The following is a 230,686-nucleotide window of genomic DNA, read 5'->3' on the forward strand; positions in this document are numbered from 1 at the left end:
TTGTTTGTACAATATTAATAATACGTTTCGAAAGCTTTGTCATTTCGTTTAACAATTTAAATGAACGAAGCGAACGAACACGAATATATTGTTGAGTTAAAGAATTTAAATGCCCTCTTGCAATCTTTAATTGTGATTCAATATGTTTATACTCAGAATTGGATATCCCAATTTCTTTACTTCTTTTTGATTTTTGGAAAACTTTAATGGCTTTATTACTTATAAAATACGATGCAATGGTTAATACCGGCACGAAAAAAATAGTAATGTCAGCAAGAGTAAATGACGTAACAGTTAGTACTGTGAAACTTATAATAAAATTGATTGCATGGCGGGTAATAAAACTCATGGCTCCAAGCATATTCGTACCTCCTTTAGTTCTATAATTGTATTACGAATGAATGGTTTAAAAAGTTTCACAAGTTTTGATTTTTATAAGTAATATCCTACAATATATTATCGTGTTTTTGAATACTAAACAAAAATTTAGAGCCGGCTATAAAAGATCCGACTCCATCGTTACATACCCTTTTAGTTCATCACAAATTTTGATTGAGGGACTAAAGCCTTTTTGTACAAATTTTAGAAATTCCTCAATAGAACTATCTTTTCCTTAGACTTCAACCTCAATTTGTTTTTGTTCATTTACCCCGCAAAATCCTTTTAGCCCCAGGGCAATCGCTTTTTGTTTTATGAAAAAACGATACCCAGTTTCATTAGGATTACTGTGAACGATGATATGGGCTCGTTTTGCCATAAAATGTACTTCCTCCGTTAATTAGTTGACATTTGGTCAATTAAGTCATTTAGATAGAATAAAACTTTTTCTGAGGCAGCTTCAATTTCTTTTAAATATAATTCAGCTTGCTTTATGTTTCCATTAGTAAATTCAATTACGGCTTCTTTTGCATTATAGTGAACTTTTTCATGATAATAATCTAATTGCTCGTAAGATGATAGGTGACCAAAACGTTCTTTCGCTTTATCAGAGAAATACCATTTTCCTAATCTACATTCTTTATGCGAAGACACATCTGATGGATGAAGTTGTTCTAATCCTAAGAACATATTATAAATCTTCCATTTCCATAAGATATGGTCTGCCTTTGATAAATGGAGAAGGGTAACGCTCGATAAATACGTATGATTATTTGTAATGACATCATTACGGAAACGATTGATTTCTTGACCAAGCATATGGATGTCATGAGAAGTATTTGAACTGTATTCTCTTATATCCTCTTGTAAGTGTAAAATTTTGTTCATTTTATCAGAAACTTCATCAATGGCAGCGGATTGTTCCTCTGTAATCGAAGCTGTACTTACTACATCTTGATTGATTTCTTGTATTGTTTCTACAATATTCGTTAGAAGTGGTAATGTATCCTTTGCTTCCGAAGAGGCTGCATTAATAATGTGTGACGTATCTGTAATCGATTTTGCCACATTTGTTGAATAAGATTTTAATGAATCGACATTTGTGGATACTGTACTTAATGCAGAAACCGTATTTTCTGCTAGTTTTCTTACTTCTTGCGCAACAATTGAGAAGCCTTTACCATGTTCACCAGCTCGAGCTGCTTCAATAGAGGCATTTAGAGCAAGTAAATTGGTCTGATCTGCAATTTCATTTATAATAGTGACTACATTTTCAATATCGTTCACATGCTTTTGTAATTGGTCAAAGGAATGAACAATAGACGTAAAAGTATCACCAGTTTTGAAAATATCATTTAACGCTTGTTCAATGGCATTTTTACTATCAGTTGCATATTGTACTGATTGAGTTGTTTTTTCAGATATATTGCTTGAAGTACGTGCAATATCTGCAATAGAAGCAGCGAGTTCTTCAGTAGCAGAAGTAGATGTTTGAATTTCTAGTGCTTGCTGATCTAAACTGTACACTAAATCTTTCATGTACATGATTTTTGCGTTAGCGTCCATTAAAGAGGAAATTTCACTGACAACATTTTCAATGATTTTTTCTGTTAATGTTTCAACTAATAACTCTTGATCAATATTTACTGCTGATGATAGCGATTTCATATAAGCAAAAGCTTTATTTGGTTTTAGTCCAAAATTATGTAATATATGTGTGTTCATAAAAAATGCGAGCTGATTAAAGACTACAATTAATTTACCCGCTTCATAATGATATGTTCTAAATAAATTAAAAAACTTTGTTGTATTAGCTACATACTCATCGTTTCGTTCTGCTAAGAAAAATTGGTTTAAATATTGTTGAATTTCTTCGTTAGAAATATGTGTTTGTCCATCGGGTGAAATTTCTTCTAAGTAGTTTCTAAATATTTCATTCATTGTTGGTGCAATTTTTTGAAGTCCATTATAAATTTCTTTCAAATTTTCTTGATCTTGGCTAGTAAAATTATTAAATTGCAATGTTTGTAAAAAACGGCCACTAGCTTGTAAATTAGTTCCACGAGTGAATAAAAGATTAACGTCGGCTTTCGGTTTTAATGATGAAAACATAGTTGTTGTCACTCTCCAAATCTTATATAGATAGAATAATTTTACCATATAGCCGATTGCAAAAATAGACATATTACCAATTGTTAACTAAAATACAATAGTAGAAGGTGAGGCATTATCTATGTATAAGATTATTTATATGAAGGCAGATTACGAACCTTGGTGGAAATTTGAGGGATGGGAATCTACTATTGTATCTGAACATAATTTTGACACAAAAGAAGAGTATAATTCGGCATTAAATGAATTGCTCGAAGATTTTCGAAAACGATATGAACATGAAGAATGTCGGGAAGGGAAATATTACGCCTTTTGGTCATTAGATGAAAGAGAGTATTGCGAGGCTTGTGAAGACGATATTCAAATTTTCCACGGTATAATTCTTGAAGGGTAGTTCATACTAAAATCACACCGATCAATTTACTGAAATAAAAGAAAATTGTAAAAAAAGTTAAAGAAAGTGTTTGACAAATTGTAATATGATGATATACTAAGAGTAACAATAAAATTGCTTGACCGGGTACAAATGATTCACATATTACAAAGAGTGATCGGTGTAATGTCGGTACTCTTCGTAATATGTGAATTTTTTATTACGGTAAAACAATCACATATTGTTAACATTTATTTTTTTGGAGGTTTTCTTAAATGAAACAAGGTACAGTAAAATGGTTTAACTCAGAAAAAGGTTTTGGATTCATCGAAGTTGAAGGTGAAAACGACGTATTCGTACACTTCTCAGCTATCCAAGGTGAAGGTTTCAAAACTCTTGACGAAGGTCAAAAAGTGGAATTCGAAGTTGTAGATGGCAACCGCGGACCACAAGCTGCTAACGTTGTTAAACTTTAATTTTTAAAATTAAATTACATTCGTTAATTCGAGACATTCCTAGAAGGGGATGTCTCTTTTCACGTGTTCACATAGCTTACTCTAATTTTTCTAAAGTAGAAGTGACAATATATTCTTCATTTGTATCTGTATAAACAGCTTTTACAACGCCAAAACCTTCGACAAGGTATTTTCGATTTATATAATCCTCCTGTTGTTCCTCAATAACGATTACATTTTCAAACGATTCAAAATGAGTATCGACTGATGCTCCAGTTTCGACAATCTCACAATTGCCAAAGGTAGTACCAACTTCAATTGGACCAGCAAAATATGGTTCGATCGCTTCCAGTTTTTCTAAGCTTATCACTTCAGGATAAGTAATGTTATTGGGCATTTCTTCAACAAGCTCATCATAAATTAAGTCAATTCTATCTTCTAATACACGGTAAATTTTCATTGTGGTAGCCCCACCATTATCAATGACTGTAGCAACATAATCGTCTGAAAGCCATTTCGTTTTTTCGGTATAAGATGCAAATTCATTTCCTTCACCTAAAAAAGATGCAGTAGAGCCATCGGGTTTAAAGAACTTTTTAAAATCAGTTTTTGTTTCTTCTACACTAACGGGATCTTTTGACGGGGGTGGGGAATCATCCATTAAAACTTGGGTACAACCAATTAATAAAATGATGGAAAAAATTGTGAGTAGATATTTCAAATTAAATACCTCCTTATAAGATACTATAACGTAATATAATTTGAATTGCACTTATTTTCTGTCGATTTTCGTAATAAGTTTATGTTGGGTGATGGGGAATTAGAAATGTCGAATTACATAGATAGTAATTTAAAAAAAGGAATTAATTTCATAATAAAAATTAACTTTAATTGGGCGGATTGACAGAATATAGAGACTTAACAAAGAGTAAGCATCGTCTTCAAAGTTCATGGTTCAGAATGAATACAAAAATTCAATGGAAAAATGAAAGAAAATGTATTCATAAGGAAGATGAATACAAAAATTCAATGGAAAAAGGGAAGATAATGTATTCATAATGCAGACGAATACAAAAAATCAATGGAAAAAGGGAAGAAAATGTATTCATAAGGAAGATGAATACAAAAATTCAATGGAAAAGGAGTAGAAAATGTATTCATAAGATGATGAATGCAAAAATCTCGTGGAAAAAGGTAGAAAATGGTCTTCATAGATAGAATGAAAACAAAAATAGCGCGTACATTGTTCTAAAAGTGTATTTAGAAGCATGTAAAAAGCAAACTTCTGTAATTATAAATGTAACAGGGTCAATAAAATAATATTATTATGTAAACTAAAAACATTAAAATAAAAAGGTGCCACAAATGTGACACCACAAAAAATTACTTAATCCCTTGTGCATCTTTCCACTCTAGGAACTCATCGTAAGTTAATTGTTTATCTAAGATCGAACCGTCTTCTTGGATTTCGATAATACGGTTGGCGATTGTTTGGATAAACTGATGGTCATGAGATGTGAAGATCATAGCGCCTTTGAAGCGAATTAATCCTTCGTTTAATGCTTGGATTGATTCTAAGTCAAGGTGGTTCGTTGGTTCATCTAAAAGTAAAACGTTAGCACTTGATAACATCATTTTTGATAACATACAACGAACTTTTTCTCCTCCTGAAAGTACAGAAGGGGATTTTTTTACCTCTTCACCAGAGAATAGCATACGACCTAAGAATCCACGTAAGAATGATTCTGTTTCATCTTCAGGTGAATATTGACGTAACCATTCAACTAAAGTTTTTTCAGTACCAGTGAAGTATTTGTCGTGATCGTTTTCGAAATAGCTTTGGGAAGTAGTTACGCCCCATTTAAATGTACCGCTATCTGCATCACGGCGTTCCATTAAAATGTCCATTAAAGCAGTTTTCGCATGAGGGTTTCCTAGTAATGCAATTTTATCTTCTTTATTCATCATAAAGCGGATATCTTTAAATAACAATTCGCCATCTTGACTTGCTGTTAATCCATCAACAGTTAACACGTCGTTACCAATTTCGCGGCCGATTTGGAAGTTGATGAATGGATATTTACGGCTTGAAGGACGAATATCATCAAGCTCAATTTTATCCAACATTTTTTTACGGCTTGTTGCTTGTTTTGACTTAGATGCGTTCGCAGAGAAGCGAGCAATGAATTCTTGTAATTCTTTAATTTTTTCTTCTTTTTTCTTGTTTTGTTCTTGCGCCATTTTTAACGCTAATTGTGAAGATTCATACCAGAAATCGTAGTTCCCTACATATAGTTGGATTTTTCCAAAGTCTAAGTCTGCAATATGTGTACATACTTTATTTAAGAAGTGACGGTCATGGGATACAACGATAACTGTGTTTTCAAAGTTAATTAAAAATTCTTCTAACCATTGGATGGCTTTTAAATCTAAGTGGTTTGTAGGCTCGTCCAGTAATAGTACATCTGGTTTACCAAATAGCGCTTGAGCAAGTAATACTTTTACTTTCTGAGAACCTTCTAAATCTTTCATTAACATGTAGTGGAATTCATCGCCAATACCTAAACCGTTTAATAAAGTAGCAGCTTCTGAATCAGCTTCCCAACCGTTTAGTTCAGCAAATTCGCCTTCTAGTTCAGCGGCACGCATACCATCTTCGTCAGAAAAATCTTCTTTCATATAAATTGCGTCTTTTTCTGTTTTTACTTCATAAAGGCGTTTATTTCCCATGATTACTGTATCAAGTACAGTGTGTTCATCGTATTCAAAGTGATTTTGCTTTAATACGGATAAACGTTCATCTTTACCCATTGATACATGTCCTTCTTGTGGTTCGATTTCGCCAGCAAGAATTTTTAGGAAAGTTGATTTACCAGCTCCGTTTGCACCAATAAGGCCGTAACAGTTACCTGGTGTGAATTTGATATTTACGTCTTCAAATAGTTTACGATCGCCATAACGAAGACCTACATTACTAACTTGAATCATGTAAGTTCCTCCTTTAATTCTATAATTGATATTATGCGGTTTTTCAATGTTTAAATTTATATACGCAATACTTTTCATTATATCATATAACACAAATTAATTTAAACAATTAGTTAGGATTTGTATAGTTGGGAATAAAATTGAAAACAAAATGTTGAGGAGATTCTCTAATTTTTAAACTTAATAAAAAGGGTGAGCAATTAGATTGTAATCGAAAGAATGAAAAAACTACTTTCAATTATTGCAATTGTAATATTAATATTTGGATTTTTACCAATCACAGATGCGAATGCAGCAACCAAAAATTTAAAAGTCCACTTTATTAACGTAGGTCAAGGGGATTCAATTTTAGTACAAGCTCCAGCGGGTAAAAATATGTTAATCGATGGTGGACCAAAAACGGCAGGAAAAGATGTCGTTTCATTTTTAAAATCAAAAGGTGTTAAAACTTTAGATTACGTAGTAGCAACACATCCAGATGCAGATCATATTGGTGGTTTAATCGATGTTTTAAAATCATTTAAAGTTAAACACTTTATAGACAGCGGTAGAACACATACAACAGATACGTATTATGAATTGCTTACATTAGTTGATAAAAAGAAAATAAATTATATTGTACCGACACCGCTAAAAACGTATCAACTTGATCCGAAAATGAAAACTCAAGTGTTATATTCAAATAATAAAGCTGAAGATAGTAATAATGCGTCCATTGTCCTTAAGCTAACGTATAATAAAGTTTCATTTTTATTAACAGGTGATGCTACTAAGGAAATTGAAGAACAATTGGCTTCTAAATATAAAGTAAATGTAAATGCAACAGTATTAAAAGCTGGCCATCATGGTTCAGATACAAGTAGTTCTCCTAAATTTATTAGTAAAGTAAAACCAAAAGTTGCGATTTTAAGTTACGGAAAAGATAATATGTATGGACATCCACATGCATCAGTTGTAAAAAGCTTAAAAAATGTTGGAGCCAAAATTTATAAAACGCCTATACATTGTAATATTACTGTGACAACGGATGGAAAAACTCATAAAGTAACGAATGCATGTCCTAAAGCATCAACTAGTAAAGCAAGTACAGGAAAAACAACTACTAATCCTAGTACGACTACTAAAACATCTCAAACAAAATTTAAAAATTGTACAGAGATGAGAAAGATTTATCCATATGGTGTGAAAAAAGGACATCCTGCATATGAAAAAAACATGACCGAGATGATGATGGGGTAGCGTGTGAAAAATAATGAGTAAATACACTTTAGATCGAATTGATGATGGATTCTATGTTTTCTTGTCAAAAGATGATGAATCACAGCAACGCTTGATAGCTGTTTCAGAAGTAAACATCTCTCTAACAGAGGGAGACATTGTTAATATTCACGAAGATGGCACAATCGAGTTGTTAGAAGAGGAAACGAAAATTACGAAAGATAAAGTAGATGCTTTAATCGAAAAACTAAAGAAAAATAATTCTTAAGACCAGGGAAAATTCCTTGGTCTTTTCTATTTTTGAATTTTATCAAATATATTATGAAGTCGAATATTTCATGACATTTAATTACATAAAAGTAAATTGTTATATATTTAGGGTATCGGCATATTATTATACGGTATTGTAGGATTTATTTTGAGACATTTAAAAAATACTTTTTTCTATGGTTTTATGGCAATTTGCAAACACATAAAGTAACTCGAATAGGGGGAATTATTTTTTGGGCTTATTAAAAGCTGGCGTTGGTTCATTAGTTGGCGTATTAGAAGATCAATGGCGTGAATATTTTTATTGCGATTCGCTCCCAGCGGATGTACTCGTAACAAAAGGGAAGAAACGAACATCAAAGCGAAGTGGGAATAAAGGAAATAATAATATTATTAGTAATGGTTCCATCATAGCAATCAATGAAGGGCAATGTATGATGATTGTTGAACAAGGGAGAGTGGTGGAGTTTTCAGCAGAACCAGGTGAATTTGTATATGATACTTCAACAGAACCTTCTATTTTTTATTCTAACGATTTGTCTTCAGGTATTAAAGAAACCTTTAAACAAATTGGTAAACGCTTTACTTTTGGTGGCGAACCAGGTAAAGATCAACGTGTTTACTATTTTAATAAGAAAGAAATTGTTGGTAACAAATATGGTACACCATCGCCAGTTCCTTTTCGAGTGATCGATCGAAATATAGGTCTCGATATTGATATTTCAATCCGTTGTCACGGGGAATATTCATATAAAATAATCGATCCCTTGCTTTTTTATACAAATGTTTGTGGAAATGTAGAAACGGATTATAAACGTGATACCATTGAAAGCCAACTAAAAACTGAACTTATGACAGCCCTACAACCGGCATTCGCGCAAATTTCTGCGAGTGGTGTTCGTTATAGTGAAATCCCTGCACACACATTGGAATTAGCAGATGCACTTAATAAAGTTCTATCAGAAAAATGGCTAGCAACTAGAGGAATTGCCATTGTCTCTTTTGGTATAAGTACGATGAAGGCATCAGAAGAAGATGAAGCGATGATTAAACAACTTCAAAGAAATGCGATTTTACGTGATCCTGGAATGGCGGCAGCTCATTTAACTGGTGCTCAGGCTGAGGCTATGACAAAAGCTGCAAGTAATGAAGGGGGAGCCATTACAGGATTTATGGGATTAAATATGGCTTCACAAACTGGTGGTGTCAATGCCGGCCAGCTTTTCCAAATGAGTGAACAAAATCGACAAGCCCAAATGGCACAACAGGAAGATGAATACAAAAATTAAATGGAAAAATGAAAGAAAATGTATTCATAAACAACAGGCACCTAAACCTGCCCCTACTACGATTTCGAATACATGGACGTGCTCTTGTGGTGTATCAAATACTGGTAAATTCTGTGCGGATTGCGGGAATACAAAGCCAGAAGTGGGCGTTTGGACTTGCAGTTGTGGCACTAAAAATAATGGAAAGTTTTGCTCGGATTGTGGAAATACAAAACCTACAGCGGATGGATGGTCTTGTAGTTGTGGCGCAATTAATAAAGGGAAGTTTTGTTCGGAATGTGGTAGTAAGAAACCTGAAGGCGCACTTCAATATGCTTGTGATAAGTGTGGTTGGGAACCTGAAGATCCATCATCACCACCGAAATTCTGTCCAGAATGCGGAGACCGCTTCGATGAGAAGGACGTTAAGTAGGAGGTGTAACGATGTCGATACAAGATGTAGAAAATACAAAAAATGCTTCCCTTCAATTTAATGCGGAATGTACTTCCTGTGGTGCATCAATTGAATTTAACCCCACAGCTGGTAAATTAAAATGCCCTTATTGTGATCATGAAACAGATATCCCTTTACCTGAGGATGAGGAAGAACGAGTTGCTCAAGAAATGGATTTTGAAGAAGCTGAAAAAACAGGGAATTTTGACTGGGGGGCAGAAAAGAAAACAATTATTTGTAAGTCTTGTTCAGCTGAAACAATCTATGATGCATTACAAGTAGCAGATAGTTGTCCATATTGTGGTTCGAACCAAGTTATGGAAGCTTCCGATACGAACTCTTTAGCTCCGAACGGGGTATGTGTTTTCGAAGTAACGGATAAGCAAGCAGGTGAAAACTTTCAAAAGTGGATTAAAGGAAAATGGTTTATGCCGAGCGAAGCAAAGCGGAGCGCCAAACCAGATAGTTTTAAAGGCGTATATGTGCCTTACTGGACATTTGATACGAAAATAAGTTCACGCTATAATGCACAATTCGGAATTGATCGGAAAGTGAAAGATAAAGATGGTAAGGAACGAACGGAAACAGATTGGTATAACACATCCGGTTTTTATCAAGAGTTTATTGACGACCATTTAGTGAGTGCAACAAAAAGGTACGACCGTAAAATGATGAAAAAAGTAGAACCGTTTAACGTTTTAAACAACAAAAGATATCGACCTGAGTACGTTGCTGGCTATTTATCAGAGCGCTATAGTATCGGCTTAAAAGAAGGTTGGGGTCAAGCGCGGAAAGAAATTCATGATCATCTTCATGGGAGAATTTCATCAAAAATTAAGCGCGAGCACAATGCAGACCGTGTTCGGAATTTAAAATTTTCAACAACCCACGATGACATCACGTACAAATATTTAATGCTACCTATTTGGCTATCGTCCTTTACATTTAATAATAAAATCTATCATTTTATGGTGAATGGTCAAACAGGTAAAGTAGGTGGCGATGTGCCAACTTCTCCACTTCGCGTAACTATAGCAATATTAGCAGTTGCTACGTTACTATTTATTTTGTGGTATTTCTTTAGATAGGTTTATCATTTACTAGCACCATTTCATCTGAGTGCCCTTTTCTATCAATAGTTATGGGTATCGGGATGATTCTTTGAAATGTTTATATTTTAAGAGTAAATGTCTCAAAACTAAATAGGGTTGAGGCATTTTTTGTTTTTAGTTTTCAACAAAATTTTGATTGACTGTACAAGATTTATCTAGTGGATAGTTAAGTATATTAACAGTTGAAATAATAATTATTACTAATAAACATTTCATTCAAGTTATTTAAGGTGAAATCTGTTCGTGGTATATTTATATAGTATTCAAATATAAGGTATTTTTACATATTAAAAGGAGACTTACACTGAGCATGGGTAAGTATATTGAAGAGTTAAAAAAACAACAAAGTTTATCAGCATTTGTTTCATCAACATTTAGAGATTTAATAGATGAACGAGAGATTTTGATGAAACGCGTATTTCCTCAGATTCGCAAATTATGTGCTGAAAGAGGCGTCATATGGAACGAGATTGATTTGCGTTGGGGAATAACAGATGAAGAAAAATCGGAAGGAAAAGTACTTCCAATTTGTTTAAGAAGAATAGATGATTGTCGACCAGTATTTATTGGTCTAGTAGGTGACCGTTATGGTTGGATCCCTGAAGAGTCTGAATTTTCAGATGAATTATTAAAGAAAGAACCTTGGTTAAAGGAACATATTGGCTCCTCTGTGACAGAAATTGAATTTATTCACGGTGCATTAAAACAACCTAATAATGATGGCTATGCATTTTTCTATCTCCGCAAAAGTTTGGAAAATATAGAAAATGATAATCAAGAGAGCCATAAGTTGAAAAAATTAAAGAATGAATTATACAAACGTGAAAGTGATCATTTTTTAGTAAAAGAATATTTGACTCATGAAGAGTTTGAAAGTATGGCAATTAATGATTTAACAAAAATGATCGACGAGTTATTTCCTCCATTCGGAAATGTACATCCTGCTGAACAGGAGGATTTAGTACATGAAACATATATGAGAAATCTGTCAAGAGTTTATGTAGAAAGAGCGGGGTACTTTAAAAAAATAGATGATTATGTAAGTTCTATGCAAACTATTCCTCAAATTGTAAGAGGAAATTCAGGTATTGGAAAGTCAGCACTTTTAGCAAACTGGGTCATGAAAAGACAAGAGGAATATCCTGAAGATATTGTAATCGGTCATTTTGTAGGTGCTAGTAAAACAAGTACCGATGCTTTACGAATGGTCGAAACCATTTTACAACGATTAAGTCTTCGCATTGGAATTGATTTAACTTTACCTAACAATATGAGTACCGCCAAAGAAATTTTTCACTTAGGCTTAAGAAAATCATCCAAATATGTAAATGGGTCAATTATTCTTGTATTAGATGGATTGAATCAACTTGAGGATAGAGATGGTGCACATGAACTAATTTGGTTACCAAAGGAACTTCCGATAAATGTTAAAATAATCATTTCAAGTCTTGATGGAAAAATTATTAATTCCATTGAAAAGAAAAACTGGAAAAAACAAGACTTGAATGTAGAAGGACTAAATCAAGGTGAATGTAAGGAAGTAATTACGGGTTACTTGGAGTTATTCGGAAAAAAACTCCAAAGTGATTTAATTGAACATATTATTTCAAGTCCATATACGAGTAATCCATTATATTTACGATTTTTGTTAGAAGAATTAAGATTATATGGCAATTATGATGATTTAAAGGAAAAACTCTTTTACTATCTTCAATTTAATGAGCCAGAAGAACTAATTGAAGCAATTTTTGACCGATGCGAAGACGAGTTTGAGGGGAATTATAAAGGACTTGTAGGAACGGCACTAAGTTTAATCTATTGTTCTAAAACTGGTATAGCAGAAAACGAGCTGTTAGAAATGCTCGCTTTTGATGGCGAACCTCTACCTTCTGCTATTTGGTCTCCATTATATTTAGCATTAGAGAGCTTTCTTATTATTAAGTCGGGGTTAATTGATTTATCTCATGATTTTGTTCGGAAAGCTGTCATAAGAAAATATTTATTTATAAATGAAAAGAAAACAGAAATACATAATAAAATTATTGAATACTGGGAAAATGCAGAAATTACCAATAAACGAGCGTATGAAGAATATCCTTGGCACTTAGCACAAGTAGGATTGTGGAACGATTTAAGTGAATTTTTAACAGATGAGTCCTTTCTTCCAACACTGTGGATGAAGAATCCTCATAATGTACTGGAATATTGGACTTTAATCGAAAACGATTCAACCATCAGAAGAGATTTCGTTTATTTGGGTCAAGATCTTTCATCAACAGAGTATCCAGTAACTTACCTACATGCTTGTTACCAGATTTTAAACTACACAGGTGATAAAGAAAATATCAAACAAATTTATCATAATATTACTTCTCGTTTATGGAGTGAAATAAGAAATTTTACTCCATTTTCATCCGTTGAAGTACTAACCATAAAGGAAGAATTGAAATTCAATCTATTTGAATTAAGTTTTTTCATGGCTTGCTTCCGTTTATTAGAACAAATAGATTTGTTAGAGGTATGTGATGAAGAAGTTATACAATATTATCGTTATATTGTAAATGATTACAATAATCATGGCATGGATTTTCAAATTGAAAACTATGTATCTATTGCTACATTATTGCTACAAGCATATAAACATACCTCTGATAATAACATTTCATTAGCAAAAGACTCGTATAATTCGTTAGAAGAAAAAGTGAATGAGTTAAATGATGATATTTTAGAATTATTTATTTTAATTGGTAGAGCAGAGCTGTATTATACTGCTAATGATTATAATGTAAGTCTGAGATTTTATAAAAGTGCTGAAAAAATATTAAATAGTATCAATAGTTATGAATTGCAATTTTTATACCGTCAAAGATATCGAACAATTTATTTAATGATTTTAGATAATCAAACGCAAGAAGAGGCTTATCGTTTTTTAAAAGAAACCGAAATGGTAGCAAGAGGGAATCAGGATTTAGTTTTACTTGCAGAAATTTTATTATATAAAGGATTATTGTATAAAAGACTCCAGAAGGAAAATAATGCGTTAAATTCTTATTTAGAAGCATTGGAGATATCCAGGAATCTAGGCTTGGTAGAAGTTAGAGTTAAAGCTTTAATTAAGATTGGCGAAATATATCGTCAACAAAATAATAGTGAAGAAGGATTAAAGTATAATTTAGAAGCAAATCCTTTTATAAACATGTTACGAGAACCTGATGTATCTTTAGAATTATTAATATCAAGGACAATGCTTTATCAAGAATTAGAGGAAGAACAACAATCCTTGGAAGTATTCAAATCAGCATGTCAATTGGCTGAAATACTGGGATCATTTAATGAAATTCAAACGGTGTTAAATAAGGAATTGCATAAATATTCTTGGAAGTTAAATAAAAATCAAACCTATGCAACTATAACAAAATTAAAATTACTACCAGACGATATTGAAAATAGATGTGAAACAACATTTCTACGATTTTTAGGTTTTGATTTTTTACATCAGAAACACTTTAAGGAAGCTTTTTTAATCTTTCAGGATGTTGAAAAATTAGCGATAAAAAATAATGAGCAGGAAGAATTAATTTATGCATTACGACATCAGGCAGAGGCGTGTGTGGGATTGTCTGAATATGACAAAGCGATTGATTTATATAAAAAGGTAGAAAAAAATGAACGTTCATCAAATAATCAATACTTTCTAACCAAGGATATAAATTGTCAAGGGGATATTTTTGTATTAAAAGGAGATTATCAGCAGGCTCTATCAAAATATCAAGAGGCGGAAGAAATTGTCCGAAAAACACAACAACAATATACGGATTTAATCAATAGCCTTAGTGGACAAATAGATGTTTATAAAATTTGGGGAGAGAGAACACTTTCGGAAAATATATTAGTAGAAATATTTAAATTGGGTCATCAAATAGGGCAACACTATGAGGAAAATGGAGCTCCTGATGAAGCAATTCTATTATATATCGAAATAGCTAAGGCGATGAGAAAACATGAAAATGACCATTACTTGCTTGATTATCTTGATAAAATAAGAAAACTAGCAGAATTTTTTGTAGATACAAATTTAATCCTATCTACAACAAAAGAAGCTGAAGAAGTATGTAAACGACTAGGTGATGAAGAAGGAGAAAAATTATATAAATTTTTACATGCTGAATTTTATTTTGATCATGGAAAAATAAATGGGGCTGATGGAATTTATCTTAATGATAAATTGAATCTAATAGAATACTATGAGCAAGTAGGAGTTTATTTTAGTTTAACTGAAAATAAACCATTCCTTGCTATTTGCTATAAAAGATTAGCAATCCTTTATTCTAATCTAGATGAAATTGGTAAAGCACTATTTTCTATTAGACAAGCTGAAAAAATGTATTTCATTTTAGAGGATTATGATCGTTTAAATGAATGTATCACTTTACATATTACCTTTTTAAAAAGATTAGAAAATCTAGAAGAAATGTATGTGAAGTCGTTATTAATGCAGAAAGAAATTGAAGGGGATTCGTTTAATGATGAGAACATTGCCGTAGTAGAATCATTGAAACGAAAAGTGATACTGCTTGATCCAGGACATGGTGGACCTGATACAGGTGGAATTTCGAATGGATTGAAAGAAAAGGATTTAGTATTATTTACCTCTGTGTTACTGGCTGAATTATTAATTAAATGTGGAGCTGAAGTAATATTTACTAGAACAGATGATAGTCAAGTTCCTCTAACAGAAAGAGTTAAAATAAGTGAGAAATATATTGCGGATGCTGTTATTAGCCTTCATTACAATACGGCAATTAATCCAATCAATGGTACAGAAACTTATTATGCTAATGCAGAAAAAGATATGAAATTAGCTAAATTAATTCAATCACAGCTTGTACATCATACGGGTCTACATGATCGTGGTATAAAGCATGGAGAATTCTTTGTTAATAGAAATGTAAAATGTCCATCGGTTTTAGTAGAGCTTGCATTTATTTCAAATCTAAAAGACCAACATCAAATAAAAACTCTTCAATTCCAAGAACAGTCGGCGATAGCAATCTTCAATGCACTATCAAAATATTTTGAATAAAAAAATTTGTAAAAAGTGGAGGTTGTAAAATGAGTAACATGATTGGATATGTTGTATTTACAGACTTGAAAGGGTTCTCCAAAATGAATGAACCTGAAACATTTTATGAACATACAATACGACCACTTGCAAAGAATTTAAAGAAGTATAAATATAAAGCGGAAGTGTGGAACACATGGGGAGACGCGTTGGTTGCTGTATTTGTACATGCTATTGATGCTGTTGAACTAATGATTGAGTATCGAGATTATTTTCGAAAAAACAAATTACTCGCATTACAACCCCGCATTGCTGGCCATTACGGAGAAATGCTATTATACAACGACCCGTTGATTAATAATATGGATAATGTACTTGGTGATACGGTCAATAAAGCAGCACGTATTGAACCGATTACTTTTCCTGGTGAAATTTATGTTAGTGAAGAGTTTATAAAAAAATTTATAGAAGAAAAAGAAAAAGCTCAAGACTCAGAGAAAGAACGCTATAATCAAATGCGCTTTACGGATTTAAAGGAATGGGAACTACCTAAAAATGCGGGAAAGATACATTTATACCGTTTGTTTCATGAAAGTGAAGAAGCGTGGAATATTAACAGTTTATTTGTGAAAAATGACGAAGAAAATATTGATCATTTATTCGATCAATTAAACATAGGCAAGGTAATTAAAGAAGCCAGAGAACATAGTGTCATTGTACAAGCAAAACAGAAAAATTCTAAAGAAGAAATTGATAAGGTAATAAAAAGTTACTTTCAAATTCCAGAAAAGAATGACCAACTTAATTGGCAAGTGTTCGAGAAAAATCAAAATGAAATCAGTGGACCGTTGTATATTGCGTTAGCAGAGCTATATAAAAATATCGGCGAATATAAATTGGCATTGAATTGTATTAATAATGCTCAAAAATGGTCTACTGATATGTCATTGAATGATAGAGATGATAGTCAAAAGACTAAACCTTGGACAAGTTCATTGGGTGGAGTAACATTACAACCATTCTCCCGGAATAATTCAATCCTGAAATTAAAAGCAGATATTCTTTCTAAGGATGATAAATATCAGGAAGCTAAATTAATTTTAGTTGATTTATTGCAACAAGATCCTACTGATACGGAAGTATTAACGAAACTAGCTGCTCAACTAAAAAGAGAAGCGTTTAACATCGATACAAAAGTTAAACAAGGTGAAAAAGACGAACAAAAGGAATTATTGGAGGAAGCTTTATATCTTTATTTAGAGGCTTTCCGTAGAAACCGAGATTACTATTCAGCTATTAATGCATCCTATATTGAAAGTATTTTAGACAAGTCAAATGGCTGGCATTTAGCTTCTTATATTTTTAATACATGGAACCATGAAACGGGCCGTGATTGGTGGTTAGATAGTACTTTAGCTGAGACACAACTACTCCAGGGCGAATTTCAATTTTGTTATCAAAGAATGGAAAGAGCTGTTATGAAGCATAATCCTCCATTTTTTGAAAGACATGCAACCAGAGATCAAATTTCTAATTACATTAAGATAGTTCATTTAAGACGAAACAAAATACCTACAGATGATAAGTTGCGTCACGCTGCATTGTTATCAATTTTGTTGTACAACCCTAAGCTAGTAGAGGAATATAAAGGAAAAATTCTCAATAATGGTAAAAATCAATTTGAAAATATATGTGTTGATGAAAGTGAAAAATTATATAAAATCATCGTGGCTAAAAACGAGGAACTTATGGACGTATTCAATGACGTCTTTGGCGAAAGTAAAAATAATGACAAAGAAGAAGAACACCTGGAAAAGCTGGTGGAGATGTCTGGAGGTATGTAATGGAATCACAAAATAAAAATGAATCATCTGAACAATCACACTCAAAATCTAGGCTAGAAGAAATCATCAAAAATGAAAAATTACAAGTGGAAACTTTTACAGATGATAGTCAAACAGCCGGAGTTGTCAAAACGAATTATAGCAATAATGAGAATGTATATTTAAATAATTCCATACGTTTTGCAGATACAAAGGCAGCTGCGCTAGTTGCCGTCAATGGGTTGGTAGCTAAATTTGTTTTTGATTTAATTAATCAACAAGACAAAATTCTTCAAATTGAAACGATTATAGGGTTTATTTTCCTAATGGTCGGTATAGGTTTATCTGTTTTAGTAGTCTTTCCACAAAAGGCAAACAGTCGAACAAAAGGAATTATTTATTGGGAAAATATTATTCAAATGGATTTAGATGAATACATAAATACCGTTGAAGAAATGCCTCCAAAGGAATTACGAAAACAAATTTTAATTACAAACTATATTCAATCAAAAATACTGACTAAAAAATTTACGTATTTAAGATATGCATTTATTAGTAGTTTAATAGGATATTGTATTCTAGCTTTTGTAGCAGTAATTACTTTTTTGTTTAATTAGGAACAAAAGGGGCTTTTAGCTAAATTCTAGCTAAGGGCTCTTTTAGTTTGTAAACTTTTACGTGAGGGAGATTAATTTGGAAACAATTCAACTTTACCCAAAAACAATACATGAATTATTGATTGATACTGCGAATGGTGACCGAATTTTTGAACTAATTTACGGAAATCTATTAGCAATTAAAACCGACTTATGGGTAACGACGGTATATGCTGAAAATAAAGGTGAACTTTTTAATTCGATAAAAAATTTATTGGGTCTTGGAAGCAATTATTATGAGAGGAAAATAGTCCCATTAACAAATGGGGGGTATATTGGCTTCATTGATGATGAAAATCAAAAGCTACTTACGGTAAATATTGATAAAAAAGAAGGATCTATTATTAATCCAAGTGAATTTCAAGAAATTATTCAAGCGACATTTTCAGCCGTAGCTGCTTTAACATACGAAGGTTATACTTTTCAAGAAATATCATTGCCAGTAATCGGAAAAAAAGGATTACAACCACAAGAATATGAAGGGTCACTAAAATGGTTTATTCATTATGCCATCAATTATTTAAAATTCTCACATTCTACCAAGAAAATTAAATATTTTATCCATATAAAAGAAGACGTACCTTATTGGAATGAAGCGATTACTCAATTATTTACAAAAAACGTAATGGATCCACCTAATAGTAAACAGTTTTCCACAACAATCAAAGACGAAATTGTCACGTTAATTGATACATTTCCTAAAATTAGCCGTTTGTTTGTTAAAGAAATTCTTGATGTTTTGAGACAGGAATTAAGTAAGCGTGATTCCCTTAATTATACACTGCTTCTAAATAAGGCAGATGAATTGGTCGATTGTATACTAAAGGATTTATATAAACTCGATGGAATCGTATGTTCGATGCCAATGCCGACATATCGATTATCACGAGAACATTTAATGGAATTGCAAGAGGCGGAGCTTATCCCGGATGGATTTTTTAATTACTTCATAACCATAAGAAATTTAAAAAATATACGTTACTTCCAAACAGACATCGACATTGAACGCCATTCAGATGAAACTGTACTTTTTTTACTCTTACTACAAAGAATTATTTCATTTTATCAGGAGTTTTATAGGAAATTTTATTAGAAGGGAGTGTTTTGGATGAATGAAATGATTAATAGAGTAATCATTGAATCAAATCGTGGTGATAAGTCCTTTATTCTAATTAAAGGAAATCTGTTACGGGATGATGGAGATTTAATTGTTGTAAATACATATGAAGATATGAATGGGAACATTATTGGAGATTTTTCTCAAATAGTAAAAGAACAATTCCATTTAGCTAATGCCAAAGAGCGCACCATTTTTTTTCTAGAAAATGGTGGTTCCGTAAATTTAATTGAATCATCCTCTGATACTTCTATCAGAATATTAATTCTCCATTCTAGATTAAGAGAAGGAGAACCGATTTCTAAAGAATTATATGAGAAGTTAATTAAAGGTCTATTCTCTGCACTTGTTTCTTTGGAAGTTTCTGGTTACCGCTTTTCAACGATTTCATTACCAGTGTTATTAAGAAAGGGCATTAGTCATATCCACAATGAAGCAGCTGCTATCTTAATTCAACATGCAGTGAAATGGTTAAAGACTTCTAAATATACAAATACCATTCGTTACTATGTTTATGAAAAAGGAGATCAAAATAAATGGAACGATGCGATTGAGCAGACATTAGGGAGGAGTGTCGTTAATGCTACAATTGATGAACAGGTAAGTAAGCTAAGAATTTATCTTCTTGCCTTAATCTACAGTTTCCCAAAGGATGAGGCTGTTTATCAAGATACCTTAGTACCATTGCAAAATGCGTTAAATCGAGAGTTAATCAGTCCTGAAGTTGTCGCAGCATTTGGTCGAAAATTAGCAGAATCTCTATGTGAAAAAATGACTGGAAATACAAATGTATCCTTCAATGTGAATTTGTCTACATTAAAAAAAGAAGGCAATCTGGATCCGTTTTTTTTACAATGTCTCTATCAAATTAAAGCATATGGCAACACATCCATTCATCGCTCGAACCCAATATATGGATCAGATACTTTAACATTAGATGATTTAAAAATATTATTAATTATATTAAAGAAAATACTCTTAGCGTATCAGCTTCAACTATCTCCAGCTAGTGGGGAAATCTAAAGTGAGGCGAATACACAATTCTCCATAGAGTAACTAAGGTAATTTTCACCATTTTATGATAGAGTAAAGAAATAAATCTACTATTTCTAACAATTACACCATTATTGATAAATGAACTAATTTTATGTTTTTAGACAAAGGAGCGATTTGATGGCCTATTCACCGAAACCAATTGATACTTCACAGGTTGAATTATCACCTGAAATATTAGAATTAACTGAGTTACTAGCGGAGCATATACATGATGTATGGGCACAAGAACGAATGAAAGATGGGTGGCAAGTTGGGGAAAAACGAGATGATGATAAAAAGCTTCATCCAGGTCTAGTTCCGTACCATGAACTATCAGATAGGGAAAAAGACTATGACCGTGAGACTGCACTACAATCGTTAAAAGCAATTTTGGCACTAGGTTATAAAATAGAAAAAAAGTAATTCAACTAAAATATTAGTCGTGTCTTTTCAAAATTACCCATCGAACTTAGATGGGTAATTTTTTGTACTCCAAAGTGTAAAACATAAATTAGAATCTACTTTGCTTTTTAAGAGATTTGTCTGTCACTCATAATACCCCAACATTTCTGATATCTCTTTTGCCAACCTCTGAATTTCCGCAATCATCTCTTTCTGTATAGGAGAATCGTTAATCGTTTTATTTTCCGCGATAACTGCAATAGATGAAACGACTTCTCCTGAATAATCTTGAATGGGCGCGGCATAGCTGGTATAGCCAACAAAAAACGTATCCTTTGCAATGGCTATTTTCTTTCTTCGTATCTTTACCATCTCTTCGTTTAATGCCTCCACATCCGTTAATGTGTGTGGCGTATATTTTGTTAATGGTTGACTCAATACGTAATCAATCATCTTTTTACTTTTAAATGCAAGTATTGCTAGCCCCTCTGCCGTACAGTGTAAATCATTTCGGCGTCCGATTTTTGTAACGAGCTTTCTTGGTATTTCTCCTAATTCCCTCATTAAATAGACAACATGCAATTGTTCCATCACACAAATGTGTACAGGTAAATTAAAATGATTTGCAAATTCTTTTAAGAGCGGTTCCGCATCTAAATATAATTCTTTATGACTTTGTACAACACCACCTAACGCAAGTACAGAAAAACCTAGTTTGTATTTTGATTTTTGTTCATCTTGTATTAAAAATCCTTCTGCAACCAGTTCTTTCAATATTCGGTGAACCGTTGATTTTGGAAGATTTATTATTGTGGCGATTTCTGTAACAGAAAGCAGTGGTGTTTTTGGTGTAAACAATTTTAAAATTCTTAAAGCATTTTTAACAGATTGAACAAAATATTTTTCATCTAGTGCATGTTTCATAATCGATGACTCCTTATGATTGTTTGATGAAATCTGAAATTTCGATGCTTGTTTTAATAACCTGGTCGATTATTTTCTTCATTTGAGGGCGCATTCGTTGGCGTAGTCCTGCAACACTAATGGAAGCAAAAACTTCACCATCCTTATTAAAAAGTGGTGCTCCAATAGAAAGGACATTCTCAACCATTTCTTTATCACTGATAAAATACCCCTGTTTTCGTCCTTCTTCTAAACGCTTGTTTAATTGAGTAATCGATGAAATTGAATATGCAGTTTCTTGATGAAATCCATCTTTATAGAGCATTTCAATCTCTTCATCACTTAAATAGCCCAAAAGCGCAAGACCAGAAGCGGTGCAATGTGCTGGGTTACGTCGACCGATATGTGAACGTAATTGAACGCGGTGTTCATTATCCTCTTTTTTCAAATAGATGACTTCGTTTCCTTGTAAAACTGCAATATGTGATGATTCACCAGTGACTTTCGTTAAATTTTTTAAAAAACTAGTCATGTCTTTTAATGAATAAAATTGTTCTAGCAAAGTGTTAGAAAGCGAAAGGATTGATGATCCAAGGGCGTATGTATTATATCGAGTATTTTGAGTAATAAATCCTTCGCTTTCTAAGGTTTGAACTAATCGACATGCTGTGCTTTTTGAAATAGCAAATTGTTCTGCAATGTCATCTAGGGTTAATTCAATATCATCTACTGAAAAGCTTTTTAAAATGCGTAGTGCGTTTGTTAATGAACTATTTTTTGTACGTGTCATATAACAGTTCTCTCCTATTTAAAAATATTCTGAAATAACAATCGTAGAATTAGATACATAAATAATAAAAATTGATAAATCCAAAATTAAGTAATTCGTTCCATATAGCAGAATAAAAGCCTTTTCAAAATCTATTAATAACATTACCATAGTTTTAAGATTAATAATTAGAAATTTTCTAAAAAAAGAAAATTATTTATTTGGGAGGTATACTATGACAGTTCATCATGTTTATGAAACAGAAGTTGGATTGCGACAATATCAATTCCAACGATTAAATCAACTACTAGTTTTTATATCAAATTTTAATGAATTTTATAAAGAAAAATTACAAGGTGTTCATTTACCGATTAAAGATTTTGAAGATTTAAAACGTCTTCCTTTTACAACAAAGAAAGAGCTAGCTCAAGATCAAATTGATTATGCGCCATTAGGACGTAATCACTCTTATCCGAATGAAAGCTATATTCGTTACCATCAAACTTCAGGAACAACTGGAAGACCATTGAAAGTTTTAGATACTCAACAAAGCTGGGATTGGTGGGCAAGTTGCTGGACTGAGGTATTAAAAAGTTCAGGCGTTACCAAATCGGATAGTTGTTACTTAGCCTTTTCATTTGGACCATTTATTGGTTTTTGGGCAGCACATGAAGGAATTCGTAAATTAGGAGCTTTGGCTATTCCAGGTGGGTCAATGTCTTCTGAAGAGCGTCTGAAAAGTATGTTAGGCAATAATGCGACCGTACTTTTATGTACACCAAGCTATGCATTGCATTTGGCGGAAGTTGCAGAAAAGTTAGGTTTAGATATTAAAAACTCAAGCATTCGTACGATTATTACGGCAGGCGAACCAGGTGGATCAGTTCCATCGACTCGTGCGCAAATCGAAAATTTATGGGGTGCAAAACTTTACGATCATATCGGAATGACTGAGATGGGCGCTTATGGTTTCTCTTGTAAGGAACAAAAGGGGATTCATGTAAACGAAAGTGAATTCATTATGGAGGTTATTAACCCAGAAACATTGGAACATGTTCAACCAGGTGAACAAGGGGAATTAGTACTTACAAACTTAGGGCGCTTTGGTTATCCGATGATTCGTTATCGTACGGGTGATGCAGTTATTTATCAAAAGGAAACATGCTCATGTGGTAATCATTATCAGTTCCTTCCTGGAGGAATCGTTGGCCGTACAGATGACATGGTTGTAATTCGTGGAGTCAACATTTACCCTTCATCAATAGAGGCGGTTGTTCGTGAAGTAAATGAAATTAAAGAATTCCGTATCATTTACTATATTGAACATGAAATGCACCAAATTAAATTACAAATTGAAGGTCCTGAGAAAGCGGTTACAACTCTTTCAGCATTGTTACGTGAACGAATTGGTTTACGAATCGATGTAGAGCGTGTAGAGGATAATTCGTTACCTCGCTTTGAAATGAAGGCAAAACGTGTTGTTGATCAACGGTAGTAAAGCATCTAGAAGAGGAGCTGAATAAATGGATTATCGTTTTAAAATTAGATTTGGAGATACAGATGCAGCTGGTATTGTGTTTTATCCGAACTATTATCGTTGGATGGATGAGGCGACCCATGAGTTTTTTAATAACTTAGGGTGCCCAACTGATCAACTAATGAAAGAAAAATTGGCCACTCCATTATTAGAAGCACATTGTGTGTTTAAATCACCAGGTTTCTTTAACCATGAAATTGTGTTAACGACAAAGGTTGAATATATTCGCGAAAAAGTATTTAAGCTTGTTCATTGTTTTAAAGATGGGGAGACAGTTTTAGCAGAAGGTTATGAGGTTCGCGCTTGGGTTTCACTTGAAGGAGGGCTACCAAAGTCACAGCCAATACCAGATGAAATAAAAGAACAAATGCAAAAACATTTAATAGGGGGTTAAAGTATGAGTACTGAAAGAGAAGTATTAGTAATCGGTGCTGGTCCAGTTGGTATGACCGCAGCTCTTGCATTACATAGTAAAGGAATTAAGGCCACGATTTTAGAAGCAGAAAAGGAAGGCCGTGAACGCGCGGGAAGTCGTGCGATTTATATCCATAAGGCAACATTGCAATTACTTGAAGAAGTTTCACCAGGCTTAGGTATGGAATTAGCAGAGATTGGTGTTGTTTGGCCAGTTAAACGTTCCTTCTATCGAGGGGATGAAGTGTATAAACGAGTTTACGAGCCACCAAAACCTAATACATTACCAGCGTTTTCTAGCTTACATCAGCATGAAATTGAAAAAGCGATGTATAGAAGATGTTTAGAAGCTGGTGTTGAGTTCGTTTGGGAAGAGCCTGTAACGAATGTCATTTCTACTGAAGAAGGTGTCACAGTAGAAACTGAGAACAATAAATGGTCTGCTAAATATGTGATTGGTGCAGATGGTGCTCGTTCTGTTGTTCGTCAATCAGTTGGTATTAAATTCGAAGGACCACGTAAATCAGATGCATTTATCGTAGTGGATGTAGAGGAAGACCAAGAAAATCCATTACCAATCGAGCGTATTTTCCACTATCAACATCCTGATGCAGGTGGACGTAATGTCATGCACGTACCATTTGCAGGTGGATGGCGAATTGACCTTCAATTATTCGATGAAGACGATCGCGAATGGTATGGTTCCGAAGAAGGTGTTCGTGAATGGTTACCAAAAGTAATGGATCCAAAATATGCAGATCGCATCACATGGATTTCAACGTATACGTTCTACCAAGTAGTGGCAGACCGCTATACAGATGACAATAACCGCGTCATTCTGGCTGGTGAAGCTGCACACCTATTTGCACCATTTGGGGCACGTGGACTAAACTCAGGTGTACCGGATGCGACAGTAGCTGTACAAGGAATTGCAAAAGCACTACAAGTAGAATCAAACCCAGAAGAACGTCGTGCGGCAATTCAAGCGGCAGCAGATGAGCGACTATCAGCGGGATTATGGAACCGTGAATGTTCGAACTTAGCCCTTGAACATATTCAAGGAACAAATGAAGAAATAAAAATGAAACGTGAAGTAGCCGCATTCCTTGCACCACACATTCCAGCACTTGGGAAATGGTTAGATGAAGGTCCATTTGGTCCACGTTCAGGCCCACCAAAATTATCAACTAAATATTAATAGGTTAGTGAAGGGAAGGAAGGGGTGAGCCTTCCCTTCATGTTCAGTTCTAAGGGGGAAAGTTTATGGTTCAAACAAATGAAGTAGAACAACCGTATAAAAGAATTTGGGGTATGTTATTTGTAGGATGGGTTTTTGCTTATTTTGATCGAACAATTACTGGTCCTGTAGTGTCATGGATGATTGCTAATGATGTTGCATTTTTAGCTGATGCGTCCAATCCTTATGCGTTAGGTGGATTATTAGGTAGTTTATTCTTTGCAGGTTACATGTTAACTCAATTCCCTGGAGGATACTTTGGTGACAAATATGGTCATCGTAATATGGTCATCCTAAGTATTTTATGGGCAGGAATTACTACGATTTTCACTGGATTATTTGAAGGATTACTAGTATTTATTGCATTACGCGTTTTAACTGGTCTTGGAGAAGGTGCATTTTACTCAAATGACCGTTCGTTAATAGCTCAAGTGACGCCACCTAAAAAACTTGGCCTTGGCATGGGGATTGTAATGGGTGGACTATCTGTAGGTTTAACACTTGGGTTAGTAGGAACAATTTATTTAATTGAATGGGCGGTTCCGTATTTAGGAAATGACGCATGGAAATCACCTTTCCTATTATTGGGAGCTTCAACAATCTTAGTAGCTATCGTGATGATGAAAGTTATTCCAAAATCAGCAGATGTGAAGTCAAAGCCAAATGGATTTAAAAATTCGGTTAAGGGATTAGGTGGATATTCTCTCGTATTTTTAGTGATTATTATGGCTGTTTACATAGTGACAGACTCTTTAGGTTTATCTGAAGGGTTAATGGCAGCTATTTTTACAGTTTTCTCTATCGGATTTGTTGTTTATATTTACAAAACCAAGAAAGAAGTACGACCAGTTCTAAAAAATCGCAATTTATTCTTACTATACCTATCTGCCATACCAATTATGTGGCATTTATGGTTCTATAGCTTCTGGTCTGTATCGATTGTTAAGGATTTCGGTGGGGGTACTTTAACAACTGCTGCACTTGTAGCTTCATTCAATGCGATTGCAGGATTAATTGGGTTCCCTCTTGGTGGCTATATTTCAGATAAAGTAGCACAATATGAAAATGGCCGTCGAAATACATTATTTGTTTTAACAGTGGCGTTTGCTGCATCTGTATTTGTTTTCGCTATTTATTTAATGAGTGGTGCAACAAGTCTAATCATTATGTCGTCAATTTTATTTATTTCAGGTATTTTATTCTTCGCAGTACAGTCAATACAGCATGCATTTATTTCAGACTTAGCCCCAGCTGAGCATCGCGGTTCGGCATTTGGTTTATGGAATTTAATTGCTGAATTCGGAGCATTATTATCACCTGTTATTTCTGGGGTGTTACGTGATAAAACAGAAAGCTGGAGTGCGCCTCTATTATTAGACGGTGGGCTAGTAGCGGCAAGTTGTATTTGTATTATTTTAATTTCGACAAAGGCTCGTAAAAAGGTGAAATCTACAGAAACAGTAACAGCTTAATAATTAATAATAGATATCCCGCACTCTTTTATTTGTGCGGGATTTTGTATGTATCTACGAGTTACGTAGAAGATTTCTAAATTTTAGAATTCGTTAGTTCCATATAGCAGAATGCCAGCGTTTTCAAAATCAAACATTCACTTTAACATACTTAATAGATTAATAATTATTAATTTTCAAACAACGAAATCGAATTGGAGGTTAAATGATGAGTACAGAAAGAGAAGTATTAGTAATCGGTGCTGGTCCAGTTGGTATGACCGCAGCTCTTGCATTACATAGTAGAGGGATTAAGGCCACGATTTTAGAAGCAGAAAAGGAAGGCCGTGAACGCGCGGGAAGTCGTGCGATTTATATCCATAAGGCAACATTGCAATTACTCGAAGAAGTTTCACCAGGTTTAGGTATGGAATTAGCAGAGATTGGGGTAGTTTGGCCAGTTAAACGTTCCTTCTATCGAGGGGATGAAGTGTATAAACGAGTTTACGAGCCACCAAAGCCTAATACATTACCAGCGTTTTCTAGCTTACATCAACATGAAATTGAAAAAGCGATGTATAGAAGATGTTTAGAAGCTGGTGTTGAGTTCGTTTGGGAAGAGCCTGTAACGAATGTCATTTCTACTGAAGAAGGTGTCACAGTAGAAACAGAGAATAACAAATGGTCTGCTAAATATGTGATTGGTGCAGATGGTGCTCGTTCTGTTGTTCGTCAATCAGTTGGTATTAAATTCGAAGGACCACGTAAATCAGATGCATTTATCGTAGTGGATGTTGAGGAAGACCAAGAAAATCCATTACCAATCGAGCGTATTTTCCATTATCAACATCCTGATGCAGGTGGACGTAATGTAATGCACGTACCATTTGCAGGTGGCTGGCGAATTGACCTTCAATTATTCGATGAAGACGATCGCGAATGGTATGGTTCCGAAGAAGGTGTTCGTGAATGGTTACCAAAAGTAATGGATCCAAAATATGCAGACCGCATCACATGGATTTCAACGTATACGTTCTACCAAGTTGTGGCAGACCGCTATACAGATGACCATAACCGCGTCATTCTTGCTGGTGAAGCTGCACACCTATTTGCACCATTTGGGGCACGTGGACTAAACTCAGGTGTACCAGATGCGACAGTAGCTGTACAAGGAATTGCAAAAGCATTACAAGTAGAGTCAAACCCAGAAGAACGTCGTGCGGCAATCCAAGCGGCTGCAGATGAGCGACTATCAGCGGGATTATGGAACCGTGAATGTTCGAACTTAGCCCTTGAACATATTCAAGGTACTAACGAAGAAATTAAAATGAAACGTGAAGTAGCAGCGTTCCTAGCGCCACACATTCCGGCACTTGGAAAATGGTTAGATGAAGGTCCATTTGGTCCACGTTCAGGCCCACCAAAATTATCAACGAAATATTAAGAGTTTTATTAGAAAGGAAGGTATGAGATGCCTTCCTTTTTATTATTGAAAACCGCATATTTTTAGAAGAGGAAATTTTACCTATGTTTACGTGTTATGTAGAAGTGTGCTATTTTTAGACTTATTGAAAACGTCTAATTAGAGGTGTACAAATGAAGAAATTGCCCATTTTCATACTATTATTCCTGTTACTGGTAGGCTGTAAAGATCAATCTGTTTATAATGCCTATGAAGATAACAATAAGGAAATAGCAAAAGAAGAAGCTAATGAAAATATAGGATCGGCAAATGTGATGGTTCATGGCTATAGTGGTGTAGCAAATGGGTATGTCGTTGATTCGAAAAATCGAAAGAAATGGATTGTGACTGTAGCAAGTAGTGTATCCGGTCATCCCAACGCAATTATCGTCACATCCGAGGGGAAAGAAATAGAAGCAGATGTAATAGGTATTGATAAGGAACATAACATTGCAATTTTATATATTAATAACTCTGCGAAAATTACCCCTTACTCATTGTCTGATAAATCGGTTGAGCGAAATGAAAATGAAATCAGTAAAGCTCAACTGGATGATGAAAAGCGTCTCCAAGGAATAGTATCTGTAATTCAGAAAGACGGAAAGTTTCAAGAAGAGTTAGTTGAAGCCAAGGTGATAAAAGAGGCCATAGCAAATGCGAAGAAAAAGCCCATCTCTTATAAAGAGCGTGCAGAACTTGTAGCCTTTTTCAAAGATTTTCCTAAAGTGCAGAAGGATGCAATCAACAGAATGCATACTACAGAAAGAGCAAGTTTTTCCTATAACTCAGATGAATTATTAATATTTATTGATAATTTCCATGAAGCATTAAACACTTACTTTCACACAGGGGAGTCTGAAATAATTAATGACTACATTGGTTCGGATGACTTAAAAAAACATTTAGTAAAAGTTGTAGAAGAGGACATTTCAAAACTGCATTTAACAACTTCTGAAGTTAAATCTGTTAATGCCGTAGACTATCAATATGTAGTGGAGCTCGAAACAACGATAAATAATAAAGGTGAAGAAAGAACAGTCTCGGAAATTGTAAAATGTATCTTATTGAATAAAGAGTGGAAAGTCATTTCGTTTACTATTCAAGAGCAAAACTAAAACTGGCAAAATCATTAAGTCATAGAATGATATAAAGTTAAATATTAATAATTGATATCTTTATTTATTCGTACCTCATTATGTAAAAGGGGGTCTGTAATGATTTTTCCAAAAGAAGTAGAAATCATTGAAGTGGGGCCGCGGGATGGTTTACAAAATGAAGCTGTTTTTGTCCCTACAGAAAAAAAGAAAGAGTTAGTTCGAAAGTTATCAAAAATGGGTGTAAGTCGAATTGAAACGGCTTCTTTTGTCCATCCAAAAGCAGTTCCACAAATGGCGGATGCTGTTGAGCTTGCAACGTATAGTAATGAATTAGGAATCGATTTTATCGCCCTTACACCGAATCTAAAGGCACTTTCACGGGCAATTGAATGTAAAGTGCCTCAAATTGCCGTTTTTGTAGGAGCTACAGAAACCTTTAATCAAAAGAATATTCGTTCCTCAATTAGTGATTCGTTAGATGAGTGTAGTTTAGTATTTAAAAAAGCAAAAGCATGTCAAATGAAAATTCGTGCCTATGTTTCCATGGGGTTTAGCTGTCCTTATGAAGGTAATGTATCCTATGAGCAAGTAGAGCGTGTAGTCCGTCATTTTGTTGAAACAGGTGCAGATGAAATTTCTATTGGGGATACAAATGGTCAAGCTAACCCGCGAATTGTTTATGAACGGTTTGGCCAGTTAAAAGTAGATTTCCCTGAAACGATATTTGTCGCTCATTTCCATGATACAAATCAATTTGCCTATGCCAATGTAGTAGCAGCCATTCAAGCAGGTATTACAAAATTTGATAGCTCCATTGCAGGATTAGGAGGCTGTCCATTTTCTCCAGGAGCTACAGGGAATGTATCGACAGAAGGATTAGTAAAACTGTTCCATGAAATGAATATCGCAACCGGAATTGATGTTAATGCCATGAACGAAGCAGCGATTTTTGCGAAAGAGTTACTCAACAAATGACTCCATAATATTATTATGTAAACTAATTAGATTTAACAGTTTTAAAAATTCATAGTATAATAAAATGTAACTTCAAGCAGTGGGGGAACTTCATCTCTCACTGCTTCTTAATTATAGGGCTTTTTCGAGCAAAAAAGAATTTTGTTCGTTTACTACAATCCATTGTGAGGGATGCAATATTGCAATATGCAGAACAACTTTTAAAAGATTATTTCGGATACGATTCGTTTCGAATGGTTCAAAAGCAGGTTATTGAAAATGTTCTTAATGGTAGAGACACGTTATGTGTGATGCCAACAGGTGGAGGGAAGTCATTATGTTATCAAATCCCTGCACTTGCCCTTGATGGTTTAACCATTGTCGTTTCACCGTTAATCTCCTTAATGAAAGATCAAGTGGACATGCTTCGATCAAATGGCATACCGGCTGACTTTATTAATAGTTCATTAACATTTCAGGAAGTAAATGAGGTAATGAACCATGTTTACAGTCAGAGAACAAAACTTCTTTATATTGCCCCAGAACGATTAGAAAATGATTCCTTTTGCCAAGATTTAAAGCAATTAAAGGTATCATTGATCGCTATTGATGAAGCCCATTGTATTTCTCAATGGGGGCACGATTTTAGGCCAAGCTATCGCTCCATTCAAAAAATATTTTCTTTATGGCCACACAAACCAACAGTCATAGCCTTAACAGCTACCGCTACACCAAATGTTCGTGAAGATATATGTCATCTATTACAAATTGATTCTGAAAGTGTCTTTATTTCAGGATTTAATCGAGAAAATCTTTCTTTCAAAGTGCTAGTTGGTGAAAATAAAGATCAATTTATAAAGAAATATATAAGTAACAACCCGCAAGAAGCTGGAATTATTTATGCAGCAACGAGAAAATCGGTGGAATCTATACATGCGATGCTTCTTCAAAAGGGAATTACTGCTGCGAAATATCATGGAGGAATGTTTGAAGAGGACCGTAACTACGAACAAAATCGCTTTTTAAATGATGAAGCACAAGTGATGGTTGCTACAAATGCATTTGGTATGGGCATAAATAAAACAAATGTGAGGTTTGTACTTCATTACCAAATGCCTCGTAATATCGAAAGTTATTATCAGGAGGCGGGTAGAGCAGGGCGTGACGGTGTAGAAAGTGAATGTATTTTACTTTATAGTTCTTCTGATGAACAAACCCACCGATTTTTGATTGATCAATCTCAAGATCCAACTCGAATTCCAATTGAGCTTCAAAAATTGCAGCAAATGATTGACTATTGTCATACAGAGAATTGCTTACAAAGTTATATGGTCAACTATTTTGGTGAGCAAGAAATTCAAGACTGTGGGAAATGTGGAAATTGCGCGGATGAACGACCGAAACAAGATGTAACTGAAGATGCGCAAAAAGTGTTATCTTGTGTTGTGCGCATGGGTCAAAATTACGGCAAAACATTAACTTCTCAAGTGTTAGCAGGAGCACGTAATAAAAAGGTGGAGGCATTCCAACATTTAACGACTTATGGCATATTAAAACACTTATCTGCCAAAGCCGTTGCAAATTTCATAGATTTCCTTATTTCCGAACGTTTACTGTTAGTAAAAGCAGGGCAATACCCAACAATCTATGTATCACCTGAGGGAAAAGAAGTTTTATTAGGAAAAAGACGGGTACTCCGACGTACAATTGTAGAAAAAGCTGTGGTGGTAAATCAAAATGATCCATTATTTGAACAGCTACGAATCAAACGAAAACAAATCTCAGAGCTTGAAGGAGTTCCACCATTCGTTGTATTCTCCGATAAAACATTACGTGACATGTGCGAAAAAATGCCAAAGAACGAAGAAGAATTTTTAGAAGTAAGTGGAGTAGGGCAAAATAAATTGGAGAGATATGGAGAGCAATTTATTACTATCATAAAAGAATTTGTATAAAAGTAAAGGAGTTGTCTGAAAAGTCATTTTGAGACAACTCCTTTGTAACTGACGCTACCGCTTTCGTCACAGATAAATTGCGACGAGGATGGTGACAACCACCGCAGGAACATTTTAACTGTGACGAGGATGGTGACAACCACCGCAGGAACAATAATTCATAAGAGATATTTATCAAGAAAGAAAAGAGGTGTCCAAAAAATTATTACTTTTTGGACGTCCCCTTTTAATCTATTTCCAATGACGATTAATAAACTCATCCCGACCGGATTTATCACGATCTTCTTGATAATGTTCCGGTTCTTTTTTGTAATAATCTTGATGATAATCTTCTGCAACATAAAACGTACTTGCTGGCAAAATTTCTGTCACAATCGGCTTTTTAAAACGGCCACTTTCCGCTAATTGCTTTTTTGATTTTTCCGCCACCACTCTTTGTTCTTCTGAATGATAGAAAATGGCAGTTTTATAGGACTCACCTCGATCATGGAACTGCCCACCAGCATCAGTTGGATCGATTTGCATCCAATAAATTTCTAATAGTTTGTCATAAGGAAAAACATTTGAGTCGAATTCGATTTGGACAACTTCTAAATGGCCAGTATCTCCTTTTTTCACTTGTTCATAAGAAGGAAATTCTACATGTCCACCCATATATCCTGATGTTACTTTATGTATACCATCCCATTCAACAAATGGTTTTACCATACACCAGAAACATCCACCGGCAAAGGTTGCTTTTTCCATATTTACGCCTCCAATGTTTAAAATAAATAGTATTGTAGCATAATAGAAAACAACCAACAAATAAAACGGTGTCGATGATAGTTCTTACAAGCAATGAGTCCTACATTGGTAGTATAATAATGGTAAATTGGAACTTTTTTTAAATTTCAAACGTCTCGTAGTTGCAGTGGATCAAAAGGAGAATTATATGAAAGAGGATCAGAACTTAGTAACACGTCAAAAAAGAACGAAAAAAAGGAAAATGCGGAAAAGAAGAATTATCTTTCTTATTCTATTTGTGCTTATTGTAGGTGCTACTACATTTTCGTTTGTTCAATATCGCAGCGGCCTTAAACTAGCGAAAAAATCAGAACAACCAATAAAAGAAGAGGAAATCGAATTTGTAGCAGATGAAAAAACAGAAAAAATAACAAATTATTTAATTATCGGTATTGACACAAGGGGAGAAGAACAATCCCGATCCGATACGATGATGGTATTATCTTGGAATAAAGAAAAGAAATCATTGAAACTCGTTTCCTTTATGCGAGATATTTACGCTGATATCCCAGGCTATGAATCTTATAAATTAAACACTGCATATTACCTAGGCGGAGTGCAATTATTAAAAGATACATTAAATAATATGTTTGAGGTTCCTATTCACCATTACGCCATTATTGATTTTAAAAGTTTTGAGTCTTTAATTGATATTTTAGCTCCAAATGGCATAGAGATTGATGTAGATAGAGATATGTCTGCAAATATTGGAGTGAGCTTAAAACAAGGCGTTCAAAAATTAAACGGAAAAGAATTATTAGGATATGCTCGTTTCCGTTATGATGCTAAAAGTGATTTTGGTCGTGTGGAACGTCAACAAAAAGTAATAGAAGCATTAAAGGATGAGTTATTATCACCAAGCAATATACCTAATTTACCAAAACTTGTGGGAGCAGCCCAAGGGTATATCACTTCTGATTTATCAACAAACGAGGAATTAAAAACAGTTCTTGGTGTGGTAGCAGGTGGAAATATGGAAATTGAAAAGTTCAGAATACCTGTGGATGGAACTTATACAACGGCAAAATATAGTCATGCTGGAGAAGTGTTGGAAATTGATGTAGAAGCTAATAAGCAACAACTCCATGAATTCCTTCAATTAGAAGAAGAGTAATCTATTAGAAAAATCCAATTTCCATGATAAAATATAAATAAGTATAATTTCTGTTCGACGGGGTGGTCCATTGGAAAGAGAAAAAGGGTTCGGTGATCGAGTGCCAAGTGAAAAATCAGCATTTTTTTCTACAAGGTTTATACGCTTTCTAGGTGGAAAGAATCTATTATTTTCACTTATATCATTAGTGTTGCTCGGGTTAGTCATTTTCATCTTTGAAAAAGTTTCATTTATTTTTTATCCAATTCAAGTGTTATTTGAGGTAGTCATTTTACCAGGGGTATTAGCAATTATCGGCTATTACCTTTTAAGACCTTTTATTCGCCTTGCAGAAAAAGGGAAAGGGAAGGTACCTCGAGGAATAACAATTTTAATTTTGTATATTATTGTGGCAGCATTAATTACATTGGTATCTTTATTGGTGTATCCATTTTTACGAGACCAATTTATGAATTTAGTTCAGGAGTTTCCTGTTTACTTTATGTCATTGATTGAAAGTATCGTGACATATTTAAACAATTCAAAATTTAACGAACTGTTTATGAAGTTGAATTTTGATTATGACGCAGTATTAACAGATATAACAACTGATCTTGTTTCAACGGTGAAAGATACGTTTTCTAATATTGCTACAACTGTTGCATCAGGTATTACAGGATTTGTTTCAACATTAACGGGGATTTTATTATCGCTTGTAACTGTTCCGTTCATTTTGTTTTACTTGCTGTACGAAGGGGAAAAAATGCCGAAGTTTATCTTACGTATTTTCCCACCAAGAATGCGAAATGAAGTTGGACAAGTTATGAAAGAGATGGATAAGCAAGTTAGTTCTTACATACAAGGACAAATTTTAGTTTCCATTTGTATTGGTGCAATGATGACAATTGGCTTTTTAATTATCGGTCTTGATTATGCACTATTACTTGGGTTCTTGGCCATGATTACAAGTGTTGTACCATACTTAGGACCTGCGATAGCGATTACGCCAGCAGTCGTGATTGCCATTGTAAATTCACCATTCATGCTAATTAAATTAATCATCGTTTGGACGATTGTTCAATTAGTAGAAGGGAAATTTATAACACCAAATATTATGGGGAAATCATTATCCATACACCCAATCACAATCATTTTCGTATTATTAACGGCAGGGTCATTATTTGGAGTAGCCGGCGTTATTTTAGGTATTCCAGGGTACGCTTTATTAAAAGTAATCGTTTCTCACTTGTATGCATTAGTGAAAAGACGCTACAACCGATTTGAAACAGACCCAGCAAATAAATATGAAATTTAATCTTGTACCCGGTACACAAACAATTCTGAAAATTTAATACAATTTAAAAAAACTGGCAGGGAATTAGCTTCTCTACCAGTTTTTTTGTATGTGATCAAATTATATAGATAAATTCTTTAAACGTTCAAGGGCTTTTTCCAACACGTCTACTGGTTGTACAAGTGCTAAACGCACATATCCTTCGCCGTCACTACCAAAAGTTGTTCCTGGTACGGTCATAACGCCAGTTTGTTCAATTAACTTAAATGCAAAAGAAACGCTATCTAATGAATATGGATATTTTGCCCACACAAACATACCACCGTTTGATGGAGCAACTTCCCAACCTAATGCTTTTAGCCCGTTCATTAGTGTTTTATGACGCTCTGCAAAAGTTTTACGTAATGGGGCAGTAATTTCTTCTGCATGATCTAATGCAAGGGCAGCTGTTGATTGAATCGGTTCAAAAATACCAAAATCTAAGTTCGATTTTAATTGTTTCATAATGCTTATCATCTCTGGATTTCCAACAATATAGGCAACACGTGTACCAGCTAGGCTGAAACTTTTAGAAAGGGAATTAATTTCAATTCCGACTTCTTTAGCTCCAGGCGTTGCAAGGAAACTAATTGGACCATCACCAGTGAAATAAAATTCAGAATAAGCAGCATCATGTACTACGAGAATATTATATTTTTTTGCAAATGCAATAACTTCTGTAAAATATTCAATAGATGGTTCCATAGGTACTGGATTACCTGGCATATTTAGAATAAGTAATTTTGCCTTTTCAGCCACATCTTCTGGGATTGCTTTTAAGTCTGGTAAATAGCCATTTTCAATATCTAAAGGAATAAAAAAGCTCTTAGCACCTGCAAATTTAATTCCTGCATCATAGGCAACATAACCAGGATTCGTTGTTAACACAATGTCTTCTGGATCACAAAAAGCAGAAGGTAAATGAACAAGGCCTTCTTGTGAACCGATTGTTAATAATACTTCTGTTTCAGGATCTAACTCAACTTGGTTACAACGTTTATAATATCTACTAACTGCTTCATTAAATTCTTTAATTCCGGTTAATGTATATCCATATGAAGTTTCAAGTTTACTTTGCTCTGATAGATGATTTCTTAACATTTCGTGGGGAGGTAAATCAGGACTTCCAAGACTTAAATCTATAAGCTCCATTCCTTTAGCTTGTTGCTCTTTTGCAAATTTCTTTAGTTGACCAAACATCGCTGGTTCAAATAGCGACATTTTCTTAGATGGGACAATCTTCAAGGTGAAACACTCCTTATATACATACAAATATAAATCACATTTTAACATACTAGTTTCAAATATTCTCAATCTTTTCTAAAATGAGAAATAAAAGATTATGAACTGTGTTTTATTATACAATTATAGAAATACATTATCATTTCGATTAAACTAAAGAAAATGTATGTTGGAGTGGAAATATGATTGTTCATTCGTTAAGTGGCCCAAGTGGAACAGGAAAGAGTACAAGTGCAATTCAATTTGCCCACGAGCATGGTATTGAAGCAATAATCGATGATGGAATATTAGTTGTTAATGGAGAGAAAAAAGCAGGTACTTCTGCAAAGTTTGAAAAAAACACAATCACCGCAGTTCGTCGTGCAATTTTTCATGATGAGGAACATCGAAATGAAGTAGCTGAAGCAATTCAAGAACATGATATTCAATCTCTATTAATTATCGGCACTTCCGATAAAATGACGAAACAAATTGCCAATCAATTAAATCTAGGCGGAATTGATCATTTTCATTATATTGAAGATGTTCGTTCTATGCGGGAAATTCAATTGGCTAAGTTTGTAAGGGGTACACAGGGAAAACACGTCATGCCAATTCCTTATAAACAGGTTGAACAAAATTTTTTTAAACGGTTCATTCAACGTGGATTTGAAATCATATCGAAAAATCGTGTGAAACTAGGTGAAACAACGATAGTTCAACCAGATTTTCATCAAGAAACTGTTGAAATATCAAAAAATGTTTATATGCAATTGTTGAAACGTACTGTTGAACAAGTTGAGTTAATTTCAAAAGTCGATGTGTTGAATTTTAGCATGAAGCAATATTATCCAATTGTTGATTTGGTGGTTTATTTAAAAGCACCAATAAATTATGATGTAGCGGACAAAATGCGCGGAGTTCAAAAACTCATCTGTGATGAATTTAATATACACTTTGAGTTTGAACCAATAATAAAGATTTCCATTAAAGGAGTTCTATAATTGCTTTCACAAAAAAGGTGACTACAATTACGCATTGAGTCACCTTAAATTTTTTATTTTCGTGTAAATTGTGGTTGGCGTTTTTCTACAAATGCGCGGACACCTTCTGGAAAATCATTCGCGTCTACAAAAGGAGTAGAGGATTTCCATAATACTGGTGAAGAATCTAAACATTCTTTTACAGAACGTTTAACCGCAAGTAATGAAGCAGGGGACATACCTGCTACTAATTTCCCCATACGGATGGCAAATTTATTTAAATCTTTCTCAGCCACTAAATAGTTTAACATTCCAGCTTTATAGGCTTCTTCGGCTTTATACATTCGGCCTGTAAAAACAAAGTCCTTTGTTGCGGCTGGTCCTACTAAGTCAACTAGGCGTTTGGCGAATTTATTATTTAACGTAATACCAAGTTTTCCTACAGGTATCCCCATACGAGCTTTTTCAGAACCGATTCGAATATCACAAGCTAGAGCCAACTCAAGACCAGCCCCCATTGCTGGCCCATTAATAACACCGATTACTGGTATTGGTAAATTTTCAATTGTTGAAATCGTTTTTTCCATATGCACAAAAGCTTCTTCAGCTTTCTCTAGTGAGATAGAATTAAATTCTTTAATATCCGATCCAGCTGTAAAATTTTCACCAGATCCGCGTAATAACAACACTTTATTTTTAGGATTTTCAAGAGTCTGTAACGCAATTTTAGCCAATTGATCCCACATATTTGCAGTTAATGCATTTTTTAATTGTGGTCGATGAATGGTAATAATCGCTAATCCAGCAGTTTCTTGTAAAATAATTTTTGCTTCCTCTTCTTCAAGGCGCGTAGTACGAACTTGCATGCAAAACATCCCCCTTAGTTTGTTTCACACATTATATACTAGAATAACTTTTCCTCCTACTAAATTGCGAATATTTAAGAAAATTATGACAAAGGTTAGGCAAATTTCACATCTTTTATAGTACCAACAGATTATCCGACACTTAAAATTACAAAAATTAATCAATGCACCTCATTAAAAAGCAATTCAAATCCATTTCACGTAAAATTCTGATAGGTAATATTTTGCATATTATCCGACACTTTTATATAATGGAATTAATTACTACAACGAACAACATCAACAGTGTAACAAAATCCATTCACGCAAAATTAAATAAGAGAAGTGAGGGTTGACAATTGATTAATTTTTACCAAGCTTATCTTGAATCATTAAACAAATCACCCCATACTATCAAGCAGTATTGTATTGATAGTGAACAATTTTTAAAGTTTTTAGCTGAAAAAAATATAAGTTTGAATTCAGATTGTACAAAGTTAGTTAAAGATTATATTGCATACCTTCTCGAAAAATATGAATCCATTACATCTGTTAATCGAAAAATCTCTTCATTAAAAAACTTCCTAAATTTTTTGCATATGCGTAATTTAATACGAGTAGTTCCTGTAGATGAACTAAAACCTCTAAAAGCTAATGAAAATAAAATTGCGATGTTGCCATCGGACGAACTAAGAAAAGTATTACGTGTTTGGTTTGATGTTCATTCCACTACCGAGGATGAAGAATTCAAATGGATTGCATTAAGGAATTTTTGTATTGTAAGGTTAGTAGCAGAACTAAGTCTAAAACCAGCAGAAGTAGTGAAAATGAAGTGGTCACATATTCAAAATCGTAATATTTCTATCATTACAAGAAAGAAAGCTAGAAAATTGGATATTTCAAGCACTATGTTAGATTGGTTAGCTTTTTATAAAAAGGAAACTGAGAATTTATTCCCCGAAAGTGTTGGGGTAGACTTTATTTGGCTAGGGGTTGGGAATAGAAGAAACCATCCTATTACCGAAAAAACGATTGAACGCATTTTTCAATTCGTTTCAAAACAACTAGGCAAAAAAGTAACCGCAACAACGATCAGGTATTCAACCATTCATGAAGAAGTATTAAAAACTTCAGATATTGAAGTATATAAACAGTTTGGATATGCTAGAAATAGTGTATTACAAGAACGATTAAGAAGATTTTCTTAAAAACGGGAGAGATTATGAGTAGCTTGAATCCAACAAATTGTAGTTTAATTTTAGAAGGTGGCACTTTCCGTACTATTTATACAGCCGGAATTTTAGATGCATTTTTAGATCATAATCTTATGATGCCTTATATTGTAGGTATTTCAGCTGGGGCAATTAATGCTTGTTCGTACGTTTCGAGACAAAAGGAACGTACCTATCGTGTATTAGCAGATTACCGAAATGATAAACGTTATATGGGATTTCGTAATTTTATAAAAGAAAAGAGTCTATTTGGATTAGAGTTTGCTTATGATATTGTACCAAACCAACTGGATTTATTCGATTGGGATACGTATAAAAAGCATGAGGGAACTGTGTTATTTGGTGTTACAAACGCAATAACTGGCAACATTGAATATATGAATGCATTAGAAATGGATAAAAAGTGTACGATGTTAAGAGCAACTTGTGCAATTCCAGTGCTATTCCCAGAAATAAAAATGAATGACACACCTTATTTCGATGGAGGATTAGCGGATCCAATTCCTATTAAAAAAGCGATTGAAGATGGGTATAAAAAGCATGTCATTATTTTAACTAGACCACATGGATACAGAAAGCATTTGGACCGTCAAAGTAAATGGGTGATGCGTTTATTACGAAAGAAATATCCAAAACTAGTTGAACAAATGGCAGTTAGGGCTGATAAGTATAATCAAACGGTAGAATTCTGTGAAAAGTTAGAGCAAGAGGGTAAAGCCATGATTTTCAGACCAGAATTTCCATTAAACAGTATGGAAAAAAATGTGCTAAACTTGCGTCAAGGGTATGAAATGGGCTATAAACTAGGCAACGAAAAACTTGCTCAATTAGTACAGTTTATAAACAATTAATAAATAAAAGGAGTAGCGAAATATGTTAAAAGAAAAAGTATTTGCGCAATTAAAGACTGCAATGAAAGAAAAAGATGCACTGGCGAAGGGTGTTCTTACTTTATTAAAGTCGGCTTTAGATAAAGAAGAGAAGGAAAAAGGAGCTCAATTAACTGAAGAAGAGGAAATCGCAATTGTAAACCGTGAAATTAAACAAACGAATCAAGCATTAGACGGTGCAAAACAAGCAAATCGCGAAGATTTAATTGAAAAAGAAGAAAACAAACTGGCAATTCTAAAAGGCTTCCTTCCAAAACAATTATCAGAAGAAGAAATCGTTGCGGATTTAACCGAAGCTGGGGTAACAAAAGGAATGAACATGGGTGAAGCCATGAAAATTGCAAAACCATTATTAGCTGGTAAAGCAGATGGTGCTACAATGTCAAAAGTGGTGAAATCTTTAATTTCGTAATTTGAAGAACATAAAGAGTAGATGTGCGTCAAGACGTGCATCTGCTTTTTTGTGTGTTTTGAAGAGATTGGGACAAAAGTGGGTTTTTAAATTTATTTAGAAATAAAAGTTTTGAAAATCTGCTATTTAAAAAGTTGATTGGAATGGAGTGTGGCAGAGTGTAGCTGACGGCATTCGCCTTTCGCTACAGAGCAAATTGTATTCTGCATCGAAAGCGATAGCGTCAGATGCAAAGCTTCCTGCGGGAATAGCAAATTTATTTGCGACGAAAGCGTAAGCGACAGGAGCACTGAGCCGAAAATCCATTTTTGCCGGCCATAGTCGGCAAAAATTAGTTGAGGCCATGCCCGCGGAAAGCGTCCACACGGAATGGAAATCAACTTTCCACACATCAAAAAATCAACATTTTTCATTTAATAGAAATATTGATTTCTTTTGTCCCAGCTTCCTTTTCTGCAGCGAAGTTTCAATCTTTTCAATTTTTTCAGAAAAATTGTTGACAAGAAAAAAACTCTGTACTATATTAATAAAAAGAAAAACGAACTGTTATAGTACAATATTACAAAGGAGAGATGTTATATGTCAATTTATCGAGAAGGCTATGAGTATTATGTTTCAAAATGTTTGGATTTTGGGCTTGAACCAATCAATTTTTATTATTACGTACAACAACTATCGGAAGAGCAACTTGATCAATATAATCAACAAGCTCAAGAAATGAAAGGAAGAATGTAAAATGACTGACTATAGAATCGGATATGAATATTACAAACATGCTTGCCAACAATATGGTTTAGAACCAGTAAATTTCCATTATTACATTTTAAATTTATCTCAAGAACAGCTTGATGCTTACAATGAGCGTGCCCAAAAGAAGAGAGGTCGAGATATTGAAAATTAATCGAGTCAATCAAATTACTTGAAATACTAACTTGTCCGTAGAAACAAGTTAGTATTTTTTTTGGCAGAATGTTAATAAACCTACAAAAATTTGAAAATGATGATAAAATAGCTATATTGGTTTATTCGACAAACACAAGACATATTTCAACAAATGTATAAAAAATATACTCTAGGTATTTGAGATAATGGATTGTAATAGATGAGTGGAGGAAAACGATGACTAACGACATTCATTCTTCAACAAAGACAGCATTTATGGAACATACATATGATGAACTGAAAGATATAAAAGCAGCCCTCGATGAATCAGCCATTTTAGCAGTAACTGATCAAAAAGGTAATATTACTGCAGTCAATGACTTATTTTGTGAAATCTCAAAATATACTAGAGAAGAACTCATTGGAAAAAATCACAATATCTTAAATTCTGGTTTCCATTCTCGTTCCTTTTTTAAAGAGATGTGGAAGACTATTGGTAGTGGACAAACATGGCATGGTGAAATTTGCAACAAGGCAAAGGATGGTTCCTTATATTGGGTAAAGACTACAATAGTGCCTTTTTTAAATGAGAAGGGTAAACCTTATCAATATATTTCTATCCGATCAGATATTACTGCACAAAAAAATATCACAATTTTAAGTCACTTTGCTAATCATGATGATTTAACAGGATTGCCAAATCGACGTAACCTTTCGAGAAGATTAAATGAACAAATAAGCAAAAGTATAAACAATAATAAAAAATTTGCTTTATTTTTTATTGATATTAATCGATTCCGGAACATCAATGATGCATTAGGACATAATGTAGGGGATATGTTTTTAATTGAAGTTGCTGATCGTTTAAAAAAATTAGATACAACTGGTAATTCGTTTTATCGTTTAAACGGAGATGAATTTGTATTTTTATTAGAAGATACTGATCAAATTCATTATTACGCTGAGAAATTCATGCAAAAGTTTAAAAAGCCATTTAGCTTCAATAATTATGAATTTTACTCAAGTATTTGTATAGGAATTAGTATATATCCAGACCATGGTTTAACGGTGGATGATTTATTAGTAAGTGCTGATATGGCAATGTATGCAGCAAAAAATAAACGTGGCAATCAATACCAAGTTTTTAAAGAGAATATGAACGGGATGAACGACCGCGCTTTACTGCTGGAGTCAAAGCTACATCATGCAATAAAAAAAGATATATTAGAATTAGTGTATCAGCCTAAAATAGATGTACAAACGGAAGAAATGGTTGGTATGGAAGCGCTCCTTAGATGGAAGGACCCAGAATTAGGGAATATTCCGCCAAATCAATTTATTCCATTCGCCGAAGACTGTGGCTTAATCTGCGACATTGGTGAATGGGTTCTAAGAAAAGCTTCATTGCAAATTAAACAGTGGAAAGAACAATTTAATTTGGATTTACGAGTAGCTATCAATATTTCACCTATTCATTTTCAGGAAGTGAATTTTATTTCTCGACTCGTTTCAATTATCGAAGAAACAAAAGTAGATCCACACAACCTAGAGATTGAAATTACAGAAATGAGCATGATGGATTATAATAATGATCTCATAAATAAAATAACGGAAATGAAAGAATTAGGATTAACTGTAGCAATTGATGATTTTGGTACAGGTTATAGTTCATTAGGGTATTTAAAAGAATTTCCTATTGATGTATTAAAAATTGACCGCTCCTTTATTGTAAATATGAATGAAGGAGAGTCAGGGATTGCTATGGTTGCGGCGATTATTTCGTTGGCGCATGCATTGAACTTAAAAGTGGTTGCAGAAGGCGTTGAAACGGCGAAAGAACTTGAAATATTGAGAAAATATAATTGTGAATACGTACAAGGATATTATTTCAGCAAACCAATTAGCGTTGAAGAAATTACAGCTAAACTAAGTAGATAAGAAAGTAACAGGGACACTCATGGAAGGAGTTGTTCCTGTTTTTTGTTTCTATAAGACGGATTGTAATATTAAGTGCAACACCTGTAAGTCAAAATAGAAGAAGCCCACAACGACCTCGTATAAAATGTTAGTTACCACACAAACATCAAAGGAGGAATCGTTATGAGCTATACTCATCTTACCATATCTGAACGTTCAAAAATAGAAACTTACTTTGAGTTAGGTTATTCTATTCGACAAATTGCAGAATTTCTCAAGAGAAGTCCATCTACAATTTCAAGAGAGTTACGACGACATCTAAATTGTTCTCCTGAAGAGGCTCAAGCTCGATATCATAGTAATAAATCGAAGTGTGGAGCTAAGTCTAAACTAACACCTAAGTTAAAAGAAGTTGTTCAGAAAAAATTGGGCGAAACTTGGTCACCTGAACAGATTGTCGGACGCTTATATCCAGGAAAGCTAAGTTTTAAAAGTATCTATCGTTGGATTTACAACGGTTTATTAGAGGTGCCTCTTTCCACACTTCGTCAAAAAGGGAAACGCCAAAAACCGCGTGAAACAAGAGGTCGATTCAATATTGGTACACCAATCTCCAAACGCCCTAAGTATGTACGTAAACGTGAAACATTCGGTCATTGGGAACTGGATACTGTTGTTTCTGGACGTGGCCAAGCAAAGGGCTGTGTCGCTACCTTTATTGAACGCAAAACTCGCTGGTATAAAGCTGTACTTATTCCAAACCGTTCTGCTCAAGCAATGGAGGCAGCCGTTAAATGGTTATATCAAGAACTACCAAATGGCTCAATATTAACGGCTACGACTGACCGCGGAAAAGAATTTAGCTGTTACAACGTACTCGAAAAAGACTTAAATATCCAAGTTTATTTCGCGGACGCTTATTCATCATGGCAACGTGGCAGTAACGAAAATGCGAATGGTCTTTTACGTGAGTTCTTCCCAAAGAAAACAAACTTTGATCACGTAACGGAAAAAGAGATGGAACAAGCACTTAAACTTATCAACAATCGACCAAGAAAATGTCTTGGTTGGAAAACTGCATACGAGGCGTTTCAGGAAGAACTGTTGCACTTAATTTGACAAAGTATCATAAATAAAAAAAGCGCCAGACAGGGTACCTGTCCAGCGATAAAATTCTATTCACTCAATAAATTTTGTAGTTTTTCATATTCTTCATTTCCGATAGAATCATAATATTGATATAAAAGGTCTGAATCAACTTTGATTGTATCTTTATGATTTAGGTACAATTGCTCTGTTAAATGACGGATGATAATCGGTACTGGTTTGTTATGGTTAAACTGATTGATATGTTTTTCTATAAACGATTCTGAAAGCTCACACCATAAATTGTTACCGAGTGCTTCAAAATCGACATATTGTAAATGGGCATTTAAAAATTCATCAGTTAAATGCTCATTATATTGACAAACGATATTCCAATCAAGTGCGTCTCGATAACGGTGTAACCAGTGTGGTTCAAAGATTGCACTAATTAGTTCTACTTGCTTATCAGAGTATCCTTTGAAAATTGCATCCATTTCTTTATTGGAACGTTTTTTATAACCCATTTCATCATAAATTTGACAAGCTAAAGAAGGAATACCTTTCACCATATGTTCACTACCTGGCCACTTGTATAGTCCACGGTCAAATTCAAAAAATTGGAACTCTAAAATTTCTTCCTCTTCCTCAGGTACCTCGTCATCTAATAAGTGGATGGTACTATATTCACTAAAATACGTATCGTCTTCAATAAACAAATCAATTTCATCTTCAAAATGTTGATTCATTTTAACTTTTTGTCTACGTAATTCCTCAATAATATATCTTTTAAATGATGCTGAAAGTCGTGATAACACAGGATAATTATATTGTAAAGAAGATACATCGATTTGATCTAAATGGTCGATTAAATAGTTCTCAGTCAATAGGTCACAAGCGTAGCAAACATAAGAAAAATCAACATAATCCAAATATGCTTCAAATTCGTTTGGATGCAATTTCACTAAGTTGTAACGCCAAAAACAATAATCATGAACAAACTTCTTCGTAAAATGTGGGTTTGCCTCAAGGATATCTTTCATATCAAGGTCATCAATAATCGGTCCTACATAGGAAGGAATCGATGTTACATCAAAATCTTTAGGGAAGTTTAATTTTTCTAAAGATTGCTTAGGCTTAAATCTTCTTTTGCGATTCGGATATGTTTTTAAACTATATGTTCCAATAGAACCTCGCTCATCAAGTAAAATATAAGCTAGTTCTTGTTTTTGATCGCGAGTAAGTTTCACGTTTTTTGGGAATTTTACTGAGGCATAATATGTAATATTAGCCATATCATAGAAAAATTTATAATCGCCCTCAGCCGTAAATTCAGAGCGAGATGAATTCTTTTTCCAATATAATAGTGCTCCATTTATCGGAGGGTAATTAGAAAATTGGATATTTGCAATAGAGAAGATATTATGAGAAAGAGACTCATCATAAACGGTTTTAATAAATTCGATATTTTTAATTTTCAGCATCGTATACCTCCATAAAACTATTATAAACGTTCAAATGAATTATCAAAATAAAAAAGTACTATAAAATTTTGTCGATATTCATAATTTTCTAGTAAAAAGAGATAGAATAGTCCACTTTAATATAATATTTTTTAATAAAGACTAATAGAACTAGATAAAGTAAAAAAATTTAAAGGGAGATCAATTCTGATCTCCCTTTTTACCGTTATTATTCTGTTTTTCAGATTTGTTCTTGTTGTTACTTTGAGATTGTTTTGCGTTTTCATTACTCTTTTGTTCTTTTTTAAGCTGTTGTTGTTCTACTTTTTCTTGTCCAGGAGGTGTTTGTTTCTCTTTCATTTTATTATTTTGAGGATTTGTATGCTCTGGTGTTATAGCTTTTTTGTTCTCGTTGTTTGGTTTTTGTATAGACTGTTTACTATTTGGATTATTTTCATTTTTCGATTCTTTTTCTTTAATTGGTGTCTCTTGATTTTTTATATCTTCCACTTCAGAAGGTTTTGAATGTTGTTTTTCTTTATGTTGTTTAAGTGCTTTTTCAATTCTATCATTTAAATTTGTATCTACTTGATTTTTATAATTCGTATTAATTTCATAATCTTCATTTTTGGGTGGAAATTCTTCTATTACATCAGTAATAACGACATCGATCGATTTACCTTGATAATGATTGAGTTCAAGTTTTTCATCTTTAAGTGATCGTGCTGAAATAACTTTCCCGTTTTTATCTACCTTAAATTCAATCGATTTTTCCCCTTCTAATTGAATAGTTGCATAGACATTGTTTGATTGATAAAACAATGAAGAGGTTAGGAGTAACATAATTAAAGCAGCTACAATTGCTGGTGCTAAAAACTTTAAAGTCCTACGGCGATTAGGGGTAGCAGTTAATCGAAATTCTACTTCATCACCAATTTCAGCGTTAGCATGCAAAGGAATGCCGCGAAGAAATTCACCATTTCTTGTCATGAAAATCATATCGTATTTATTTTTTTCACAAACAATTCCTTTGTAGGTCCGCATTAAATGATTTCTCCTTTTACATAATCTTTTAAGAAATTAAAATCACTATTTAACAATAATACTACTGCAATAATGTATTTACGATGACGTTCAATGGTTTTTCTTGATACTTCAACTAGTGACTCAATCTCTTTTATAGGTAGTTTTTTATTTGATATTAAATAGGTATAAAGTTCATCGCTCTCTGAAATGATTTGAGCAATATAAAAAGCAGTCTTTCTTGAATCCGTATGTTTTGGAGAGCATTTTGTTAGCTCTTTGAAGGATAAATTGTAATTTGCAAGAGCTTGTCTGTATAGAACTAACTCTTCTTTTCTATCTTCAACTTGTTGTGTTTCTGTATATGTATGGATTGATTGATGATCTAAAAAGGTTTGAGATGATTCATCGACGTATTGTAATTTTTCGTTTCGAGCACTTTCTTGACGAATAAAATCAACTAATCTTCGTTTGATGATTAAGTGGGCAAAAGTAAGAAATGATGCGCCTTTTGAAGGTTCAAAGGTGACAATTGCGTCATGAAACGCATTCATTGCAATACTAAACTCTTCATCATGTTCGTCAATGGGTCGTTTACAAACGAAGGAAGCAGTTTTTTTCATAAATGCGGTATTAGCAAAAAGGAGGTCATGTAAAACCTCCTTATCGCCTGCTTTTGCTAATTGAGCAAGCTCATTCATATTTTGTTTTTTATTAAAAATCCCATGAATAATAGACAAAAGCATACATACCCTCCGTTATCGCTCAATGAATTCCTTGATTGTATATGGCTTTCACGGAAATGAAAAGTAATCCTTGTGTATTGAAATAATATTTTAATATTATTGGATAATTTTACTTTTTATTTTTTCCAGCTTGTTTTTCTGCATTGTGATTTGGTTTTAACGCTTCTATTTCAGATTTATGTTCAGCTTTTAAAGCTTGTTTTTCTTCTTTTTGTTTTTCTCTCAGCTCTTTTTTCTCTTGTTTATGTTCTTCTTTAAGAGCCTTTACTTGAGTTTTTGTTGCTTGTTTAGTAGTTTCCTCAACTACAGGCTTTGTAGCAGGTGCTTTCGTTTCATCAGTAGTAGTTTCTTGTTTTTTAGCAGCTTGTTTTGCTTCAAATTTCGCGATTGCTCTTTCTGCGTTTCTTACAATCGCAGCTTTTGCTGTATCATTACCTGCATTTTCATAAGCTTGTTTTAATGCCACTAAGTTACCAGCTGTATAACCAGCAGGAATTTCAGGGAATTTAGATACTTTGTTGTTATCTTCAGATGTTGTTTCAGCTTCAGATTCTGTAGTATCTTCAGTAGGTTCAACCACTTCTGTTGCTCCTGTATCCTCTGTTTCTTTGTTTTCTTCAGATTCTGTAATTAAATCGCTAACATCCACAACATTAGTGTCACTTTGTTCAGTTGTCGTGTTTTCTTCTGTTGTAACATCAGTAGTAGTGTCTAATGATTCATTTGTTGTAATTTCTGTTGTTTCATCTGCTGATTTAAATAAGTTTTCGTCTGCAAGTGCAAAGCTTGATCCTGCGATTGTTAATGATGCTGCAAGGATTGCTACGCCTGTTTTTTTGAATTTCATATTAGTCACCTCTATTTGTATTTGTCCAATTTAACCTCGGACACTTATTTATTCGTAGAGTTGTAGAATATTTATGGGGGTAGGTTAAAAATTTTTTTTAAAAACTTCAAACTTATGACCGAGGGAAATCAAATTATTAATATGTTATTGTATTAATATAGTTTTAATACTTTTCATGGCGGTTAATGATAAAAACCGCTCTTTTTTTGGACACAAAGTATTATTCAAAGAAACTATCAGGTTATATCCTGCAAATATACATGATAGGTGGAATGAAAATTGAATTACCAAGTATTACTTTATTATCACTATACGACTATAGAAGATCCTGCTGCTTTTTCTGCTGAGCATTTAGAGGCATGTAAAGCATTAAACTTAAAAGGCAGAATTCTAGTTGCAGCTGAAGGAATTAACGGCACTGTGTCAGGTACGATTGAAGATACAAATGCTTATATGGAAATGATGAAAAACAATTCTTTATTTGAAGGCATTGTTTTCAAAATTGACGAAGCTGAAGGTCATGCGTTTAAGAAAATGCATGTTCGTCCACGTCCAGAGTTAGTAAATTTAAGTCTTGAAGATGATATCAATCCAAAAGAAATTACAGGTCGATATCTTTCTCCAGAACAATTCTTTGAAGAAATGCAACAGGAAGATACAGTTGTACTGGATGTACGTAACACTTACGAATATGAAGTAGGTCATTTCCGTGGGGCGATTCGTCCAGAAGTAGAAACATTCCGTGATACTCCACAATGGGTACGTGAAAACCGTGAACTATTCGAAGGGAAACGGGTATTAACATATTGTACTGGTGGGATTCGATGTGAAAAATTCTCTGGCTGGTTAAAGCGTGAAGGAATTGGAGAAGATGTTGGTCAACTTCATGGCGGTATTGCAACTTATGGGAAAGATCCAGTAGCAAAAGGACAGCTTTGGGATGGTCAAATGTATGTATTTGACGAAAGACTAACTGTACCGATTAATCAGGTTGAGCATGTAGTTGTGGGGAAAGATCATTTTGATGGAACACCATGTGAACGTTATGTAAATTGTGCGAACCCAGAATGTAATAAACAAATTTTATGTTCTGAGGAAAACGAACGTAAACATTTAGGTGGCTGTACAATTGAATGTTCAAAACATGAGCGAAACCGTTATATTGTAAAGCACAACTTAACAGAAGAATTTGTACAACAACAAATCAAATGGCTAGAGGAAACGCTAGTCTAACTAGGATTGAAGGGACTTATGAAAATAGGTTCCTTCTTTTTTTATTTTCTTTAAATTTAAAAAACTTTATTTCTCCAAAATTTGTGTTAATCTAATAATGAGATAGGTTTTATCTAATAAATAGATTAATTAAACTGTTCAAAAAAGGGAGAATCATATTATGGGTGCAACAGAATTTCGTATTGAAAAAGATTTTCTAGGGGAAAAACAAATACCGGTAAATGCTTATTATGGCGTTCAAACAATGAGAGCGGTGGAAAACTTTCCGATTACGGCGTATCGAATTCATCCTGAACTAATTAAATCTCTAGGGATTGTAAAAAAAGCTGCAGCACTTGCCAATATTGAAGTAGGCATGTTAGATCAAAATATTGGTCAATACATTTTACAAGCTTGTGATGAAGTCATTGCAGGTAAATGGAATGACCAATTCATTGTGGACCCAATTCAAGGGGGAGCAGGTACTTCTGTGAATATGAATGCAAATGAAGTGATTGCAAACCGCGCACTTGAATTGATGGGTGAGGAAAAAGGAAACTATAAAGTTATTAGCCCAAATACGCATATTAATATGTCTCAATCAACAAACGATGCTTTCCCAACTGCAACACATATTGCGGTTTTAAGTTTAATGAATGAACTGATTGAATCAACGAAAGCAATGCATAGTGCCTTTGTTGCGAAATCAAAAGAATTCGCTGGCATTATTAAAATGGGTCGTACACATCTTCAAGATGCTGTGCCGATTTTATTAGGGCAAGAATTTGAAGCATATAGCCGTGTTGTTGGACGTGACATTGATCGTATTTCACTTTCAAGACATCACTTGTTTGAAGTGAACATGGGTGCAACAGCAGTTGGTACAGGATTAAATGCGGACCCAACTTATATTGATGCAGTTGTACGAAACCTTAGCGAATTAAGTGGCTTACCATTAAGTCGTGCAGAACATTTAGTAGATGCTACGCAAAATACAGATTGCTATACAGAAGTATCGGCTGCATTAAAAGTTTGTATGATTAATATGTCAAAAATTGCAAATGACCTACGTTTAATGGCATCTGGACCGCGCGATGGATTGTTTGAAATTATTCTTCCGGCACGTCAACCAGGTTCATCTATTATGCCAGGTAAGGTAAACCCTGTAATGGCAGAAGTGGTAAACCAAGTTGCATTCCAAGTGATTGGGAACGATTTAACGATTTCCCAAGCATCAGAAGCTGGGCAATTTGAACTGAACGTAATGGAGCCAGTATTATTCTTCAACTTAATTCAATCAATTTCGATTATGAGCAATGTCTTTAAAACATTTACTGAAAAATGTTTAATCGGCATTAAAGCAAATGAAGAACATTTAAAAGAATACGTTGAAAAAAGTGTAGGTATTATCACAGCTGTGAACCCACACATCGGCTATGAGTTAGCAGCACAAATTGCAAAAGAAGCAATTTCAACAGGTCAATCTGTTCGTGAACTATGCTTAAAATCTGGTGCATTAACAGAAGAACAACTTGACCAAATCTTAAATCCATATGAAATGACTCGCCCAGGTATTGCTGGTGGTAGAGATTTAGTAAAACATTAATGATATGAAGGAAGAACTCGGGTAATGAGTTCTTTCTTTTTTTATTCATTTACGCATCTTTAAAATGATAAAATGGTAAAAACTGACAAATAAAATTAAAGGGTGAAGTAGTCTTGAATGAAAAACTATTAGTTCGATTAAAAGAAATCTTAATAGATTGCGTAAAAAAGCACACTGTAATCGAGTATGGACAATTAAGCAAAGCGTTAAATGGGGCTATTCCACCTATAAAACTGAATGAACCTTTGGGGGAAGTATCATATCGCTGTATTCAAAAGGGTTTTCCTCCTTTATCAGTTCTTGTAGTCAATCGTGATACGCAAAGACCGGGAGAAGGCTTTTTTACATGGGTAGCAGCACAAATGGGGTATCCAGACTTACCAGGATCGGAATGGGAAAATTTCTTTCAAGAGCAATTTGAAAACGTAATAAACTTTGATAACTGGGATGAATTTTTGCAAAGTTATCAAAAGAATCAAGGGAAGAAATTACAAGAGACACAAAACAATACGTGGATTTTTCAGGGAAACCCGATTCATTTTAGAATAAATGACTATCTTAGTGAGAATACAAACATTATTTGGAATTTAAAGCAAGAGCATTATCAAAATAAAATTAAAATTGGAGATACAGTTTATATATGGCGTTCTGATGGTGGTCAAAAAGGAACTGGAGGTGTTATCGCAAAAGGAAAGATTACAGGAGTCCCTTTTTTAAACAATGATCCAAGCCATTATTGGAATAATACAGATGGACTAGAGCAAACATTAAAAGTGCCAATAGAAATTGAAGATAGTTTATTGGTTGAGGGGTTTATTACTCGACAGGAATTATTAGAACATCCAAAACTTAAAAATCTATTAATTCTTAAAATGTCGAATCAAACTAATTATTTAGTAAATAAAGATCAAGTAACCTCGTTAGATGAATTATGGAAAGAGAAAATGACACATAGTGCAAAATTTAATCAGGAGAAGTTTAACTCGGAACTTAGCAATAAAGATTATGTAAAAGGACAAGAAACACCATTCTATGTAATTACCGTTAAAAAGTTCACGAATGAAGAGCCTTTTATATATGATGTATTGTTAATAGAGAATCATCAGGTTGTTAGTTCAGTGCAAGTAGCGAATAGTTCATCGAAAAATTTATTTGCTAAAGCAAAACAAAAGGCAGTGGAATTATTATTTGCACACAATCCAGACGTGAATTTAGAAGATGTTTCGATGATTCATTATCAAGTAGATTCATGGATTAAGGAGCCTCGAAATAGTTTTAGTACTCTTTTTAATAAAAAACGTTTGCATTATACGATTGTCCAAGATTTACAAGCAGAGAAATCACAATACCCATCATTCTACAAAGATGGGGAAGTGAAACAGTATTATGGTAATCGATATGAAAGAAAAGCCACGAATCGATTACGAGCAATCGAAATTCATGGTACATCTTGTATGGTATGTGGGTTTAATTATGAGGAAGTGTACGGGGAACATGGGAAAGATTTTATTGAAGTACATCATGTAAAACCATTGAGCACGTTAGATAAAGCGGTTGAAATTGACCCAGAAAAAGACTTAGCTCCTGTTTGTGCTAACTGTCATCGAATGTTGCACAGGAAGCGTGACCATGTATTGAGTATTGAAGAATTGAAAGCAATATTAAAGAAATAAGTTATAAAACACCGTTTAAAATTAAACGGTGTTATTTTTGTTGACAATATACCTATAGGGGTATATGATGTAACTGTAAGCAAGAGATAAACTTAAAGGAGGGGCAGTACAGTTGAATATGTATGATGATAAATTAAAAAACAGAATTAAACGTATTGAAGGTCAGCTTCGAGGAGTTTTGAAGATGATGGATGAAGGCAAAGATTGTAAAGAAGTCATCACTCAATTATCTGCTGTCCGTTCTGGTGTAGACCGATCAATTGGCTTGATTGTCAGTCAAAATTTACTTGAATGTATTCAGAACGCAAATGGAGATGAAGAAGTTCTCAATAACTCCATCCAAGAAGCAGTGAATTTATTTGTAAAGAGTCGTTAATTTCGACTTTTTATTTATAAATAAAATTATACCCATACAGGTATGGGTTGGAATTGAGGTGTAGTTTATGGAAACTTGGTTTGTGATAGGGATATTAATCATATTTCTAATTTGGCGGTTCCGACCAGCAAAAGGTGTAAAAACAATTTCAACTTCGGAATTAAAAACGCTTTTAAATGATGAAAATAAATTGTTTATCGATGTTCGAACACCTGGAGAATTTAAAGGACGTAATATTCGCCAATTTAAAAATATCCCATTAGGCTCGGACTTCTCAAAACTTCCAAAAGACAAGGAAATTGTTGTGATTTGTCAAAGTGGCATGAGAAGCTCCCAAGCATGTAAACAACTTAAGAAATTAGGTTTTGAAAATGTAACGAATGTTCGTGGCGGCATGAGTGCATGGAGAAACTAGGAGGTTATTCAAATGCAAGAAATCAGTGCAAAAGAAGTTCAACAACGATTAGAAGCTGGTGAACAGTTAAATCTTATCGATGTTCGAGAAGTTCACGAAGTAGAGGCTGGGCATATACCAAATATTCTTCACATCCCACTTGGATTACTTGGATTCCGCCAAAATGAACTTGATAAAAATAAGCAATATATTATGGTTTGTCGTTCTGGTGGAAGAAGTGCACAAGCTACTCAATATTTACAAAGCCATGGTTTTAATGTGATGAATATGGCCGGTGGAATGCTTGAATGGGAAGGAAAGATAGAATAATTTTTTTGAGTGATTTAATACCCTGTGAGGTATAGGAGGTTTGTAATATGCAAGGTGATGTTCAATTAGATGCAAAAGGGCTAGCATGTCCAATGCCTATTGTGAAAACGAAAAAAGCAATGGATAGCTTACAGGAAGGGCAAATTTTAGAAGTTTTAGCAACTGATAAAGGTTCAAAGGCTGATTTAGCAGCATGGGCTGATTCAGTAGGTCATCAATTTATTGGAACGATTGAAGAAGGAAATTTGTTAAAGCACTATATTCGAAAATGCTCAAATGAATCCATTGAAGAAAAACCTTTTGAGCATACGGTTTCTATTGATGAACTTCAAAGTCTTGAAAGTGGCGTAATATTAGATGTTCGTGAAGAAGTCGAATATGCTTTTGGTCATATTAAAGGGGCAAAATCCATCCCTTTAGGTGAATTAGAAAACCGTATAAATGAAATAAATAAAGATCTAGAAATCTATGTTGTTTGTCGTACTGGTAAGCGTAGTGATTTTGCTGCAAAAAAGCTTGCAGCAAATGGATTTAAGAAAGTATTTAATGTCGTTCCAGGAATAACTGCTTGGAAGGGCAATTTATCAAAAAAATTATAAATGGGGGAATGTAACATGTCTAACAAAGTAGCGATTATTGCAAGTAACGGTGGGGTTTTTGACGCTTATAAAGTATTTAATATTGCCACAGCAGCAGCGGCAACGGAAAAAGAGGTAGCGATTTTCTTTACCTTTGAAGGATTAAACTTAATTCATAAACAAGCAATGCACGCACTGCCATTACCAGAAGGAAAAGAACATATTGCTGAAGGGTTTGCGAAAGCAAATGTACCATCAATTCCTCAACTAGTGGAAATGGCACAAGAACTAGGTGTGAAATTTATTGGTTGTCAAATGACGATGGATGTAATGGGTCTTACAAAAGATGATTTTATCGATGGTATTGAAGTAGGGGGAGCAGTAACTTTCCTTGAATTTGCGAAAGATGCATCTCCAACGTTAACGTTTTAATAATGAGTGGAAGGGTTACACCTTCCACTATAAAAATACTAAAAATAATACCTATGGGGGTAATTTGATATGACGGCTACTAAAATGACAGCAGCACAAGTTGCTCGTAAAGTAATTGAAAATAAAGAGTTATTTATTATAGATGTTCGAAATCAGGATGCTTTTGAAGATTGGAAAATTGAAGGCCACAATTTCAACTATTTAAATGTACCTTATTTTGAATTATTAGATGGGGTTGAAGAAATACTACCTAAAATTCCAGCAAATCAAGATGTGTTAGTTTTGTGTGCAAAAGAAGGTTCTTCCGTATTTGTTGCAAATATGATTGCAGAAACGCGTCAAGATGTATATTATCTTGAAGGTGGTATGAAATCATGGAGTACGTATTTAGAACCAATTAAAGTAGGAGATTTATCTAGTGGAGGAGAGCTTTACCAATTTGTACGTCTAGGGAAAGGTTGCCTATCCTACATGGTGATTTCTGAAGGGGAAGCTGCTATCATTGATGCTGTTCGTTTCACAGATGTGTTTATCAATTTTGCAAAAGAAAAAAATGTAACAATTAAACATGTCTTCGATACCCACTTACATGCAGACCATATTTCAGGTGGACGACAAATCGCAGAATTGACTGGTGCTACGTATTATTTGCCACCGAAAGATGCAGAAGAAGTGACATTTGAATTCACGTCTCTTGAGGATAATTTAAAAGTGCAAATTGGTGCGTCTCAACTTGAGGTCGGAGCACTTTATTCACCAGGGCATACAATTGGTTCCACATCTTTTATTGTAGATGAGAAGTATTTATTAACGGGGGATATTTTATTTATTGATTCAATTGGACGCCCTGATTTAGCAGGGAAAGCGGAAGATTGGGTAGGCGATTTACGTGAAACACTTTATAAACGTTATCGTGAATTAGCTAAAGATCTAATTGTTCTACCCGCGCATTTTATGATCATCGATGAGTTAAATGAAGATGGTACAGTTGCTAAACCACTTAGTGAATTATTCAATGCAAATCATGGATTAAATATATCGGATGAAGAAGAATTCCGAAAAACGGTAACAGAACAACTTCCACCACAACCGAATGCTTACCAACAAATTCGTCAAGTCAACATGGGAAAAATAACACCAGACGATGAGGAACAAACAGAAATGGAAATTGGTCCAAATCGCTGTGCAGTACGATAACAGGGAAGTGAAAAATATGGAAGTAGTTAAAATTTTAGATGTTAAAGGTTTATCATGTCCGATGCCGATTATCAGAACAAAAAAAGAAATGGATACGTTATTTGCTGGGGAAGTACTAGAAGTGCATGTAACAGATAAAGGTGCATTATCAGATATACCAGCTTGGGCGAATGCTGGAGGACATACAGTGTTGGAACATCGTGAAGAGTCAGACGTTATCAAGTTCTTCATTCAAAAAGGGTAACTCATGACTATCGAATATATTGTATTACTTTTCACGATTGGGTTCATTGGTTCATTGCTATCTGGCATGCTTGGAATCGGTGGCGCAATTGTGAAATATCCCTTGCTCTTGATGATTCCACCACTGTTCGGATTTCAAGCATTAACAGCCCACGAAGTATCTGGAATAAGTGCTTTGGACGTTTTGTTCGTGTCAATGGCAGGTGTATTAGGTTTTAGAAAAGGTGGTTTGTTAAATCAATCGTTAATCGCTGTTATGGGTATCTCTGTCCTATTTGGAACAATCATTGGAAGTTTTGGTTCGAGCATATTACCTGAAAGTGCAGTGAATATTGTCTACGGTATCTTATCCTTACTAGCAGCCATTATGATGTTTATTCCAAAACAGGAGGAACCTCAGTTACAAGAAGTCACGTTCAATAAGCCGCTTGCAGCAATATTAGCATTTTTAGTAGGGATTGGTTCTGGGATTGTCGGTGCAGGTGGAGGATTTTTAATCATACCAATTTTGCTACTAGTCTTTCGAATTCCAACCCATATGGCTATTGCATCAAGCCTTGCTATAACGCTAATATCTTCTATTGCGGGTTCTGCTGGTAAAATCTTAACGGGTCAAGTCAATTACTCAGTAGCAATCATTATCATCCTAGCTGGAATCATTGCCGCGCCGATTGGGGCAAAGATAAGCCAGAAGTTGAACACAAGAGCATTACAAAGTATTTTGGCAGCATTAATTTTAGTTACGACGATTAAAATTTGGATTGACCTATTATAAAGTAAAGTAGAGAGAGGTTCACTAGTATGCGTGAATCTCTCTCTATTTATTTAAAGTGCTGTTCCGGCACTGCCTTTTGAAAGCTTTTCTGAGATGACTAATACAATTAAAATTAACACAATTTGTAAAACGCCATAAGCGCAAGCTGTTCCAAAATCAAAGGCATAAAGCTTTTGGAAAATCGCCACAGATAATGGAATAGTCGATGTACTGTAAATTAAAATCGACGCCACAAATTCACCGATACTTTGTACAAAGGCAAGTAACGTACCCGCTAAAACGCCTGTAAATGTTAAAGGCAAGACAACTCTTCGGAATGTATACCACCAAGTTGCACCTAAACTTCTTGCGGCTTCCTCAATCGACTGATCAAGCTGCATAAGTGAGGCAGACGTGGAACGAAAGACAAGTGGCAAATGACGAATAAAGTAAGCTAGTGGTAAAATCCAAAACGTGCCGATTAATACTTGGTTAAACGCAAAAATATTTTCCGTACTAAAGGCAGCAATAATATTCACCGCAACAACCGTACCAGGTAATGCCCACGGAACCATAATCAAAATGTCCAACAAAGTCTTCCCCTTAAACTGAAGCCGTACCATCGCATACGCAGCGGCAACCCCAAATAAAATATTCCCAATAGTTGCTACAAAGGACATTTGAATCGAATTCCAAATCGGTCGCCACGTTCGTTCATCAGTAAAGAGGGCAATATAATGGTCGAATGTATATTTTGGCGGTAATACTTGAACAGTCCAAGATCCATCGACTGAAAATGAAATAAGTACCAGCACTAATATCGGTAAAATTAACACAAGTGTTCCGATAAATGAGCCAATGACCGCTAACATCTTTAATGGTTTGGATGACACTTCGGAACGGTGCACACTAATACCTTTACTTAAATTTTGATAGTTTCGCCGATTTTGATACCACCGCATCAAGATTAAAAAGGTAATAGATACAATAGAAAGAATGGTGGATTGTGTTGCAGCCATTTCAAGATTTCCATTTGTCCGAGCTAAATAAATTTGCATCGTCATTGTACGATCAACCCCAAACATGAGTGGGGCTGTATAGGAAGCCATTGACACCATAAACACAAGGAGGGAAGCTGCCACCATAGAGGGAGTTAACATTGGTAAGATAATCTTTAACCAAACTCGTATTCGACCCGCTCCTAAACTTGTTGCGGCTTCTTCTAATGATGGATCAAATCCTTTAATTGCAGCAGAGGCTGTTAAATAAAAATACGTATACATCGTAAATGTGTGAACAACGATGACTCCCCAAATTCCTTTTAATGCAAAAGGTACTTTGTCAAGATGAAATAAAGCTTGAATGCCTCTCGGAATGATGCCACTTTCTCCATATAAAAATGTAAAAGACAGTACCCCAACTAAAGGGGGAAGTGCCATTGGAACTAATACTAAAACCGATAATAAACGGCGCCCAGGAAATTCATAGCGCTCTAATAAAAATGCCATAGTGACACCAACAATTGCACACGTAATGACACTAAAGACTGAAATATAGACACTATTCCAGAGGGCTTCTAAATTGGCAGGACTAGCTAAACTAAAAAACTTTTTATAGTTTAATAAAGTATCTTCTCCATTAAAACTTTGAAGAAAGGTTTGATAGAACGGATACACTACATAAGCAAATAAAATAAGAAATAAGGGCGAGATAAGCAAATAAATGAAATAAGGAGATTGAGTAAGGCGGGACCATTTTGACTCAAAAGGATTATTCAACGCATCTCCTCCTATTCACCGAGAAAATAAAGATTTTCAGAAGGAATGTTTAACATTATTTGCTCGCCAACTTTTTTTAATGGACTCCCATCGTTTAGAATCATGACTTTCAATGTGAAGTTTTGCATTTTCACAAGGTAGTGGGCACTTAAACCAGTAAATTCTACAAATGAAATTGTCCCAACCATTTCATTTTCACCAGGACCATATTGAATCAGTTCAGGACGAACAGAAACATAAATTGTCTGTTCACGGTCAAGTTGGGCGAGGGGAGAGACGTTTTGTTTTTTTCCGCGCAATCTCATGCCATCCTTTGTTTGCACGGTAATATCATCGGCGCTAACCGTTTCAATTTTCGCTTCAATTGTATTGGATTCACCGATAAAGTTCGAAACAAATCGATTTACTGGACGATTATAAATTTCTTGAGGTGTTCCGATTTGTTTAACTTCACCATTTTCCATTACCATAATACGGTCAGACATGGCCATAGCTTCTGTTTGATCATGGGTTACATAAATCGTTGTTACACCGAGTTCCGATTGAATTCGTTTAATTTCAAATCGTGTTTCTTCACGTAGCTTCGCATCTAAATTCGAAAGGGGTTCATCTAATAGCAAAATATCTGGTTCAATCACAAGTGCTCGAGCAAGTGCGACACGTTGCTGTTGACCACCGGATAATTCATTAATTTTTCGGTGACCATATTCACCTAAATGAACAATTTCTCGAATGCGATTCACTTTCGTTTCGATTTCTTTTTTCGGCATTTTTCTTACCTTTAATCCAAAGGCGATATTTTCATCCACTGTCATATGTGGAAAGAGGGCGTAGTTTTGAAAAACCATCCCAATATTTCGTTTGTTTGGCTGTAAAGTTGTGACATTCTGTTCATCAAAGTAAATGTGACCAGTTGTTGGATAATAAAATCCTGCAATCATTCGTAGTGTAGTCGTTTTCCCACAACCACTCGGGCCAAGAAACGTAAAAAATTCACCAGGTTTAATTGATAAATTTAAATCTTTAATGGCTTGAACGTTGCCAAAGGATTTTGTCACTTGTTTGAGATGAACACCTTTCATTCAAGAACCCCTTTCTTGAAAAAATAGACCTCATTGAAGAAAGGGGTGTGACAAGAGGATGTCACACCCAATAAAAGCATTTATAAATAAGAGAAGAGAGGGTTAGCAAATTAGTAGTGGAACCTACTGATTGATAGCGGGTTAAGTTTAGTTACCACCGCGACCTTTAACATTTGTATCCCAATATTCCATCCATTCTGCCTCTTTCTCAGACATCACTTCCCAGTCGATATCAAATGTTTTTAAGTCTAATTCTTTAAACCAATCTGGCATTGCTTCTAAGTCGATATCTGTTCTTGTAGGGATTTGATAATATTCTTGAGCTAATTCTGTTACTAATTCTTCTTCAAATAAAAACTCCATAAATAATTGTGCGTTTTCAAGATTTGGTGCGTTTTTCACAACGGCAACACCATCTACTAAAATTGGAGCACCACTTTTTGGATAAATATAATCAAATGGATAGTCTGTTGTATGTTTTTTCAACAAAATATCTTGTAAATTCCATAAAGAAACCGTTCCTTCTTGACGAGTTAGCTTTAAATACAATTGGTTTGGATCTTGCGTATATTCTTTTGTATTGGCATCTAGTTTTAATAGCCAATCATACCCCTTTTCAGGCGTATCGGCACCTTGACGATAAATCATAGAAGAGTAAATCGTACGCATTGTACCCGATGCTAACACACCACGAATAAGAATTTGATCTTTCCATTTTGGATCAAGCAAATCATCCCAATCTTGTGGTCCTGTTTCTTTTGAAAGGACGTCACTATTAATCATAATAACTTCTGGTAATAACATTTCTCCAAACCAGCGACCTTGTGGATCTTTATGTGTGTCTTCAATACTTGCGGCAAAGCTCGGTTCCCATTCGTGTAATAAATCTTCATTTGCACCAACTATCAATGCAGATTGTGTACCACCCCACCAGAAGTCACCTTGTGGATTCGCTTTTTCAGCACGTAAACGTTCTAAAATTTGTTGAGCACCCATTGTTAAATATTCAACTTCAATGTCAGGATATTTTTCGTTAAATCGTTCAATCACGCCTTGCACGAGACCTTCATCGCGTCCAGTGTAAATGACTAATTTACCAGATGGCGTTGATTCTTCCGTTGTAGCAGTGTCTGGTGTTGTTTCTTCGGTAGTGTTCGTTTCTTTGCTCGAATCATCATCGCTACAAGCAGCAAGTAATAGGAATGAAAAAACAAAGAAAATACCGAAAATCCATCTCTTTTTCACGTAACAACCCCCTAAAAGTGAAGTTTTATTGCTACTCCAAATAGTGAAGAGATAGCCAAAAAAGAATGAAAACAATAAGAGCTGATGTAACTCTTTCATTTTCATAATCTATGTTTATTACAGCATTCAACAATTTAGTACGAAATTGGTGGATAATGTCATTCTATGTATAATAGAAAACTGAAATATCCTTAGTGGTGTATGATGTGAACCCTCACCATAAATGGATTACATCGAGTGAGTTTGATTTTTGAAGAATTGCATAAATATAAAATAACATTTAGACATTTTTACAATCATTTGCATAGTATATTTTTATCATGTATGAAGGGATATGATGATATGTACTATCCTTATGGTTGGCCATATCAAATGGTATACTATACGCCAATGGTTTATTACGGAATGCCCCAATATCAATGGCATGCAGGTAACATTCCTGGATATGAACAATCAACTAATTTTACAGGTATGATGAGTGATTATGGCGGAAATCCTTACGTAGTTGATATTCATGAAGCTGCTGAACAAAATAACACGTTTCGTACTGCTTTATGGACAGGGGAAAATTTACAATTAACATTAATGAGTTTAATGCCGGGTGAAAGTATTGGTTTAGAAATGCATCCAGATGTTGATCAATTTTTACGAGTGGAACAAGGATTAGGAATTGTTCAAATGGGCAAAAATCAAGTGGAATTATCTTTTCAAGAATATGTAAAAGATGATTCAGCTATTTTTATCCCAGCTGGAACATGGCACAATCTAACAAATATCGGACACATCCCGCTTAAGCTTTATTCAATTTATGCTCCACCAAACCATCCAAAAGGTACAGTTCATCCAACAAAAGCAGATGCAATGGCTGCAGAACACGAACATCATTAGGAAAAAGTAGTACAAACCAAATTTATGGTTTGTGCTATTTTTTTATAAAGATAATATAGAAGAGATTACAAAATTTAGTAACTTAGTCGAAGGGGAACTTTATGTTTATCGTAAATGTTGAAGGTGCAGTAAGGGAAAATGATAGATGGCTTATTATTGTAAAAAGCAAGAAAGAAGAACATGCGGGAGGTCTCTTATCCCTTGTAGGTGTCAAAGTTAAGGAGGGACTAGCTTCTTCAGACGTTTTAGAGAAAGCATTGAGAAGAGGTTGGTTTAAATGTAAATGACAAATTAACTTATGTTCATAACATATCCTTTATAACAGATAAGCGACTTTGAAAATACACCCATCGTTACACACGGATATTTGATGTCTCTTCTACTAAATTATTATGATGATGGTTTTAATTTCGATAGTTGGAACGGATAGTGTAACTATTTTCAATGAAACTTGTTAGTAAGAGCATTTGTTGAGCATATTATTATTAAATTAGTTTGTGAAAAGAAAAAATAATCTTTAGTTGAGCGCGGTATTCGAGATGGTTTATGTCTTGTATATTGCGCTTTAATTTTAGTCTGCGCGGAGATAACATAAAACCCACATCAAATTCCTGTAGCATATTCCATTAGTATGTAATTATGGTAAAATGGAAATGGAAGGAAAATACAATTGAGTAATTTATTATATTATCATTAACAAAGAGGATGGGACATTAGGAGGAATACGGGGGAATTTGGTGAAATATATACATTAATGTTATAGGAAAAGAGGGGTTTTTATGAATACAAAACTAAAGGCAGTAGTGGACGCTATAGATACATATCAATTGACCTACCCAGAAGATGCGTGTGTTCTCATTTTTGATACAGAGAAGGTAGTAGGGTATAAAGCGGGGAAAACGGTTGACTTAAAAATAAAGCTTGGTGAAACAGTGGAACAACATAAAAATACAACAAGTGTCCGTGCATTAAAAAGTGGTAAGCATATACGCGAAGAACGAGGACCAGAATTGTTTGGTTTCGCATATATTGCATCCGCTGTTCCGATATTCGATAATGGACAAGTTGTCGGAGTATGTACAGGTGTAATTTCCAATGATACGATAAGTGAATTACGATCAGTTTCAAATGCATTGTCTGAATCTGTTGCGGAAATGTCTGTCACTACTGACGAATTGACAAATGCAAGTGTGAACGTTTCAAAACAATTAGAGGAACTATCACACCTAGCTGAAACAGCAACTCAAGATATTCAACAAATTAATTCAATTGTTAGATCGGTAAAAGATATTGCACAAAAATCTAAAATTCTAGGACTTAATGCAGGAATTGAAGCGGCGCGTTCAGGAGTCCATGGTAGAGGCTTTGCGATTGTAGCCAATGAAATTCAGAAAATGGCTCAAGATAGTAACCAAAGTGCCGACATTATAACAAAAGAATTGGAAAATATTAAACAATCCATCGAATTTATTAATAATTCAACTTCTCAAATTTCATCCTTCACCCAGGAATATACAGCAAATATGCAACAAATGAGCCACACATACATGAATTTAAACAATGTAGGCCAAAAACTTCTAAAGCTTAGTAATATTAAATGTTAAACTACTAATAAATTCGGAGTTGTATATTTGTAAGCGCTTTTTTGATGTAATATAGCTACGTACATTATTGTGCGTAGCTTTTTTGATTTTGACAATAAAAAAAGAACCTATGTACTGGACATAAGTTCCATTGTAAATTTTAAGCTGCTAAAGATAAAGTTGTGTAAGAAATGATTGCTGGCTGAGTTGTTGCTTCAAGTGCTTTTTGTGCTTCTACTTTTGTATCAAATTGGAACATGCGTACATTATTATTTTCAAAAATTGTTAGTACATACATTTTGAATGCCTCCTAGTATTGTGTTGTTTTATTTACCAAATCTATTTTGTAAAGGAAAGAATGGCAGAACCATTGACGTTAGCAAGCATATTGTTAGCTTCATTTTTGCTTAAGAATTCAAACATACGAACTGAGTTTTTCTCAAAAATAGTTACTACCCACATCTTTATTCTCTCCTTAAAATGCATACTTTTTGTTATATAACAACAGATGAAATTCTTTATTATTTATGTCTGTGTTATATATCACTTGAGACCATTGTACACCTAAATATATATAAAGGGAAGGGATAGTGAAGAATTTCACATATCGTTCATAATGATTCCGTTTACATAGATTTTTACAAAACCTTCATATTTTTGGATGTAATATTTTTAGTATAAAGTATAGGGAAATACGAGTTTTAGAGGAAATTCACATAGTATTTAAGGAAAGTGCGAGTTGTTGTAAGGGACACAATAGTAAAGAGAATAATTGGAATAAATTTAAAAAACGCCGTCCACTTTCGAACGGCGTTTTTTTTAAGCTGCTAAAGATAAAGTTGTGTAAGAAATGATTGCTGGCTGAGTTGTTGCTTCAAGTGCTTTTTGTGCTTCTACTTTTGTATCAAATTGGAACATGCGTACATTATTATTTTCAAAAATTGTTAGTACATACATATTGAATGCCTCCTAGTATTGTGTTGTTTTATTTACCAAATCTATTTTGTAAAGGAAAGAATGGCAGAACCTTTGACGTTAGCAAGCATATTGTTAGCTTCATTTTTGCTTAAGAATTCAAACATACGAACTGAGTTTTTCTCAAAAATAGTTACTACCCACATCTTTATTCTCTCCTTAAAATGCATACTTTTTTGTTATATAACAACAAATGAAATTCTTTATTATTTGTGTCTGTGTTATATATCACTTGAGACCATTGTACACCTAAATATATAAAAAGGGAAGGGATAGTGAAGAATTTCACATATCGTTCAAAATGATTTCGTTTACATTGTGTTTTACAAATTATCAATAGATAATATAAGCGATTTTATATCTTTAGGGGAGGAAATGTAATGGATCAAAGTTGCATGTGGGGAACAAAAACGGCAGAGTTGATGCGAGAATCTTTTATCACAATGTAAATAAGGAGTAGCGAACGGTTGTTTCGTTTTTATAATTACTATATAATTCAAATAAAAAAGGAACGCATGTACGAATGACATGAGTTCCTTTATCCGCTACGCCAACGCATGTAACGAATGACATGAGTAAAGCGTATCTTTAACTATTAATATATACATTATGTCAAACGATTATACCAATTGTCAAGAAAAGTAGGTGAAATCCCTTCCATGAACCAAGATAAAAACTCTTCAGAATTAATCATTTGTTTTGATGAAAGTGGGAAGCAGAGTAGTGATTCTATTCAATTAATGGGGGCATTATCTGTACCTGGTACTATATACAATCATGTAATATTTGAAGAACTTCATAATTTAAATAAATCTTATTCACTTCATTGGACAGAATATAATGGATATTCAAAAGCTAAAGAGGGAATAGAAAAACTATTTGATTTAGCTCAACCACTAGCTCCTTTTATTCAATTTAATTTGATTCATTATTCAAAATCAGCTTTATCCAAACAAGCAAATATGTTTCAAGAAGTCTATCAATCTAAGAAGAATATTGTAAATGACACGATCTATACAAAATTACCTGAACGTATTTGTTACGGACTTTTACGAGGCTATTCAGAGAAAAGTAATGTGCGAGCTTCAATATTAATAGAAGATTCAACTGAATATCGTGATAAAAATCTTGCTGAGAATATGAAAAACTATCTTAATATTCATTCCCTATATAGGGGAGAATCATTTGTGATTGAAGAATGTCTTTACCGAAAAAAAGGGGAAGAAATTGGTGTTGAACTAATTGATATCATTTTGGGGATTGTTGGTATGATATTAGATAATTCCCCTGTAAACTCAAATAAAAAGAGAGCAAAAGTTAATTTAATACTACAATTACTTAAAGATAATAAATTACAGCCATTTCTAAATAATTTAAGGGTCTTTGAACTAAAAGATTCAAATCATTTAGAAGAAGTAAACTTTGAGATGAGTAAAAAGTTGTTCATAGCAAATAATTTTAATCATTACACAAATTTATAATACATATGTAGAAAACTGAATGATCCGAAATAAGAAAAACACCGTCCATTTGTACGGTGTTTTTAGTGTCTAGAATTGAGCTTCAGAACGATAATTTATGCTGCAAAAGATAAAGTAGTGTAAGAAATAATCCCTGATAGTGTTGTTGCTTCAAGTGCTTTTACAGCTTCTTCTTTTGTATCAAATTGGAACATACGTACATTGCTATTTTCAAAAATTGTTAGTACCCACATAGAGGGTCGCCTCCTGATTAGTTAATTTATCATCAAAACATAGAATTATTAGAATTATTTTGTAAAGGAAAGAATGGCAGAACCTTTAACACTCGCTAACTTTTTGTTTGCCTCTTTTTGACTTAAAAATTCAAACATACGAACAGTGTCTTTCTCAAAAACAGTCACTACCCACATTTTCATTTTCTCCTTTTAATTATCTGATTGTTATATAACACAATAGACTATTTATTGGATGTTTTAACTGTGTTGTATATCACTTGAAACCATTGTACACCCAAAAATAAGAAAAGAAAATAGCTAGTGAAGGATTTCACATATCGTTCATAATGATTACGTTTACATAAATTTTTACAAAAACTACACACATTTTCGTTAAAAATCTGTGACAAGCATAAAAGGGAAAGAGTGCAGTAGATTAATTGGTTTTTGGTAGTAAAATCAGCCAAAGGATAGGTAATTTCCGCAAAATAAAGTCTTCAGCTTTTTGAGAATAAATGATGTAAATTTATACTTTTTATGTAATAATTATTTTGTAAAAGTCATTTATTTGTAGCGAAAGTGGGGATCATCATGGCAACAGGAACACATACAGTAGAAATTCCAGTAGATGTACAAGCAGTTTGGGATTATGTCAGTGATCTTGAAAAATGGGCAACAGCTGTGCCAGCCTATAAAGAACATAAAATCATTAATGACAAACAATCGATTTGGACATTTGAAGGTAGTGTAAAAGGAATTAAGAAGACAATCGAAGCTCAAGTTGATATTACTGAGTGGAATGAACCTTCAAATATTAAATTTGCACTTAAAGGGTTATCTGATAATTTCACAGGAAGCGGACATTTTACTGCTGAAGAAGTGAATGGGAAAACAACAATGACGTGTACGGTGGAAGTGAATGCAGGCGGATTATCTGGCGCTGTATTAACACCGCTTATTAAATGGGCTGTTCCGAAAGTTGCATCTCGTTTAACAGAATCTATCGCGCGTAAAATTTTGGTATTTTCATAAAATTATGGGGAAGAGGTTGTTCAGAAATGGACAACTTCTTTTTTTATTGGCGTATAGTTCTAAAAGGCGGGGATAAATTTTAGATAGACTCATTTGCATAGTTATTCCTAGTTAATCAAATAATATTTAGTACTATTTAATTCCAACCATTATGGAGGAATTTTTGTGTCTGATGTTATTGTTGTGTTAGTTCGTTCATTTTTAGCTTTTACTGTTTTGTTAGTGTTGACTAGGATTATGGGAAAAAAACAGCTATCTCATCTAACGCTTTTTGATTATGTCGTTGGGATTACAGTTGGTTCCATTGCAGCATCCATGTCTTTTGATACAGATATTGAAATTTCAAATTATGTCGCTGCATTAGGCGTTTGGGGGCTAATTCCGGTTGCAGTAGGTTACTTTGGTTTGAAATCGCGAAAATTTTTACATTTAACAGATGGTAGGGCCATGATTTTAGTGAAAAAAGGGGAAGTTTTAGAAGAGAGTCTTAGGAAAAATCATATCGCGATTGAAGAGTTAATGATGTTACTTAGGGAAAAAGGGGTATTTAAAGTGGACGATGTAGAAATTGCAATATTAGAAACAAATGGGGAACTGAGTGTCATGAAAAAAACAGATCTCGAAGCAATCACGCCACGTCTACTTGGAATGAAAGTAAAACTTGAGCATGCCCCAACGCTCTTAGTGGTAGATGGGCATTTATTGAGTAAAAATATGAAGATTTTAGGCCATTCAAGAAAATGGCTAATGAAGGAAATACAGAAACACGGAGCCCATTCGTTGCAGGATGTCTTTCTTGCACAAGTAGATTCGAATGGAAATTTGTATGTTGATTTATATGAAGATGATAACAAAGGCGTTGAGAACTAACTCTCAACGCCTTTATACTTAAACATTAAATTTATTGATTTCTTCTTGAATTGCCAATGCATCTTCACTTAATGATTTCGCTACAGAGTTAATTTCAACCATTGTAGCTGTTTGTTCTTCTACAGATGCAAGAACGTGGTTAGATTGGTCTGCTGTATTTTTTGCGGCTTGTGCCATTTCATTAACTGAAGCTGAAACTTCCTCTGTGCTTGCAGAAATTTCTTCAGAAGACGCTGATACTTCTTGAATTTGGGATGTCATTTCAGTGATTGAACCGAAAATTTTATTAAATGATGATTGAGCATTGTGTAGATAATCAACGCCACGATCAACATTTTGCACAGTCAGATTTACACTTTCTTCTACTTTTTTCGTATCTTTTTGAATTAAAGATGTTAAATCAACAATTTTTGAAGCAGAATTTTTTGATTCTTCCGCGAGTTTACGAACTTCATCAGCCACAACAGCAAAACCTTTTCCGTGTTCACCAGCTCGAGCAGCTTCAATCGCTGCATTTAATGCAAGTAGGTTCGTTTGATCTGTAATATCTGTAATGACTTTTGTAATATTTTCGATTTCCGCGGATTGTATACTTAACTGTTGAATTCTTTCTCTTGTTTCATGTGATGACTGTTGAATAATAGACATTTGTTGTTCAGCAGTTTGTAGTGTTTGACCACCTTCAGTAGCTAATGACTGCATATCAACAGCTTGTGTAAGCAAGTTCTGAGCTGCTTCCGCAATTCGTGAAACCGCATGAGCAGTTTCATCAGTTGCAATGGCACAGTCGTTTCCAGTTAGTGCTGCTTGTGACCCTCCTGAAGCAAGTTGTTGCATACGTTCTTCAATTTCTTCTGTGGCTACCATTACTTCGTCCGTACTAGCAGCTAATTGTTCAGCAACGGCAGTTGTATTAGAAACATTCAGGGACACACTGCTAATTAGTTTTGATAAATTTGATTTCATTGTATTAAAAGCCTGGGCAAGATCGAATATCTCGTCTTTCGTTTTAACTTCAATATCGTTTTCTTTCAAATTGCCTGAAGCAATAACGTTTGCAGCTTCTGTTAAACGATTCAATGGTATTGTAATATTTCTAATGATGAACAGTGATAAAATAATGGCTAAAATTGCACCAACAATAGAGATGATAACAACAAGGGTTTTACTGAAAGATGTACTATCTTTAGTATCGTCACTAATTTGATTCATTCGTTCTTTTTGGTAATCGACAATGTTGTTGATTGATTGTTGAATCGATTTATTTGTTGGAACAGCAAAAACAAAAAGCATATTTTGTGCTTTGTCAATTTGATCGTTTTTAACGTATTCGATAATTGTATCCACATATCCGCTATACAATGCTTGTTGTTCCTTTATGTTTCCAATTTCATACTGCATATCTTCTGTTTTAAAAAGTGGTTCGATTTCACTCAAGGTTTGTGTTACTATTTCTCGTTGTACTGATAGATTATCTATATCAGTTGAATCTTTTCTCAGCACATATGAACGAATATATAATCCTTGCAATGAAACGGCATTTTGAATTTTCGATGCTTCAATCACTTTATGAACATCATCGTCAATTAAATTACTATAATTCTTATCTATATTTGACATCTGAATTACAGCAAATGATGCAAGTGCGACAAGAATTACGATAATAGTACCGAAACTTGTCAATAATTTTTTCTTAATAGACATTTTGTTTATTCCTTTCAAAAACTTTTTTAGTAAAATATACATAATATACTTCGGCAAGATAGCTAGGACTTTAATAGTTTTTTTATATTTATATTAAAATTTAGTTAACTTATTTTTAGAAGATTAGAATGGTAAATATCGTTTTTTGTTGAATTATTGAAAGTGGGAACAAACGTTTGTATAATTGAGTTAATTAGAAAATTTCGCCATCTAGTAAAACCAATTGGGGGGATATCATATGCCGAGAAAAAAGGGGATAACAGATGAGATAATTATTCATTTATATAAAAGTGGAAAGCCTTACAAGGAAATCATGGAGTATACTGGGTTATCTGATTGTGCTATTTATAATGTTTTGAAGAAAATTAATGTTACTTTAAAACATAAACAATAGTGGTCAACCTAGAAAACATAAAGTAAATGAAAACTTTTTTAAGGTCTTGTCTCATGAAATGGCTTGGGTTCTAGGCTTGTTTGTAACAGATGGTACAGTTAGTGGAACAACAAATTCCATTCACTTTGCGCAAAAGGATGAAAGAATTTTATAAGTGATTGCAAAATATATGGATGCTGATTATGTGTTGCACCAGTAGGAAGTACGAAAAAAACACCAACATTAATAATAAATTCACGTGAAATTAAAAAAGATTTAGAAATAATTGGTATAACATCTAGCAAATCATTAACAATAAAAATTCCACAAGTACCAGATAACTATTTACCATCTTTTATTAGAGGTGTGATAGATGGGGATGGATGGATTCAAGATAGAGGATATGTAATGAATATTACAACTGGAAGTAAAAGCTTTGCAGAAGGATTATTTAATGTATTTAACACTTGGCAGCTTAGAACTGAAATCACAAATGAATTTACTAATGCTGGGCGAACTATTTATCGTGTATGGGTTAAAGGGAAAGATAGTATTACTAAGTTATCAATAGTTATATATGAACATTGTGATAATGATAATTTCAATATAAAAAAGAAACAAAGATTAACTCAATGGCTAATTAAGGACGGTGATAATTTATAATGTGGAAGATAATTGATGGAAAACTGGTCCAAAGTATTGATGAATCCAGAAAAGAATATAAAACAAGAATAAGTAAAGAAATGATTGAAAATCTAAAAGAAACAGCAAAAGCAAAAAATACGCATATAGGTTATTTGCTTGAAAATGGTTTTGAAAATATTTTAAAAGAAGACTTTATAAGCTTTGATAAAAATTCACGTCCTAAAGATCGGGTTGAATTTAGAACAACATGTGATGAAAGGATTCTAAGTGAACTTAGAGATTTTGCAAAAAGAAATAAACTTAATTTAAATGATGTAATTGAGGAAAGTATTAAACATATTAACTTAGCAACAGTTAAAAATGCAAAATGGCGTTATAGAAAAGAATAAATTTGATAGGGATGTTTATTTACATCCCATTTATTAAAATCAAATAGGGATGTGGTCATAATATAAATTATACGAAGTTTAATCTCATTTAAAAAGTATACTTATGATAGTGAGACGGAAACAAAAAATCCAATAAATCTAAACACATTTTAGTTTGATTCAATTGAATATTACATAATCTCAACTAATTCATCTTACATTTTAAAATCTTGATTTAAATTCTCCAAACTTAACTTAAGCTATATTTTTGTAACTGGAATTTATAATTTTTATCTAAGTTATAATTTCTACTCAATTTTTAGTCGTTTTATTCAATTTGCTGCCATTCACAAATTCACCTTGGATTAATCCATAAAATAGATTCTAATTTTTATCCAATTTTTCTATTTCAATCTTCAATTTCAGCTTCTTTTATTCGAGTTCACCTTTATCAGATCCATCTTAAATTTCCTTATATTACTATTTATTAATGAAAAATTTAAAATTCATACTAAAAATTTTAAATTTTCTTTTATATCAAAAAATTATCTTTTCCCTGTGTACTATAACAATTAGTTCGGATAACTAAATAAAATTGGTAATAATCGCCTCAGATAAACGATTCATTATATTTCTAAAAGTTGATTTATATTTTCTACTTTAAGTATTATTTTTGTTATTATTATTTTAAAAATGTAATTATTGGTTTGAATTCCTTTCTCTTTTATGTAGTTTTTTTCTCCTTAAGCCTTGATAATTCTAGGCTCTAATTAATTATCTAAATTTTTTGTCAAGGGATTTTTTTGAAAAAATAGTATTGAATTATATAACACTCTCCTCTACAATATGGATTTATAACGGGGGTGGCAAAGAAATAAAACGCTTAAAGTAGAATAATATTTCATAAGGGGGAAATTTTATGGCGAATGTGGGAACTTTAAACAAACCAGTAGAAAAAGAAGCAAAACCAGCAGTAAATAATGTTAAAATTAAGGACATTAACTACTCTAAGATCAATCAAATGGAATCATTTAATGGATTCGTTAAGAAGAAGAACACCTTCTTGTTTGGCGTTACAGCTGCATTCTTAACGTTATATATCCTATTACCAATCTTAGCGTTTACTCCTGTATTACAACAGAAGTGGATCGGTAACATTACCGGAGTATGGGTATACTCTGCTGCCCTATTTATTATGACAGTTGTGTTATGTATGCTTTATACAAAAATGGCGCCAAAGTTCGATAAAATGGCAGCTGAAGTATTAGCTGAATATGAAAGAGATGGTGGTAGGTAATGAATTTAGTAACTATTGGATTTTTCTTAGGGATTGTTGGATTAACATTAATCGTTACTTATATTGCTGCTAAAAGAACTTCATCTGCAAGTGACTTTTATACAGCAGGTGGCGGACTGAAAGGTTGGCAAAATGGATTTGCCATTGCTGGGGATTATTTATCAGCTGCGGCATTTTTGGGAGTATCTGGCGCAATCGCACTAACAGGGTTTGATGGGTTCTTCTTCTCTGTTGGTTATGTTGTTGCTAATTTAGTTCTTCTATATATTATTGCTGAACCAATGAGAAATTTAGGACGTTATACGTTGGCAGATATGTTAACTGCTCGTTTTAATGAAAAGCGTATTCGTGGGGTTGCTGCAACTGGTACGATTATTATTGTAATTCTTTATATGATTGCACAATTAGTTGGTGCAGGTGCTCTAATCAAATTATTATTTGGTATTGACTATTGGATGGCTGTATTAATTGTTGGTGTAATGATGACGACTTACGTATTATTTGGTGGTATGACTGCTACATCGTGGGTACAAATTATTAAAGCTGCACTTTTATTATTTGGTACTACCCTTCTTGCATTTTTAGTTTTCTCGAAATTTGATTTTAGTTTAATGAAAATGTTTGATACTATTTCAGCTGAACATGGTGATCAATTCTTAGTTCCTGGAATGAAGTACACATCTTCAACTGATTCTGTTTCAATGATGATGGCCCTTGTATTAGGAACTTCTGGTTTACCGCATATTTTAATGCGATTCTTTACAGTTAAAGATGCAAAAACAGCACGTGCTTCTATTTCTTGGACTACGTGGATTACTGCAATCTTCTTCTCTTTAACTATTTTCCTAGGTTTCGGTGCGATGAATTTTGTTGGAATCGATGCAATTAAATTAGAAAATGCTGCGGGTAACACTGCTGCCCCACTTTTAGCTGAATTTTTAGGTGGAAATATTCTATTATCATTTATTTGTGCAGTTGCATTCGCTACGATTTTAGCGGTAGTTTCTGGTTTAGTATTAACTGGAGCTTCTGCAATTTCTCATGATATTTATGGAGAAATTTTAAACGATGGTAAATTAACAGAAAAGCAACAAGTAATGGCTGCTCGAATTGGTTCTATTTCTATTGCAATTGTTTCGATTATTTTAGCTTTATTTGCTCAGAGTCTAAATGTTTCATTCTTAGTTTCTTTTGCATTCTGTATTGGTGCATCTGCAAACCTGCCTGTTATTCTATACACAATTTATTGGAAGAAGTTCAATTCAAACGGAGCGGTTGCTGCTATCGTTACAGGATTAGTTTCTTGTTTAGTATTAGGTGCAATGGGTCCAAACGTTTGGAATCCAGTTGAAGGTGCTGCTATTTTTGTTGGTGAGCCATTAGTAAAATTATCAGTTCCTGCGATTATTACAATTCCATTAGGATTTATTGCTGGTTACTTAGGTACGGTTCTTACTCAACATAAAGTGGAATCTAAAAAATCAAAAGAAATCTATCAAGAGATCCGTGTAAAAGCAAATACTGGCGTTTCTGTGTCAGATGTTTCACACTAAAAATAGAATATTAATAGTTTTTAAGAGAAGTCTATTTTATTTTAGACTTCTCTTTTTTAATGAAAATTATTATTTTAATCTCTCTTTCTATGTTTTTTTTATTTTTAATATTTCTTTTTCACCATTGTTATTGTGGTAATGATTAACAAATTTTATCTATCGAAAAATACCTTTTTTTCTCGTTTATGCGCTTAAATAGTTTGTCAAGAGTTAGAAAAAAGGCTCTAAATCAACGTTTATAGGTACATGTAATTATTGAACATTCGTTATTTTTCTATAACCTGTAATAAATTTTCTCGTAAAATTCAAAAATTCTAGAATTTTTTTTAGATAATTTTATAAAAAACTATTGCAATTCTGTGAACTATTAAATAGAATGAAAATTGTAAAATCTATTAAATAGAATTTTACGAACATGAAGCAGTAAAAATAAACACAAACGGGGGTATGTTTATGGCGAATAATCAAAAACAGAATATTGATTATGACAAAATCGCTGAAATGGCATCGTTCAAAGCCTTAACGAAAAAGAAAAATTCGTTTTTATGGACGATGACAGTGATCTTCCTAGCGGCGTATATGTTATTACCAGTACTAACATCTTACACGCAAATTTTACATCAAAAGGCTGTTGGGGATATTACATGGGTATGGTTCTACGCTGCAGGACTATTCATCATGACTTGGGGACTTGCTCACCTTTATGTATCAAAAGCTAACTCTTACGATAAAGATGCAAAAGCGATTATCGATGAGTACGAAAGAGGTGCTAGCAAATGAGTGTAACAGCTGTTGTAATGTTCTTAGCGATTGTTGGTTTAACTCTAGTAATTACTTGGTGGGCTTCTAAAAGAACAAGTACTGCAAGTGATTTCTACACTGCTGGCGGTGGATTAAAAGGTTGGCAAAACGGACTAGCTATTTCAGGTGACTACTTATCTGCGGCATCATTCTTAGGTATTGCAGGGTCAATCGCATTAACTGGATTTGACGGATTCTTCTTCTCTATCGGATACTTAGTTGCTTATTTAGTGGTATTATATATCGTTGCTGAGCCATTACGTAACCTTGGTAAGTTTACATTAGCTGACATGATTAACGCTCGTTTCGATGCGAAAAAAGTTCGTGGTACAGCTGCTTTAAGTACAATTGTAATCGTTTTATTCTACATGATCGCACAACTTGTTGGTGCAGGCGCACTTATTCAATTATTATTAGGTATCGATTACTGGATTGCGGTTTTACTTGTAGGTTTCATGATGACAATCTACGTATTATTCGGTGGTATGACTGCAACATCTTGGGTACAAATTATTAAAGCTTGTTTATTAATGTTAGGTACAGTAATTATTTCATTCTTAGTATTAGCAAAATTCAATTTCAACATTCTAACAATGTTCTCTGAAATGACAACAGCAACTGATGCTGGTGAAGCTTACTTAAATCCAGGATTAAAATATACTAATGGTATTGATACTATCTCAATGTTAATCGCATTAGTATTAGGGACAGCCGGATTACCACACATCTTAATGCGTTTCTTCACAGTAAAAGACGCGCAAACTGCTCGTTCATCAGTTATCTGGGCTACTTGGATTGTAGGTTTATTCTACGTATTGACTATCTTCTTAGGATTCGGTGCTGCTGCATTCGTAGGTAAAGAAACAATCGTAGCTGCTAACCCTGCTGGTAACATGGCTGCTCCATTACTTGCAGAGGCTTTAGGTGGAGACATCTTATTCTCATTCGTTTGTGCCGTTGCATTCGCGACAATCTTAGCCGTAGTAGCGGGTCTTGTACTTTCTGGTGCATCTGCCCTATCACATGACATTTACGGCGAAATCATTAAAAAAGGTAAAATTAGTCCAAAAGAGCAAGTTGTTGCTGCACGTGTTGGTTCTATCATCATCGCAGTAGTTTCTATCCTATTAGCATTAGGTGCTCAAACATTAAACGTTGCATTCTTAGTATCATTAGCATTCTGTATTGCAGCTTCTTCAAACTTACCAGTAATTATCTACACAATTTATTGGAAACGCTTCAATACTGCTGGTGCTATCACAGCAATGTTAACTGGTCTAATTTCAGCATTAATTTTAGTAGCAGTATCTCCAAACGTTTGGAATCCAGAAGCTGGTAAAGCGATCTTTGTTGGTGACCCATTAATCATGTTAACTAACCCAGCAATTATCTCAGTTCCACTTGGATTCATCGGTGGTTGGTTAGGTACTATCCTTTCTAAAGAAACGAACGAAGCGAAATACCGTGAAGTTGAAGTTAAAGCTCAAACTGGTATCTCAGTACAAGACGTTTCTCACTAATAAAACATTAACCTCGAGTTATCACAACTCGAGGTTTTTACTTTTCCCCTTCCCTTTTTACAATTAATATAAGTATTGGGTGATGTTATGAGTAATTCAAACGCGAAGAAAAAACGATTGAAGCTATTAAGACAACAAGGAAAAGATGTCACACTTTCTAGAGACAGTGTGAGTTTTAGTACCCATGAACGTAAAACGAAAACAAAATTAGAAGCTTTAGAGAAAATGGATAAGAGATATAAAAAGCAATTCCTTGATTAGTAGGAATTGCTTTTTCGGTTTTGTTCTCTATTTCCGCGATAAAATCAATATCGTTCCTAAAATGAATAGTGTTCCAATCCAATCGATCCAACTGAACGCTACCCCAAGGAAAATAACAGCTGTGATAGCTGCTGACAGAGGCTCAGCACATGCAAGTAAGCTCGTTTCCGATGCAGTTAGATATTTCAAGCTTTCTAGATAGCTATAAAATGAAAGGACCGTCCCACATAATACAACAAATAAAAAGGCAAAGTTTGTTGTCCAATACCATTCCCCTTCAAATTGCCATGGAGCGTGGACAAAACTGAACACAAATCCACCAATAACCATTCCCCATCCCACAACAATTAAAGCTCCCCAGCGTCTTAGTAAAGGTATTGGCTGTATAGTATAGAAGGCTAAGCCAAATGCTGAAATGATACCCCAGATGAATGCTGCTTTTGAAATCGATAACGTTTGAATGTTGCCGTGTGTTACCAGTAAAAAGGTTCCAACTAAAGCTAGAATTATAGCGAACACTTCTTTTTTATTTGGTAGACGTTTTGCTTTAAGAACATAATATCCGGTAACCAAGGCAGGACCTAAATATTGTAATACTGTGGCAGTAGCAGCGTTTCCATGAGTAATCGCAGCAAGGTAAGTATATTGAACTCCAATCATCCCAACAACGCCAAAAATGACGATACCCACTATATCAGCTTTGGTAGTCCAAATATCAAAAATTCGCTTGCCTTCCTTCTTATAGGCGATTATTAATAATAGGAGGCCAGCACTTAGTAATCGAACAGTTGTTAGCCACTCTGTACTGATATGTAAGCCTTGGAATAAATATTGTGAAACTGTACCAGAAATCCCCCAAAATAATGCGGCAGTGAGGACAAGAATTATCCCCTTTGTTCGATCTTGTATAACCATATGCCCCTCCCTATGATGTAAACTTTCCAATATATTGTAATATGAATATATTATAACAAAAGCTAGATTCAAACAATGTGAAAAACGCAAGAATATATGGGCTGCCCATAATTCTTGCGTTGACTTTTTAAGATTCGTTATTTGAACTTGAAATAATTTTAACAACAGATAAATTGCCATCATTTGTAATGTCAATTTTTAATGAACCGTTTGAGTATCGATCTGCTTTTGATAGATCTGCTACTCTCACCTGTTCTTGTACCCGTTTTTCTGTTTCTAACAGAACAGTGTCAGCTGGAGTTACGACTTTTACTGTGTAAATGCGATGTGGATTTGATTTTAATTCTTTTAAAATGACAACTCCTCGTTTCGCACGGCTACTTTTTTCAATTTCAGAGAGATTCATTCGCTTAATGGCTCCTCGATGTGTAACAACAATTACATCTTCTTCTCCGGTTACTAATGCATTGACGACTGCTAAGGAATCTCCTTCTTTAAGGTTCATTCCTTTTACGCCACCGGTTTTCACACCCGTAACTGGGAGCTCTTCAAGATCGAAACGAATACTATAACTTAAATAACTTGTTATTAGCAGTTCTTTATCTGTATCTGCATTAATTAAGCTTGCATGAACCATTTCGTCATTATCTTTAAGGTTCATTGTTCGAATTGGTTTTGAATATCTTGTTACAGCATAATCGGATAGTTTCGAACGTTTAATTTGCCCTTCTTTTGTTGCAGTTAAGATAAATAGATTGTCTTGGTCAAACTTTTCTACACCAATGACTTCGATGATTTCTTCATCTTTATCAATCGGCACAATACTTGAAATATGTTGTCCGAGATCTTTCCAACGTATATCTGGTAGTTCATGGACTGGTTGGTAAATATAGTTTCCTTTATTAGTGAACAAAAGGATAAAGTGTTGCGTATTCAATGTTTGCTCAAATAATAGATAGTCTGATTCCTTCATTGCGAAATCTTGACCATTTGATGCAGCATGGGAACGAGTGCTTGTACGTTTTACATAACCATCTTTAGTTACAGTAACAACCACTTCCTCACTTGGTACCAACACATCTAATGTTAATTTAATCTCTTCTATTTCTGCTTCAATAACTGAACGTCTTGGTTCTGCAAATCTTTTACGGATATCAGCTAATTCGGATTTAATAACTTTTATTAGCTGTTTTTCATTCGCTAGAATATCACTTAATTTTGCAATGGATTTTTCTAGCTCTTCTTTTTCAGCTTTCAGTTCAGTAATATCCGTATTCGTTAAACGGTAAAGTTGTAAGCTTACGATAGCTTCTGATTGGATTTCAGTAAATCCGAATTGAGTTTCGATATTTTGTTTTGCATCGCTTTTATTTTTTGAAGCGCGAATTGTAGCAATCACTTCATCTAAAATGGAGATTGCCTTCATTAACCCTTCAACGATATGTAAACGATCATTTGCCTTTTGAAGGTCATATTTAGAACGTTTCGTTACGACATCCTTCTGGTGGGCAATATAAGAGTCTAACAATAATGGTAACGTCATCATTGTCGGGCGTCTGTTGTGAATGGCAATCATATTAAAATTGTAATTAACTTGTAGTTCAGTTGATTTATATAAATAGTTTAAAATGCCTTGTGCTTGAACGTCTTTTTTTAGTTCAATGACGATTCTTAGTCCAGTTCGGTCGGATTCATCGCGAATGTCAGCAATGCCTTCTAAACGTTTGTCAACACGCTGCTCATCTATTTTTTTCACTAGATTTGCTTTATTCACTTCAAATGGAAGTTCAGTGATGACGATTTGTTCTTTACCGCCTTTAATTGGCTCTATTTCAGCCTTCGCACGAACGATAATTTTACCCTTACCTGTTTCGTAAGCTTTCCTAATTCCATCAATGCCTTGAATAATTCCACCTGTTGGGAAATCAGGACCTTTTAATACGGTCATTAATTCATCGACCGTACAGTTACTATTATCAAGTCGCATTAGTACCGCATCGAGTGCTTCTGTTAGATTATGTGGTGGAATATCTGTTGCATACCCAGCAGAAATCCCAGTAGAACCATTGACTAAAAGATTCGGGAATCGTGATGGCAATACAGTTGGTTCGATATCTTGATCGTCAAAGTTTGGAACGAAATCTACTGTTCTCTTTGTGATGTCCCGTAACATTTCAGCAGCAATGGATGATAGTCTAGCTTCGGTATAACGCATTGCTGCAGGTGGGTCTCCATCGACAGAACCGTTATTTCCGTGCATTTCAATTAACATATGACGCATTTTCCAATCTTGACTTAGACGGACCATTGCATCATATACGGATGAGTCACCATGTGGATGGAAATTACCAATTACGTTTCCGACCGTTTTTGCGGATTTTCGGAAAGGTTTGTCATTGGTATTTCCATCGTTAAACATTGCGTATAATATACGGCGTTGTACTGGTTTTAGTCCATCGCGGGCGTCAGGTAAAGCGCGGTCTTGAATAATATATTTACTATAGCGACCGAACCGATCACCCATGACTTCTTCTAGTGGTAATTCTTGAAATACTTCCGCTGACGTCATACTTCTAATTCCTCCTCATGTTGGATGAATTCGCTTTCTAAAATATTCAAATCATCCTCCATACCAAAATCAACGTTTGACTCAATCCACTTACGGCGAGGTTCTACTTTATCCCCCATTAATGTAGTGACACGTCGCTCTGCACGGGCACCATCATCAATTGTAACGCGGATAAGAGTACGAGTTTCAGGGTTCATTGTTGTTTCCCATAGTTGGTCTGAGTTCATTTCCCCTAAACCTTTATAACGTTGAATCATGTAGCCTTTACCAACTTTTTTAATGGCAGCTTGTAATTCTTTTTCTGTCCATGCGTATTCGATGATTTCTTTTTTGCCTGTCCCTTTTGAAATTTTATAAAGTGGCGGCAATGCAATATAAACTTTCCCTGCATCGATTAATGGACGCATATATTTATAGAAGAAAGTTAGTAATAGCACTTGAATATGGGCACCGTCTGTATCTGCATCGGTCATAATGATGATTTTATCGTATGCTGCATCTTCAACGGCAAATTCTGGTCCTACGCCTGCCCCAATTGTATGGATAATTGTAGCTATCTCTTCATTTTTCATAATGTCGGATAGTTTTGCTTTTTCTGTGTTAATAACTTTACCACGTAATGGCAAAATGGCTTGGAATGTTCTGTCACGGCCTTGCTTTGCAGAACCGCCCGCAGAGTCACCCTCCACAAGATAGAGTTCATTTTTAGCCGCATTTCGAGATTGTGCAGGTGTCAACTTTCCTGATAGTAATGTGCTAGATTTCTTCTTTTTCCCATTTCGTGCATCTTCACGAGCTTTTCGTGCTGCTTCACGTGCTGATTGTGCTCGGATGGCTTTACGAACTAAAGAAGCGGAAAGATCAGCATTTTCTTCTAAAACATATAACAACTGTTCAGAAACAACTGCTTCTACAGCATAACGCGCTTCCGTAGTACCAAGTTTCCCTTTTGTTTGCCCTTCAAATTGCAATAAGTGCTCAGGAATACGAACTGATACGATAGCAGATAAGCCTTCACGAATATCTGTACCCTCTAAGTTTTTGTCCTTTTCCTTTAAAAGACCAACTTTTCGTGCATATTCATTGAAAACACGCGTCATTGCTGATTTGGCACCGGTTTCATGAGTACCACCATCACGAGTACGCACATTGTTTACAAAGGAAAGAATTGTTTCTGTATATCCATCATTAAATTGAAAGGCGAATTCTACTTCGATTTCATCTTGATTGCCCTCCACATATTTTACTGGATGAATGACATCTTTTTCTTCGTTTAAATAAGCAACGAAAGCTTCAATTCCATTTTCATAGTGGAATACATCCGATTGCCCTTCTCCACGCTCATCGATTAGTTCAATTTTTAACCCTTTAAGTAAGAAAGCAGATTCACGTAAACGTTCTGCTAAAGTTTCGTAGTTATATTTTGTACTAGAGAATATTTCTTTATCTGGAAGGAAGTGAACTTGTGTACCAGTTTCTTTTGTTGTACCGATTACTTCTAAGGTAGTGGCTGGTTTACCACCGTGTTCAAAACGTTGACGGAAGATTTGTCCGTCACGATGAATCGTTACTTCTAAAAATTCGGATAGAGCATTAACAACGGAAGAACCTACCCCGTGAAGTCCTCCACTTGTTTTATAGCCACCTTGTCCAAATTTACCTCCAGCATGAAGAATCGTAAAAATGACTTCAGGTGTTGGTTTTCCCATTTTATGCATACCAGTTGGCATACCTCGTCCGAAATCACGAACACTGATTGAATTATCTTCATGTATTTTTACAATGATATGAGAACCAAATCCAGCAAGAGCTTCATCCACCGCGTTATCGACAATTTCATAAACTAGATGGTGAAGGCCACGGCTGTCTGTGGAACCAATATACATCCCTGGTCTTTTACGAACAGCTTCTAATCCTTCTAATACTTGAATGGCATCGTCATTATATGCGATCCCTTGTTGATTTATTGCCAAATCAAATCCCCTCCAAAAATACAAACATCCGTTCTCTATTTCTATTAATCGTACTGTTTATAGGTTCTTCTGTCAATATTTCGCATAAGAACAAGCTTTTATATTGTAACAGAGAAAATTCAAGTTTCAAAACAAACTTCCTATTTTCATTTATTTACATATCAGTAAATTATAATATATCATAGTTCTTTTATTCATGATAATTTTCACTTTTTCCTTCAAGTTCATTCACTTTCTTTGAAAAATTATTTAGTATGATAAATGTAACGATTTTCGTTTACGATGAAAATACTCTTTCGAACATGTTCAAAAAAGAGTAAACTGTTATTACATTTATTAGTATTAGAAAGGAACTAAATATGATTAATGCAATTATAATAATTTGTGCTTATGTAATTGGGTCAATTCCATCTGGATTATGGATCGGCAAAATCTTCTATAATACAGATATTCGAGAACATGGAAGTGGAAACTTAGGTGGGACAAACTCTTTTCGTGTTCTAGGTAAAAAAGCAGGAATTGTTGTAACATTATTAGATATTTTAAAAGGAACAGCAGTAACGCTACTTCCACTACTGCCCTTCTTTGGGGATGCATCAATTCATCCATTAATTTTGGGTGCGATCGCAGTAGTAGGTCATATGTTTCCGCTATTTGCAGGCTTCCGTGGTGGTAAAGCAGTTGCAACGTCTGGTGGCGTATTGTTAGGGTATGCGTGGCCTTTATTTATCCTATTAATTGTCGGATTTTTCATTTCGTTAAAAATAACGAAAATGGTTAGTTTGTCTTCAATGATTGTTTCTGTTATTGCCGTGATTTATTGTATTATTTACATGTTTGTCACAGGTGATTATGCGCTATTAATTTTAGTATTAATTTTAGCTGGATTTATTTTCTACCGTCACCGTGCAAATATTCAACGTATAAAAGAAGGTACTGAACCGAAAGTAAAATGGATATAAAATCGTCTGAAGGGATGTCTTTAAATTGAAACTAATTATAACAAATGATGCACTAGATTGGTTTAAAAAAGAGATGGAAGCTACAAAAGGCGATTACATTCGTTTTTATGCACGATATGGAGGTTCTTCCCCATTTCATGAAGCATTTTCGCTAGGCATGAATCGTGAGGAACCGCATGATATCGGAGTAGAAACTGTTGAAGATGGTATTCATTTTTATATTGAAAACGATGATTTATGGTTTTTTAATGAGCATGATTTACATGTAAAAGTAGATTCAACTTTAGATGAGTTGAAATATGAATATACTAAGTAAAAAAATCGGGGAGCTTAATAGGCTTCCCGATTTTTTTTATAAATTAGCTTCTTTCACCAATCGTTTAATCATCATGTAGAGGTTAATCGAACTCACTTCACGTTCTACTTCCTTGTTCATAAAGATAATTAATCCATTCCCCTTTTCCCGATTGTACAAGCCGAGAGAAAAGAATCCAGGGTTTGAACCACTGTGTCCGATGATTTTGCCGTTATTTAATTTTTTCAGGTATAATTCGTCCAAAGTTGAATAGCTCCATCCTAATGCTTGCTTTCCTTTATTTAATTGTGGTTTTAGCATTTCTCCTATTGTTTCAGCTTGAAGAATGTTGGTTTCAGTTTCTTCTATTGACATGCTCGTTAAAAACTTAGCAAAATCGAGGATGTTTGTTTTTAACGCTCCAGCTGGATAGGTTGGGAATGAATATTGTGGTATTTCTTTTCCATATTCATAGGGTGAAGCAATATTCTCTGTTTCGATATTTTGGTGCAACCATTCTGTTTTTCTCATTTTTAGCGGTTTGAAAATTGTTTCTTTCACATATTTCTCAAAGGGCATTTTCGTCACATTTTCTACGATATAGCCTAATAATCCGTAGCCCACATTACTATATTCAAATTTTTCACCAGGTTTGTTTTTGGTGAAGTTTTTTTCTTTTGAATACCATTCTCCACCTTCTTTAAGGTAGCCTTTTGCAAATTGTTCTAAGGTGATGTCAGAATCTCCCCCACCCTTTTTAATGGTATAGAGCTCGTCCAACACGTTCCAATTATCTTTAATACTTGATGTATGATTCAACAACATACGAATAGTAATGGCTTTTTTTGGATATTTAGGGTTTATCAATTTGAATGGTAAATAGTTATTCACATTTTCATCTAAATTAATTAAACCATCTTCAACTAACTTCATAACGGCAGTTGCGGTAACAACCTTTGAGAGTGGTGCAATTTGAAATAATGTTTCATCATTCACCTCCGATTTTTCGTTGGCATACCCATAATTTATCGTTTTCTCGATTTTATTATCTTTTATGAAGGCAATCGATGCACCTTTCACATTTGCCTTTTCAAGTTTGGTGTTTACAAATTCCTCTAAGTTAGTAGGATTGGAAAAATCTACATTTGTAAAGATGACAGCAATGGTTATTACTGTAAAAGCAAGTAAAAATATCAAAAGTATTTTTAGAGCTTTATTTTTCAGAAAAATTCCTCCTTTCACTACTTACTTTCCTTAACGTTATTATGATAGATTTGTTGCATTTTTCCAATTAAAGAAAATATTTTTTTGTAGATGTTACATTTTTATTCCTTATCCGTTTTTATTTATGGAAAGACAAAGGGCCCCGTCGAACCAACTACTTATTAGGAGGAAATAAAAATGTTTAAAAGAGCAATTCTAGGTACTGCCCTAGCTTTAGGAATATTAACGGTAGGTTTTGTTCAACTTGCAGATCAACCCTTCAAAAATGTAGAGGCGAGTGAGATTCAACAACATATTCAAAAATCTTCACTTCAAGTACGATTAGAAATGCTGGAGTTAAGTGTGATGCCAACTACGGCGGAAGAAGCAGTTCAAACTTTTGCAAAGGCTGTAAAATTGAGAAATGGCGCGTTGCAATATGCAATCCTTTCTGAAAAGGAAAAAGCAAAAGTTAAGAAGAGTTTCGAGGAATGTCATTGGGTAACGGGCGTTTCAAGTCCATGGGTTGAAACATATAAAATTATTAGTGAAAAGGAATTAAAGCCTGGAACGAAGATGGAGTATGTTGTTGAATTTGAACTGTATACATCAACAGGTATGGCCGGAACAGATGAAGTACGATTGATTGCGGAGAAAACTAATGATCAATGGTTAATTACAAACTCAAACTTCGCAGACTAAAATCGACAAATAAGCCTTGATATAGTTAGGCAGACCGTTAATCCACTGCTGTAGTTGACTTTTGATTAATTTTTGGATTGTTTTATTTGTCTTTTTTAGGGCATCTTCAAGAAGCTCGATTAATTGCTGTAACGCGACAGCCCAATCCAGTTCGTTGACTTCATCACATAATTCATAAAAAATGCCACCTAATGTTCGTTGATCGTTATGGCAACGATTTTGCCAGGACAAGACGATGTATCTGGAAAACACAACCGTTGTGTGGCTAATGAGTAAATCATACGATATGCCTTGAAATTCTTTCTGAAGGCGTAATAGGGATTTTGTCGTCTTGAAAAAGACTTCAATATCCCAACGCATGCCATAGATACGGACGATTTCTTGTTCAGAAAGCGTACAATCGGTGCTGAGAATCGCAAGCCATTCGCTCTTTTTATTGCGGTTTTGAATAAACACGACCTTTACTTGAATGCCATTTGCCATAGTAGTTTGAATCGATCGCATGATGCCTTTCTTGCCAGAAACAGGTGTGGCAACTTTGTATAGTTCTTTCAGAGATAGCCTTTGATCGTTCACCAAATAGCGTTGATTCGTTGCCTTCACCATGCCAATGACGTCAAGACCGAGTTCAACGATGGATTGAATAAGAGGTTGTTGCGTAAACCATGTATCCATTAACACATAATCAGCGGAAACACCTGCTTGTAATGCTCTTTCAAGCATACTGGGAATAACGGTAGGAGCAGATTCCAACGCTTCTACACGTCGTTTATAGCCGGAAGAACGCTTGTCAATATTCTCGGAAATCCCATTAATTTGTGCATTTTTTGAACTCAGTAACGTGAAGTCAAGTGGCATAAATGTAAAGCCATCCGACCAACCCAAAGTAAGCATACGAAACCCTTTATAGAAGCGTTTCGTTAAAGATGAATGATCCATACAACGCGCAAGAAGTTCTACCTTTTTACTCCGATTCCGATCAAACATAGAATCGTCAATGATCAACACTTTTGGACGCGTTACATCCGTCAGTTGATCGACCTTTTGAATGGCATGCACACTTAAATACGTTAAAAAGCGACGCCATGCAAACTTGGAATGATTCATGAAACGATAAACAGAGTCCTTTGCAGGGTAACGGTCTCCCTTCTTTGAATTTAAAAGGGTGAACCAACTCTTATGATGAAAGATTAAACAAAAAACAAGTTGAAACAAATAGGAAGTTGTAAAGCCAAACTTCTTAGTAATACCGGCTTTTCGAAGATGTTTCACGATCTCTAATTCACGAAACACAGATTTTAATTCTTTTGGTAGTTGATTATTTTGGTCATTATGCTCTATCATAATGGAAGCACCTCTTCTGTTTGGTAGTGTATTCTCGACAAATCCACTATACCAAAGAATGAGGTGTTTTTTGTATCTAAAAAAAGTATGTCAAGGTTCTTATTGAAATCGAGAAGAACCAAATAGCATCAACTATTGAACCTAATTATTTATGTGCGAAGTTTGAGTTACAAAGATTGAACCTGCATCAAAAAAATCATTAGGCATATGGAAACCCTTTTGATGAAATAAATTTGATGGAACAATTTCAATTTATGGAAACGTACCATAGTTCTAATGGATATCATGTTCAATTACCATCTAACATGATGAAAAAAGTAACGATTAAGGAAGGCACTTGTAAGAATGAAGAAGGAAAGCCAGCGTGTACTTCCTTCTATTTTAAAGATAAAAAACAGAGAAAAAAGGAATGGAGTTATTTATACAATTCACTCGTGGAAAGTTTATAAACACTAGTACCACATAAATAAGAAATGGAGCGGTGAAGTTAATTCACCCTCTTTTTTGTTTGGATATTGGGAGAGGTCCAAATCATAGAGGGAATGAATATATTTTAAGTGAGTTTCTCGTAGATTTTTAAAACATAGGGGGAATGAAAACATTTTTAAGTGAGTATCCCGCAGATTTTTGTATTCATAAAGAGAATGAAAACATTTTTAAGTGAGTATCCCGCAGATTTTTGTATTCATAAAGAGAATGAAAACATTTTTAAGTGAGTATCCCGCAGATTTTTGTATTCATAAAGAGAATGAAAACATTTTTAAGTGAGTATCCCGTAGATTTTTGTATTCATAGAGGGAATGAAAACATTTTTAAGTGAGTTTCTCGCAGATTTTTGTATTCATAAAGAGAATGAATACATTTTTAAGAGAGTTTCCCGTAGATTTTTGTATTCATAGAGAGAATGAAAACATTTTTAAGTGAGTATCCCGCAGATTTTTGTATTCAAAGAGAGAATGAAAACATTTTTAAGTGAGTATCCCGCAGATTTTTGTATTCATAGAGAGAATGAAAACGTTTTTAAGTGAGTATCCCGCAGATTTTTGTATTCATAAAGAGAATGAAAACATTTTTAAGTGAGTTTTTCACAGATTTTAGCATTCATAAAGTGGATGAAAACATTTTCAAGTAACTATTTTACAGATTTTTATTAATCTATCCGTGAAGCGAATAAAATAGCTTTTTCAAAATAAAACCCCATAACCATTAAAAGTTATGAGGTGAACGGTTTATTCAATTGGTTTTAAATCCTGTATTTCATTAGGTTGTAATGTTCTATATTCATCTTGTGCGGCATCAATCATTAACTTATCCCCATTCCAATATTGAACATAGGCATTGTTAATTTGATATGAGTGTTGTTGTTCGAGATCAATCACATATACAAACGGGTTTCCACTTTCCTCTGAGAAAAGATTCAATGCAAGGTATTTGCCGTTTGGACTTTGGAAAATCCGTTCTAGTATTACTTTTGATTGATTTACTCTTTGTAAGAATTCAACCTTATTATTTTGCATGTCGTAGGCCGATATACTAATGCTGTAGGCTTCGGCTTCCATCTCCTGCACACCAAAATAAATCACATTTTTCTTGCTATCATAAGTAGTTGAACTCAATAATAGTCGATAATTGAATTTCTAGCTATGGCAAATAACGAGGCTTTATGATTCTGGATTGAATTAGCGTCAAATTTCTCATAACATTATCGAAAAATTTCGCTTACGATATCCTCAGCATCCCACTTATTTCCCGTTTTGACGTAAACATAGCGGTAGACATCATTAAAATATTGATCGTATATATTTAGGAAGTCTTCCCCCATACTTACCACTCCTCTATTTGAAAATAAGACGTATAAATACATAATTGCTACCGAACCCACTTATATAAGTCGTTTGAAAAATGGAAAATGTAACACGAAAAATAAAAAAACTGCCAAAGAATGTCTCTTTGGCAGCAGGAATTATTATTTATATTTTTTAATATTTACAGCTTCATTTGGTAAGTCCAGTGCTGTAACAAGGGCGTTATAGGCGTTAACAATTTCAGGGTAAATCGTTTCAACCTGATCGATGTTTACTTCGCCTTCAAAATCATAACGTGCCGAATTAAATTCAGCATCAAATGATTGCAAGTTTTTTAATAGGTTTTGCATTTCCTCAGAATCTCGAATCGAAGGATCCATATTCGTATGGATTTGAAGGGAATGTTTGTTGGCAGTATATCGTTGAATATATGATCCGCGTTTTTTCCCACTTTTATGTGCAATTGCTCTTAACTCTTTTGCACTATCTAGTACATTTTTTGCTTGTTGAACTATCAATTCTTTTGGTTCCATCAATCTTACAACCCTTCCGAAAAATGTTTCTATTAATTTATTTTTATCGACATTATTTTATCATTTTTCCCCAAAGAGTACATACATGGCGCTTTGTGTCTAAATCGCACTATTTTCCAGGGAATTAAAATTTCCCATTATTTCAGCCAATGTTGGGGAATGTTTAAGTGCTGGGGTAATTTTGTTTGTTTATTTCCAATGGCCGCATTTACTTGTGCCTGAGTAAGGAATATACTGCCCGACAAGTTTGCATTGCTTAAGTCAGCATCTCGAAGGTCTGCACCTAAAAAGTCACAGTTTTGCAAATCTGCGTTACTTAAGTTTGTTGCTATTAATAATGAACCTCTAAAATTCGTCCCTTTTAATTTTTTGCCTTTTAAATTTGCACCAAATAGATTACCTGTTTTCTTGAGTTGTGTTTTTTCGTTTCCCCGGACGATTGAACTGATTTTCTCAAGAACGATTGAAACTTTCATTCTATGTTGGGGAATGTCTAATTCTAGGACGGAATTTGGACTAAGCTCCGTCAGTGCCTCAACTTCTCCCTTCACTTTTAATATTTCATTATGTAATGGTTGAGTTATTTCTAAATTGAGACCTTCTTGTAAATAATATAACATTTCGAATAATTGTTGCATTTTAGGAAATACGTTAAACATTTCTTCTGCAATTTGTGGATGTTTGCGCCAATCTTGGCCATTAAACGTATTTTGAGAAACTTGTTGACCAGCTCCGAAGCATTCATAAACCGTACATCCTTTAAAGCCTTTGTTTCTCAAATCACTATGAATACGACAACGAAAATGTTCATCTAAGTTTTTACATGGAGTGCCACCGTCTTTATCTACTGCAAAATCGGCAGACTTGGCATATGGCAATGCAACACAACACAAGCCGAAACAATTTTCACAATCTGCTTTATAAACGTTAGTCTGTTGATTTTTTAATAGTTTATTTGTCAATTTTTCTCGTCCTTTATATTTGCTTCTATGCTAATTTATTTCATGAGCAATAAAATTACAAGGAATTTTATATTATATAGTAATTTAAATTTAAAACTAACGAACGTTAGCGTATAATGAGATGTAAGGAGGCAATTGTGATGACACTAAATACGAAAGATAAAATATTTTATACAGCACTTGATTTATTTTCAAAAAAAGGGTTCAGTGGTGTATCGATTCGTGAAATTACAAGAGAAGTTGGTATTAAAGAGAGTTCATTGTATAACCACTTCGCAAATAAAGACGAAATTTTAGAATCAATATTAACTTATTTTCGAAGCGATTTTTCCAAAACGTTGCCACCAGTTGAGATGTTAGATGCCATCTTACAAAAAAGTACTGTTGAAGAATTTTTGAAAGCGGGTCATCGAAATTTTAAACAGTTTATGGAAGATGAAAACCGAGTAAAAATGTGGCGAATTTTGCAAATTGAACAGTTTCGATCGCCTCTTGCACGTGAAGTCATTTTAGAAGATTTATTTAAGACTACGATTCATTTCTTAGAAATTGTTTTCCAAAAGTTGATTGACTTAAACAAAATACGACCTTATGATCCAAAAACTTTGGCAATCGAGTATCAGTATCCGGTATTTTCCCTACTTACGGAATATACAATATTAAAATTTGATGGTAAAGATACAAGTGAGGTAGAGACAAGATTAGCTAATCATATAGATTTCTTTTTAGAAATAGTAACAGTAAAATAGCAGGTGTCCAAAAAGTGAAAACTTTTTGGACACCCTTTTCTTTCTAAAAAAATCTTATTCCTCTTGTAGAGTCAAATGGTGCTGTTTCAAGCAGCCCCTACGCTACTGATATCCCTAAAGCAGCTAATAATACATACATCACCATTTGAAGATCCATTACGAAATGTGCGATAAGTAGAGGCGTTATGTTTCTTGTTTTATGGAATAAAAAAGCAACAACAAATGCTAACGGAATAAACGCTAACAATCTCCAAGTCATATAGTCTCCACCTAATACAATCGGCAGTGGCCCATGTTGAAGTGAAAGAAATAGTGCAGGTAACACTATTGCTAATGCAACACTTCCCCATTTTTTCTCGATCCTCGGAAAGGCATAGCCAAAATAAGTTGGTAGCTCCACTAATGCATTACTAAGCGGGAATAAGATTAATGCGATTACCGCTGCCCCTAATGGAATAGCTTGCATCATATTCGTTGGAGGTTGCGTTGTTCCAAACACTAAATACGCCACGCCATATAATCCGATTGCAGCGAAAGGAAAACTAATTAACAGATATAATAGTCCTTTTAGGATGTCTTTACCAAACTTCTTTTTCTTAAAATGTAAAATGCTATTATACGATTTACCTTCACGTTTCAGAAAATACCTTAAAACAATAAAGCTTGCTATGTTGGCTAGAATTGCTTGATATGGCCACCACTTTTCTGCCTCTTTCATTGCATTTGTAGCCCCTGTTAACTCTAATACCGATATTATAACAAGCCCAAAGATCAGGAAAAATATAGTCCTCATTGTTAACGATAATAATATAGCTTTATTCCCCATAATATCCCCTTTTCAATTGTACTAACGTTCGTTAGTTATATATTAAGCTAACGAACGTTAGTTTTTAATTACTAAATAAAAAAGACTGCTAAAAAAATGCAGTCTTAGATTTCCCCATTCTTTCGTGCTTGCATTTCATCTCGTATTTCCTCTTTCATCGCAGCAATAGAGTTTCTTCTTCGTTCATTTTTTTGTTTTAATCGTTCACGCTCTTCTGCATCCGCAAATTCCATACTAATCTCAGCTTCATGGAGTTTATGTTCTGTATTCTCCACCATTTCCTGTAATCGTTCCACATTGTTATGTCTATTATCTGGTTTTGCCATTTGCTCTTCCTCCGTTATACTTGTTCTCGCTTTAGTTTGTTTTTTATTTACGTTCGTTATACTTTATAAAACTTCAAATAAAAAGGAGAAGAATTGTTAAAATTCCTCTCCTTAAATCTGTTCCTTTAAAATATTTCGTAATTGTTCAGCGGATACGAAGGCTTTTTTGTCTTGTGGGATTTCCCCTGGTTTACTTGCACGACCAATTAAATACCCTTCAAAGGATGTATTGAAGAAGTTAAAAATATATTGGAATTGTTGAATTAACGGAAGACCTTTTATGTAGGGATTATCTCCTCCTACTGCAATGACATATGCTTTTTTCTTTGCCATATCAGCTCGGAAATTTGGAAAGTTTTGATCGCGTAAAGTTTGTGACCAACGATCGATAAATAATTTCATCGTTCCCGACATGCTATACCAATAGATTGGAGTTGCAAAAATGAAAATATCATGATTCATAACTCGCTCAATGATTTGATTATAATCATCCTCTACTTCCTGAAAGCCCTTTTCTGAATGTCGTTCGTCTACAATCGGAAGAATCTTATGATGTCTTAAGTAGATTTTTTCAACTGGTAAATCTTTAATCACTTGCTCCGTTAACATCTCTGTATTGCCATTTTCTCGAGTACTACCGTAAATTACCACTATGGACATTAGAATCGCTCCTTTGTTAATAGGTTATTCAAAATGAAGCTCTATTAAAACAATTGTACCGCTTTTATGTCCAAATGATTAAAAAATTTATGCATGTATATGATAAAAATTGAGCAATTATGTAAGTTGTTCAAATATTAGAAACGAGGAGATCTCAGATGACGTTTCAAAATGTAACTGTGGCTGGAAGTGGTGTGTTAGGAAGTCAAATCGCATTTCAAACAGCTTATAAAGAATTTAAAGTTTCTGTTTATGATATTAATGAAGAAGCCATTGCCAATGCAAAAGAACGTATGTTGAAATTAAAAGAACGTTATAAGCAGGATTTAGGTGCGAGTGAAGAAGCATTAGAATCTGCTTATAATCGTATCTCTTTTTACACCGATTTGGCAGACGCAGTAAATGATGCTGATTTAGTCATTGAAGCAGTCCCAGAGTTGGTGGACATTAAGACGAAATTTTATCAACAGTTAGCACAAGTCGCACCGGAAAAAACAATATTTGCAACGAATTCATCGACATTACTGCCAAGTCAGTTTGCGGATGCAACGGGAAGACCTGAGAAGTTTTTAGCGCTTCATTTTGCAAATGAAATCTGGGTAAATAATACAGCAGAAATAATGAAGCACCCAAATACAGACCCAGCTGTATTTGAGGCAATTATTGATTTTGCAAGGGCAATTGGCATGGTAGCCTTACCATTACAGAAAGAACAACCTGGATACATTCTAAATTCTTTATTAGTACCATTTTTAGAAGCGGCACAAATGTTATTAGTAAATGGAGTTGCTGATGCAGAAACGATTGATAAAACTTGGATGATTGCGACAGGTTCTCCGAAAGGGCCATTTGCTATTTTAGATGTGGTCGGAATCAATACGGCATATAATATTGTTTACGCGAAAGGACAAGCTGGAAATGAACAATCGAAAAAAGTTGCCGACTATTTAAAATCTGAGTATATCGATAAAGGAAAACTAGGCACAGGAACAAATGAAGGATTTTACTCTTATCCAAATCCAAAATATTTAGAACATGATTTTTTAGCTGATTAAGTTTATCTGGGCGGCAAATACACCGCCCTAATTTTTAATTAGAGCATATCTAAAATACGAGGATCAATTAAGTTTGTATTGATATGGAGATTTTCTGTATCCCTTCCATATTGCCAAGCCCAAACATTTGCATCACAATTTGGCTCAATAGGCTTAAATGGTGGTGCATCCTTTGCTGTAGTGAGTCCAACTTCAGGTTCTGCACTCCATAAGATTGATTGATTAGCTACCCTTTTATCTCGCTCTATGGCCTCACAATAAGATTCTACAAATTTACCTTCTGACGGATAATAGTAGAATCCTGGTTTGTAATTCGTATTGTATAAATAATCTACATATCCTCGAATCCAATCACTATCAACTTCTATGGAGCGATCGATGTATGCAAAAATCGGTGCGCCCTTCTTAATGCCTAAACGCTTTGCTTGATAAGCTGCATTCATCGCTACAACTTTTGCATGATTTTCTCCAACAGCCCTTTTGAAATCATTATAAATGGGCATAAGTTTAGTTCCATTTTGAAGAATCAGTCGAATTTCATCATTCGTTAACCCTTCAGATGCACCCTCTACCCTTGTTAAGTATCTTCCCCAAAAATCCGGTTTACCATATGTTTGGCGAACAGCATTATACAACTGTTGTGTTACGTTTTGAGAAGAGTCTACACCCCAATGATAATGAACCATTTGCGTACCTCTTTTCTATTAAATTTTGTTGATGAAATCTGACAAGTCTAATCACCGTAGATTTTTAAACATATAATGTTTACTAGACATGTGACCTAATTTTTCAAATCTCCATCTATTTATATGAAACGGTTAAGGAGTGTGTGATAAATGATGAGCAAAGGATGGACGAAAAACGACATTGGTGATTTGACCGGTAAAGTAGTACTTGTAACGGGTGCAAATAGTGGTTTAGGCTATGAAACATGTTTAGCCCTAGCGGAAAAAAATGCGATTGTTGTTCTTGCTGTACGTAATTTGAATAAAGGACTTGAAGCAATTGATAAAATTAAGGCAGTAGTCCCTGAAGCAAAATGTCATGCCATGCACTTAGATATGAATGATTTATCGAGCATTCGTGAATTTGTACATCAATTTAAAGCAAGATATAATTCCCTTTCCATTTTGATTAATAACGCAGGGATTATGGCTTCATCGTATCAACAAACAAAAGATGGATTTGAATCTCAAATGGGTATTAATTATCTTGGTCACTTTGCGTTGACGGGCTTATTATTGGACCTTTTAATTAAAACGCCTAATTCACGGGTTGTTTCAGTAGGTTCTTTAATTGCCCATAAAATTAAACCGGAGTTCCATAATTTTAAAGGATCGAAGCGTATGAAACCGATAAAATATTATGGAGAAAGTAAACTCGCTTGTATGTTGTTTGCTAAAGAGCTACAATATCGTTTTCGATTTCATAACATGGAAACGAAAAGCATTGTGTGTCATCCCGGAATTTCTCAAACAAAATTATTTGCTCGAGGTTCAAATAAATTAAAGAGAAAATTGACACGTGCATCGGTTAAATTTGTTGGGCAAGGTGCTGAAACAGGTGCTTATCCGATTCTGTATGCAGCAACAAGTCCAAACATCCGAGGCGGAGAATATATTGGTCCAGATGGTCGTGGAGGTAGTAAAGGGGCTCCAACAGAATTAGAAATAATCGATGAACTTTACAATGAACACGTAGCAAGTAATCTATGGAAAATCTCAGAAACGTTAACTGGGGTAACTTATAAATTTAAAAATGAACAAAAAGTGTTATAAAATAAGATTCTAGTTAAATAGAAAGGATTACACAATTTATGGAGACTGAAATCAAACAAGAATCAATCAAATCCTTCCAATCAACTATAAAAAAAACGGAAAAAGCATTGGAACAAATGACGGAAAAGAAAGCAAATACGACTTTAATTAAGAAAAGACTAAATGCGTTTCATATTGGTTTAGCAGTTTTAGAGAAGGCATGGAATAATCAACCTCATCCTTATGACTCGAAAGATTTAGAAGAAGCTCGCAACACACTCATTGGTTTATTGCCTTCTATACAATCGATTTATGAGAAATCAAAAGAAGGTAGTCCACAAAAAACTCTTTTAGAAAGAAGAATAACATCAATGGAACTAGCGATTGAAGAAATCGAAAAAACCGTGTAAGTAGCTGTGAGTTACTTACACGGTTTTTGTTGTTAGTTTACTGTTTTTCGCTCAAAAACAATTTTCCCCGCAACTACAGTTTTTACTGCTTTTGCCTTTAGCATGTCTTCTGATGTTCCATCAAATAAATCGCGATCGAATATTGAAAAGTCAGCATCGTACCCTTCTTTGATTAACCCGCGTTCATGTTCTTTACAAATGGCTTGGGCACTGCCATAAGTATACATTTTGATTGCTTCAAACCGCGTTAATTTTTCAGAAGGTAGATATCCATCATGGTTTTCCCCCACTTTTTTACGTTCTACAGCTGCATAGATTGATAAAAGTGGATCAATATCTTCTATCGGCGCGTCGGTACCTGCTGCACACATAAACCCTCGATCAAGTAATTTTTTCCATGAATAGGCATTCTTCAATCGCTCTTCGCCGAGGCGATTAATAACCCATGGGAAATCAGAAGGAACAAAGGCTGGTTGTAAATCTAAAACTACCGGAAGCTTTGACATTCTCTCAATCAACTCTTCATTTAATACGCAACAGTGAATTAATCGGTCCCTTTTCCCAGTAGGAGCTGGATATTTCTCGATTGCACTAATTATTTGTTCGGCACCGGCATCCCCTATAATGTGAACCGCAATGGCCTCATTATATTGTCGTGCAAGTTTGACTAAATTTTCTACCTCCTCATCGGTTTGAATTAATAGTCCTTTGTTGTTTGGCTGATCTGCATATGGTTGTAATAATGCTGCAGTTGAACCACCTAAAGCACCGTCAGCAAAAATTTTCATTGCACCTAGTTCAATAAAAGGTCCATCAAATTCTACATTGGCCTTCATCATTTCTTCAAAAACGGCATTATGACGTAATAAATGTACACGGAAATGTTGTTTTTCACCTACTACACGATTATAAGCAGTTAAAGGATTTGTAAAATGTCCGAAGTAGCTCATATCTTCTGAATGTGCACCAGTTAATCCTTTTGACAACATATCATCAATAGCGATGTTGAGCAATTCCACTAATGAATCAATATAGCTTTGTCCTTCGCGAGGAATTGATTCTGTTACTAGATTGGTTGCTTTGTCATAAAGCAACCCGTTTAATTTTCCTTGAGCATCTCGACCAATTTCTCCCCCAGATGGTGAAACGGTTTCTTCTGTAATACCACCATTCTTGAGCGCGGCTGTATTCCCTAACATTACATGATGACAAATACGTGTTAGTAAGATTGGTTCTTTTCGTATTTCATCCAGTTCACTGATTGTCGGAATTCTCTTGTCAGGGAAATTGTTTTCGTTCCACCCTTCCCCAAACAACCATTGATCAGCTGGCGTGTTTTTTGCCGCTTCTCTAACTAAATCGAGCATTTCTTCGGCTGTTCTTGCATGGGATAAATCAAGACGTACTAATTTCTCACCCTGGAAGAGAATGTGTAAATGGCTATCAACAAACCCAGGATACATGGTTGCCCCTTGTAAATGATGGAATTCATCCGCTTGTGATTGTAACTCTTCTAATTTTCCCAAAGTAATGATTTTCCCTTGTTCCACTAGTACTGCTTCTACAGTTTCTTGTTCTTTTTCCATCGTATATATTTTTCCGCCATACCAAAGCTGTTTCATTTGAACAATCCTTTCTACTAATGGGTAAGTAAAAGATTAATGTTTGTTAGAATTTCTTTTGCTTTACCCTCTATCACTAAATCAAAACCATTTGCATTGCTCGTAATATCTTTATTAATAAATACAGTTTTCCCCTTTGTCATCATTGGGAGTTGATTGACTGGGTACACTTCCAGGCTTGTCCCAATAACAATGACTAATTCCGCTTCACGAATAGCATTAAGTGCTTTCATCCAACTATCTTCTGGCAAACTCTCACCAAATAATACAACATTCGGTCGTAATTTGCCTCCGCAGTTCGGGCATTTTTCCTTGTTGAGAAACGCCTCTCTTGTTGCTTGAGATTCGCATCGATGACATCGGAAATTTTGAATCGAACCATGCAATTCAGCTATGTTTTGATTGCCTGCTTTTGCATGGAAGCCGTCTACATTTTGGGTTGCGATTGTATGGACAAGTCCCCTTTTTTCCCAGTCCGCTAATATAAAATGGCCATCATGTGGCTCACAGGAATCTAAAGTTGATAGTCTCATAGAATAAAACTCATGAAACAGGTCATAATTATTTTCTAAAGCAGTTATATGTGCCACGGTTTGAGGGTCAATATTTTTCCACCAGCCCGAAGATGAACGAAAATCAGGAATTCCGCTTTCTGTCGACATCCCTGCGCCTGTAAGAATAACCGTTTGTTTCGATGATTGAAGCCAATTTAGAACTGTTTTTAACTCTTTCATCCACTTAATACCCCTTTCTACTAAATGCTAGTCATTTAATTCGATATGTATATTAAAAAATCCTATTCTATAGAGTAGTGAATATTTCGAAACTTTTATACGGGTGATTCGTATATAAGATGAGGTGATAGACATGAGAAAAAGTAAGTGGATTATAGTAATTGCTATCATAGTTGTTGCATTCATGGGAGTTGGATTTTATTCATTTAATGATGTATCGATTGAAGGTACCTTTGAAATAGAAAAAGAAAATATAGTTGAGAAAAATGGTGAGTACTATTTGTTGATTGATGAACGCGAACTTGTTTTACCGAAGAATTTTTATGAAAAGATTGACTTTGATAAACATAACGAATATAAAATAAATTATGTTTATAATCGATTAAAAAATAATGATGGTGAAGTTGTAGGACTAAGACGATACGGTGAGCAGCCTTGGGGAAATTAAAAGCGTATTAGAAGAGCCTTTCTAATACGCTTTTTATAATTCATTTCTTAGTATTTCAGCATATTCTTGAGATGTTCGAATTTGAACGGTTAATGATCCAGGATGATAATAAGTTTTAATAACAAAAGGGACTCCTGTTGTATTTTTAAATTGATAGTCTAAGCCCCCAAAAGAAACAGTAGCATCTCTTCCTTTTGGAACATAGCCTATGTCTTTTGAGTGTCTGTGTCGTTCAATGGTTTTTACACCTACTCGATCGACCGCATTGAATAGTGTGGAAGAAGTTTGACAAATTCCTCCCCCAATACCCATTACTAATTTTCCTTTAATAATTTCAGGTGCCTCTTGATAGCCATTAGTGACATCTCTTGGCCCAACAATGGTATTAAAGGAGAAAATATCGCCAATCCCAACGATCACATTATTAATTGCCATAGCTGATAATTCGATATTTTTACTACGTCCAGTGTTAGCACTATTAAAAAAAGTTGTATAAGAAGCTAAAACCACTTCTGTTAAATAAGGTACGTCTTTAGTGTCATAATCACTCTCTGTATAAATTAATGGTAATTCCACTTCTCCACCGGAAAAGGATAGTTCTAAAATAGAATGAACTAATGATGTTTCATCAATGGTGATGCGCGGTTTCCCCTTAGCCACTTCCCCATTATCCTCTAAACGATCAAGTATCATAGGCTTTTTATAGATTCTTGCATATTCTGAAACCCATTTTTCAATGTTTTGCTTATAGGATTCTATGTTAGTCAGAAGCTGCAAATCATCTGGTTCGAATTCTTTGACGATTTTTTCTGTTAGTGGATCTATAATTTTTATCGTTTGATCTTTAGGATTAATTTCTGTAAATGGAACAAAAGCGAATGTTTGATAAGGGTAAAGCAATATTAAGATAGAAAAGAAAAAAACAGTACATTGATTCTTCAATACATAACCCAACCTTGTCTTTTGAAATTATGTAAGTTCTTAAATGTACTGTTCCCTATTCGATATGGTTTTATCCTGTAAAATGTTAATCAGCTCACCACAAAATATTATTCAAATATTCCATTTCGGAGTATTTCAACTTTCACTTTAGGATTCATCTTCGCATTTGGGTACATTTCGTACCATTTTTCCTCTGTTAAACCGGAATGACGCACGCTTGCATGATATACATCACCAAAGCCAAAAATATCTGAATTTTTCTCTTGTGTAATTTTAATCACTCGAGCTAGTTCTTTTTCTATCTCTGCAGCAATAGCCTTTTCTAATTTTTTGGTTACCTCTGGTTCTCCAGTATTTTCATTAGAGTGGAGTTCAACCAATCGACATTTAATTTCAACGTTAATATCAAATTCTATTGTTGAAGCATCAACTAATTTTAAGGATCGATTGGATCTAATCGAATTGATTCCTACTTCTAATTTATTATCCTTATCCTGAGTACTACTTAACGTGTTACCAGGTAAGGTTAATTCCAACGCTCCAGACTCAAATTTATCACGTAGCATTATGACATAAAAGGTATCCGTTGAAGATAACTCGCCAACCATTTTAGATTTTTGAAATAGAGCAAGACCTTTAATACTAATAACTTGGTCATTTTTTTTGATAATAGGAATCGCGTTATCACGAAAAGGTGAGTAATCGTTACGCACAATTTCATGCAACGTAGGGGAAACGGAATGTTGGGATTCTACGTTATGATGGATTAAATTATAAACATGTTGCCCTATGTCTGTAATATGTTCATACTCACCTTCAATAATTTCTTTCGCAGTTCCATCAGCTATTGCGAAATAAATACTATTACTAATTTCTGAATTCATCATGTTTCTTTGCAAAGGTTGTTCAATTCCTGATTTCGCAAGTTCATTTCCAACTAATATTACACGTAGTTGGCCGGCCATTACTTTTTTCGCCGTTTGTAAATCCACTTTTATACGGGTTCCGAAGCTAGTATCTTCGGTATTTGTTTGCGTTTCAACACTACTTTTATCATCGGGGGATACTTGTCGTACAGTTACTGTTGTCGTCACTTTATTTTCTTCCTCTAGGTCATATCCGAGTAAAGTTGTGATACTGATTCTTTCAAGAATTCTTGATTCTGCACAACCAGTCAAAATTATTATACAAATGAGAACAATTATAAAGTTTTTAATTTTCATTATTATGCTCACCTGCAGTTTTTATTTTTCTAAATTTTTTCTTTATCCATGCTAAGAGAAATAGGATAAAAGGATAAATAAATACAATAAAAAACGCTACTCGACCATAATACTTGTCATATATATTAATTGTAGACCTTTTATAGAAAAGGATATTAGCTATAAAAATGATAATAGCAAAGAAAACGGAAAATTTTACAGGACTTATGACCTTCATTCTAATAATCCCTCTATAAGCGGACCACATGAATAAACAAAGATTTGGTAAAATAATAATCAACCAAACACAAATAGTAATAATCTCCACTCTCTCTATAAACGGGAGACGAATAATACTAAATAACGTTAAAGTTGCCCAAATGGTTTTACTTAATTGTCCCCCACTGAAAAAAGTGAGGGATATCAATAAAATTGCTAAATATAATAAAAAAGTGAAAAGTAAACCCAAATGGACATAGCGTTTATATTTATCTTTTTCTTTTACAAAAGGATAAATAACATTAATAATTTCAAACCCAATTATCGTAAAAGTCATCGAAAGAACACCTTTTGCAATATCCTTAAGTTCATTATCTAATATAGGTAATAGGAAATTCCAATCAGAATATTTTAATGGAATAATAAGTATTGGTGGAATCCAAAGAATAAAAAAGAAGCTAAAAAAACAAAGTCCAACGATTATTCGAAGTCCACTTGTAAACGCATAAATGGTAATAATTAATATAGTTAAGCACAAAAAATTTGGACTTAAATACGGGAATACCCATGTATTAATTACTTCAATATAATTTATTACTATAGCTATAAATGCGAACAAAGGATAAAGGCAGTAGATACAATTTAGAGTTGTCCCAAAGTATTTACCGAAAATATCTAAATGTATGCCGTAAAGATCATTAGATTCAAACATATCTAATGTTTTCATCATGACAGTAACGACAATATGTGCAAATACAAAGCTTAAAACTAATGATATCCATGCATCTTGTTTTGCGTCTTCGTAAAGAACTCGTTGAAACCCATGAATTCCTACACCAATTTGTGCAGCGACAACAATATAGAAAAGTAAAAATGCATTAAATTGTTGAGTGTTCCCCACATAAATAGTATTTTTCACTTTGACACCTTCTTTCCACTCTGTTCTGAATCATTTTTTTTGTTTCGAGAATTCACAGCTTGGCGTTGGATAAATGTAATTGGAAAGCGAATAATACTATTCGGCCACTGTTTGAATCTTGGTGGATAAAAAGGAGCCATATATGGTGCACCTAATGTAGTTAAACGTAATAAATGGATGAACAAAATACATACTGCTATCATGACACCATAATATCCCCAGAACCCAGCTAATAATATAATGGGAAATCTTATAATGCGAATTACATTACCCATCATATAGTTTGGTGTTGTAAAGGAAGATAGAGCTCCAAGTGCAACGATGATGATTAAAATATTACTCGTAATCCCAGCTTCAACCGCGGCAGTACCGATAACAATACCACCTACGATACCGATTGTTTGACCTACTTTTGTAGGTAATTTAGCACCAGCTTCTCGTAACAATTCAATAATCAGTTCTAAAATAAGTGCCTCGATAATTGGTGGAAATGGAACAATCGCTCTTGATTCACTTAATGGTACTAATAAAGGCTGTGGAATTACTTCATAATGAAATGTAAGAGAAGCAACGTAAATGGGCGTAAGAAAAATCGAAATTAGAATGGCAAAAAATCGTAAAAGGCGAATAAAAGATGCAATTGGCCATCGTAAGTTCTGGTCTTCTCTACTTTGGAAAAATTCTATAAATGAATAAGGGCAAAGGATTCCCATTGAACTGCCATTCACAATAATTCCAATCTTGCCGCTTAATAAACCGTCACAAAATCTATCTGGTCTTTCCGTTAATAGCATTTGTGGAAATATAGATCTCGAATTATCATCAATTAATTCAGCTAAAACGGAACTATCTATTAAATCTTCAATTTCAAGATCAGTAATTCTTTGTTTTACGGTGTTGATATACTCTTCAATGGCAATCCCGTGTATATACAATACGGAAAGTGAAGTTTTGGTTTGTTTTCCTAAGACAAATTTTTCATTACATAAATTTGGATTCGTTATATATCGTCTAATAAGGGAAATATTGGTTGATAAGTTTTCATTAAACCCGACTTGCGAACCAATAACTTGCGATTCGTTTTCTGGTGCAGATAGTCCTCTTGATTGATATGCTGAAATCTTGGCAACGACCACTTGATCATATCCATTTACGTGAACAATGGCGGCACCTTGTAGCATATCACCAATGAATTTGTTTAGTTCATTAACAACATCAACTTCAGGAATGCTTAATTTTAGGTGGATTGCTTCAGGTATTTCTTCTACTTCGTGTAATTGAGTTAAGATTATTTCGTTTAACATTTTGTTATCAACTAAGTTATCAACGTAGACTAATGTCATGTTGTCGGAAACAAAGCGAACAATGAAATCCGATGGTGAATGAAGTTTTTGTTTTACATCTAAAAGAAATTGATTTTTGTCAGGAGAAATTGGTTCGTGTTTTGGTTTTTCTTCATTCTGTTGTTGTTCTTTGTTTTCTTGGTCTTTGTTTTCGTTTTTTTCTTTGTCTTGCTTTTTTTTGTTGAACATCGGAATCTCCCCATTTTTATTCTTGTTTATATATTTTTTACAATGGATGTAAAAACTATACGGTAATTCATTTTTCGCCATGGAAATTTCTCTTCAGATTTGTTATGAATAACGATTCTAATAAAGTGTGATTGATGTGAGCGGACTTGGCACAGAAGCCGCAAAGCCAACTTGTAGTTGTCTTTACGACTTGTCTTAGTGCTATTGGTAGGTGGGCTCACAAACTGTTCAGCTTCTAAAACTTCTAATAAAATAGGCGGCTTACAATGGTAGGCCGCCTTTGTTTTAAAGGAATTGTCTCCTTTTTATAAAAATATAATTTAGGATTATTTTTGATTGGTTTTATGAATTAGGATTCTAATAAAGTGTGTAATTGATGTAAGCGGACTTGGCACACAAGCCGCAAAGCCAACTTGTGGTTGTCTTTACGACTTGTCTTAGTGCTTGTGTTTGGTCCGCTCACAAACTGTTCAGCTTCTAAAACTTCTAATAAAATAGGCGGCTTACAATGGTAGGCCGCCTTTGTTTTAAAGGAATTGTTTCCTTTTTATAAAAATATAATTTAGGATTATTTTTGATTGGTTTTATGAATTAGGATTCTAATAAAGTGTGTAATTGATGTGAGCGGACTTGGCACACAAGCCGCAAAGCCAACTTGTGGTTGTCTTTACGACTTGTCTTAGTGCTTGTGTAAATGTCCGCTCACAATATGTATAGCTTCTAAAACATGTAATAAAATAGGCGGCTTACAACGCTAGGCCGCCTTTGTTCTAAAAGAATCGTCTCCTTTTTTAAAAAAATACCGCCATTGTTTTATGGGGATTAAACATTTTTAATAAAAAATTTAATATATGTACTTCTTACACAAAATCTTCACTCTATTCCTCCGTTTTTACACTGAATACTTAATGAGTCATCACAAAAAAATTCAAAAAGCAACCAATAAAAAAACGGCCTACCTCAGTAAGCCGTTTCTAACTTATTTAATCTTTCGATAAATCTTTTGGTGATGATTAATTGCTTCGTAATAATCTTGTAGCTTTGTGTAGGTAATGGATTCCTTATTACCAAGGCATAGGACACCGAACATGCCTAAGCTATTGTAGAATAATTCATGCACACTATTTTGTAATTCTTTATTAAAGTAGATTAAAACATTGCGACATAGTATGACGTGGAATTCGTTGAAGGAACTGTCTGTTACTAGGTTATGTTGAGCAAATACAACGTTTCTTGTTAAATCCGAATTGAACTTTACGCCAACATCTGTAACCTTATAGTAGTCGGAAAAGGACTTTTCTCCACCAGCTTGTAAATAATTATTCGTGTACTTCTTCATTGCATTTAATGGAAAAATGCCACTTTTCGCTGTTTTTAAAACATCTGAATTGATATCAGTTGCATAAATTTTAGATTTATCATACAGTCCTTCTTCTTGTAGTAATATGGCCATTGAATAAACTTCTTCCCCTGTTGAACAACCAGCATGCCAGATACGAATCGATGGATAAGTTTTAAGCAGTGGAATTACTTTTTCCTTAAATTCTTTAAAAAAGGGCGGGTCACGAAACATTTCAGTAACATTAATTGAAAAATCTCCAACTAATCGTTGAAAACATGCCGTATCGTGAAATACTTTGTCTAGTAAACTGGTGATAGTCGTTAATTTTTCTGCAAATAAACGATGCTTTATCCTTCTTCTAATGGAAGGATAGGCATAGTTTCGGTAATCGTACCCGTATTTTAAATAAATCGCTTCTAATAACAATTGAATTTCTAATTTTTCAGTTTCGTCAATTTCTTCTTCAGTGAATCCGATTGTTTGCATTTGAAAACCCCTTCACCTAATATAGCCATACTTTTAATAATGATAGTAATTGGTCAGGTTCAACAGGTTTAGAAATATAATCCGAAGCACCAATTTGTAAACATTTTTCACGATCCTCTTTCATCGCTTTTGCAGTTAATGCGATAACTGGCAATTGTTTATATACTGGGTTTGAGCGAATTTTCGTAATAGCCTCGTATCCGTCCATTTCAGGCATCATGATATCCATTAATACTAAATCGATGTCTGGATTGTTAGTTAAAACTTCTAAACTTTCAAGGCCATTCTCTGCAAATAAAACTTCTAAGCCAGCCATTTCTAAAACGCTAGAAAGTGCGAAGACATTCCGTACATCATCATCAACCAACAATATTTTTTTACCTGCTAATTTGTGATTTTTTGCCTCAAGTTCTTGTGCTGGAGACATTGGAATATCATTGTCCACCTCGTGACTTAAGAAAAGTTCAAGCTCTGCAATCAGTCGTTCTGGTGAATGTTCATTTTTAATAATGATTGTTTCCGCGTGTTTACTAAGCTCGATTTCTTCACGTTTTGTTAAATCACGACCAGTATAAATAATTACTTTAATAGATTGGTATTCTTCATGGTTTTTAATTTGAGTTAATAAATCGAAACCATTTGTATCTAATAATCCTAAATCTAAAATAATGCAATCGAATTTGTTTATTTTTAATATTTCGATAGCTTCACGTCCTGATGAAACGGAATTGATTACAAAATCCATATTTCCGATTAGTTCCATCAAACTGTTGCGATGATTCAGGTCATCATCTACAATTAGCAATCTCTTTATATGGCTATTGTCTTTTGTTTGATCGTTTGTGAAATCTGGGATGGTAATTTTCATTTCTTCCACGACAGGTTCAACTACTGTTACAGCTACTTCTTCATATGAATCCTGTTGAGTAACCTGTTCGTAATCACCAATAAATAAAGTAAATGTACTACCTTTTCCTTCAATACTTTCTACTGCAATTTCTCCACCTAGAAGACTTGCAATCTCTTTACTAATAGACAGACCAAGACCTGTGCCACCAAATTTTCGACTTGTTGTGCCATCTGCTTGTTGGAATGCTTCAAATATTAGATCTAGTTTGTTTTGAGGAATTCCAATACCAGTATCTTTTACAGAAAATGCTATAACAGGTTTGCCTTTTCGTTTTGAGCGATTTGAATCTAGTGAAATGTTTAACTGAATTTCACCTTCATTTGTAAATTTAAAGGCGTTGGATAAAAGATTTTTTAGAACTTGCTGGATTCGAACTTCGTCACTCGTAATTGTTTTAGGAGTATTTTCTTCCACATGGATATGGAATGGTAAATTTTTATTGTCTGCGATTGGTTTGAAGTTATTTTCCACAAATTCAATTAAGTTAGCTAAATTAACTTCTCCTGTAATAATTTCCGTTTTTCCAGACTCAATTTTTGCTAAGTCTAAAATATTATTAATTAGAACTAATAAATCATTCCCACTTGCATAAATTGTCTTTGCATATTCCACTTGTTTATCCGTTAAGTTATGCGTTGGGTTATCAGATAGTAATTTTGATAAAATAATTAAACTATTTAAAGGTGTTCTTAATTCATGGGACATATTTGCAAGGAATTCTGATTTGTATTTAGAACTTAATGCTAGTTGTTCAGCTTTTTGTTCAAGTTCTAATCTTGCCTGTTCGACAATTCGATTTGCTTCTTCATATTTGATATTTTGCTCTACAAGAATTTTTGCTTTTTCTTCTAGTTCCACATTTGTTTGAGCTAACTCTTCCTGTTGTAATTGTAGTTTTTGCTCCGATTGTCGAAGTGCGATTGTTTGTTCCTCTAACTCTTCATTGGTTGCTCTCAATTCCTCTTGCTGATTCTGCAATTCTTCTGATTGCGCTTGTACTTCTTCCATAAGTGTTTGAGATTCTTCTAATAGTTTTGCTAATTGGATTCGTCCCATCACACTATCTAAAACGATGCCTAAATTACTTTCTAGATCATCTAAAAATTGTCTTCTTTTTTCAATGCATGTATTAAAAGTAGCAAATTCTAACACTGCATTGACTTCTCCTTCATATTGAATCGGCAAAATATATACCACAGAAGGTGCAGCTTCCCCGATTGCTGAGGAAATTCGAATATAATTTGCAGGGATATCTCTTAACTCAATTGGTCGTTTTTCGACGATTGCTTGTCCAAGTAAACCTTCCCCCGGCTCAATTACTTTTTTAATTAACTCTTTTTTGTTAGCCGCAAAACTAGCAAGATATTTATACCTAGGACTATCAAAATCTTTTACATAAAAAACGGCATAACTGCAATCTAACAGTGGAACTAGTTTGGACAATAATGTTTGACCTAAAGCTTCTAGATCTCTTGTTCCAGTTAAACTTGTCGTTATATCTGTAATATTTGTTGTTTTCCATGTTGTTTCTTGATCTTTTGTTTTTTGTATTTCTAGAGTTTCGGTCATTCGATTAAAAGATGTTGCCATTGCATCTAACTCATCGTTGCCTTTAATGCTAAGTTTTGTGGTAAGTTTTTCATTATTATTTGCAATCTTACTCATAATTGTTGCCATATTCCCAATTCGCTTTATAAGGGAAAAGACGATTTTAGCTGAAATAAATAGCATGAGAATGATACTTGCAGCTAAAATAATGCTGAAAGTAATAATTTCTTTTTTCATACTACTTAAAAAATCAATAAGAGTTTCCTTTAAACCGTTATCAAAGGTATTGGTTAAGCTTCTCATGGTTAAAGTTAATTCTTCATGTAAGGGCTCTGAATTTTCATTTAGTAAACGTTTCGCAACATCTGGTTTTCCTGTATCAAAATATTGAATAATTTGATTGGCAAAATGGACAAAATTCGTATTAATATTTTTCAAATCATGCATAATTTTTTGCTGCTCGGAAGTTTTTACATAATTTTCTAACATGAGCATATTTTCTGTTACATTATCCTTCTCCTGTTGTAATTCCGCTAACTCTCGATTTATTAATGCTTCATCTTCAAAGATCATTAAGTTTCTTAAGATGATTTCTTGGTCTTTAATATCTGCTCGAATTTGTCCAGATAGAACCGAAGCGTCAAAGTTTGCTTTTATATTTGCTGACGCATTGTTCAAATCTGTAGTTTGATTGAAGATCATAATGATAATCAAAACTAACAAAAATGGCAGCGCGAGTAGGGAAATTAGCATTTTGGTGCGAACTTTCATTAAAACACTCCCCGTTCAAAAGCAATCATTGAGCTTCCTCTTTTTGAATGCATGTTTCATAAACTAACGCAATCGCCTGCACTCGATCTGAAACATTTATTTTTGAAAAAATATTGGTAATGTGATTTTTTACTGTATGTTCACTAATATAGAGTTTTTCAGAAATTTCCTTATTGGTTAGACCATCTACAATTAATGAAAAAACATCCACTTCCCTCGTAGAAAGAAGGTATGAAGTTTTGACTTGTTGTATAGCAAGTTTTACAATGTCATGGTTTAACCGAATTGGTTCTTTTTGAATCTCAATTACGTTATTAAGTAATGGTGCAGATTCTGTTGGTGATTCAGTTAGTATAGTTTCATATTTTTCCAAAAATTCGAATAGCTCTTCAGGCAGTAATGGCCTGCAAAAATGATAGCCCTGATATTCATTACATTGTAATTCTTTTAATATTTTTAATTGCTCTAAAGTTTCTACCCCTTCAGCCACTACATTAATGGATAATCTATTTGCTAAATGAATGATTGATTCTACAATGGCTAGGCTTTTTTCACCTTGATTAGTTATTTCTTGAATAAATGCTTTATCAATCTTAACAGTACTAAATGGAAACACCCTTAAGTAATTTAATGAAGAATAACCTGTACCAAAATCGTCCAGACTTACATGGATCTTTAATTCTTTTAATTTTAGTAACGTGGAAATAATAAACTCTTCATTTCCTAAAAGTGCTGTCTCAGTGATTTCTATTTCCAATAAATTAGGGTCAATATTCGATATTGCTAATTGTTCAATAATTTCATTCACTAAGTTTTTTTGAAGAAAATGTTGTGCAGAAAAATTGACTGCAATCCGAATTGAACCTAATTCATTATTTCTCCATTGAGCGATTTGATTGCACGCATTTTGCAACACCCATTTATCAATTTCCACAATTAACCCAATTTCTTCTGCTAAAGGGATAAATTCATTGGGTGGGATCATACCCCATTTTGGATGATGCCATCTAACGAGTGCTTCTACGCTACTAATTTTTCCCGTGTGAATATTGACTTTTGGTTGATATACAAGGGAAAGTTCATCACGTTCAATAGCTTTTCGTAAATCACTTTGAAGTAAAAAAGTGCGATACGATTCAATATTCATACCTGTGTGGAAAACTTTGTATTTATTTTTCCCTTGTTCTTTAGCTCTGTATAATGCTGCATCTGCATTTTTTAATAAGGAGATTGAATCTTCCCCGTCATATGGAAAAACAGCAAGGCCGATACATGTAGTGATATAAAATTCATACGTATCTAAATAGAAGGGTTGTTTAAAAGCTTCCAAGATGGTTTGAGCTACCATTAAGGACTCATCACGGTCACTATTAGTGAGTAAAATCACAAATTCATCGCCACCAATTCTTGCCACAAAGTCTTGTTCACGAATATTAGATTGTAATCTTTTTGCGACTAACTGTAGTAGCTTGTCCCCCATTAAATGACCTAATGAATCATTAACATATTTAAAACGATCTAAATCTAAAAACAACACACCAAGTGGCTCATTTAAATGTTTTGATTTGTTAATATTCTGAATAATTTGTTCGTTCAACATCCGCCGATTGGGCAATTCAGTTAACCCATCATGATAGGCCATATATTTTATAACATTATTTTTTTCTTCTAATTCTTTTGTTTGTGCAATGAGTTTTTGACGAAGTATGTATTGCTCTACAAATCTAGCAACCTTCGATTTTAAAATTAACGGGTCTACGGGTTTTAAAATATAGTCAATGGCACCAACAGAATACCCCATGAAAATCTGTTCAGAATCTAAATTATTCGCTGTAACAAAAAGGATTGGGATGTTTTTTGTTTTTTCACGAGCTCGAATAATTTTTGCAGTACTAAATCCATCCAACCCAGGCATTTGAACATCTAATAATATAACTGCAAAATCAAACTTTAAAAGGTATTTTAATGCTTCTTCCCCCGAATAAGCTTTTACTAAATTATAATCTTCTTGTTCAATAATAGCTTCTAACGCTAATAGATTTTCAGGGCGATCATCTACTAAAAGAATGTTAATTGTATCTGTTTGATTCATCTATAAAATCTCCACCCTTCATCGATGATAATTCTCCATCGTATTAAGAAAAGAATACCATAATATTATGCAGTAATGGTAGAGATTTGGTAGAACAATGAAAAGATTTAATCTTTAGTAATAGGCAAAAAGATATAATAAAATCGTAAAATATTGATGGTTTAATAAAAAAATAATCTGATTGTAAAAAGTTTACTATTTTTTACAATCAGAGGAATGAAATCAGATTATTCAGATAGAGGGAAAATGTTACTATGATGTTACAACTTCCCTTTTTAGCATTTTTTCTACTTTTCCAGTGACACCTTTTATTTTTCCATTTTTGATGTCTGGTTTTAGGGATAATTTAAAGGTTACCAATTGTCCATTTTTATGAACCAGTTCAGTTTTAAATTGAACGGATTGCCCTTCTAAAACTTGTTGGAAGTATTGCTTCACTTTAAATAATTCGTTAAATGGGAGAAGTTGAGAAAAGTTTGTACCTACTAATTCAAATGGTAGATAGCCAATAATATCTTCAACCTCACGATTTGCCTTTAAAAAATATCCATCACAATCTAACTGATATTCGGCACTAGTTTTTTGTTCATTTAAATTTGTAGGATTTTTTAATATTAATGGGTTTGTAAATTGTTCAAAATTTGTAGAATGAGAACGGATAATCGTTAAAATATAAAAGCCATCTGAGTGTTTAATTGGTGTTAGTTCCGTTTCATAAGTACCAATCCGTTGATGGCTCCGTTTATAACTGTTAAATGTTGTAATTTGATTCGTAGATGCGGTCATGTAGTAATATTTTTTCAAAAACGCTGCTTCAAACGGTGGAAAAAGATCGTCAATAGTCTTTCCTTCAACATTCTCTGTAAGATTTAATAAATCTACCCCAGCAGGATTTGCATACTTGTATATAAATTGATGATCAAGAAGTTCTAATACAAATACACCATCTTTGGAGTTATGTAATGTTGATGAAGGAAAACGATAGAGAATATTGTCTGGAAATCTATTGGGATGATTAAGTGACATAAAAAGTGTTACCTCCAATATAGTTCGAAAACTGCCTCTTAATAATAGGTGAAAAACATATAACAATTATATCCCCGTGAGTTCTTATTTCGATAGGAACCTATTCCTATTTTTAGAATAGGTTCCAAATTGAGAGTCTGAAAGGTCAATTTCAGACTCTCAATTTGCGACGAGGATGGTGACAACGTGTTGTGACCACCGCAGGAGCAAAAATAAGTATAAAAAAGCTATGCAGAAAACTCCTTCTGGAAAGAACCATGCCTATTTTTAGATATGACCAAAGCAGGAACAATAAAAAAGCCATGCAGATTCACTCCTGCATAGCCTAATTCACATTAAAATGGCTTAAAAACCATAAGAAAAACTAATATTACTAATAAAACTTGTGCTGCCATTGTGAGCGGTGCAATTTTTTTGGACACTTGGATATAATCATAAGGAAGTTCGTCTCCCTCTGCCTGTCCTAAAATCGATATGAGGGTTTTCGTATGTTTCGGAATAAGATAAGCAACAATCGGTTGAGTTAATATATATAAAGCAATCGACACTATATACCAACCCGTTTTAAATAAATAAGGATGGATTATGGCCATAATTAATCCTGTTAATAATAAAGTGATACTTCCTATTTTAGCTAATTTTTCTACTTTTCCATTTACCATATGTGCATAAGCGGCAGTTCGAACATTCCGAGCATTTTTCATAATAAAAGGTGATGCAAAAGTTGCTCCTAAGCCGCATATTGCGCCTAAAATGTGTAATAATAACAACAGTTTAAATAGAATTTCCAACATTCCACCCCATATTATTAGTATAGTTATGTATACGTATTTGGATATATATTTATTAAGGTTTTTGTGAAAAAGCATTTTAAGACAAGACCTTTGACAGCTAAAAAAGGTGTCCAAAGAGTACTTTTGGACACCCATGGATTAACCAATTAAAAATTCAGAAGTAATATCATATCCACGCATATAGTCAGGAGATCCTGGGAATCGTTGCATAAATCCGTGGATATCACCGTCAAATCGGACAAGTTTTACATCTACTCCTGCCTCTTTTAATTTTTCAGCATACATTTCCCCCTCATCACAAAGTGGGTCGTATTCTGCTGTGAAAATTAATGTTTGGGGCATTTGTGCTAATAATGTTGTATCAGCATGGATTGGCGAAAGAAAAAGAAGACTATCCGGATCCTCATGTTTTAGTGAGTTATGTCCTTTAGCGATGTCTAGACCATATCGTGCGTTGTATAGCATTCGGGATTGATATTCACTACCTTTAATTTCGTCATCATGCAAGTCAATTGCTGGATAATGTAACACTTGTTTTGCTAAACGGAAATCCCCTGTTACAATTGATTTTAATACAACGACTGTAGCAAGATTTCCCCCACCACTTGCACCACCTATCATGATTTTTTTTACATCACCATCCAATTGCTTGGCATGTTCTACTACCCATTTGGTAACGTTGTAACAATCATGAAATGCAGCTGGTGCAGGTTGTGTTGAAGCCAGTCGATAATCAACGGCAATTACTTTTACTCCTGATAGTGAAGAAATTAGTCGACAGGAAACATCATCAGTTTCGAGGTTACCTTGCATATATTCCCCACCATGAAAATAAATATAAAGTGGATACGGGGGTTTTTCCTCAGGAGTATAAATGCGAATGGGGATTTTATGGGTCTTTAAATCAACCTCTAATTCCTCTATATTCAACACTTTTGGACGTTTATCTATTGGAGGATTTTCAACTGGAACACCTAATTGTCGGGCTTGTGGATTATTTTGAAAATATTGCTCAATATAATGGTGTAAGGGCATAACATCTCTCCTTTCGTTATTCAATTGAAGTTAAAGTTTTGTTTTGATGATTGAGACGTACCTCCGATAGATAAAATATTCTTGAAATTTAGGTTGTCCATTGATGACATCTCTATGACAAAATAAAAAAACCAAGTTTAGAGGTGAATTTCCTAAAAACTTGGCTTTTGGCATTCACATTAATCTTCAATGAACATTAACTCAGGATCGTATTGTGACATATACGATTTAATTTCTTCGTATAAATGTTCTTGATTCGGTAATACTTCTTTCGATACTTGTTTTAGCGGGATGATTTCATAATTTCTCCAATTGCTAAACTTTACATAAGTCGGAAGGAGGCTTGGGTTTGTGACCTCAATTGATGAGGTTGCATTACCTTCAATATCATAGGTAATCGTTTTACTCACCTCTAACTGTAAGACAGCACCAATTTGGCGATACAGTTTATCCTGTCCCGATAAAAAATTGCCCAATGAGTGGATGACAAAAGTTTTGTTTCCATTCATCCCTTCATACCACTTCACCGGCTGTAGAACATGGGGATGATGGGCAAAAATAATATCTGCACCATAATCAGAAGCTAACTGAGCAATTTTTTCTTGATAGGCGTTTATCTTTCGTTCGTATTCATTTCCAATATGGAGGCTTAAAATGACTACATCTGCAAGTTTTTTTGCACTTTGAATGTCAGTGATTAATTTTTCTTCGTCTATATAATTCACTAAGTAGTCTTTTCCTTCTGGTGGGACGATTCCATTCGTACCGTACGTATAGGCTAAAAATGCGAAGGAAATTCCGTTTGCTGTTAGTATTTTTATTTCCTCGGCTTCTTCTTTACTTGTTGCTGCTCCTACATATGTGATACCAAGATCTTTCCAATGTTTCGTTGCACCTATAATTGCCTTTTCCCCACGATCGAGCGTATGGTTATTTGCCATACTAACCACATCGACTCCTATATCTTTTAAGACATTTCCCACTTCAAAAGGACTATTAAAGGCTGGATAATCAGATAAACCAATTCCCTGCCCCCCCACAATACTTTCACTGTTCGCAAAAGTGAGGTCAGTACTTTCTAAATAGGGTCTTACATGCTTAAACATTTTTGAAAAATCATATTGGTTATTCCCAATGGCTGCATCCTTATAGACAGAGGAATGAATTAAAATATCGCCAATTGCAGAAATGGATACAGAATAATGTTCCGGTTTTTTTGGTTCTGGTTTTGGTGGCTCAGGTTGTGGCGCTTCTTCTTTTAAAGTTGGATATTCAGTTATTACTTTAGTTTCAGTAGTAGAACAACCTGTTGTCAAAATAATTGCTACTAAGAGAAAAAGTTTCTTTAATATGTTCCTCAACCTCCTCTAACAAATTCCATTATATACCAAGAACAAACTTAAATTTACACTTTTTTACAATTATCCACTTTAAAATATACTATATAATCTGGTAATACCCTTTTACTTGTCGCTAAAACCATATTCTGACAATATTAGCGAACATCATTTCTATTGGGCAAATATAAAAGTAGACAAAAATTATAGGTTGGTGAGGATAAATGTGAGGATTGCTGTGAAAATGGTTTAACAAGGAATGTCTTATTTGTTGGTCTCGAAAAAGGAATAATGGTTTCTTGAGGTTGTACTCATTGTAGAGGGTAATTATTGGAGTTCCTTATGATTGGGGATGCAGTACGTCAAATAGCTCTAGCTTTTTACACTATATTTATGGAAAAGTTGGGTTGTCTATTCCTAGGTGATTTGTTACATCTTCATGAGAAGTAGAAATTGTGTACTTTTCCACCTCAAAAAATGGCTCGAGTCTTGTAGGGATTAACTTTGTTGATAATCCATTCATGTTTGCTAAATAACGATCACTTTAAAAATTAGAATGCTCGTTATCGAGGTGGTAATTTACAAAATAAAGGGAGAATCCGCTTAGGGGTTCTCCTTTTAAATGAGCATCTTTAAAAATTTTTCAAAATTGACCCCAGCTTCTCTTGGGATTTGTTCTTTGGACGTATCTTGAATAGCGGCTGTTAAGAAGTTTTGTGCAAGCTGAACACAGTGTTCAAGTTTTTCCCCACGCATCAAGCCACCCATAATAACCGAAGCAAATAAATCTCCTGTACCAGAGTAGTTTTCGCCGTTATATTCATTCTGCGAGTAGAAAGTATTTGTTCCATCAAGATACATATTGCCAATTTGGGAATGTTTTGATGGTGGATTAATTCCTGTAATGATTACTTTTGCCTTCGTTTGTTGTTGTAATATCGTACCGGCTTCTTCTAAGGCTTTCATAAAGTCCTGTTCTTTTGTATAGCTATGTAATTTTGTATAGGAAATGCCCGTTAATAAACAGCATTCCGTGATATTTGGTGTAATGACATCCGCACATTTCACTAATTGTTTCATCTGATGCAATAAACCATCATCGTAAAGCTTATATACTTCCCCCACATCTCCCATGACTGGATCGACTAGGAGCGCCGTTTCTTTTGTTTGAAATGTTTCTAAAAATCGGAAAATATTATCGATTTGTTCCTTTCTCGTTACAAAGCCTGTGTATATACCTTCAAAGGTTATATTTAATTTACCCCACTCTTCTGTGAAATAATTCATTTTTGATGTGAAATCTTCACAATAAAAGCTTGGATAGCCCGTTTGTGCAGAAAATACGGCAGTAGGTAGAGGACATGCTTGTACCCCCATTACTGATAGCACTGGAATGGCAGCAGTTAGTGAACACTTCCCAAATGATGATAAATCTTGTATGACAGCTACTTTTTTCATCGTTACCCTCCAAAACGTTAAAGCTAAAGTTCATATTACCATAAAACGAAGAAATGAAAAGTGTCGTTAAAAAACTTGGTGAACGAACAAATATTAGAACTGACCACTAAGTTTTTTATAAAATTGGCACTTTTATAACAATCAGTTCTTTGCTAAAGTTATCGATAAATTCAAACAGTTAAGGAGATTAAAGATATGCAAAATACACACACACAAAGTATTTCAAAACCACGTAGTCAAACTTTTGATTTAATCATTACTGCGATGTTAATTGCTCTTGTTTTCGTGTCTACGGTATTTTTGAATATTAAACTACCGATTACGGCAAATGGTGGTTTAGTGCATTTAGGAACAGCCATGCTATTTATTGCATCGATTCTTTTTGGTCCTAAAAAAGGTGCTATTGCTGGTGCGGCAGGTATGGGATTGTTCGATATTTTTGGTGGATGGTTAGTGTGGGCACCAATTACGATTGTTGCGCGCGGAATTCAAGGTTATATCGTCGGGAAAATTGCTTATGCAAAGGGTCGTGAAGGTAACAGTATTGGGTTAAACTTAATTGCTACAATTGTTTCAATTCCATTTATGGTCGCTGTATATTACATTGGTGAAGGTATCCTTTACTCAAATTGGGTTGCTCCACTTGCTTCTATTCCTGGTGACCTTGTACAAAATGTATTAGGGATTGTCATTGCCGTTCCTGTTTGTGTTGTATTAAAGAAAATCCCATATTTCAAGTAATGTAATAGAGGACTGTGAAGGCAGTCCTCTATTTTAATCCTAAGTATTCACATAGTTCTTCTGTGAAAGATTCATTCAATTTACGATACTTACCACTTAATGACAATATTACAAATCCATCTTCGTAAGACCAAATTTGATACGTACTATTATCAATTTTTATTTCGTAATCAGGAGCACGTGACATTTCGAAATTTGCTTTATCCCAATGAAGCATGCCAAGGAATCGTTTCACTTTCGTTTTATTTCCTTCTGGTATTATAAGCTGAATCGTATCATTTTCAGTGTTCTCCGAGATAAATTTATCTATTATTTTTAAATCCCATACATCTATAACGTAGGGTGATGTATCATTCGAACGCATTTTATAATATACTTCTACTAAATCTCCAATATTTAAAGACGGTATGTTATCTTGGGGAACCCAGTAATTTTCGTGGTTTGATTCAACTAAAAACATATTATCTTCAATGGTGATAACCCGACCTAATAGTTTTGTTCCCGCTTCTATATTGGAATCTATTAAAGGAAGTTTTTGTTTGTCTTTAAATGCTTTTATTTCTTCTGTGAAATGCTGTCGGAAATAAGGTATAGCATGTTTTCTTGCGAGTTGATTTGCAATGGAGCGATCAATCTTTGGATATTGCTTCATAAAATGTTCTTCTAATTTAGTTTGGGCTACCTGATAAGGTGTATTTTTATAAAGATATCGTTCATATTCTTTCAGTGAAAGTTTAGCAGATTTAACCATTTCTTTATGGGATTTTTTTGATTCTTTAGTTTGATATATAAATTGAATCGTTTGTTCATAGGATTGTTCAATTTCTGATTTTGTAATCTTGTAGCCTAAAGATTGTACGTAAACATAAAAAGCGATGTTTTTTTCGAAGACTTCCTCATACACTCCCTGCTTAAATAATTCATCTTCAATATCTTCAACATTTTCTAATGTTCCCCTTAGTTTTAATGCTACTATGAATTGTTGATTATCAAAGTGAGTAATTTGTGTCTTATTCTTCAAAAGTGTAGTAATAGCAAACAATAATGCCATCATTGCTACAATGATGATTGTGTTGAGGAAGATTCGTTTAGGCTTTTTCTTTTGGTGAGGGTTCATATTTACACCTCCTATATTTTAGGAAAAAAAAGACCCTTCATTTGAATTGTACTTTAAACTAGGTCTAGCTAGGTGATGAAAATTTTTAGATGTTGTCACTTTAGCAATTAAAGTACCAATTCAAAGCATTTGTATAGAAAATTTTCTCGCATGCTTGTTCATCAAAGTTTTGCTGAATGATTTCAATATCTCCAAATTCGAAAGGTCTTTTAGCTCTTGTAGAGGGTAAATCGGTACCAAACATTAAAGCATCTGGGTTAATTTCATAGATTGCATTAAGTGTTTTTGGAACAGTTAAGTCGACTCGACCGAAACCAGTAGCTTTTACCCGCACTCCTTTTTCTACAAGTTTTAAAAGATGCGGTAACCCATCTTGAGATAACCCTAAATGGTCGATGGAGATGGCTGGTAGTGATTCAATCACATGTGAAATTTCTGGCAAATCTATTGAATCAATATATAGCTCACAATGCCAACTGACTAATTCATACACTCTTCTAGCAAAATAATCTAGCTTCGAAATATCTTCAGAACCACCTCTTTTAATATTGAAACGTAATGCTTTCACACCATGTTCATTTAAGGATAATAGTTCATCATCAGTGACTGTATAAGGTAATTGCGTTACCCCACAAAAGCTTGGCCCTAATTGTTTTAGTGCATGGAGTAAATAATTTTGATCAAAACCTTGAAAGGAACCAGAGACGATTGCACCACCTAATATGTTTAGTTGAGCCGTATCGTTTTGATAATGTTCAATCGTATATTGTGGTGGGACATATCCTTTGTTCTCGATGATTGGAAAGTTAAAATCAATAATGTGAAGATGTGCATCAAAAATTTGCATCACTTTACCCCCTATCAATTGTAATAAAAGCTAAGTATGACACTATGTTGTGACATACTTAGCTTTTAATTTTTATCTACCCTTATTCTTTTTTTGCTCTTTCATAAATTTTCGAGCGTTTTTCAATCCACCAAACTCATGAAAAATTGTATTTATCTTTTCTTTTTCAATCATTCTCGAATTTAAGCCATCGTATTTCGTTTCTTTTTTAAGTTTCCAATAGCTTTCTAGTCGTTCTACAGTTAATTCACCAGTTGTAATGGCATTTTGCACAGCACATTTTGGCTCATTTTTATGAGTACAATCATTAAATTTACATTGAGTGGCAAGTTCATCAATATCTGCAAAGGATTTAGATAGATCGGCACTAATTATCCCCAATTCTCGCATCCCTGGAGTATCGATTACTACGCCTAACGCTGGCAACAAGAACAGCTCACGGCGAGTTGTCGTATGTCTTCCCTTATCATCATTTCGAATGCTACTTGTTTCTAAACGTTCTTGACCAAGTAACCGATTGATTAAGGTAGATTTGCCAACACCTGATGAGCCGATGAATGCTGCTGTGTGCCCTGGTGAAAGATAGTTTTTTAGTGAATCAAAACCGTCCTCTGACATACTGGAAGTAACTAATACATCTACACCGAATGCAATTAAAGAAATTTCATTAAGTTTTTCTTCTATATCATTACATAAATCCGCTTTTGTCAAAACAATGACCGGCTTTGCACCACTATCCCAAGCAATCGATAGATAACGTTCAAGTCTCCGAAGATTAAAATCATTGTTTAGTGACATGCAAATGAAAATTGTATCAATGTTTGTAGCGACAATTTGCGTATCCGTTTTAGATCCTGCTACTTTACGAGCAAAAACACTTTTTCGTGTTAATACGTGGTGGATAACGGCTGTTCCTTGAGAATTGTCGATTAAAACGAAATCTCCAACAGCAGGATAATCGGATAAATCAATAACATTATAGCGAAATTTCCCTGAAATCTGTGCTGAGATTTCACCTAGTTCTGTAATGACTTTATAATTGTTTTTTGATTGTGATGATACTCGACCAATTATTAGATTGTTAAATTTTTTCGCCTCTTGTAGCATTTCTTCAGTAAGTCCAAGATTTTTCAACTTTATTTCCTCCTAAGGTTTCAATCATGACCTTTTGGGAGGTTGTATGCAGGGGTTTAGTTTGCACGTACCTCCCCATTTGCTACAATCTCAGTGTTAAAGTTGTTTGTCATAAAACATCACCCTTTCTATTTCATTACCTATATCATAATGGTTTTAGTCGTTGTTGTTCAATAAGATAAATGTAATCAGCAACACGTTTCATAAATATTTGGTCATGGGATACGAAAATAATGGTGCCTTTATATGCATGTATAAATTTTTCCAGTGCTTCAATCGCATAGATATCTAAAAAATTTGTTGGTTCATCTAATAGTAGAATATTATATTCCCCTAAGAATAGGTGACATAATTGCAGTCGAATCGCCTCTCCACCACTTAATGATTTCACGCTTTTCTGTAAATCGGTTCCTACAAACTGCATCGAATGTAAAACAGTTCGTAAAAATCCTTCATCATATTGGGAGCGATTTTTTACAAATTGAAGCACTGTTTCATCCGTTGTGAATTGATAACTCATTTGCTTAAAATAGCCGATTACTGCTTTTGGAGAAATAATTAAATTCGGGTCCTTATCTGCAATATGGGTTAATAATGTACTTTTCCCGCTCCCATTGTTCCCCGTAATGGCAATTTTTTTGCCTAGTGGAAATTGAAAGCTCACTTGATCTAATAGTAATTTATTCTCAATTTGAAGTGTGAATCGATCTGCCATAATTGGGAACTTATTATGCAATTCAAGTGTTTTTGATGGGTGAAAGATAATCGGTCGCTCTTCCACCACTGCTTGCACTTCTTGAAGTTTTCCCATTCGACTTTCGATAGCTTTAGCTGCTTTTTGCATTGTTTTTTGGCTTGTGCCTTTTGATTTGGTCATGAATGATTTATTTGGTTTAGCCTTCGCTTCCCTTTTCGACATCTTCCCTGCTTGGGCAACTTTTTGAGCTTTTTTCATTTTTTCTTCTACGGCTTTTTCAAGTCGACTCTTTTCTTTTATATACTGTTCATGGGCTTGCTGCTGCTGTTCACGTTGTACCTGTTTTTGGGTCATGTATTCACTATAGTTCCCGGAATACACTTTCACTTCCCCATCTTCAATTTCCCAAATGGTTGTGACCAGTTCATTTAATAGCTCCCGGTCATGACTAATTAAAACTAGAGCACCGTAATAATAACGAAGCTGATCTACTAAAAAGGCAATCCCCTCTTGGTCTAAATGAGTGGTTGGTTCATCAATGAGTAATGCCTCATAATAATGGGTAAACAACTGAGCAAGTTTTTTCCGTGTTTGTTCCCCACCACTTAAAGCTCGTGGATCTTTTGGAAGTTTTAATTTTCCAACGAGTGATGGATCGATATCGGTTTCAGATGGTGCTTCAAGCTGAGCAAAATAGGCGAATTCGTTATAACGATGCACCTTACCTATTGTAGGCAGTTCTTTACCTGCTAGTAATTTTAAGAGCGTACTTTTCCCAGCTCCATTTTTCCCCACGATTCCAATTCGATCAAATTGGTGTACAGCTAAACGATCAATTTTTAAAATTTCTTTATCAAAATAAGTCATTTCAACATGTTCTAGTTCAAAACAAATTTGTTCCATATTCGCTACCTCCCGAAATTTTTACGATTTCGTATCGATAGCTAGGATCGATACGAGCTTATTTAAAACTCGTATCGAATCAATGGAAGAATAACATCCACATAGAAAAATCCCCTTTCGTAACTTAAAAATAAAAAAATCACAGACGAATAAGCCTGTGATGTGAGAGTAAATGGGATTCAATTTGTATAAAAAAAGAAAGGTAGAAAAATCCCCATCCTTAAAAAATTGCTATTAAAAAGAAGATGATTAAAAAAAGACACACTAATCCCGTTTACTCTGTATAGACATAACAGAGCCTTTGACCATATTCAATTATTGGTTCAAAGTACGGAAACGAAGTCTCATAGCATGTGTCATTTTTTAATAGCCCTCCAATCAAAAATTTAATAATATTATAGATTTATTGTGTTTTGAAGTCAAGAAAGGTGCGGTCTTTTAAAACCGCACCTTTTTGATTGTCGCTAAACCTTTCGTTAAAAAAATATAGGTACTAAATATATTGAATCTTTATCTTAATAAAACATTACTTAATTCTTTAATAAATTCATTGTAATGAAGTTTGATAGCAATTTTTGTTTTCCCTTTTTTACTTGTTGGTCGACAGTCAACAAAGGACATTCCTTTTGCTTCAGTCGTTCCCTCGATTACTTTTGCATCATAGTGAATATAATCCACAAGTGTTGGATTATTCACCACCATGACTGTCAGTAAATCGTGGATTGGTGCGCCTCGAATACCTGGATTCGTTTTTTTATAAAATTCTTGATAATATTTAAAAATTGGTTCTATTAATGAAGCATAGACGTTGTTTTTATTTTGCGATATGGTATTTACAAATTCTTGAGTTAGAATAGCGTGTTGGGTTGCATTTAGTGGTGTGATGGTCAAGTTATGGGCAAATTGGGTAACTAAGTTCGATGAGGCTGGATCGCCGTAGAAATTTGCTTCGGCCAATGCAGTAATGTTTCCTGGCATAAAAAAGGCACCACCCATTACATAAAAGGATTGAACCATTTTCATTTGATCTGGATATAAAATAAAGGCAGTTGCTAAGCTTGTTGAACGTCCTGTATCCACAATAATGAGTTCGTTTTTATATTTTTCAATAATAAATCGTATTGTATCAAATGGATAGATAGAAAAGCGAAAATCTCTTGGAACATCGATTGGACCTAATCCTTCCTCACCATGAATTTCTGGATAGAATGTAACATGTTCTTCTTGTACAGGTTTTGTAGCACCAGGAATAATCGGAATATCGCTTCTTCCAGCTAAGTGGACTAAATATGCAGCATTTGCGGTTGATTTATCTCTTGTAATATTCCCATAACTTGTTACAATCCCGACCAGTTCTATATTTGGATCTAAAATGGAGTACATAATGGCAATCGAATCATCAATACCAGGGTCACAAAATAACAAGATTTTTTTCGTAATGTCCAGTACCCTCCCGAAACCATCATATTCCAAACTTATGGACGATAATGACAGATTCGAAACTGAATGAATCAATTGTAATATCTTAACTTTAGTGAATATGTATCAGATGTATTTTTGAACAATCACTTATTAACTTTGAGCGTAAATTTATTGCATTTATTATTATTTTGGAGCGGCTAATAATAAATTTTTCAATTATTAGTGTCGGATAATATGTAATATTCAGATAAAAAAGCCAAGAATACTTCTTCCATCCTTGGCTTCTAAATTGTATTAAATTTTCAGAATTGTTTGTGTACCGGGTACATTAATTAAAACGGGTATTCGCGCTTTTCTTCTTGAATTGAAATCCACTTAAATTGAGTAAACTCATCGATAACAAATGGCACTCCGAAACGTCCAACACCAGAGTTGCGCATGCCACCAAATGGAGCATTTGGTAGATCGTTTACTGTTTGGTCGTTAATGTGTGTCATACCGAATTCAAGCCCTACTGCATATTCACGTGCTTTTTCAATATTACTTGTAAAGATAGCAGAACTTAATCCGAATTCTGTATCATTCGCAAATTGAATCGCCTCTTCATCGCTCGCAGCTTTAACCACTAATGCAATTGGAGCAAATAATTCTGTTTGAGCAATCTCACTTGAATTATCTACGTTTCCAAATACGTATGGTGTCATTACGTTGTCTTCTACTTTACCTTCTAGTAAAACGTCTAGCCCTGCATTTTTTGCTTTTTCCACGTTGTTAATCGCTTTCTCTAATTGTATTGGGTTGATTAGTGGCCCAATAACAGTATTCGGATTTAGTGGGTCCCCATATGGTAAATTTTTCGCACGCTCCACAAATTTAGTTGTGAATTCATCATAATGCTTTTCATGTACGATAAAACGATTAATGATCATACAAATTTGCCCTTGATGTAGGAACTTACCAAAGATTGCAGCATTCACAGCTTGGTCTACATCTGCATCCTCTAATACAACAAATGGTGCGTTCCCGCCAAGTTCTAATGCTACACGTTTAAAGTGCTTCCCTGCAACAGTTGAAATATGGCGTCCAACTGGTGTTGAACCTGTAAATGCAATTAGCTTCACTCGTGGATCTTCTAACATTAAATCACCAATTTCTTGTGGTGTTGTTAAAATAGATGAAAATACGCCAGCTGGAATTCCTGCTTCTTCAAAAGCCTTAGCAATCAATGAACCTGAAACAATACCCACTTGAATATCTGCTTTATGAACAACAGCATTGCCAAGTGCTAGTGCTGGTAAAATGCCTCTAAGTGATAAATATAGAGGGAAATTAAACGGTGCAATTGATGAAATAACACCTAAAGGTAATCGATGAATTTCATTTGCTTTACCAGGCATAAATTCTTGCTCTGGAGTCCACTTTTCATATGCTTTGTCAATAATACTGCTATAAGCTTGGAATGCACCTAACGTAATGTTATATTCTAACTCTGCTTTGAACGGTGCACTTCCCGTTTCCACAGCTAGTAAATGTAGAATCTCTTCTTTATGGTTAACAAAGAACTCAGAAGCTTTTTGGAACACTTCTTTTCTTAATTCTGCATTTTTTCCCCATTCTAAATGAGCTTTCTCAGCAAACTGGTATGCTTCTTCCACTTGCTGTTTCGAAGCAATTTTCACTTCTGTTAATGTTTCATTGTTAAATGGATTTGAAATTGTTACCGTTTCACTTCCTTGTCCTTCTACCCATTGACCGTTAATAAAGCTTTTATTTAATTGTAAAAACTGATCCACTTTGTTTTTTTGTAACGTGTTTTTCATTTCATCCCATCCCCTTCAATCATATTAGCTAAATAAAATAACTGGTTTTATCGTTTTCCCAGACTCCATATCATGAATTGCTTGATCTAAATTGTCCATTTCATATGTTTTGATTAATTTATCAAACGGGAAATTACCTTCTTTATAGTATTTAATCAGTTCAGGAATAAACAATTTTGGAATGGATTGCCCCTCTACAACCCCAACAAGTGTTTTATTCATTGGAATTAACTCATCGTGAATGTGGAATTCTAACATTCCTGATGCACCTACAACGGCAATTGTGCCTAATGCACGTACTGCACGAATTGCTTGTAATACGACAGCTGAAACACCAGATGATTCAATTGCATAGTGTGCACCACCATTAGTGATGTCCTGAATCGCTTTAACAGCATCTTCTGAACGACCGTTTACCACATGAGTAGCCCCTAGTTCAAGTGCCAAATCTAATCGTTCGTCGTTTACATCTACAGCGATAATTGTTTTACAGTTTGCTAATTTTGCCCCCATTACAGCACTTAATCCAACTGAACCGCAACCGAAAATAACTACCGATTCATGTATATTCGGTTTCAATTTATTTAAAATCGTACCTGCCCCAGTTTGAATACCACACGCTAAAGGGCCTAGTAAAGATAAATCAATCTCTTTATCTTCAATTTTTACTGTATTGCGAACGTTTGCTACACAGTAAGTCGCAAGGGATGATTGTCCAAAAAGGTTGGCTATTTTTTGCTCTCCATCTACAATTTTTGAATTTGATGTTTCCAATGAAAGTCCAAAATTATCTTGGAAGAAGTTTTCACATGCACTAGGTACACCGTGTAAACAATTCACGCATTTTCCGCAATAATTGAAGGAAACAACAACATGGTCCCCTACTTCAAATTCAGTAACTCCACTACCCACTTTTTCAACAACACCTGCTCCTTCATGTCCTAAAACAATCGGCATCGGTGTTGGGGTAATTGAATGGAGAACATTCAAATCTGTATGGCATAGCCCAGTCCCAACTATTTTTACTACGATTTCATCTGCATCGATTTCTTTAAGTTGTACTTCTTTTAATGAAACCTGTTCATTATCAGCTACATATGCTTGTATTTTCATATTATCTTCCCCTTTGTGTAATAACTATGAAACTAGCGAAGCCATAGAGTAAAGCGTTTACAAATTTATGATAGTTGATATAATTTTAATTGAATATTCCTAAAATTCGAGAATTTGTATCCCTAAAAATTGGGCAGCACCCCTATTTTTAGGGGTCGTTTATATAGAGAGAGGATGGGTTAATATGGATAAAGAACTTACAAAATATATTCGAGAAATTTATAATGCTACGGATATTGAAGAAAGAGTGTTAATTGCAGCAAGGGGATTTATTAATCTATTTCCATTTTCACGCGTCCAAATAAACGAATATTCAATATTGAGCGGCAATGTAAAAGGCGTTCTTGATGTGAGTGTACATGGAACCCGTTCCCTAGATTTTCAAGATAATATTCGTGATATTCCGTTATTGAGAAAAGCCATTCGAAAACGAGAAGCAATTTATTCAACTGGCTCAGAATACATACAACAGTCCCCTGCAAAATATATCGCGATTGACATGTATCGCTCCTTTGTGATTATTGTTCCGATAACGAGTCATGGAAATGTTATTGGTTATGCGTGTCCGAGTACTATCGATGATTCCGTTGATATAAATGATGCATTGTTAGAACAATTAACTTTATATGGACAAATGATTGGGAATGCGTTAGTAACGTTGAGTCATCTAGATAATTCTCATAACCTATCAAAACGCGAAATCGAAATATTACAGCATGTTTCATGGGGCGAAACGGTCAAGGAAATGTCTTCTTTTCTACAAATAAGTGAATTTACGATTCAAGATTACATAAAATCTGCAATTAAAAAACTAAATGCGCACAATCGTATGCATGCAGTTTCTGAAGCGTTACGGTTAGGAATAATTGTTTAATTTGGAGAGAGTTTTTCTCTCCTTTTTCTTATTGGATTATTGCGTGAAGTTTATATGTTTTTCGAGATGCTTGATGCGTGAGTAATAAAATAATAAAAGTGAAGTGACGGATAATATGTAATATTGCTACAAATTAAAACCAAGAATGTTCATCGCATCCTTGGTTTTCTAAATTGCATTAAATTTTCAGAATTGTTTGTGTACCGGGTACTTAAAAGCGATCATCTGAACCGCCGCCTCCACTGTCACCGCTGCCGTATGAATAGCTATCACTTGAATTAGAGCTATCGTAATGATTATCGTAATACAGCCCCGATGCCTTCCTTGCTTTGTTTTTCTTCTGTTCTTGTTTCTTATTTTCTAAATATTTTATATAACCTTTCGACCGGATATCCTTTCTAAAAATCGCTTCAAATATCCAATAAAATAACCCTTGCAGCCTCCTGAAAATACCCTCTAAAACAACATATGCGATGAGTAATGCAACTCCTGCCATAATTAAAAAGAAGAGTATACCGATGATTGTAAAGAAAATTCCAGTTATTTTTTCAAATAATGTTTCTTCACTTTCCTCTGTATTTTCACTCATCTCCTCAATAACTGCACCGTCATTTTCCCACGTATAATCAATGTCTTCTTTTACACGAATGGCTTCTACGACATTTGCAAATGCTGATGTGTAATCACCGGACTTCAAAGACTCTTTCATATACGTTTGGATTAATCGCTGTGTCTCGCTGTCTGGATAACTACCTTCCATTCCATAACCTGTTGAAATACGAACTACGTTATTGCCTTCCCCCATATCAGTCGTGATATAAATTAACATTCCGTTATCTTTTTCCGCATCCCCAATGCCCCATTCCCTGAAAAACTTCATCCCGTATTCATAGGGTTCTAATTCGCCAATGGTTGGGACAGTAACAATCATTAATTCCATCTTACCTTCTTCTTGAAGCCTTTTAGCAATTTCATTGATCTCTGCTTCAACTGCATCATCTATCACATTTTGATAATCAAACACAAAGCCTGCTGTTGTCGGTCTTTCAGGAATGTCTTGGGCAACAACATTCAGTGGCAAAACGAGAAGCAAAACAAATGTGAACATCCATTTTTTTAACATTGTTATTCATCCTCAAATTGAATAGTTGGTACTTCCTCAACGCCTTCCTGCACCTCAAAATATGTTTTTAATTCAAAACCAAACTTGTTAGCAATAATACTTCCCGGAAATCTTCGAATGGTAGAGTTATACTCCTGAACGGCTTCGTTATAATCTTTCCGTGCCACTGCTATACGATTTTCTGTTCCTGCGAGCTCCGTCATTAACATATTAAATTGCTCGTTCGATTTTAGTTCCGGGTAATTTTCTACAACTACAAATAAATTGGATAACGCTTGAGAAAGTTCATCATTGGCGTTGGCCACATCTTCTATTGACTTTGCTGAACCATATTCAGAACGTGCTTCCGCTAATTTTAAGAAAATTTCCTCTTCATGTGCGGCATAGCCTTTTGCTGTATTCACTAGATTTGGAATTAAATCAAATCTTCGCTGGAGCTGATTTTCTACCTGGGACCACTTACTGCTAATATTCTCCTCACTCGTTACTATACTATTATATTTTGAAAATACATAAATACCGAATATGCCAATTGCAACTAGAATAATAACGGAGATTAATAATGCATTCCCCTTTTCATTTTTCACCTTTTGCACCCCTTCCTATTTCCTAAATTATACAACAAACTTAGTAAGTAATTCCCACTTTTTTACTTTATTCTTGAAGTGGAATTCCCATGCAATGGACTCCTGCCCAAAATAAAAACCAAGAATGGTATTTCATCCTTGGTTTTTGGAAATTGTATTAAATTTTCAGAATTGTTTGTGTACCGGGTACAGGCTAATAATCTTAGTACCAATCTTCTCTTGAAACGCTTGATCATGCTCCACAAACACCATTGTGGGATTAAATTTTTGAATGAGCTCTTCTATCTGAATCCGGGAGTAGATATCGATAAAATTTAACGGTTCATCCCAAATATACAAATGAGCTTGTTCACATAGACTTTTGGCGATTAACAGCTTTTTCTTTTGCCCACCTGAATAATGAGAGATATCTTTCTCAAATTGAATACGGTCAAAATCCATTTTGCGCAAGATAGATTTAAATAACGTTTCATCTATCCCATTGTCCTGAATAAAGTCTGAAAGTTGGCCTTTCAAATGAGAAGTATCCTGTTGAACATAGGAAATAATTAAGCCCGAACTAACATGCATAGAACCTGTATGCTGAATGGCATTTCCTAAAATGAGCTTTAAAATGCTACTCTTTCCGCTACCATTCTTTCCATTCAAAACAATTCGGTCCCCTTGTTCAATTTTAAAGCTTATTGGTTGATTGACTATTTGCCCATCGTACTGAATAGACACATCAGTCAACGTAACTAAGTCATTCGAATGATATATTATAGGTCTTAATTTTAAAGGCTCCGTCTTTTCTACATTTTTAAGCAACTTCGACTTTTCCTCTAGTGCTTTTTGTTGTCTCGATTCAAGGGTCTTAGCTCTTTTCATCATCTTTGCTGCTTTATGTCCTACGTAACCTTTATCCGGTTTCAAACCAGCAATTTTTGTCCCATTTTTTGAGGACTCGACTTTATGAGACCAACCTTCTGAACGTTTTGCAGCTTGTTTTAATCGACCAATGTCCTTTTGTAGACGTTCATTCTTGGCCACTTCATATTCCTGCTGTCGATCGAAATTTAATTTCCAAGATGAATAGTTCCCACTTTGTACTTCGATATTTGCACGATTAATCGATAGAATATGGTCTACACACCCGTCTAAAAAATTTCGGTCGTGAGAAATTAAGATAAATCCTTTTTTCTTTTGAAGATAATTCGAGACAATCTTACGTCCTTCGATATCAAGATGATTCGTAGGCTCATCGATTAATAAAAATTGCCCTTCATTCAAAAATAGTGCAGCAAGCAATACTTTTGTTTGTTCACCATTTGATAGTAGATGAAACGGTCGGTACATTATTTCTGCATCTACATTTAAATAGGCAATTTCACGAAGAAACTCCCAATCCTCTGCTTGAGGGCAAATCTCTTCTAATATTTCATAGGTATATTTATTCGGATCAGAAACGGGATACGGAAAATAATTAAACTCTACAGAGGAAGTGATTTTCCCACTATATTCATATTTTCCTAATAATAAATTAAAGAATGTGGTTTTCCCCCGTCCATTTCTCCCGATAAAACCTAATTTCCAATCTGTATCAATTTGAAAGCTTACTTTTTCAAATATATTGTCAAAACTACTTGGATAAGCAAAAGTTAAATCTTGAACTTGTATCATTGCCATCATTATTCCTCCTTTGTAATTCATCACTACAAAGTCGGTAATTCTGTTATTCATGATTTAACTGAATAGGTTTGATGGAATTAACGACTATTTTGTAGTGAAACATGTGTTCTAATAGCATCTAAACTGTCCATTTTTCCATCTCCTTTATATAGATTGAAGAATCCCTAAAATATGGTGGGATTCCTCATAATTGTATTTATATACTAGCATTTTTAGAAATGGGAGACAAATTGCAATTCAATTAAAAATCCACCCATTGTACATTTAACGGGTGGACGACATTTACAATCGAAAAATACCAATAATGATTAACGCAATCCCAGGAAGTATGCTAAGGTGTTTCATCCACTCAACATGCGTTAAGAGCTTCCCGATTTTAATCCCTACGATTACAAAAAAGGTACAAGATATCGTAATAATGATAGAAAATAAAATTGGTGGCAAGTCGATCAACGCTGCACCCACCCCTGCACCAAAGGAGTCTAAGGATAGTGCTAATCCTAAAAATAAAGCTTCCATACTATTTATATTGCCAGAGCGATTAAAATCCGCTTCCATTGGTTTATTAAGAATTTTAATAATAATCGAAAATGATTTCATCTCAAATTTAATAATTTTATATTCGGATTGGTTTTCTGAATTCGCTTTTTGTGAAGTGAAAAATTGATAAAAAACCCAAATACCTAACCCTATTAGGATAAGACCACCAAGTGTTTCTGCAGCCTCATGGGAAATAAACCTCTCAATAATGGTGCCAATCCCCATTGCAATCATTAACACTACAAATGTGCAGGAAGAAATAATGGCTAATGATTTAAAAGGAATCGTCACTTTTCGTAGCCCATATGTTAAGCCAACTGTAAAACTATCTAAACTTACTGCCAACCCTAAAATCAATAATGAAAGTAATTCACCCATTCTTTGCTCCTTTCAACCAATCGCCTCCTTATCATATGAACACGGGTTGAAAGATGACATTTTAATAGTCCAATTCCAACGAGATATCTATTAAATAATAAAGTTCTTAGTTACTTATTGCGTATTTTTAGATTGGGAAGCGTTTGATTTTTGGTGCGTGTGTATTAATTTTAAACACTAAGTGTCGGATAATATGCAATGTTCTAAAAATAAGAAAAGGCGTTTGAAATAAATCAAACACCCGTATGTTTAAACTTATTCAATTCTGTTTAAATTCTTTGAACTCTTCTATATAAAAACCAACATTTCCGCAGGCTGGACAAACGGCTGCTTTCGTTTTTGCGGATACTTTATTAAATATTCCTTTGCCTTTTTGACTGATCTTGATACCTGAAATATCCCCTTCAATACTTACTTTGCAATCAAGTATCATTTCCGTTTGACATTGATGACAAATTCTTTTCATAATTCGTCCCCCCTTTTATAGATTTTTGTTAATTGAATTTAAACTCCATTTTTCTACTCTTTGTTGTCATTCCAATAGACTGATAAAATTCAATAGCATTTTGATTGTTCTCTAATACGTTTAATTCAATGCTATCAGCGTTCAGATTTTTCCCAAAATCAAAAGCATATTTCATCATACGTTTTCCGATTCCCTTCTTTTGATGTGCTGTTGCAGTGCATATGCTGTTTATTAATAATATCTTTCTTTCGTTCACAAAGGGATTTTCAGCAATATTTACTTCCTCCATTACGATAACCCCAACTATTTCTTTTTCGATGGTAGCCAGAAAAATGTGTTGTTTCTCATCATCTAGTTGGCTATTAAAAGTTTCTTGAGTTACTGGAGTAGAATTTTCTTTATATAAATCTGGTCTTTCACTTACATGTAATTCATGAACTTGCCTGAATAAAAACGATACTGATTATTAATCCTCTTTCGTTGCCTTCCGAATAGAAAATTCCATAGTTGCCTTCCTTTCACGGAGAATTTCACTTCTGTACCTTATTTGCAATTTTTTAAGACTATTTTTATTATAGCCTATCAGTAAGGACCAATTATGATAAAATCTCTATAAAAATAGTAAAGGGGCGAAATTGAAATGGCCGAATTAAAGGACTGGAAAACGAATGCATGCGGGCAAAAATTTATCGCTTCTTATAGTGGCGGTAAAGATAGTAGCTTAGCTTTGTTTAAAGCGATGAAAGTTGGAGAAGCGGTTGGTCTCATCGTCATGTTAGAAGAAGAAGGCAAACGTTCTCGCTCTCATGGAATGCCCCCAGAACTCATACATGCACAAGCGAATTCAATTGGTTTACCCGTCTATTCCGCTGCTGCAAGTTGGGCAGATTATGAAAATCAATTTATTAATCTTTTAGAAAAAGCTAAAAATGCTGGAGCAGACGTATTAGTAACTGGGGACTTAGATATGCCTGAAGAAGACTGTTGGCATGAAAAAGTAACGAATCAAGTAGGATTAAAGCTTGGAATGCCTTTATGGCAAATGAACCATCACGATGTCGTGAAAGAATTCATTGATTTAGGATTTGTCACGGTGATTGTTACTGTTAATTTATCCCTTGGGATGCGGAAAGATGATTTAGGCAGAACGTTAACCCATGAATACGTGAAAGAGCTTGAATCACGCGGTATTGATCCGTGTGGTGAAGGTGGAGAATTCCATACAACCGTGATTGATGGCCCCATTTTTAAACAACCAATTTCAGTGCGAAAAGGTGAAATTTATAAGGATGGAGAATATGCATTTTTACCATTAGAGCTCGAATAATAATTAAGCGTGTCTTGAGAAATAAATCAAAACTCGCTTTTTTATTTTCAGTTAAAAAAATATATCCATCAAAATACCCTGAGCACACACCCATTAGACATATGCCTCATATTCTATGCGTAAAAGAAATGAGGGAGAAAAAGTATGGGTGCATTAGGTGTGGATTTGTCGGCGCTGCATTGGATTTATGTTGTGTTTATTGTGTTAATCATCGGATTTATGGTGAAACGTCGTGATACAACGTTAATTTGTATCATTGGGATCTTCATGCTAGCGATTGTGGCAACAGGCGATCTCACGGCTTCCATCAGTGGCGTCTTTAATAGCTTTATATACGCCATTACCGAACTATTGTCGACAATTTTGATTATTTCCATTATTGTTGCGATGAGCCGGGTGTTATTGAAAACGGGTATCAATGAAGTCATGGTTTCACCGTTTACGAAAATCATTAAAAACCCTACTCTTGCCTACTGGACAATTGGTATTTTAATGATGGTCATCTCTTGGTTCTTCTGGCCTTCTCCAGCTGTGGCGTTATTAGGGGCAGTGTTATTACCGGTTGCCATTCGAGCGGGGCTTCCGGCACTTGGGGTTGCCATGGCGATGAACTTATTTGGTCATGGGATCGCATTATCTGGGGACTTTATTATCCAAGGTGCTCCAAAACTAACGGCGGATGCTGCAGGAATTCCAGTTGCTGATGTAATTTCTGCCAGTGTTCCACTAGTTATTGTGATGGGTGTTGTAACAACAATTGTGGCATTCATATTCTTACGCCGTGACATGAAACGTGGAAAAATGGAAATGGTCGGTACTTTTGGTGAAAAAGTTGTTGAAGACGTTAATGAAAATTTACTCACATTAGGACAACGTAAGTTTTTTGCGATCTTAATTCCAGTTGCCTTTATTATTGACGTTGTGGCGATGTCTATGTTTGATTTAACAGGCGGCGATGCAACAGCACTTGTCGGAGGAACTACAGTCTTTATCCTACTATTATTAGCAGTCTTTGCACATAAAAATGACGGCCTTGAGAAAACAACGAGCTATTTAATAGAAGGATTCCAATTTGGATTTAAAGTGTTTGGTCCAGTTATTCCAATTGCAGCATTTTTCTATTTAGGGGATTCTGGTTTCACGAAAATTATTGGTGAATATTTACCAGCTGCTTCACAAGGAATTGTAAACGACTTAGGTATTGCTTTAGCAGCAATTGTACCGTTAACAGCTGAAATTGCAGCGGTTACATTAACGAGTGTTGGTGCGATTACTGGTTTAGACGGCTCAGGCTTCTCTGGGATTACATTAGCCGGTTCCATTGCGAATTTATTCGGAACAGCGCTTGGTGAAGGTACTGCTACACTAACGGCACTTGGGCAAATAGCGGCAATCTGGGTTGGTGGAGGTACATTAGTTCCTTGGGCATTAATTCCAGCTGCAGCGATTTGTAATGTCAGTCCATTTGAGTTAGCACGTCGAAACTTCATCCCGGTCGTCATTGGTCTAGTTGTCACGACGATAGTTGCGATGTTTATTTTATAAAAAGTAAAACGCTTGGAAGATTAACTCTCCAAGCGTTTTTTGTATATACTGTGAATTCCATGCTACTTCAATTGATAAGGAACTTAATTGTTAAGTGGACGAAAACTCGTTCTATCTGGACGAGTCTGCACATTATGTGGATGAAATCTTATTCTATCTGGACAAATCTGCACGTTATGTGGACGAAATCTTATTCTATCTGGACGAATCCGCACTTTATGCAGACGAATCCATCCGCCTACTGGACGAATTTTTCAATTTTAAAAAGCTAAGCATCTGAGCAGCTCACAAATGCCTAGCTTAGAATTTTATAAAAATTCAGAATTTAAAGGGTACCATTAAATATGGAATTCGATGCTGTCGTCTACGAAATGCCATTCATATGGTGTTTCTTGGTATACGTAATAGTTTAACCAATTGTAGAACAGTAAGTGCGAATGCGCGCGCCATGTATTTTTCGGCGTTTGGCTTGGGTCATTATTCGGGAAGTAGTTCACCGGCATGTCTACTGGTTCACCTTTCGCCACATCTCGTTCGTATTCATCAGCCAATGTTGTTGCGTCATATTCTAGGTGACCTGTAATCATAATATGTTTAGTATCCTTTGATTGAATAATAAACGGACCCGCTTCTTCTGAATAGCTTAGTAAGCGTAAATCTGGATGTTCGCGTACTTCATCAAGGGATACAGACGTGTGACGTGAGTGTGGAGCTACATATTCATCGCTAAATCCGCGCACTAAGTCCACAGTTAAATCTGTAATCACATGTGAGTAGATGCCCGAACATTTTTTCGGCAATTCAAATTTACCAATATTAAAATGATGATAAAGTGCCGCTTGAGCACCCCAACAGATATACATACACGAGGTAACATTCACTTTTGCCCAATCCATAATCGTTGTTACTTCTTCCCAGTAGTTAACTGCTTCAAACTCCATTCGTTCGACAGGTGCACCAGTAATAATCATTCCATCAAAACGACGGTGTTTAATTTCATCAAATGTATTATAAAAAGTGTCTAAATGCGACTTTGACACGTTTTTAGATGCGTAAGTTGCAGTGTTTAAAAACGTTACATTCGTTTGTAGTGGTGTATTACCTAATAATCGTAAAAGTTGAAGTTCAGTTTTCTCTTTTTCTGGCATTAAATTTAACACTAAAATATTTAATGGTCGGATTTGTTGTGTTTTGGCACGGTCTTCTTCCATGACGAAAATTTTCTCTTGTCTTAATTTTTCGCCTGCCGGTAAATTTTTCGGTATATTAATAGGCATTAAACGTTCCCCCAATTCTTTTCATCTCAAAATAAAAACCCCTCATTCCAGCATGAGAATGAGAGGGAATAATTTATATGCCGCACTCTTATCTCCCAAGACAATATTGTCTTGCTGGAATTAGCACCTTTCTAACCGATGTTAGAGGTTGCTGAAGCTTCATTGGGCCATTTCCCTCTGCTTCTCTTGATAAGATAGATGAAATTAATGTAATACTAACATGATGATGAAATATTTGCAATATTCTATTTTACTTTTTTGATAGGAATCTCTCTTTCCAGGCAGATTTTTCTTTATCTTCAATTTGATGTTGCAAAGTCGGATCCCAATTATTTGTTAGAGTATTCCAAACGCGGGATGTGAATTGCTCTTTCTCTTCATCAAAAAGAATAAATTCGATACATGGCACATCATTAACTTGAATATCTTCAAAAGATTCAATAGAAGTGATAACCAAGTTTGATTCTTCTTCCTCATCTTCATCCATTTGAAGAAATCGCAATTCTTCTACGAGCTTATCGTTATCAACTTGAAGCTCCTCCACTTGTACGTGATATCGGTACATATCTTCCGGAAAATCCTCAAAGTCGAGAACTGCTTCAATTTCACCTTGTAGGAAAGTTTGATGCGTTGGGCTATACAACGTTTCTTTTGATGTAATTTCTTGGTCTTCTTCAAACACACCACTAGTCAATTGTTTTAACCCTTTTTCCGTTAATTGAAAATGATCTTCCTTTGTTATTAATCCAGTTTTGTGCATCTTGGACAATAAATCTTGAATAAATAATTCTTCTACCAATAATATTTCACTTAACTGTTCGGCTTTTTTGAACTTTGCTTTTTGCAATGAAATTAAAAGCATTTTCATCAAAATATCCATTTTTGTTCGGACAATTGGTTTGTATGCAATGTTAACCGTATGAACGGGAACACACCAAATAGCCGTTTCCAAAATGTTTGTTTTATGAAATTGTTCGGATAGTTTTTGTTGGAGTGCTTGGAGTTCCATCATTTCGTCCTTTCAAAACTAAGAAGTTAGTTCCTTAACATTGCGGTAGCCGTCTTGAGATTTGACAACAGATAGTAAGTTACTATACATGTTGCGTGTTTGCTCTTTCTTCGGTCGTTTTGTAAACATATCAACACTACCTACCAGAACTAGCAGCTCCCGCGCACGCGATAAGGCAACATTGAGGCGACGGTAGTCTTTAGCAAAGCCGATTTCCCCGTTTTTATTGTCGTTGTTACGAACCATACTCACTAAAATAACATCCATTTCCATACCTTGGAATTTATCGACAGAACCTGTACGGATGTGTAAATGCGGTAAATGTAGTTCGTGCTCAATCATTCGATTAATGCGTTTTACCTGCTCCGCATAGAAACTAATAACCCCCACTGATTTACGTTCATCTTCCGGAATTAGCCCTTGTTTTTTGGCAACTTCTGTAGAGTGATTTAGATCCACTAACATGGCGCGGATTGTTTTTAGCTCTTCTTGATTTAATAAACTTGAGCCTTCCTTCATCCGCTCTTCAAAATAGTTAGGCTCATTCGGTAAATCAATCCATAATAGATGGTCACTTCGTTTGATTAGGTTACTTTCTAATTTATGGTCACGTGCTGCATCAGAATCAGGAAGACCACATTTCAACGAGTCTCCTTCATGTTCATAAAACGGCGCGATCGTTTTCATAATATTTTCATGCATGCGATATTGAATCGCGAGCATTTTTTTATTTGATGACGGTAAGTTTTTATAAAGACGTTCGAATAAGGATTCTTCCAGTAATTTTTCCAGCTCACGTTTTTCTTCAAACGTATTACTTTCTTTTATTACAGTTTCTAATGTTTCCTCGAATGTATCATCCCCAATTAATGGTGGTAGTTGGTGATGGTCTCCTACTAAAACAATCTTCTTTCCTTTTAACATCGGAAGTAATAATTCAGGTGGTGTTGCTTTGGATACCTCATCGATAATAACCACGTCAAAAATAGGATAGTTGTCCATAAACTCTTTGTTTGCTGATGCCACACACGTAGTTCCGATAACATTGGCGTGCTTAACATAAAGTTTTCGGATCTCGTCTAAATCGTGTTCTGTTGCTTCGTCTAACAAGCCTTTCCACTCCACTTGAAGCTCTTGAGTGATTGGCAGCATTTCAATTTTCAAATTTAACTTTTCAATTTGTTCTTCTATTGCTACAATCTTTTCCTTTATTTTTTCTAGTTCAGACTCTGGATTTTGTTTTGTAATTTGTTCTAGTTGTTGTACATCCTTTTCAAGCTGAATGCCTTTAAAATTCAAATCTTTTAACTGATTTATCATGTCTTTTAAAACAGATTCCCCATTCAATATTTCTGAATCAACACGTTTTTGCTCTTCTTGTTTATTTTGTAGTTGTGATTCAATGTCCGTTTGTTTTGATTTTGTTTCTTCTAATTCTGCTATTTCAGTTTGAAGTAAATGACATACAGATTGAAGCTCTTCAATCGATGGCACAACGGAGACATCACCCACATTAAGTTTGATGGAGTCAAGCTGTTCTTTTAATTGGGAAGCGTTTAGTTGTAAATTTGCTTTTTTAATATTTAAACCATCGATGGTAGATTGCTCAACACCTGTTTGCATCAGAATCTGTTCAATCACTTCTTCTTTAATTTTCGTAAACACAAGAACAGATTCATTAATTAAGGCTTTATAACGTTGAGAGAGTTGAGCTAGGTACATTTTTCTTGAATAAAGCGCTTCAATTGAACGGGTACCATTAAAAGCATTGATCTTTTTTTGAGCAAAGGCTTTACTTAATTCCGTTAAAAATTCATTTACTTCTTGTAGTGAATAATGTTGGTTTGGTGGCAAATTTGAAGCTTGAATTTGAATGCCAAGAGTTTTATGACTATATTCAATTGCCTTTTCAAGCCTAGCTGAAATATCTTTTAACGGTTTGAACTGTTCAATTTGGCCATGTAACTTTTCCATGTCAGAGAATAATTGACTTAGCACGTAGCCTCTTCGAATTTCTTGCTGCACAATAAATTCTTCAATATCGTAAATCTTTTTAAAGGATTTAACTTTTTCTATTGTGCTTGAAATCTCATTTGTTTTGGCGTTGATTTGTTCTAATTGGTGATTTACGTTCGTAATTTCGTTTTCGAGCTTTTGTAATTGTGTTTCAACTTCTACATAACGAATGAGTTGCTTTGATCGAGATAATTTTTCCTGGGCTTTTAGAATATCCTCGTTAATTACCTTAGATGGACGAACTAGTTTCGTTAGTTCTTCGATTTTAGCGTCGATTTTTTCTTTGGAAGTACGAAGTTTTTCAAGGGTTTCCTCTGTTTTTTCACGCTCTTTTTTAAGTGGAATAATTTGTTTTTTTAGCTCTGCAATTTCAGCAATAGTTTTTTCTAATTGCTCTTTTGCTTGTTGTTTTTTTAAAATTTCCTGTTGTAATTGTTGCTCATTTTCTTTTAAAGCTTCAATTTCTTTTGTCGCAAAATAGATTTCCTGTTGAAGTTGCTCTTCCTTTGTTTGATGCTGTTTGATTTCATTTGTAATGGCGTCATAGGTTTGTTCTTTCCAATAATCTGCCACATTTTCTTCTATAAACTTTTTTCCTTCTTCTTCAATGCTTTCTGTACGGCCATAACGTAAAATTCGAATGTCTTTATTGGATAAAAGTCTACCTAATGCATTATCAACCGCTAAGTTTGATTGAGAAGCAATTAGCGTTTTTAAACCGGCTTTTGCATTTTGGTAACAGATTTCAGAGATTACTGTCGTCTTTCCTGTACCTGGTGGACCTTGGATAACATATAAATCTTCCGCGCTGATTGCACCAGTTACTGCAGCACGCTGATATTCATTTAGATTATTATAAAAATCTAGTTCAACATCTTTTTTTCGTTCAGCTATCGTTGGTTGATCTTCAAATAAGATGTTTTCTAAATTGACATTGGCTGCTAAACCTTCTTTGAGACGGTCAAAGCCTTTTAATAAACGGTTCAACTGAGATTTTGTGGAAGCATTGCTAAACGTAATATATTCTGAAGTAAAGTCAAACTCGTTATTTCGGAATAATCTCGATAATTTTGCATTCAATTCAATCTCGACAGTACGGTCTTGTCGATTTATTTTAGTAACTTCCCCAATTTCTCGCGGATAGCCTTTCACATAAGCACTTAAACCTTTTAACTGTTTCCACTCTTTGTCATCAATTCCATTACAACGAAGGGTTACTTTTGAATAGTCATCATTAAAATAGCTAGAAGTAAATGTTGCATCAATATCATCAATGCTTGCGTTTTTATATAAAACTTTTAAATAACCTTCCCAACTGGAAATTCGTTTGTTCACATAGTCAAAACGTTCCTGAGCGACTGGAAGCTGTGCAATGGTGGTAATGAATTTTTCTGGGTATGTATGTCCGTTAATACGCGATGGGACTAAATGAATTCGCATTCGTTCACGGCGATTGGTGACAACGGGTGTATTGGCCCCCCGAGTTCGGAAACTTTTTGCCACTAAGCCATTTTTTAAGTCAAAAATACAATCCATAATAACAACACGACCACCAAACTTTTTATTTAGATTGGTGTTTCGTTTGTTATCGAAATATAAAGTTAAGGAGATGGAGGTTTGCTCGATGGATTGTTTTTCGATATAAACATCAAAAGGATTTTGTAATTTGAAAAAGGCGTGTTCATCTTGAAAATGTTCTTTCAAAGCTTGTCTTGCCGTATTCGTTAAGACAATAAAACATTTTACAGATTCAAGAGCGATTTTTTGTACCATGAACACACCTCACTTTCCTTCAAATTTATTCACAAACGTCATTATAACAAGATACGTTCATTGTTGGTAGTTTCAAAAACGGTAATCGCACTGCTTATCTCTTGGAAGTAACATCTAGGGGCTGAGCGCAATACAATATATATTAACAAAATAAAACAGACTAGCTAAGCTAGCCTGAGTTGGTGAATTAGTTTTGTGTACGAGCAATTTGTAAGTATTTAGCATCCCACTCAGGATCTATTTTACTTAATGGTGTTGGTCGAAAAGTATCCTTATTCACTAAAGTATGTAAAGTTGTTCCTGTTGCTGCTACAGAGCCGTCTTCATGAAGGATTTCATAACCATATGTTGTACGCAGTTTGGAATGGCTCTCAATCCATGTACGCACCGTTGCAACTTGCCCATAACGCATAGCTTTTTTATACTGGACTGATACATCTAATACAGGTGCAAGATACCCTTGCTCTTCTAATCCCGCATAATTATAACCTAGATCAGAAATTAGTTTTGTGCGTCCAATTTCCATCCATACTAAATAATTCGCATGATAGACAACACCCATTTGGTCTGTTTCAGCATAACGAATTTCGATTTGTTTTTCACTGACAAACATTGTATCACCTCTAGCACTCATTATACCGTAAAAACAAGTAATTTCATGGGTTTTGATTTTTTAAATTTTGGTGACGTACAATGTTTGCCCTATTCCATTTTTTATTGATTAACTGATTCTACCGTTCTGTACTGTAATCCAAGGAGGCGCTTTACCTCTTCATCTGTCCAATTTCTAAGGGCAATATTACTATATCTTTTTTGATAAACTGCTCCACGCTCAAGGATGGTGTATTCAGTAAACATGTTATCTGATTTTTCCGATTGAACTTTTATCCCGATTTTACCTAGTTCATATTTAACAGCTCTTAAATCTTGCTGCAACTCTTTTATTTTTGCTTCCATCCATAAATTAAATGCGTTTTTCATTTTTAAGTCGTCCAGATGTTTTCGTTCCCGCTCAAGCGTTCGTATTGTCAAATCTAAAATAATTTGTTTGTGGATTTTCTCTGAAATGGCAGCATTCATATGACATCACGTTCTTTCTGAATAACTGGTTTGAATGCAAGAATGTTTTCAATCGTAAAAGTGCGGTTGGCGTGCCTAGTAAAACAGTACGCACGAATAGTATTACCAGTGATTTTAGCTACCTTAATGCGACGTTTTGTGATGACGTTGTTTTGGTCAATGTACATCATATCGATTAATAGGTTCCGTTTTAACACTTTTAATAACTTCTCTTTCACTTTTACCCCTCCACAACCAGAACGTTTGTTTGAATACATTATAGAACATTTGTTCGCAATTTACAATAATAAAAAACACCTTCCATAATTGAAAGGTGTTAATATCATAATTTGTTAATTGCTCGCATACCTTCTAGGATGATTTTTGCATCCGCATTAAGATAATTTAGCGTTTCACTTTTTAAAAGTAGTTGTTCTTTTCCTTTTAAATTTAGTTTAAGTCCACGAATATCTAAACGAGTCGCATAGGTATTGATAACTCTAATGTCATTCAATTCTGATTTGGATAACGGTTTTTCTCCAGAATTCATTTTTTCGATAATAAATTTAAGAATTTCTCGTGCGTTCGTTTTTAGTAAAGAACGTTTCTGTTCAACTAGTTCCAAATTTTCCTCAATATATTTTCTCGCTGTCGTAAAATCCAACTGCTCTACAGATTCGTTAATCTTCGTGATTATATCTCTTACACCCATTGCTAAAGTCCCCCACTCATAATTTTTTATACCTATTTTTATACCGGTACAAAAGAATTATTTTTAAGGCTATTTTATTCGATTTTATCAATTTTATGAAGAAAATCTTTTTAGGTTTAGTAATTAGGTCTATATCTCTGGTGGACCAAGAAAGTTTGGATGGGTAAAAAGAAATAGTACACACTATATCCACTCTGCAAACCAAGCAACATAATAAGCCGCCGGAATGAATACTACTTGTGCAAATAATGTTCCGACAAATTTTGAACCAACCATTGTGATGGAATAGCTTTTTAAGTAAACATAATCCGTTTGTTTTTTTATTACTCGATCTGCTAAAACGGATGCTTTTGGATCAATAAATAATGTTAAAATTATTGTTGCAATCCCGTTTAGTATTCCTGAAGACATGAGTGCAACTTGAGCATAATCTTCTGGGACGAGCAAAGACGCATATAAAGAAGACAGTATACCTATTGTAATGACAGCTGAAACAATCACATTTAGCACAAATAATCGTTTTGGTATAGTTTCGAGCGTAATATCTTTTAAATATGCAAGCTTAGGCATTCGGATACATGTCAATATTTTTTTAAATCCAAGGAAATTAAATTGTTTGGAAAGCGTTGAAATGACGGACCCCCTTTCAATTGATAATTGAATGATGGCTCTAGAGAATATGTTAATGAAAGTTGGAAATAACAGTATTCCGAGTAATACACCGAGAGAAGTGACAGTGAAGTGACAGTTATGAATATTCGATATTGCTCTTCTATAAAACTTAATTTATTGATTTCAGGTGCTTCGGCAATCAATTTCGCGGTTAATGGTTGTTGAATCATACTAGAAAATCTTGATACAAGTACTAATGTACTAAATAATGAAATGGCCGTAGCGATTAATTTAACCCTTGTCCCAGAAATCCGGGTTGAATATGCTAACGTTTCTATCATTGTAATAATGAGTAAAAATATCGAAATAGCAATTACCTTACCTGTTAGTACCTCCATAGCATCCTCTCCAAATAACATTTGTTTTGAAGACGATATCATTTGGAAGTATGTTCCACTAACTTTTTTGAATATTCAAGGCGCAATTCATTAAGAAATGCGCCTTGTTGTTGGGAGTTATTCCTCCTCTTTCCACTTTCTGTAATAATAAAAGGATTCGAGGGATATAAGGAGTATGCAGATTGCAACCAACCATATGTATTTAATTGACATTACATCAAACTGCCAAGCAATCAATAGAAATACTATGAGTACAAGGGGAATTCCGCGCAAAGCACCGATGAACCTTCTTCGATAGGATAATTTAAAATGGTTAAAAACTAATCCTTTATCAATTTTTTCAGCATTTTTGGCAAAGAACCACAAGATACCATTCACAATCAACACTGCAAGTAATGGAACAAAAATGTTTGATAGGATATTCACAATTCGCCTCCTTTAATAATAGTAAGACCCCTTTTGAAGTAGGTGAACTCATGAGATCTTTCTAAAATATTTGTGTTGTTTGTTCTACTTCTTTCTGCTTGTAACCAAATTTCCACTGCAGAAGAAAATAGACAATATGATGCATATGTTGAAGGAGTAACTTCAAAAACAGAATCCTATTTAAGGATAGAAGAAGTGTATGATGTTTATATAGAATCATTTATTTCATATGAATTAACAGAACAAGTTGTTGAATTTAAAAATAAAAATCGAATAATATTAAATTCAGTAAAACCAACAATTGAAGAACTTCAAAAAGTAACTGTTCCTGGTAAGAAGAATTAACTAAATTTCATGAAGATTTGCTGGCCTACTATGAAATACAACAGAAACTTTTTAAAGAGATCTAAAAAGTAAAAGAAAAGTAAATGGAAATCGCAAGCTATACAAAACAATTAAACTCTGATTTTTAAGTATAATAGAAAAACTTTTGTCTTTACGCCATTATTCTTTGTCTTGAGTAAAAGAAACATGATCCGCTTCAATAATAAAGTCAATTAACTCCATATATTGATTTTGGAGTAAAACATGAAACTCGTATTTGTCATCTATTTTATAGATTTCCTCGTACAACCACCATGCTTCGTCAAGGGCAGAATCTTGTTTTAAGATTTTCATATTTTCAAAGGTAATTTCGTTAATGTCTGTAAAACCGCCTAATGTATCAAATTGGATTGTTAAAGAACTACCATTTTGAACGGTTTTTACAACTGTACAATCATGAAAAGCAAAATTTTCTACAATTTCTGGAGTAAAAGATTTGGAAGCATTTTTATAATATTTACTAAAGTTTTCTCCTACGTCTTCTATTATTCTTTTATTTTCCTCGCAAAATTTAGTAACAACGTCTATCACAGTATGACTTGCTTTATTTAACGCAAATACACGTAAATCGGCAATTTCATTTAAAATGTTTTCTGGTAAGCCCTTTTTTATATGCTCATAATTATAAAGGAAGGAATCGTGAAAATTTGCCTCTTCCTTCTCTCTATCAAAAGTTTCCGTATGTCCATGGTTTGTAACTAAATGATGATGTATCTCTTCTTGTAAATCTAACCAACTCTGTAACTCGTTATCATAAACTTGTTGAAAAAATTCTTCTGAGAACTTTTCAGCTTGTTGATCTTCTTCTAGGGAAAAGTGGAAACTCGTTTTCTGACACAGTTCGTACCATTCTTTTGTAAAATATTTCATAATTTACCCTAACTTTCATCTATTTTTACTAATTTTACCACTATGAGTAGTTAATGCACATACATACGCATGGTGAGGAAAAGAGACTTAGAAGTAAGATTATTTTATGTTGACCTTTTGTACCATAATCTTCCTATGAAAAATAATGGAATAAAAAGTAGTCCCAGTCGAATTGATTTGTGTAAAGAAAAGCAAAGAAGCACACGATCCTAATGATTTTATCAATTGTATCTCCCCATGCACATTACATCACGGTTTCTCCGATTGCTAAAACCTTTAATTGCTCTTGTGGGAGTTGACGTTTTTCCCATTCCTTTAGTAAACGCTCTAATGCTTCCGGTCCTGTATCATCCGCCAAACGATACGCCCCATAGTGCATCGGAACAAATTGTTTTGCTTTTAGCTCGATAAAAGCCTTCACACTATCTTCAGGAGAAATATGTGATACTGCCATAAACCATTCCGGTTCATAGGCGCCAATAGGCATAAAGACAACATCAATCGTAAAACGTTCAGCGATTTCTTGAAAACCTGTGAAATAACCAGTATCCCCTACAAAATAAAAGGTATCATTCTTAGTTTGGAATATCCAACCACCCCAATGTGAAGTATTCATATCGAAAAGTAATCTTCTAGTCCAATGCTGAGCAGGCACAAAATGAATTTCGATTCCTTTGTATTCTATGGATTCCCACCAACTCATTTCTCTAACATTTTTATACCCTCTTTTGATAAAGAGAGATTTTAATCCAATAGGAACAAAGTAGTGCGGATTTCCTTTAAGTTTTTTTAATGTTGGAAAATCCAAATGATCATAATGACCATGAGAGATGACCACAATATCGATTTCCGGTAATTCTTCAATCGGAATTCCTGGCTCAGTTAATCGCTTCTGAAAGCCCATACGTTTCGCCCATACTGGATCTGTCAATATATTCAGTCCGTTTAGTTGAATTAAAAAGGTAGAATGTCCAACCCATGTATAGGAAGTTTGACTTCGATTTTCCTTAATTTCTTGGAATCGTTTGTTAGAACATTGCGGAATATTTTTTGTCAAATCCTTAACTTTACTACGTCTTTCCTTCTGCCATTTTCGCAATTCACTAAAGGATTTCTTATTCGACACATCATTCAAATTACGATATCTTGTTCTCATCAGCTCACCCTTGGGATTTAAACTTTATTTACTATAAATGTTAATTTCATCTATTATAACATCTACATTAATAAACCATCATCTAGCGTAACTCAATTCCCAATTTCTAATGACCATTGACGCAGTTTAGCTTTTGAAAAGTAGACTTTGGAATGTCCGGATGCTCTTGAAATAATGTTTTTGCATCATCATCCTTTTTCGGATTCCCCGTCGACTATAGCTTATTTAATGTAACATTCTAAATAAAAGTACAATATCCTACAAAAAATATGTCTTTTACTAATTTGGAAAAATTTGAATTTTTTTCATAGGAAAAGTTCATGCTAAATATGTAACCTTTGTCGGTGAAAGAAAATTAGGAGGGAATCCATATGACTGAAAATATTTTTGAGGGGCGAGTTGTATTAATTACTGGCGCTTCCACGAGTGTTGGTCGTGAAACAGCCCTTGCTTTTGCGCAGCGAGGTGCGAAGGTAGCGATTGGTGATGCAGATGATCGGGCAAATGAAACCGTTGAACTGATTGAAAAAATAGGCGGAGAAGCAGTTTACTTTAAAACTGATTTAACGAATGGAAAAGAAGTAAAATCCCTTGTTGAACAAACCATAGATAAACTTGGCGGATTAGACCACACTTTTAATCATGCAACAAGCATTTTAAATATCCCAACAAAATTTGCAGATATTGAAGAAGATGAGTTTGAACAAGTGATGGAAGTAGACATAAAAGGGATTTTCCTTGCAGTAAAATACCAACTTCAATATATGGTTGCCAATGGTGGAGGTACAATTGTCAATATGGCTTCTCTAGCAGGATTAATGGCTGACCCTTATATAGCACCATACGTTGCGGCAAACCATGCAGTTATCGGGTTAACGAAAGCAGCGGCATTTGACTATGCTGAAGATGGCATTCGTGTAAATGCAATCGAACCTGTTTTAACCGAAACATCCGTGACTCAATTATGGAAAGATAATGCGAAAAAACGTTCCTTCCCAATGCCTCGAACAGTTAAACCAGAAGAAATTGCGGATATGGTTATATTCCTTTCCTCTGATGCTGCAAGTTTTTGTAACGGTTTTGTCTATGCAGTGAATCGGACAAATTTCCCGCTCACTTCATGAAATAAACCCAAAGACATAATTGAATCCTCCTCTTATCATATTAAGTACAGAGGAGGATGATAACATTGTCAATTTTCGATCATCGAAAAAAGAAAAAACAGGCAAGGGCATTAAAAGAAGAAAGTAGAATATCCAATGCCTTTGCTTCATTAAAAGCACAACCTAGTAGTAAAGAAGAAACTGCGAAAGAGTTCCACCCAGCGAAAAACCAAGCAAACAGAATGTCTAATATGATGGCATCCGGTAAGAAACAGGAAGAACCTGCAAACCAAACCGTGAAACATGATAATGGAGCAAATCGAAAAAACTAAGAAATATAAAAAGTCTGTGATACTTTACGAATTTTAAAATTTCACAGGCTTTTAGTATCTACTTATACTTATTTAATATCGCTTTTGGAATATGGCAATAATCATTAGGATATTTCGTTAACCGATCTTGATGTTCTTCTGCACTTCTCACATAGTTGGAAAGGGGTAAAACTTCAACAACTATTTGGTCATAGTCTTCTCTTTCTCGAAGAAATGCTTTCGCTTCCTGTAAGTGTTCTTGCTTTTCACTATATACCCCAGTTCGGTATTTCTCCCCAACATCTTCTCCTTGTTTATTCAAGCTATATGGATCGATGATTTCAAAAAAATACCCCATCAGTTCCCTCACTGTTACTACTTTTGGGTCAAACACAGTTTTAACACATTCAGCGTATCCATCATATTCACCCTCAAGTGTACTACTTGTTCCATTCGCTCTTCCCGCTTCAGTTAATGTTACACCTGGTAAAGTTTTAATAAAGGCTTGTACACCCCATAAACAACCGCCTGCAAAATAAATTGTTTCCAACTTGCTCTCCCCCTTATGTACTTCTGCACCTAAAATGGGCACTAAAAATAGCGCCCATACTTAATATAAGCTTTGAATCTCAACATTCTCTGGTAACTTGAATGGGTTTTCTTTATTAATTCTGTCATAGAACATAATTCCATCTAAATGGTCGATTTCATGTTGCATGACAATGGCACCATAACCTTCAAATTTGTAAATCGATTCTTTCCCATTAATATCAAATGCTTTTACCTTAATTCGCTCATATCTCGGTACAAAACCAGGTACTTCCCTATCCACAGATAGACACCCTTCACCTTGAGGCAAATAAATCATATTTATGGAATGGCTAATTATTTTCGGATTAATGAGCATATATTCTTCTTCATTAAACAGTGCTGCAAACATTCGCTTATCTAGACCAATTTGATTGGCGGATAAACCTGAGCCGGGACGTAATTTATATTTCTTTGATAATACTGGATCTTGACTGTTTTTCAAATATTGTAGCATACATATTAAAGCATCTCTGTCTTCACTAGAAACGGGAAAATCCACCATTTCCGTTTTCTTGCGCAAAATCGGTGTGCCTTCCTTTACAATATCTTTCATTTTAATCATGTAATCAGGAGTAAACTTACTCATAAATAAACACCTCATCTACTTTTCGATTCAACACTTTAGCAATCTTAAAAGCTAATTCAAGGGTAGGATCATACTTATCGTTCTCAATACAATTAATCGTTTGCCGAACTACGCCACATTCCTTTGCCAAAGCTTCTTGCGTAATCCCTAATTGTTTCCGTAAAATCTTAATAATATTTTTCAAAACAATCACCTTTTGTCCAATACTTTAGACATTTATCTTATTATATGATTCTAGTATTGTCTAATGTTTTGGACATTTTTATAAAAAAAAGATCTCGATTCAGTCACCGAGATCTGTTTTTAGAATTTTTAGTTTCGAACTACAGGTATCCACATTTCACCGTATACTTTACCATCTTTTTGCCCCATGATAACCGCTGTATTTGGACCGCCAACATAGGATACTTCCGTTACTTGTCCTAATACTTGACCGAAAGCCATTCCAGTAAGGACATTTGCTAATTCTTCATCAGAATTCGCTTCGCCTTTTACAACGATGTATTCCCCTTTAGGAAATTCGATTAATCGCGTTGCTTCTGGCAATGATTCCTCTGTCATCACCCCAGCATAATGCATCATTTTGTTATTTACTGCTTCATTCACAACAAAAAGATAGTCATTCGATGCAACAGATTTTAGTTTTTCTAGTGTTCCATCCTCATTAATCGATTGCCAAAAGTCTGCTTTTTCCTTATTAATCCCAACAAAGTCTGTGTAATGACTTTTAATTTCTGTTCCAATACCTAATACCGTAAAGCTGTTTTTTTCTTCGATTGAATAATTTGCCATGATAACAATCCTCCAAATAAACGTTTTGTTTTCTTCTTACAGAATTTATAATAGCATTAAATAGTGTCAAAAAATGATACTGTTTAGGAGGTCACAATGAAAAAAGTTGAACGAATTAATATAATTATGCGCTATATCAATAATCGCTCCTACTTTACAATATCCGAAATTATGCGGGAATTTAACATTTCACGTTCGACAGCGATTCGTGATATTCGAGAAATTGAAGCAATGGGCATGCCTCTTCAAGCAGAAGTTGGACGAGATGGCGGTTATTTTGTCATGAACAACTCTGTCCTCCCATCCATTAACTTTACCGATAGTGAAGTGAAAGCCCTTTTTATTGCTTTTATGGCCTCGAGAAATCAACAGCTTCCCTTTTTAAAAAGTCGACAATCGTTAGCTGAGAAAATACTCGGGCTTATCCCAGAAAACCAACAAGAAACCCTCGTTTTATTAAATCAAATCTTACTTTTTGAAGGGACTAATCCGAACAATCCTGATTTACTGGAATTGTCAGACCTCCCTCACCCGATATTAGAACTGCTTATCCAACTGATTTTATTGGATAGGCATTTAATGATTACAGTAAATGATGGTAAAGTAAGTAAGTCATATCCCATTTTTCTGCTGCACCTTTATCGTGAAAAAAGCATTTGGCAAATTGAAGGATATGACTTTAAGGAAGAAAAGTTGAGGACATTTCCTGTAGATCAACTAACCAATGTTGAAATATACCCTACGAAAAAAAGAGTTAATAAAAAAATGGTACTGGAAAATCTGAGGAAACAGGAAAGAGAAATCAATCTCATCATTGAATTAGGTCCAAAGGCAATTGCCCAATTTAAAAAATATCACCCTTTTAAATATTCACTTTCCTATACAGATCCATACCAAGCAACTGCCATTTTTAAGACCTATATCAATGTGAACATGCCCGATGAATTAGCGGAAATTACTAATTGGCTACTTTTCCTAGGGGATGATATTAAGTTCCGTGAAGTGCAGGATGAGGTTTTGAGAAGTTTACGAGAGAGAGTAAGTTTATATTAGAAAACAGTGGCTAGAAAAATGTTGCCACTGCTTTTTTAGATTTCTTATTTTGATACATGATAGCGTCCGCTTCAGCTAATAAATGTTCCATGACACCATAAGAGGAGTTGGAATGTTTATACCCGATGGATAGGTGAATTGGGGAAAATGGTAAATTTCCAGTGACTTGTTGCATGCTTTCCTGGATATTTTTTATAAATTGTTCCACTTGTTGAACACCTGCCTGAGGAATTAGAATAGCAAATTCATCTCCACCAATTCGCGCAATAATCGTCTCTTTTTTCGCTAAAGCTTTTAAACGATTGGCGGCTTCGCGAATTAATTGATCTCCCATTTTGTGTCCATATTTATCATTAACTGGTTTCAAGTCATCTAAATCAGCAACGACCACAGTGATTGGTATATCACATTCATTAAATTCATTCAGCTTTAATTGGAAAAATGCCCAATTATGCAATTCCGTTAATGCATCATGAGTTGAGTTATATTCGAGTTGCCGTTGAATAGCGAGCCTTTCATCGATATCTCGAAAAACCCCTACAACCCCTACAAACTTCCCGTTTCTGTATACAGGCGTAGCATGTTCCTCGAACCAAATATATTGTCCAAGACAATTCTTAAACCTGACTGTAATCGGTTGACTAAAATCAAGTGTCCCTAGTTTTTTCTTCATCAACGTCTCATAATCGTCTGGATGAACAATCTCAAAAATCAGCTCAGGATTTTTGAGATGACGCTTCAAATTATCAGAACCTATCAATGTTTCAATAGATGGGCTTACATATAGATAGTTTAATTTCGGGTAAGTTTCACAGTAATACAACATATCGCGGATGTTTTCAACTGTTTCAATCATAGGTTTTAGAGAGTCCAATGTTATTTGTAATTTTACTTTTTGTCTATATTGAAGTAAAAATCCAATTATTAGAATACTACTGAAAACAATCCACATAAAATTCCTACTTTCATCATTCGAATTCAAAATTTTAAAACATGTAAATGATATATATATTATACCTATTATCTTAATATAATGATAGGCATTTTTTCCTTAATTCGCCTTTATTAAGTTGACTATTTGATGTTTTTCACCAATATATGATTTAGTAGTATCATTTTCTAATTAAATTCCCCGCATTATAATATTCATATTGATTTTAATACACATCATTTTTTTAAAGGAAAACTTTTATCGAATCCTACTTTTATCAATCTGATTTGTATTAAAATGGTAATATTTATAGGGGAACGTTATATTAATAAAGAATTCTAGCACAAATACTTTGAAAAAATCTCCAAATCTACATTATAATTCAGATGCATATATTTTTTTATTCGAGATAACTCATGTTACTTTGAATAAGGGATGAAGGAGTGAAAAAATGAGTAATAAATCGTCAGGTGGAAGTTGGGCGTTAACGCTGTTTTGTATCGGTGTATTAATGGCAGCTCTTGATAATGGGATTATTAGTGCTGCTCTAACAACAATTAACAGCTCGTTCGATGTTTCTGCCAACTGGGGTGCTTGGGGTGTAACCATTTATACACTTGGCTTAGCCATCAGTATTCCGATTGTTGGTAAAATTTCAGATCGCTACGGTCGAAAAAAATTATTTATTGTGGAAGTTGCGTTATTTGGACTTGGTTCATTGCTAGTTGCGCTAAGCCCTAATTTTGCATTTTATATAGTCGCGCGTTTCATTCAAGCAATGGGCGGGGGTGGTATCTTCATCATCGGTAGTTCCCATGTATTAAGTACCTTCCCAGTTGAAAAACAAGGGAAAGCCCTTGGAATATTAGGTGGGATGAACGGGATTGGCGCTATTTTGGGACCAAACCTTGGTAGTGTCATCTTGGACTTAACAGGAAATTGGCATTATCTTTTCCTAATTAATGTACCGATTGCAGTGGTGTTAATGATTCTAGGAATCTATAAAATCCAAGAAACAAAGGAACCTGCTGTTGGAAAATTAGATTTATTAGGTACAATTCTTTTATCATTAGCTGTTCTAAGTATCATGTACGGTTTAACAAATATTGAAGGTGTTTCAATAATAGATAGCCTTCTAACTCCTGAAGTGTATGGGTTCTTACTAGCAGGAATTGTTTTATTCGCTGTATTAATTGTCTATAATCGTTCATTAGAAAAACGTAATGGAGACCCGATTTTACCAGTAAGTTTACTAGCTCATCCGACTTACTTATTAACTTTATTAGTCGGTGGCTTGTCAGGAGCGTTACTTGCAGCAATGATATATATCCCTGCCTTTACAGAGCAAGTATTAGGCATCGCTGCTGAATCTTCTGGGTATTGGATGACACCTTTAGCATTAGCATCGGGTATCGGTGCAGGCTTCGGTGGCGCGCTCGTTGATAAAAAAGGACCTGTTTTTGCAGTATTTTTATCAGGATTCATTACAGCGATAGGATTTGTGTTATTCCCAACATGGATTGATGTAAAATGGCAATTCATTATATCTTCCTGTGTGGCTGGTATTGGGATTGGGATTCTATTAGGTGCACCGTTGAACATATTAGCGACAGAACGTCTACAAAAGGATAAAGGATCTGCACTTGCCGGATTATCCCTTGTTCGTCAAATTGGTATGACGATTGCTCCTACGATTTATGCCGGATTTATTGTACGTGGCTTTAATCAAATTCCAAGTCTATTCCAAAGTGATTTTGGTAGCATTTTACAAAAGAAGATGGAAAATGCTGATTTAAGCCCAGAAGCAATGCAAGAATTCCAGCAATTAGCGAGTACTATGTCTGCGAACGGTGCTTCAGCTGATGTTGATTATGAAAAAATAGTCGAACAAATTCAAGACCCAACATTAAAAGATGTAATCCAATCAAGTGTTGATCAAATCACATTAATGGCAGCGCAAGATGGTTATGGTGGATTATTCTATTCTGCTATGGTCATTGCATTAATAATTGTAGTTTTAGCGATTATTTTAAAACCAATTCGAAATAAAGGTTTACAAGCTTAATTAGAAAGGAGTTGTCTGAAAAGTCATTTTTGAGACAACTCCTTTTTTGTTATTATTCCAATAATTGGTTCCTTTTCCCCCAATCAAAACATAAAATAAGATGTTTCTGCTTTTTAAATTTATTATGGATGGTGAATAATGAAACGTTTTTTTATTAGCGGAGCCATTTCCTTTTTTCTTTTGACAGGTTGTACCGATGAAAATAGTAAAAAAGAAAATCTGGTACCCCCTTCCCCATCAATCGAAATTGTCCAAAACAAATCGACTACTCAAACTGAACAAGATAAAGTGCGAACAAATGCGGAAGAAGCAATGGAATTTTTACAAAAAGCTGTAGAAAAAACTTCCAATCTTGAGACTGTTTCCTTTTCGTCTTTCGTTTATAAAACAGCTTATTTAAATAATTTACTTGAACCAGAATTGAGTTCCTTTTATGAATACAATGATACGTATGAAGGCATGATGCAACGCTCTCCTAAATACGCGACTCTGACGACATCCATCAGTCAAACATCTGGATCCCTTGTATATGGTGAAATTGGTGAGTACGATGATAGCACGAGTATCTACTCAACAAGTACGGAATATTTTGATCCTGAATTAGGTTGGTATTCTGTATCCGGTGATTATAGTTACGGTGGTGTTCCTGTGATGGAAGAAGAGCCCTATATTAGTCATAATGATTTAGATGAGAGTTTTAAAACATTAGAACACATTGATGCTTTTATGGAGTTATTTATGTCTTACCCTGAGCAACTTTCCCTATATAAAGAGACTGTTGGGGATATTGGAGGGGAATTTGAGCTCGACAACTGGATAGTCGAACTACAGTTAACGCAAGAGCAATATCGTGAGCATTTAAATATGCTCGATATGAACCTTTTTACGGGTAGCTATTTTGAGAGTGAATTAAACGAACTTTATTTCGTTGAAACAGAAGATCTTCGAGACTTGTATTTAGCGCTAACTTTTGATACAGCATACAATCTCGTCCAGTTGACGGTTTTCCATACTTATAATGGCTTAGAGGATTATGTAGAGCCGGAAATGCGGAGAAATGATTATTTTATTAATCGTTATTTCGTCTATTTCTCTGATTACAATGTACCGTATGCGCAGAGAATTCCTGAAGAAGTTATTTTGAATGCGGATTATCAGAGATAAAAAGAGGCGACTGAATATTAGACGCCTCTTTTTTCCACCTCTTGTAAGAAATCGACCATGATCTCCGTGAATTCTTCTGGTTTATCGTAATGAATATCATGTCCTGGTGTGTCTACATCAATTTTTTGCCCATTTTCTAATAACTGTACAACACGCTCCGCATCTTCATTAGATAATGCCGCCATTAATAAATCGCCATCATAGCTTGTATTGGCTTTGATAAATACCATAGGACTTTCAATTTTTGATAACACTTCTGCTTGGTTATAGTCTTCAAACCATGAATTATCATAAAAGGTTTCTCCAAATTTGCGGTCATATGGATATGTGGCAGATTCAAAAATTCGATTAATTTGTGGAGGCAAATACTTGATGTGAACAGGTTCAGTTGGATGTTTTTCATGATAGGCTACTGCATCTTTTGAAAACCTGTTCCAAAGAAAATCGCCAAACATATTGCGCCAATAACTTCTTTCAAGACTATACTTGAAGTAATCCTTCTCTTTATTTTGATTTTTAAAGTCTTCATATAATTGGAAGCCATAAACCCATACATAGGTGTTTTCTCTTCTACCAGGTTCAGTTGAAAAGAAAGGTGAATCTTCAATTACTGTCCCAAGCACATGATCTGGTGAATGTGCGGCCATCCATGCAGCAATCATCCCCCCTGACGAATGACCAGAAACAACCACTTTTTCACCGATAACCTTATCAATAAATTCAATAAAATCTCCTGCCATGGCTTTCGCTGTATATTTCTCAGGATTCCAATCCGATTCGCCATGACCGTGGCAATCAACGGCGAATACATGGTAATGCTTCGATAATTCTGGTAAGACTTTAGCATAATCTTCCCATGTCATCCCTTGGCCATGGATTAGAAGTAGGGGTGTTTTCTCATTGTCTGGACCTTCCCCATAATTTATGATTGTCCCATCTTTTAGTTCAACTTGTTTTTCAACAAAACCAGCACGAGCCATCTCTTTAAGGGGTTTCTCGATATACGTAATATTGTTATAGAAATACCCGCCAACGAGGAATACGAGTAATGCGAATAATCCAAGAAAAATCATTTTCATTCTTTTCTTCAAAATCTAAATTCCTTCCTTTATTTCTTAGCAGTAACAACTTTCATACTTTTCAAAAATCCTATTATATTTATTAAAACATGATTACCCTTTTATTCCACCAACTAAACCATACATTTGTTGTTAGGTTTTGCTTACATTTTAATTGTAAATTGATTTAGGTTCATAAAAAAACTACTATGCCAAATTTGCATAGTAGTACATTTCTATTTAATTGAGCGAATTAGTGAATTTTCAATTTTACTTAATCTATCCTCAAATTGTTGCCTTTTATCAATAGGAAGTTCTTTAACAAAATATGAAATATGTACGAGTTCAGTTTTTGGAGTAACGTATCTACGCCACTCTAATTGTGATGTCTTTCTTAAATAAATTATGGTTAGTTTATCAATATGCTTTTCATATTTATCTATTGTTTGAGAATGAAAAACAGTATGTTCACTAATTTTTGCATCTCCCCAATGCTTCTCTGAAAACACAAAATCAGGCTTGCAGTTTCTTTTACCTGAATCATATTGTATATAGTTAATATTTAACTCTGTTAATATTTCTCCAACTAATTGCTCAAACTCTATTCCTAATTTGGATAATTTTAAAACAAGATATTTTGAAGGTTCGTAATCTAAATATTTTTTTAGCTTAGACCTTCTTTTCATGTATTTAGTTACAGATTTTTCATAATGAATAATAAAATCAAATAAATGTGTATGACATCTTAGTATATCTTCATCGGAAATTTTCCCCTTATCCAAAATCAATGCATCAATTAATTCATCACATACTTGGAAATTTAAGCCTACATTTTCAAATATCTTTTGCATTATATAATGACGCCCATTCAGTTCCAACCATTTATCCCCAAAATGACTTGAATTATGTTCTCCTATTACCACAGAAGATAATTGGACAACTTGCAATAGATTTAATTGATTAACATCACTTAAACTAAGATTCAAATTATTTATATCAATATCCTTATAAGGATTTTTGCCATTAGTCTTTGCTATTTTTGAAACCTTCCTTCCTAATTAAAATAATAATTCCCTATGTTTCATCTGTGTGATTTTATCATAATTTTATATATGTATTTTGTGGAAAAAGCAGGAATCACCTTTAGATTCCTGCTCTATATTCCATTTAAAAATTTATATTTATCTTGCACATAAGTTCTTTTTCTAGAATTAATCTCTTTATAAAATAAACATATCAATACTTTTTTATAATTCGTATTTATATGCTTTGACAATCACGCCATCATTCATCGGCTCAAGGTCTTTTTCAGGTACACGAACAAAGCCCATGTTTTCATATAAAGAAGCAGCTTTTGTCATGAATGTTGCGGTATGAAGACCAATTTCTGTATTGCCTTCTTCTTTTGCTACCTTTAACGAATGTTCCATTAATGCTCGAGCAATTCCCTTTTTTCGAGCTGAAGGTTCAACTGCAAGCATCCGAATTTCCGGATACGATTGAACACTATCACTCCAATCATAGGCTTTCACTTCGCCTGGAAACAACACAACCGTCCCGACAATTTCGTTCTCATCTTCTGCAACGTAAATTTTTGAGTTGCTATTAATATCATTTTCAGAAAGTAATGTATTTTTTAAAACACTCCAATGTTCTTTTGAAACAAAAACTTCATAATCACTGTAACTGTTTAATCGGATATTTCTTACAATATCAATTTCTTCTATATTCATTTCTCTTATATTCAACGATAACATCCCCTAAAAGTTTTTATCCCCCTATTATACATGATTTTACTCTATTGTATTTTCCTTAAGAAAACACGAAAAAAGAGTGAAGAAGCTTCAACTTCGCCACCCTACTATTCTTGTAAATTAATTTGTTTCTTTCAACTGTTTCACAACCCGATAATGCCCCTGCCCAGGAACAAATCCAAATGATCTATTAATATGCTGCATTGGTTCGTTAGTTTCCTCTGAATCTGTTGTTATAGTTTGGGCCCCTTCTGCTTGTGCTGCTTTAATTGCTAATAGTTTTAATGCCTTTGCAATGCCTTTGTGACGATATTTAGCTTTTACACCTGTATAGTTTGTATAAAGTACTCCTTCTACATCGGTTTTTAATAGCTGTGTAAATCCTGCAAACTCATCTCCGTCCACAGCAATAAAAATCCAATCATATCGATATAAATTTTCCGGTAAAAACTCCTTCTTCCACTCAACGAAAGGTTCGACACTTCCGTATTGTCCCGGGTTATCTTTTGAAGTTTCAACAAACAAGTCATAAAGCTTTTTCACGGCTTCATCATTATGTATTTCCGCTAACGTCGTAAACTTAATTTTATCATCTATTACTTGTTCATATTTTACAGCATCAAATTGAGCGAGATTTAATTCCAATTCAAATACATGGGCATCAAGGTTAAAGCCTCTTTTTTCCACAAAAGCTAATGACCCATCAATCCAATCCATTACCATTGATGTCATGACTGACGCTTGTTGTTTCTTTGCCCACTCTTCTATATAAGCTAAAATCATTTCTCCAATACCTTGTGAACGGAAATCTGGATGCACGCAAAATGTACTCCCTACCGTACCAGGGTCTGTCCAAGGTGCACGAAAACATGCTCCGTACCCAACAATTTGCCCATCAGCTGTTTCTACTACGACTCTTGTTCTTCCGTAACCTACTAATAATCCGTTCTCATCCAGCTTTAGATTTGATTGCACTGGAATATGCGAATCCTCTTCCTTCAAAACTTCCACAGTTGTTGAGCCAGGTTCAATCTGGTTAAATAGTTCAACCAGTTGACAATAATCTTCAGGTACTTTTATATCTCTTAAATTAGCTTTTTCACTAGAATGATTAATAGACACAATATTCCCCCAATTTATCAGATAGTTTTTATCTTACAATAATTTACTAAAGATGCAATTCATAGCACGAATCAAATTAGAAATTTTAGCTAATTTGTCATAGTAATTACAAAATACCCTTTCATTTTTATGATATTTTTATAATTTTATTGATATAATTATCTCTTGAAATATAAATTGAAAGGAATCTTTTAATGAAAAAATTAATGAAAGTTTCGGCTGCAATGATGATTTTCCTTCTTCCAATGAGTATGGGCAATGTGCAAGCAGCTGTAGCTGACAATACAAGCCCAGTTTTTCTCTCAATTGAAAGCGATAAAACGATTTTAGCACCTGGTGAAAAAATCACATTTTCTGTTGGAATCGAGGATGAATCTGAAATTGATTATGCAAATGTAAATGTAAAGCCAATCCATCGTTCAATTTCAGGATCAGGTGTCAGATTAAACTATGATCCTGCAACGAAAAAATACGTTGGTTCTTATACAGTACCTACGACTGCTTTTAACGAACAATGGTATGTTTCTTCTGTATCTGCTCAAGATGTACATGGAAATTACATGTATATAAGCGATAATGGTTACTATTTTGACGACTGGAAATCTCCTATCTCGTTCACAATCTTTGATGGCAACGATACAGTCGGTCCAACTTTTGTGAAAAATGGTTCATTAACATTAAACATAACTGGCCCTTTTAATTTTACACAAAATCTAGAAATCTATGATGATGTTGATACTGAAGTTGAAAAATCAGTGAAAGTTACACACAATATCCCTGAAAAAACAATGGGTACATTCACTGTGAATTATGAAGCAACTGATTTTAGTGGCAACCGTTCTACCTTTAGCCAAGACGTAACAATAAAAGATACAGAATCACCGAAGTTGAACAATGTACAAAATCGTACAATATTTGCAGGTGATCCTTTTAATGCTTATGAAGGAATTCAAGCAACGGACAACTTCGATGGTGACGTAACGAAAGACATTAGATATACAGGTTATGTAGATACAAAAAAAGCCGGCGACTATTCGATAACGTATCGAGTGTCCGACAAAGCAGGCAATACAGTAAATCAAAGTGCTATAATTACAGTTGTGGCAAAGGAGAACGTAACCATTACAGGTACTGATAATAAACTGTTACTACTAAATAGCACATTTGATCCGTTAGCAGGTGTAAAAGTAACAGACAACAAGTCAAATCAAGATTTAACAGATCATCTTACCGTTGAAAGCTCTGTTAAAACAGATGTTTCAGGTCGTTATTCGGTGAAGTATACCTTTGAAAAAGAAGGTTATGAGCCAATTACAGCATATCGTCAAATTACAGTTGCCCCTTACTCTAGCCCTCGTATCGAAGGCTTGAAGGATATGACGATATTTGAAGGTGAAGCATTGACATTGCCTTCAAACGTTAAAGCCTATAATGTAATGGGATTGGAAATCGATGGCGTTCAAATGAATACTAACCGTCCAGTTAAAGAAGCTGGGGATTATACTGTAACGTACTCTGTAACAGATCACTATGGCTATTCCTATGAAGAAACAAAAAAATTAACGGTTCTTCCAAAAGTTGCTTCATTTATTGATGTACCGGTAACGCACCCGTATTTTAAAGAAATTCAGACGATGAAAGAAAAGAAAATCATTAATGGTTTCCCTGGTAACATATTTAACCCAACAGCTGCGATTTCACGTCAGCATGTGGCATCACTGATTTATCGTAGTGGCGTTTCATTAAAACCAATTCGTGAAAAAGTAGAGTTTGCCGATGTACCGGAATCACATCCATACTACACAGAAATTATGGCACTGTATCAGGCAGGTATTATCGATGGGGCAAATGGGATGTTCAATCCAAAAAACTCGCTAACAAGAGCACAATTAGCGAAAATTTTAGTAAATGCTTATAAACTAGAGCTTCAACCTGAGAATTTAAAACCGTTTTCAGATACTGAAAACCACTGGGCAAAAGATTTTATCAATATCTTATCGTCAAATGGTATTACAACGGGCTCAAATGGACGTTTTAATCCAAACGATCAAGTAAGCCGTATGCATTACGCTACATTTATGTATCGTACGATTGAATAACGATAGAAAACCCGCGCATTATTATCGATGCGCGGGTTTTTTGTGTATTACCAATACCTAGTACTTAAATAATCAAGCAAATTATCATTGTTCCTACTTGAAAGAGGTGCAAGGAACTTTTGCGGAGAGATAATAACATACTTACTCTGATCGTTGAGACAGCTTCTCCATGTTTCTTCCATACCCATTTTGCTACAAGTATATTTTTTATTTAAAAGCTGTCTATTTTCAGACGGAATTACATGGATGTGAATATAATCATCAGCTTTAATCGTTTCAGTAGCTTTGTGCGCAATCATCTGTTCAGCCCAAAGCGTTTGTCTCATTAATTGATAAAAGGGCTCAAAATAATAAACATCATGGAACTCAGTTTTTAATTGAGATGAAAGATTTATTAATTCTGTATATCGTGCTTTACGAGTTGTTCCACTATCACCTAAAGATTTATTTTCATTTCCGTATGATTCTACATACTTCCATTCAATCGGGATGAGTAGTTTTCGACCATCTTTATGTACGCCATAAATTAATGCATCTATGGATGTGCAATTACTTCCCCTTCTTAATTTGCCTTCATTTAAATGATCATTATCACTCACCGCTTCAAATTGAATGTATGCAGGACTATATTTATCTGAAAAAATTTCTAAAATATCTGTAATATCTGGACAAATATTTCTTATAAGTGATAAAACTGCTTCTTTATCTTCTCGTATAGGGAATAAATGATTAAGACAGGCAATTTGAGATGAGAGGGTGTGGTTCGTTAACTTGCCTTTCCACCAACTAATATGATTGTTTTCAAAATAGTTAAGAACTGCCTTTCTTGATGGAGAAAATAAATTATTCTGACTCTCTTGTAAAATAAAGGGGTGGGAATTTCTCATATATATCCCATTCCCTAAATCTCCATTAAAAATATTACTATTTTTTATTAGCGATTCAACTCGAAGATATTGTTCTTGTTTGTAATTCACTGTATTCACCTCTTTATTTTACAAATTATACCATATTGATGATTTCTAACATATAAAAACACCCTCTATTCAATAGAAGGTGTTAGATAATCTTATGCAGCTTTCACTCTAGACTTCACTAATCCAATCACTGCTGGAATTAGAGAAAGCACAATAATGGCTAAAATAACTGTTGAGAAGTGTTCACTAATAAATGGAATATTCCCGAAGAAGTATCCGCAAAAGACTCCAATTAATACCCATAATAATCCGCCTACAATATTATAAGTAAGAAAATGTGCGTAACGCATTTTACTTGCCCCTGCAATAAACGGAATGAATGTCCGAATGAAAGGCATGAATCGTGCAAAGATAATGGTTTTTCCACCATGGCGGTCAAAAAATTCTTGCGCTTTTTGCATACGGTCTTTGTTGATCATTTTTCCTAAAAAACTATTTTCAGGAATGGACTTACCAATTTTATGGCCAATATGATAATTGACTGTATCCCCTACAACGGCTGCGACAAAGAAAATAATGAGGCAAAGCCATAAATTTAATCCGCCCATTGCCGCTAACGCACCACTAGCAAACAATAAAGAATCCCCTGGCAGGAATGGCATAATAACTAAACCAGTTTCCACAAATACGATTAAAAAGACGATTGCATAAACCCATTCATGATATTGAGCCACAATGTCTCTTAAATGAACATCAATATGCATAATAAAATCAAATAACCATGTTATATAATCCACAATACTCCACTCACATTTCTATTTTTCTCTCATCCATCATACTGTAATATCTAATTGTTGTCTTGTATAGAATCAAAAATAACCAAATGAGGGGTAGTATTAAGTTTTTTTGAATCTAAGTTACTCCCAATAATTTTCCATTAAAATGGTAGACCAATTTGGTTGCTTTACTTTTTCTTTTGGTAAAAATTCATTCATTACAGGTTTGATATCAATGATTGGCGTACCATCAATTGCATCTAATCCTTCTACAAGGAGTTGTCTGTTTTTTACTTCAATTAGTTTTACAATGGTCACACCAAGTTTATTTGGTCTATTTTTTCCACGCTGAGCGAATATCCCAACCAGTGGGAAATCAGGATTGTTTCTAGGATGTCTTGCTTCATATTGAATTTTATTATCATCTACTTTATTGAAATAAAAAATAATTTCTAAATGTGAAAACTCTTCTATCCCTTTTAGTGAAGATTCATCGATGTTTTCAGCTAATTCAATTGTGGAAATAATAGATCCCCAATGATCATCCAAAATCTCTTTTCTATTATTCTTTACGAAAGCAACAGGTTCAATAAAGTATGTCATAATTTCCTCCTAGAATAGTTACTTAATTGCTATATAAATTTCAATCTCCCCATTAGGTGAATATTTTTCAAAATCATACGTGTATGCCCTATCTAATAAACCCGCTTCTTCTTTTTCCCATATCTTGCTCCAGGTATTAATGACACCCATTTCATCACTAGTATCCACTTTAAAAATTTCGTATTTCTCGTTATTTGGTATTTCAATAAAAGATTCGCCATAACTTTCTTCAATGCCAACACTTAAAGAATAATCCCCTTTATAGTTATTCTCATAGTCGTAATAAACCCCAAAGATGCTATTTTGATGGTGTTCTAGTTTACGATAGGCATCTTCCCACATCGTTTTGATTTTCACCATTATTTCTTCATCATTAAAATTATTCGTTCTAATGCTATTGAGCAAAAATAGTTTCATTAATTACTCCCCCATGACCTAAATTTATACAGTATGACGTTTTTTTACCAAAAAAGGTTCTACTAATATATAAAAAACCATTTCACATTTCTGCAAAATGGCTCGATTCCCTTATTGTTCTGTTTGTATCTCTGGTTTTTCCACTAGATTTTTAACCCATACGAGTACAAGTGCAATGACTAATACCCAAATAAGTGCGACACTGTAGCTGTTCATCACATCATGGCTAAAGAATAATACTTCTCTTAAACCATCTGCATAAATGCGTAATGGTAACCAAGAAAAAATGTAATCGCGATAGAAGGCACCCCAATGCTCGGTAATTTTAGCCAGCGTAATGTAGCAAAAATCATAAATGTAAAGGCTGCGACACAAACCGCAATATAAAGCGCTACTCGATTAAAGTGTTCAAGTTCAAATCCTAGTACCCAAGTGGAATACCATGTCGCTACATGAAGAGCTTTGAAAATGAATTGATCGAAAAAATCGAAGAAGTGCTTGTGAACAATATCCCGAATGAGGAACAATTCAATGAACAATTTTTAAGATCTCGCTATGATACCCTTGTACAATTATTAAATTGCTACGTGGAAAATAATGATCTTTTACAGCTTCTCTTAAAATCCGGTCACAATGCGTCCTTCCAAGCCAAATTACGAGAAAAACTGCATCATGTGTTTACTACAAAGGTTTTTCCGAATTTAAAATTAGACTATGAAGTTCCATCTGATCTATTTGTCATTTTGTTTACATCCCTTTCATTAAGTCTGGCAGAATATGCAAATCAATCAAATAAACCAATTGATATCGAACAATTAGCAAAAATGTTTTTCAATATATTGATACATGGTCCAGCCAAAACATTAGGATTGCTGCAAGTTGATGATGTCGAAAATAAAAACAACTATTTTTAAAGGAATTACCCTTTCAAAATAGTTGTTTTTTTTTACTTCTTCAATAGCATATCAATATGTGGAATACCATCTTCTAAATAAACCTCTGAGATGACTTCAAAACCAAAGGAACAATAAAAATCTTCCAAATAGTGTTGCGCCTGAATTTTCACTGTTGTTTCCTTTAATTCATTAATAATATATGATAGTGCTTCTTCCATCATCTGTCGAGCAAGCTTTTGTCCACGATAATCCTTATTCACAAGCACTCGCCCAATCGACAACTCCGGATAGCTCACCCCAGGAGGTAAAATACGCAAATAGGCGATAATTTCTCCATTCTCCTCTTTAAATAGATGATAAGACTGCAAATCCTTCCCATCTACCTCAGGAAAAGGACAATTTTGCTCGACAACAAACACATCTGTGCGCTCTTTTAAAATATTGTATAACTCTGTTGTTGTTAATTCGTTAAATGTTTTTAGTTGGAAGTTCATTTAGTCACCCCGAATTATAAGATAAGTAATGCAACACCAGCCGCTAATAGTGTAACCGTTGTACCAATTGCGACTTTCTGTTGAGTCTTATTCATTTTATGAAATAAATGTACAAACAACTTCTTCCCCTCCATTCTTTAGTCAAGTTCACTATCCTCAAAGAAAAAAAGTTCTTCAATACTTACTTGAAAAAGACGTGCGATTTTAGTAGCAAGTTTTAAGGATGGGTTATATTCCCCTTTTTCTAAAAAGCTGATTGTTTCTCTTCTGACTCCGACCGCTTTTGCTAGTTCTAATTGAGTCATATTATGTTTGGCTCTGTATTCCTTGATTTTCGTTTTCATTTATTCAAAGCCTCTCTTACTCTTTGTAATCAGCCAAGATACGAGTAAAGATAGAACCATCCCCAATATCCCCAAAATTAAAGTATCGTCAGTATCCAAATATTTTTGGAATGCGAGTAAAGCAATCCAGATATATAAAGAGAAAAAATATGCCCTTCCTGCCGAAACATTTTTCACCATTTTAGACCGTTCATCATCAGAGGGTAATCCATGTTTAAACTCAGGGAACATTTTTTTCAAGATCATTGAAATATAACCGACAAAACTTAGTAAACCAATTAAAAGAAATGCTGCAGAAAAATAATTATTCCCTTTTAGTAAATTGATAAGTTGAAGTAGCATTCCTAACACAATGATGAAAGAAAGAATCCCTAAAGAAATAAATTTAATTTTCAACCTAACCCTCCTTTTGATGTTAGAAATACATAACATCATGTTATAAATATATAACATTTATAGTTTTATTTCAATGGGCTAGCGACAATTTTAAAATAACCCAAAGTGTTACATTTCAAAGGAAATTCAATAGAAAAAGCATAATTTCCCAAAACATTGAGAAATTAAGTTTTCCTCTTCAAAAATTAAAATGGAATCTTTCGGTATTAATTTTTCTAAAATAATTTATTCCCTAATAAGTATGTAAATTTGATTTGTCCACGAGTTATATCTGAACAAATTTTTGTTACACCATCAAGACCCTATAACACTTACAATAATAAAATTATGTTAAGTTGAAATAATTCCCCTACAATCAACTTTATTCTACAATTTTGGTTGATATTGCTAATTAAATAAAATGATATTGAATACCTAGATATTTTATTGCTATAATTTGTGATAATTTTACTATAACATCACGAAAGGATGTAAGACAATATGTCTATCAAGAAGAAACTATTTACTGGTTTTGGGATTATCACCTTAATACTTATAGGTGTTGCGGTATTTTCCGGATTTCAAATGTCAAAAATAGATAAAGATTATAGTTATTTAATTGATGATCGCGTCTATAAAGTAGTTGAATCATCAAAAATTCAAAACGCCACTTCATTGCAAGGTTTATATCTTCGTTCCTATGTGCTTCGTAAAGATGCCACTGATTTAGAAAGTCTCTATGCACAAAGAGATATAATAACAGAATCAATTGATTTGATTGATCACCTATTTGTAGATGAGGAAATGAAAAAGGAGATTGAGATAATCAAAGAACAGCAAACAGTGTATACAAGTTATGTAGATGACGTAATTAAATCTGTTGACAGTAATCAGATTGATAAAGCGACAGAGATACTTTTTACATATGCTGTTCCAGCAAATAAAGCGATCCAACAATCTATTAATAACATTGTTGATTTCCAATCGAAACAAATGAATTCAACAACCGAAAGTACTAAGAAGAGTACGGATACTAGTACTACTCTTTTAATCATCATCTCTATTGTAGGTACAGTGGTTGCAGTCGTTTTAGGACTTATAATTACAAGAAATATTACCGTTCCACTAAAACGTTTAACGTACGCTGCAAATGTTATTGCTACGGGAGACTTACGTGAAGAAGATGTTGTCGTTAAAACAAAAGATGAGATACATGATCTTGCAGAGGCATTTAACACAATGAAAGGAAACTTATCTAAACTAATAAGTAGTGTATCGATGAATGTTTCCAATACAACTGCTGTTGCTGAGCAATTAGCAGCTAGTACGGACGAAGTAATGGTAACAACGAAGGATATTGCTGGTCGCATGGAGCATCTTGCTTCAGGTGGAGCTCAAGCCGCAGCGACTGGCAACGATTGTGCGATTGCTACTGATGAAACGGCTCATGGGGTAGCACGAATAGCTGAAGCTGCTCAAAACTTACAATCACAAGCAATGGATATGCAATCAATGGCTACTGAAGGTGGTCAAACTCTTCAAGTAGCGGAAAATCAAATGTCTGTCATTCAACATTCATCACATGAAACAAGGGAAAAAATTAAACAATTGAGCATTCAATCTGCTGAAATCGAAAACATTACTAAAGTCATAACAAATATTACGGAGCAAACGAACCTCCTTGCCCTTAATGCCGCAATTGAGGCAGCTCGTGCTGGGGAACATGGAAAAGGGTTTGCTGTTGTGGCTGATGAAGTCCGTAAGCTTGCAGAAGAATCAAAACATTCTGCTTCAAAAATTGTTGATTTAACCTCTCTAATCCAGAAAGATACAAAAATAGTTGAAGACAGCGTAAATTTAACGGTACAAAATGTAGACCAAGGTGTTCATTATCTACATAATGCTCAAACTTCATTTAGCAATATCTTTGAAGCAATTACAGAAATGACTTCTCAAATCCAAGAAGTGTCTGCTTCATCAGAAGAAATATCTGCTAGTACAGAGGAAGTATCTGCTTCTGTTTCAGAAATGGCACAAACTGCAAATGTTACAGCAGAGCAATCTAGTCACGTGCTTGCGGCAGTAGAAGAACAATCAGCTACTATGGTTGAAATTAACACAGTTACAAAATCACTAAGTCAAGGCGCTATGGAAATTCAAGAAGAAATCAATCAATTTAGAGTCTAATATTAACAAGGCATTGAGGAACGATTCTCGATGCCTTGTTAATTGATGTTATCAAAACCTCTCCATAATGATATCCGTAATGACAGAAACTGCCGTTTTATTCCCTTTTGCTGCTGAAATCATGATAGAAGCGGGTTTGGACCTTTCCGTTTCCCCTGCAATATAGACATTTTTTTGCGATGTTCTCCCAACATGATCGGTTTTGACGATTCCTTCTTCGTCCAATTCACAGCCTAGAGCTTCTGCGAAATGATTTGGTCGATAATAGGATGGGGCAACAAAACCCCCAGACCTTTTAATCGATTCTCCATTTTCAAACTCTATTTTTTCTAAGTACCCATCATTTCCGATTAAGTCTTTTATCTTTTCTTTAATAATTTTGATATCGTGTTTTTCTAGTTCTAATTGGCCTTCTTTCGATAATGGATTGCCATTTGTTAAGACGACCAAATCCTGCGACCAGTTATATACCATCTTCGTCAAATGCAGGATGTGCTCTTCTTTTTCTGCAATCACGACTAACGGTTTATCTCTTTGCTCCCAACCATCACAAAATGGACAACTGAATAAGCTTTTCCCATAAAACTCACGTATCTTTGGGTTTGAAAATCTTTCTTGGATACCCGTGGCGAGAACGATTTTTTCTGCTACCAATTCCTTGCCAGTCGATGATTTGACGGTAAATCGTTCATTCGCACTAGCTTTGATAATTTCAGTTACGGTTTCTTTAAAATAAGAGACTGTTGGGTAATTTTCTAACTCTTTTAATGCAGTCTCCTTAAACTCTTTGGGTTTAATTCCATCTTGCGTAATAAATCCATGAGATGCTTGTGTCACTCTACTGCGATTCGTTCCATCGTCAAATAAGGCAATCTTTCGTCTAGCCCTTCCTAGCGTTAAGCTCGCACTTAACCCAGCAGGACCTCCACCTATCACGATACAATCTAGGACATCCATTTGTTACCTCCGTATTGGCAAAATAAAAAAGAATCACTTTATCTTTATTGATAAAATGACCCATTTTCCTATTAATTTATACCGTTATTTAACTGCTTTCCAAATTGTCCATCGATCTTTTTCTACGATATCTGTATCAATCGCAAGTGAATGATCAATGTGTTCGATTAATAAATTTAGCTCATCATCATTTAGTTCATGTAAAATACTTCTTCCCGTTCTATTACGTAAATCGTTTAGTAATTGCTCTTTTGTACCATACACTTTTCGTGTTTCCCATAACTTTATTTCTTCTACTTCTTTAAACCCAACATCCTTTAGTTTCTCAATGACGTGTGAACTATCGTGTCTACGATTCATTTCCTTTTCAGCTAATCTTGGGAAGACTTCAAAGAAATAACCTCTAATATGGTTGCGGTCACCTTGCAATAAACAATCTTCTGGCGTTCGGTCTTGAATAATGAAAATCCCGTTTTCTTCTAACAATCGATAAGCTTCTTTAAAACAAGAATACAAATCGTCAAGATGATGGATCAAGGCTCTTTCAAGGATTAATTGAAAACTACTATTCTCTAATCCTGTATCAAATGCATTCCCATACTTGAACGTGATGTTTGGATAGTCTTTACAGTTTTCTCTTGCCCCTTCAAGAATCACTTTGGAAAAATCGACTCCCGTCACTGATGGAATCCCCATGTCTGATAGTGCCTTTAAATAAATTCCTCCTCCACAACCAATATCCAATGCATTCGTAATCTTCTTGATGTCTACAATATTATTAATCGTTTGTTTCCAAGAACTATCTGCATCACGAGTTGTATAAGAATTACGATTTTCGTCATTATGAAAATTAATTCCCATCGATTGGCCCCCATTGTAGATTTTATTTAACAAAATAAAATTGTATAAGTTCGTTTAGTAACTCATCTAAATCCGTAAATTGATACCCTAGTTTCTCAGCCTTATCGGTATTCACTGACCACGATCCATCCAATCCAAATGGAGATGCATTTTCACTCGACACTTCTGTTGTCAGTATTGCTTTTTTACCAACATGGCTTTCAATTTTTTGAATCAGTTCTCTTAAAGATATATCCCCCCGGCTTCCAGGGTTGATAACTCCAGTAAAATCAGATTCGCCCATTTTATATAGAAAATCGGCAGCCTCATCAGATGAAATAAAGCTGAATCGAACATCAAAATCCTTCGCTCCAATAGCTTCTTTGTTTATCACTTTTTCTACATGAAATTTTACCCTTTCCGTAAAGTCATCCTTCCCTACGACAATTGGAAAACGCACTGCCACAACATCAAATGGCATTTCGTTAAACAATACTGCTTCGGATGCTCGCTTTGCCTCTTGATACCCAGCGTACCCAGGATATTCTCTACGTCCTTTATACGTAAAAGTAAAAAAGGTCGGATTGAAATTTTCTTCCTTATGGTTCGTACCGTATTCATAGACAGCTTGAGAAGATGTAAAGATATACTTTTTCACCTTCCCTTTTAAGGCTTCTGTTGTCGCCTTTATTTCCAATGGAGAATAGCACGTTTGATCATATACAACATCCCATTGTCCGTCTTTGAAAGCAGTAAAAATGCTCTTTTCATCTTCACGGTCTATCCTTAAACGAGTCACCCGATCTTCAAATGAATCTGCCGTAAGCCCACGTGTTGCTATGGTCACATTTTTCCCATCTGCTAGCAATCTCTCAACAAGTTTCTTACCAAAAAACTGAGTCCCACCTAATATGAGTACATCTTGCATGAATCAATTCCCCTTTTCCCATCCATAGTTATTATCTATTAATTAAACTAATATTTTCTAAAAATAGTTCCATATATTCTCATTATATCCCTTTTTCATCCAATAAAAAAACGGAATCAATTAGAATCCGTTTCCCAACTTACATTTACTTCACTTATTTATCGTGTTTTTGGCAATACAGCAATTCCTGCTATTATTCAAGAGTATTAAAAATTCAAATTGTTCAAACAATACTATTTTTATATAATACAGTATATAAATTACATACATTGAATATTTATTCTAATTAAAAAGGAGTACGAATGTGGAGAACTATTTTTTATTTGTCCTGATGTGTATTTTTCTCATTATTTTACCTGGTCCAGATACGGCGATTGTTACGAAAAATACACTTTTCTCTCGTAGAATTGGCGGGCTTAAAACATCTTTAGGTATTATTTGTGCTTTGCTTTTCCATACGTTTGCTGCTGTTGTCGGACTTTCCGCTATCATAGTGAAATCAGCTATTTTATTTTCTATCTTTAAATATGCGGGTGCCATTTACTTAATTTATTTAGGTATGAAGATTTTATGGTCTTTAATTAAAAAGGATGATGCACCTACAGTTGAGATGAATACTAAACATCAAAGTGAAAACAGATCCTGCTTTAAACAAGGATTCCTAACTGATCTACTAAATCCAAAAGTGGCAATCTTTTTCCTATCCTTTTTCCCTCAATTTGTGGAACCTGGTGGCGACACCTTTTTTCCATTCCTTTTAATGGGGATTACCTTTACCGTATTGTCTGCTATTTGGCTATTCATCTATGTTTATTTAATTAATGTCATTAGTGCCATTATGAAAAAGCCATTAGCTAAAAATCTAATTGAAGGCATCACAGGTACCATCATTATTGGTTTTGGTATAAAGCTAGCTCTTGAAAAGGCGAATAATTAAAAAATCGGGTCTACTAGCTATCACACTAGTAAACCCGTTCTTGTTTTAATAACTTTTTACTGCCATTTTTCGTTTGAAACGTGGATGTGCCCAAAGCTCTTTCCACTTAATAACAGATGTAATGACAATGATAAGTCCAAGAACTAACATAATCACAGATAAAATACCATTTAGCATATTGTACCCACTCGCCGCTTCATTCCAGTATACATTTTTGATCATCCAGAAACCTGCAACATTTACTGTCACGTATAGGTACACAAGTGGAATAAAACATGTTAATACATAGATTCGTTTATCTGCAATTTTCAGTACAAATGTTACACCACATACTAAGCCGATTGATGCCATTAACTGATTCGATACACCGAATAATGCCCAAACCGATGCGATATCACCTGAGTTTAGTAAGTACCCCCACAATAGACATGCTAAGGCACTAGCACCGATGGAACCTGGTAGCCAATCCGTCTTTTTCAATGGTTTGTACACATTCCCTAAGAAATCTTGAATTAAATAACGTGCTGTACGTGTACCAGCATCAATTGCCGTTAAAATAAATACGGCTTCAAACATAATAACAAATTGATAGAAATAACTTGTTAAATGGCTAAACCATTCAACACCTGAGAAAATGGAAGCCATACCTACCGCTAATGTAACAGCTCCACCTGTACGGCCCTCAAGGTCAATACCAATTAATTCAGAAAGAACTGGTAAATCTACAACCGACATGCCTAATTGTGCGAACTTTTCAGGAGCTGCATTAATTGCAAAATAGTCCCCTGGATGTAAAACAGTCGCAGCAATTAACGCCATAACACCTACAACACACTCTACTAACATTGCCCCAAACCCAACAATGCGGATATCTTCCCAACGATCTAACATTTTAGGTGTTGTACCTGATCCTACAAATGCATGGAATCCAGAAATCGCACCACACGCAATGGTAATGGATACGAACGGCCATACCGGACCCGCTACGATTGGTCCACCGTTAATGAAATCTGGAAGAAACGCAGGAAATTGAATAACTGGATTGATGATAAATACTCCAATAATTAACGCGACAAATACCCCAATCTTCATAAAGCTTGATAAGTAGTCTCGAGGTGCCAGTAAAAACCATACTGGTAAAGCTGCTGCAAAAAATGCGTAAATCGGTAAAATCAGTGATAGTGTTGCTTTATCTAATGTTAATAAATCTCCAAACCAAGTACCTTGAATAGCAGGTCCGTAAAATACCGCTAATAATAGTAATCCTACACCTACTATGGTAGATAATTTAATGTTTCCAAGAAATTTATTCATTAACCCCATAATCATGGCAATTGGAATAGTTGAAGCAACGGCAAAAGTTCCCCATGGATTGTCTGACAATGCCCCTAAAATAACCATCGATAGCCCAGCCATCGTAATCGTAATAATAAATAACATAGCTAAACCTGTACAGAAACCTGCAACAGGACCTAATTCTTCTTTCATCACTTCGGAAAGTGATTTTCCACCCTTTGTCATAGATGCGAATAAAACGACAGCATCGTGAACTGCTCCACCAATTACTGCCCCTATTAGTAACCATAAATAGCCTGGTAGATAACCAAATTGGGCTGCTAATATTGGACCAACTAATGGACCAGCTGCTGCAATGGCTGCAAAGTGATGTCCAAATGCAATCCATTTATTGGTTGGTACAAAATCCTTTCCATCATTATTGACATGTGCGGGTGTTGGAGTATCATCTGTTATTTTTAATACTTTCTTTGTAAAGAAAATACCGTAAAATCGGTAAGTAATGACTAAAATACAGATTGCTCCAATCACTAATGTTATTGCATTCATTCAAAAATCACCTTGTTCTCTCTCTAAACTGTCTAATTATTATGAATCTTTTTCGCAGATTCTGTGTGGTTAATATCCTAGCATTATTTTTGTTATATAACAATAGTGTCAATCTTTTAAGCTGTTGTATATTGAAACTATATATAATAGAAGAAATTTAAATATATATTCTATTCAGAAAAGTCATTTTTGTAGCCTTACTCTAATTAAAGTGGAGATATTGCTATTTTAGTATCAGATTTTTATAAAAATTATCATATTTAAATAGTTTTAAATTTTTAGATAACTACTACACTTGTAAATCCACAATTTATAAACAACGAAACGGATTCCAAAATCAGAATCCGTTTCACTTAAATGATATATTAAATTTTTTTTGATATTGGATTTCCTGCTTCGAGTAATCCTTTGTTTCTCCATAATAAAATGGCTAGTATGATTATGAATATACCTGTTCCAATTAGCAGCCATTCAATTTTGATGAAATCTGCAATTGGGCCAAATATGAGCATTCCCAGGGGCATCATAGAAGTTGAAATCATCCCCATTACCCCAAATACCCTTCCTAAAAAATCTTCTTCCACTTTCTCTTGCAACAGTACATTTGCTGGTGTGTTAAAGATTGGCATAGCGACGCCGAATAACAGCATGAAGGCAAAGTAAATCCAAAAGTTAGGAACAACTCCAAGTGCAAATGTACAGAGACCCATGATTACACTCGCAAATCCTAATGTTTTAATGCGATTTTCAAAGCCTCCCCAGGAAGCGATGACCCCGCCACCAATCATCATGCCGATGGAGAAGGCAATTTCAATTGCTGATAAACGCCATACTTCATCCCCAAAAGTTCGTGTTACCTGTAGTGGTGTTAAGAAGGACGCTGGTGCCATTAAGACAAAAAATACGGCAAAGAATTGGAAGAAACTCTTTAGAAACTTATGGTTATTCACATATTGTAAACCTAGTTTGAAATCGCTAAAGTAACTTGTTGTTTGCTTGTCCGCCGCTTTATCATGTACAGGAATTTTTAAGAAGAAAAGAAGTGTCAACACTGCAATTGCAGCCGTAATAACATCAATAAAAAAGATCGTTTCTAGTGGAGCAAAACCTAATAGTGCCGCACTGACAATTGGAGAAACAAACATCATAATTGCTTGAATACTGCCATTTATCCCGTTTACCTTCGTTAACATATCTTTTGGAACAATTTGCGGTAAAATGGCACCAACTGCAGGCATCTGAATTCCGGTTCCAAATGCACGAACAGCAGCCATCACAAATAATAACCAAATCGCATCATACCCCATTAAAAATAGAATAGCTAAGATTAACGTAGCAAATGCAATAAGGCTATCCGCTAACATGATTAATCGCTTACGGTTATAGCGATCCGCCCAAACCCCTGCAACCGGTGACAAAATAAAGGTTGGAAGAAAGCCACAAAGTATAAACACCGTCATCATCATACCGGATTCCGTTGTTAGCGTAATATACCACATAATGGCATATTGAACTAACATCGATCCAAAAAGGGATATTGTTTGGCTTGTTAGAAAGAGGATGATATTCCTTCGCCAATTTTCATAAACTCTATTTTCTACTGTATTCATATATAAACAACTCACTTCTCTATTTTATTAATTTTGGTTAAAAATTTGCTAACGTAATCTGATCGAGTTTGTCATTTTTATATTCCTCCTAAATACTAAGTAAGAAATGTTGAAGTGAGTTTTATCCATATTTAAGAACAAGGTTAATTAATTATATGATTATTTAATTTGAAATCACAAATTTAATGATACATCAATTTTAGAACATATGTTCTGTTTTGTCAAATATAAACAATTAACTTTAGTAATTAGCATTACGGAATAAATACAACCCAAAACCTAACGTATCCCTGCCCCATTGTAAGTAAGTTCTTCTCCATGCACGGATTCTCTCCAGCATTGCCATACAATCTGGATCATCGGGATTTTCGTGGCAATAGTCTTCAATAGACGAGGAATAGAGCCATTCGTATTCATCCCAGTCATCGTCACTAGCTGTATAGGACCAAAGTGGAACTAACCGTAACTCTTCAGCCAAACTTACATTCTCATGGTGCCATTTCAAATCCGACTCTTTTGCACCTCCAAGGGCTTGTAAATATTCTTCACTTGGACGCTTCTTCCAATAGCCCTCACCGATTAGAATATAACCATTCTCTTTAATAATGCTCTTCATTTTTTGAAGCGTATTTTCTAATCCTCCTAAAGCATGAGTCGAACCGATACAGATCCCTAAATTAAATTTTTCGTAAGCTAAGTTTTCAGTGGCAATGTTCGCATCGTCAAGAATAAATTTGATACTGCCCTCAGTTACTCGACTGCTTGAATTTTTCTTAGCATCCTCAATGGCTCCATCATACAATTCGATTGCAGTACCTATAATATTGAATTTTTCTACAAGACGAATAAGTAATTCACATTTCCCAGCACCAATATCAATTACTTTGTCATGAGGATTTAAAGATACCATCTCCACCAACTTCATTAGTTTCGATTCACTAATCGGATTGCTAAACGCATGATTTCGATGGGCAATGGCTGAAAATTTATTTCTATCCAAAATGTCATTCCCCTTTTTTTTAAAATTTAAATACTATGACTCTTCTTCTCACATCAATCTATTAAAAATAGCATTTTACTAGTACATAGTTTACAATGTCAAGTAATTTTTTCATTTTATTGAAATTTACAAAAAAAGAACCTAACGACTAAAGTTAGGTCCTTCATTAGTAATTTTTATTGTTTTTTAAGTGAATGTTCAATAATTAAGTCAAGTAACTTCGGATAAGGAATACCTGCTCCCTGTGCACTTTTTGGTAACAGACTATTTTTCGTCATCCCTGGCAACGTATTTACTTCCATTACATATGGAATACCATCTTTAATCATCATATCAACCCGCGCATAAACGCTACATTTCAAAGATTGATAGCATTTCATTGCAGCTAAAGCAACGCGTTGTTGTATTGCTGAAGGAAGTTGCATCACCTCTTCAATCGTAGCTGCATCATCATATTTCGAAGTGTAATCAAAAAACTCACCCTGATGACGAATGGAAATGACCGGTAACAGCTTGCCATCTAGAATGCTCACCGTAATTTCATCCCCTGAAATATACTGTTCAATAATTACCTCTTCATCCCACTTGAATACTTCTTCAATTGCTGACACTAATGAATCTTTATCATAAACAATTTTAACGCCTACACTTGAACCGCCTGAATTCGGTTTTACAACGAGTGGGAAACCCATTTTGTCTAGTTCATCCATTTGAAGTTCTTCACCATTTGAAGAGTGAAGCCAATCCGCTGTTTGTACGCCCTCAAAGCGGATAATTTTTTTGGAAAGATTTTTATCCATGCATAAGCTACTAGACAGGACACCACTTCCTGTATAAGGAACACCCATCGTTTCAAGTGCACCTTGGATTGTGCCGTCTTCACCAAATTTGCCGTGGAGCGCCAGTAATGCAATATCAAGATTCTTTACCTTTTCCACTAAGCCTACAAAATCTTCTTTATTCTCTAAGATAATTGGTACAATTTCATATTTATTTTTATCTAAATGGGTGATCATTTCTTGACCAGTCATGATTGACACTTGTTTCTCTGAAGAAACGCCTCCCATAATAACGCCAACTTTCATTTTTCTAGCCTCCATAATGATTTTTTATCGTGTCTCCGATGATTTGAATGCCCTGAATAATCTCTTTTTCTGTTAGCCTCGAAAATCCTAACCGTAACGTATGGTTCCCGCTTTTGTCTGTGTGGAACACATTCCCTGGTAAGAAAACGACACCTCTTTCAGTACATTTTTCTAACAGTTCTCGGGAGTCGATATGATTTTCTAACTCTATAAAAAGATGGAGTCCTCCATCACCAGTCATTCTTTTATAAGGGATATATTTCTTACATGCTTGAACGGTCAATTCATACTTCTTCTTATAGACGGATTTCGCTTTCTTTAAATACTTCTCAAAGTATCCATCATTCAAATATTGATATAACACCGCTTGATCCAATGTAGACGTATGAATCGTTCGCGCTCTTTTCATACTTTCTAGGTAATAGATTAGCTCTTTGTCTGCTAATATCCAGCCAATCCGTAAGCCCGGAAATAGAATTTTAGAAAAGCTGCTAATATAAATCACATTATTGCTTTGACCAGCAAAAGAAGCTAAGGATGCAAGATGTGACCCGGAGTATCGTAATTCTTCATTAAATCCATTTTCGATAATCGGCACCTGATAGTCGGAAAACAAATCCATAATTTCTTTTCTTTTTTGTGAGGACGTCACGATTCCAGTTGGATTATGATAGGACGGAATGAAGTAGGCAAAGTCATATTCTTTATTTGCTAAACAAGATTTAAGTTTCTGAACATTAATACCATCATCTTCCATCTCAATTCCATCAATCTCAAATCCATTTAATCGGAATAGTTTAAGAGCAGAATCATTCGTTGGATTTTCACAAAGAACTCGGCCGCTTTTTTTATTGAAAGAAGATAAAATAATATCCATTCCTTCTGTAAATCCATTGGTAATTAAAATGTCTTTGTTTCGAGTGTCTACCCCTTTAATTTCCATGTAGTGAAGCAAGTAGTCGATAAGTGGTTTATAGCCCTTTGCATAGCCATAGTTCAGCACGATATCCCCTTCTATGGACAGCCGATTTAAGAAAGCTCTTTTAAAATTTTCGACATCAAAAAGCTTTTCATCAGGTGCAATACTCGTGAAAGAAATCATTTCTTTATTCCAGCGCACACGATGTTTCATCAAATCCAACTCTTCTGCTAAGAACGTTTTTTCATTGACTTTTTCCGACCAATTTAATTGGATGGATGGAGATTTAAAGGTCTCAACATGACTAACAAAGTTCCCTTTACCCTTGACCGCATAGATTAGTCCTTCTTGTTCCAAATCTGCATAGGCTGTTAAAACCGTATTTCGGCTAATGGATAATAGCGAACTGAGTTCACGGGTGGATGGAAGTTTTTGATGCTCGATTAGATGCCCGTTTGTGATCATTCGTTTCAAATATTCCTTCAGTTGTATATAAACAGGACGGCCTTCCGTAATCTGAAAATCGTTAAACACTCGATTCATCCCCTTGGTTACATTTTTACATTTCTGTATGGAATTCAAAAGGTCCACCCACTATGTATTTTTCCGGTCTTGTGGTTGGTGTGGTTTATATATAGTCACTTTATTTTAATGGAAGGTTTAGAAACTTAAAATTAAAAGCATCCATAAATAAAAAAAGATGCTTTCCTTATTTCAGAAAAGCATCCTATAAAAATATTTATTATCCCCTATTTCATGAGATACTCCACCAACTAAAGTTGTCATTCTATGTTAACTTTCGTTTACTTTTTTTAACTCAATGCTTACCCTTTAAGGAACATAATAAAAAGCCCTTATTTTAAGGACTGCAAAATGTTTCATTTAATTAACAAAATAAAATGTCCCGATTCTGATAGACAATTCAACTCATGTACCCCAAGTGTCCGCCATATAATGATTTGTATATCTGAACAAAGGAGGAAATTTGTGCAGACAAAAGAAATGCGTTTACAACGTATTCAACATCTTGCCCATAAAATTATGGATGAAATTAATTTAAGGGAAGAACAAAGTCAATCTGAGGAACTATTGATGGTGGTTGATAACCTATCCCGCGCACTTGGTGAGTTAGCGGACCCATGCGGTTATTATTCGTTAGATTATATTGAAGATAAAATGGAAAAATCCCATTCACTGTTAATAAATAAATTAAAAAAATTAGATTTTAGCTCGGAGAAAAAAATAATTCAATAAAAACGAATGAAAATGAGAGTTATTATCAATAATATAAATAATAAAAGGTAACCAATAGCGGTTGGTTACCTCTGAAAAAACATTAGTTCTCAGGTTTAAATGTTTTGCAATCTGTTTCCTCACTAGTAGATGCTTCTTTACCTTTGTTGCTTACTACATAAATTTTTTCAGCACTACATTTGTTCCCGTTAGCCCAATACTGGCAGTTATTAACCTCACAAAGAATTTCTTGTTGCATAGTATCAACACCTCCTCTTGTCATATCATTGACAAATCTGAGGTCGTTGATACTTTTTTCTTTGCTGAAATCAAACTTTTAACATAGAAAAACTATTTTTCGTACACTAAATATCCCTACATAAAACTTTCCAAAATAAATAAAAAATAACGTGAGAATGATTATCATTTTTAGTATACTAGTGTAGTAGATATGATTATATGATGTTAGGAGACTTTTAAATGGAAAGAAAAATTTACTGGACGAAAATTAATAAAATTATTGAAGAATCATCTGAAGTGAAAACTTATTTACTTGATATACCGGAAGGCTTTACTTGGGAAGAAGGTGCCCACACTCACCTTGCATTAAAAGGGTTTAATGAAGGTGAAAAGCCAAACAAAGGCTTAGTTCGTCACATGTCCATCTGCACGTTACCAGCTGAAAATTCGATTGGCATTACAACGCGTATTAAAGAGCAATGTTCTGAATTTAAATCAATCTTAAGAAATCTTAACGTTGGCGATGAAGTGGCATTATTTAAAATTCATTCAAATGTACCGCTAAAAAGACAAGACAAAAATATTTACTTGCTGTCTTCAGGTGTTGGTCTAGCAACATTCAGACCACTAGTACTTACTTATTTGAATCAACCTGAAAACGTAAAAAGTATTCATTCCCTTAACATCGATTCAAAAAGAAACTTCTTATTTACAGATGTATTTACTTCTGACCCTGTAAAGAATTTCACTGCCGAATTCGTTGATAATCGAAACGATTACTATGAAGAAGTGAAAAAACTTGCTGCTGATCAAGAAGGTTTATATTATATTGTCGGCAGCGATGAATTTATCCTACAGAACATTGACGTGTTTCGTGAACAAGGCATCACACTAGAACAAATTGTACTCGACAAACGTGAACAACATTTAGCTAAGTTCTTTTCAACTGAAGCTTCAATCTAAATGAAAAAAGAACGAATTCTAGCAATTCGTTCTTTTTTCTTCTTATCTTTGGCGTTCAAAGGATATATAACGCGTGCCTTGAAAAGATAGTAACCCGAGATCTTTCTCAACAAGCAGTCCATACTCACTGCCCTCAACCTTAAATTCCATACGATCTCCACTTTGTACTTCAAAAGTTACATAATATGTAGTGTGGGAATGGTCACCTTGAACATGAATGCGCTTTGCGGCGACTTCCGCTGGGACTGTAAGAAGTGGAGAATTTTTATTTTTAATGCCCTGTGAAATAGTCGATATGATGGTGAAAATGATAAATCCAAAAACAATAATAAATACCAGACCAATAAATATCGGAGCAAATGAAAACATCATATCTTCAAAAAACATATGTACACTTCCTTTCTATCTTTCTATACGTTTAACTTATTAGATTAGTTTCAATTTGTTGGATTTTTTTGAATAGATTAGGAAAGGTAATAAAAAAAGACACTTCCCGTATTTTTTACGGAAAGCGCCTGTTAGTTTAACAAGAATAACCTGATTAAAAATCAAAATTATCTGGGTCTGGTCCTACGCGAAGGTTTTGATTTAATTCATCAATGATTTCCATTTCCTCTGTCGTTAATTCAAAATCAAATACATTGGCGTTTTCAATAATTCGATGCTCTTTTGTTGATTTTGGAATGGTAACAACCCCGTTTTGTAAGTCCCAGCGCAATATTACTTGAGCAACAGATTTATTGTGCTTGTTCGCAATCTCCTGTAAAACTTCATTATCTAGCAATTGACCTTGCATTAATGGTGACCACGCTTCAAGCTGAATTCCATTGTCCTGACAAAATGCTTTTAATGCTTTTTGAGTTAATCGTGGATGATTTTCCACTTGATTGATCATTGGTTTTATTTCAGCATCTTTCCTTAGCTCTTCTAGATGATGAATTTGAAAATTACTTACACCAATTGCTTTTACTCGTCCTTCTTTATAAAGAGTTTCCAACGCTCTCCATGCATCTTTATACTTGCCTTCAACTGGCCAATGAATCAAATATAAATCCAAATACTCTAAACCTAGATTTTTTAAGCTAGTTTCATAGGCAGCTATTGTTGATTCATATCCTAAATCCGCATTCCAGACCTTCGATGTAACAAATAGCTCTTCCCTTGAAATACCAGCCTCCTTTAAACCTTCTTGAATTCCTTTGCCTACACCTTCTTCATTCTCATAAATCGCAGCTGTATCCACACTACGGTATCCGTGTTTAATTGCTGTTTTTACTGCATTTACCAACTCAGGACCTTCTTCCACTTTAAAAACACCTATTCCAAACCAAGGCATTTTCACACCGTTATGCAAAGTTGTTGTATCTTTTAAATTTTTTACCATCATCATTAATTCCTCCAAAATTTTTATTGTATTTTATTTACTTTATCTTTTCGTTCTAAAGCACTGCTGAAACCCGTTAAAATTGCAGCCGCTATAACCATAAGTGATCCAATCCAAGAAGTATGGATTAGTCCGATTGAATCTGTAACAAGCCCACCTAAATAAGAACCTATTGCAATCCCGGCATTAAATGCAGCAATGTTTATTGCTGATGCCACATCTACGGCACTAGGAACAAAGCGCTCTGCTAACATCACAACATACACTTGCAATCCTGGCACATTCATAAATGCTAACAGTCCCATCAAAAGAATCGTTATTAATCCCGCAATTTTAAATGGAGCTGTAAACCATAAAATTAATAACACGATTGCTTGTACTATAAACATAAAGAACAGTGCTCGAATTGGGTTTTGGTTGGAAAGCTTCCCTCCAATCATATTCCCAATCGCAATGGCAACCCCGTAAGCTAATAAAATGATCGCCACAGTTCCCTCTTTAAACCCAGTGATATCTTGAAGTAATGGGGATAAATAAGTGAACACGACAAAGGTTCCACCATATCCTAATGCGGTAATGATGAATAAAAGTAATATCCGACCATTTGTCACAAGCTTTAGCTGATCGTGAAAGGTTGTTTTTACTCCTTTTCGTAAATTAGATGGGACGAGAATGCTATTTGCAATGAGGGCAATTACTCCAATAATAACTATCGTTATAAAGGCTGTTCTCCATCCTAACTGCTGTCCAATAAAGGTTCCAAATGGTACACCAGTTACCGTAGCTACAGTAAGACCTGTAAACATAATTGAAATCGCGCTAGCTCTACGATTTTCCGGAACTAAATCTGCTGCGATTGTCGATCTAATTGACATAAACACTCCATGGGAAAATGCTGAGATAACACGGGCTACTAGCAATAAACCAATTGTCGTAGAGAACGCAGCGAGAGTATTGCCAATAATAAAAACAATCATTATCCAAAGTAATAATGTCTTACGTGCCATTCGCGATGTCAATGATGTTAAAATTGGTGCCCCAAATGTGACGCCTAAAGCATATAAAGATACTGTTAATCCCGCTGTAGTAATGGGGACATCTAAATCGTTTGCAATCAGAGGCAGCAATCCGACACTAATGAATTCTGTCGTTCCGATTGCAAATGCACTAATTGCTAAAGCAAGTAATGCCATACTTTGCTTCTTATTTAAGACCATAATTCCTTCTCCTTTTCTTGCTGTAAAAATTGAAACTTTCCCTTTTGTTGAAGGAAAGTATAGTGTTAATCTGCCGGCAAATGTTATTATGGGTTATATCAATCATTAAGAGAAGTACGCACTTTAAAGTGATATAGGAACCTAAAAGTAATATAGGTACTTTTTAGTGCCTATAAAGAGGAGGTTTAATAATGGAAAAAAAGAAATACAATATTTCAGTTGAAGCAACATTAGAAGTTATTGGTGGAAAATGGAAGTGTGTGATTCTCTGCCATTTAACTCACGGAAAAAAACGTACAAGCGAATTGAAACGACTAATGCCTAATATCACACAAAAAATGCTCACGCAACAACTGCGCGAGCTAGAAGAAGATGGTGTTATTAATCGTATCGTACACAATCAAATTCCACCTAAAGTAGAATACGAGCTTAGTGAGTATGGTCGAAGCTTAGAAGGTATATTAAATGCATTATGTGCTTGGGGAGATCAGCATTTAACAAAGATTTATGGTGATAAAAGTACTGTTTTAGAAGATAATGTGTTAAATAATTAGCTACTTCAGTATAAACCGTAAGAGAAACGAGCGCTGATTCTTTTGAAGAATCGCGCTCGTATGTTGACTATTTCAATTTATAATGTTTTCACAGCACTTGCTTTTTTCCCATGTACGAAATAATAAAAAGGAATTAAAAAGAGAACTGTAATTGCAAGAACCCCATACATCGTCTGGAATCCAAACTTCTCTGCAATTAATCCTAAAACAAACGGACCGGTTCCCGACCCAGCATCCATGCAAATAAAAAGTGTAGATATTGCTAGTCCTAATCGATGGGGCGGTGTCACTTTACCAATTATCGTTTGCATGCTCGACATAATGTTTCCATAGCCAATCGCTAAAAATACTCCTCCAAGTAACAGAATAAAGCCATTGTTTGCAATCGTAATGAAAAATAGACTAATCGCAAAAAATGCAAATGATGGATACACAACGATATTTTCACCTTTACTGTCGAATAACTTTCCTGCAATCGGTCGACATACAAATAAAAAGATCGCGTACACAACAAAGAAGAATGAAGCAGCTTTTGTTAAATTCATCCCCATAGCATAGGAATTAATAAATGAAATCACTCCTGAATAGGCAATCCCACTAATGAACATCAATAATGATACAGGTAGCGCTTCTTTATCATAGAAATCTTTGAAACGAAAACTCTTTTTGATATTCGCTTTTTGTTCAGGGGTTAAATCAATCTCATGTATTTTGAGAAATACGGATGAACCTAATGCGATGGCACTAAACACGATACAATAAATAAACATCGTTTGATAAGTAAACTGATGTGTTAAATATAACGCAAGAAAGGGTCCGATGGCAGTTCCAGCTGCGGTACTTAAAGAAAAGTAACCAATCCCCTCGCCTCGTTTACTTTTTGGAATTGATGCCATATTGACAGTCATTATAACTGTCGTTGAAATGCCAAACCCCAGTCCATGAATAAATCGACCAATCATTAAGAAGCTAATATTATTTACGAATAAATATGAAATGGTACCAATTAAAAATAATATTAAACCACTAAATAGCATTTTTTTACGACCAATCACATCGATAAACTTTCCAGAAAATAACCGCGAGACCAATGCCCCAATAATAAAGATACTTACTGCTAAACCAGCTTTACTTTCGGTTACATGAAACTCTTGAATCGCATAGGCAGCCATAGATGTCATTAATAAGTAAAAGCTTAAAGATACAAAGAAATTCGAAGATAATAAAATAATAAAATCCTTGGTCCAAATTTTGTCACTTTCCATTCGCTACATTTCCCCATTTCTATCATAGGCTTTTTGTATTTTTTTCTGAATCGTATGGATCATCCGAATCATTGTGTAGCAATCTTCTTCGTCAATGTCTTCAAATTCCTCTTGTAGCCGTTTCCGATAGACTAGTACATGGTTTATAAAATAATCGGTCCCCTCTTCTGTTATCTGAATAAACACCGCACGTTTATCCTGATTCGAGCGGACTTTTTGCACTAAACCCGCATCCGTCATTTCATTAATGATTTTTGTCATATTCGGCAGTTGCATATCCAACGCCACACTTAACTCGGAAACACGAAATTCCTTTTCCTGCTCCTTATTCAAATACAACAAATTCAGTACTCGGTGATAGATAGGCTTTATCCCCGGTGGCAGAGGAGGTAATGCTTCAAAAGTTTTTTTAGCTACAAATAAAGAGTTCATTACAGCTTCTATTAAACTTGAATTGATTTTCATAATATCCTCCTGATTACTTATGAAATATAATTATATTTTATAAGTAAATTTAGGTAGAGTAAAGATAATTGCTTTTTATAAATTAATTTCTTCAATACAATACTCGAAAGCTGTTTTATTCAAATGAAAAAAACACTTTCCTTCTCCAAGAAAAGCGTCCAAATTTGCACAACGGAAACCACCTTTCGTCCACTTTCTATGTAAGAAAGTTGTCATAATCTTTTACTTAAAATGTTGCAAAAAAAGGTGTATTTTACCTATATTGATAGTTTATAATGTGTTTACTAGCAACTTAGACCTATTTTAAGTGGCCACAAAATAAGTCTATATAGTTGCTGTTTGAATGAACATTTGAAAAGTTTATTCATCATTTGCATTTGGTAAGCGATGATATGTAACCTTTATTTGGACACTTTGGTTATATGGAGCTAGTAGTGTAACCGGACCTCTTTTTAGGGGGGCTATGAGGCATAGTCTGTATATGGACACTTGGACTATGTGGAGCTAGTAGTGTAACCGACCCTCTTATTAAATTATTTTATATAAGAGGAGAAATGAAAATTGAAAAAGTTTAGTGCAGTAATTATTGCAGGTTCTTTAGTTTTTAGTATGGGTACTGGGGTAATGGCAAAAGGACCAGCCAAAGAACCAGCTGCTAACTCTAACCCTATCATTCAAGAAGATGGAAGAAACACGAACGGAATTGGAACAGCACAAATTACCTTTGCTCCTATTTCTGGCTACTATGGTACATCCCAAGTAGTATCAGGGGAAGTAGTAATTGATGGAGCTCGTGATGATTTAGCTAATCTTTATATCACAGTTGGCGGACAAAGTGTCGACAAAATGTGGGCAATTCCAGGGAAATCAAAAACGTACGGCTTTATTGCTACTGTTGCCTTAACAAGCCATGACTTAACAAGTGTTGAAGTAATTGCAGAAACAAAATTTCATAACGGACAAAAAGCAGGTAAAGTGCACAGTAATAACAGCTCAATAGTTGAAGTTGAGGTATTACCTGTTGTTACAAAATACGCGGTTAATAATCAGAATTTTGTTTGGGATGAAGAAACAGGTACTTATTCACTAACATTTACCGTTGAAAAAATGTTAAGTAATGGTGAAATTGAGGAAGAAGACGTTACACTAGATGAATTAAATCCAGGTGAGATAGTAAACTATACATCTGATGAATTACAAGATGAAAATTACTTCGGTGAAACAGTGAACATTTTAACGATTGAAGTTCCTGCCGCACCCGTGGTTGTTTTCGAATGGACTGGTGACTATGTATTCGTAGGTGATAGCCAGCCATACCATGCTTGGGTTAAAATCAAAGGAAGCAACGGTACAACTGAATGGGTTAAACATGCTGCTTTCAATCCCTATAATCCTAATGACAATCAATTAATTAAAACAAAGGTTTATAGTGAATATGGAAATATCATGATTCCAGTTGAATGGGATGAATCTAAAGTTTTAACAGTAGAGCAATTTAACAAGATTAAATAAAATGTAAAATACCTTCCTGCTTTTTAGGAAGGTATTTTTGTCTCCAATTCGTCTGCTTTGTGAAATTTACAAAGTTAACTTTCGATAATTGGTTGTATTAGTTTCTCAAGATAATCTGTATCAAGGGGACCCGCAATTTCATGTATAATTTCACCATTCCTATTTAAAATGATCGTCGTTGGAATTGTGAATGCTCCGTACATGGTACTTACATCACCAGTTTGGTCTAGTAGTATTGGGAACGTTAAACCGAAATGGTCTACAAATTGTTGAACATCTGCTTTACTATCTTTTTTTGTCAAATTCATACCTAAAATTTCAACCTCTTCTTGATGTTTATCATAAAATGCTTGAAGATGTGGTGCTTCAATTTTACACGGTTTACACCAAGATGCCCAAAAATTGATAATGACTACCTTCCCTTTTTCAGATGATAAAGTACGTTCTTCCCCGTTTAAAGTTGGCAATGAAAAATCGGTTGCTTGCATAGTTCGTGCCTTTTCAATAGACTCTACTTTTTGTGAAGTGTCCATAAATTCAAGAATTATATAAACAATTGCAGTTAACAACAACAAAGGAATTACCCATTTCTTCATTGTTGAACCTTTTGTCTCGTCATTTGTAGCCATAACTGTTCAAGAGTAGTACAATTATTTCCTTGTAATAATTGATGAATCTCACCAGTTGCTAATATACGGCCATGATGGATCAAAATCACTTGATCGGCAATTTCTTCAGCTAAACTTAATAAATGCGTAGAAAAAAGAATAATTTGGTTATTGGCACGTTCTTCTTTTAATACCGATTTTAAATGGGCAATCCAATAAGGATCTAATCCATTTGTCGGCTCATCTAAAATAAACAGTTCACTTTCTCCCATTAAACTTTGCGCAAAATTTAAACGTTGACGCATTCCTTTCGAAAACTGACCAATTTTCATTGTTTTCGCATCTTGTAAGCCTACTTTATTTAAAAGCTCGCTTTGCTTTAACAAAGGTACTTTTTTCAGCTCACCTAAAAATCTTATTATTTCTTCTGCAGTTAACGTATCTGGAAAATCGATATCATCTGGCATATATCTTACATCTGAAGTTGCACGTATAATTTTACCGCTATCCGGTTTTATTAAATTAATTAAAATATTGATTATCGTACTTTTCCCTGCCCCATTTGAACCTACTAATGCGGTAATTCGTCCTGGTTTTAACTCAAAACTAACATCATAAATACCACGACCATTTTTAAAGGCTTTGGTTACTTGTTGAAGTTGAACTGTCATCCTCTTTTCCCTCTTATCGTTAGTATTATTTTAGCTCCTAGTAATGAAAACACGATCCACATCAGCGATACGAAAAGGAAAAATAAAAAACCAACGAACGAAGTGTAGAACTTGGATACTCCGTAAAATGCAGGTCCCAATACAGCGGTTTGTTTCGAAAAGACAAAATATCCGTAACGAATCCATTCTAACGGATTCATATGAATTGATAATATGACAATTTTTTGTAATACATGTTCCGCTGTGATCGTTCCAATAGCCATCACGATATAATTCCATACTAACGTCACAACCGACCAAACACCTAAGCCAAGTGCTAAAGCATGTAATCTACTTTTAGCAATACTTCCAACGAATATACTAAGCGCATTAAAAATAAAGATAATGATAGCGGTAATTCCGATTGCAAATAACGGTAGATTAATCCCGCCGAAAAAACTACCTACAAAAAAAGCAATAGTCACGACAAATAGAAAAATCCCTGAAAAAACTAAACAAAATGCAATATATTTAGTCAGCACATAGTTTCCCATGTTTAAAGGATAGGTACGTAACAATCCTAACCATCCTGATTCTTTATCACTTGCAATATTCATGCTGCCGATTGTAAGCATAAATAATGGAAGTAAAAATAGTAAAATATTTAGTAAAGAAGCTGTTTGTCGCGTGAATCCTGTAGTATCGGGCATGGCTAAATGTTGAATCATTAAAATGGCTGTGAACACAATTGCAAATAGTATTGTCACAATTTGAATCCATCGGCTACGTAAAAGTTGTTTATATTCTAGTAATATCATTTGCGTACTCATTCGTGTTCGTGTACTCCCCAATTAAAGGTTAACAAGTTTTCGTAAGGTACGATTTTACCAGGATTTTCTTTCATATATTCTTTTGCCTCTTGTTCACTAGCAAAAGCTAATACCCCATAGTTCATTGGGGTCCAATAATCTGCTGAATACACATAGCTAGCGTCTTTAATATCTAACCAATTGCTTGAATTCATATCACGAATATAAGCTGCACCGATCTCTTGTTCGCCGTTTTGTTTAATATATTCCATCAAACAACCTAAATCATCAAAAACCACAATGTCGTTATTTTTTAACACTACTTGAGCAGCATAATCGATACTTGTCACACTCATATTACAAATATGGCATACATCTGTTTCTGGATTAATCTCTCGCGGTTTATAAGCCTTATCTCCACAAGCAGTTAAAAGGAAAACAAACAACAATAGGCATAACCATTTCCAAAGTTTCATCTCAATTTTCTCCTTGCAAATAAAATTGTCATTAATACAACCAAACTGCACCCTAACTGCCAAGCATTTATTGAAATATCTTGGCTTGTATTTTTCTTCATGACAACTGGTGATTCATCAATTTGGATTGCAGTATCACCATCTGTCACTTCGGTATCCATTAAATTTAAAATCACGACGCTCGGTGACTCAATAAAATATTGATATACTGGTTTTCGCACCATCCATTGACCAAATGAGTTTGTCGCTATATATTTCGTATCACCGATGCCATCACCATCATAATCTTTACCTGCGTAGTCATCATAAAAATTGTGATGTAATTGTACTCCTTTTCGGTCTGTCCGCATCGTCAAAATATTTCCGAAAAATTGATTATCTACTAGTTGTAGCGTCTCTGATTTTTTTGCTTGAATGGCGGTTCCATTTGTAGAAAACTCATTATTTGAAACTTCCATATTCCGTGTATTTTCGATCGACATTGCAACGGTATTTTCACTTAATACATTTTCATGAAAATCGACATCTTCATCATCGTACAAATATACACCTAAACTATTCAGAGTATTATTTTTCGTAATTTGGTTTTCATAGATTGATACATTGTTAGCAACCATAATCATTAAACCCGTCATGTTCGACTCTAATTTATTTGTGGTTATTTCCACGTTATCGCTATACATTAAATGAACAGCATAACGCCCTTCTTTAATAGAATTGTGTTTGAGAGTTATATTATCAACTTGTTCTAAATAAAAACCATCCATTACACGCCAAATATCACAATTTGCTGCTTGAACACCCTTTGATTTATATATGGCAATGGCATGACCTTTTGTTGAAAAGTGTCCTTCTTCTCCTGTAATATCCACATTCTCAAGAGTAATCCCTGAACTATTTGTCAGTTGTATTCCGGCTTTCCTTTGTTCCACCTGAATATTTTTTAACAGGAGCGAATCTACTTCTTCTCCAATTATGGCGATATTTTCAGCTTGAATCATTAAATCTTCAATGACGACATTATTCGCATTGGAAATAGTGATAGCTGAATCCAAGGAAACAATTTTCGTATCCTTACTGCCTTTAATCGTTATTGGCTTTGATATGATAACGGTTCCTCGATATGTACGCCCTTCTAAAAGTAAAGTACCCCCAGGTTCTGTAGCATCAATTAATTTTTGTAAAGTATTTTTTTCACCTGTTTGAACATAAGGCTTCGCTTTAGGTATGGGCGACTCTTGGTGATGGGTATGTGCAAACACTTGGAATGGCATCATTAGTAATGCACAGCACATACTAATCAATGCAATTCTAATTATTTTTATCATTGGCATAACCTACTCATGATGATTTTCAGATCAGTTGTTTTCTCCCATTTTCATATCCATTTGATTCCCTTCACTTGAATGGCTATGTGCTTTTTTATTTTTATGACGCTCAATTGCCTCTTCACGTACCTGTGCGATTGGTGATATCTTCGCTTTGTTATGTTCCTTCACGTAAGCCTTTGCATCTTCTGAAGTTTTAAAATAGATATAGCCCCAGTTCATCGGTGATCTTAAATTTGTCTTTACAATGATAGCATCCTCAACATTTAACCAATTCAATGTATTAAAATCACGTACAAATTTCTCATTTTTAACTTGGTTTACATATTCATCATTTAATAAACAACCGATGTCATCATAAAAAACAACAGATCCATCAGGTTTAATGGCTTGCGCAGAAAATACACCCATCTGATGCTCTTTTGTATATACTTTCATATTACACATAGAACAATGCGTATCTTCTGTTGGCTCTGATAAACGATTGTCCAATTTTATAATATTTGTCTTTGTCGCATTGTCATTAACTTGTTGTTCTGTTTCAACTTTACTTATTTTTTGTTCTTGTGTTTGCATCGATTCAGCTGAGTGTTCTGCTTGTTTCGATTCCTCACTTCCACAAGCGTATAATGCTAATACAATTGGAATTGATAGTATTACTTTTTTCATATAATAATCCTCCAAAAATTCAATAAATTTCATCATTAAATCTATCAATAAGTTGTGAAATCCTAATGAAGGATGTTTGACAATTTAATTGAAAAATGTAAGTTGAATTTTATACCGATAACCTTTACATCTATATACAAAATAGTATTTCCGTACAATAACCTTTAGTATCTCCCCAAATGAATACCTTTAAACATAATTTCCCTTTCTTAGATGAAACAGTTCCCTTTTCCAAATACTCACAAAATACATACTTTTTCAGTAAAATAAAAAATCTGTAGCCAAGTGTCTTGACTACAGATACCTAATTAGAAAGTCGTTTCTTTCTGATAGTTTATTAGTTTTTTCGCTGATGGATCTTTCCATATCATCGCAATCGCTAATCCGACGATAATGACAACCGTACTGAAATAAAACGGATAGTCTATATCAACATCAAATAGGAATCCTCCGATAATTGGACCCATTACATTTGCAAGTGATGTGAAGAATGAGTTCATTCCACCGACAAAGCCTTGCTCGTTTCCTGCTATGCGGGAAAGATACGTCGATACTGCTGGACGAATTAGATCAAAGCCAATAAATATCGTAAACATCACGATCATAATCATCCAATAGGAACTTACCATAGTCGATGCCATAACAAGTGCCGCTGAGAAAATTAAACTAATTTGAATTAATTTAATTTCTCCCAAACTCTTCATCAGACGGTCAAATACAACGATTTGAAATATTGCTCCGACAATCGCTCCCCCTGTGATGGCAATGGCGATGTCACCTGGTGTAAAGGCAAACTTGTGATCTGCAAATAGTGCAAAAAATGACTCGAAGGCTGCTAAACCAAGGGAAGAGACAAATATAACGATAAAGGCAATAAGGAATTTCGGCATGAGTATTTTACCTAAACTCGTCTTGCCGACTGTATCTGTATCCTGCTCCTGCTCCTCTGCACGTTCTGGTTCTTTTAACAGAACTTGTGATAAAATGGCTGCCACCACGCCAAGGACACCAGCTGCAAAGAATGGCACACGCGTTCCGATATCTGCTAAAAAGCCACCAATACCAGGTCCAATAATGAACCCCGTACTAATTGCTGCTGACATAAAACCGAGTGCTTTTGGTCGTGTTTCAATCGTTGAAATATCTACTATAAATGCCGTTACTGCTGGCATAATGAAAGCGGCACTAACCCCACCTAAAATACGAGAAATAAATAATACTTCGATTGTTTTCCCTAATCCAAATAAGAATTCAGAAAAACCAAATATGAACAATCCAAGCACAATCATAATTTTTCTTCCAAAACGGTCAGTCGCCTTCCCTGCATAAGGCGAAACGACTAATTGTGTTAACGCAAACGCTGCTGTTAAATAGCCTACCACTTTCCCACTAATGGATAACTCATTCATAATCGTTGGTAGAACTGGAATGACAAGACCAATTCCTAAAAACGCTATAAATAAATTCATCAGTAACAAAGCGAGCGTCACTTTTTGTTTCTTTTCCATATGGAAAAACCTCTACTTTCTGATTTACGTTACAACAAAGGATAAACCCTACAGCAACTGTAGGGTCAAGGAAAAGTTTTAACTAATTTTTACTTTTAGTTCCACGATGAATTGTGTTGGTTCTGTCGATGAGTAATTCATCGGCATAAATACATCATATACAGGCGATAATGGTTCTTTTACTACATCGAATAACTTTTTATATGCTTGAAAATACTGTTCATCATTTTCGTATTTAAATGCAATATTGGCATACTTTCCTTCAGACATAATCAGTATTTGTTCGTCATCATGGATCAATTCCACATAACGTTCTGTCAATAAAGGTGTAAACAGATAATCATAATAAATTTCGTCGATGGTTTGATAGTCTTTCATCTCGTATATCGCACCATATTTTCTACTAATAATTGTCCCTTCTCGCTCGACCATTTTTGTGAGGGAACTAATATATTCATTCGGTATATTTTCGATATTTAGGTTTTCTGTTTTCAGGGCAATCAAACGTTGGGAGGGTATCGTTGTTTCATACACTTCATTGTATGTTGGTATGTTAATTTGTTCAGCAATCATCTCTTTAGTTTTTAATAACGTTTGTTGTACCTCCAGCATACGTTGCACCTTTTGTTCAACAATTTGCTCTTGTTCAGATAAAAAGTCGAGTAATTCTGTTAGAGTTAACGACTGTGCGTATTTAATACTTTCAAGCGGTGTGCCAATATACTTTAACGATTTAATTAAATCCAGTTGATAAATTTGTGAGTCACTATAATAGCGATAATTGGTCTTTGGATCAACATACGCGGGCTTGAATAAATCAATTTGATCATAGTAATGCAATGTTCGCACCGGTAAATTGACGATTTTTGATAGTTCACTCACCGTTAAATAATTTTTCTTCATCATAATATCCCCACTTCATATGCATGATGCTTTCCCCTACTCCCCTAACCATGTTTTCAGGTAATGAATAAACTTCTTCGTTGCCGGCGCGAGGGTTTTAAAAGACGTCGCAGCAATTCCAATAGTACGGTAATTTTCTCCCTCTATCTTTAACGCTCGAACCTTTGTCGGGATCCGATGCAACACCATTTCAGGAAGAATACTAATGCCCATCCCGTTTTCCACCATAGAAATCATCGCTTGGTCATCGGTCAGTTCAAATTTTATATTTGGAGTAATTTTATGTTCCTTCAAAATCCGGTTCAGATCGTTGTCACTCCCCTTTTTCGGCTTAATCAAAGGTTCCTCTTTAATGTTTTCAAAACTGATTTCATCTTGTTTAGCAAGGGGGTGTTCAGCAGAAAGAATACAAAGCATTCTGTCCTTTTTTAAAGGGATTGCCTCAAGATGTTTGGATGTTGGAAGTGACACAAAACCAAAATCCACTAACCCCGTTGTGATCCAACGTTCGATGTCATCATAATCCCCTTCCAGCAGTTTGATTTCAATTAAAGGATGATTTTCATTAAAAACTTTCATAATTTCAGGTAACCAGTGAATGGACACACTTGAAAAGGTTCCAATCCGCACTGTCCCAATTTCCAGCCCATTGATATTTGCGATTTCTTGCGCCATTTCTTCATTCCACTTCAGAATTTCACGAATGTATTTTAAAACACGCTCCCCATTACTCGTTAATTGGATTCCTGAGCGTCCTCGATTTAGGATTGTAAAATTCCATTCAGATTCAAGGCTCGTAATGGCATGACTTACCGCAGACTGACTTAACCCTAGTACTTCCCCTGCTCTCGTAATGCTCCCCAATTCCACAACAGTACTAAAAATCTCATATTTTACAAGTGACAAAGTGACCACTCCTTATACATGAATTCTTTTCATGTTAACATTTAAAAACATTCATTTTTCTTATGCTGATTTTACAATTATACTTGAAATTGTTCAAACTGTATAAGAATGGGTGATGAAATACATGAAGGGGATTTTTTCTAGAAAAACCAATCTATTTGGTTCCGACACGCAATTACAAGCGAATTTCATGATGTTAATTGTAACGATGTTTTGGGGTTCATCGTATTTGTTTATGAAAATGGGACTTGATTCGATACAAGAGTTTAATATGGTTGCATTACGTTTTGGCATCGCCTTTATCTTAGCTGGGGCAGTCTTTTATAAACGAATAATGCAAATCAATTTAAAAACATTATTTTATGCGGTTATTCTAGGCACATTGTTATTTTTAGTCATGTCGGCTGTGACATTCGGATTAAAGTATACAACGGTTTCAAATGCTGGGTTCTTATTTAGTCTTTCTGTTGTATTTGTTCCAATGTTATTAGCGATTTTTTTCAAAGTAAAGCCAGAAAAAAAGGTGATTTTCGGTGTTGGAATCGCAGTTATAGGAATTGCCCTACTAACACTCAATCACGAATTAAGCATAAACACTGGGGATTATATTATTATTTTAGGTGCACTAAGTTACGCATTACAAATCATTTTCACTGATAAATTTACAAAAAATGTAGATTCTATCACTCTTGGAATTTTACAATTAGGTGTTGCAGCGGTTTGGGGTCTAATCTTCACCTTCCTTTTCGAACAGCCACAACTTCCAAGTAATTCTGAAGCATGGGTTTCAATCATGGCATTAAGTGTGCTATGTAGTGCAATTGGTTTCATCGGGCAAGCGGTCGCGCAAAAACATACAACACCAACCCACACTGGATTGATTTTTTCATTAGAACCTGTATTTGCCGCGCTATTTGCATTTATGTTCATTGGCGAAATCCTGCCAGCAAAAGGATATGTAGGGGCAGTTCTGATTTTACTTGGGGTGTTGATTGCTCAGTTTAAATTTAAGAAGCAGATTTTTGGGAAAAAGTTCAATCAATCGGTTGAGGGGTCTAAGATAATGCATTAAAGGTGACGTCTGAAATTCATTTGAGACGTCACCTTTGCGACTGTCGCTTACGCTTTCGTCACAGATAAATTGTGAGAGGATGGTGGCATTTTAATGCGACCACCGTAGGAGCAAGACTGGCTAAGAATTATTTAATAATGTGCAAAAGGGGTTCCAATAATTTTTGGAACCCCTCTTTTTTTACTTCTCTACTGTTGTAACGATATAACCATTTTGATTGTCCCCTGATATGTCAAAATAATTGGTTTCGGGGTTCACTAATTCTTCCTCATACTGAATGAAATAATTTACACCATTTACCTCTTGGGAGTATTCTTTCTTTTGCTTTAATAATGTTATATATTCCTCTAAAGTAAGGTCCTTTTCCTTCATGATGATGCTGTGTGGTAAACCAACGTAACGGTAATGCCAAGGTTCAAATGAAATACCAGTAATATGAATTTTATGTGCAGGATATCGCAAAATAAAGCCGAACTCTGCTGCATGTTCCGCTAGCCATGCCGCTTCAGTTGCAGTATCCATTGTCCCTTGGGTTGAACCAATATCTACAGCCAGTCCTGTCTGATGCTCACTAAATCCTGCAGGTTGTGCATAGTCACTCCCATTTTCCTCATATAATTGTGCTTGTAATTGTTCGTCTCGATAAGCACTATTTATTCTGAAATGATAGATTCCGTCAGATTCAGCTGCCTGAAACATTTGTCGTAAAGGTTCCAAGATGCCCTCTTCAATATAATAATCAGAGTCTATTAAAACATTATTGGCGAAATTCTTAGGAATTACGGTTAAGTTCGTTGGATCGTGTTGAAGTTTTGTATCCTTATTCACTACTATTAAATTTCCATTATGAATGGAATTGGAATTGACCTGTATCGAAAATTCATTCTCTATTGTTGATGATGAATCCTCATAAAAGAAGAAATAACTTGAGATTAATATAAAAGTTGATATGATAATTTTTTTCAAAATGCTCTCCCCTTTTCTAGTCAATACCTAGCATAAGGAGAAGAGTTTAAGAAAAGCATAGGGGAAATCTTAAGGTTTTCTTAAATTGTTTTGGTGAGTAACTTTAAAATGAGTAATTTATATTTTGATGAGTTAAGGTTAGAACATCCTAATAGAAACCGCTCATGATAATAGACTTTTAAAACTAACTTTATGAATAGAGAATGCGGGAGTCGAACCCGCGTACAGAAACTCCAATACTCAAGCGTCTACGCGTGTAGTCTGCCTATTTACAATTCGCGAGTCCTTATGCCGACACTTAGAACGACAAGGGTTTACACGCTTTAAAGCCGCGCTCATTTCAACTATTTTATCCATTAGGGAGTATTACATATTTACGAACTTGGTTCAAAGACCTTTCTATTATAAATATATAATAAGCCATATCAAAAATAAAATTAAATTACTTTGAAACTTTCTTTAGTAGAAATATCATTACAAAAAACAAGACAAAATGAATACTAGAAAGCCATATTGCTTTATTATAAAGAGAGATTAGAACTATAGAAATAATGATTGAGACAATAACATATATCCAAGACGTTGCATTTTTTTTAATTTTATCTTCTTGAAAAAGACTACTTACAAGTATTACATAGAAAAAGAATATCATAAGATTTATTATCATTTGAATAAAGAAATACTTATTCCATGCAGATTCTACTGTTGTTAAAGCAAAATTCAAAAATCCCACAACCAAGATGAATAGTAATGAAATGAGTGTCATCATAGATGAGGTAAATACAGTATGAAATCTTGTCCTATATATATAACTCATAGTATCTATTATATTGTAACTATTCACAATAGCAATTGAGCTATCTTGATTATACTTTAATCCTTCTATTTCCAAATTTAATAGCTTTATTAATTCATTTATTTGAGCATTATCAATAGTAGTATTTATATTATGAAGTTTTTTCCCTAACTTATATGAAGCATACGGAAAAGCATCTATTATCTTTATTTTAAGCTGTTCAAAAGCTTCGCCTTCTTTTGATATATCTCTAAACTTTACTAACTCAAACTTTAATTCTAATAGACTCTTTAATGCCATATCTAATTGCTCTTTTTTTATTGCTGATTCATCAGCAATTCTATTTTTAAATTCTTTAAAAAGTAAGATTGCTATCAATAGTAATCCCAAATAAAATATTAAACTTAGCTTATCTTCACCAAACACACTATTAATTGTACTAATTAATGCCTCTGCTAATTTGTCCAAAAAAACTCACTCCATTTTACCAATCCATATTTATTTCTCTATCCCAAGCCTCCAAAGCATATTCTAAATACTGTTCTAATCTATCGTCTGATTCCAGTGCTTCATTATAAGTCTCAAAATCCATAGTTGTATATCTAATATCTAAAAAAAATTCAAATGAGGTTAATTTTCTTTCTCTCTTAGTTTTTTTAAAGTGTCTATAATAATAGACTGCACATATGAGTAGGATTACTGCTGATATTTGAAAGATGTTTTCTAACAGGCTAACCAAAAAACCAACTCCTCACATAATGAATACAATTTTAAATTTGCTTACTAATATCTATTTCAACAAAAAAAGACACTTATCCTTTTTAGGTTATTTTCTTTCACAATCAGACCCTATAATGGAAAAACGCATTCTCCTTATTGAAGATTCGCGCCCGATTGTGGAATATCATATTAGTCTATTGGATGTATGTTGTATAGCTTCCTTGATTGATCATATGGTCTAATTATAATAGGTGTAACCTAATTCCCACAGACAATTGTATTGACTGTTGTTGAAGATGAAGTATTAGTTAACTTTCATCTAATAGATTAATCCAAATACCACCACCGCTTACAGTAACATAATAGTTAATTTCGGTACCGTCAGTATTTTCAAAGCGGATGAAAGTATTACCATCCTGTTTTGCTGTCAAAGTGGCATGGTTGTCATCTGTCATCTCTATCATGACAACGGATTCATCCTCCATCGAGTAAGTCCAACTTCCCTCCTCAAGGAATATTTCCTCCGTCTTATCTGGTCCAGTAAAGAGACCAAAAACAATAAGTACCGCAGCTAAGACCGAAAGAGCCGCAATGCGATGCTTTTTCCTATCCAGTAAAACAAAAATAAAGAACATTGCTAGGCCAAGGGCAAATATAGCGCTGAGGAGATGATTCGGAAAATTTGTCATTGCAGCTCTGTAATAATCGACGCTAGCGTAAGCAAGATAACTTGTTGCCACGGACAAAACTAGAACGCTAAGCCAGTTTTTCTTTTTAAGTTGGAATGCTATCACAGCACCTGGTAGGGTCAGAAGTGTGATTTTAAACCAGTAATCATAGTAGCGGAATATCTCCCACCCTTGCGCGTAAAACGGCACCTCAATTAAATAGATTAGAGGCTGGCTAACAAGGAAGAACACGAAGCATTTAAGTGCTGCCTCCCACCACTTTTCGCAGTTCACAATAATGAATACAGCAAAAAGAATCCACCAATCAACATAAATAGCGATATCTTGAAATGAGGTATCTTTTAAAAATGACACCTGATTGATAAGTGCAGTATATACCGCTGTAATAACAGCTAAAAGAAATACTCTCGACCAAGTCATATTCAATTGACCGAAGTATTTTTTAAATTTATCCATGTTTTCTCCTCTATTCTAAAACCTATTGAAATCCCAAAAGGCTTGTATTTTTTTGGTTTATTAAACATTAAAAACTTTATTTTGTCCATATTTAGTTAGAAAATTATTAAGGGATTTAGATATTCACATTACACACAATGGGACTCTTTAAGTGAATAAAGGGCTGTTCCTTGTTACAGAATCTGGCCCTATAACGGAAAAAACGCGATCTTCTTATTGGAGAATCGCGCCAGATTGTGGAATAACATATGGACTTAAATAGCTCTGAAACACCTTTCAAACATTAATGTTATTGTATTGTTGATTTTTTAGAACATTTATAAACAGTGTCTACAAAGATCGAATGTCGCTTAAATAATCGTATCCTTCAGATGAAACATCCGGTTGTGTAAATGGCATAGTTAATTATAGTAACAAGACTCTGGCACTTTCATTTGAAGAAGGAGTTACAAATGCGAAATTTATTGGAATGGTTCGTAACCCAGATATTATTTTCTGTTGATAAAAACGATATGTTCTCTTACTTATATTAATCTAAGTAAATGCTAGTATTCTATCTATTTTAGACAAACTCCTATGAATACTTTTCATATTTGATTCCGCAAGCAATTCTAACATACATTTAACTATATTTTGTGGAATATCTAGCTCACTTGTATTGGAATTTTGAAGGATAGAGTGTTACAGATAGTATAAAAAGGTCTTTTCCTAATTGGAAAAGACCTTTAACGTTTTACTTAAATCAATTAACTATTATATTCTATAACTCTTGAACACTTAATCCTTTAAACTTTTTCCCTAATGTAATTTGACCTAACTGTTCTATTGATTTTCTCTCGTCATTCATTGTATAGAATTTCAAGCCTTTTATTTTCACACCCTGCACTTCATCTTCAAAGAAGATCTCAGCTTCATTATCATTAATATACATTAATAAATCTTCTTTCCATTGATCTTCTTCGAGTGATTTTCCTTTCGGCTCAATAAACACTTGTATTAAAAAGTCTGCATTTTGTAAGTATAAAATGAAGTCAGGTTGAAACCCTTCTAGATAAATATCTCTTATCTTCTCACCAAATTGATGAAGCTTTAGCTTATCATTCTTGGCCGATTCACGATGCATATTTTCATCCATACGTATTAAATAAACATCAGAATACTGCTCTTTTAATTCCTCAATTCTTTCTCCAATTCGGTCAATTAATTGCTTTTCAGTCTGATTGATAATTGCTGAATCATAAACAAAATATTCATCTTTAATTTCGTATCGCTTAATATGCTGAGGATTCGCCACTTGTAACAAGTTTGATGTATCATAATTAGGTATTCTTTTACGATAATTAATAATATAATCTTTAACTGGATAACCGATAAATTTTCCTGTTCCTCTTTTTTTGCTATATCCCTTTTTTATCTTCTGTGCAACTTCTGTAAGATATATTTCAATTATTTTTAATTTCTCTAATGGCATTAAATCTTTCTTTGACATTGAAATCGGCACAATTGCATAAATTGTTCGATTATATATATTTAGCCACCTTTCACCAAGAAAGTCTTCTCTGGATTTTAACTGTGGTAAATATTTTATTAAGTTTTCGAAATGGAAAAAAGTTAAGCGATTCATTGCTTTCATCAAATAGCGTTGATCAACTTCAATTGGAACATTGTGCGTATTCGAATAATCTCTAGATACAACATTATCCCTATACCCTAATTCTCGTGAAGAATAAATCCAAGAAATTACAATATCACTTTTATTATCAATACCATATTTATCTAACCCATCATAATATTCATCACTTATCGTAAGTGTCTGATTATAAAAAATCTTACCATACTTCCATACATCTGATTTAATAAAGCTTTTCTTTAATTTTATTTCGAGTAATGGATTTTTCGTATCAGTTCCTGTTGGTATATTCATTTCATTTAATGAGGCAACAAGATTTTTTAAATATTGTGGTTCATTAATTGTATGGTAGTGAATAGTTTCTAAAATCAGACTTTCATTACTATCATCATCAAAACGTCTAGTAAAACTTTTCTTCCCCTCAATACTAAATGGATTATATCTTGCACCACGACCAATTAATTGTGCTTCAGCCATAGTCGTCTTCTTATCACCTTTTGTTCCTTTTGAATCACTAATTCGAACAATATCATAGAGATTCAAAACATCCCAACCTTCAGTAAGTTTAGCTACTGCAAACACTACACGATAGAGATTAGTCGGACTTTCTAAACTGTTTAGAGCATCATATTGACCTTTTTCAAGCATTCCTGCACCACGATCACTGTCATTTGCGTTGATAATTCTACTCGGTGAAAACTCACGTTTTATTTCATGCACAATTTGATTCAATTGATTATCATTATTGCGATAATATTCATGTGCTAAAGCCAATGTTATACTATCTTGTTCAGTATCAACATGTTTCTGACGATTTAGAAACTCCCTTATTGAATCCGCAGTTAAAAATTCAACAAGATTATTAAATTTTTCATTCGCTTCATTAGATGCGTCTATTTTTTGTGATTTAAACATGATTACTGGCTTAATATAAGAACCAAATTTTTCAATTGCATATCTTCTTCTAAATTCACTTAATAAAATTACATTTAACATATTTTCTTCATCAGTATTGCTAGACTGAATTCGTTTTACATTTTTAGAAAATCTATTTTTTATAAATCGATCCAATGCATAACGATAAATTACTTTATCTTTGTACTTTTCATATACCTTATTATTTTCAAGGTCAACTGTCGCTGTAAATTCTAACAAACGATTGTCTTCTCTGGCATTCAAAATAATCGAAATGGCTTTCTCCCATGATTGTTCCAACTCTTTTTCAGATTTAGTCGAAGCAGAATAATGATGTGCTTCATCACCTAAAATAACTACTTTATTTCTAGCATAATCGTTTTTACCCATCGAATTTTCTTTTTGTGTAAAAATGTCTGTGGCAATACTTTGAACTGTTTCTAGTTTTAAATATATAGTATTTTTACTTTGATTTTTTGGAAAAGATTGTACTTGTTCGATGGTAATTCGATTACCATTAATCTCTATCTCTTGGTTATAAAGATATTTTCTTGATGTTTTTCTTGTTAGGTTTTCAATAGTCTTTTTTAAAACACTATTCGTATTCACTAAAAATAAAAAATTTTGATAATTATGTTCTTGATATAAATATAAAACTAATCCTGCCATCAAATCCGTTTTACCACTACCAGTTGCCATATTAAAAAGAACATGATTAATATTTCTAAAGCGGAATTGTTCATTTGTTTGTGAGTAGTGAAAGAATCTAAGAGCTTCTTCTTGGTAGTATCTGAATTTATGCACCATATTTCTGGATATGTACTCAGGACTTTCCCATTCAATTTGTTCATTTAACAAACTTTCATCTAGTTTTGTTAGCTCATTAAACAAAGGTAAAGGTAATTCTTTCTTAGCTTTTTTTTTTGCTACTGCCATTTTTATTCACCTCGCTTTTGGTAAAAACTCTTGTTAAATACATAATCACTTTTTGATAAAAGACTTCTTACAGCAGTGTCTTCTATTTCTGAATAATTGTAGTAAAGCTGATTTTTGTCAAGAATTTTAATTAACGTACGCTTTTGATTTTCAAGTTCCAAATTCCAAACTGTCTCTTTAATTTCATTTAAGTCAGCTCTAAAATCTAAATCAGCTGTTTCTAACATCAACTCAAAAATATTAGCTAATTCATTTTTATCCTTTGCACTAATAATTGATTTAATAAATCCGCTATTTTTTTCCATTAATTCTGCATAAATAAACGATCCTCCACCTTGCCATTCAACATCCTTGGATATTCCAGATTGCTCTCCATTAATAACATTTTTCATTCTTACTAAACAATCATCCTCACCATAATCTAATTGTTCAATTCCGACATATTGACGACCTAGTTTGTGTGCTACTGCTGCAGTTGTACCTGAACCTAAAAAGAAGTCCATGACTATATCATTTTCATCTGTTGCACATTCAATTATATCTTTTAGTAGTTTTTCAGGTTTTTTTCCATTATTAAGTATAACTTGTCCTTCTTTAGATAAATTTTTTGTTTCTTTAACATAATCCCAATATGTTCCTAATAAATCTTTTTTATAAATTACATCATCTTTTATATCCACCACATCTTTTAACCATGCTAATAATCTAAAATTGTCTCCTTTATAGAATTGCTCGTATACTTTGCCCTTATTTCTACCTGATTTTGGCGTATACTCTATTGAAAAGAACGATTGATTACTACCTATTTCTTTTACCTTTTCCATAACTCTTAATCTTATAGAACTTTGGGGCATTTGAGTTTGAAATATTTTATCAAGGTATTTATAATAAACTTCTTTTTCTGAAAGGTTTTCTTCTCTAGCAATTTGGGAAACTGATTTAAATACAGGATTTATTCTTTCATAGATTTTAATCTGATCACCATTGCCATCAACCGTTTCGCCTAAGTAATTCTTCTCACCATCATCAAAAAGAACGCTTGTATATTTCCAACTAATACCTACTTCTTTATAGTGGGCAAGTAATTCTGAAAGCTCAGTATATGAATAAAGACTTTTAAATGTTGGTAATTCTTCATAGTTTTTAGCGTAGATGTTTATGTACTCAACATTCTTTTTAAATCTTTTGTCTTCACCACCACCAGAAGCACCTGCAATATTTTTTAAATTTATAGCTATTGTATTTAAAAAGTTCTGTGAATCAAAAATTTCATCGCATAAAACTTTTAAATACGGTTGACTTTCATCGTTACTATGAATAAATATAACTCCCTCTTCACTTAACATCTCATAAGCTAATTCAAGTCTATTTTTCATAAAAGTTAGCCATGTAGACAATTTAAAGTTGCTATTGTATTTAAATGTATCTGTGGAAACATTCTTACGAAAATAATACGGAACATCAATGTATATTAGTTTTATTCTATTATTGTATTTACTCGCAATTGATGATAACGCAAGTAAATTATTCCCTCTAATTATTAAATTATCTTCATCTGTAAACTTATCAATGAATTCCTCACCATTTACACTGAATTTCTTAACATTGGCTAAAATTTTATTATCAAGGAGTACATCAATTTCTTCTTTTGCAATAACTTCATTTAAAAATGGTTCATTTGGTTTTAAATCATCTTGATCTGTATCTTCTTTAGACATACTAGCTTTTAGAATTGTATCTTTATATGGAAAATCTAAAACAACTTCGGTTGATTCATCAATAAACTTCCCCCCAGATGTCAAACCAATTTTTTTAGAGTATTTGGTATATGAATCTTCCCAATATTCATCAGATTCAAATACTTCAATTAGTTTATTAATTTGCAAAACAAAATTATTATTTATTTTTTTTGTAAAGTTTTCTATTACGGTACTATTTGACAATATTTCAGTTAATAAATCTTCATTATATGATTCTAAGTCTTGAATCACTTTAGATTTATTCATAACGCCATCAACTAAATATTTTTCTCCAAACTTTTCAAGTATTTCTCTAATTTCTTTATTTATTTTTGTTTCCATTTTATAGCTCCTTATAAAACAATTATTTATTAACTAAAAATTTTATATTTAAATGTATTGAATATAAAGTAAAACAATAAGTGTTTGTACCATCACGGATTGTATTCTTAGGTACTTTTTCCTTTTTATTATGATTATGCATTTTAATAGTTATACTTATAACAAGATTACGTTAATCCTACATCTAATGATAGCAAAAATGAAGCTCAATCTTTAGATTCAATAGCGTTTTTTAATCTAAATAGAAAATGTGTGAATGTTTAATCTAATATGATTTTCGACTACTACTTCATAAATATCATCTACACCAATTAATAAAATAAAAGCCACTACTCATTTGAGTGTGACTATTTAACATCTTTTAATATCGGTTTATAAACACTATCTTTTTTAATTTCAGTATTTTTAAAGAAAATTAAAAATGAGATTAACACAAATAAAAAGTTCATACTTACAAATAAGAGTGTAAAAAATACCCACAGGGAATTGATTAACTTTAAATGTTCTTTTAATATAGAGCTTCCTAAAATGACTCTAAACCCAATCGTTAAAAATACAGTAATGAATCCTGAAATTAGCGTGCTGAATACAATTATAGAAAATTCTTTCTTTTCCTCTTTATCACTCATTATAGTTCGTACAACTTTGGTATGAAAAATTGATGCTAAAACACTTAAACACGCTCCGTAAAAACCAAGACTAATACTTGCAAATAATAAAACTCCTTCAAGCCCCTTATCAAAGCCATTCAATTTATAAAAAGGAAAATAAATGTAAGTGAGTATCGATAATAAAAGTGAAACGCCAATGAATATAATCATCAATATATTAGACGTTTTCAACTATTCCACGCACCCTCCTAATAACGTTTTTTAATTCTCCGATATAAATTTCCTGCATTCTAATAAATACTGAAATTGGATTTAAGTGTCTATCCTCAATAAATTCAAATTCACATGAAGATTGTAATTTATAATCAAATAAATCGATTGCTTCCACAGGACTTTCTTCAGTTTGTCTTGATCTAATTCTTAATTTTTGCACTTCAACATCTTCACTGTACTCTTCCAAAAGTGATTTTGCATACTCTTCATTGATTACTGCACTTTTTTGGGGCTTAGAATTCAATATTATTTCAACATTATCTATACCTAAATCTTCCTGACGATTTGTTAAACGATTAATTATATCACTCGCTTTTGTACCAGTAACTTTAAAATGTATTTTTCTATATGCAGATTGTCTTAGTGCTCTATGTTTTATATTCTCATCTGAAATTACAGCTAAACTAAAGTCACCATTCATCATGTGAATTTGATTATCTAGGATTGTTCTCAAAACACTCTCAATACCTGTTGGGGATAGAGAATCCCTATTTCTTTGAATCATTAAAACATGATCTTCTGGATCATAAAGTACACTTACATCCAATCCAATATACTCATCATCTTCTAAATCAACTGCTGTTGATTCTCCGTGCAAAGTTGTTCGACTAGGTACTTGGTAATTTAAGCGTTCAAAAATAAGATGGTAAAGACCTGTTTCAGGATCAACACTCAAATCAGCTAATCTTGCTGGTTCGCCATTATACTCATAAACAATTTTGAACTCACCCTGCCCATTTTGATAATTTCTTCGAATTCTCTCAAGAACATCTGTCAAATCTAGAATGTTGTCTGTATCACCTATTTTGATAATTGGTTGAAAAAAATTAAATTTCACTATTTTTACTTTCGACACAAAAAACACCTTCTGTCCCATATATTTACTATTAATATTAAATATCTTGGTGCATTATGTCATTAACACAATTTTGATATACCTTCGACAGAAAGGACTATCAGTGTGTAAGTGAAACTATACTCGCCATTTGGCAGTATTAAAAAATTACTTTTAGATTAATTTCTTCTAGCAAAATGTCTTATTCTAATCAAAAAACTTATTATTCGTACCTGTTTTGAAAATAAAAAAAATGTAGCTTTTACACTACACATTTAAGTATAAATTGTTTTCAATTTTTCTAATAACCTTTGAGTTCTTTGACTTTATTAGGAAGTATTCACACTCTCCGCTGGTTAATTTGTGTAAAAAATCAATTTCTTTTATCGTTAGGATGTCTATCAATTTGATGACATCATTGCCAATCCTTCCACTAACAAAGCCTTCTAAAACTTTCAGAAAATAATCATCAAATTTTAATATGTACCGAGTGCCATTTTTCATTATTGCATACAAAGTATATTTTCCAAGCAATTGTAACCCCTCCTTTTACTAATAAACTAACATTTACAAATGTAAAATACTGTTAACAATTTGATAAACGACCAAAATAAATATTTGGGCTCATTCTATAAAATCAAAAATCGTTTTTGGAAGTTCGATATTTTTATATTCAGTTCTCAAGGTATCTAATCTTTTATGATAATACCTTGGATAAAGGTCAAGCATGATGAACTCAAGTTCTTCAAGGTGTAATTTATGTAAAGTATTCTTACCTTCCCTACTTTGAAAGTCTGCTTCGAAATGTTTCTCCACCTTTTTATAGAGATTGCTTAAAATAAAAGAACCATTTTTATTCTTTGTATTTACAGTTGAAAGGACATAAGCCATATGTTTAACCGCTTTTCTATAACGTTCTAAAAGTTTTTCAGAAGTTAATTCACGATGTTTATAACTTCGATTTGGATTGTAGCTAACTGAAGATAACACATCCCAACCATTTTCTATGTAAAATTCCTGGGCATCATGTTCAAATTTAAAAAAATCCTTCCTGGAATAGCCCTCGGCATCCATTTTCTTTAAAACTATAAATTTTGTCGCCTTGTTTAAATAAAGATGTATTCGTTTAGGATCATCCTTGTACTTTGGTATAGTCCTCAAATGTTCAATCCATCGAATGAGAAAATTTCGTTCTGTTTCACCTACATAAACCATATTAAGCTGTTTGTTTAAGATTGCATATATCCCTCTACTCAAAAGCTCATGTTTCATTAAAACACCTCATAAAAGTTTTAACTATCATTCATCTGAAGAATCAGCTTCAGTAATTGTCCTTTATTTCAACTATATATCCAGCTTCTCCATATAAACTCATTGAAATTGCTATGAAATCAGTGCATATATACTAGTTTAAATAACTATTTTATTCTTCCTGGCAATAACCATTCGGAGCCGAATAGTTCAATGTCTTTTAATAAGATTTCCTGATTATTTTCAATTATAAAATATCTTTCATATCCTTCTGTTGAATTGTAAACATACCTAATTTTTTCGCCATTTGAAGTTTCATATTCCAATTCCACCATATGTGTATAAGATAAATATTCATTTTCTCTTTGCAGGTAAATAAAAGGCAATGGGATAAACACTTCTACATTGTTCTCCATGATACCCAAATAGGCTTCTATTATTGAGTTTTCTCCATGCACATTATCCATAGTCACCTTTAATTTACAATCAAAAATACTACTAGTTTTACCTAAAACTTTAAGTTCATAAAAACTAAAGTACGGTAAATGTTTGTTATCTTCATAAAATTTTGTTGCTAATAATCTAGCATTTTCATGCATATTAACGTTAGCTAGTCTTGTTGGACCTTTGAATTCAAAGCAGGCAATAGTAGGTCTTGCATTAATTTTTTCTCTTTCTTCAAATTCCTCCTTCTGTTTTTTTATTTGATATCTTGCTGCAAAATAAGCACCAAATGCCCCAATTATCCCCCCCAACATCCCCAAAATACCACTTATAATCGTTGCTAGATTTTCACTTTTTACATCAAATGTTTGAACTATTAGTGCGTATAAAGATATTAGAAATATCACTACACAAATTAACAAAGTACTAGTTATAAATTTATTCAACATATATAAATCCCTCCCCATTAACAATAACCCATTAAGGAAAATAATGTCACTAATAGAATTTCGGTGAACTATTAGTAGTATGTGGGGGATGTGAGACAGGACAGAACTTTCATGTACCAAGGTATTCTTTTATCTAATTTTTTCGTTTTTCGTTGAATTGGTTGAGTTGCTGATTGTGGATTGATTTACAGACTTTTTGCACAATAGGATTTGAAGGATTATTCGTATAGTTTTGTTAGAAGGATTCTTGTTCCATTGTTGTGAGGTTTTGTAAGGCATTTTCAAACATTTTACAAATTAAAAGAAATAACTCACTTTAACGATTTAGAGTGTTAAATTTTTAAACACTAACAATTCTTAACAAACATAAACGTCAAAACACCTGCTATTATCACGTTATATACTTGTTAGAGTTTTTCAATGTTATTATTTGGTGATCATTTGCTGGACATTTGGCATCACTGGTATCAAATCGGTCTATTCGTGTTCTTTTCAACTGATTCGGAATAAGGCAATACAACTGTTTATTAATCTATCATTGTTTCACTTGTTGTTTCAGTGTTGCAATAGTGGTATCAAAAAGTCTATTAAAAGGATTGCTATTTCTAGCAACCTTAAATACGTTTCCTATTCGCTTTTTCAGTATAATCACGAACAACTTTTTCAGTGAATGTGTTCAAACTCGTCATATAACTGTATTCGATCTCCTCAAATGCTTTCCCAAAGCGATTCTTCAACACTTTTAGATTAATATCTCGAACCAGACTTCCCTTCGCTAATTCTAGTGCAGCTAATTCTTTCACTTTACCATCTGCCGACCTATCTAGTTCTTTTATCTTCTGTAGTTCAAGTGTCAAAACAACATCGCTGCCATATTCGATTGCACCAGATTCCTTGAACGATGAAAAGCTAGATTCTCGGTTATAACTGTCACGGTTGAAAGACGATATGGCGATTACTGGAACGTCACAATCCCTTGCAAGTCGTTTCAACTCCGTTACGTTCTTGTCTGTTGTTTGTTTTTCACTCATACGGTCACTAATAGGTTGTAAAATTTGAAGATAGTCTACAATTACAAGCGGTTTTTTATTATGCAAACGAATATGCTTCTCTACTTCTTGACGAATTATGAGAACGCTAATATCGAATACACCTTCATGATAAAAAAGGTTTTTAGCTGTTTTTTCGTACTTTCCCATAGCAATTACAAATAAGTTATGATCTTTAATAAAACCATTAAGTAAATCACGTGTGTAGGTAATCTCACCTTTTTGTTTCATTATCTTTTTAACTTCGCCCATTGTTCGTACTAACGATTTTGCTAGTAGTTCCTTCTTTGACATTTCAAGTGTGAAATATAATACGTGTTCACTTTGTGCAGCTACATCATCAGCAATTTCTTGGACAAATGTGGTTTTCCCAATACTTGAAGCTGCACCTATTGTATAAAGCCCACTTCTTAACCCACCAATCACTTCGTTCAGAATTGGGAATTTTTTTATTTGAATAGGCATGATCGGATTCATCTCATTATAAAAATCCATTAAAACATGGAAAGCACTATTTCCATTTATACACTCGTTGAATGCCCACTCCAGAAGTTCTACGACTTGATTTATATCTTTCGAAGCCAATTCATTAATATCCTTCACATTCGGTATGTCCTTATACCATTTGTGAACATAGATACTCATATTCATCTCTTTAAATGATTTATGAAGCTTTTCTTCTAACTTTGCTCCAGCTTCATCATTGTCGGCTAAGAGAATAAACTGCTGCTGCCTAGCCTTTTCTTCGTTTAACTGGATTTCCTTCACCAATAGAGAGCTGTTTGAAGCCGAATTTAAAGCGATTGCATGATACCCTAAACTTTCTATCGTAAGAGCATCTATCGCCCCTTCTGTAACAAATACAAACATTTGAGAGAGATCTCCAACATAATGTTTATTCAGCAGTTCTGGATTACCGAAGTTTCGGTATTTAGGACCGTCAGCGTTTTTTTCATCAAGTCGTGCAATAAAAAAGCGGTCTGTAATTGGAATGATGAACCTATGAAATTGCAATCCGTATTGTTCTCTTTCGTCAAAAACGGTTAAATCAGTAGCATGCGTTACTGCCCCTAACTTGTATTTTTCTATGATTTCTAGAGATAAATTGCGGTTAAGAAAGTAATTGTCATGTGTTAAAGTGTTATAAAAATGACTGTATTTTCGGTTAGTCGTGTGTGTTGCAGTACTAACAACTTTTTTTGTTTTTCTACGATTACTAGGACGAGTATTAGTTATGGAAGGTATATTTGTAACCTGCAAATTGAAATCTTTCTCTAGCAAACTAATTGCTTCTTTAAAATTAATGTTGTGAATCTCCATTGTTAAATCAATTACGTTCCAGGTTTTACTACATTGGCTAAAGCAAGTAGCGATATTCCTCTCTATATCCACCCCAAAATTATCATCTATTCCATTGTGTATAGGACATGGAATATTTCTTGACTTTGTTCCTTTCATAGAGAGTTGTACTGGTAAATAACGTTCTAACACCTCTACTACGCTAACATTTTGTTTTATTTGTTCTGCTCTCATGAGATCAACCTCTTTTTTTAGTTTTTTCTCATTCTATTAAAAAGAAAAGGGGGCAATTTCAACGCCCCCTTTTTCAGTACAGTATTTACATTACTTATAATACTTATAGCATTTCCCATTAAACATGCCATCCTTTGTGGCTGTTGGGTTATAAGTGTTTTCTAGATACGTTAAAAGGGAGGTTTATTGCACCTAAAAGGGAGATTTATTGCACCAAATGTGTAGGTTTATTGCACCTAAAAGGGAGATTTATTGCACCTAATCTTCCTATTTAATAAAATATTTCGATACCTTTAAACGAACGACCTTCCTTATAAAATTTGTAGCACTTTATATATTTTACCCTTTGAAATTTCCCTAAAAGTTTGTTGATGATGTTTCTAATCGCTTTCATTTTGTCCTTGTTTGGTTCAGATTGACCGATTTCGTTGTATATTTTTTGTAACAGTATTCTATTTGATTGCCGTTTATCATGTTTAATCACTTCAATACGTCTTATCAGATATTCACGAATTACAATAACTTCTGGTGTAGTGTTTATTACATCTTTAGTATTCAGTAGATTACTAGGGATAGTTATAACTTGTTTTGTTACTTGTGCATATTCGTAAAGAATAGGTTTGCCATGCAATTTGTACCCAGAAACTTCTTTACCACCAGCTCTTACCTTGATTTTTTTAGCTGGTAAAATGTGATCTTCTATTAGGCAATATTCCGTGTCTTTTTTGTAGGCTTTAGCTTCCTCTGTATAGTCTATTTTGACGATTATTCGTCTAGCTTTATCCAGACTCTTTGTAATTGCCCCAACAGATTGTGGTGATACATATTGCTTATCTTCAAGACCATTCATACAACGATAAACTTGATCTGGCGTGAAGTTTGTATTTCCAGCTTCAAATAAGCTACAAATTGCATTATGGACACTTCTGTCATAAGCAGTAAACCTTTTATCCTTTTCGTAAATTTGGATATTATCATCGTCATAGTTAATCGAAACTTGTGTAAAAACTGGTTTTCTGCCGTTAACTTTTAACTCTACTTGATCACCGTAGTCGATACTCCCTTTCGGCATTTCATTAGCCAACTTATTATTTGGCATGATGTATTTTTTCGGAAGAATCGCATCTAGTTGTTCAATCAATTGCAATGTATTAGTTAATGGGTTTCCGTCAAAATCCTTCAAAACACTTGGATTTTTTCTCAACTTTTCATGTGCTATTTGTAAGATTTCTAAAACTAGCGAGGTACGATAGTCTAGTATTAATTCACAGAATTTCAGTTTCAATTCTTGATCATCCATTTGTTTCGCTAAAATACCAATTAGAAAAGGAATTCGTTTTTCTTTTTTTTCAAAACGAATGTCGTCAGATACAGTTGCATATTGGTCTAGCAAGTTCTTTATTTCGGACATGGACAATATTTTCTCTAGTATACGATTGGAATTTTCCACAAGAACAACTCCTTCACGACCAACAAGTAATATCTATATTCAACCCTTCACTCTTTTGAGTGATAATTATTTTATATAAAATCAGTTGTAATAATGTAGATTAAAATTGAATATATTTAGCTTGTACACAAAATACCTTTTTGTTTTGCAGTAATTTACCATTATTGTTCCAGTGCAAATATTTTTTATTCCTTTGAAAAGATAAATTACACGGCATAGGAATTTATTTTTCATTTTATTCCTATCTTAGCTTTCACATTTTAGAGTTCTACCAACAACGCCCCCACAAGCGTTATTATTAATAACTATTTTTTCTCAAAAAAGCATCAATATCATGTTTATTTACACGCTTTATTCCATCTAAGACACAAACTGGTATTTCCGAAGATAGATATTTTCTTAACGTATTATGACTGACACCGAGATATTTAGTGGCTTCAGTAATTGACATCCATTCTTTAGCTACAAGCCTTTCGTAATACTCTTGTATCGCTTGCTCTGTAGCTTCGATAACAATAGACTTTAATTGCTCTTCAAGTCCTTGTGGCATTGTAAACTCAATCTTCACTTTTCCACTTCCTATTATCAAAAATTTTATTTGATTCAATTACAGTGTCTATATTTGTAGGATAAAAAATTTCCTCCCAATTTCTCTCCAATTCTTTTGAGATCAGATATGCTGTTTTCATATTAGGAATAAGTTTCCCTTCCTCAACATTTATTATGGTCATTCTGCTAAGGTTAGTACGTCTAGCTAACTCGGAAATTGACATTCCTCTACGATTACGAATTTCTTTCACTCTATTACCTAACATAGGTTACCTCCTAAAATAGTTTTCGTATCATACTATTCAATCGATTAAGATTGTTATACATAAACTTACAATTTCGTAAAAAAAATATTATGAATCTATTAATCAAATTTGATGATAAAATGAATAGTATATATTTGAACGGCTTAATTATTTTTTCCTAACTAGTCTTGCCCCCACAAGCGGATTAAAGGAAGGGATCTCATGGCTAAGCCAACAAAATATAAAAAAAATGGTCAAACATTTTATCGTATTCAAGTTTATCTTGGTACTGACCCACTAACAGGCGAACGTGTAAAAACGACAATTAGTCAATGTAACACTCAAAAAGAAGCACAACAAAAAGCAATGCAATTAAAAATTGCATTTGCAAACGGAACCTATCAGAAGAAATCGTTAGAAACGTTTCAAGATGTCTACAATGAATGGATTAAAGAATACGAAACAACAGTTGCCGAAAGTACATTTGTCAAAACATCTGGGATTTTTAGAAATCATATTCTACCGAAATTTGGCGAATATCGTATTGAAAGAATTGATGCAAAAATTTGTGAAAAGCACGTAAAGGAATGGAAAGAAAAGTTACAAAAATTCAAAACAGTCCAATCTTATTGTTCACTTGTATTCGATTATGCTATTAAGGAAAAAATCATTTCCAGGAATGTTATGAAGGAAGTTAAAGTTTCTAAGAAGAAAAAAGAAGCAATAAAACTTGAAGATCTAGAGGAAATAGTGGAAGAAGAAAACTTCTATACAAAAGAGGAGCTTTTACATTTTTTAAAATGCCTAGAACAAGAATCAAATTATAAGGCTTTCACTTTATTCCAACTTCTTGCTTATTCTGGAATGCGAAAAGGTGAAGCTCTAGGATTAACATGGAATGATATTAACTTCAAAACAAACGAAATCCGTATCAACAAGGCTCTGAAACGTGGGAAAGAAAACCGTTTATATTTAGGTCCAACAAAAACAGAAAAACCACGTACAATTAAGATGGGTAAAAAAACAATGGATATACTACACGAATGGAAGAAACGGCAAAAACAAGAATATCTAAAATTAGGATACAATACTTTAAAACCAAACCAATTAGTTTTTAGTAATGAAAATAATACATTTTTACAACCAACAAAAACAAGAAAATGGATAGTCCATGTTCAAAATAAATACGGATTAAAAAAAATTACAACACATGGTCTACGGCATACCCATTGTAGTTTACTGTTCGAGATTGGCAGACCTATCAAAGAGGTTCAAGAACGTTTAGGTCATTCTGATATCAAAACTACAATGAACATATATGCTCATGTCACTAACGAAGCTAAAGGTGAAGCTGCAGAAAAGTTAGATGATTACACGGATTTCTGATCAAATTTACATTGGCATTTTAAATGCCATTCTAAATGCCATTCATTGAAATCAAATGCTATTGAATGAACAGTGCATAATAAAAAACCCTTGATATTCAAGGGTTTTGACACTGTTTGAAATCCAGTGAATTTTATTTATGGAGACGGCGGGAGTCGAACCCGCGTACAGAAACTCAAAACTCTAGCTTTACTTTTATAGTTTGTCTATGTTTTTTTATTTTTTTACTCAAATAGCTTCTATATAGACCTATATATCATGACTACTAAGGTAACAACATCAAGTAAATGTTTATAATCCTCAAGTTAACTCCCAAGGAAAAATAAAAACAATTCTTTTATGTATTATTTTAATACAGACAATACAAAAAGGTGAGCAGTTTTCCTCACCATAAATTGTACTTATGATTTTTTCGTAAACATCAGATCAAACAATCTGAAAAAGTTATAATCCCCTGTTGTTTCTAACTCAATTTCAATACTTTCTGAAAAGTTTGCTCCAAAATCTGCAAACAGTTTTTGATAGTCTGCATTTTCCAACATATCGATACGACGTTCTGCCGCTCTTCTAATTCGATCTCCATTTCTTTTGAAACCACTTAAATATATTTCTTGGTGACATTGTTGAATTTCATACGAACGGTATGCTTCTAAGAATAAGTCCCACTCGTCGTTAGCTAAAGTATGGTAACTTCTTTTATCTGTGTCGCTCATCTTTCATCCCCCCACCGTTCAATTCATAGTCAAACCAATCTATAGAAATAAACCATTTTCTTGCAACTCGTCCGCTTAATAAAACCCTATAATCCAATCCACATTTTTTATTTTCAAAAATTTTACAGTATGCGGAATATTACTTGTTTTATACATTATATTTCCCTTGAGAGTAATTATCCCTAGAGTTCAGACATTTCCTTCGATATTTTTAAATTTTCTATTGACTTTTGCAAAATCCTTTACTTGTAAAAATTTTTTTTTGCAATTAAATATGGTTAGTATTCACTACATCTCCACTTACACACAATGTTTTCTACTAAGTTTCGATTGTCGTTCAGTATTCATTCGAATCCTCGTCTTTTTATTTTGATTACCCCTTCCCCACACCTCGAAAGTTTCAATCATTTCACATAATTTTCATACTTTTTTAAAATATAAATAAAACGTGTAAACTTTTATAACATAAAATTAGATAAATTCACCAAAATATGGTATAAAATCTATAAAAATATTATTTTATGTTATTTTTTCTTACATTAGAGAGGTGTTTTCCTGTGAAAATTTTTCAACCTGCCGTTTTTGTTCTTAACAAATTTCGTTTCTCGCTGAAATTTTTAACGATTATGTCCATTACCGCTGTTGCTTGTTTTGTTTTAGTTTTCGCACTCATTCGTCAGCTCAATGCACAAATTGAATTCAATTCCTTTGAAGCTTATGGTGTGGATTATTTAGAGCCCATGCAATTATTGTTGCAAGATGCCCTTGCCTATCGACCGGTACTAGAAACAGGTGATTCGGCATTAGAAAAACAAATCGAGGAACACTTTGTGGCCATCCACCAAGTCGATGAAAAGCTTGGCCCTCTTTTAAATACCCCAGAGAGCAGTGTTTCTGAGAAAATACAGCAAATTGAAGCAAATTGGTCAACTTTAAAGCAATCCAAAAGCTTAACAAACTATGAAAATTGGGTATCATCCATTATTTCTATTTATCAAAATGAAGTAGCGAACAACTCCAATTTAATTTTAGATCCTGATTTAGATACGTATTATTTAATGAACTCTTTTTTATTTTTAATCCCGAACTATGTACAAAGTCTAAATAATTTATATTTAACGATCGAGCAATACACGGATGAAGTATTAACGATGGAACAAAAAGTTGAGGTAATCAGCTTATATTCAGTCCTTCATTCAACAATTAATCAATTGCAGTCTAATTTTGAAACTTCCACTCGTCATACCGCAGACGTTTCGATTTTTAACGAAATGAAGAATATGTTAGACAATATTTCGAATGAGTCAAATTTACTTTTAAATACAATTGAGCAACGTTTATCGCTACAGGATAGTGTGATTGATGAAAACATGATGAAGCAATTCGAATCAACGATGATTTCACAATTTGATAAATTTGATGACTATCATCTTGAACATGCAAAATTACTCGATTTTTTAATTAACATACGAGTAGACAACTATAAACAAACGAAATATTTAAGCCTTGCAGCACTGGCGGTATTGGGTTCAATCGCGTTTTATTTTGTCATTGGTTTTTACATTTCGATTCGTCACGCTGTAAACCAAATTCAAGTTTTAGCCAAACGTGTAGAAGATGGAGAACTAAAAGCCGAGGCGTATTTAGATTCAAAGGACGAGTTTGCAATGGTTGCTCAATCATTTAACAATATCATCACGTCATTTCGAACAATCATTGAATCCAATCTTCAAACAATCGGTCAGCTATCTACCAATTCAAAGCATCTGCTATCCCGTGCTAGTGAAACAAGTCAAATCACCCATGCGGTTACGGATAATATTCAAGCATTTTCAAATAATATGCAACAACAGCTTCAAGCAACGAATGATAGCATACAGGCGGTTGAAGATATTGTGGAACACATCGATTCGATTACACAAGCAACATACTTAGTATCAGATGCCTCCCATGAAAATACGAAAACTTCGATGAAAGGAAATGAGCTCCTTCAACAAATGACGGGTCAAATTGAGGCGATTCAAACAACATTCCATCAAGCTGCGAAAATGATTACCCTTCTTGGTGAACGGTCAAATCATATCAATGAAATTACCGCAACAATGGAGAATATTAGTCAACAGACAAATTTACTTGCCCTCAATGCATCCATTGAAGCGGCTCGTGCAGGCGAACATGGAAAAGGCTTTGCTGTTGTTGCAGAAGAAGTACGCAAGCTAGCAGAGCAGTCAAACGAAAGTGCCAATCAAATTCGCATACTCATTCATGAAGTTCTAGGTGAAACATCTTCTGCTGTGCATGCGATGGAAATGGGTACGAAGGAAGTAGAACAAGGGATGGCCATCGTTCAATTAGTAAGCCAGGCTTTCGAGGAAATATTACAAAGTGCTAATAATGTATCCGATCAAACAAAAAACATTGCACAAGCTGTGGATCAACTCTCCTCCGCTTCAACGGTAATTACAGAAAAAGTGTCGGAAATGCAGCAAACTACCATGCAATCCAATGAAAAAACGACTGAATTATTCGCCTTTGCGAAAGATCAACTTCAGGCAATGGAATCTGTCTCCTCTACCTCTCAGCAATTAGATGATATTGCGAAGGAACTGGAAAAAGGAGTTAGGAAGTTTGAGGTTTGATTTCAATAGATATGGAAATAAAATTAACAGAGGATGAGCATTAGAGCTATCCTCTGTTTTTGCGTTTTAAACTTCGAAAGATTCATTTATTATTAAGATACTTCAATCACATTTGATAAGGAGCTTGTTCAAATGAATTTATACTTAGATATACCTCTTCATGGTTCTATTCGCATAGTTAACTCTAAAATTCAATCACCAAATCCTAGAGTTTTAACTGATATTATTAATTCCAACTCTCCTTTTGTTATACAAACAAATAATAATATAGTAATTGATAAATCCTTTTGGAAACCTGTACCAAATGTCATTCGCTATACGTTCGAATATCTTGGGAATAATCAATTTCAAAGAATACAAAACAGTTTAAATAATAACCTTATTAGTAATTCTAACTATCCTGATATGATCTTCAAACAAAAGAATAATAACAACAAATTAATTGGTTTCATTTTAGAATCACCCCATGAAGATGAATACCAAAATAATGCAAATTCAATGATTCCAATTGCCCCAGCACAGAACCTAGCTGCAACTGGCGGAGTAATACATAATGAGATTAATCTGGTACTAATTAGGCTGTATACACTATACCCTACTCATTTTAATGACGGGGAAATGATTGATATCGTCATTTTAAATCCCATTCCTTATCAAACTTCATTATTCCATGTTCATCAAAAAGCTTTAAAAAGCCCATATGTTACGTTAAGGAATAACGTTTGGAAATGTTTTTGGGATTCAAAGTATAAAAAATGAATTTCATTCGATATTAAACATTTTTAGTTCAAACGATATTTTAATCAATTGCTGTACTAGCCAATTACAACCTATTTTACATACTTGGCTTCAAAATACACTTTCTACAAATCCCCCACTACTTTTAAAAGGGCATCATCCATCAACTTTAAGAATGAGAGGAAGATGGTATCAAACGATTAATTAGTGTGGATTTATTGAATGCTGATATACCATGGAACAAGCTATAAAATAAGACCTCAGATGTAGAGAAATATAAGGCTGTGGCTCATTAAATGCTTATCCCCTTTCTATTAAAATGAATAGTGCATTTAGCAGTTATCGGAATTGCACTTATTAATAATGCTAATTGTGGCAATAATTAGTAGAACAACTTGGGGGTTTGCGTAATGAAAAAAATCGGTCCAAAAGGCATGAAGTGGCTGAAGATTATCCACGTGTTTCTTGTGGTATTATTTTTCGGAGGCATTTTAAGTTCGGTAGCTTTAACTTTTCATATTGATTTCTCAAATTATGATGAGTCCTACCTTGGATATAAAAGCATTGTTGTGATTAGTGATAACATTGTGCGCTGGGGTGCGATTGGAACTTTAATAGTGGGTCTCATTTACGGATTTTTTACAAACTGGGGCTTTTTCAAGCATCGATGGGTTGGCGTAAAATTTGTGCTATATATCATTCAAACAATCGTTGGAATTTTTGTGGTAGACAAGCTCATGCTAGCGAATATGGAATTGTTGGAAACTCAAAAAGAAATGGCTTTAATCAACCCAATCTTTGCTCGAAATCACGTGTTACGAGATAATGCGGTCTATTTCCAAATAATCGTTACCATCTTTATATTTATCATTTCGTATTTAAAGCCTTGGAAGAAGAAAAAAGCTCATGCAAAACAAAACTAATGGAAAAAAGCGTGGTTGGTTTAACCACGCTTTTATTGTTAAAGATATCTAAAACATTTATATATTAAAATTCAGTCATACAAACTACTTAATTGTTTTTCTTCTTTTGTTTAATAGTATAAACAATACCTGTGCTCTCTTTTAAATCTTTTATTGTATATATCCAGCCACCTGGATTATTAACTGGTGGGTGCGGTTCATTTGGTAGATTACAAATCAAACTTAAAATGTAAAACTTATATTTAGGAGCCTTATCAAACTCAAAATCCCTATAACGATCAATAATGTAGTTTGTAATACGATTTTTAATAATATCAGATACATCTATTTTTTCAATAACACTTTCCCATTTATTCATCTCTACCACAAATGTTTCAGAAATTCTAAAAATTTTTTCCATAACACCCCCATTTTTCTTTCGGAATGCTATATATTCTGTAGATGAATAATTATATCCACTTGATATAGGATGGGCATGAACAAAATATTTATCAATTAAATGTATAGTATCTCCAGCTGGAACTGATAAAACCTTTGCATTTTCATCAAATATTTCTTCTGTTTTTATATCTGCCCCCCATGAATAAGTAATCTTTTCCTTTTCTTTATAACCATCAATAAATTCTTGCTCTTTTTCTATTAATTCCATTGTTATTTGCCAATTTTTAACTTGCTCAATTAATTCATTAACATACTCATCAAATATTTTTATTTCATTCTCTTTATTAAAGTACATTAGTATCTCGTGATTAATGTTCAAGCCTTTATTCGTAAAATTAACAGATCCCGCAAAACAACTAGTATCATCTATAAGATAAACCTTAGAATGTAAATCTTTCAAAGCAAAAATTTGTATATCATTTTCAATAAATATTTTTAATGCTTCTATACTGCTGGCATTTTCTATAAATGATTTTCTTTCAAATCTAGTAACTATTTTGCAAGTTACATTTTTTGCTTTCACTATTTCTACTAAATGCTCTGCAACATTTAAACTTATAAATGGACTAATAATAATGATTTTTTCTTTACACATTTGTATGCGATTAAATAACTCTTGCTCTAAATTATTTATTAATAGTTCCATCATTTTCACCCTTTTGTTATTATATGTATATTTTATTTTAAATTTCGGTTGAAACAGGCACTTTTTAATTATCTAAGTATACGAAATTCCATGTTTAGAATTAGATTTTTTGATATTTATCTTATCAAAATAGCTTCACAACATACATAACAACCGTAACGACCAACAATACCGGCATCGCCTCGTTTGGCAATAGCAGTTCGATTTTGCGTCTAATTAGAAATGCCACGATGATAAGTGAGATGAGTCCATACAACATATAGCCACCTTCAGCGATGATCGGCGTTGCAGGGACAAAAAATAAAATAGTTAATGCCATTAAGAAGAACACAAGTCGTGCTACCATTTGTGTAACACGTAGGGATTTCTTTGCCCCAAGGATTAAAAATGGCATTGAAATGACGATGCCACCAATGACTCCTCCTGGGAATATCGTATGTTCAAAACGCATCGCAATGTATGCTATTACGAATAATAGAGCCGCTGTTAACGCATCCACTACCATCTTATTTGTGCGATAAATATAGATGTATGTGAGTATACAAACTAGCATCCCTAGCTCAATAATAATAATCTTCGTTGATTGGACAAATAGAATCTCTCCAATTGTTAATAATGCAAACCAAGTGATCGCAACAAGTATCCATTTATGAAGTGTTTTATACTTTATTTGCTGCACGAGCTTTATCCATCCAATGGTAAAGACAATATATATAAGAGCCGTTAAAACTGCCATAAAGACATCCGGCATGATATTTTCCTCTGGATCAAACATTGTCAGCGTCAATAAAATGACTGTAATTATATATGTAATTATTAATAGGAGATTTTTCTTCATTCTCTTCCCACCTTTCACTAAAATTATTGCACAAAAATAATAGGAAAGATATATTTTTCCATTTGAAAACAATTCTTCCTTTTTCTCTGATAAAAGTTTTGTAACCATTTTTGTCACGAGTACAGCTTATTAATTATATGTAAAATATTCCTACATCTTCGTCAAAAAAGCGTCTCTACATATAGTAGAAACGCTGCACAATTAATGATATCTAGAATTGAGTACTTCACCAATTCGAATTAATATTGCTTCTAGCTCGCCATTCGTTTGGAATGTGAATGGATGTCCATAATTCGATTTTTTTGTGTTATCTTCTATCTTTCTCGGAAACTTAGTTAATCCTGTGTGTTTCAGAGGTTCTGAAGCCATTTCCTCTAGCTGTGGTGCCTTTGCAATCAACGTAGGATGAACAACAATTGTAGGCGTTACGTTATCTAACAAGTAGACATATGCTTCATCGTCTTTTTCCCCAAACTCCATATGTTTGAATTCTGCAGTCTTTTTCGTTGTTTTCTTCAAATCGAAATTTGCTTTTTTAAAGGTTTCTTTATATTGATCTAACGGGACAATACGTTCATGCTTAGGGACTTTTTGAGTGTTTATTTTCTTCACTTCTTTTACTGTATTTTGTTGTTTTTCTTGTTTTAGTTCTTCTAGTTGTTTTTCTATCTCTGCAATTTTCTTTTGATGTTCTTTCATCCATTCCTGTATAAAATGAGGCTCTTGAATTTGTTTAGCGGGCAATTCATAATCTGGCGCATTGAATTTATAACTCCCATATACTTCCACATACCAAACACCCAAATCAAAAATAAACTGATGGGCTTGTTTTGCCACTTCGATATCCATCTCTGTCGGTTGATGCACTGCCGTATTGCCGTTTTTTCTTATGTATTCGAATTTTTTATAAATATCATCTGGAATAATATCATGATTATACAAGCGATTCGTCTTTTCCCACTGTTTCAGCGGATACACTTCATTCATATTTTCTTGCTCAAAAATCATGTTTACTAATGTTTCGCCAAACAAGCGAGCATTCATCATGGCAGCTTGTGGTTGGTCCCATAAAAGGTCCTCAAAACGTAATACCAACTCTTTTAGCGTACTGGAATAATCCCCAAGAAATTTAAATATACTAGATTTCATTTTTTACTTCCTTTCCTTAACTCCTTTATAAGTTTACCACAATATTAAAAGCCCAACTTCTCATTGAGAAATTAGGCTCTGGACTATAGTTTGCTTTTAATTACTTTTAAGATTTTAGACATGGATTTTTCAATATTTTGTTTAAACGTATCTGTCCATACCTTATATGTGCAATCTCCTACTGGCACAACGACTTCAAAGGAATAGAATTTTGTTTTCTCATTAAAAGGACTTATTTGGAATTCATTATTCAAAATTTCACCATGATTCGTTGGGAAGATGACTCCTGCAGCTTTGGTATCATAAGAAACCATATAATTGATGACTTGTAAATAATCATCATACACTGGGTTCAGGGATTTTCCCCTCGCTGTAACGTCATACCACTTCGGTTTAAATTTCGCATCAAGGATAAAGAAAGGAGTATCAACATTTCGATAGAATACAAAATCCGGACGAATCAGTTTTCTATAATCTTTCCCATCATTACCTTTAAAGATATAAAGGTTATTTGCTGCATCAACGAAAAACTCTTCACCTAAGAAATAATTCTTATAATTATGTAGTAAGAAGCTCTCCCATAGGTCAGGGATATAGTATAATAAACCGTTTACTGATTCATCTTTCCCATCAAAAACAGAAATCCCTAAGTTTCTAAATATTTTAATACACGTTTTTCTCAAGACTTCATATTTAGTGAAATAAGGATGAGAAAGTGGTGTCATGCTATTTAAAAGCACTTTATGTCGATTGCTCGTAAAATATTGTGGTGCAGCTTCCTTCAATGAGTTTATGATGGTTCTCATTTCATTATCCTGATCAATATACTTTACAGTCACTTCGGGAAAACTGCTTTTCAAGTAGTCATAGGTATGAAGGATAAGGTGATTGATTGTATTATCCACTGTATTTTCTTTAGAAGTGTAGGCTACTTTCCCATTGAAAATCAAATTTTCTTGAATATGTCTTGGAACATTAATCGCCCCTTTTATCCGACCATCATTGTATTCCTTTCGTTGATAGGTTCTAAACAATCCTTGTCGAAAAGCTTCTTTTAACTGCTTTTTAAAAAGATATAAAAGTAGTACGGCTAACAAATCCTCATCACTCGATTCGGTGAAAAAATCCTCACTAAAATTTGGATTTTCATAGGATAACATGTAAGAAAGAAAATATGGCTTTATTTGATCAAAGCGAGAGGTAATTGTTATTTTTACATCAAAGACTTGGGATTCCCCGTCCTCCATATCCACTTTTACATCCTTCACTTTCAAAACCCCAACCAACCCTTTTGTTTCAAAAAGACTTTTTGAAGAGAACGTGTCGAATTCAATAAGCGTTAATTTATCCTGATCCTTAAAACCTGTTTCAGTAATATTCGCCATTAATTTTGAAGGTTTGATCCTTTCCTTCACAGCTATTTCAAATGCACGGAACTCTGGGCTTTGTCTATCGATAATTGAATCTTGTCTTTCAATTAACTCATCGTAGGAAGTATAGTCCTTAAAATAAAACTCTAGCTGTCTGTTATTCATCCTTACTCAATCCTAGAAAAGCAGATTCACAGGCTGCTAAAAATTGCTGCGTATTATGATAACCTCTACAATATTCCTTTAAAATTGGTTCAATACGGTACTCCCAAATTTCACCTTTCGCATCAATAATGTCAGAAGCTTTACTTTTTAAATAGGCTGGCCCAATATGATGCGCTTCCGTTAACCCCATTTTTCTTCCTTCTTCGCCGCTAATCAACGAATTTAATGCTTTCACACTTTCTATTAATTCGTGTAAATTGATGTCTTGATGAATCTCGTTGTTTTGTTGCATCCCTTCTAACGCATCTTTCATAACATCATTAGCTTTTACTTCAATCCACTGAAATCTTCTTCGTAACGCAAAATCAAAGGCCTCTACAGATCTGTCAATATCATTCATAGTCGCAATAATATACACATTTTTCGGTATGAAAAATCCATTTTCAAAGACATCCGACACCATTGGAACAGCTCTTTTATTCTTCATTTCATAAGTTGGTAAATTACTATATTGCGTTTGAAAAATCGTTTCTCGATATTGTTCCTCAAGTCCATACATAAGTTCCCCAAAAACTCTTGATAAATCAGCACGATTGATCTCATCGATTATAAAAAAGTATTTTTTATTTGGTTCATTTTCTTTGACAACCGCTCGGCAAAAGTCTTTGAAACTTCCGTCTAATTTTACAAACTGTGTCTGCCCATCTTCTATTTGTACTGGACGTAACCCTTCAACGAAGTCCGTATAATCATAGGAGGAATGAAATTGAACAAAAGCAAACTTTTCCCCATTAATTTCGCCAACATCGGGTAAGTTTTTAGCAAATTTTTTAGCAAAATACGTTTTTCCTGTCCCTGGCGCACCAGTTAATACTATTTGCTGAACACCGTTGTTAATGAGTTTTTCTAGCTTTACTTGTAACACATTTGTTTTATTCACAGTAGATTGCCCACTTTCTTCTGCTTCGAATGAAACACTTGAAAGATCTAGTTCCTCGTAGCATGTATTTATTTTTTGGATTAAGCTTTGTCGTTCTTCTCTAGTAGAGTGAATACTATTTTCAATTTTTTCGATTAACTCTCGAATAACTTCCTCAACCGTGTTATCAAGTGGAATGCCGTTCTCGATAAAAGCCTTCATTCTAGAAGACATTTTGCGATCATCTTTTGCATCAATTCTGTCACCAAATAAAATATTATAGTAGCCATCCTCACCTTTATAATTCCAGAGCTTATTTCCATTTTGGATAAAGTTATTTTTTAAAGAGTGAGCACTTGTGTTAGTTAATCCTACCGTTAAACCATTGTCACAAAATTTCTGTCCCGGGTTTTGTTTACCGATTAGCACCATTAAAAACCCATAAAATGCAGATTTATTCTCAGCCGCTTTTGCAGCATTAACTAGACCCATCAATAACTTTTCTGACTCTTCGCTTTCTTCATTATTAAATAGATTACGTAACTCATGAATCGTCATTTGTTTTATATCAATCATTTAATTTTCCTTCCTCATAAAGTTATTGAAATATAATTATATATTTTACCATATGGCAATATTTGTAGATGCAAAAAAATAGCACCTTCTAATAAAAGAAGGTGCTAGACTATAAGGTTATTTAATTATTCATCATATGCCAATAAAGCATTAACCCCATGCGCCAGGGCTGAGCCTGCTTTTAACGCCGTTGCTACTAGAATAGCTTCTGCAATTTCTTCCTTTGACGCGTCCGCTTTTTTGGCGTTCTTCGTGTGTAGGTCGATGCAGTACGGGCAACCTGTTGTATGCGCCACTGCCACCGCAATCAACTCTTTCTCCTTCACGCTTAACAATCCTGCTTTTAGCGCTTGCTGGTCAAAGTTGATAAACGCTTCAAAGCAATCCCCGTTGAGCTTAGAAAATTCACCTAGTCTCTTAAAATATTCCGCTTTATACAATTCATCGTCAGCGCTTTCATCAAACGTGTTTAGTGCATTGACCCCATGTGCTAAAGCTGAACCCGCTTTTAAAGCTGTTGCAACCATAATAGCCTCTGCGACTTCTTCCTTTGTGGCTTCTGCTTTTTTAACCGCTTTCGTATGAACATCAATGCAATATGGACAGCCTGTTGTATGTGCCACAGCGACGGCAATTAACTCCTTTAGTTTAACTGTTAATTCCCCTGCAGCTAACGCCTTCTTGTCAAAAGTCACAAATGCTTTAAACGCATCCGGCGCCAATTCACCAAATTCCCCTAAAAGATCGAAATAAGATTTTTTGTACAAACTTGCCTGACTCATTTTTTCTCCCCCAATTTAAAGTGTTTTGCTTTATCCATGGGTGCCTTTGCATGAGATGTACTTACTAGCTAGTATTTAATTTACCATAAATGGAAGAAAATATAAATTGAAAATTTTGAAATTTGATAGAGTTTTTAAAGTTTATTTCTATCATGTTGTGTTAGTTTTTCTAGAAGGTAGTGAAAGATAAATCTTTGGAAAAATATTCTCCCAATGTTTGCAAGAGAAAGATGAAACTGGTAGGAATTGGATTCGTCAGTCCAATGAATACAAAAATCTAATAAAATCCGTGTGAATATCGTATTCATAAACCCCATGAATACAAAAATCTAATGGAATTCGTGGGAAATTCGTATTCATAAACCCTATGAATACAAAAATCTAATAAAATTTGTGGGAAATTCGTATTCATAAACCCCATGAATACAAAAATCTAATGAATTTCGTGGGAAAATCGTATTCATAACCCCGATGAATACAAAAATCTAATAAAATTTGTGGGAAATTCGTATTCATAAACCCCATGAATACAAAAATCTAATGAAATCCGTGTGAATATCGTATTCATAAACCCCGATGAAGGTCAAATCCCACCAAAAATCCAGTCGAAATGGTCTTCATAAGCCTGATGAAGGTCAAATCTCACCAAATATCCAGTCGAAATGGTCTTCATAAGCCCAATGAAGGTCAAATTTCATCGAATATCCAGTCGAAATGGTCTTCATAAGCCTGATGAAGGTCAAATCCTACCGAAAATCCAGTTGTAATGGTCTTCATAAGCCTGATGAAGGTCAAATCCCACCAAAAATCCAGTCGAAATGGTCTTCATAAGCCTGATGAAGGTCAAATCTCACCTAAAATTCAGTCGAAATGGTCTTCATAAGCCTGATGAAGGTAAAATCTTCGGAAAATTCTGTTGAAATGGTCTTCATCAGCTCAATGAATCCTCCATCTTCGTTTTATTTAACAAGGACATTAAAATATGTATCATTTATACCGATTAGTAAGTTTCTCTTTATGACTCTCCATAATCTCAGTCAAATCAATATCGTACTTATCCGCTAATATAAATAAATTATCCAACACATCCCCAAGTTCTTCTTTTAAGTTCTCAATCTGTTTTTCTTTTGATAGTTCTGTGTGGTTGGGACGATCGATGCCAATTTCGAGTGTTCGGACTGCTTTTGAGACTTCCCCCACTTCTTCCGTTAAAAAATTTACACGGATAAACGAATTTAACTCATACCAACCGCGCTCTTTATAAAAATTGGTAATCCATTTTTGGTATTCAAAAATATTCAATGCTATCACTCCTTATTTTTCCATAATAGCACAAAAAAAGCGCATTCTAATTAAAGAAATGCGTCTGAAAAAAACTTCAAATATTCGGTATTTCATATCCAAATAGAGCTATTTATTGTTCAAATCTCTCTTTTTCAATATCCCCAAATATTCTCTCCATGGCCCCACGTCTGTTCTGTATCGCTCAGCCATTATCCGTACAATTTGCGAAATATGTGTTAAATCATGCACAACCCAAGTAGACAGCAACTCTCTTATTTTCACTGTACCAAATGCAGGATGGTACCCCTCCAACTCGAAATAGGCAGGCTCAATCAACGTGTTCAGTTTACTAATATTTTCCATTCTAATTGCTTTAAACTCCTGCAAAGATTGGTCAATGGTCCTTTGAGATTGATTCTTTAAATGGGAAAACCGATCAAATTCAGGAAATGGTTGATTGCTACCGTTTTGAAGAATAAACTCTAACCTTGGGATCCAGTTGTTTTTCTCCCCTTCAATGAGATGGTCCACCACTTCAATGGCATTCCACGTTCCTTCGCCCTCATTACAGTATAGCCAACCATCAGATAACCCCGATAAAAAATGCTCCAACGTTTGCGGTGTTCGTTCTAACACTTCAATTGCTTCTTTTAAGTTAAACTCCATCTAACTCCCCCTCCCCATCTTTTCGTATTGTCAAAACTTATATATATAAATCGCTAATAATCGTTGGTTTTACAGTCTTTTATGCAAAAAAACTTGCCACCCCCTGAATTTTGATGTTAGTTGAGGTTACCACACCACACAACTACCCAAAAAGGAAGTGACAAGTTTGTACCCTCAATTATTAGCGTATTTAATTGAATTTATCAAGTACCAAGAAAAAATAATTAAAATATTAATGGTGATAATATTTGGTAAGGCTGTTGGAAGTGTGCGTCCTGAACAGCCAATTAATAAAGAATACCGCAAGTTACAAGTTGATAAGTTACCCATTCTGTATCAACCTGAAAAAGCATCCTTTCAGGATTTACTAATCGCCTACTTCCATGAACATGGCAAAGAATTAAAGCCTGTAAGACGACACGCCAAGTCCAAATCAAAAGTACCTGAAAACCTCTGTTGTCCTAAGTGTGGTGCACCTTCCTCGTATTTGTATGCGAATAATGGTGCAAAAGGACAATATCAATGTAAGGTATGTGATTGCTTATTTAATCAAAAAAGTCGCTATCAGAAAGAGGCTATTCTTCGTTGCCCCCACTGTATGAAGACCTTAGAGAAAATTAAAGAGCGAAAAGATTTTCACATTTGGAAGTGTAAAAGTAATCAGTGTTCCTATTATTTATCCAATATAGGTCGAATGAGTAAGGAAGAAAAGACCCGATTTAAACAAGATCCACAGGCGTTTAAAGTGCGTTATATTTATCGTGAATTTTTGTTTGATTATCAACCTTTATCTCCAGCATCACCAGTAAAACCACGTGTAGATTTATCACGGATTCATACGTCATCCCATACACTTGGATTGATTTTGACA

225 protein-coding genes, 3 pseudogenes and 2 riboswitches (2 of these 230 only partly in view) are annotated in these 230,686 nt (G+C 34.2%); of the genes and pseudogenes, 89 read left to right on the forward strand and 139 right to left on the reverse strand.

Annotation, left to right across the window (positions count from 1 at the left end; genetic code table 11):
* From NKR20_RS07980 to NKR20_RS07990, 3 genes are all read right to left on the reverse strand, one after another.
* Nucleotides 1–361, reverse strand: partial view of a 5-bromo-4-chloroindolyl phosphate hydrolysis family protein gene (locus NKR20_RS07980; RefSeq protein ID WP_121213818.1) — the 5' portion only. It extends 293 nt beyond the left edge of the window; 361 of the gene's 654 nt are visible here — the first part of the coding sequence; its start codon is at nucleotides 359–361; its stop codon lies off the left edge, out of view.
* A 252-nt stretch (nucleotides 362–613) separates the two neighbouring features.
* Complete coding sequence (locus NKR20_RS07985) at nucleotides 614–757, reverse strand: acylphosphatase (RefSeq protein ID WP_253425151.1); 144 nt, start codon at nucleotides 755–757, stop codon at nucleotides 614–616.
* A gap of 17 nt (nucleotides 758–774) precedes the next feature.
* Entirely contained in the window at nucleotides 775–2,562 is a 1,788-nt protein-coding gene (locus NKR20_RS07990) for a globin-coupled sensor protein (protein WP_253425154.1), read from the reverse strand.
* Nucleotides 2,563–2,611: 49 nt separating this feature from the next.
* Between NKR20_RS07990 and NKR20_RS07995 the strand changes: the two genes are divergently transcribed.
* Nucleotides 2,612–2,884 carry a DUF1033 family protein gene (locus NKR20_RS07995; RefSeq protein WP_253425157.1) on the forward strand — a complete coding sequence of 91 codons (273 nt, stop codon included), beginning with the start codon at nucleotides 2,612–2,614 and terminating at the stop codon, nucleotides 2,882–2,884.
* Nucleotides 2,885–3,138: 254 nt separating this feature from the next.
* Nucleotides 3,139–3,339, forward strand: a complete 201-nt coding sequence (locus NKR20_RS08000) for a cold-shock protein (RefSeq protein WP_036179813.1) — start codon at nucleotides 3,139–3,141, stop codon at nucleotides 3,337–3,339.
* Between the two features lie 76 nt (nucleotides 3,340–3,415).
* Here NKR20_RS08000 and NKR20_RS08005 read toward each other — a convergent pair whose 3' ends face one another.
* Complete coding sequence (locus NKR20_RS08005; RefSeq protein ID WP_253425159.1) at nucleotides 3,416–4,039, reverse strand: hypothetical protein; 624 nt, start codon at nucleotides 4,037–4,039, stop codon at nucleotides 3,416–3,418.
* Between the two features lie 662 nt (nucleotides 4,040–4,701).
* The gene (locus NKR20_RS08010) at nucleotides 4,702–6,306 is read right to left on the reverse strand and encodes an ABC-F family ATP-binding cassette domain-containing protein (protein ID WP_253425162.1); all 1,605 of its coding nucleotides are present in this window, start codon (nucleotides 6,304–6,306) and stop codon (nucleotides 4,702–4,704) included.
* A 219-nt stretch (nucleotides 6,307–6,525) separates the two neighbouring features.
* Here NKR20_RS08010 and NKR20_RS08015 point away from each other — a divergent pair, with 219 nt between their 5' ends.
* The 10 genes and pseudogenes from NKR20_RS08015 to NKR20_RS08065 all read left to right on the forward strand — a co-directional run bounded on the left by NKR20_RS08015 (nucleotide 6,526) and on the right by NKR20_RS08065 (nucleotide 20,744).
* Nucleotides 6,526–7,545, forward strand: a complete 1,020-nt coding sequence (locus tag NKR20_RS08015) for an MBL fold metallo-hydrolase (RefSeq protein WP_121213873.1) — start codon at nucleotides 6,526–6,528, stop codon at nucleotides 7,543–7,545.
* Nucleotides 7,546–7,558: 13 nt separating this feature from the next.
* On the forward strand, nucleotides 7,559–7,792 hold the full coding sequence (locus tag NKR20_RS08020; protein WP_121213812.1) for a DUF3006 domain-containing protein: 234 nt from the start codon (nucleotides 7,559–7,561) through the stop codon (nucleotides 7,790–7,792).
* A gap of 235 nt (nucleotides 7,793–8,027) precedes the next feature.
* Nucleotides 8,028–9,495 (forward strand): annotated as a pseudogene (locus tag NKR20_RS08025) (SPFH domain-containing protein).
* Between the two features lie 11 nt (nucleotides 9,496–9,506).
* Nucleotides 9,507–10,604 (forward strand): TFIIB-type zinc ribbon-containing protein, encoded by a 1,098-nt coding sequence (locus NKR20_RS08035; RefSeq protein ID WP_253425172.1) that lies wholly within the window; start codon nucleotides 9,507–9,509, stop codon nucleotides 10,602–10,604.
* Nucleotides 10,605–10,938: 334 nt separating this feature from the next.
* Nucleotides 10,939–15,711, forward strand: a complete 4,773-nt coding sequence (locus NKR20_RS08040) for an N-acetylmuramoyl-L-alanine amidase (protein WP_253425175.1) — start codon at nucleotides 10,939–10,941, stop codon at nucleotides 15,709–15,711.
* 29 nt (nucleotides 15,712–15,740) lie between these two features.
* On the forward strand, nucleotides 15,741–17,534 hold the full coding sequence (locus NKR20_RS08045; protein ID WP_253425179.1) for an adenylate/guanylate cyclase domain-containing protein: 1,794 nt from the start codon (nucleotides 15,741–15,743) through the stop codon (nucleotides 17,532–17,534).
* Nucleotides 17,534–18,130 carry a Pycsar system effector family protein gene (locus NKR20_RS08050; protein WP_253425181.1) on the forward strand — a complete coding sequence of 199 codons (597 nt, stop codon included), beginning with the start codon at nucleotides 17,534–17,536 and terminating at the stop codon, nucleotides 18,128–18,130. Before NKR20_RS08045 ends, NKR20_RS08050 begins: the two co-directional genes overlap by 1 nt.
* 76 nt (nucleotides 18,131–18,206) lie before the next feature.
* Nucleotides 18,207–19,262: a hypothetical protein gene (locus NKR20_RS08055; RefSeq protein ID WP_253425184.1), complete on the forward strand. Its 1,056-nt coding sequence runs from the start codon at nucleotides 18,207–18,209 to the stop codon at nucleotides 19,260–19,262.
* A gap of 15 nt (nucleotides 19,263–19,277) precedes the next feature.
* On the forward strand, nucleotides 19,278–20,309 hold the full coding sequence (locus NKR20_RS08060) for a DUF4145 domain-containing protein (RefSeq protein ID WP_121215979.1): 1,032 nt from the start codon (nucleotides 19,278–19,280) through the stop codon (nucleotides 20,307–20,309).
* 150 nt (nucleotides 20,310–20,459) lie between these two features.
* Entirely contained in the window at nucleotides 20,460–20,744 is a 285-nt protein-coding gene (locus tag NKR20_RS08065) for a RyR domain-containing protein (protein ID WP_121215978.1), read from the forward strand.
* A gap of 123 nt (nucleotides 20,745–20,867) precedes the next feature.
* On the opposite strand, the gene NKR20_RS08070 is transcribed toward NKR20_RS08065, so the two are convergent.
* Entirely contained in the window at nucleotides 20,868–21,647 is a 780-nt protein-coding gene (locus NKR20_RS08070) for an IclR family transcriptional regulator (protein WP_253425187.1), read from the reverse strand.
* Nucleotides 21,648–21,660: 13 nt separating this feature from the next.
* Nucleotides 21,661–22,416 carry an IclR family transcriptional regulator gene (locus NKR20_RS08075; RefSeq protein ID WP_253425190.1) on the reverse strand — a complete coding sequence of 252 codons (756 nt, stop codon included), beginning with the start codon at nucleotides 22,414–22,416 and terminating at the stop codon, nucleotides 21,661–21,663.
* Between the two features lie 214 nt (nucleotides 22,417–22,630).
* Here NKR20_RS08075 and NKR20_RS08080 point away from each other — a divergent pair, with 214 nt between their 5' ends.
* From NKR20_RS08080 to recQ, 8 genes are all read left to right on the forward strand, one after another.
* Nucleotides 22,631–23,890 (forward strand): phenylacetate--CoA ligase family protein, encoded by a 1,260-nt coding sequence (locus tag NKR20_RS08080; protein WP_121215975.1) that lies wholly within the window; start codon nucleotides 22,631–22,633, stop codon nucleotides 23,888–23,890.
* A 28-nt stretch (nucleotides 23,891–23,918) separates the two neighbouring features.
* On the forward strand, nucleotides 23,919–24,326 hold the full coding sequence (locus tag NKR20_RS08085) for an acyl-CoA thioesterase (RefSeq protein WP_253425193.1): 408 nt from the start codon (nucleotides 23,919–23,921) through the stop codon (nucleotides 24,324–24,326).
* Between the two features lie 3 nt (nucleotides 24,327–24,329).
* On the forward strand, nucleotides 24,330–25,544 hold the full coding sequence (locus NKR20_RS08090; protein ID WP_121215824.1) for an FAD-dependent monooxygenase: 1,215 nt from the start codon (nucleotides 24,330–24,332) through the stop codon (nucleotides 25,542–25,544).
* A gap of 65 nt (nucleotides 25,545–25,609) precedes the next feature.
* Nucleotides 25,610–27,055, forward strand: coding sequence for an MFS transporter (locus NKR20_RS08095; RefSeq protein WP_121215825.1), 1,446 nt, complete (start codon nucleotides 25,610–25,612; stop codon nucleotides 27,053–27,055).
* Nucleotides 27,056–27,263: 208 nt separating this feature from the next.
* Nucleotides 27,264–28,478 carry an FAD-dependent monooxygenase gene (locus tag NKR20_RS08100; protein ID WP_121215826.1) on the forward strand — a complete coding sequence of 405 codons (1,215 nt, stop codon included), beginning with the start codon at nucleotides 27,264–27,266 and terminating at the stop codon, nucleotides 28,476–28,478.
* Between the two features lie 152 nt (nucleotides 28,479–28,630).
* Complete coding sequence (locus tag NKR20_RS08105; protein ID WP_253425197.1) at nucleotides 28,631–29,611, forward strand: S1C family serine protease; 981 nt, start codon at nucleotides 28,631–28,633, stop codon at nucleotides 29,609–29,611.
* A gap of 99 nt (nucleotides 29,612–29,710) precedes the next feature.
* Nucleotides 29,711–30,568 (forward strand): hydroxymethylglutaryl-CoA lyase, encoded by an 858-nt coding sequence (locus NKR20_RS08110; RefSeq protein WP_253425200.1) that lies wholly within the window; start codon nucleotides 29,711–29,713, stop codon nucleotides 30,566–30,568.
* Nucleotides 30,569–30,744: 176 nt separating this feature from the next.
* On the forward strand, nucleotides 30,745–32,502 hold the full coding sequence (recQ, locus tag NKR20_RS08115) for a DNA helicase RecQ (RefSeq protein ID WP_253428091.1): 1,758 nt from the start codon (nucleotides 30,745–30,747) through the stop codon (nucleotides 32,500–32,502).
* A gap of 231 nt (nucleotides 32,503–32,733) precedes the next feature.
* Here recQ and msrA read toward each other — a convergent pair whose 3' ends face one another.
* Nucleotides 32,734–33,249, reverse strand: coding sequence for a peptide-methionine (S)-S-oxide reductase MsrA (gene msrA, locus NKR20_RS08120; RefSeq protein WP_253425203.1), 516 nt, complete (start codon nucleotides 33,247–33,249; stop codon nucleotides 32,734–32,736).
* A 187-nt stretch (nucleotides 33,250–33,436) separates the two neighbouring features.
* Between msrA and NKR20_RS08125 the strand changes: the two genes are divergently transcribed.
* Nucleotides 33,437–34,402, forward strand: a complete 966-nt coding sequence (locus tag NKR20_RS08125; protein WP_121215830.1) for an LCP family protein — start codon at nucleotides 33,437–33,439, stop codon at nucleotides 34,400–34,402.
* A 70-nt stretch (nucleotides 34,403–34,472) separates the two neighbouring features.
* Nucleotides 34,473–35,696: an AI-2E family transporter gene (locus tag NKR20_RS08130; RefSeq protein WP_245987654.1), complete on the forward strand. Its 1,224-nt coding sequence runs from the start codon at nucleotides 34,473–34,475 to the stop codon at nucleotides 35,694–35,696.
* 99 nt (nucleotides 35,697–35,795) lie between these two features.
* Here NKR20_RS08130 and NKR20_RS08135 read toward each other — a convergent pair whose 3' ends face one another.
* On the reverse strand, nucleotides 35,796–36,959 hold the full coding sequence (locus NKR20_RS08135) for an aminotransferase class I/II-fold pyridoxal phosphate-dependent enzyme (protein WP_253425206.1): 1,164 nt from the start codon (nucleotides 36,957–36,959) through the stop codon (nucleotides 35,796–35,798).
* Nucleotides 36,960–37,138: 179 nt separating this feature from the next.
* Between NKR20_RS08135 and NKR20_RS08140 the strand changes: the two genes are divergently transcribed.
* A complete protein-coding gene (locus NKR20_RS08140; RefSeq protein ID WP_121215832.1) occupies nucleotides 37,139–37,939 on the forward strand; it encodes an ATP-binding protein in 801 nt (266 codons plus the stop codon).
* Between the two features lie 53 nt (nucleotides 37,940–37,992).
* Here NKR20_RS08140 and NKR20_RS08145 read toward each other — a convergent pair whose 3' ends face one another.
* Nucleotides 37,993–38,784 carry an enoyl-CoA hydratase/isomerase family protein gene (locus NKR20_RS08145; RefSeq protein ID WP_121215372.1) on the reverse strand — a complete coding sequence of 264 codons (792 nt, stop codon included), beginning with the start codon at nucleotides 38,782–38,784 and terminating at the stop codon, nucleotides 37,993–37,995.
* A 338-nt stretch (nucleotides 38,785–39,122) separates the two neighbouring features.
* On the opposite strand from NKR20_RS08145, the gene NKR20_RS08150 reads away from it, so the two are divergent.
* The 7 genes from NKR20_RS08150 (at nucleotide 39,123) to NKR20_RS08180 (ending at nucleotide 45,215) form a co-directional block, all read left to right on the forward strand.
* Nucleotides 39,123–39,971: a tyrosine-type recombinase/integrase gene (locus NKR20_RS08150; RefSeq protein ID WP_121215371.1), complete on the forward strand. Its 849-nt coding sequence runs from the start codon at nucleotides 39,123–39,125 to the stop codon at nucleotides 39,969–39,971.
* A 14-nt stretch (nucleotides 39,972–39,985) separates the two neighbouring features.
* Entirely contained in the window at nucleotides 39,986–40,846 is an 861-nt protein-coding gene (locus tag NKR20_RS08155; RefSeq protein WP_121215370.1) for a patatin-like phospholipase family protein, read from the forward strand.
* A gap of 22 nt (nucleotides 40,847–40,868) precedes the next feature.
* Complete coding sequence (locus NKR20_RS08160) at nucleotides 40,869–41,297, forward strand: GatB/YqeY domain-containing protein (RefSeq protein WP_253425209.1); 429 nt, start codon at nucleotides 40,869–40,871, stop codon at nucleotides 41,295–41,297.
* A gap of 579 nt (nucleotides 41,298–41,876) precedes the next feature.
* Nucleotides 41,877–42,032, forward strand: a complete 156-nt coding sequence (locus tag NKR20_RS08165) for a transcriptional regulator (RefSeq protein WP_121215368.1) — start codon at nucleotides 41,877–41,879, stop codon at nucleotides 42,030–42,032.
* A gap of 1 nt (nucleotide 42,033) precedes the next feature.
* On the forward strand, nucleotides 42,034–42,198 hold the full coding sequence (locus tag NKR20_RS08170) for a transcriptional regulator (protein ID WP_121215367.1): 165 nt from the start codon (nucleotides 42,034–42,036) through the stop codon (nucleotides 42,196–42,198).
* 218 nt (nucleotides 42,199–42,416) lie between these two features.
* The gene (locus tag NKR20_RS08175; protein ID WP_253425212.1) at nucleotides 42,417–44,117 is read left to right on the forward strand and encodes a sensor domain-containing protein; all 1,701 of its coding nucleotides are present in this window, start codon (nucleotides 42,417–42,419) and stop codon (nucleotides 44,115–44,117) included.
* Nucleotides 44,118–44,279: 162 nt separating this feature from the next.
* Nucleotides 44,280–45,215 carry an IS30 family transposase gene (locus NKR20_RS08180; protein WP_253425216.1) on the forward strand — a complete coding sequence of 312 codons (936 nt, stop codon included), beginning with the start codon at nucleotides 44,280–44,282 and terminating at the stop codon, nucleotides 45,213–45,215.
* Nucleotides 45,216–45,271: 56 nt separating this feature from the next.
* Here the strand turns inward: NKR20_RS08180 and NKR20_RS08185 are convergent, their stop codons facing one another.
* From NKR20_RS08185 to NKR20_RS08200, 4 genes are all read right to left on the reverse strand, one after another.
* Nucleotides 45,272–46,663: a nucleoside-diphosphate sugar epimerase gene (locus NKR20_RS08185; RefSeq protein ID WP_253425218.1), complete on the reverse strand. Its 1,392-nt coding sequence runs from the start codon at nucleotides 46,661–46,663 to the stop codon at nucleotides 45,272–45,274.
* Between the two features lie 180 nt (nucleotides 46,664–46,843).
* Complete coding sequence (locus tag NKR20_RS08190) at nucleotides 46,844–47,686, reverse strand: anti-sigma factor domain-containing protein (protein WP_253425221.1); 843 nt, start codon at nucleotides 47,684–47,686, stop codon at nucleotides 46,844–46,846.
* Nucleotides 47,686–48,411, reverse strand: a complete 726-nt coding sequence (sigI, locus tag NKR20_RS08195; protein ID WP_253425225.1) for an RNA polymerase sigma-I factor — start codon at nucleotides 48,409–48,411, stop codon at nucleotides 47,686–47,688. Before sigI ends, NKR20_RS08190 begins: the two co-directional genes overlap by 1 nt.
* Before the next feature lie 109 nt (nucleotides 48,412–48,520).
* Complete coding sequence (locus NKR20_RS08200) at nucleotides 48,521–49,258, reverse strand: hypothetical protein (protein WP_253425230.1); 738 nt, start codon at nucleotides 49,256–49,258, stop codon at nucleotides 48,521–48,523.
* Nucleotides 49,259–49,537: 279 nt separating this feature from the next.
* Here NKR20_RS08200 and trhO point away from each other — a divergent pair, with 279 nt between their 5' ends.
* The 11 genes from trhO to NKR20_RS08255 all read left to right on the forward strand — a co-directional run bounded on the left by trhO (nucleotide 49,538) and on the right by NKR20_RS08255 (nucleotide 58,074).
* On the forward strand, nucleotides 49,538–50,491 hold the full coding sequence (gene trhO, locus NKR20_RS08205) for an oxygen-dependent tRNA uridine(34) hydroxylase TrhO (RefSeq protein WP_253425233.1): 954 nt from the start codon (nucleotides 49,538–49,540) through the stop codon (nucleotides 50,489–50,491).
* Between the two features lie 160 nt (nucleotides 50,492–50,651).
* A complete protein-coding gene (gene aspA / locus NKR20_RS08210) occupies nucleotides 50,652–52,076 on the forward strand; it encodes an aspartate ammonia-lyase (RefSeq protein ID WP_253425236.1) in 1,425 nt (474 codons plus the stop codon).
* Nucleotides 52,077–52,189: 113 nt separating this feature from the next.
* Complete coding sequence (locus NKR20_RS08215) at nucleotides 52,190–53,749, forward strand: EVE domain-containing protein (protein WP_253425239.1); 1,560 nt, start codon at nucleotides 52,190–52,192, stop codon at nucleotides 53,747–53,749.
* A gap of 118 nt (nucleotides 53,750–53,867) precedes the next feature.
* Nucleotides 53,868–54,125, forward strand: coding sequence for a metal-sensitive transcriptional regulator (locus tag NKR20_RS08220; protein WP_301286001.1), 258 nt, complete (start codon nucleotides 53,868–53,870; stop codon nucleotides 54,123–54,125).
* Nucleotides 54,126–54,192: 67 nt separating this feature from the next.
* Complete coding sequence (locus tag NKR20_RS08225; protein WP_121215358.1) at nucleotides 54,193–54,540, forward strand: rhodanese-like domain-containing protein; 348 nt, start codon at nucleotides 54,193–54,195, stop codon at nucleotides 54,538–54,540.
* 12 nt (nucleotides 54,541–54,552) lie between these two features.
* Entirely contained in the window at nucleotides 54,553–54,849 is a 297-nt protein-coding gene (locus NKR20_RS08230) for a rhodanese-like domain-containing protein (protein WP_121215357.1), read from the forward strand.
* A 47-nt stretch (nucleotides 54,850–54,896) separates the two neighbouring features.
* Nucleotides 54,897–55,448 (forward strand): sulfurtransferase TusA family protein, encoded by a 552-nt coding sequence (locus NKR20_RS08235; RefSeq protein WP_121215356.1) that lies wholly within the window; start codon nucleotides 54,897–54,899, stop codon nucleotides 55,446–55,448.
* 15 nt (nucleotides 55,449–55,463) lie between these two features.
* Nucleotides 55,464–55,859: a DsrE/DsrF/DrsH-like family protein gene (locus NKR20_RS08240; RefSeq protein WP_121215355.1), complete on the forward strand. Its 396-nt coding sequence runs from the start codon at nucleotides 55,464–55,466 to the stop codon at nucleotides 55,857–55,859.
* A gap of 69 nt (nucleotides 55,860–55,928) precedes the next feature.
* Nucleotides 55,929–57,056 (forward strand): MBL fold metallo-hydrolase, encoded by a 1,128-nt coding sequence (locus NKR20_RS08245; RefSeq protein WP_121215354.1) that lies wholly within the window; start codon nucleotides 55,929–55,931, stop codon nucleotides 57,054–57,056.
* 16 nt (nucleotides 57,057–57,072) lie between these two features.
* A complete protein-coding gene (locus NKR20_RS08250; RefSeq protein ID WP_121215353.1) occupies nucleotides 57,073–57,300 on the forward strand; it encodes a sulfurtransferase TusA family protein in 228 nt (75 codons plus the stop codon).
* 3 nt (nucleotides 57,301–57,303) lie between these two features.
* Nucleotides 57,304–58,074 carry a sulfite exporter TauE/SafE family protein gene (locus NKR20_RS08255; RefSeq protein ID WP_121215352.1) on the forward strand — a complete coding sequence of 257 codons (771 nt, stop codon included), beginning with the start codon at nucleotides 57,304–57,306 and terminating at the stop codon, nucleotides 58,072–58,074.
* A gap of 50 nt (nucleotides 58,075–58,124) precedes the next feature.
* Here the strand turns inward: NKR20_RS08255 and NKR20_RS08260 are convergent, their stop codons facing one another.
* The 3 genes from NKR20_RS08260 to NKR20_RS08270 all read right to left on the reverse strand — a co-directional run bounded on the left by NKR20_RS08260 (nucleotide 58,125) and on the right by NKR20_RS08270 (nucleotide 62,158).
* On the reverse strand, nucleotides 58,125–59,831 hold the full coding sequence (locus NKR20_RS08260) for an ABC transporter permease (RefSeq protein WP_253425246.1): 1,707 nt from the start codon (nucleotides 59,829–59,831) through the stop codon (nucleotides 58,125–58,127).
* Nucleotides 59,832–59,842: 11 nt separating this feature from the next.
* Nucleotides 59,843–60,913, reverse strand: a complete 1,071-nt coding sequence (locus tag NKR20_RS08265; RefSeq protein ID WP_121215350.1) for an ABC transporter ATP-binding protein — start codon at nucleotides 60,911–60,913, stop codon at nucleotides 59,843–59,845.
* Between the two features lie 147 nt (nucleotides 60,914–61,060).
* On the reverse strand, nucleotides 61,061–62,158 hold the full coding sequence (locus tag NKR20_RS08270; protein WP_245987605.1) for an extracellular solute-binding protein: 1,098 nt from the start codon (nucleotides 62,156–62,158) through the stop codon (nucleotides 61,061–61,063).
* A 342-nt stretch (nucleotides 62,159–62,500) separates the two neighbouring features.
* Here NKR20_RS08270 and NKR20_RS08275 point away from each other — a divergent pair, with 342 nt between their 5' ends.
* The 3 genes from NKR20_RS08275 (at nucleotide 62,501) to NKR20_RS08285 (ending at nucleotide 64,650) form a co-directional block, all read left to right on the forward strand.
* Nucleotides 62,501–63,046: a cupin domain-containing protein gene (locus NKR20_RS08275; protein ID WP_253428092.1), complete on the forward strand. Its 546-nt coding sequence runs from the start codon at nucleotides 62,501–62,503 to the stop codon at nucleotides 63,044–63,046.
* 101 nt (nucleotides 63,047–63,147) lie between these two features.
* Complete coding sequence (locus NKR20_RS08280) at nucleotides 63,148–63,333, forward strand: hypothetical protein (RefSeq protein WP_253425249.1); 186 nt, start codon at nucleotides 63,148–63,150, stop codon at nucleotides 63,331–63,333.
* A gap of 492 nt (nucleotides 63,334–63,825) precedes the next feature.
* A complete protein-coding gene (locus NKR20_RS08285; RefSeq protein ID WP_121215347.1) occupies nucleotides 63,826–64,650 on the forward strand; it encodes a methyl-accepting chemotaxis protein in 825 nt (274 codons plus the stop codon).
* A 139-nt stretch (nucleotides 64,651–64,789) separates the two neighbouring features.
* Here the strand turns inward: NKR20_RS08285 and NKR20_RS08290 are convergent, their stop codons facing one another.
* From NKR20_RS08290 to NKR20_RS19430, 4 genes are all read right to left on the reverse strand, one after another.
* Nucleotides 64,790–64,927: a hypothetical protein gene (locus NKR20_RS08290; RefSeq protein WP_170148457.1), complete on the reverse strand. Its 138-nt coding sequence runs from the start codon at nucleotides 64,925–64,927 to the stop codon at nucleotides 64,790–64,792.
* Nucleotides 64,928–64,968: 41 nt separating this feature from the next.
* Nucleotides 64,969–65,091, reverse strand: coding sequence for a hypothetical protein (locus tag NKR20_RS19425; RefSeq protein ID WP_281272164.1), 123 nt, complete (start codon nucleotides 65,089–65,091; stop codon nucleotides 64,969–64,971).
* Between the two features lie 357 nt (nucleotides 65,092–65,448).
* Entirely contained in the window at nucleotides 65,449–65,586 is a 138-nt protein-coding gene (locus tag NKR20_RS08295; protein WP_170148457.1) for a hypothetical protein, read from the reverse strand.
* A 41-nt stretch (nucleotides 65,587–65,627) separates the two neighbouring features.
* Complete coding sequence (locus NKR20_RS19430) at nucleotides 65,628–65,750, reverse strand: hypothetical protein (protein ID WP_301285907.1); 123 nt, start codon at nucleotides 65,748–65,750, stop codon at nucleotides 65,628–65,630.
* A 513-nt stretch (nucleotides 65,751–66,263) separates the two neighbouring features.
* On the opposite strand from NKR20_RS19430, the gene NKR20_RS08300 reads away from it, so the two are divergent.
* Nucleotides 66,264–67,085, forward strand: coding sequence for a DUF3800 domain-containing protein (locus NKR20_RS08300; RefSeq protein ID WP_253425252.1), 822 nt, complete (start codon nucleotides 66,264–66,266; stop codon nucleotides 67,083–67,085).
* A 95-nt stretch (nucleotides 67,086–67,180) separates the two neighbouring features.
* On the opposite strand, the gene NKR20_RS08305 is transcribed toward NKR20_RS08300, so the two are convergent.
* Together NKR20_RS08305 and NKR20_RS19435 are read right to left on the reverse strand one after the other, a co-directional pair.
* A complete protein-coding gene (locus tag NKR20_RS08305; RefSeq protein ID WP_253425255.1) occupies nucleotides 67,181–67,318 on the reverse strand; it encodes a hypothetical protein in 138 nt (45 codons plus the stop codon).
* Nucleotides 67,319–67,372: 54 nt separating this feature from the next.
* Nucleotides 67,373–67,495 (reverse strand): hypothetical protein, encoded by a 123-nt coding sequence (locus tag NKR20_RS19435; protein WP_281272162.1) that lies wholly within the window; start codon nucleotides 67,493–67,495, stop codon nucleotides 67,373–67,375.
* A gap of 396 nt (nucleotides 67,496–67,891) precedes the next feature.
* Here NKR20_RS19435 and NKR20_RS08310 point away from each other — a divergent pair, with 396 nt between their 5' ends.
* On the forward strand, nucleotides 67,892–68,332 hold the full coding sequence (locus NKR20_RS08310) for an SRPBCC family protein (RefSeq protein WP_121215345.1): 441 nt from the start codon (nucleotides 67,892–67,894) through the stop codon (nucleotides 68,330–68,332).
* A gap of 165 nt (nucleotides 68,333–68,497) precedes the next feature.
* Nucleotides 68,498–69,202: a DUF421 domain-containing protein gene (locus tag NKR20_RS08315; RefSeq protein ID WP_121214521.1), complete on the forward strand. Its 705-nt coding sequence runs from the start codon at nucleotides 68,498–68,500 to the stop codon at nucleotides 69,200–69,202.
* Between the two features lie 18 nt (nucleotides 69,203–69,220).
* Here the strand turns inward: NKR20_RS08315 and NKR20_RS08320 are convergent, their stop codons facing one another.
* Nucleotides 69,221–70,906, reverse strand: coding sequence for a methyl-accepting chemotaxis protein (locus tag NKR20_RS08320; protein ID WP_253425258.1), 1,686 nt, complete (start codon nucleotides 70,904–70,906; stop codon nucleotides 69,221–69,223).
* Between the two features lie 238 nt (nucleotides 70,907–71,144).
* Here NKR20_RS08320 and NKR20_RS08325 point away from each other — a divergent pair, with 238 nt between their 5' ends.
* The 9 genes from NKR20_RS08325 to NKR20_RS08365 all read left to right on the forward strand — a co-directional run bounded on the left by NKR20_RS08325 (nucleotide 71,145) and on the right by NKR20_RS08365 (nucleotide 77,724).
* A complete protein-coding gene (locus NKR20_RS08325; RefSeq protein WP_253425261.1) occupies nucleotides 71,145–71,300 on the forward strand; it encodes a hypothetical protein in 156 nt (51 codons plus the stop codon).
* A gap of 58 nt (nucleotides 71,301–71,358) precedes the next feature.
* Entirely contained in the window at nucleotides 71,359–71,454 is a 96-nt protein-coding gene (locus tag NKR20_RS08330) for an LAGLIDADG family homing endonuclease (protein WP_253425264.1), read from the forward strand.
* A gap of 182 nt (nucleotides 71,455–71,636) precedes the next feature.
* Nucleotides 71,637–71,942, forward strand: coding sequence for a hypothetical protein (locus NKR20_RS08335; protein WP_366519776.1), 306 nt, complete (start codon nucleotides 71,637–71,639; stop codon nucleotides 71,940–71,942).
* Nucleotides 71,942–72,313 carry an rRNA methyltransferase gene (locus NKR20_RS08340; protein ID WP_253425270.1) on the forward strand — a complete coding sequence of 124 codons (372 nt, stop codon included), beginning with the start codon at nucleotides 71,942–71,944 and terminating at the stop codon, nucleotides 72,311–72,313. Before NKR20_RS08335 ends, NKR20_RS08340 begins: the two co-directional genes overlap by 1 nt.
* A gap of 898 nt (nucleotides 72,314–73,211) precedes the next feature.
* Nucleotides 73,212–73,589 carry a DUF485 domain-containing protein gene (locus NKR20_RS08345; protein WP_121214517.1) on the forward strand — a complete coding sequence of 126 codons (378 nt, stop codon included), beginning with the start codon at nucleotides 73,212–73,214 and terminating at the stop codon, nucleotides 73,587–73,589.
* Nucleotides 73,589–75,142, forward strand: a complete 1,554-nt coding sequence (locus NKR20_RS08350) for a solute symporter family protein (RefSeq protein ID WP_253425273.1) — start codon at nucleotides 73,589–73,591, stop codon at nucleotides 75,140–75,142. Before NKR20_RS08345 ends, NKR20_RS08350 begins: the two co-directional genes overlap by 1 nt.
* Before the next feature lie 453 nt (nucleotides 75,143–75,595).
* Nucleotides 75,596–75,922 carry a DUF485 domain-containing protein gene (locus tag NKR20_RS08355; protein WP_121214515.1) on the forward strand — a complete coding sequence of 109 codons (327 nt, stop codon included), beginning with the start codon at nucleotides 75,596–75,598 and terminating at the stop codon, nucleotides 75,920–75,922.
* Entirely contained in the window at nucleotides 75,919–77,463 is a 1,545-nt protein-coding gene (locus NKR20_RS08360; protein ID WP_121214514.1) for a solute symporter family protein, read from the forward strand. The genes NKR20_RS08355 and NKR20_RS08360 overlap by 4 nt, the downstream gene beginning before the upstream one ends.
* Nucleotides 77,464–77,550: 87 nt before the next feature.
* A complete protein-coding gene (locus NKR20_RS08365; protein ID WP_253425276.1) occupies nucleotides 77,551–77,724 on the forward strand; it encodes a hypothetical protein in 174 nt (57 codons plus the stop codon).
* Nucleotides 77,725–77,751: 27 nt separating this feature from the next.
* On the opposite strand, the gene NKR20_RS08370 is transcribed toward NKR20_RS08365, so the two are convergent.
* The 3 genes from NKR20_RS08370 to parE form a co-directional block, all read right to left on the reverse strand.
* Nucleotides 77,752–78,639, reverse strand: coding sequence for a DMT family transporter (locus tag NKR20_RS08370; protein ID WP_121214513.1), 888 nt, complete (start codon nucleotides 78,637–78,639; stop codon nucleotides 77,752–77,754).
* A gap of 127 nt (nucleotides 78,640–78,766) precedes the next feature.
* On the reverse strand, nucleotides 78,767–81,208 hold the full coding sequence (gene parC, locus NKR20_RS08375; RefSeq protein WP_253425278.1) for a DNA topoisomerase IV subunit A: 2,442 nt from the start codon (nucleotides 81,206–81,208) through the stop codon (nucleotides 78,767–78,769).
* A complete protein-coding gene (gene parE, locus NKR20_RS08380) occupies nucleotides 81,205–83,181 on the reverse strand; it encodes a DNA topoisomerase IV subunit B (RefSeq protein ID WP_301285908.1) in 1,977 nt (658 codons plus the stop codon). The genes parC and parE overlap by 4 nt, the downstream gene beginning before the upstream one ends.
* Before the next feature lie 359 nt (nucleotides 83,182–83,540).
* Here parE and plsY point away from each other — a divergent pair, with 359 nt between their 5' ends.
* Both plsY and NKR20_RS08390 read left to right on the forward strand, forming a co-directional pair.
* The gene (gene plsY, locus NKR20_RS08385; protein WP_253425281.1) at nucleotides 83,541–84,143 is read left to right on the forward strand and encodes a glycerol-3-phosphate 1-O-acyltransferase PlsY; all 603 of its coding nucleotides are present in this window, start codon (nucleotides 83,541–83,543) and stop codon (nucleotides 84,141–84,143) included.
* Between the two features lie 25 nt (nucleotides 84,144–84,168).
* A complete protein-coding gene (locus NKR20_RS08390) occupies nucleotides 84,169–84,459 on the forward strand; it encodes a HesB/YadR/YfhF family protein (RefSeq protein ID WP_121214509.1) in 291 nt (96 codons plus the stop codon).
* A 36-nt stretch (nucleotides 84,460–84,495) separates the two neighbouring features.
* Here the strand turns inward: NKR20_RS08390 and NKR20_RS08395 are convergent, their stop codons facing one another.
* Entirely contained in the window at nucleotides 84,496–85,635 is a 1,140-nt protein-coding gene (locus NKR20_RS08395; RefSeq protein ID WP_253425284.1) for a serine hydrolase domain-containing protein, read from the reverse strand.
* A 204-nt stretch (nucleotides 85,636–85,839) separates the two neighbouring features.
* On the opposite strand from NKR20_RS08395, the gene NKR20_RS08400 reads away from it, so the two are divergent.
* On the forward strand, nucleotides 85,840–86,343 hold the full coding sequence (locus NKR20_RS08400) for a hypothetical protein (RefSeq protein ID WP_253425287.1): 504 nt from the start codon (nucleotides 85,840–85,842) through the stop codon (nucleotides 86,341–86,343).
* Here the strand turns inward: NKR20_RS08400 and NKR20_RS08405 are convergent.
* Nucleotides 86,326–87,687, reverse strand: coding sequence for an IS4 family transposase (locus NKR20_RS08405; protein ID WP_121215386.1), 1,362 nt, complete (start codon nucleotides 87,685–87,687; stop codon nucleotides 86,326–86,328). The two genes, NKR20_RS08400 and NKR20_RS08405, sit on opposite strands and share 18 nt — an antisense overlap.
* A gap of 236 nt (nucleotides 87,688–87,923) precedes the next feature.
* Here NKR20_RS08405 and NKR20_RS08410 point away from each other — a divergent pair, with 236 nt between their 5' ends.
* Nucleotides 87,924–88,136 (forward strand): hypothetical protein, encoded by a 213-nt coding sequence (locus tag NKR20_RS08410; protein WP_253425290.1) that lies wholly within the window; start codon nucleotides 87,924–87,926, stop codon nucleotides 88,134–88,136.
* Nucleotides 88,137–88,916: 780 nt separating this feature from the next.
* On the opposite strand, the gene NKR20_RS08415 is transcribed toward NKR20_RS08410, so the two are convergent.
* The 3 genes from NKR20_RS08415 to NKR20_RS08425 all read right to left on the reverse strand — a co-directional run bounded on the left by NKR20_RS08415 (nucleotide 88,917) and on the right by NKR20_RS08425 (nucleotide 90,987).
* Nucleotides 88,917–89,303, reverse strand: coding sequence for a hypothetical protein (locus NKR20_RS08415; protein WP_253425293.1), 387 nt, complete (start codon nucleotides 89,301–89,303; stop codon nucleotides 88,917–88,919).
* A 350-nt stretch (nucleotides 89,304–89,653) separates the two neighbouring features.
* Entirely contained in the window at nucleotides 89,654–90,028 is a 375-nt protein-coding gene (locus NKR20_RS08420; protein WP_253425296.1) for a hypothetical protein, read from the reverse strand.
* 134 nt (nucleotides 90,029–90,162) lie between these two features.
* Entirely contained in the window at nucleotides 90,163–90,987 is an 825-nt protein-coding gene (locus tag NKR20_RS08425) for a pentapeptide repeat-containing protein (protein WP_253425298.1), read from the reverse strand.
* Between the two features lie 140 nt (nucleotides 90,988–91,127).
* On the opposite strand from NKR20_RS08425, the gene NKR20_RS08430 reads away from it, so the two are divergent.
* Complete coding sequence (locus NKR20_RS08430; protein WP_253425301.1) at nucleotides 91,128–91,736, forward strand: TetR/AcrR family transcriptional regulator; 609 nt, start codon at nucleotides 91,128–91,130, stop codon at nucleotides 91,734–91,736.
* Nucleotides 91,737–91,833: 97 nt separating this feature from the next.
* Here the strand turns inward: NKR20_RS08430 and NKR20_RS08435 are convergent, their stop codons facing one another.
* From NKR20_RS08435 to NKR20_RS08445, 3 genes are all read right to left on the reverse strand, one after another.
* The gene (locus NKR20_RS08435; RefSeq protein ID WP_253425304.1) at nucleotides 91,834–92,562 is read right to left on the reverse strand and encodes a CPBP family glutamic-type intramembrane protease; all 729 of its coding nucleotides are present in this window, start codon (nucleotides 92,560–92,562) and stop codon (nucleotides 91,834–91,836) included.
* Nucleotides 92,563–92,666: 104 nt separating this feature from the next.
* Entirely contained in the window at nucleotides 92,667–92,888 is a 222-nt protein-coding gene (gene tlp, locus NKR20_RS08440; protein ID WP_253425306.1) for a small acid-soluble spore protein Tlp, read from the reverse strand.
* A 111-nt stretch (nucleotides 92,889–92,999) separates the two neighbouring features.
* Nucleotides 93,000–93,548 (reverse strand): flavodoxin family protein, encoded by a 549-nt coding sequence (locus NKR20_RS08445; RefSeq protein WP_253425309.1) that lies wholly within the window; start codon nucleotides 93,546–93,548, stop codon nucleotides 93,000–93,002.
* A 158-nt stretch (nucleotides 93,549–93,706) separates the two neighbouring features.
* Here NKR20_RS08445 and NKR20_RS08450 point away from each other — a divergent pair, with 158 nt between their 5' ends.
* Nucleotides 93,707–94,603: a 3-hydroxyacyl-CoA dehydrogenase gene (locus NKR20_RS08450; protein ID WP_121214500.1), complete on the forward strand. Its 897-nt coding sequence runs from the start codon at nucleotides 93,707–93,709 to the stop codon at nucleotides 94,601–94,603.
* A gap of 38 nt (nucleotides 94,604–94,641) precedes the next feature.
* On the opposite strand, the gene NKR20_RS08455 is transcribed toward NKR20_RS08450, so the two are convergent.
* Entirely contained in the window at nucleotides 94,642–95,289 is a 648-nt protein-coding gene (locus NKR20_RS08455) for a glycoside hydrolase domain-containing protein (protein WP_253425312.1), read from the reverse strand.
* Between the two features lie 150 nt (nucleotides 95,290–95,439).
* On the opposite strand from NKR20_RS08455, the gene NKR20_RS08460 reads away from it, so the two are divergent.
* Together NKR20_RS08460 and NKR20_RS08465 are read left to right on the forward strand one after the other, a co-directional pair.
* The gene (locus NKR20_RS08460; protein ID WP_253425316.1) at nucleotides 95,440–96,381 is read left to right on the forward strand and encodes an oxidoreductase; all 942 of its coding nucleotides are present in this window, start codon (nucleotides 95,440–95,442) and stop codon (nucleotides 96,379–96,381) included.
* 38 nt (nucleotides 96,382–96,419) lie between these two features.
* On the forward strand, nucleotides 96,420–96,770 hold the full coding sequence (locus NKR20_RS08465; protein ID WP_253425321.1) for a hypothetical protein: 351 nt from the start codon (nucleotides 96,420–96,422) through the stop codon (nucleotides 96,768–96,770).
* Between the two features lie 32 nt (nucleotides 96,771–96,802).
* On the opposite strand, the gene NKR20_RS08470 is transcribed toward NKR20_RS08465, so the two are convergent.
* Complete coding sequence (locus NKR20_RS08470) at nucleotides 96,803–98,392, reverse strand: amidohydrolase (RefSeq protein WP_253425324.1); 1,590 nt, start codon at nucleotides 98,390–98,392, stop codon at nucleotides 96,803–96,805.
* Between the two features lie 17 nt (nucleotides 98,393–98,409).
* Entirely contained in the window at nucleotides 98,410–99,126 is a 717-nt protein-coding gene (locus NKR20_RS08475) for an SIR2 family NAD-dependent protein deacylase (RefSeq protein ID WP_253425326.1), read from the reverse strand.
* Between the two features lie 133 nt (nucleotides 99,127–99,259).
* On the opposite strand from NKR20_RS08475, the gene NKR20_RS08480 reads away from it, so the two are divergent.
* The gene (locus tag NKR20_RS08480) at nucleotides 99,260–99,574 is read left to right on the forward strand and encodes a hypothetical protein (protein ID WP_253425329.1); all 315 of its coding nucleotides are present in this window, start codon (nucleotides 99,260–99,262) and stop codon (nucleotides 99,572–99,574) included.
* Between the two features lie 33 nt (nucleotides 99,575–99,607).
* On the opposite strand, the gene NKR20_RS08485 is transcribed toward NKR20_RS08480, so the two are convergent.
* From NKR20_RS08485 to NKR20_RS08540, 12 genes are all read right to left on the reverse strand, one after another.
* On the reverse strand, nucleotides 99,608–100,516 hold the full coding sequence (locus NKR20_RS08485; RefSeq protein WP_253425332.1) for a VanW family protein: 909 nt from the start codon (nucleotides 100,514–100,516) through the stop codon (nucleotides 99,608–99,610).
* Nucleotides 100,517–100,623: 107 nt separating this feature from the next.
* Nucleotides 100,624–101,739 (reverse strand): Ger(x)C family spore germination protein, encoded by a 1,116-nt coding sequence (locus NKR20_RS08490; protein ID WP_121214492.1) that lies wholly within the window; start codon nucleotides 101,737–101,739, stop codon nucleotides 100,624–100,626.
* On the reverse strand, nucleotides 101,729–102,856 hold the full coding sequence (locus NKR20_RS08495) for a GerAB/ArcD/ProY family transporter (protein ID WP_253425334.1): 1,128 nt from the start codon (nucleotides 102,854–102,856) through the stop codon (nucleotides 101,729–101,731). The genes NKR20_RS08490 and NKR20_RS08495 overlap by 11 nt, the downstream gene beginning before the upstream one ends.
* A complete protein-coding gene (locus tag NKR20_RS08500; protein ID WP_121214490.1) occupies nucleotides 102,853–104,388 on the reverse strand; it encodes a spore germination protein in 1,536 nt (511 codons plus the stop codon). Before NKR20_RS08500 ends, NKR20_RS08495 begins: the two co-directional genes overlap by 4 nt.
* Nucleotides 104,389–105,367: 979 nt before the next feature.
* Complete coding sequence (locus tag NKR20_RS08505; protein ID WP_253425337.1) at nucleotides 105,368–106,216, reverse strand: CheR family methyltransferase; 849 nt, start codon at nucleotides 106,214–106,216, stop codon at nucleotides 105,368–105,370.
* Nucleotides 106,217–106,232: 16 nt separating this feature from the next.
* Nucleotides 106,233–109,445 (reverse strand): response regulator, encoded by a 3,213-nt coding sequence (locus NKR20_RS08510; RefSeq protein WP_253425339.1) that lies wholly within the window; start codon nucleotides 109,443–109,445, stop codon nucleotides 106,233–106,235.
* Between the two features lie 25 nt (nucleotides 109,446–109,470).
* A complete protein-coding gene (locus NKR20_RS08515; protein ID WP_253425342.1) occupies nucleotides 109,471–111,537 on the reverse strand; it encodes an EAL domain-containing protein in 2,067 nt (688 codons plus the stop codon).
* 252 nt (nucleotides 111,538–111,789) lie between these two features.
* The gene (locus NKR20_RS08520) at nucleotides 111,790–112,563 is read right to left on the reverse strand and encodes a PAS domain-containing protein (RefSeq protein ID WP_253425345.1); all 774 of its coding nucleotides are present in this window, start codon (nucleotides 112,561–112,563) and stop codon (nucleotides 111,790–111,792) included.
* Nucleotides 112,564–112,898: 335 nt separating this feature from the next.
* Nucleotides 112,899–113,354, reverse strand: coding sequence for a DUF2269 family protein (locus NKR20_RS08525; RefSeq protein ID WP_170148420.1), 456 nt, complete (start codon nucleotides 113,352–113,354; stop codon nucleotides 112,899–112,901).
* Nucleotides 113,355–113,495: 141 nt separating this feature from the next.
* On the reverse strand, nucleotides 113,496–114,392 hold the full coding sequence (locus NKR20_RS08530; RefSeq protein WP_253425348.1) for an alpha/beta hydrolase: 897 nt from the start codon (nucleotides 114,390–114,392) through the stop codon (nucleotides 113,496–113,498).
* 179 nt (nucleotides 114,393–114,571) lie between these two features.
* A complete protein-coding gene (locus NKR20_RS08535) occupies nucleotides 114,572–115,753 on the reverse strand; it encodes a CapA family protein (protein WP_253425351.1) in 1,182 nt (393 codons plus the stop codon).
* Between the two features lie 594 nt (nucleotides 115,754–116,347).
* Nucleotides 116,348–117,187 carry a pyridoxamine kinase gene (locus NKR20_RS08540; protein ID WP_253425354.1) on the reverse strand — a complete coding sequence of 280 codons (840 nt, stop codon included), beginning with the start codon at nucleotides 117,185–117,187 and terminating at the stop codon, nucleotides 116,348–116,350.
* A gap of 195 nt (nucleotides 117,188–117,382) precedes the next feature.
* Here NKR20_RS08540 and NKR20_RS08545 point away from each other — a divergent pair, with 195 nt between their 5' ends.
* Nucleotides 117,383–117,928, forward strand: coding sequence for an ECF transporter S component (locus NKR20_RS08545; protein ID WP_253425357.1), 546 nt, complete (start codon nucleotides 117,383–117,385; stop codon nucleotides 117,926–117,928).
* A gap of 28 nt (nucleotides 117,929–117,956) precedes the next feature.
* Here NKR20_RS08545 and NKR20_RS08550 read toward each other — a convergent pair whose 3' ends face one another.
* From NKR20_RS08550 to NKR20_RS08580, 8 genes are all read right to left on the reverse strand, one after another.
* Nucleotides 117,957–119,045, reverse strand: coding sequence for a hypothetical protein (locus NKR20_RS08550; protein WP_253425360.1), 1,089 nt, complete (start codon nucleotides 119,043–119,045; stop codon nucleotides 117,957–117,959).
* A 100-nt stretch (nucleotides 119,046–119,145) separates the two neighbouring features.
* Nucleotides 119,146–119,892 carry an amidohydrolase family protein gene (locus tag NKR20_RS08555; protein ID WP_253425363.1) on the reverse strand — a complete coding sequence of 249 codons (747 nt, stop codon included), beginning with the start codon at nucleotides 119,890–119,892 and terminating at the stop codon, nucleotides 119,146–119,148.
* Between the two features lie 72 nt (nucleotides 119,893–119,964).
* Nucleotides 119,965–121,026 carry a ribosome small subunit-dependent GTPase A gene (gene rsgA / locus NKR20_RS08560; protein WP_253425366.1) on the reverse strand — a complete coding sequence of 354 codons (1,062 nt, stop codon included), beginning with the start codon at nucleotides 121,024–121,026 and terminating at the stop codon, nucleotides 119,965–119,967.
* A gap of 145 nt (nucleotides 121,027–121,171) precedes the next feature.
* A complete protein-coding gene (locus NKR20_RS08565; protein ID WP_253425369.1) occupies nucleotides 121,172–122,626 on the reverse strand; it encodes an Msr family ABC-F type ribosomal protection protein in 1,455 nt (484 codons plus the stop codon).
* Between the two features lie 315 nt (nucleotides 122,627–122,941).
* Nucleotides 122,942–122,986 carry an erythromycin resistance leader peptide gene (locus NKR20_RS19540; RefSeq protein WP_366519778.1) on the reverse strand — a complete coding sequence of 15 codons (45 nt, stop codon included), beginning with the start codon at nucleotides 122,984–122,986 and terminating at the stop codon, nucleotides 122,942–122,944.
* Nucleotides 122,987–123,136: 150 nt separating this feature from the next.
* Nucleotides 123,137–124,051, reverse strand: coding sequence for a nucleoside hydrolase (locus NKR20_RS08570; RefSeq protein WP_253425372.1), 915 nt, complete (start codon nucleotides 124,049–124,051; stop codon nucleotides 123,137–123,139).
* A gap of 329 nt (nucleotides 124,052–124,380) precedes the next feature.
* Nucleotides 124,381–125,841 carry an aldehyde dehydrogenase family protein gene (locus tag NKR20_RS08575; RefSeq protein WP_253428094.1) on the reverse strand — a complete coding sequence of 487 codons (1,461 nt, stop codon included), beginning with the start codon at nucleotides 125,839–125,841 and terminating at the stop codon, nucleotides 124,381–124,383.
* Nucleotides 125,842–125,892: 51 nt separating this feature from the next.
* A complete protein-coding gene (locus NKR20_RS08580; RefSeq protein WP_253425375.1) occupies nucleotides 125,893–126,981 on the reverse strand; it encodes an NAD(P)-dependent alcohol dehydrogenase in 1,089 nt (362 codons plus the stop codon).
* A gap of 184 nt (nucleotides 126,982–127,165) precedes the next feature.
* On the opposite strand from NKR20_RS08580, the gene NKR20_RS08585 reads away from it, so the two are divergent.
* A complete protein-coding gene (locus tag NKR20_RS08585) occupies nucleotides 127,166–127,855 on the forward strand; it encodes a response regulator transcription factor (RefSeq protein ID WP_253425379.1) in 690 nt (229 codons plus the stop codon).
* Nucleotides 127,856–128,066: 211 nt separating this feature from the next.
* On the opposite strand, the gene NKR20_RS08590 is transcribed toward NKR20_RS08585, so the two are convergent.
* The 6 genes and pseudogenes from NKR20_RS08590 to NKR20_RS08615 form a co-directional block, all read right to left on the reverse strand.
* Complete coding sequence (locus NKR20_RS08590; protein ID WP_253425382.1) at nucleotides 128,067–128,978, reverse strand: TPM domain-containing protein; 912 nt, start codon at nucleotides 128,976–128,978, stop codon at nucleotides 128,067–128,069.
* Nucleotides 128,979–128,980: 2 nt separating this feature from the next.
* The gene (locus NKR20_RS08595; RefSeq protein WP_253425385.1) at nucleotides 128,981–129,565 is read right to left on the reverse strand and encodes a LemA family protein; all 585 of its coding nucleotides are present in this window, start codon (nucleotides 129,563–129,565) and stop codon (nucleotides 128,981–128,983) included.
* 165 nt (nucleotides 129,566–129,730) lie between these two features.
* Nucleotides 129,731–131,230, reverse strand: a complete 1,500-nt coding sequence (locus NKR20_RS08600; protein ID WP_121214473.1) for an Lsa family ABC-F type ribosomal protection protein — start codon at nucleotides 131,228–131,230, stop codon at nucleotides 129,731–129,733.
* Nucleotides 131,231–131,515: 285 nt separating this feature from the next.
* The gene (ytaF, locus tag NKR20_RS08605) at nucleotides 131,516–132,151 is read right to left on the reverse strand and encodes a sporulation membrane protein YtaF (RefSeq protein ID WP_121216057.1); all 636 of its coding nucleotides are present in this window, start codon (nucleotides 132,149–132,151) and stop codon (nucleotides 131,516–131,518) included.
* Nucleotides 132,152–132,410: 259 nt separating this feature from the next.
* On the reverse strand, nucleotides 132,411–132,617 hold the full coding sequence (locus NKR20_RS08610) for a nucleic acid-binding protein (protein ID WP_121216056.1): 207 nt from the start codon (nucleotides 132,615–132,617) through the stop codon (nucleotides 132,411–132,413).
* Between the two features lie 28 nt (nucleotides 132,618–132,645).
* A pseudogene (locus NKR20_RS08615) lies at nucleotides 132,646–133,044 on the reverse strand (GNAT family N-acetyltransferase); the annotation flags it as partial.
* Between the two features lie 213 nt (nucleotides 133,045–133,257).
* Between NKR20_RS08615 and NKR20_RS08620 the strand changes: the two are divergent.
* Nucleotides 133,258–133,944: a Dph6-related ATP pyrophosphatase gene (locus NKR20_RS08620; protein ID WP_253425388.1), complete on the forward strand. Its 687-nt coding sequence runs from the start codon at nucleotides 133,258–133,260 to the stop codon at nucleotides 133,942–133,944.
* 144 nt (nucleotides 133,945–134,088) lie between these two features.
* Nucleotides 134,089–135,489: a hypothetical protein gene (locus NKR20_RS08625; RefSeq protein ID WP_121215519.1), complete on the forward strand. Its 1,401-nt coding sequence runs from the start codon at nucleotides 134,089–134,091 to the stop codon at nucleotides 135,487–135,489.
* A 338-nt stretch (nucleotides 135,490–135,827) separates the two neighbouring features.
* Here NKR20_RS08625 and metA read toward each other — a convergent pair whose 3' ends face one another.
* From metA to NKR20_RS08670, 9 genes and pseudogenes are all read right to left on the reverse strand, one after another.
* The gene (gene metA, locus NKR20_RS08630) at nucleotides 135,828–136,766 is read right to left on the reverse strand and encodes a homoserine O-acetyltransferase MetA (protein ID WP_121215520.1); all 939 of its coding nucleotides are present in this window, start codon (nucleotides 136,764–136,766) and stop codon (nucleotides 135,828–135,830) included.
* An 85-nt stretch (nucleotides 136,767–136,851) separates the two neighbouring features.
* Nucleotides 136,852–136,962, reverse strand: a riboswitch (SAM riboswitch).
* Between the two features lie 54 nt (nucleotides 136,963–137,016).
* The gene (locus tag NKR20_RS08635) at nucleotides 137,017–137,775 is read right to left on the reverse strand and encodes a hypothetical protein (protein ID WP_253425393.1); all 759 of its coding nucleotides are present in this window, start codon (nucleotides 137,773–137,775) and stop codon (nucleotides 137,017–137,019) included.
* 18 nt (nucleotides 137,776–137,793) lie between these two features.
* Nucleotides 137,794–141,564 (reverse strand): AAA domain-containing protein, encoded by a 3,771-nt coding sequence (locus NKR20_RS08640; protein ID WP_253425396.1) that lies wholly within the window; start codon nucleotides 141,562–141,564, stop codon nucleotides 137,794–137,796.
* Between the two features lie 187 nt (nucleotides 141,565–141,751).
* Complete coding sequence (locus tag NKR20_RS08645) at nucleotides 141,752–142,177, reverse strand: acyl-CoA thioesterase (protein WP_121215523.1); 426 nt, start codon at nucleotides 142,175–142,177, stop codon at nucleotides 141,752–141,754.
* Between the two features lie 101 nt (nucleotides 142,178–142,278).
* On the reverse strand, nucleotides 142,279–142,644 hold the full coding sequence (locus NKR20_RS08650) for a YhjD family protein (protein WP_253425399.1): 366 nt from the start codon (nucleotides 142,642–142,644) through the stop codon (nucleotides 142,279–142,281).
* Nucleotides 142,641–142,862: a transcriptional regulator gene (locus NKR20_RS08655; protein WP_253425402.1), complete on the reverse strand. Its 222-nt coding sequence runs from the start codon at nucleotides 142,860–142,862 to the stop codon at nucleotides 142,641–142,643. Before NKR20_RS08655 ends, NKR20_RS08650 begins: the two co-directional genes overlap by 4 nt.
* Before the next feature lie 104 nt (nucleotides 142,863–142,966).
* On the reverse strand, nucleotides 142,967–143,335 hold the full coding sequence (locus NKR20_RS08660) for a hypothetical protein (RefSeq protein WP_253425405.1): 369 nt from the start codon (nucleotides 143,333–143,335) through the stop codon (nucleotides 142,967–142,969).
* Nucleotides 143,336–143,518: 183 nt separating this feature from the next.
* A pseudogene (locus tag NKR20_RS08665) lies at nucleotides 143,519–144,345 on the reverse strand (lipid II flippase Amj family protein).
* A gap of 117 nt (nucleotides 144,346–144,462) precedes the next feature.
* The gene (locus tag NKR20_RS08670) at nucleotides 144,463–144,771 is read right to left on the reverse strand and encodes a hypothetical protein (RefSeq protein WP_253425406.1); all 309 of its coding nucleotides are present in this window, start codon (nucleotides 144,769–144,771) and stop codon (nucleotides 144,463–144,465) included.
* Between the two features lie 75 nt (nucleotides 144,772–144,846).
* Here NKR20_RS08670 and NKR20_RS08675 point away from each other — a divergent pair, with 75 nt between their 5' ends.
* Nucleotides 144,847–145,116, forward strand: coding sequence for a hypothetical protein (locus NKR20_RS08675; RefSeq protein WP_253425409.1), 270 nt, complete (start codon nucleotides 144,847–144,849; stop codon nucleotides 145,114–145,116).
* A gap of 159 nt (nucleotides 145,117–145,275) precedes the next feature.
* On the opposite strand, the gene NKR20_RS08680 is transcribed toward NKR20_RS08675, so the two are convergent.
* Both NKR20_RS08680 and NKR20_RS08685 read right to left on the reverse strand, forming a co-directional pair.
* On the reverse strand, nucleotides 145,276–146,025 hold the full coding sequence (locus NKR20_RS08680) for a DUF4085 family protein (protein ID WP_253425412.1): 750 nt from the start codon (nucleotides 146,023–146,025) through the stop codon (nucleotides 145,276–145,278).
* A gap of 244 nt (nucleotides 146,026–146,269) precedes the next feature.
* The gene (locus tag NKR20_RS08685) at nucleotides 146,270–147,181 is read right to left on the reverse strand and encodes an MBL fold metallo-hydrolase (protein WP_253425415.1); all 912 of its coding nucleotides are present in this window, start codon (nucleotides 147,179–147,181) and stop codon (nucleotides 146,270–146,272) included.
* 371 nt (nucleotides 147,182–147,552) lie between these two features.
* Between NKR20_RS08685 and NKR20_RS08690 the strand changes: the two genes are divergently transcribed.
* Together NKR20_RS08690 and NKR20_RS08695 are read left to right on the forward strand one after the other, a co-directional pair.
* The gene (locus NKR20_RS08690) at nucleotides 147,553–148,305 is read left to right on the forward strand and encodes an SDR family oxidoreductase (RefSeq protein ID WP_253425418.1); all 753 of its coding nucleotides are present in this window, start codon (nucleotides 147,553–147,555) and stop codon (nucleotides 148,303–148,305) included.
* A gap of 65 nt (nucleotides 148,306–148,370) precedes the next feature.
* A complete protein-coding gene (locus tag NKR20_RS08695; protein ID WP_253425421.1) occupies nucleotides 148,371–148,616 on the forward strand; it encodes a hypothetical protein in 246 nt (81 codons plus the stop codon).
* Nucleotides 148,617–148,674: 58 nt separating this feature from the next.
* On the opposite strand, the gene NKR20_RS08700 is transcribed toward NKR20_RS08695, so the two are convergent.
* From NKR20_RS08700 to NKR20_RS08715, 4 genes are all read right to left on the reverse strand, one after another.
* Nucleotides 148,675–149,145 carry a peptide-methionine (S)-S-oxide reductase gene (locus NKR20_RS08700; RefSeq protein ID WP_253425424.1) on the reverse strand — a complete coding sequence of 157 codons (471 nt, stop codon included), beginning with the start codon at nucleotides 149,143–149,145 and terminating at the stop codon, nucleotides 148,675–148,677.
* A 60-nt stretch (nucleotides 149,146–149,205) separates the two neighbouring features.
* Complete coding sequence (gene def, locus NKR20_RS08705; RefSeq protein ID WP_253425426.1) at nucleotides 149,206–149,772, reverse strand: peptide deformylase; 567 nt, start codon at nucleotides 149,770–149,772, stop codon at nucleotides 149,206–149,208.
* Nucleotides 149,765–149,956 carry a helix-turn-helix transcriptional regulator gene (locus NKR20_RS08710; RefSeq protein ID WP_121215535.1) on the reverse strand — a complete coding sequence of 64 codons (192 nt, stop codon included), beginning with the start codon at nucleotides 149,954–149,956 and terminating at the stop codon, nucleotides 149,765–149,767. Before NKR20_RS08710 ends, def begins: the two co-directional genes overlap by 8 nt.
* 128 nt (nucleotides 149,957–150,084) lie before the next feature.
* Entirely contained in the window at nucleotides 150,085–150,564 is a 480-nt protein-coding gene (locus tag NKR20_RS08715) for a GyrI-like domain-containing protein (RefSeq protein WP_253425429.1), read from the reverse strand.
* A 96-nt stretch (nucleotides 150,565–150,660) separates the two neighbouring features.
* Here NKR20_RS08715 and NKR20_RS08720 point away from each other — a divergent pair, with 96 nt between their 5' ends.
* Entirely contained in the window at nucleotides 150,661–151,617 is a 957-nt protein-coding gene (locus NKR20_RS08720; protein WP_253425433.1) for a helix-turn-helix transcriptional regulator, read from the forward strand.
* Nucleotides 151,618–151,627: 10 nt separating this feature from the next.
* Here the strand turns inward: NKR20_RS08720 and NKR20_RS08725 are convergent, their stop codons facing one another.
* Entirely contained in the window at nucleotides 151,628–152,473 is an 846-nt protein-coding gene (locus NKR20_RS08725) for a sensor domain-containing diguanylate cyclase (protein WP_253425436.1), read from the reverse strand.
* Nucleotides 152,474–152,999: 526 nt separating this feature from the next.
* Here NKR20_RS08725 and NKR20_RS08730 point away from each other — a divergent pair.
* Nucleotides 153,000–154,613 (forward strand): MFS transporter, encoded by a 1,614-nt coding sequence (locus tag NKR20_RS08730; RefSeq protein WP_253425438.1) that lies wholly within the window; start codon nucleotides 153,000–153,002, stop codon nucleotides 154,611–154,613.
* Nucleotides 154,614–154,751: 138 nt separating this feature from the next.
* The gene (locus NKR20_RS08735; protein ID WP_253425441.1) at nucleotides 154,752–155,777 is read left to right on the forward strand and encodes a hypothetical protein; all 1,026 of its coding nucleotides are present in this window, start codon (nucleotides 154,752–154,754) and stop codon (nucleotides 155,775–155,777) included.
* A 17-nt stretch (nucleotides 155,778–155,794) separates the two neighbouring features.
* On the opposite strand, the gene NKR20_RS08740 is transcribed toward NKR20_RS08735, so the two are convergent.
* The 4 genes from NKR20_RS08740 to NKR20_RS08755 form a co-directional block, all read right to left on the reverse strand.
* On the reverse strand, nucleotides 155,795–156,856 hold the full coding sequence (locus tag NKR20_RS08740; RefSeq protein WP_253425444.1) for an alpha/beta fold hydrolase: 1,062 nt from the start codon (nucleotides 156,854–156,856) through the stop codon (nucleotides 155,795–155,797).
* Nucleotides 156,857–157,071: 215 nt separating this feature from the next.
* On the reverse strand, nucleotides 157,072–157,821 hold the full coding sequence (locus tag NKR20_RS08745; RefSeq protein ID WP_253425447.1) for a hypothetical protein: 750 nt from the start codon (nucleotides 157,819–157,821) through the stop codon (nucleotides 157,072–157,074).
* A 261-nt stretch (nucleotides 157,822–158,082) separates the two neighbouring features.
* Nucleotides 158,083–158,583 carry a GNAT family N-acetyltransferase gene (locus tag NKR20_RS08750; protein ID WP_253425450.1) on the reverse strand — a complete coding sequence of 167 codons (501 nt, stop codon included), beginning with the start codon at nucleotides 158,581–158,583 and terminating at the stop codon, nucleotides 158,083–158,085.
* A gap of 126 nt (nucleotides 158,584–158,709) precedes the next feature.
* Nucleotides 158,710–159,711, reverse strand: coding sequence for a GNAT family N-acetyltransferase (locus tag NKR20_RS08755; protein ID WP_253425453.1), 1,002 nt, complete (start codon nucleotides 159,709–159,711; stop codon nucleotides 158,710–158,712).
* A gap of 194 nt (nucleotides 159,712–159,905) precedes the next feature.
* On the opposite strand from NKR20_RS08755, the gene NKR20_RS08760 reads away from it, so the two are divergent.
* On the forward strand, nucleotides 159,906–161,810 hold the full coding sequence (locus NKR20_RS08760) for an immunoglobulin-like domain-containing protein (RefSeq protein ID WP_253425456.1): 1,905 nt from the start codon (nucleotides 159,906–159,908) through the stop codon (nucleotides 161,808–161,810).
* A gap of 47 nt (nucleotides 161,811–161,857) precedes the next feature.
* Here the strand turns inward: NKR20_RS08760 and NKR20_RS08765 are convergent, their stop codons facing one another.
* From NKR20_RS08765 to NKR20_RS08785, 5 genes are all read right to left on the reverse strand, one after another.
* Entirely contained in the window at nucleotides 161,858–162,787 is a 930-nt protein-coding gene (locus NKR20_RS08765) for a PGN_0703 family putative restriction endonuclease (protein ID WP_253425458.1), read from the reverse strand.
* Between the two features lie 92 nt (nucleotides 162,788–162,879).
* Entirely contained in the window at nucleotides 162,880–163,524 is a 645-nt protein-coding gene (locus tag NKR20_RS08770; protein ID WP_253425462.1) for a DedA family protein, read from the reverse strand.
* A gap of 120 nt (nucleotides 163,525–163,644) precedes the next feature.
* On the reverse strand, nucleotides 163,645–164,106 hold the full coding sequence (locus tag NKR20_RS08775; protein WP_253425466.1) for an SAM-dependent methyltransferase: 462 nt from the start codon (nucleotides 164,104–164,106) through the stop codon (nucleotides 163,645–163,647).
* 18 nt (nucleotides 164,107–164,124) lie between these two features.
* A complete protein-coding gene (locus NKR20_RS08780; protein WP_121215875.1) occupies nucleotides 164,125–164,523 on the reverse strand; it encodes a GyrI-like domain-containing protein in 399 nt (132 codons plus the stop codon).
* A gap of 111 nt (nucleotides 164,524–164,634) precedes the next feature.
* On the reverse strand, nucleotides 164,635–164,898 hold the full coding sequence (locus NKR20_RS08785; protein WP_253425469.1) for a hypothetical protein: 264 nt from the start codon (nucleotides 164,896–164,898) through the stop codon (nucleotides 164,635–164,637).
* Between the two features lie 77 nt (nucleotides 164,899–164,975).
* Here NKR20_RS08785 and NKR20_RS08790 point away from each other — a divergent pair, with 77 nt between their 5' ends.
* Nucleotides 164,976–165,437 (forward strand): hypothetical protein, encoded by a 462-nt coding sequence (locus NKR20_RS08790; RefSeq protein ID WP_253425474.1) that lies wholly within the window; start codon nucleotides 164,976–164,978, stop codon nucleotides 165,435–165,437.
* Between the two features lie 32 nt (nucleotides 165,438–165,469).
* Here the strand turns inward: NKR20_RS08790 and NKR20_RS08795 are convergent, their stop codons facing one another.
* From NKR20_RS08795 to NKR20_RS08805, 3 genes are all read right to left on the reverse strand, one after another.
* Nucleotides 165,470–165,913: a GNAT family N-acetyltransferase gene (locus NKR20_RS08795; RefSeq protein ID WP_253425476.1), complete on the reverse strand. Its 444-nt coding sequence runs from the start codon at nucleotides 165,911–165,913 to the stop codon at nucleotides 165,470–165,472.
* Between the two features lie 137 nt (nucleotides 165,914–166,050).
* Nucleotides 166,051–166,257, reverse strand: a complete 207-nt coding sequence (locus NKR20_RS08800; protein ID WP_253425479.1) for a helix-turn-helix transcriptional regulator — start codon at nucleotides 166,255–166,257, stop codon at nucleotides 166,051–166,053.
* Entirely contained in the window at nucleotides 166,258–166,653 is a 396-nt protein-coding gene (locus NKR20_RS08805) for a hypothetical protein (RefSeq protein WP_121215182.1), read from the reverse strand. It abuts the gene before it with no gap.
* A 480-nt stretch (nucleotides 166,654–167,133) separates the two neighbouring features.
* Here NKR20_RS08805 and NKR20_RS08810 point away from each other — a divergent pair, with 480 nt between their 5' ends.
* Complete coding sequence (locus NKR20_RS08810) at nucleotides 167,134–168,819, forward strand: methyl-accepting chemotaxis protein (protein WP_253425483.1); 1,686 nt, start codon at nucleotides 167,134–167,136, stop codon at nucleotides 168,817–168,819.
* Between the two features lie 51 nt (nucleotides 168,820–168,870).
* Here the strand turns inward: NKR20_RS08810 and NKR20_RS08815 are convergent, their stop codons facing one another.
* From NKR20_RS08815 to NKR20_RS08825, 3 genes are all read right to left on the reverse strand, one after another.
* Nucleotides 168,871–169,776 carry an NAD(P)/FAD-dependent oxidoreductase gene (locus tag NKR20_RS08815; RefSeq protein WP_253425486.1) on the reverse strand — a complete coding sequence of 302 codons (906 nt, stop codon included), beginning with the start codon at nucleotides 169,774–169,776 and terminating at the stop codon, nucleotides 168,871–168,873.
* A gap of 84 nt (nucleotides 169,777–169,860) precedes the next feature.
* Nucleotides 169,861–170,637, reverse strand: coding sequence for a class I SAM-dependent methyltransferase (locus NKR20_RS08820; protein ID WP_253425489.1), 777 nt, complete (start codon nucleotides 170,635–170,637; stop codon nucleotides 169,861–169,863).
* Between the two features lie 22 nt (nucleotides 170,638–170,659).
* Nucleotides 170,660–171,544 (reverse strand): NAD-dependent epimerase/dehydratase family protein, encoded by an 885-nt coding sequence (locus NKR20_RS08825; RefSeq protein ID WP_253425492.1) that lies wholly within the window; start codon nucleotides 171,542–171,544, stop codon nucleotides 170,660–170,662.
* A 304-nt stretch (nucleotides 171,545–171,848) separates the two neighbouring features.
* On the opposite strand from NKR20_RS08825, the gene NKR20_RS08830 reads away from it, so the two are divergent.
* The gene (locus NKR20_RS08830) at nucleotides 171,849–172,481 is read left to right on the forward strand and encodes a LysE family translocator (RefSeq protein WP_121215189.1); all 633 of its coding nucleotides are present in this window, start codon (nucleotides 171,849–171,851) and stop codon (nucleotides 172,479–172,481) included.
* A 45-nt stretch (nucleotides 172,482–172,526) separates the two neighbouring features.
* Here the strand turns inward: NKR20_RS08830 and NKR20_RS08835 are convergent, their stop codons facing one another.
* The 5 genes from NKR20_RS08835 to pdxR all read right to left on the reverse strand — a co-directional run bounded on the left by NKR20_RS08835 (nucleotide 172,527) and on the right by pdxR (nucleotide 179,474).
* Entirely contained in the window at nucleotides 172,527–174,326 is a 1,800-nt protein-coding gene (locus tag NKR20_RS08835) for a carbon starvation CstA family protein (protein ID WP_121215191.1), read from the reverse strand.
* A 365-nt stretch (nucleotides 174,327–174,691) separates the two neighbouring features.
* Nucleotides 174,692–175,936, reverse strand: a complete 1,245-nt coding sequence (locus tag NKR20_RS08840) for an MFS transporter (protein WP_253425494.1) — start codon at nucleotides 175,934–175,936, stop codon at nucleotides 174,692–174,694.
* Nucleotides 175,937–176,177: 241 nt separating this feature from the next.
* Nucleotides 176,178–176,936, reverse strand: coding sequence for a methyltransferase domain-containing protein (locus tag NKR20_RS08845; RefSeq protein ID WP_253425497.1), 759 nt, complete (start codon nucleotides 176,934–176,936; stop codon nucleotides 176,178–176,180).
* A gap of 176 nt (nucleotides 176,937–177,112) precedes the next feature.
* Complete coding sequence (locus tag NKR20_RS08850; protein WP_253425500.1) at nucleotides 177,113–178,021, reverse strand: D-alanine--D-alanine ligase; 909 nt, start codon at nucleotides 178,019–178,021, stop codon at nucleotides 177,113–177,115.
* Nucleotides 178,022–178,025: 4 nt separating this feature from the next.
* Nucleotides 178,026–179,474, reverse strand: a complete 1,449-nt coding sequence (gene pdxR / locus NKR20_RS08855) for a MocR-like pyridoxine biosynthesis transcription factor PdxR (protein WP_341967197.1) — start codon at nucleotides 179,472–179,474, stop codon at nucleotides 178,026–178,028.
* A gap of 453 nt (nucleotides 179,475–179,927) precedes the next feature.
* On the opposite strand from pdxR, the gene NKR20_RS08860 reads away from it, so the two are divergent.
* Nucleotides 179,928–180,194 (forward strand): hypothetical protein, encoded by a 267-nt coding sequence (locus NKR20_RS08860; protein WP_253425503.1) that lies wholly within the window; start codon nucleotides 179,928–179,930, stop codon nucleotides 180,192–180,194.
* 82 nt (nucleotides 180,195–180,276) lie between these two features.
* Here NKR20_RS08860 and NKR20_RS08865 read toward each other — a convergent pair whose 3' ends face one another.
* The gene (locus tag NKR20_RS08865) at nucleotides 180,277–180,432 is read right to left on the reverse strand and encodes a DUF1540 domain-containing protein (RefSeq protein WP_121215201.1); all 156 of its coding nucleotides are present in this window, start codon (nucleotides 180,430–180,432) and stop codon (nucleotides 180,277–180,279) included.
* 221 nt (nucleotides 180,433–180,653) lie between these two features.
* Here NKR20_RS08865 and NKR20_RS08870 point away from each other — a divergent pair, with 221 nt between their 5' ends.
* On the forward strand, nucleotides 180,654–181,376 hold the full coding sequence (locus tag NKR20_RS08870) for a dihydropteridine reductase (RefSeq protein WP_253425506.1): 723 nt from the start codon (nucleotides 180,654–180,656) through the stop codon (nucleotides 181,374–181,376).
* Between the two features lie 42 nt (nucleotides 181,377–181,418).
* On the opposite strand, the gene NKR20_RS08875 is transcribed toward NKR20_RS08870, so the two are convergent.
* From NKR20_RS08875 to NKR20_RS08885, 3 genes are all read right to left on the reverse strand, one after another.
* On the reverse strand, nucleotides 181,419–181,763 hold the full coding sequence (locus tag NKR20_RS08875; RefSeq protein ID WP_121215203.1) for a DUF2500 domain-containing protein: 345 nt from the start codon (nucleotides 181,761–181,763) through the stop codon (nucleotides 181,419–181,421).
* Between the two features lie 154 nt (nucleotides 181,764–181,917).
* Nucleotides 181,918–182,760: an aldo/keto reductase gene (locus NKR20_RS08880; protein ID WP_253428096.1), complete on the reverse strand. Its 843-nt coding sequence runs from the start codon at nucleotides 182,758–182,760 to the stop codon at nucleotides 181,918–181,920.
* A gap of 23 nt (nucleotides 182,761–182,783) precedes the next feature.
* Nucleotides 182,784–183,977 carry an MFS transporter gene (locus tag NKR20_RS08885; RefSeq protein ID WP_253425509.1) on the reverse strand — a complete coding sequence of 398 codons (1,194 nt, stop codon included), beginning with the start codon at nucleotides 183,975–183,977 and terminating at the stop codon, nucleotides 182,784–182,786.
* 191 nt (nucleotides 183,978–184,168) lie between these two features.
* Between NKR20_RS08885 and NKR20_RS08890 the strand changes: the two genes are divergently transcribed.
* Entirely contained in the window at nucleotides 184,169–184,531 is a 363-nt protein-coding gene (locus NKR20_RS08890) for a winged helix-turn-helix transcriptional regulator (RefSeq protein ID WP_121215207.1), read from the forward strand.
* Nucleotides 184,532–184,608: 77 nt separating this feature from the next.
* On the opposite strand, the gene NKR20_RS08895 is transcribed toward NKR20_RS08890, so the two are convergent.
* Together NKR20_RS08895 and NKR20_RS08900 are read right to left on the reverse strand one after the other, a co-directional pair.
* The gene (locus NKR20_RS08895; protein ID WP_253425513.1) at nucleotides 184,609–185,796 is read right to left on the reverse strand and encodes an MFS transporter; all 1,188 of its coding nucleotides are present in this window, start codon (nucleotides 185,794–185,796) and stop codon (nucleotides 184,609–184,611) included.
* A 3-nt stretch (nucleotides 185,797–185,799) separates the two neighbouring features.
* Nucleotides 185,800–186,261 carry a MarR family winged helix-turn-helix transcriptional regulator gene (locus NKR20_RS08900; RefSeq protein WP_253425516.1) on the reverse strand — a complete coding sequence of 154 codons (462 nt, stop codon included), beginning with the start codon at nucleotides 186,259–186,261 and terminating at the stop codon, nucleotides 185,800–185,802.
* Nucleotides 186,262–186,708: 447 nt separating this feature from the next.
* A riboswitch (cyclic di-GMP riboswitch) is annotated at nucleotides 186,709–186,792 on the forward strand.
* 30 nt (nucleotides 186,793–186,822) lie between these two features.
* Between NKR20_RS08900 and NKR20_RS08905 the strand changes: the two genes are divergently transcribed.
* Nucleotides 186,823–187,773: a hypothetical protein gene (locus NKR20_RS08905; protein WP_253425519.1), complete on the forward strand. Its 951-nt coding sequence runs from the start codon at nucleotides 186,823–186,825 to the stop codon at nucleotides 187,771–187,773.
* 74 nt (nucleotides 187,774–187,847) lie between these two features.
* Here the strand turns inward: NKR20_RS08905 and NKR20_RS08910 are convergent, their stop codons facing one another.
* From NKR20_RS08910 to NKR20_RS08950, 9 genes are all read right to left on the reverse strand, one after another.
* Nucleotides 187,848–188,402 (reverse strand): TlpA family protein disulfide reductase, encoded by a 555-nt coding sequence (locus tag NKR20_RS08910; RefSeq protein ID WP_253425522.1) that lies wholly within the window; start codon nucleotides 188,400–188,402, stop codon nucleotides 187,848–187,850.
* Nucleotides 188,366–189,052 carry an ABC transporter ATP-binding protein gene (locus NKR20_RS08915; RefSeq protein ID WP_253425525.1) on the reverse strand — a complete coding sequence of 229 codons (687 nt, stop codon included), beginning with the start codon at nucleotides 189,050–189,052 and terminating at the stop codon, nucleotides 188,366–188,368. Before NKR20_RS08915 ends, NKR20_RS08910 begins: the two co-directional genes overlap by 37 nt.
* Nucleotides 189,049–189,861: an ABC transporter permease gene (locus NKR20_RS08920; RefSeq protein ID WP_253425528.1), complete on the reverse strand. Its 813-nt coding sequence runs from the start codon at nucleotides 189,859–189,861 to the stop codon at nucleotides 189,049–189,051. Before NKR20_RS08920 ends, NKR20_RS08915 begins: the two co-directional genes overlap by 4 nt.
* Nucleotides 189,858–190,316: a nitrous oxide reductase accessory protein NosL gene (locus tag NKR20_RS08925; protein WP_253425531.1), complete on the reverse strand. Its 459-nt coding sequence runs from the start codon at nucleotides 190,314–190,316 to the stop codon at nucleotides 189,858–189,860. Before NKR20_RS08925 ends, NKR20_RS08920 begins: the two co-directional genes overlap by 4 nt.
* Nucleotides 190,313–191,644, reverse strand: coding sequence for a right-handed parallel beta-helix repeat-containing protein (locus NKR20_RS08930; protein WP_253425534.1), 1,332 nt, complete (start codon nucleotides 191,642–191,644; stop codon nucleotides 190,313–190,315). Before NKR20_RS08930 ends, NKR20_RS08925 begins: the two co-directional genes overlap by 4 nt.
* Before the next feature lie 30 nt (nucleotides 191,645–191,674).
* A complete protein-coding gene (locus tag NKR20_RS08935) occupies nucleotides 191,675–192,313 on the reverse strand; it encodes a nitrous oxide reductase accessory protein NosL (RefSeq protein WP_253425537.1) in 639 nt (212 codons plus the stop codon).
* A gap of 308 nt (nucleotides 192,314–192,621) precedes the next feature.
* A complete protein-coding gene (norA, locus tag NKR20_RS08940) occupies nucleotides 192,622–193,821 on the reverse strand; it encodes a multidrug efflux MFS transporter NorA (RefSeq protein WP_253425540.1) in 1,200 nt (399 codons plus the stop codon).
* Nucleotides 193,822–193,899: 78 nt separating this feature from the next.
* The gene (locus tag NKR20_RS08945) at nucleotides 193,900–194,727 is read right to left on the reverse strand and encodes a MerR family transcriptional regulator (RefSeq protein ID WP_253425542.1); all 828 of its coding nucleotides are present in this window, start codon (nucleotides 194,725–194,727) and stop codon (nucleotides 193,900–193,902) included.
* 33 nt (nucleotides 194,728–194,760) lie between these two features.
* Nucleotides 194,761–195,630, reverse strand: coding sequence for a LysR family transcriptional regulator (locus tag NKR20_RS08950; RefSeq protein ID WP_253425546.1), 870 nt, complete (start codon nucleotides 195,628–195,630; stop codon nucleotides 194,761–194,763).
* A gap of 124 nt (nucleotides 195,631–195,754) precedes the next feature.
* Here NKR20_RS08950 and NKR20_RS08955 point away from each other — a divergent pair, with 124 nt between their 5' ends.
* A complete protein-coding gene (locus tag NKR20_RS08955; RefSeq protein ID WP_253425549.1) occupies nucleotides 195,755–196,702 on the forward strand; it encodes a DMT family transporter in 948 nt (315 codons plus the stop codon).
* A gap of 180 nt (nucleotides 196,703–196,882) precedes the next feature.
* Here NKR20_RS08955 and NKR20_RS08960 read toward each other — a convergent pair whose 3' ends face one another.
* From NKR20_RS08960 to NKR20_RS09030, 15 genes are all read right to left on the reverse strand, one after another.
* Nucleotides 196,883–197,668, reverse strand: coding sequence for a M15 family metallopeptidase (locus NKR20_RS08960; protein WP_253425552.1), 786 nt, complete (start codon nucleotides 197,666–197,668; stop codon nucleotides 196,883–196,885).
* A gap of 442 nt (nucleotides 197,669–198,110) precedes the next feature.
* Complete coding sequence (locus NKR20_RS08965; RefSeq protein WP_253425555.1) at nucleotides 198,111–198,932, reverse strand: hypothetical protein; 822 nt, start codon at nucleotides 198,930–198,932, stop codon at nucleotides 198,111–198,113.
* Between the two features lie 16 nt (nucleotides 198,933–198,948).
* On the reverse strand, nucleotides 198,949–199,203 hold the full coding sequence (locus NKR20_RS08970; RefSeq protein ID WP_253425558.1) for a hypothetical protein: 255 nt from the start codon (nucleotides 199,201–199,203) through the stop codon (nucleotides 198,949–198,951).
* A gap of 289 nt (nucleotides 199,204–199,492) precedes the next feature.
* Entirely contained in the window at nucleotides 199,493–200,329 is an 837-nt protein-coding gene (locus tag NKR20_RS08975) for a hypothetical protein (protein WP_253425560.1), read from the reverse strand.
* A 760-nt stretch (nucleotides 200,330–201,089) separates the two neighbouring features.
* Nucleotides 201,090–203,810, reverse strand: coding sequence for a DEAD/DEAH box helicase family protein (locus tag NKR20_RS08980; protein ID WP_253425563.1), 2,721 nt, complete (start codon nucleotides 203,808–203,810; stop codon nucleotides 201,090–201,092).
* A gap of 2 nt (nucleotides 203,811–203,812) precedes the next feature.
* Entirely contained in the window at nucleotides 203,813–205,891 is a 2,079-nt protein-coding gene (locus NKR20_RS08985) for a site-specific DNA-methyltransferase (RefSeq protein WP_253425566.1), read from the reverse strand.
* 347 nt (nucleotides 205,892–206,238) lie between these two features.
* Nucleotides 206,239–206,733: a hypothetical protein gene (locus NKR20_RS08990; RefSeq protein ID WP_253425568.1), complete on the reverse strand. Its 495-nt coding sequence runs from the start codon at nucleotides 206,731–206,733 to the stop codon at nucleotides 206,239–206,241.
* On the reverse strand, nucleotides 206,720–207,631 hold the full coding sequence (locus NKR20_RS08995) for a DUF6731 family protein (RefSeq protein ID WP_253425571.1): 912 nt from the start codon (nucleotides 207,629–207,631) through the stop codon (nucleotides 206,720–206,722). The genes NKR20_RS08990 and NKR20_RS08995 overlap by 14 nt, the downstream gene beginning before the upstream one ends.
* Nucleotides 207,632–207,877: 246 nt before the next feature.
* On the reverse strand, nucleotides 207,878–208,144 hold the full coding sequence (locus tag NKR20_RS09000; protein WP_253425574.1) for a hypothetical protein: 267 nt from the start codon (nucleotides 208,142–208,144) through the stop codon (nucleotides 207,878–207,880).
* Between the two features lie 90 nt (nucleotides 208,145–208,234).
* Nucleotides 208,235–208,882 carry a GIY-YIG nuclease family protein gene (locus tag NKR20_RS09005; RefSeq protein WP_253425622.1) on the reverse strand — a complete coding sequence of 216 codons (648 nt, stop codon included), beginning with the start codon at nucleotides 208,880–208,882 and terminating at the stop codon, nucleotides 208,235–208,237.
* A gap of 146 nt (nucleotides 208,883–209,028) precedes the next feature.
* Nucleotides 209,029–209,754 (reverse strand): hypothetical protein, encoded by a 726-nt coding sequence (locus NKR20_RS09010; RefSeq protein ID WP_253425672.1) that lies wholly within the window; start codon nucleotides 209,752–209,754, stop codon nucleotides 209,029–209,031.
* A 614-nt stretch (nucleotides 209,755–210,368) separates the two neighbouring features.
* A complete protein-coding gene (locus tag NKR20_RS09015) occupies nucleotides 210,369–212,336 on the reverse strand; it encodes a DnaB-like helicase C-terminal domain-containing protein (protein WP_253425675.1) in 1,968 nt (655 codons plus the stop codon).
* Between the two features lie 271 nt (nucleotides 212,337–212,607).
* The gene (locus NKR20_RS09020) at nucleotides 212,608–213,786 is read right to left on the reverse strand and encodes a hypothetical protein (protein ID WP_253425678.1); all 1,179 of its coding nucleotides are present in this window, start codon (nucleotides 213,784–213,786) and stop codon (nucleotides 212,608–212,610) included.
* 298 nt (nucleotides 213,787–214,084) lie between these two features.
* Nucleotides 214,085–214,336: a helix-turn-helix domain-containing protein gene (locus NKR20_RS09025; protein ID WP_253425681.1), complete on the reverse strand. Its 252-nt coding sequence runs from the start codon at nucleotides 214,334–214,336 to the stop codon at nucleotides 214,085–214,087.
* Nucleotides 214,337–214,343: 7 nt separating this feature from the next.
* The gene (locus NKR20_RS09030) at nucleotides 214,344–214,601 is read right to left on the reverse strand and encodes a helix-turn-helix transcriptional regulator (protein ID WP_253425684.1); all 258 of its coding nucleotides are present in this window, start codon (nucleotides 214,599–214,601) and stop codon (nucleotides 214,344–214,346) included.
* 201 nt (nucleotides 214,602–214,802) lie between these two features.
* Between NKR20_RS09030 and NKR20_RS09035 the strand changes: the two genes are divergently transcribed.
* Nucleotides 214,803–215,966, forward strand: coding sequence for a tyrosine-type recombinase/integrase (locus NKR20_RS09035; RefSeq protein WP_253425687.1), 1,164 nt, complete (start codon nucleotides 214,803–214,805; stop codon nucleotides 215,964–215,966).
* A gap of 401 nt (nucleotides 215,967–216,367) precedes the next feature.
* Here the strand turns inward: NKR20_RS09035 and NKR20_RS09040 are convergent, their stop codons facing one another.
* Nucleotides 216,368–216,679: a hypothetical protein gene (locus NKR20_RS09040; protein ID WP_121214351.1), complete on the reverse strand. Its 312-nt coding sequence runs from the start codon at nucleotides 216,677–216,679 to the stop codon at nucleotides 216,368–216,370.
* A gap of 557 nt (nucleotides 216,680–217,236) precedes the next feature.
* On the opposite strand from NKR20_RS09040, the gene NKR20_RS19545 reads away from it, so the two are divergent.
* From NKR20_RS19545 to NKR20_RS09055, 3 genes are all read left to right on the forward strand, one after another.
* Entirely contained in the window at nucleotides 217,237–219,318 is a 2,082-nt protein-coding gene (locus tag NKR20_RS19545) for a methyl-accepting chemotaxis protein (RefSeq protein ID WP_253425690.1), read from the forward strand.
* A gap of 132 nt (nucleotides 219,319–219,450) precedes the next feature.
* Nucleotides 219,451–220,077: a hypothetical protein gene (locus NKR20_RS09050; RefSeq protein ID WP_253425693.1), complete on the forward strand. Its 627-nt coding sequence runs from the start codon at nucleotides 219,451–219,453 to the stop codon at nucleotides 220,075–220,077.
* A gap of 389 nt (nucleotides 220,078–220,466) precedes the next feature.
* Nucleotides 220,467–220,979: a DUF2269 family protein gene (locus tag NKR20_RS09055; RefSeq protein WP_253425695.1), complete on the forward strand. Its 513-nt coding sequence runs from the start codon at nucleotides 220,467–220,469 to the stop codon at nucleotides 220,977–220,979.
* A gap of 88 nt (nucleotides 220,980–221,067) precedes the next feature.
* Here NKR20_RS09055 and NKR20_RS09060 read toward each other — a convergent pair whose 3' ends face one another.
* From NKR20_RS09060 to NKR20_RS09095, 8 genes are all read right to left on the reverse strand, one after another.
* Nucleotides 221,068–222,066, reverse strand: a complete 999-nt coding sequence (locus tag NKR20_RS09060) for a phospholipase D-like domain-containing protein (RefSeq protein WP_253425698.1) — start codon at nucleotides 222,064–222,066, stop codon at nucleotides 221,068–221,070.
* Between the two features lie 124 nt (nucleotides 222,067–222,190).
* Nucleotides 222,191–222,904, reverse strand: a complete 714-nt coding sequence (locus NKR20_RS09065; RefSeq protein WP_253425701.1) for a hypothetical protein — start codon at nucleotides 222,902–222,904, stop codon at nucleotides 222,191–222,193.
* A gap of 201 nt (nucleotides 222,905–223,105) precedes the next feature.
* On the reverse strand, nucleotides 223,106–224,053 hold the full coding sequence (locus tag NKR20_RS09070) for a DUF4145 domain-containing protein (RefSeq protein WP_253425704.1): 948 nt from the start codon (nucleotides 224,051–224,053) through the stop codon (nucleotides 223,106–223,108).
* 83 nt (nucleotides 224,054–224,136) lie between these two features.
* Nucleotides 224,137–225,588, reverse strand: coding sequence for a 5-methylcytosine restriction system specificity protein McrC (locus NKR20_RS09075; RefSeq protein WP_253425707.1), 1,452 nt, complete (start codon nucleotides 225,586–225,588; stop codon nucleotides 224,137–224,139).
* Nucleotides 225,581–227,083, reverse strand: a complete 1,503-nt coding sequence (locus NKR20_RS09080) for an McrB family protein (protein WP_253425720.1) — start codon at nucleotides 227,081–227,083, stop codon at nucleotides 225,581–225,583. Before NKR20_RS09080 ends, NKR20_RS09075 begins: the two co-directional genes overlap by 8 nt.
* Before the next feature lie 125 nt (nucleotides 227,084–227,208).
* A complete protein-coding gene (locus tag NKR20_RS09085; RefSeq protein WP_253425724.1) occupies nucleotides 227,209–227,865 on the reverse strand; it encodes a carboxymuconolactone decarboxylase family protein in 657 nt (218 codons plus the stop codon).
* Between the two features lie 987 nt (nucleotides 227,866–228,852).
* The gene (locus NKR20_RS09090) at nucleotides 228,853–229,167 is read right to left on the reverse strand and encodes a MazG-like family protein (RefSeq protein WP_253425727.1); all 315 of its coding nucleotides are present in this window, start codon (nucleotides 229,165–229,167) and stop codon (nucleotides 228,853–228,855) included.
* Nucleotides 229,168–229,275: 108 nt separating this feature from the next.
* Nucleotides 229,276–229,815 (reverse strand): DinB family protein, encoded by a 540-nt coding sequence (locus NKR20_RS09095; protein WP_253425730.1) that lies wholly within the window; start codon nucleotides 229,813–229,815, stop codon nucleotides 229,276–229,278.
* Between the two features lie 166 nt (nucleotides 229,816–229,981).
* On the opposite strand from NKR20_RS09095, the gene NKR20_RS09100 reads away from it, so the two are divergent.
* Nucleotides 229,982–230,686, forward strand: the 5' portion of a protein-coding gene (locus NKR20_RS09100) for a DDE-type integrase/transposase/recombinase (RefSeq protein ID WP_253428046.1). It continues 723 nt past the right edge of the window; only the first 705 of its 1,428 coding nucleotides appear in the window; its start codon is at nucleotides 229,982–229,984; the stop codon falls past the right edge of the window.

The organism is Ureibacillus endophyticus, from assembly GCF_024159215.1.
GTDB lineage: Bacteria > Bacillota > Bacilli > Bacillales_A > Planococcaceae > Ureibacillus > Ureibacillus endophyticus.

Excerpts from the sequence above, each read along its gene's own strand:
- NKR20_RS07985 (WP_253425151.1), bottom strand. The coding sequence starts at position 757 with ATGGCAAAACGAGCCCATATCATCGTTCACAGTAATCCTAATGAAACT.
- NKR20_RS07990 (WP_253425154.1), bottom strand. The coding sequence starts at position 2,562 with ATGTCTATTTTTGCAATCGGCTATATGGTAAAATTATTCTATCTATAT.
- NKR20_RS07995 (WP_253425157.1), top strand. The coding sequence starts at position 2,612 with ATGTATAAGATTATTTATATGAAGGCAGATTACGAACCTTGGTGGAAA.
- NKR20_RS08000 (WP_036179813.1), top strand. The coding sequence starts at position 3,139 with ATGAAACAAGGTACAGTAAAATGGTTTAACTCAGAAAAAGGTTTTGGA.
- NKR20_RS08010 (WP_253425162.1), bottom strand. The coding sequence starts at position 6,306 with ATGATTCAAGTTAGTAATGTAGGTCTTCGTTATGGCGATCGTAAACTA.
- NKR20_RS08015 (WP_121213873.1), top strand. The coding sequence starts at position 6,526 with ATGAAAAAACTACTTTCAATTATTGCAATTGTAATATTAATATTTGGA.
- NKR20_RS08020 (WP_121213812.1), top strand. The coding sequence starts at position 7,559 with ATGAGTAAATACACTTTAGATCGAATTGATGATGGATTCTATGTTTTC.
- NKR20_RS08035 (WP_253425172.1), top strand. The coding sequence starts at position 9,507 with ATGTCGATACAAGATGTAGAAAATACAAAAAATGCTTCCCTTCAATTT.
- NKR20_RS08040 (WP_253425175.1), top strand. The coding sequence starts at position 10,939 with ATGGGTAAGTATATTGAAGAGTTAAAAAAACAACAAAGTTTATCAGCA.
- NKR20_RS08045 (WP_253425179.1), top strand. The coding sequence starts at position 15,741 with ATGAGTAACATGATTGGATATGTTGTATTTACAGACTTGAAAGGGTTC.
- NKR20_RS08050 (WP_253425181.1), top strand. The coding sequence starts at position 17,534 with ATGGAATCACAAAATAAAAATGAATCATCTGAACAATCACACTCAAAA.
- NKR20_RS08060 (WP_121215979.1), top strand. The coding sequence starts at position 19,278 with ATGAATGAAATGATTAATAGAGTAATCATTGAATCAAATCGTGGTGAT.
- NKR20_RS08065 (WP_121215978.1), top strand. The coding sequence starts at position 20,460 with ATGGCCTATTCACCGAAACCAATTGATACTTCACAGGTTGAATTATCA.
- NKR20_RS08070 (WP_253425187.1), bottom strand. The coding sequence starts at position 21,647 with ATGAAACATGCACTAGATGAAAAATATTTTGTTCAATCTGTTAAAAAT.
- NKR20_RS08075 (WP_253425190.1), bottom strand. The coding sequence starts at position 22,416 with ATGACACGTACAAAAAATAGTTCATTAACAAACGCACTACGCATTTTA.
- NKR20_RS08080 (WP_121215975.1), top strand. The coding sequence starts at position 22,631 with ATGACAGTTCATCATGTTTATGAAACAGAAGTTGGATTGCGACAATAT.
- NKR20_RS08085 (WP_253425193.1), top strand. The coding sequence starts at position 23,919 with ATGGATTATCGTTTTAAAATTAGATTTGGAGATACAGATGCAGCTGGT.
- NKR20_RS08090 (WP_121215824.1), top strand. The coding sequence starts at position 24,330 with ATGAGTACTGAAAGAGAAGTATTAGTAATCGGTGCTGGTCCAGTTGGT.
- NKR20_RS08095 (WP_121215825.1), top strand. The coding sequence starts at position 25,610 with ATGGTTCAAACAAATGAAGTAGAACAACCGTATAAAAGAATTTGGGGT.
- NKR20_RS08100 (WP_121215826.1), top strand. The coding sequence starts at position 27,264 with ATGAGTACAGAAAGAGAAGTATTAGTAATCGGTGCTGGTCCAGTTGGT.
- NKR20_RS08105 (WP_253425197.1), top strand. The coding sequence starts at position 28,631 with ATGAAGAAATTGCCCATTTTCATACTATTATTCCTGTTACTGGTAGGC.
- NKR20_RS08110 (WP_253425200.1), top strand. The coding sequence starts at position 29,711 with ATGATTTTTCCAAAAGAAGTAGAAATCATTGAAGTGGGGCCGCGGGAT.
- msrA (WP_253425203.1), bottom strand. The coding sequence starts at position 33,249 with ATGGAAAAAGCAACCTTTGCCGGTGGATGTTTCTGGTGTATGGTAAAA.
- NKR20_RS08125 (WP_121215830.1), top strand. The coding sequence starts at position 33,437 with ATGAAAGAGGATCAGAACTTAGTAACACGTCAAAAAAGAACGAAAAAA.
- NKR20_RS08140 (WP_121215832.1), top strand. The coding sequence starts at position 37,139 with ATGATTGTTCATTCGTTAAGTGGCCCAAGTGGAACAGGAAAGAGTACA.
- NKR20_RS08145 (WP_121215372.1), bottom strand. The coding sequence starts at position 38,784 with ATGCAAGTTCGTACTACGCGCCTTGAAGAAGAGGAAGCAAAAATTATT.
- NKR20_RS08155 (WP_121215370.1), top strand. The coding sequence starts at position 39,986 with ATGAGTAGCTTGAATCCAACAAATTGTAGTTTAATTTTAGAAGGTGGC.
- NKR20_RS08160 (WP_253425209.1), top strand. The coding sequence starts at position 40,869 with ATGTTAAAAGAAAAAGTATTTGCGCAATTAAAGACTGCAATGAAAGAA.
- NKR20_RS08165 (WP_121215368.1), top strand. The coding sequence starts at position 41,877 with ATGTCAATTTATCGAGAAGGCTATGAGTATTATGTTTCAAAATGTTTG.
- NKR20_RS08170 (WP_121215367.1), top strand. The coding sequence starts at position 42,034 with ATGACTGACTATAGAATCGGATATGAATATTACAAACATGCTTGCCAA.
- NKR20_RS08175 (WP_253425212.1), top strand. The coding sequence starts at position 42,417 with ATGACTAACGACATTCATTCTTCAACAAAGACAGCATTTATGGAACAT.
- NKR20_RS08180 (WP_253425216.1), top strand. The coding sequence starts at position 44,280 with ATGAGCTATACTCATCTTACCATATCTGAACGTTCAAAAATAGAAACT.
- NKR20_RS08185 (WP_253425218.1), bottom strand. The coding sequence starts at position 46,663 with ATGCTGAAAATTAAAAATATCGAATTTATTAAAACCGTTTATGATGAG.
- NKR20_RS08190 (WP_253425221.1), bottom strand. The coding sequence starts at position 47,686 with ATGCGGACCTACAAAGGAATTGTTTGTGAAAAAAATAAATACGATATG.
- sigI (WP_253425225.1), bottom strand. The coding sequence starts at position 48,411 with ATGCTTTTGTCTATTATTCATGGGATTTTTAATAAAAAACAAAATATG.
- NKR20_RS08200 (WP_253425230.1), bottom strand. The coding sequence starts at position 49,258 with ATGAAATTCAAAAAAACAGGCGTAGCAATCCTTGCAGCATCATTAACA.
- aspA (WP_253425236.1), top strand. The coding sequence starts at position 50,652 with ATGGGTGCAACAGAATTTCGTATTGAAAAAGATTTTCTAGGGGAAAAA.
- NKR20_RS08220 (WP_301286001.1), top strand. The coding sequence starts at position 53,868 with ATGTATGATGATAAATTAAAAAACAGAATTAAACGTATTGAAGGTCAG.
- NKR20_RS08225 (WP_121215358.1), top strand. The coding sequence starts at position 54,193 with ATGGAAACTTGGTTTGTGATAGGGATATTAATCATATTTCTAATTTGG.
- NKR20_RS08230 (WP_121215357.1), top strand. The coding sequence starts at position 54,553 with ATGCAAGAAATCAGTGCAAAAGAAGTTCAACAACGATTAGAAGCTGGT.
- NKR20_RS08235 (WP_121215356.1), top strand. The coding sequence starts at position 54,897 with ATGCAAGGTGATGTTCAATTAGATGCAAAAGGGCTAGCATGTCCAATG.
- NKR20_RS08240 (WP_121215355.1), top strand. The coding sequence starts at position 55,464 with ATGTCTAACAAAGTAGCGATTATTGCAAGTAACGGTGGGGTTTTTGAC.
- NKR20_RS08245 (WP_121215354.1), top strand. The coding sequence starts at position 55,929 with ATGACGGCTACTAAAATGACAGCAGCACAAGTTGCTCGTAAAGTAATT.
- NKR20_RS08250 (WP_121215353.1), top strand. The coding sequence starts at position 57,073 with ATGGAAGTAGTTAAAATTTTAGATGTTAAAGGTTTATCATGTCCGATG.
- NKR20_RS08255 (WP_121215352.1), top strand. The coding sequence starts at position 57,304 with ATGACTATCGAATATATTGTATTACTTTTCACGATTGGGTTCATTGGT.
- NKR20_RS08265 (WP_121215350.1), bottom strand. The coding sequence starts at position 60,913 with ATGAAAGGTGTTCATCTCAAACAAGTGACAAAATCCTTTGGCAACGTT.
- NKR20_RS08275 (WP_253428092.1), top strand. The coding sequence starts at position 62,501 with ATGTACTATCCTTATGGTTGGCCATATCAAATGGTATACTATACGCCA.
- NKR20_RS08280 (WP_253425249.1), top strand. The coding sequence starts at position 63,148 with ATGTTTATCGTAAATGTTGAAGGTGCAGTAAGGGAAAATGATAGATGG.
- NKR20_RS08285 (WP_121215347.1), top strand. The coding sequence starts at position 63,826 with ATGAATACAAAACTAAAGGCAGTAGTGGACGCTATAGATACATATCAA.
- NKR20_RS08290 (WP_170148457.1), bottom strand. The coding sequence starts at position 64,927 with ATGTATGTACTAACAATTTTTGAAAATAATAATGTACGCATGTTCCAA.
- NKR20_RS19425 (WP_281272164.1), bottom strand. The coding sequence starts at position 65,091 with ATGTGGGTAGTAACTATTTTTGAGAAAAACTCAGTTCGTATGTTTGAA.
- NKR20_RS08295 (WP_170148457.1), bottom strand. The coding sequence starts at position 65,586 with ATGTATGTACTAACAATTTTTGAAAATAATAATGTACGCATGTTCCAA.
- NKR20_RS19430 (WP_301285907.1), bottom strand. The coding sequence starts at position 65,750 with ATGTGGGTAGTAACTATTTTTGAGAAAAACTCAGTTCGTATGTTTGAA.
- NKR20_RS08300 (WP_253425252.1), top strand. The coding sequence starts at position 66,264 with ATGAACCAAGATAAAAACTCTTCAGAATTAATCATTTGTTTTGATGAA.
- NKR20_RS08305 (WP_253425255.1), bottom strand. The coding sequence starts at position 67,318 with ATGTGGGTACTAACAATTTTTGAAAATAGCAATGTACGTATGTTCCAA.
- NKR20_RS19435 (WP_281272162.1), bottom strand. The coding sequence starts at position 67,495 with ATGTGGGTAGTGACTGTTTTTGAGAAAGACACTGTTCGTATGTTTGAA.
- NKR20_RS08310 (WP_121215345.1), top strand. The coding sequence starts at position 67,892 with ATGGCAACAGGAACACATACAGTAGAAATTCCAGTAGATGTACAAGCA.
- NKR20_RS08320 (WP_253425258.1), bottom strand. The coding sequence starts at position 70,906 with ATGTCTATTAAGAAAAAATTATTGACAAGTTTCGGTACTATTATCGTA.
- NKR20_RS08325 (WP_253425261.1), top strand. The coding sequence starts at position 71,145 with ATGCCGAGAAAAAAGGGGATAACAGATGAGATAATTATTCATTTATAT.
- NKR20_RS08330 (WP_253425264.1), top strand. The coding sequence starts at position 71,359 with ATGGCTTGGGTTCTAGGCTTGTTTGTAACAGATGGTACAGTTAGTGGA.
- NKR20_RS08340 (WP_253425270.1), top strand. The coding sequence starts at position 71,942 with ATGTGGAAGATAATTGATGGAAAACTGGTCCAAAGTATTGATGAATCC.
- NKR20_RS08345 (WP_121214517.1), top strand. The coding sequence starts at position 73,212 with ATGGCGAATGTGGGAACTTTAAACAAACCAGTAGAAAAAGAAGCAAAA.
- NKR20_RS08350 (WP_253425273.1), top strand. The coding sequence starts at position 73,589 with ATGAATTTAGTAACTATTGGATTTTTCTTAGGGATTGTTGGATTAACA.
- NKR20_RS08355 (WP_121214515.1), top strand. The coding sequence starts at position 75,596 with ATGGCGAATAATCAAAAACAGAATATTGATTATGACAAAATCGCTGAA.
- NKR20_RS08360 (WP_121214514.1), top strand. The coding sequence starts at position 75,919 with ATGAGTGTAACAGCTGTTGTAATGTTCTTAGCGATTGTTGGTTTAACT.
- NKR20_RS08365 (WP_253425276.1), top strand. The coding sequence starts at position 77,551 with ATGAGTAATTCAAACGCGAAGAAAAAACGATTGAAGCTATTAAGACAA.
- NKR20_RS08370 (WP_121214513.1), bottom strand. The coding sequence starts at position 78,639 with ATGGTTATACAAGATCGAACAAAGGGGATAATTCTTGTCCTCACTGCC.
- parC (WP_253425278.1), bottom strand. The coding sequence starts at position 81,208 with ATGACGTCAGCGGAAGTATTTCAAGAATTACCACTAGAAGAAGTCATG.
- plsY (WP_253425281.1), top strand. The coding sequence starts at position 83,541 with ATGATTAATGCAATTATAATAATTTGTGCTTATGTAATTGGGTCAATT.
- NKR20_RS08400 (WP_253425287.1), top strand. The coding sequence starts at position 85,840 with ATGTTTAAAAGAGCAATTCTAGGTACTGCCCTAGCTTTAGGAATATTA.
- NKR20_RS08405 (WP_121215386.1), bottom strand. The coding sequence starts at position 87,687 with ATGATAGAGCATAATGACCAAAATAATCAACTACCAAAAGAATTAAAA.
- NKR20_RS08410 (WP_253425290.1), top strand. The coding sequence starts at position 87,924 with ATGGAACAATTTCAATTTATGGAAACGTACCATAGTTCTAATGGATAT.
- NKR20_RS08430 (WP_253425301.1), top strand. The coding sequence starts at position 91,128 with ATGACACTAAATACGAAAGATAAAATATTTTATACAGCACTTGATTTA.
- NKR20_RS08435 (WP_253425304.1), bottom strand. The coding sequence starts at position 92,562 with ATGGGGAATAAAGCTATATTATTATCGTTAACAATGAGGACTATATTT.
- tlp (WP_253425306.1), bottom strand. The coding sequence starts at position 92,888 with ATGGCAAAACCAGATAATAGACATAACAATGTGGAACGATTACAGGAA.
- NKR20_RS08445 (WP_253425309.1), bottom strand. The coding sequence starts at position 93,548 with ATGTCCATAGTGGTAATTTACGGTAGTACTCGAGAAAATGGCAATACA.
- NKR20_RS08450 (WP_121214500.1), top strand. The coding sequence starts at position 93,707 with ATGACGTTTCAAAATGTAACTGTGGCTGGAAGTGGTGTGTTAGGAAGT.
- NKR20_RS08455 (WP_253425312.1), bottom strand. The coding sequence starts at position 95,289 with ATGGTTCATTATCATTGGGGTGTAGACTCTTCTCAAAACGTAACACAA.
- NKR20_RS08460 (WP_253425316.1), top strand. The coding sequence starts at position 95,440 with ATGATGAGCAAAGGATGGACGAAAAACGACATTGGTGATTTGACCGGT.
- NKR20_RS08465 (WP_253425321.1), top strand. The coding sequence starts at position 96,420 with ATGGAGACTGAAATCAAACAAGAATCAATCAAATCCTTCCAATCAACT.
- NKR20_RS08470 (WP_253425324.1), bottom strand. The coding sequence starts at position 98,392 with ATGAAACAGCTTTGGTATGGCGGAAAAATATATACGATGGAAAAAGAA.
- NKR20_RS08475 (WP_253425326.1), bottom strand. The coding sequence starts at position 99,126 with ATGAAAGAGTTAAAAACAGTTCTAAATTGGCTTCAATCATCGAAACAA.
- NKR20_RS08480 (WP_253425329.1), top strand. The coding sequence starts at position 99,260 with ATGAGAAAAAGTAAGTGGATTATAGTAATTGCTATCATAGTTGTTGCA.
- NKR20_RS08490 (WP_121214492.1), bottom strand. The coding sequence starts at position 101,739 with ATGAAAATTAAAAACTTTATAATTGTTCTCATTTGTATAATAATTTTG.
- NKR20_RS08500 (WP_121214490.1), bottom strand. The coding sequence starts at position 104,388 with ATGTTCAACAAAAAAAAGCAAGACAAAGAAAAAAACGAAAACAAAGAC.
- NKR20_RS08505 (WP_253425337.1), bottom strand. The coding sequence starts at position 106,216 with ATGCAAACAATCGGATTCACTGAAGAAGAAATTGACGAAACTGAAAAA.
- NKR20_RS08510 (WP_253425339.1), bottom strand. The coding sequence starts at position 109,445 with ATGAAAGTTCGCACCAAAATGCTAATTTCCCTACTCGCGCTGCCATTT.
- NKR20_RS08515 (WP_253425342.1), bottom strand. The coding sequence starts at position 111,537 with ATGAATCAAACAGATACAATTAACATTCTTTTAGTAGATGATCGCCCT.
- NKR20_RS08520 (WP_253425345.1), bottom strand. The coding sequence starts at position 112,563 with ATGTCACTTAATCATCCCAATAGATTTCCAGACAATATTCTCTATCGT.
- NKR20_RS08530 (WP_253425348.1), bottom strand. The coding sequence starts at position 114,392 with ATGCCCTTACACCATTATATTGAGCAATATTTTCAAAATAATCCACAA.
- NKR20_RS08540 (WP_253425354.1), bottom strand. The coding sequence starts at position 117,187 with ATGAAAAAAGTAGCTGTCATACAAGATTTATCATCATTTGGGAAGTGT.
- NKR20_RS08545 (WP_253425357.1), top strand. The coding sequence starts at position 117,383 with ATGCAAAATACACACACACAAAGTATTTCAAAACCACGTAGTCAAACT.
- NKR20_RS08550 (WP_253425360.1), bottom strand. The coding sequence starts at position 119,045 with ATGAACCCTCACCAAAAGAAAAAGCCTAAACGAATCTTCCTCAACACA.
- NKR20_RS08555 (WP_253425363.1), bottom strand. The coding sequence starts at position 119,892 with ATGCAAATTTTTGATGCACATCTTCACATTATTGATTTTAACTTTCCA.
- NKR20_RS08565 (WP_253425369.1), bottom strand. The coding sequence starts at position 122,626 with ATGGAACAAATTTGTTTTGAACTAGAACATGTTGAAATGACTTATTTT.
- NKR20_RS08580 (WP_253425375.1), bottom strand. The coding sequence starts at position 126,981 with ATGAAAATACAAGCATATGTAGCTGATAATGAACAGGTTTCATTAAAA.
- NKR20_RS08585 (WP_253425379.1), top strand. The coding sequence starts at position 127,166 with ATGGATAAAGAACTTACAAAATATATTCGAGAAATTTATAATGCTACG.
- NKR20_RS08590 (WP_253425382.1), bottom strand. The coding sequence starts at position 128,978 with ATGTTAAAAAAATGGATGTTCACATTTGTTTTGCTTCTCGTTTTGCCA.
- NKR20_RS08600 (WP_121214473.1), bottom strand. The coding sequence starts at position 131,230 with ATGGCAATGATACAAGTTCAAGATTTAACTTTTGCTTATCCAAGTAGT.
- ytaF (WP_121216057.1), bottom strand. The coding sequence starts at position 132,151 with ATGGGTGAATTACTTTCATTATTGATTTTAGGGTTGGCAGTAAGTTTA.
- NKR20_RS08610 (WP_121216056.1), bottom strand. The coding sequence starts at position 132,617 with ATGAAAAGAATTTGTCATCAATGTCAAACGGAAATGATACTTGATTGC.
- NKR20_RS08620 (WP_253425388.1), top strand. The coding sequence starts at position 133,258 with ATGGCCGAATTAAAGGACTGGAAAACGAATGCATGCGGGCAAAAATTT.
- NKR20_RS08625 (WP_121215519.1), top strand. The coding sequence starts at position 134,089 with ATGGGTGCATTAGGTGTGGATTTGTCGGCGCTGCATTGGATTTATGTT.
- metA (WP_121215520.1), bottom strand. The coding sequence starts at position 136,766 with ATGCCTATTAATATACCGAAAAATTTACCGGCAGGCGAAAAATTAAGA.
- NKR20_RS08635 (WP_253425393.1), bottom strand. The coding sequence starts at position 137,775 with ATGGAACTCCAAGCACTCCAACAAAAACTATCCGAACAATTTCATAAA.
- NKR20_RS08640 (WP_253425396.1), bottom strand. The coding sequence starts at position 141,564 with ATGGTACAAAAAATCGCTCTTGAATCTGTAAAATGTTTTATTGTCTTA.
- NKR20_RS08645 (WP_121215523.1), bottom strand. The coding sequence starts at position 142,177 with ATGTTTGTCAGTGAAAAACAAATCGAAATTCGTTATGCTGAAACAGAC.
- NKR20_RS08650 (WP_253425399.1), bottom strand. The coding sequence starts at position 142,644 with ATGAATGCTGCCATTTCAGAGAAAATCCACAAACAAATTATTTTAGAT.
- NKR20_RS08660 (WP_253425405.1), bottom strand. The coding sequence starts at position 143,335 with ATGGGTGTAAGAGATATAATCACGAAGATTAACGAATCTGTAGAGCAG.
- NKR20_RS08680 (WP_253425412.1), bottom strand. The coding sequence starts at position 146,025 with ATGAAATATTTTACAAAAGAATGGTACGAACTGTGTCAGAAAACGAGT.
- NKR20_RS08685 (WP_253425415.1), bottom strand. The coding sequence starts at position 147,181 with ATGAGAACAAGATATCGTAATTTGAATGATGTGTCGAATAAGAAATCC.
- NKR20_RS08690 (WP_253425418.1), top strand. The coding sequence starts at position 147,553 with ATGACTGAAAATATTTTTGAGGGGCGAGTTGTATTAATTACTGGCGCT.
- def (WP_253425426.1), bottom strand. The coding sequence starts at position 149,772 with ATGAGTAAGTTTACTCCTGATTACATGATTAAAATGAAAGATATTGTA.
- NKR20_RS08715 (WP_253425429.1), bottom strand. The coding sequence starts at position 150,564 with ATGGCAAATTATTCAATCGAAGAAAAAAACAGCTTTACGGTATTAGGT.
- NKR20_RS08720 (WP_253425433.1), top strand. The coding sequence starts at position 150,661 with ATGAAAAAAGTTGAACGAATTAATATAATTATGCGCTATATCAATAAT.
- NKR20_RS08725 (WP_253425436.1), bottom strand. The coding sequence starts at position 152,473 with ATGATTGAAACAGTTGAAAACATCCGCGATATGTTGTATTACTGTGAA.
- NKR20_RS08730 (WP_253425438.1), top strand. The coding sequence starts at position 153,000 with ATGAGTAATAAATCGTCAGGTGGAAGTTGGGCGTTAACGCTGTTTTGT.
- NKR20_RS08735 (WP_253425441.1), top strand. The coding sequence starts at position 154,752 with ATGAAACGTTTTTTTATTAGCGGAGCCATTTCCTTTTTTCTTTTGACA.
- NKR20_RS08740 (WP_253425444.1), bottom strand. The coding sequence starts at position 156,856 with ATGAAAATGATTTTTCTTGGATTATTCGCATTACTCGTATTCCTCGTT.
- NKR20_RS08760 (WP_253425456.1), top strand. The coding sequence starts at position 159,906 with ATGAAAAAATTAATGAAAGTTTCGGCTGCAATGATGATTTTCCTTCTT.
- NKR20_RS08775 (WP_253425466.1), bottom strand. The coding sequence starts at position 164,106 with ATGACATACTTTATTGAACCTGTTGCTTTCGTAAAGAATAATAGAAAA.
- NKR20_RS08780 (WP_121215875.1), bottom strand. The coding sequence starts at position 164,523 with ATGAAACTATTTTTGCTCAATAGCATTAGAACGAATAATTTTAATGAT.
- NKR20_RS08790 (WP_253425474.1), top strand. The coding sequence starts at position 164,976 with ATGAAGAGCTTTGAAAATGAATTGATCGAAAAAATCGAAGAAGTGCTT.
- NKR20_RS08795 (WP_253425476.1), bottom strand. The coding sequence starts at position 165,913 with ATGAACTTCCAACTAAAAACATTTAACGAATTAACAACAACAGAGTTA.
- NKR20_RS08800 (WP_253425479.1), bottom strand. The coding sequence starts at position 166,257 with ATGAAAACGAAAATCAAGGAATACAGAGCCAAACATAATATGACTCAA.
- NKR20_RS08810 (WP_253425483.1), top strand. The coding sequence starts at position 167,134 with ATGTCTATCAAGAAGAAACTATTTACTGGTTTTGGGATTATCACCTTA.
- NKR20_RS08815 (WP_253425486.1), bottom strand. The coding sequence starts at position 169,776 with ATGGATGTCCTAGATTGTATCGTGATAGGTGGAGGTCCTGCTGGGTTA.
- NKR20_RS08820 (WP_253425489.1), bottom strand. The coding sequence starts at position 170,637 with ATGGGAATTAATTTTCATAATGACGAAAATCGTAATTCTTATACAACT.
- NKR20_RS08825 (WP_253425492.1), bottom strand. The coding sequence starts at position 171,544 with ATGCAAGATGTACTCATATTAGGTGGGACTCAGTTTTTTGGTAAGAAA.
- NKR20_RS08835 (WP_121215191.1), bottom strand. The coding sequence starts at position 174,326 with ATGAATGCAATAACATTAGTGATTGGAGCAATCTGTATTTTAGTCATT.
- NKR20_RS08840 (WP_253425494.1), bottom strand. The coding sequence starts at position 175,936 with ATGAATACAGTAGAAAATAGAGTTTATGAAAATTGGCGAAGGAATATC.
- NKR20_RS08850 (WP_253425500.1), bottom strand. The coding sequence starts at position 178,021 with ATGAAAGTTGGCGTTATTATGGGAGGCGTTTCTTCAGAGAAACAAGTG.
- NKR20_RS08865 (WP_121215201.1), bottom strand. The coding sequence starts at position 180,432 with ATGCAACAAGAAATTCTTTGTGAGGTTAATAACTGCCAGTATTGGGCT.
- NKR20_RS08870 (WP_253425506.1), top strand. The coding sequence starts at position 180,654 with ATGGAAAGAAAAATTTACTGGACGAAAATTAATAAAATTATTGAAGAA.
- NKR20_RS08875 (WP_121215203.1), bottom strand. The coding sequence starts at position 181,763 with ATGTTTTTTGAAGATATGATGTTTTCATTTGCTCCGATATTTATTGGT.
- NKR20_RS08880 (WP_253428096.1), bottom strand. The coding sequence starts at position 182,760 with ATGGTAAAAAATTTAAAAGATACAACAACTTTGCATAACGGTGTGAAA.
- NKR20_RS08885 (WP_253425509.1), bottom strand. The coding sequence starts at position 183,977 with ATGGTCTTAAATAAGAAGCAAAGTATGGCATTACTTGCTTTAGCAATT.
- NKR20_RS08890 (WP_121215207.1), top strand. The coding sequence starts at position 184,169 with ATGGAAAAAAAGAAATACAATATTTCAGTTGAAGCAACATTAGAAGTT.
- NKR20_RS08895 (WP_253425513.1), bottom strand. The coding sequence starts at position 185,796 with ATGGAAAGTGACAAAATTTGGACCAAGGATTTTATTATTTTATTATCT.
- NKR20_RS08900 (WP_253425516.1), bottom strand. The coding sequence starts at position 186,261 with ATGAAAATCAATTCAAGTTTAATAGAAGCTGTAATGAACTCTTTATTT.
- NKR20_RS08910 (WP_253425522.1), bottom strand. The coding sequence starts at position 188,402 with ATGGCTACAAATGACGAGACAAAAGGTTCAACAATGAAGAAATGGGTA.
- NKR20_RS08915 (WP_253425525.1), bottom strand. The coding sequence starts at position 189,052 with ATGACAGTTCAACTTCAACAAGTAACCAAAGCCTTTAAAAATGGTCGT.
- NKR20_RS08920 (WP_253425528.1), bottom strand. The coding sequence starts at position 189,861 with ATGAGTACGCAAATGATATTACTAGAATATAAACAACTTTTACGTAGC.
- NKR20_RS08925 (WP_253425531.1), bottom strand. The coding sequence starts at position 190,316 with ATGAAACTTTGGAAATGGTTATGCCTATTGTTGTTTGTTTTCCTTTTA.
- NKR20_RS08930 (WP_253425534.1), bottom strand. The coding sequence starts at position 191,644 with ATGATAAAAATAATTAGAATTGCATTGATTAGTATGTGCTGTGCATTA.
- NKR20_RS08935 (WP_253425537.1), bottom strand. The coding sequence starts at position 192,313 with ATGAAAAAAGTAATACTATCAATTCCAATTGTATTAGCATTATACGCT.
- norA (WP_253425540.1), bottom strand. The coding sequence starts at position 193,821 with ATGGAAAAGAAACAAAAAGTGACGCTCGCTTTGTTACTGATGAATTTA.
- NKR20_RS08945 (WP_253425542.1), bottom strand. The coding sequence starts at position 194,727 with ATGATGAAGAAAAATTATTTAACGGTGAGTGAACTATCAAAAATCGTC.
- NKR20_RS08955 (WP_253425549.1), top strand. The coding sequence starts at position 195,755 with ATGAAGGGGATTTTTTCTAGAAAAACCAATCTATTTGGTTCCGACACG.
- NKR20_RS08975 (WP_253425560.1), bottom strand. The coding sequence starts at position 200,329 with ATGGATAAATTTAAAAAATACTTCGGTCAATTGAATATGACTTGGTCG.
- NKR20_RS08980 (WP_253425563.1), bottom strand. The coding sequence starts at position 203,810 with ATGGCAGTAGCAAAAAAAAAAGCTAAGAAAGAATTACCTTTACCTTTG.
- NKR20_RS08985 (WP_253425566.1), bottom strand. The coding sequence starts at position 205,891 with ATGGAAACAAAAATAAATAAAGAAATTAGAGAAATACTTGAAAAGTTT.
- NKR20_RS09005 (WP_253425622.1), bottom strand. The coding sequence starts at position 208,882 with ATGAAACATGAGCTTTTGAGTAGAGGGATATATGCAATCTTAAACAAA.
- NKR20_RS09010 (WP_253425672.1), bottom strand. The coding sequence starts at position 209,754 with ATGTTGAATAAATTTATAACTAGTACTTTGTTAATTTGTGTAGTGATA.
- NKR20_RS09015 (WP_253425675.1), bottom strand. The coding sequence starts at position 212,336 with ATGAGAGCAGAACAAATAAAACAAAATGTTAGCGTAGTAGAGGTGTTA.
- NKR20_RS09025 (WP_253425681.1), bottom strand. The coding sequence starts at position 214,336 with ATGCCACAAGGACTTGAAGAGCAATTAAAGTCTATTGTTATCGAAGCT.
- NKR20_RS09030 (WP_253425684.1), bottom strand. The coding sequence starts at position 214,601 with ATGTTAGGTAATAGAGTGAAAGAAATTCGTAATCGTAGAGGAATGTCA.
- NKR20_RS09035 (WP_253425687.1), top strand. The coding sequence starts at position 214,803 with ATGGCTAAGCCAACAAAATATAAAAAAAATGGTCAAACATTTTATCGT.
- NKR20_RS09040 (WP_121214351.1), bottom strand. The coding sequence starts at position 216,679 with ATGAGCGACACAGATAAAAGAAGTTACCATACTTTAGCTAACGACGAG.
- NKR20_RS09050 (WP_253425693.1), top strand. The coding sequence starts at position 219,451 with ATGAATTTATACTTAGATATACCTCTTCATGGTTCTATTCGCATAGTT.
- NKR20_RS09055 (WP_253425695.1), top strand. The coding sequence starts at position 220,467 with ATGAAAAAAATCGGTCCAAAAGGCATGAAGTGGCTGAAGATTATCCAC.
- NKR20_RS09060 (WP_253425698.1), bottom strand. The coding sequence starts at position 222,066 with ATGGAACTATTAATAAATAATTTAGAGCAAGAGTTATTTAATCGCATA.
- NKR20_RS09065 (WP_253425701.1), bottom strand. The coding sequence starts at position 222,904 with ATGAAGAAAAATCTCCTATTAATAATTACATATATAATTACAGTCATT.
- NKR20_RS09070 (WP_253425704.1), bottom strand. The coding sequence starts at position 224,053 with ATGAAATCTAGTATATTTAAATTTCTTGGGGATTATTCCAGTACGCTA.
- NKR20_RS09075 (WP_253425707.1), bottom strand. The coding sequence starts at position 225,588 with ATGAATAACAGACAGCTAGAGTTTTATTTTAAGGACTATACTTCCTAC.
- NKR20_RS09080 (WP_253425720.1), bottom strand. The coding sequence starts at position 227,083 with ATGATTGATATAAAACAAATGACGATTCATGAGTTACGTAATCTATTT.
- NKR20_RS09085 (WP_253425724.1), bottom strand. The coding sequence starts at position 227,865 with ATGAGTCAGGCAAGTTTGTACAAAAAATCTTATTTCGATCTTTTAGGG.
- NKR20_RS09095 (WP_253425730.1), bottom strand. The coding sequence starts at position 229,815 with ATGGAGTTTAACTTAAAAGAAGCAATTGAAGTGTTAGAACGAACACCG.